Consider the following 230686-nt stretch of genomic DNA (forward strand, 5'->3'; position numbering starts at 1 on the left):
AGGACGCGTCCGCCGCCGTCACGGCGCTCGCCGATGCCGGGGTCGATGTCCGCGGCTGGACCTGGTGGCCGGTCTTCGACTTCGTCGACTGGTCGTACGCCTCCGGCGGCGTGAACGTCGAGGAGTTCGCGGTCGCCCCCGAGGTCCTCGCAGCCCGCCAGCAGGTCGGGGGAGCGAAGGAGCCCTTCCTCCGGCGGATGGGGCTGGTCCGACTCGAGGAGCGAGCGGACGGCACGCTCGACCGTGTCGAGACCGCGGCCGCAGCGGCCTTCCGTGCGCTCGCGACGGCGGCGAGCGTCGCCCGTCCCTAGCGACGGCGGACGGGAGGCGCGTCACCCGACCGGTGCGTGCCTCCCGTCCGCCGTGCGGTCGGCCCGGTCAGTCCGCCGCTGCGGTCGCGACCGATCCCGTTGCGACCGGTCCCATCGCGGGTGCGGCGGCGACCGCGCCGGTCAGCCCGGTGCAGGCGACCATGAGGCCGGCGGTGGCGCCGGCCGGTGCCGTCCGTTCCGGTGTGACGGTCGCTACCGGTTCGTGTCCGGACCGAGCGCGCCCGGCCGCGGCGGGCCTCCCGGACAGCACCGGCCGCGGTGGGCAGGATGGCCGGAGGGGACAGGGGGAACACATGACGGGTGCAACAGCGCCGTGGTCGGACGAGGAGCACAGCGGGGCGCGGGTAGCCGACCCGTCCGCCGAACCCGGTGCGGGGTCCTGGGTGTTCGCGACGATCGTCCTGGTCGCCGTCGTCGTGGCGGATGCAGCGCTCCTGAGCCTGCCGTTCGGACAACTCCTGCGACTGCCGGAACCCGTCGGCCAGGCGGTGCTGGCACTGGTCTTCGGCGGTGTCCCCGTCGCGACCGTCCTCGCCGGACTCGGTCTGCTGGTCCAGGGCCCGGCCCGGCGGCTCGTGCACCTCGCGGTCGCCCTCGTGTGCATCCCGCTGTCGATCGGGGCAGGCCTGAGTCTCGGGCTCGGACTGAGCTTCGGGCCCGGCGGCTTCGTCGGGGCGGTGCTGATGTTCGGCATCGTCCTGGCCTTCGTGCTGACCCTCGCGGGCCGGGCGCTCCGACGACCGGTGCCGCACTACGCCTCGAACGACTTCGCGGCCCGCGACCGTCGGCTGACGCGCCTGGTCGTGTGGGGCTGGGTCGTGGTGGCCCTCGTTTCGTCGGTGCTGTCGACCGGGCCGTTCTTCCTGCTGACCAGACTCGCCGCGGGGGACTCGTCCTCGTTCCCGCCGATCCCGGTGCTGCCGGTGCTCCTGGCCGTCGTCGTCCTGCTGCTCGTCGTGCGCCGGCGGGGCCTGCGGCGGCACGCGGTGTCAGCTGACGCGCTCGCCGACGCGGAGCCGGCGGCCAGGTCTCTCTCCGAACCGGGAACGCGGCCGGAGACCCGGGCATGACCCGACTCGGACGCCCCAGCGAGCCCGGACGGCGGCCCGCTCGTCGTCGTCGTCCTGGTCGGCCGGAGGCGCCGTTCACCTGGCGTCGCTTCGGAGCCGGGGTGTGGCAGTTCGTCCCGAACCTGTCGGTGTACCTCGGCGCAGCGTGCCTCCTCGTCACGCTGTTCGGCCTCGGCCCCGCGGTCCGGGCCCACGACCAGAACGTGGAACTGCACCGCGTCGGGGTGCGCACGACCGCCGAGGTGGTGAGCGTCCGGAAGGAACACCACCACCGTCGGCACAGCACCTGGGACGAGTGGATCCCGACGACCCAGCAGACCGTCGACGGCCAGACCAGCAGCACCGAGCTCGGGCGGTACTCCTCGAGGGACGAGGACACCTTCCACCGCGGGCAGCGGTTCGCGGTGCTCGTCGACCCGGGCGACCGCGACTCGGTCGTGCTGGCATCGGACGCTGCGCGCGAGCACGTCGACGGCCGGCTGCACCTGTCCGTGGGGATCGCGATCGGCAGCGTGGTCTTCCTCGGCATCGGCATCCCGGCCGTCGTGCACCGTCGGCGGCACGACCCGAGGCTGCAGCGGCGTGGGGCGAAGGCGGCCCGGCAGGCGGCGCGTGCGCGTGCGGCGCGGGAGAAGGCCCGACTCAGCTGAGCAGGGTCGGGTCCGTGCGGACCCGCCTCAGCCGCCGAACGCCGAGATCTCCTCGAGCAGTGGTTCGTGCATGGCCCGCCGGAGGACCGCGGCGCCGGCGAAGACGCTGGCCCGGTCCTCGTCCGGGAGGCTCGCGAGCAGTCCGACGATCTCGGTGCGTCGGCGCTCCATCACGTCGGCGACGAGCGCGCGCCCCTGGTCCGTCGGGCCGACCAGGACCTCGCGCCGGCTCTCGGTGCTCGGCAGTCGTTCGACCCAGCCGTCCGCGACCAGCCGGTCGACGATGCGGGTCAGCGTGGAGGGCCCGACGGCGAGCCGGTCGGCCAGGTCGCCGGAGCGGGTCGGGCCGAGGGCGGTGACGAGGACGATCAAGCGGAACTGCGGGACCGTGACGTCCTCGAGCGCCGGGGCCAGGGACCGGGCGACGACTCCGAGGAGTCCTCGCGAGGCTGCGAGCAGTTCGTCGATCCCCTCGGGAGCTGCATCAGACATGCATCCATCCTGCCCTGGCGATCAGGACAGCCCGAGCAGCCGGCGTGAACCGGCAGGTGCGCGCCACGCTCGGGGCGCCGATCGAGGCGCGGTACCCGATGCGCGGGGGAGTGACCGGGCGACGCGCGCGTCCAGACGCCGCGCGGGCCGCGAGGTGCCGCCATCCGGCCGAGACGCCGCGCGGGCACTGAGGCGCCCCCGTCCGGCCGAGGCGCCGCCGAACTCTGCGGCGTCTCGGCCGTTCGGAGGCGCCTCGACGCGACGCCGGCGTCTCGCGCACGACACCACCGTCAGGCTGAGGCGCCCCGCACGCACCGAGACGCCGCGCGAGCACTGAGACGCCGCCGAACTCTGGGGCGTCTCGGCCGTTCGGAGGCTTCTCGAACAGACGCCGGCGTCTCGGACAGACGCCGGCGTCTCAGACAGACGCAGGCGTCTCGAACTGACACAGCCGTCTCGCGCACGACACCGCCGCCCCGCAGCCACACGCCCCTCAGGCCGAGCCGCGCCAGACCACCTCGGTCGGCAGGACGACCCCGCGCGGCTCGGTCGCCGGCTCCGCGATCTGCTCGAGCACCTGCCGTGCCGCCTGCTCGCCGAGTGTCCGTGCGGGCTGGCGGACGGTGGAGAGCTCGGGATCGCAGCGCAGGGCCCAGGCGCTGTCGTCGAACCCGACGATGCCGATGTCCTCCGGCACGCGCTTGCCCCGACGCTGCAGCAGGTCCATCGCCCCGGCGGCGACGGCGTCCGACGCGGCGAACACCCCGTCGATGTCAGGCGCCCGGTCGAGCAGTTCGCGCATGCCCTCGGCGCCGGCGGTGTAGCTGAACAGGGGGTTCCGGGCGACGAGGTCTGGGTCGTACCGGTCGCCGAGTGCCGACGCGAACCCGGCCAGTCGGTCCTGCCCGGAGTCGCGGTCGAGCCCGGAGGCGAGCATCGCGATGCGCTTCCGTCCGGTGTCGACGAGCCGGCGTGTGATCTGTTCGGCGGCGTCGCGGTTGTCGATGCCGATCCACGAGATCGCGGCCGCGTCGGGCGGGTGTCCGACGAAGCAGGCGGGCAGGCCGATCTCGACGATCGCCTTCGTGATGGGGTCGTCGTCGCGGGCGGAGAGCACGATGGCGCCGTCGACGAACCCGCCGCGCAGGTACTCGACGACGCGGTGGCTGTCCCGCGCCGAGTCGACCATGATCGTGACGAGCTGCTGCTCCGCCTCGGACAGGACGCTGTTGGTGCCGATGAGGATGTTGCCGATGTTCGGGTCATCGAGGACCACGACCGACGGCTCGTGCACGATGAGCGCGATCGCGCCGGAGCGGCGGGTGACCAGGCTGCGGGCGGCGGCACTGCGGACGTACCCGACGCGGCGGATGGCGTCCTGCACGGCTTCGCGAGCGGCGTCGGAGACGTACTGCTCGTCGTTGAGGACCCGTGAGACCGTCCCGCGGGAGAGCCCGGCCGCGTCGGCGATGTCCTGGATCGTGGCGCGTCGGCGCGCTGTTCTGACCTCGGACATGCCGCCACTGTAGTGGCGCGTCGGGCCGCGGTGTTGACACGGCGGCCCGAGTCGTGTTGTATCTGGGATCGCTCCCAGAACGGATTTCGACAGCGATTTCGACACCGTCCTGGGATCGCTCCCAGAACGCCGCGGCGCAACCCGTCCGCAGCAGTCTGGGACCGCTCCCACACATGCTGGGTCCTTCACCGCCGAAGGGGTCGAACCGACCGAGGCGCCGACGGGCCCCGATCGACGAGGACCCCCGTGACCACCACCCTGCCCGCACCGGTCGGCGACGCACCGGCTGCCGCCGTCGACCCGGCCGACAGCGCCCTCGGTCTCGGCTCGACCGGCCTGGCGTTCGGCTGCGACTACAACCCCGAGCAGTGGGACCACGCCACCTGGGTCGAGGACGTCCGCCTGATGCGCGAAGCCGGCGTCACGATCGTCGCGATCAACGTCTTCGGCTGGTCGCAGGTCGAACCGCGACCGGGGGAGTACGACTTCACCGCGCTCGACACCGTCATCGACCTGCTGCACGGCGCGGGCATCGCGGTCGACCTGGGCACCGGGACCGCCTCCACCCCCGCCTGGCTCACCACCCTGCACCCCGAGGTCCTGCCCGTCGCGGTCGACGGCACCACGCGCTTCCCCGGCGGCCGCCAGGCGTTCTGCCCGGCGTCCCCGGTCTACCGCCGGTACGCCCTGGCCCTGGTCGAGGCCACCGCCGCCCGGTACGGCGACCACCCGGCCGTCCGCCTGTGGCACGTCTCGAACGAGCTCGGCTGCCACAACGCCCGCTGCTGGTGTGATGTCTCCGCCGACGCGTTCCGCACCTGGCTCCGTGCCCGCCACGGCAGCATCGAGGCGCTCAACACCGCGTGGGGCACCGCCTTCTGGAGCCAGCGCTACGGCTCGTTCGACGAGGTCCTGCCGCCCCGCCTGACCCTGTCGACCGGCAACCCCGCGCAGCAGATCGACTTCGACCGGTTCTCCTCGGACACGCTCCTCGAGCACCACCGCGCCGAGACCGCCGTCATCCGCAAGCACAGCACCAAGCCCGTCACGACGAACTTCATGGTCGCCGCCCACATCACCGCGATGGACTACTGGTCCTGGACCGGCGACATGGACGTCATCGCCAACGACCACTACCTCGACAACCGCCTGCCCCGGCCGAACGTCGAGCTCTCCTTCGCCGCCGACACCACCCGAGGCCTGGCCGGTGGCGCCCCCTGGCTGCTCATGGAGCACTCGACCGGCGCCGTGAACTGGCAGCCGCGCAACCTCGCCAAGGCGCCGGGGGAGATGCTCCGCAACACCGCGGCACACATCGCCCGCGGAGCCGACGGCGTCTGCTTCTTCCAGTGGCGCGCCTCCGTGCAGGGCTCCGAGAAGTTCCACTCCGCCCTGCTACCGCACGCCGGCACCGACTCGCAGGGCTGGCGCGACGTGGTCGCGCTCGGCGCGCTCGTCGATCGCCTCGGCGAACTCCGCGGCTCGCGGGTCACCGCCGACGTCGCGCTCGTGTTCAGCTGGGAGAACCAGTGGGCGGCCGACCTGGAGGCCCATCCCACCACCGCGGTCCGCTACCTGGAACAGGTCCACGCGCTCTACACCGCACTGTGGGACCTCGGCGTCACGGTCGACGTGGTCGCGCCCGGCGCTCCGCTCGACGGCCACCCGGTCGTCATCGTCCCCGAGCTGTACCTGGTGCGCGACGAGCACGCCGCCGTCATCGCCGACCACGTCGAGCGGGGCGGGCACGCGCTCGTCACCTTCTTCAGCGGGATCGTCGACGAGCTGGACCGGGTCCGCACCGGCGGCTACCCGGGCGCCTTCCGCGAGATGCTCGGCATCCGGGTGGACGAGTTCCAGCCGCTCGGCGAGGGCGACGTCGTCGAACTCTCCGACGGCGGGACCGCGACCACCTGGTCCGAGCCGGTCGAACTGGTCGACGCCGAGAGCGTCGTCCACTACGCCAGCGGCCCGCTCGCCGGCCGGCCCGCGGTCACCCGGAACGACCACGGAGCCGGGTCAGCCTGGTACCTCTCCACCGTCGTCGACGACGCGTCGCTGCGCTCCCTCGTACAGAAGGTCCTCGACGACGCCGGCGTGCACGGCGACTCGGCGAACGCGCCCGGCCTCGAGGTCGTCCGCCGCCGCGACGACGAGCACGAGTGGGTCTTCCTGCTCAACCACTCGGACCGGACCGTGCAGCACCACGAGGCGGGCCACGAGCTCGTCACCGACCAGGCCGTCGCGGGCGCCACCGCGATCGAGCCCGGCGGTACCCAGATCATCCGCACGGACAGGAAGCGCTCATGACCACCACCACCCAGCGACGCCGGACGGCCACCCGGCCGCACCCGGCCAAGCGTCCGGCCGGCGGCGGCTCCCGCTACCGCCGCGCCATCGCGGTCTTCGTCGTGCCGTTCGCGGTGCTCTTCACCGCGTTCTACCTCGTGCCGATCCTCTACGCGGTGTGGCAGTCGCTGCAGAAGATCGAACGCCAGGGCACGTTCGGCGCCCCCACGCAGGTGTTCGGCGGCCTCACCCAGTACGTCCTGGTGTTCCAGAACGACGTGTTCTGGGGCTCGGTCCTCCGTGTGCTGCTGTTCGGCGTCGTGCAGGTCCCGGTGATGCTCGGCCTGGCGCTCGTGTTCGCCCTGCTGCTCGACTCACCCCTGCTCCGCGGCAAGCGGTTCTTCCGCCTGGCGTTCTTCGCGCCCTACGCCGTCCCCGGTGTCATCGCCGCGATCATGTGGGGCTACCTGTACGCCCCCGACCTGTCGCCGTTCTCCGCCGTCACCTCGAAGGTCGACCTGCTCGGCAGCGGCACCGTCCTCTGGGCCGTCGCCAACGTCGTCACCTGGGTCTACGTCGGCTACAACATGCTCATCATCTACTCGTCGCTGCTCGCGATCCCGACCGAGATCTACGAGGCCGCGAAGCTCGACGGCGCCTCGCAGTTCCGCATCGCCGTCTCGATCAAGATCCCGATGGTGGTCCCGGCGATCATCCTCACCGCGGTGTTCTCCGTGATCGGCACCCTGCAGCTGCTCACCGAACCGACCGTGTTCCGGCAGTTCACCTCGACGATCTCGTCGACCTTCACGCCGAACATGCTCGTGTACTCGACCTCGTCGGTGCCGAACTTCAACCTCGCGGCGGCGTTCTCGGTGGTCCTCGCCGTCGCCACCTTCATCCTGTCGATCGGGTTCCTCCGACTGACCCAGCGGAAGGACGCCTCGTGAGCGTCAACGCACCCTCCCGACGCGACGCCAAGCGCGACGCAACGAGCGCGGCGGACGCGCGCCGGGCCTCCCGTTCCGCAGGCGGACGACCGGACGGCACCCGCGGTCCCCGCGAGAGCGTCATCTCGCGCAGCGCCGCGATGCTCGTCATGGGCGTCTTCACGCTCTACTTCCTGCTGCCGATCTTCTGGCTGCTGGTGTCGTCGACGAAGACCGTCGGGAACTTCAACTCGACCGCGCCGCTCTGGTTCAGCGCCACCGCGATCCAGGACACCATCACCAACCTCGGGGAGCTGTTCACCCGACAGGACGGCATCTACCTGCGGTGGATGCTGAACAGCATCGCCTACGCCGGCGTCGCCGGACTCATCGGCACCGTGCTCTCGGCGATGTGCGGCTACGCGCTCGCCAAGTACCGGTTCCGTGGCCGTGAAGCACTGTTCAACGTGTTCCTCGGCGGCGTCCTCGTGCCGGCGACCGCGCTCGCCCTGCCGCTGTTCCTCATCTTCAGCCAGGTCGACCTGACCGACACGTTCTGGTCGGTGTTCCTGCCGAGCATCGTCAGCCCGTTCGGCGTCTACCTGTCGCGGTTGTTCGCGGCGTCGAGCGTCCCGGACGAGATCATCGAAGCGGCCCGCATCGACGGCTCCGGCGAGGTCCGGACCTTCTTCACCGTCGCCGTCCGCCTGATGTCCCCGGCCCTCGTGACGATCTTCCTCTTCCAGTTCGTCGCCATCTGGAACAACTTCTTCCTGCCGCTCGTGATGCTCCGCGACTCGTCGCTGTTCCCCGTCACCCTCGGCCTCTACACGTGGAACTCGAGCGTGAACCAGTACCCGGACCTCCGGACCATGGTGCTCATCGGGTCGTTCGTGTCGATCATCCCGCTGCTCGTCGCGTTCCTCAGCCTGCAGCGGTTCTGGCGCTCGGGGCTCGGCTCCGGCGGCCTCAAGTGACCCGCTCTCTTCCCCTCCCGCACCTCATCTCCACCCGAACGGAAACAGCATGAAGACAACGAAGTTCCTCAGTGCCGCCGCCGTCGCGCTCGCCGCGACCGTGGCCCTCGCCGGCTGCAGCTCCGGCGGTGGCAGCAGCTCCGGTGGCGGGTCCTCCGACTCCGCCGCGTCGAGCTGCAAGCCGTCCGGCGGCAAGGTCACGCTCGACTTCACCACCTGGGTCCCGAACATGGACAAGGTCGTCGCGGTCTGGAACAAGGAGCACCCGGACATCCAGGTCAAGGTCTCCATCGTCGCCAACGGCAACAGCGGTACCTACCAGAACTTCTTCAACCAGCTGAAGGCCAAGCAGGCGCCGGACATCGGCCAGGTCGAGTACGACTCGCTGCCGGCGTTCCGCGTGCAGGGCGGCCTCGAGAACATCGCCGCGTGCAAGGGCGTCAGCGACGTGAAGAAGGACTTCTCCGCCGGCCTCTGGAACCAGGTCACGTTCGGCGAGGACAACTCGGTGTACGCGATCCCGCAGGACTCGGGTCCGATGGCGCTGTACTACCGCAAGGACCTGTTCGAGAAGGCCGGGCTCGACGCCCCGAAGACCTGGGCCGAGTACGCCGAGGACGCCGTCAAGATCAAGGCGATGGGCGGCAACATCACCAACTTCGCCAAGGGTGACGTCAACCAGTTCGCCGGGCTCGTCTCGCAGGCCGGCGGCCAGTGGTTCAAGAACTCCGGCCAGGACTGGAACGTCAACCTGACCGACACCGCTTCGAAGAAGGTCGCCGACTACTGGCAGGACCTCATCGACAAGAAGCTCGTGAACACCCTGCCGAGCTTCACCGACCAGTGGAACAACGCCTACGACAGCGGCCAGGACTGGACCTGGGTCTCCGCGGTCTGGGGTGCCAACACCATCTCGTCCGGTGCACCCTCGACCTCCGGCAAGTGGGCCGTCGCCCCGATGCCGCAGTGGAAGTCGGGCGACAGCGCCTCGGCTGCCTGGGGTGGCTCCTCGAACGTCGTCTTCTCCGGCAGCAAGCACCCCGCCGAGGCCGCGCAGTTCCTCACCTGGCTGAACACTTCGACCGAGGCGCTCTCGCAGCTCAACGAGGTCGCGAACCTCTACCCGGCATCGAGCACCGGTGCCGAGCTGCCCGCGCTCACCAAGGGCCTGGAGTTCTACGGCAGCCAGAAGATCTACGAGCAGTTCGCCGACGCAGCGAAGGACATCCAGCCCTTCACCTGGGGCCCGACGATGACGCAGACCTACGCGGACGTCTCGGACGGCTTCGGCAGCGCGGCCTCCGGCAACGGGACCCTGCTCGACGCACTCAAGTCCGGTCAGACCAAGACGATCGCGGCCCTCGAGGCGCAGTCGATCCCGGTCAAGAAGTAACGCACCCGGCACGAACGACGACGGGCCCTGAAGGATCTGCTCACGCAGGTGCTCCGGGGCCCGTCCTCGTGTGGTCCGGTAGGTCGTCGCCGGCGCGCGTCAGCTCCGGCCGCGGTTGCGTCGCCGGACGGCCTTCGGCGCCCGCCCCGCCATGAACGACCGCGCCGGGTCCACGACGAAGCCCTGCCGCAGCGCCTCGCGGCCGACGAGCATCCGGAAGCCCATCTGGTCGCGGTTGCTCAGCGTCACCTCGGCCATGACCGTCCGGCCGGCGAGCTCGATCGACATCAGCACGACGATCCGCTCCTGCGTGTGACCGCTCGAACTGCGGATCACCCGGCGGTCGTGGACGTCGCACTCGACCGTCTGCGGGTCGACGTCGGAGTCCTGCCAGGGGTGCACCGAGAACCGCACGCGGCCGCCGGGCAGCTCCTCGACGTCGAAGGCGTGCAGGGCGGAACTGCGGGCGCCGGTGTCGAGCTTGACCTTGATCCACGGGATGCCGATGTCCGGCAGCGCCGCCCACTCGCGCCACCCCGCGACGATCGGCACACGGGACGCGGACTTCCCGCTGTCGGGGCGCTTCGCGGGCTCGGCCATGGCCCCTATCTTGGCAGTGATGAAACTCGCCATCCTGTCGCGCGCTCCCCACGCGTACTCGACGCAGCGTCTCCGGACCGCTGCAGCCGAGCGCGGTCACACCGTCAAGGTGCTGAACACCCTCCGCTTCGCGATCGACCTCACCGGCGAGCAGCCGGACCTGCAGTACCGCGGCAAGCTGCTCTCCGACTACGACGCCGTCCTGCCGCGCATCGGCAACTCGATCACCTACTACGGCACCGCGGTGGTGCGGCAGTTCGAGCAGATGGACGTCTACACGCCGAACACGGCGAACGGCATCACGAACTCGCGCGACAAGCTCCGCGCCAACCAGATCCTGTCCCGACACGACATCGGCATGCCAGCGACCACGTTCGTCAGCAGCCGCGCGGACGTCCGCGGTGCGATCGAACGGGTCGGCGGCGCCCCCGTGGTCATCAAGCTGCTCGAGGGCACACAGGGCATCGGCGTGATCCTGGCTCCGGAGGCGAAGGTCGCCGAGTCCATCGTCGAGACCCTGCACTCCACCAAACAGAACGTGCTCATCCAGAGCTTCATCTCGGAGAGCCGCGGCAAGGACATCCGCGCACTGGTGGTGGGGGACCGGGTGGTCGCGGCGATGCGACGATCGGCCTCGGGCGACGAGTTCCGGTCGAACGTGCACCGCGGCGGCACGGTCGAACAGGTCACGCTGACGCCGGAGTACGAAGAGGCGGCGGTCCGCTCGGCGCAGATCATGGGCCTCCGGGTCGCGGGCGTCGACATGCTCGAGGGCAACGACGGACCGCTCGTCATGGAGGTCAACTCCTCGCCGGGCCTCGAGGGCATCGAACGCGCGACCGGGCTCGACGTCGCCGGCGCGATCATCGACTTCATCGCGAACCAGGTGGCGTTCCCGGAGATCGACGTCCGCCAGCGCCTCAGCGTCTCGACCGGGTACGGCGTCGCGGAGCTGCTCGTGCACACCAACGCGGACCTGGTCGGCAAGACGATCAAGGACTCCGGGCTCTGGGACCGCGACATCACCGTGCTGACCCTGCACCGTGGGACGTCGGTCATCCCGAACCCCCGCAGCGGGGTCGTGCTCGAGCCCGGCGACCGTCTGCTCTGCTTCGGCAAGCTCGAGGAGATGCGGTCGATGATCCCGGACCGCCGACGTCGTCGGACGAAGCTGCGGAAGCTGCCGAAGGACTCCCTGCCCGACAGCTGATCGCGCTCCTCTCACATGTTCGTCCGCATGGCGCTGTCTTCCGGTGCAGTGCACCCGTGCGCCTCCGACGTCACGTAGCGTCCCGCCCAAGAAGCGAGTTCGTCTCGCGTCCCGCAGTCCGCGGGTCGTCCGGGCCCCGTGATCCCGGAGCCGGACATCGCCAGCCGACGGTGGGCGCCGTGAACAGGGAGCACGCCATGACGACGTACGAATCGAACCACGACGTGGAGCCGATCCACGTCACCACCTACCGCTCGGCCCGCAAGGCCGCCCGACGCGGATGGGCGGTCCCGGCGGACATGCCCGTCCCGTCGCTGGACGACCTCTGGCGCACCGGCGCCACGGAGCGCACCCGGCGACGATGACCGGCGGCGTGCGTCGGCGACGCCATCCGTGACGGCCGGGAGGCTCCACCCACCCCGTCAGGGAACCACCGGCCCCGAGTCGGCCGGCCCCGGAACGGACGCCCCTGGGACGGCCGCCCGCAGGATCGTCGCCCTCGGATCGACGAGCGTCGCGGCCACCGGCTCGCGGATCGCCGCGAGCACCACGTCGAGCGCCCGGTCGAGCTCCGGCAGCGTCACCGCGCCGTACCCGAGGACCACGCCCGGCCCGGAGCGTCCCCGCTCGACCTCGTAGTCCGCCAGGTCCGCCACGAGGACCCCGGCCGCCGCCACCCGGGCCACCACCTCGGCGCCGGTCGGAACGGCCGCGCCGACCGCCGGACCCGGCCACGTCAGGACCGCGTGCAGCCCGCCGGTGAGGGCGCGAGCCTCCAGGCCGGCGACCCCGCTGCCCGCCAGCCGGCGCGCGATCTGCTCACGCCGGTGCGTGTAGTCCCGCCGGACCCGGCCGAGGTGCCGCCGGAACGCTCCGGTGCGGAGCAGGTGCGCCACCGCGACCTGCACGGGCTCCGCCACGACGGCCCCGCGGGCGGTCCTCGCGGCGACGACTGCGTCGTGCAGTGGTCCAGCCGCCCGGGGCAGTACGAGGTACGCGCAGCGCAGCCGCGGGTCGAGGGTCTTCGAGAACCCGCCGAGGTGCACGACCACCCCGTCGGTGTCGAGCGCCGCCAGCGCGGGAACGGGTGTGCCGCGGTGTCGGAACTCGGAGTCGTAGTCGTCCTCGACGACGACCATCCCGACGGACGCGGCACGGGCCAGGAGTGCCCGGCGCTGCCCGACCGGCATCACGGACCCGAGCGGGTACTGGTGGGTCGGCGAGACGACGACCGCGTCGGCCGAGGTCCCGGCGAGGACCGCCAGGTCGATGCCGTCCGGCCCGACCGGCACGGCGACCAGTTCCGCGCCCGCGCTCGTCAGCGCCCGGTGGCCCGAGCGGTAGCCGGGATCCTCGACCGCGATGCGTGGCAGTCGGCCGAGCCGGGCCCGGAGTGCCTCGACGAGCAGTGACAGCGCCTCCGAGGTCCCCGCGGCGACCACGACGTCGGACACCCCGGGTGTGAAGCCGCGCGCCAGCCCGAGCTGCACCACGACCTGCTCCCGCAGCGCCGGGAGGCCCAGCGGGTCCGACAGCCCGTTCCGGAGCGGTGCGTCGGCGGCCGCTCGCCACGCCGCCCGCCAGTCGCGAGGACTGATCGCGGTGACGGCGGGGATCCCCGGCCGACAGTCGAGGACCGGCACCGGCACGTGCGCGGACACCGGTGCCGGTGCCGGTGCCGGTGCCGGCCTGGAGGCGCGTCCCACCCCCGCTTCCCTGCCTGCGCCCGGTACCGGGCCGCCCCCGACGTCCCCGGACCTCCCGCCAGCCGCACCCCCGACCACCCGGGCTGCACCCCCGTGCCGCGTCCGGATGTAGCCCTCGCCGTCGAGCTGCTCGTACGCCGCCACCACCGTCCCGCGTGCCACCCCGAGCTCGGCCGCCAGCGCACGCGTCGACGGCAGCGGGTCGTCCGTACCGAGCGTCCCGTCGTGCACCAGTCCCCGGATGCGTGCGACCACCGCGGCCACCTTGCTCGACTGGTCCACTCGAACCGCTCCAATCTGGTCTACGTGCTGATCCAGTGCTGACCCTAGCGTCGGACCGTGCCCACCGACGAGACCCTGCCAGCCCTGCCCTCCCTGACCGTCCGACGCCTCCGCGACCGCCAGCAGACCGACCCCGAGGCCCTCCACCAGGTCCTCGCCGAGGGCTTCGTCGCCCACGTCGGCCTGGTCCGCGACGGCTTCCCGATCGTGCTGCCGTTCCTCTACGGCGTCGGCGACCTCGGCGCCGGCCCCGTCCTGCTGCTGCACGGCTCGACCGGCGGCGGCCTCTTCCTCGACGCCGGCGCGGCGGGCGTCCCCGTCTCGGCGACCATCACCCACCTCGACGGCATCGTCTTCGCCCGCTCGACCTTCGACAGCTCGGCGAACTACCGCAGCGCGATGATCGCCGGACGGGCGACCGTCGTGCCGGCCGAGCAACGGGCCGACGCACTCCGCCAGGTCTCGGACCACCTCATGCCCGGCCGCCGGGCCGAGGTGCGCGAGACGACCGCCAAGGAGGTCCGCCAGACCCAGGTCCTGCAACTGCCGCTCGACGCCGCCAGCGTCAAGGTCCGCGCCGCCGGTGTGGGGGAGTCACCCGACGACGGCGAGGACCGCACCGTCTGGGCCGGCGTCCTGCCCGTCGCACTCCGGGCCGGTGCTCCGGTGCCCGGAGCGCTCGCCGCGGCCGGAGCGACACCGGTCGACGGCGCCGTGGTCGCGCTCGCCGCCCGGCTCGACGCGGCCGCCGACGGACGGGAGGCCCGACTCGCCGCCGCCATGTGACGCCACCCGGCGAGTCTGTGACGGGCTGCAGGAACGAGGCCCGGTTCTCCAGGCGGGATCAGGTTCGTGACCAATACGTTATCTTCCCGAGCCGCCGCTCCAGAAGGACGGCTCGGACCCGGAAGGAACCATGGGACGCCACGCTCTGCCCGCCCTCGACGAAGCCCGTCGAGCCGCACCCGTCCCGCCGCCTGCCGCACCCCGCGCACGAGGCCGCCGCTCCGCCTCCGGTCCCGCCGTGGCCCGCACCACCTTCGTCGAGCACCAGCGCCCGGCCCGCGTGGTCGCCCTCGCTCCGGCTCGTCCGGTCCGACCGGCGACGAGCGCGTTCGTCTCGCGGAACGCCGCCATCCGGGCCGAGCGTGCCGCCGACCCGCGTCACATCCGCCGGGCCGCGAACGCCAAGCGTGCCGCGCTGCTCATCGCCCCGGCGCTCGCGATCACCTCGACCCTGTCGCTGTCGATCCCGGCCGAGGCCGCGACGGCCGCCCCCGCTCCGACGACCACCACCACGACGTCCCTGGCGCTGCAGACCTACACGGTCGCCCACGACGTCCAGGTGCCGATCGTCTCCTCCGACGGCGTGACGACGACCTCGATCGTGTCCTACCCGACCCTCGTGCTCCGCTTCGGCGTGACCGAGACCCAGGCGAAGTCGGCGCTGTCCGCTGCGCTCTCGGCCGGCGGCGACCGCGCCACCGTGCTCCAGACGGCGCTGCAGTACCTCGGCGACCCGTACGTCGAGGGCGGTGCCAGCCACGCGGGCATCGACTGCTCCGGGCTGACGATGGTGGCGTACCAGGCGGTCGGCATCCAGCTCGCCCACTACGTCCCGACGCAGGACGCCGTCGCCACGACCGTGCCCGAGTCCGAGGCGCTGCCCGGCGACATGGTCGTCTACGACAACGACGACCACGTCGGCCTGTACCTCGGCCAGGGACTCGTGCTGCAGGCACCGCACCCGGGCGAGGTCGTCGACATCGTCCCGATGTACCCGGCCGCGCACCACTTCGCACGCCTCCTGCCCGCCGGCGTCTGAGCCCCGACCGCAGCGCACCCACCGGCCCGCACCGCGACCTGACCCGTGCCCGGGAGCAGGACACGGGGCACGGGGCCGGCGTCTGGCGTCCGGTGACCCGTGACGGGCGGGACCGGTGCGCCCGAGGGGTTGCGAGCCTCCCGTAAGCTGGAGTGATGGCCACCGACACCCGCACACCGTTCGAGGAGCAGCGCTCTGCCCGCCCGCAGGTGCGCCCGCGCACCGAAGGATGGCAGCAGGCGACCGGGACCGACGGTCGGCCGCTGCTGCAGTTCGCGTCCCCGAAGCGGGGCAAGCCGCCGGTGCACCTGGCGGACCTGACGGTGGACGAGCGCGAAGCCAAGGTGAAGGAACTCGGTCTGCCCGGGTTCCGCGCCAAGCAGCTCGCCACCCACTACTTCACGCACTACACGTCCGACCCGGCCAAGATGACCGACCTGCCGGCGGCCCAGCGTGACGAACTCGTCGCCGGGCTGCTGCCGCCCCTGCTCACCGAGACCCGTCGTCTCGAGACCGACAAGGGCGACACGATCAAGTTCCTCTGGAAGCTGCACGACGGCGCCCTGGTCGAGTCGGTGCTCATGCGGTACCCGGGGCGCATCACGCTCTGCGTCTCGTCGCAGGCCGGATGCGGCATGAACTGCCCCTTCTGCGCGACCGGGCAGGCGGGCTTGACCCGCAACATGTCGACGGCCGAGATCATCGACCAGATCGTGCAGGCCAACGCCGCGATCGCTGCCGGTGAGCTCGGGGGTGACCCGCGCAAGGGCGGGCAGGACCGTGTGGACGCCGAGCGGGTGACGAACATCGTGTTCATGGGCATGGGGGAGCCGCTCGCGAACTACAAGCGCGTGATGGACGCCGTGCGGTTGATGGTCGCTCCGCAGCCGAACGGCCTCGGGATGAGTGCCCGCGGCATCACCGTCTCGACCGTGGGCCTGGTGCCCGCGATGCTCAAGCTCGCCGACGAAGGGATCCCGCTCACCTTCGCGCTCTCGCTGCACGCGCCGGACGACGAACTGCGTGACGAGATGATCCCGGTGAACTCGAAGTGGAAGGCCGACGAAGCGATCGACGCCGCCCACAACTACTACGTCAAGACCGGTCGGCGGGTGTCGATCGAGTACGCGCTCATCAAGGACATGAACGACCACGCCTGGCGCGCGGACCTGTTGGCCGAGAAGCTCAACAAGCGTGGCAAGGGCTGGGTGCACGTGAACCCCATCCCGCTGAACCCGACGCCCGGCTCCGTGTGGACCTCGTCCGAAGTGCACGTGCAGGACGAGTTCGTCCGCCGACTGAACGCTGCGGGCATCCCGACGACCCTCCGCGACACCCGCGGCAAGGAGATCGACGGTGCCTGCGGGCAGCTGGCCGCGGCCGACTGATCGACGGTCCACGGTCGTCCGTTCGACCACGCCGGTCGCGTCCACGATCGGTCTGCCGGGAGGCGCAGTGCGAGTCAGCACTGCGCCTCCCGTCGTTCCCGGGGCAGGCCGCGCAGTCGCTGATCCGGGCACACCGCCGCGACACGCCCGGGCGGCGAGCTGGCTTGGCGCTGCCGTTCACCCGTGCGTAAAGTAATCACTCGTTGCCGCTGAGGCGGAGAACGGAACGGCCGAGACACTGACCGGGTCACTGACCTGGGAGATGCAGTCTGGCTCCGATCTTCCCCGGGCAACGAACCAGCCTCTCTGGCGAGACACCGTTTCAGTGTCGAGTGGGGAGTGCGTCTGGTCCTTGAGAACTCAACAGCGTGCACATTGTCAATGCCAATTTTATTGACCTCGTGCCCGGTCAGCCTTCTGGTTGGTCGGGTCATGAAGCAATTCCTTTTGGATTGAAGATTGTCAGTAGACAGTCAACAGTCAAGATCAACTCGCTGACACTTTTAGTGTTGGTTGTAATTTTTTACGGAGAGTTTGATCCTGGCTCAGGACGAACGCTGGCGGCGTGCTTAACACATGCAAGTCGAACGATGATCAGGAGCTTGCTCCTGTGATTAGTGGCGAACGGGTGAGTAACACGTGAGTAACCTGCCCCTGACTCTGGGATAAGCGTTGGAAACGACGTCTAATACTGGATATGATCACTGGTCGCATGGCCTGGTGGTGGAAAGATTTTTTGGTTGGGGATGGACTCGCGGCCTATCAGCTTGTTGGTGAGGTAATGGCTCACCAAGGCGACGACGGGTAGCCGGCCTGAGAGGGTGACCGGCCACACTGGGACTGAGACACGGCCCAGACTCCTACGGGAGGCAGCAGTGGGGAATATTGCACAATGGGCGAAAGCCTGATGCAGCAACGCCGCGTGAGGGATGACGGCCTTCGGGTTGTAAACCTCTTTTAGTAGGGAAGAAGGGAGCTTCGGTTCTTGACGGTACCTGCAGAAAAAGCACCGGCTAACTACGTGCCAGCAGCCGCGGTAATACGTAGGGTGCAAGCGTTGTCCGGAATTATTGGGCGTAAAGAGCTCGTAGGCGGTTTGTCGCGTCTGCTGTGAAATCCCGAGGCTCAACCTCGGGCTTGCAGTGGGTACGGGCAGACTAGAGTGCGGTAGGGGAGATTGGAATTCCTGGTGTAGCGGTGGAATGCGCAGATATCAGGAGGAACACCGATGGCGAAGGCAGATCTCTGGGCCGTAACTGACGCTGAGGAGCGAAAGCATGGGGAGCGAACAGGATTAGATACCCTGGTAGTCCATGCCGTAAACGTTGGGCGCTAGATGTAGGGACCTTTCCACGGTTTCTGTGTCGTAGCTAACGCATTAAGCGCCCCGCCTGGGGAGTACGGCCGCAAGGCTAAAACTCAAAGGAATTGACGGGGGCCCGCACAAGCGGCGGAGCATGCGGATTAATTCGATGCAACGCGAAGAACCTTACCAAGGCTTGACATACACCGGAAACGGCCAGAGATGGTCGCCCCCTTGTGGTCGGTGTACAGGTGGTGCATGGTTGTCGTCAGCTCGTGTCGTGAGATGTTGGGTTAAGTCCCGCAACGAGCGCAACCCTCGTTCTATGTTGCCAGCGGGTTATGCCGGGGACTCATAGGAGACTGCCGGGGTCAACTCGGAGGAAGGTGGGGATGACGTCAAATCATCATGCCCCTTATGTCTTGGGCTTCACGCATGCTACAATGGCCGGTACAAAGGGCTGCGATACCGTAAGGTGGAGCGAATCCCAAAAAGCCGGTCTCAGTTCGGATTGAGGTCTGCAACTCGACCTCATGAAGTCGGAGTCGCTAGTAATCGCAGATCAGCAACGCTGCGGTGAATACGTTCCCGGGCCTTGTACACACCGCCCGTCAAGTCATGAAAGTCGGTAACACCCGAAGCCGGTGGCCTAACCCTTGTGGAAGGAGCCGTCGAAGGTGGGATCGGTGATTAGGACTAAGTCGTAACAAGGTAGCCGTACCGGAAGGTGCGGCTGGATCACCTCCTTTCTAAGGAGCATCTGGTCAGTGCTGTTCACCGTCATGGTGAGTGGTGGCTGGTCCAGGCGCCCGATTCGGACCGAACGTGTCCGACGGGTAGCTCATGGGTGGAACATTGACAGTGCAGTCGGGAGCGCGTCTTCCGGTCTCAGTACGTTCCCCGTCGTCGGTCTTGTGCCGGTGTTGGGGGGTTGGAACGGGTCGGGGGTGAGCGGGTTGGCTGGTGCACGTTGTTGGGTCCTGAGGGACCAGGCTTCCTGCTGTGGGTGGTGTCCGTGATGGAAGCTCATCCGTGGTGGGGGTTGGGCCTTGAGGGTCCTTCGTTGGGCCACATGAAGCCGGAGGGTTACTTCTGGGGGAGTGTGGTGCCGATCGTATGTTGAGAACTACACAGTGGACGCGAGCATCTTTAGATTCGCGTCATCGATGATCGTCGGCTTTCGGGCCGGCGTGTGTCGTGGCGTTGGATCGCAATTTTAATCTTTGTGGTCAAGTTTCTAAGAGCAAACGGTGGATGCCTTGGCATCTGGAGCCGAAGAAGGACGTAGAAATCTGCGATAAGCCTCGGGGAGCTGATAATCGAGCTGTGAGCCGAGGATTTCCGAATGGGGAAACCCCGCCAGGCGCTTTTGTGACCTGGTGACTCCCGCCTGAATATATAGGGCGGGTAGAGGGAACGTGGGGAAGTGAAACATCTCAGTACCCACAGGAAGAGAAAACAACATGTGATTCCGTGAGTAGTGGCGAGCGAAAACGGATGAGGCTAAACCGATCATGTGTGATAGCCGGCGGGCGTTGCATGGTCGGGGTTGTGGGACACGTCACTCAGTTCTGCCGGACTGGGACGGTTACAGCGCATCATAGTCGAACCGGTTTGAAAGCCGGGCCGTAGTGGGTGCCAGCCCCGTAGACGAAATGGTGTTATGGCCGGATGTGTATCCCAAGTAGCACGGGGCCCGAGAAATCCCGTGTGAATCTGTCAGGACCACCTGATAAGCCTAAATACTCCCAGATGACCGATAGCGGACAAGTACCGTGAGGGAAAGGTGAAAAGTACCCCGGGAGGGGAGTGAAATAGTACCTGAAACCGTTTGCTTACAAACCGTCGGAGCCTCCTTTGTAGGGGTGACGGCGTGCCTTTTGAAGAATGAGCCTGCGAGTTAGCGATATGTGGCGAGGTTAACCCGTGTGGGGTAGCCGTAGCGAAAGCGAGTCTGAATAGGGCGATTCAGTCATGTGTCCTAGACCCGAAGCGAAGTGATCTATCCATGGCCAGGTTGAAGCGACGGTAAGACGTCGTGGAGGACCGAACCCACTTCAGTTGAAAATGGAGGGGATGAGCTGTGGATAGGGGTGAAAGGCCAATCAAACTTCGTGATAGCTGGTTCTCTCCGAAATGCATTTAGGTGCAGCGTTGCGTGTTTCTCGCCGGAGGTAGAGCTACTGGATGGCCGATGGGCCTCAACAGGTTACTGACGTCAGCCAAACTCCGAATGCCGGTGAGTGAGAGCGCAGCAGTGAGACGGTGGGGGATAAGCTTCATCGTCGAGAGGGAAACAACCCAGACTACCAACTAAGGTCCCTAAGCGTGTGCTAAGTGGGAAAGGATGTGGAGTTGCACAGACAACCAGGAGGTTGGCTTAGAAGCAGCCACCCTTGAAAGAGTGCGTAATAGCTCACTGGTCAAGTGATTCCGCGCCGACAATGTAACGGGGCTCAAGCACACCACCGAAGTTGTAGATTTCGCACACTCGACAAGCCTTCGTGGTTCAGTCGTGCGGAGTGGTAGGAGAGCGTCGTGTGGCGAGTGAAGCGGCGGAGTGATCCAGCCGTGGACGCTACACGAGTGAGAATGCAGGCATGAGTAGCGAAAGACGGGTGAGAAACCCGTCCTCCGAAAGACCAAGGGTTCCAGGGCCAGGTTAATCCGCCCTGGGTAAGTCGGGACCTAAGGCGAGGCCGACAGGCGTAGTCGATGGACAACGGGTTGATATTCCCGTACCGGCGAACAACCGCCCAAGCTAATCCAGTGGTGCTAAGAGTCCTAACCCGGCACTTGTTGATCCCTTCGGGGTGAGACGGGCCGGTCTAACGCTCGACCCCATGCTGGTGCGGTTAGCGTATGAACAGGTGTGACGCAGGAAGGTAGCTGAGCCAGGCGATGGTATCCGTAAGGTGAACCTGGTGTAAGGATGTAGGGCTGACGATAGGCAAATCCGTCGTCTGTATGCCTGAGACCCGACGCGTACCCGTGAGGGGAATTCAGTGATCCTATGCTGCCGAGAAAAGCATCGACGCGAGGTTGCAGCCGCCCGTACCCGAAACCGACTCAGGTGGTCAGGTAGAGAATACCAAGGAGATCGAGATAATCGTGGTTAAGGAACTCGGCAAAATGCCCCCGTAACTTCGGGAGAAGGGGGGCCGGACACGTGACCGGATTTACTCCGTGAGCGTTGAAGGCCGCAGAGACCAGTGGGAAGCGACTGTTTACTAAAAACACAGGTCCGTGCGAAGTCGCAAGACGATGTATACGGACTGACGCCTGCCCGGTGCTGGAAGGTTAAGAGGAAGGGTCAGCCTCACGGCGAAGCTCTGAATTTAAGCCCCAGTAAACGGCGGTGGTAACTATAACCATCCTAAGGTAGCGAAATTCCTTGTCGGGTAAGTTCCGACCTGCACGAATGGCGTAACGACTTCCCAGCTGTCTCAACCGCGAACTCGGCGAAATTGCACTACGAGTAAAGATGCTCGTTACGCGCAGCAGGACGGAAAGACCCCGTGACCTTTACTACAGTTTGGTATTGGTGTTCGGAGTGGCTTGTGTAGGATAGGTGGGAGACTGTGAAGCGGGCACGCTAGTGTTCGTGGAGTCATTGTTGAAATACCACTCTGGTCACTTTGGATGTCTAACGTAGGACCCTGATCGGGTTCATGGACAGTGCCTGATGGGTAGTTTAACTGGGGCGGTTGCCTCCCAAAGAGTAACGGAGGCGCCCAAAGGTTCCCTCAACCTGGTTGGCAATCAGGTGGCGAGTGTAAGTGCACAAGGGAGCTTGACTGTGAGACTGACAGGTCGAGCAGGGACGAAAGTCGGGACTAGTGATCCGGCAGTGGCTTGTGGAAGCGCTGTCGCTCAACGGATAAAAGGTACCTCGGGGATAACAGGCTGATCTTGCCCAAGAGTCCATATCGACGGCATGGTTTGGCACCTCGATGTCGGCTCGTCGCATCCTGGGGCTGGAGTAGGTCCCAAGGGTTGGGCTGTTCGCCCATTAAAGCGGTACGCGAGCTGGGTTTAGAACGTCGTGAGACAGTTCGGTCCCTATCCGCTGCGCGCGTTGGAAATTTGAGAAGATCTATCCCTAGTACGAGAGGACCGGGATGGACGAACCTCTGGTGTGTCAGTTGTTCTGCCAAGGGCACCGCTGATTAGCTACGTTCGGACCGGATAACCGCTGAAAGCATCTAAGCGGGAAGCCGTCTTCGAGATGAGATTTCCATGCACCTTGAGTGTGAGAGGCTCCCAGCAGACTACTGGGTTGATAGGCCGGATGTGGAAGCGGGGACTAACGACCCATGGAGCTGACCGGTACTAATAAGCCGAAGACTTGACACACACTTTTTTCCTGACCCTTTACGGGTCAGGGCTCGCGTCCACTTTGTGGTTCCCGACAGACGATCGGGAATCAAACTGAATATTCGCTACGGCGGAGCAGTCTGAGACCAGATCATGGTCGATGGTGTTCCGGTGGTCATAGCGAGAGGGAAACGCCCGGTCACATTCCGAACCCGGAAGCTAAGCCTCTCAGCGCCGATGGTACTGCAAGGGGGACCTTGTGGGAGAGTAGGACGCCGCCGGACTTCTTTTGAACAGTAAGCCCCTGACGGGCGGAGCATCACGCTCCACCGGTCGGGGGCTTTTCTGCATTCCCCGGCACAGTTCCGCATTGCCTGAGTATCGGGCACTGCGTACCCGGTAGACCGGATCCATGAAGGTCGTCGGAGTCACACAGTTCGGAGGGCCCGAAGCCCTCGCCGTCCACGAGATCGAGGACGTCCACGCCGGCAGCGGTTCGGTCCGCATCGCCGTCCAGGCATTCGCGGTGAACCCCACCGACACGGGCGTCCGCGCAGGGGAGCGGGACTCGAACGCACAGAGCGCGCCGTACGTCCCGGGCATGGACGCCGCCGGGGTCATCGACGAGGTCGGCCCCGACGTCGAGGGCTGGTCCGTCGGTGACCAGGTCATGGCGATTGCGCTGCCCCTGACCGGTCATGGCGGTGCTTACGTCGAACGCCTCGTCGCACCGGTCGGGTCGTTCACCCGCATCCCGCGTGACACCTCGATCGAGGAAGCGTCCACTGTGCCCATGAACGGGCTCACCGCGATCCAGATGCTCGAACTCGCCGGGCTCGAGCGCGGGCAGACCCTCGCCGTCACCGGCGCCGCAGGGCTGCTCGGCAACTACGTGGTCCAGCTCGCGAAGGCCGCCGGCATCACCGTCATCGCGGACACGTCGCAGAAGGACGAGGCACTCGTGCACTCGCTCGGTGCCGACCACGTCGTGCCCCGCGGCGACGGGTTGGCGGATGCGGTCCGGGCGATCGTCCCCGACGGCGTCGACGCCCTCGCCGATTGCGCCGTCCAGCGGGACGTCGTCGTGCCGGCCCTCCGCGACGGTGGCGTGTTCATCGATGTCCGGGGGTGGAAAGGCAACGGGGCCGAGGGCATCCGCTTCACCCAGGTCTTCGTCTTCAACGAGTACCGGTCGTTCGACAAGCTCGAGCACCTCCGCCACGCGGTCGAGGGCGGTACGGTCGTTCCGCGCGTGGCCGAGGTGCTGCCGGCGTCCCGCGCCACCGAGGCGCACGAGCGACTCGAAGCGGGCGGGACCCGCGGGCGCTTCGTCCTCACCTGGTGACGGTCGCGGCCGCTTGAGGGACGTCAGCGCGTGACGCGCGTCTCCACGTGACGGACGGGAGGCCCGGGACCAACTGGTCCCGGGCCTCCCGTCCGTCATGGGCGTGCTCCGAGTCCAGCGGCCGGCCGCCGACGGAGGTTGCCGCGGGGCCGTGCGATCCGTCAGCAGCGTCAGCGTGAGTGCGCTCGCATCATGATGTGATGCGGGTCCACCGGTCGAGCGCAGCCTCCACCAGGTCCGCAGCGATCGTGGAGTCCTCGTGCTCCCAGACCCGGACGACGGCCCATCCTTCGCTGCGGAGGACGGCGTCGTGCGATGCGTCACGCTGCCGGTTCGCCAGCAGCTTCGCCCGCCACAGCTCGGCGTTGGCCTTCGGCAGGTGCGCGTGTTCTTCGCACCAGTGCCAGAAGCAGCCGTCGACGAAGACGGCCACACGTGCGCGGGGGGAAGACCAGGTCAGCACGCGCCCTCGTCCGACCGCTGATCCGCCGGTCGACGAAGAAGCGCCGCCCACGAGCGTGGAGCGACCGTCGGAGCGCGAGCTCAGGCGCGGTGTCCCGTCGGCCGAACCGCGCCATGTGCCGGCTGCGGGCCTCGTCGGCCTCCCAGTGCTGCATGCCGGGACGGTACCGCCCGGGCGACGGCGCTCGTCGCGTGGTCGGTGGATCTGTGGACGGTCTCGGACGGGAGGCGCGGGGCGGGACTGCGCCGCGCCTCCCGTCCGGTGTGTGGTCCGGTCAGCGGCCCAGTTCGGCGCGCAGGTACGGGGCTGTGCGGCTGTCGGGGGAGGCCGCCACCTCGGCCGGGGTGCCCTCCGCGACGACCTGTCCGCCGGCGTCGCCACCGGACGGGCCCATGTCGATGACGTGGTCGGCTGCGGCGACGACGGACATCGAGTGCTCCACGACGACGACCGTGTTGCCCGCGTCGGTGAGCTGCGACAGCTGGTCCGTCAGACGCTCGACGTCCGCCGGGTGCAGGCCCGTGGTCGGCTCGTCGAGGACGTAGAGCGTGTGGCCGGAGCGGGCGCGCTGCAGTTCGGTGGCGAGCTTGATGCGCTGGGCCTCGCCGCCGGACAGCTCCGGAGCGGGCTGCCCGAGACGCAGGTAGCCGAGACCGACCTGGCCCAGGGCCTCGAGCGCGCGGGCGGCGGCGGGGATCGGGGCGAGGAACGGGGCGGCCTCGTCGACGGTCATGCCGAGGACGTCCGCGATGGTGGCGCCGTTCCAGCGGACCTCGAGCGTCTCGTCGTTGTACCGGGAGCCGTGGCACTCGGGGCACGGCGCCCAGCTCCCCGGCAGGAACAGCAGTTCCACGGAGACGGATCCCTCGCCCTGGCAGACCTCGCACCGGCCGCCGGCGACGTTGAACGAGAACCTCCCGGCCGTCCAACCGCGGGCCTTGGCGTCCTCGGTCGCCGCGAACGCCGTCCGTACCGCGTCGAACAGGCCGGTGTAGGTGGCGAGGTTCGACCGGGGCGTCCGGCCGATCGGCTTCTGGTCGACCTCCACCACGCGGCTGACCGTCGGGTGGTCCACCGCCAGGGCGGGCAGCACTCCGCCGACCAGTGAGGACTTGCCGGATCCGGAGACGCCGGTGACCGCGGTGAGGACCCCGAGCGGCAGGTCGACGTCGAGCCCACGGAGGTTGTGGCGCGTGACGTCGCGCAGTGCCAAGGTGCCGATCGGTGTGCGGGTGGGGCGGGCCTCCCGGCCGGTGCCCCGCGGCTGCAGGAACCGGCGCGTGACGGACGCCTCGACGTCAGCGAGACCGTCGACCGGACCGCTGTAGAGGACGGTGCCACCCGCCGTGCCGGCGCCAGGGCCGACGTCGACGATCCAGTCCGCCTGGCGGACGATGCGCATGTCGTGCTCGACGACGAAGACGCTGTTGCCGCTGGCGCGGAGGTCCTCCAGGACCTGGATCAGCGGCTCGGCGTCGGCGGGGTGGAGGCCCGCGCTCGGCTCGTCGAGGACGTAGACGACCCCGAACAGACCGCTCCGCAGCTGGGTCGCGATGCGGAGACGCTGCATCTCGCCGGGGGAGAGCGTCGGCGTCGCACGGTCGAGGCTCAGGTACCCGAGGCCGAGGCCGGTGAGCACCTCGACGCGGCCGAGCAGGTCACGGGCGATGGCGACGGCGACCTCGGTGCGCTCACCCGAGGTGGTGCGCGAGGTCGCGGCAGCAGCGTCGGTCAGCTCGGCCGTGGGGCGGAGGACCGCGGCGACGCCGGACAGCGGCAGGGCGTTGAGGTCGGCGATCGTCATCCCACCGAACGTCACCGCGAGCGCCGCACGCGTCAGCCCCGAGCCACCGCACAGCGTGCACGGACCCGACTCGACGAACTGCAGGACCTTCTTCCGCTGCGACTCACTCTGCGAGTCGGCGAGGGTGTGCAGGACGAACTGCCGCGCGCTCCAGAACTTGCCCTTGTACGGCTTCGCGACCCGGTCGCGCTTCGGCTGCACCTGGACGACCGGCTGCTCCTCGGTGAACAGCAGCCAGTCACGATCCGACTGCGGCAGCTCACGCCAGGGCCGCTCGATGTCGTAGCCGAGACCCGCCGTCACGTCGCGCAGGTTCTTGCCCTGCCACGCGCCCGGCCACGCCGTGATCGCGCCGTCGCGGATGCTCAGCGACGGGTCGTGGACGGCGGAGGCTTCGGTCACCTCGTGCGCGACACCCAACCCGTGGCAGCGCGGGCATGCCCCGGCGACGGTGTTCGGGGAGAACGAGTCCGAGTACAGCTGCTCGGCACCCTCCGGGTACGTGCCGGCGCGGGAGAAGAGCATACGGGTCGAGTTGCTCAGCGTCGTCAGCGTCCCCACCGTCGACCGGGAGCTCGGGGCGCCGCGGCGCTGCTGCAGGGCCACGGCTGGCGGCAGGCCTGTGATCGACTCGACGTGCGGGGTCGACCCCTGCGCGATGAGCCGACGGGCGTAGGGCGCGACGGACTCGAGGAAGCGGCGCTGCGCCTCGGCGAACACCGTGCCGAACGCCAGCGAGGACTTGCCCGAGCCGGAGATCCCCGTGAAGGCGACGATCCGGTCGCGGGGGATGTCGACGTCGACGTCGCGGAGGTTGTTCTCGCGGGCGCCGCGGACGCGGATGAACCCGTCGCTCGTGGCAGTGGGGTCGAGGGTCGTACGTGGTGCGGGCATCTCTTCGAGCGTAGGCGGGTCGGGGCGGGAAGGTGTTGCCGGGCGTGGCGGAATGATCTCTCCGGTGGTGGTTGATGTTCCAGATGCCACGGGCTAGTTTGGTCGTCACACACGACTCGTCACGAAGAGGGGACGAACGATGCAGAGGATCACCACGGCCATCGCCGGGCTCGGAGCAGCCGTGCTGTTGGCGACGTTGACGTGCGGGACCGCGTCCGCCGCGCCGGGTGCCGCGGCACCGACGGCGACGAGTGGACGTGCATCCGCAGACACACCGCGACAGGCCAGAGGCGGAACGCTGGTCGTCGGCGGTGGGGTGTGGACCTACGGAGTGGGTGCCGGGTCGGTCACGTCGGTCTACGACAACCACCGGTTCGTGCACAGCACCGCCGTGAAGTCGTCGGGGGCGACCAAGTCCTCGGGCAAGGTGGCGAAGGGACGACTCGCGGTGGCGAACCGCCCCTCTGCCCGCAGCGGCAACCAGGCGTTCTGGAACATCTACTGATCCGGGGTTTCGCGGCCGCCACCGTCGTCGCGGTCGCGGCCGTCGCATTGTTCGCGGTCAGCCTGGTCGTCCTCGTCGTCGGGAGCGTGGAGGCACTCGGCGCCGTCTCTGCTCGCACCACCATCGACCTGTACGACCTGCCGCTCGGCCCGACGAAGCACGAACACGTCGAGATGCTCGAGCGGATGGCGGACGATGCCGACGTGTCACTCGCGCTGCTCACACCAGAACGGTCGGGGACCCCTGACCGATTCGACGCGTACGTGCTGCACGGCGAGCTGCCCGAGCCGGTCTTCTGGGGCGGGATCGACGAGCGCCCCGCGAGCGCGATCGGCGACGCCGTGATCGCGTGGACCTACGCCGTCGACGGTGAGCCGACGGACGTGTCGCGGTTCCTCCGCGACCTGCAGGAGCACGAGTTCGCCTTCACCGACGCAACTCCGCAGGCCGTCCCGTCACTGCTGAACGCGGCTCTCACGCCGGGCGTCGTCACGGTCGGCGTCGCCGTGACCATCGGTGCAGTGGTCGCACTCGTCGCCGAGTCACATCGGCGAGCGGCGCGGCAACGCGTCCGTCGTCTTGCCGGTCGGACCGCCGGGCGCATCGCGATGACCGAGCTCGGCGACGTCCTGCTGCTGAGCGCAGTCGTGTTCGGGAGCGTGTTCGGGGCGCTGTCGCTGTTCCTCGGCCTCCGAGGCGCGAGCCACGCCGTGTGGGCGTTCTCGGGCGGGGTGACAGCTGTGGTCGTCGCGATCGCCGTGACGATCGTGGCCGCAACGCACGTCACACTCACGATGGTGAGCGGGAACCGGTTGGACGGTGTCGACACCGGACGCTGGCGTCCAGCGGTCACCGGGGTGTGTGGGGCGGTCCTCGTGGCCGTCATCGCCGGAGGCGCGTCGAACGTCGTCGTCGAGAGCCGCAGAGCCGAGCACTTGACACGGTCGCTCGCAGCCGAGGCCGTGCACGGTGACGACGTCGTCCTGGGCGTCGGCTTCAGCGACGAGCAGCAAGAAATGTCATTCGGTGACATCGGGAGCCGAGCACTCGTCGATGGTTCGGCGCGCATGGCGATGACGAACACGATCCCCGACGCCCTCCTCGTCATCGGAGCCGGCACCCCGGGCGTCCCGGCGGACGTCGCGCACCGGGACGGAGTGACGGTCCTCATCCCGCAGGCCTCGGCTGAGCGAGCCGAGGACATCGAGTCGACGGTCAGGGCGAGCATCGCCGAGGGATGGGAAGTGGACGACTCCGAGCCGCCCCGGACTCCGCGGATCCGCTCGGAGCTCGTGGCGAGCACCGACGCTGCGGTCCGAGCTGCGGGCCGATGGGTCGATCTCGGGCCGCAGGACGGTCCGGTTCGCTCCCAGACCTCCGTCGTCGTGGCCGACGTCGCGGACATCGCTCCGAACCGCATCGCCACTGCGACCCGCAACGGAGAGGTCCGGTTCTCCGACCGCGCCGCTCTGCTCCGAGCGCTGCACCGGTCCGGGGCATTCGACGTCGTCACCCAGGTCAACCGCGTCGGTGCCGTGGTCGATCGTCAGCTGGCGGAAGTGCGGACCGAACGTCTGGTGCTCGTCGGCGCGACGGTCGTCGCCGCGATCGCGGCGCTCTTCGCGGGCGCGAGCCTCGTGGCCGACCACCTGGAGCGTGGCCGAACTGCCGCGCGGGTGCGGTCACTCGTCGGACGGCATCCGGGCGAGCACCACGCACGGTTCCTCCTCGGGGCCGCAGGAGTGTGCGGTGCGACCGTCGTCGCGACGCTGGCGACGACTGCCCTGGCCGGAGCGGTCATCGTCATCGCGTCCGTCGTCGCCACGGGCCTGACCGTGCTCGTGTTGACGGCCTGCATCGTCATCGCCGAACCCCGGGGAAGGACCCTGTCGTGACGGACCACCAGTTGCTGTCGGCATCGGCGCTCGGCTACGACCTGGGGACGAGGACGCTCTGGAACGGTCTCGACCTCGTGGTCGCTCGGCGCGAAGTGCTCGCTCTCCGCGGGCCGTCCGGAGCGGGGAAGAGCACCCTGCTCCGATGTCTGGGCGGGATCGAGCGCCCGCACCGAGGCGTGGTGCACGCCGGCGACGTCGACCTCCATCACGTCCCGGCCCGGGTCCGGCGTCGGATCCGGCGCGATGTGCTCGGCTTCGTGATGCAGGACCACGCGATCGTGCCGGAGTGGACCGTCGGAGCGAACCTCCGCGTGGTGCACCCGGCTGGTGTCACCCGTGCCACGCTCGATGCTCGGGCTCGGGACGCCCTGCTCGTGGTGGGGCTCGGCGGCCGATCTCGAGAGCGAGCGGGACAGCTCAGCGGCGGGGAGCAGCAGCGGGTCGCCGTGGCCAGGGTCCTCGTGCAACAGCCCCGCGTCGTCCTGGCAGACGAGCCCACGGCCTCGCTCGACGACGTCAGCGCGGAGCGCGTCCGCCGCGGGCTCGACGCGCTCCGCAGGTCGGGGAGCGCGGTCATCGTCGCGACGCACGATCCAGGTCTCGTCGAGTGGGCGGACCGGACGCTGGAGATCGGTGCGGAGCATGTCTGACGAGCGAGGCGGCGGATCGATGGGCGACGAGCCTTGGCTGATCGGGTGTCTCATCGCGTGGCTCGCAGGAGCGTTGCTCGTGGCCGGTTCGCCGTTCGTCGTCGGTGTGGCAGTGGTGTCCCTCGTCCCTGGCCTCGGGGGGCTCCGAGCAGGTGTGCCGCCGTTCGCGGTCGCAGGCTGGGTGATGGTGGTGCTGGTGTTGGCGGTCGTTCTCGACACACCGCTGGAGCGCCTCGCCAGACGCCCCTTCGTCGGCCACGAAAGGGCTGGCACACTGGCTGCCGAGGCGATGTCGCTCGGTTTCCTCTGGCTGCTGCTCCGGCCGATCATGGCGAGCGGCTGGTCGACGCTGCTCGCGGCGAGCATCGGCGTCGTGCTCTACAAGGCCGCGGAGCCGCTCCTCGACCGCTGGGCGCGCGCTGATCGCCGAGCGGGATCTTCAGAAGAGTGAGCGCGGGACTGGCGGGGCCGCACCAGATCGCCGCGCACCACCCGTTCCGCCGAGCGGTTCTCCGGCTGCCGGTCGCGTGACGGACGGGAGGCGCGTGGCGGACCGGTCACGTGCCTCCCGGCCGGCGATCGGTACGGTGGTGCCGGGGACAGGGGAAACATGGACGAGGACATCGCGTGGTCGCCGCCGGAGCGGGACAACGGCATCGGGTGGATCGTGCTGAGCGGCTTGCTCCTGCCCGTCGGATGGATCGTGTGGTTGTTCCTCGCGTTCGACGCGGCCCTCCGGTCGGAGGCGACCCGGCCGTCGCTGGCGGCGCAGACGGTCGGCGACGCGATCATCACGTTCATCTGCGCGGGGACGCCCCTCGCCGGAGCGGTCCTGCTGCTTCTCCGCCGGAGACGCGACCGCTCCGTCACCCTGGTCGGTCCGGTGGCGTGCCTCGTCTTCGCGATCCTCGGGGTCGGAACTGTCGGAACGGCCACCGCGGTGCTCGCTGTCGAGTGGGTGGACGACGTCCACCGTCGTGCGCAGCCCCTCACAGCGCTCGAGACGAAGCGCACGCCGGCGCAGGCGGAGCAGGAACTGTCGGCCGTGGGCGGGCGAGTCGTCCGGGCCCTCGGTGCCGACATCAGCGAGGGCGAAGCGAACCCGTACACGCGTGCGTGCGCGCTGTCGAACCTGCAGCGGGGGACCGCGTACACGTGGCAGTGGGACGACGCACCCGAGCCCGACGACGAGGCACAGCCGGATGCCGATGCTCCGGCGCGCAGGTTGTCGACGGCGGAGGTGGACCGTCGGACCGCTACCGCACAGGACGTGCTCCGCAACGCGGGGATGCGGAAGGTCGACCTGTGGGGCTCCGCCGTCCGACTGGTCGGTGACGGCTGGTTGTCGGAGAGCACCATCAGTGTGGCGGAGGGGTCCAGTCTGGTCACCGTGGAGACCACCTGCCTTGCCGGAGGGCCCGGGGATGGCTGACCAGGGAGCGCCCACGACTGCGGGAGCGCCCAGGGCTGCGGGAGCGCCCACGACTGCGGAACGGAGCCCGGCCCGGGTCCGGGTCGGGCTCGTGATCGCCGCCGTGTGCACGGTGTACGAGGTGTTGTCCGGAGCGCTCGTGCCGTGGACCGGGCTCGGCTTCCTGCCGCTGCTGCTGATCGTGCCGGCGTACTTCACGGCGATCATGCTGCTCGTGTGGGTGGGGCAGCAGGGGATCCGCCAGCTCCAGGTCGCTGCGGTCGTGGTGGGTGTCGTGCTCGCGGCCTCGCTGCCGATGGCCGTGGGGCTGGCGCTCGCGGTCGGGTGGTGAGCGAGACGAGCGGACAGCCGGTCGCGGCCCGTGCAGCTCCCAGCCGCTGAACTCCGCGGAGTCAGGGGAGCAGGCCCAGCTCCATCGCGCGGGTCACGGCTCGGGTGCGGTCGTTGACGCCGAGCTTCTCGAACACGTGGCCGAGGTGGGTCTTCACGGTCGTCTCGCTGAGGAACAGGACGCGGCCGATCCCCGGGTTGCTGTTGCCCTGCGCGACGAGACGCAGGACCTCGAGTTCGCGCGGGGTCAGCGACGGCCCGGCCGGTGTCGTCCCCACCGCTCGTCGGACCAGCGCCGCAGCCGCTGAGGGAGCCAGGGCCGTCTCGCCCCGAGCGGTCGCCCGGACCCCGGCGAGGATCTCGGACTCCGGGGCGGCCTTGAGCAGGTAGCCGGTGGCGCCCGCCTCGATGGCGGCGAGGATCTGGTCGTCGGACTCGTACGTCGTGAGGATCAGCACGCGGACCTCGGGCGCGGTGGCGAGGATCTCGGCCGTCGCCACGTCACCGTCGAGCACCGGCATCCGCAGGTCCATCAGCACGACGTCCGGCCGCTCTGCCAGCACGATCGACACCGCCGCGGCGCCGTCGGCCGCCTGCCCGACGACTTGGATGTCGTCCGCCGCCTGCAGCAGGGCGACGATGCCGGAACGGACGATCGGGTGGTCGTCGGCCACCACGACGCGGATCACCGGGACGCCACCGTTGCTGTCGCGGTTGCGGCTGCGTGCGGTCGGGCCGGGAGGCGCGGTGCGGCTCCGGCAAGCGTCGGCGCGACGGCGGGCAGCGAGGCCGTCACCGTCGTCCCGCTGCCGGGGGTGCTGGCGATGACGCAGGTCCCACCCGCGAGGGCGAGCCGCTCGCGGAGTCCGCGCAGGCCGTGCCCACCGGTCGGCACCGCCGGGTCGAAGCCGACACCGTCGTCGGCGATCCGCAGCACCGTCTGGTCCGGCTCGTGCAGCAGCGTGACCGTCACCCCGGCCGAGGCAGCGTGGGCGCGGACGTTCGACAGGGCCTCTTGTGCGACCCGGAGCAGGACCACCTGGGCGTCGCGGTCGAGGGTGCCGTCGGCCGCGCTGACCGTCACCGGGGTGCCGGTCTCGCGGGTGTGGCGCTCGCCGAGGCGGTGGAGTGCCCCGGCCAGACTGTCGCGCGTCGTGCCGGCCGACCCCGCGGCGACGAGCACGCGGGACTCTTCGAGCGCGGCGCGAGCGGACTCCTCGAGCACGGTCAACCGCTCGTCGAGGGCGTCGGGGCGGTCGTCGGCCAGGTCGTTCCGGGCACGCTCGGTGAGCATCACGATGCCGGCGAGGTTCTGCGCCACGGTGTCGTGGATCTCGCGGGCCAGGCGCTCCCGTTCGCTGGCGATCCCCGCGGCACGGTTGGCGTCGGCGAGGGACTGCTGCGCGGCGCGGAGGTCCTCCACGAGCTGCCGGCGTTCTTCCGACAGCGCGGCGACGCTGGAGATCCAGCCGCCCATCGCGCAGGACCCGATGACGCTGATGCCCTCGATGAGGAGCGTCGACACCAGGGCGTCCGGGCCGCCCGACACCATCAGACCCACAGCGCTGAGCACACCGACGGCGACGGTGAGCAGGACCCCCGACCGGATGCGCTCGGACTGGCACCACACCAGCGGGAACAGGATGCACTGCACGAACGCGGTGCTCGGGGCGACCGCGGGCAGGACCACGGCGGCGACGAGCACGAGCGGCAGGAAGCCGGCAGCAGCCCGCGGTTCGTCGTACCCACGACGTCCGTAGGCCACGTACGCGACGACCAGGACGGCGATCATCAGGTACGCCGGCCAGCGGCTGGACCACGGCGACCACCCGAGCACGGCGACCGCGAGCGTCAGCGCCATCGTGGCAGCGAAGAACACGTGCAACCACCGGTTGCGCACCCACGTCGGGGTGGTCGTGACGTCTGCTGCTGGCATACCGACAGCCTCCCACCTCCTCCCGTCGATCCGGGAGTTCTCCACAGGCCGTGCTCCACGAGGCGACATCGGCGTCAGCCGTCCTCGCGGTTCCAGCGGAACGTCAGGCGGCAAGCAACCAGGCCGAGGACCAGCCACCCTGCCAGGACGAGCGCTCCGAGACCGAGGAGCCACGAGCCTCCCGGCTCACCCGCCTCGAACGTGCCGGGCAGGAACACGGCCCGCATACCGGACGCCATCCACCGCAGGGGGAAGACGGACGCGACGTCCTGCAACCACGTCGGCAGCTGCATGAAGGGCAGGTAGACGCCGGAGACGAACTGCAGCACCAGCACGATCGGGACGATCGTCGCGGTGGCGCGGCGACCCTCGCGGGGCAGGGCCGAGATCGCGATGCCGAGCACGCTGCTCGTCGCGATGCCCAGAACGAACACGCCGGCGAACGTGCCCCATCGGCTCAGGTCCGTCGGGAGTGTCACCCCGAACAGGAGGCTCGCCACGGCCAGCAGGATCGCCGTCTGCACCAGCGTGGTCACCAGGACCATCCCGATCTTGCCGACGAAGTACGACATCACGGGGAGGGGCGTGCCGCCGAGGCGTTTCAAGGTGCCGTCGCTGCGCTCGCCGGCGATGTCGACACCCAGCGCCTGCACGCCGGAGAGCAGGATGCCCGTCGCGACGAGGCCGGGCAGGTAGTAGGTGGCGTAGTCGACGCTCGTGGGACCGGCCTTGATGGCGGCGGCGCTCGCGAAGGCGACCGAGAACAGCGCCAGCATGACGACGGGGAACAGGAACGTGAAGAAGACGGAGTCGGGGGCACGGAAGTACGAACGGACCTCGTACCGGATGCGAGCGGCGGCGATGCGTGCAGCGCTGGTGCCTGCGGTGCTGGTGCGTGCGGTGCTGGTGCGTGCGGTGCTGGTGCTCATGCGTCGGCCCCCACCATCTCGAGGTAGACGTCCTCGAGGGACGGGCGGATGACCTCCAGGTCGTGCATCGGCGTGACCGTGCCGCGGACCAGGGCCTGCGGATCGGTCGTGCGTTCCTCGTGTCGGAGTCCGTCGTCGTCGCGCCACCGGACCCGGGGCGTGCGTGCCTCCTGGCCGCCGAGCTCGTCGATCGGGGCCAGCGCGCGGAGCTCACCGTTCGCGATCACCGCGGCCCGGTCTGCCAGGTGCGCCGCCTCGTCCAGGTAGTGCGTCGTCAGCAGGATGGTCGTGCCTTCGCGCTTGATGCCGTTGACAAGGTCCCAGAACTGGCGCCGCGCCTCCGGGTCGAAGCCCGTCGTCGGCTCGTCGAGGAACAGCACCTCCGGGTGGCCGATCACGCCGAGGGCCACGTCGACGCGACGCCGCTGCCCGCCGGACAGGCGGCTGATCCGGGTGTTGCGCTGCGCCTCCAGGCCGGTGGCGGCGAGGAGCTCCTCGGTGCTGCGGGAGCGGGGGTAGAAGGTACCGAAGTGGGTGAGCTGCTCTGCGACCGTGACGTTCGGCGCCTCGGCGCTGGTCTGCAGGACGATGCCGACCCGGGCCTTGTGCGCGCGGGTGGCGCGTGCGGGGTCGGTGCCGAGGACACGGACGTCGCCGGAGGTGCGGGAGCGGAAGCCCTCGAGGACCTCCACCGTCGTCGACTTGCCGGCGCCGTTCGGGCCGAGCAGGGCGACGGTCTCGCCGCGGGCGATGGTGAGGGAGAGGTCGGAGACGGCGGTGTGGCCGGTGGCGTAGCGCTTGGTGAGGTGCTGGACCTCGATGGCGGGGGTGTCGGGCATGGGTTCAGCCTGGCGGGTGGGCGGTGCCGGGGGATCGGGGGAGCGGGTGGAGGTGGGGTCCTCCGATCGGAGGATGCGGTTGTCGGATTCGGAATATGCAGAACTTCCGATACTGCGTTCTGGTCGATACCGTTCCCTCGTGGCCGGGGGTCGGCCGCGGACAGAGAGGGACTTGACCATGCGGAAGAACATCATCGGGTCCTTGTCGTACGGCGTCTCGACCGGTACCGACTGGGTTCCGCCGACGAAGGTCGCCCACGCGCACCGGAAGAAGGCGGGCTCGGGGAACCAGGCATTCTGGGCCACCCGCGGATGAGGAGCTTCGCGGCCGCCACCGTGCTCGCGGTGGCGGCCGCGGTCCTCGCCGCCGGGATGTTCGTGGTCGGTGTGGTCGGCAACGTCGAAGCGCTCGGGCTCCTCGGCGCAGGGACCACCATCGAGCTCACCGACATGCCGGCCACGCAGACCGGAGCGGAGCACACCGCGACCCTTCGGCACTTGGCCCAGGAGAGCGGTGCGGCGCTGGCAGTGCTCGTTCCTGATCGTGAAGGACGCGCTGACACCTGGAACGCCTACACCTTCACCGGGACGCCGAGTTCGCCGGTGTTCCGCGGCAGTGTCTCCACAGCGCCGATCGGCGACGGCGGCGAACTCCGTCTGATCGCGATGTACTCGGTCGGCGGTCCTGCGCCTGCCGTCACGGATTTCCTCGACGGGCTCGATCGAGCCGGGTACCGGTACGAGGACGTCACGCCCCATCCGCTCGAGGTGCTCGCCGCGTCGCTCGAGCAACCGGAGTGGTCCGCCGCGTTGCTCGCCGTCGCACTCGGGGTCCTCGTCGCGCTCGTCGCGGAGTCGCGCCGACGTGCGGCGCGGCAGCGGCTGCGTATGACTTCTGGGTGGTCGCGCCGAGCCGTGGCAGCACGAGAGGCCCGAGAGATCGCGGGGCTCGTCGGCGTGGTCTCCGCCCTCGTCGTCGGATGCATCGGTGCGGTCCTCGTCGGACACGGTGCGACCGGGCCGCTCCTGCGGTTCACGGCGATCGAGCTCATCGCCGTCATGGCTCCCACAGCCGTCGTGCTCGTGGTGGTCCACGCCACCCTCGCGGTCCTGACGTGTCGGACGCTCGGCTCCGCGGCCGTCGCCCGGTGGCCGATGGTCGTCGTGGCAGCAGCCGGCATCGCCCTGGTCGTCATCGGCACGGTCGATCTGGGCTGGGCGTCACAACGGCGGACGACGTCCGAGTCGCTGGAACGAACGCTCGTCCGCGAGGCGTCACACGGCGACGATCTCGTCCTCGGGACCCGCCCCACCGAGTACGACCAGGACGTCGCGTTCGGCCGCATCGCGCTCGGCCCACTGCTGGACGGAACGGCGAGCATGGCGCGCGTGTCGTTCGTCGACTACTTCACCGTGGCCGGTGAAGCGACGTCCGCGCTCGATCAGTACAGGGACCAGATCGTCGAAGGACACGGCGCGCCGGTGCTGCTCGTCCCGAGCGCGCTCAGCGCGAGTCGGGACGCGCTCCGGGCAGCAACCGCGGCAGACCTCGCGGAGAGCTGGGACGTGGAGGGCACAGATCCTCCGCATGAACCGATCATCCACACGGTCCTGGTGCCGTCGACTGCGTCGATCGCCCGCTCCGTCCTCGACTGGACGTCCGCGGTGGAGCCCGACCTGCCGACATGGCCCGAAATACCGGTGCTGGTGGTTCCCGATCCGACGGACATCGCGCCGAACCGCCTCGGAACAGCGGTCGCGAACGGCGAAGTCCGCTTCAGCGACCGGGCAGCGCTCGAACGTGCCGTCCACCGTGCCGGCCTCGACGACGTCGTCCTGCAGTACCGACGCGTGGGAGCGACGGTGGAAGGCCAGCTCGCAGCGGTGCGTGGCGAGCGAGCGATGGCGGAGGCCGCACTGATGGTCACCGGGATCGCCGTCGTCTTCGCGGGACTCACGCTCGTCACCGATCACCGTGTTCGCACTCGACGAGCGGCCAGGCTGCGGTTCCTGACCGGAAGACATCCGGTCGTGCACCACTGGCGGTTCGTCGTCGTCGCTGCTGTCAGCGCCGGTGGCGCCACAGCGGTGACCCAGGCGCTGCTCGGCCCCAGGGCCGGAGTCGTGCTGTCGGTCGCCACCGTCATCCCGATCGCCGTGGCGCTGGCCACCGCGGCGTTGCTCACGGCGTTGCACGCCGTCACTGCACACCGAGGAGAGGACCAGCGATGAAGGAACAAGCCGTACTCCGCGCTTCCGGGCTCGGGCACGACATCAGCTCGCGGACGCTCTGGAACGAACTCACCATCACTGCCGAGCCCTCGGCCGCGATCGCCGTTCGCGGCCTCTCCGGGCAGGGCAAGACGACCCTGCTCCGGTGCCTCGGCGGGCTGGAGCGGCCGACCCGGGGGAGCGTGCACGTCCTCGGGACCGACATCCATGCAGCCGGAAGCCCGCAACAGCGCCGTCTGCGCCGGGACGTCATCGGCTTCGTCATGCAAGACCACGCGGTGGTTCCCGAATGGTCGGTCGAGCAGAACCTGCGCGTCGTCAACCCTCGAGGGCTCACCCGCCGAGAACTCGACCTGCGGATCGCTGCTGCGCTCGAGGTCATCGGGCTCGGCGGCCAGCAACGGACGCGCGCCGGACTGCTCAGCGGCGGCGAGCAGCAACGCGTCGCGGTCGCCCGGGTCTTGGTCCAACAGCCGAGGGTGGTGCTGGCGGACGAGCCGACAGCGTCGCTCGACGACGTCAGCGCCGGCCGGGTGCGGGACGGTCTGGACCTCATCCGGCAATGCGGTGGCGCGGTCGTCGTGGCGACGCACGATCCGGAACTGCTGGCCTGGTGCGAGGCGGAGGTCGACCTGTCGGCCACGCACCCCTCGAACAGGTGCTCGTAGACCGCCGCGATCACGATGAGGATGGTGGAGCGCCGACGCAGAGTCCGTCGGGGTGCAGAGGGGACTGAGGATGCACAACGGGTACGCAGTGATCGACCTCGAGACGACGGGCCTGGCGCCCTCGTACGGCCACCGGATCATCGAGATCGGCATCGTCCACGTCACGCCCGACGGCGACGTCGAGCGGACCTTCGAGACCGTCGTCAACCCCGAGCGCGACCTGGGCCCCGTGCACATCCACCGCCTGCGCGGCGCCGACATGACCGGTGCGCCGACCTTCGCGGACATCGCCGGCGACCTGATCGACAAGCTGCGCGGCCGGGTCGTCGTCGCCCACAACGCCTCGTTCGAAGCACGGTTCCTGCACGCCGAGTTCGAGCGGCTGGGCCACCGGTCCCCGTTCAAGCAGGCGAGCACCGCGCTCTGCACGATGCGGCTGGCGCAGGAGTTCCTGCCCGGCTCCGGTCGGAAGCTCGCCGACTGCTGCAGCGCCTACGACATCGAACTCGTCGACGCGCACGAAGCCCTCGCCGACGCCCGCGCCACCGCGAGCCTGCTCGGCGCGTACATCGGGTCCTCCCGGCAGGATCCCCGCTGGACCACCTGGGGGACGCGAGCCACGGAACTGCGGTGGCCGGGCCTCCCGTCCGGCACCGCCCCGTGGACTGCACGCCGCCGCTCGGCCGGCACCGCGGACCGCACCCGCGTGGACGTCGCGACGGACCGTCTGCCCGCCGTCGACGGCGGCGCCGAGGCGACGCTCTACGCGGCCGTCCTCGACCGCGCGCTGTCGGACGACCTGATGACCGCGAACGACGCTGACCAGCTCGCGTCGTTCGGACGCGAGTTCGGACTGCGCGAGCAGGCGCGGGCCGACCTGCACCGGCGCTACTTCGCCGACCTGGTCGAAGCCGTCTGGGCAGGCGGGGTCCTCACGATCCAGGACCACATCCAGCTCGAACGCGTCGCACGGCTGCTCGGCGTCACGGACGACGAGCTCGAGCACGCGGTCCACAGCCGCCAGCCCGCGCGGATGGGCGCGCGGTCGTTCTCCGCAGCGACGCAGGCTGCGCCCGCACCCGTCGCGGAGGAGCCCGCGATCGACCTGGGCGAGGGCAGCATCGTGACGCTGACCGGGGAGATGCGGCGGAGCCGGACCGAGATCGAGGCGGACCTGGCCCGGCTCGGCATCCGGTCCGCGCCGAACGTCACGAAGAAGACGGCCGTCCTCATCGCGGCCGACGTCGACAGCCTGTCCGGCAAGGCGCGGAAGGCCCGCCAGTACGGCATCCCGATCATCGAGGAGGACGTCCTGGAGGCGGCGCTCGCCGCCGCCAGGTAGGGGTCAGCCCGTCAGACGGCCGGTTCCGGCGTCGCGGCTCCGGCGGTCCGCCCGTCCGCCGTCTGCGCTCGCTCTGCCGCCAGTCGCGCCCGCTCGTCGGCGAGCACCTGCGCGATCAGCTGTGACTCGGAGATGTCGACCGCCTGCACCGACGCGCTCGCCGTGTCGCTGACGGCGGCGAAGTCCGCGAACGTGCGGGTCTTCCGCGCGAGCATCCGGACGAGGGCTGCGTCGACGCCGTCCTCGGACAGCAGCCGGTGCACCTGCACGACGTCGAGCTGCCCCATGCGTCGGGCTCGGGCGATCGCCTGCCACTCCGTCGTCGGCTTGAGCTGCGGCTCGCAGATCACCACGACCGATGCGGCCTGGATGTTCAGGCCGACGCCACCGGCGATGATCTGCGCGACCAGCACCGATCCCGGGGCCGCGGCGGAGAACTCGTCGATCAGGTCCTGCCGCCCGGAGGGGGACGTGGAACCGCTCAACGGACCGAAGACGGTGCCGTCGACGGAGGCGAGCACCGCCTCCAGGACGGCACGGTAGTGGGAGAAGACGATGGTCTTGCGGCCGGTGGAGCGCGCCTCGGCGATGACGTCGCGCAGCGCGGCGATCTTGCTCGAGGCGGCGCCGTCGAGCATCGCGAGCTGCCGCATCGTGTGGAAGCTGTCGCTGCCGACCGCGGCGGCGTAGCGCTCTGCCTCGGCGGGGGTGAGGTCGGTCCACTCCTCGACCTCGACGAGTTCGGGGAGCTCGGTGAGGACGTCCTCCTGGCTGCGGCGGAGGTACACGGGCGCGATCTGCTTGCGGAACGCCAGCGGGTCGTCGTCGTCCTGGTCGACCATCAGGTCCGGGCGGATGTGGTCGATGAGGACCCGGAACTCCTCGACCTTGTTTTCGAGCGGGGTGCCGGACATGAGCAGGGCCCGGTCCGAGCGTTCCAGGATCGCGCGGGTGTGCTTCGTGCGCTTGGCGTCGGGGTTCTTGACGTAGTGCGCCTCGTCGACGATGACCGCAGCGAACCGCTGCTCCTCGGGCACGTGCGCGCGGAACCACTCGAGCGTCTCGAACGTCGTGACGGCGACCCCGCCCTCACGCAGCCAGCCGCTGATCCCGCGCACCCGCTCGGCGCCGTGGATGCGGAACGCCGGCACCGACGTGTGCTTCTCGGTCTCGCGCAGCCAGTTCGCCACCACCGCGGCCGGGCACACGACCACGAAGCGGGGCGTGCCGTCGGTCGCGGTGGCGGCCACGTGCGCGATCGCCGCGAGTGCCTCCACCGTCTTGCCGAGGCCCATCTCGTCACCGATCACGACCCGCTCCTGCACGAGCGCGAACGCCGCACCGAAGCGCTGGTACCCGCGGAGCGACGCGGACAGGAGGGACGTGTCCAGGTGGAACTGTTCGATCTGCTCGATCAGGCCCTCGGGCAGCGACCCGCGACCGGCCGTCGTCGAGTCGGTGAGCCCGACCTCGTCCAAGAGGGCGAAGTAGCTGGCCGGACGCTCGAGGAAGTCGCTCCAGTCGTCCGTCGTCGCGATCCGGTCGCGGTCGCCCGCTGCGCGGACCGCGCGCTGGCGGGCGTCGTCGACGTCCGCCTCGATCCGCTCGACGGCACCCTCGGCCGGGTTGAACGACCCGGAGGCCCGTGCGCCCGGCTGGTGCACGATGCCCAGGACCGCTCGCTGCGCGACCGCGTCCGCCAGGGGGGCGAGTTCGTCGACGAGGACGGCCGCGCGGGGGCCGCCGCCGTTCTTGGCGGCCTCCCACTGCCGGAGTGCTGAGACCAGGGCCACGCTCGCCGTGTCCTGGCGACGGGCGTCGATTTGGATGGCGGCGTCCTCGCGAGCCGCGTCCTGCATCGACCGGGCGGCGGCGTTGATGCGCGCGGCCGTCGTCTCGCCGATGCCGGGCAGGTGACCGGCGACGATCGGAGCCCGCAGGAGCTCGCCCACGGTCTGGATGCCGGCGTCCCGGACCGCGCCGAGGCGGAGCTGGTCGCGCGTGACCTCGCGGAGGCGGTCGATGTCCATCGTGTTCAGCTCGCGCCGGGCCGCGACGTCCCGCACACGGTGACCGGCGTCGAGGACGCGCGTACGGGCCTCCTGTTCGGTGTCGACCACCGACCGGAGCGTCGCGATCGTGGTGGGGAGGTGCGCCATCGGGGCGAGGTCGATCAGGGCGACCGGGCCGAGGTGCGCGGTCGCGGTGAGGAGCGGGCCCTCGGTGTCGAGGAGCGCGTCGAGCGTGGCATCGGGGCGGGGGAGATGGCGGGTGTCGATCGCCTTCAGCGCGGTGAGGGCGCCGTTGTCGAGCCACGCGAGGGTGCTAGTCAGGTACTGCTCGGCGCGGGCTGCGGCCTCACGGCGCTCTCGGCCGGCGAAGATGCCGGCGATGCCGGAGGCGGCGTCCTCGTCGGCGAGGGCTGCGGGGACGTCCTTCGTCAGGACGGTGAGGACGTCCTCGGCGGCGCGGTCGGCGTGGGGGAGTGTGGCGGCGTGCTGTAGCGCTGCCGCGAGGGTCGTGTCGGTGGGGTGGAGGGGCAGGACGGAGCAGGAGAGGGCCGGGCCGGTGATCGTGAGGCGGCGGGTGAGGAGGGTGTCCTTGGCCGTCGCGGCGGCGTCCTGGATGGAGGCGCGGTGGTGGCGGACCTCGATGGCCACCTCGGACAGCATCTGTAGGCGGTCACGGAGTGCTTGGTCGACCATTGGTGCCCCTCCAGCTCAACGAGCGTTTGAATCGATGACTCAAGCGGCGAACGATGGAGCTGGACCCCGAGGGACAATTCCCTGACAGTACACTTTCAGTGCCCACTGCAATAATCTGATCACTCCGGTCTTCTACATCAGCGATCAAAAATATCATGTGTAGCCAATTCGCCCGTGGTGGTACTTATAGGGAAACCGCCCGTTTTTGCCCTCTCAGGCGTTCTGGCTCCTGCGATTGTCAAGAAACGCGTTCTGTAGGTCCGCGATGAAAGATTCCGCTTCGGCGTTGTTCTCTTCGACCCAAAGTGCACTCAGGGCGCGAAGGACCAGTTGCCGCCCGAAACGGTCCGCTAGTCCATTAACTCGGTCATGAGGGTCGCTGCCCTCTAGGACACCGAGGACGCGAGCCACGGAAGCCGTAGCTTGGCCGAGCCTGCGCGACAGGGATTCCACATCATTGATTCTGCTGATCAGTGTGTCAGGATCAAGTGAAGTTGGCAAGAATACCGCCGGCCACCGGTCACTGCTATTGGCAGGGATAAACGTTTTCCCCCGTTGATCCCCATCATACACAAAGGCATACCTGAGCGAGTTTTGCTCCCTTCTCGGAAGGTGGTCGCCGAGCGCTTTGAGATTACCCGACCCGCGACCCCACACGACACTTGTTGTAGCGACGACATCGTGGCCTGAAGTTGCAAGCAGCGCTTGAGTAAGATAGTGAGCCGTTTCATCTTCTACAAAAAGCACCTGCTTGATAGGAGGTCTAGCAAGCAGGACGTCTGCAACTGTCGGATCCTCACTGCTATGTGTCGAGACGGTGTTACCCTCATGGTCGATATCTAGGTAAATGAAGGCAGATAAGCTGACTGCATCCGCGATTATATCAGCAGAATGCGTGGATATGACTACTCGCCAGCCTCGGTCGCGCCGCTCCTTACAGAGATTCAATAACCTAGCAAGTAAGCCGGACGCGGCCGCGGGCGGGAGATACGCGTCGGGCTCATCTATTAGTATGACGAGGTCATCAACGTGGTCATATTGTTGCAGAACCCAGAACAAAAGATGAGTGGAATATTCACCCAACCCCATAGTGGCGCCGGTGTAGCTAGTGGATCTATAGCGGGCCTCGAAGTAGGGCGTTAACGGCTGATCGGAGCCCCAAGTCAGAGCCTCCGCAATATCGTCATCTCCGGGCACGATGTCGAAACCGTACCAGTCGACCTGGTCATAATCACGGCCGACTACACGTTTGAGGTCATCAATTCGTTGGCTGCTGATCGGCATCGGTCCCGTTGCTTCCTTGAGATCCTCAACATCAGAGAGACCACGGACAACACTCAGGACCTGCTCACACAGAGTCGGGATATCGATATGGACGGCTCGCGTTTCGAGCTCTTTTGCGAGAGAGCGAAGGGCCCGCGATTTCCCAGCGCCGTTTCTGCCACCCAATACCGTGCAGGGCTTGGACAGATCGAACGTAACGCCCTGTGTGGTTACCTCCTCTGGTACGAGATCATTGAATCGTTTGATGAGATTCGGCCAAACATCGGCCTCACGCGCTGATCTCATAGTCCTGAGGACGAAGAATGCAGGCTGCCCCAGCCGACGGTATCAGCGTCAAGAAAACGGGCAACCAAAGTCTGCGCCTGGTCTGGGTGGGTGATAATTTCGTCTAGCAGTACGTCTGATTTCCGCAGCGCCGGCCAGCCGAACACTGATTGCGCGTAGAGCTGCAGGGCGAGGTCTCGAATCAGTACCGAAGAAACGTCCGTCACTCGATACGAGGCCCGATCGTCATAGAGGCGGAGTATCTGCATCCGTGCTTGTAGTTCCGCCGAAGAAATGTCAAATTCCCCGGTACGAACCTGCGATCTGTCTTGTTCGAAACAATTGAGGAGATCACTCGGAGTCTCGTCTGAAATGGACGACGTCCAGGCAAAGAATATTATCCACGTCTGTAGCGTCCCCTTATTGAAGCGGATTTTTTGCCCGGATGCATTCGCAGTGTCGATTTGTGCAAGCAATCTGCGCGAGGCGTTTTCGACCGCCTCCATAACAGTCCCGCGGAAACCGCCTTCTTGCCTGTAGAAAGTCTCCACTACAGAATTGTTGATGTGTGTGCGGAGAGTGCTGTTCTCAAGCGTCACGCAGGCCCGAGCAACAATGTCGTCGTAAGCGAGGCGACCGTTGCTGAAGCCGATCTTATCGCGGGTAAGGAGTCCATTCTCCGTCAGGCGAGTCACAAGAGCCTTCACCTGGTCCCGTGCATCCCCGCGAAGCGCGTTTCGCTTCTCAGGTGGCGTGAGATTGTAAGCCTGATTGAGTCGAAAGAATAACTCGTTCGGTTCTTCGGGTGAATAATCAGTCAGTGTGATCGTTTGAAGCACAAACCGATTTACAGCACGACGCTTCTGCTCGGGAAGTTGTGAGTATTTCAGCCCATGAAGCTGTTTGATGTTTGGGTCTTGAGGCTCGATCGTCCCATCGATGCGAACCTTATCGTCGAAGAATGCACGGATTGCTGCCAGACGCTGTTGCCCGTCTAAGACCTCCTCTTCGCCCTCCGGGCTCCTCACGATGTGCACCGCAGGGACGTACCAGCCTCTCAACACCGTATCGACTAGACGTTGACGGCGCTTAGAGTCCCATACTTCTCCTCGCTGAAAGTCCGGCTGTAGATCGAGCTCATCGGCCCGAACCCGACTCATGAGGGTTTCCAGCTGTGGGTCCGACTTTTCAATCTTCATTTGTTCCCTCCGCGGTAAATGGGTCGTCCTCAGCGATCGGGATCGCGCGGCGTTCCATGCGACCGCGGACGGCGACATGTTGAGAAACGGGCGTCGCGTCCAGAACCTTTCGAAGCATGCCGACCATGAATTGTTCTGGTCTAACATCTTGGGGTACGCGGTCAAGGATTAGTCGAACATCAGATGAGGCCGAGCTCTCGGACGGGTCGTCGTAGTGAATTAAAGCCAGGCCGGTGGCCGTATATCCGTTGGTCCCTCCAAGGTTCCGCAGCTTTCGCATCATGTCAATGGTGCGCTCGAACGCATCTGGCTCGTCCCGCAGAATCGTGTCTCGCTGGACAAAGAAAAATCCAACGGCGGCCAGTGGGTACCTTGACGACAGATTTGCAGCGTCGCCGTAAGCTTCCTCGAACCGATTTGAAAGGTTTTTTCCGAAAGAAGAAACCTGCGTTTTCGTACTCAGAAGTAGCTCTGGTCCACGATCCCATCGAGCGATTGCAACGTCTACTTGCTTGTCGTATGCTCGGCCGAGGAAGTGTGCATCTGAAGGTGCCACAGCGGGCATGTTCTCGATTCTCGCGCGTATCTCATCTGCGAGAATCTTTGGAAGCTTGTTCAAGAGCGTCGCGACATCTCGCGGTAAAACACGTGGCCGTGTCGCACGTGGCCAGACCTCATCCTCGCTGAAACCGGCGCGGCGGAGTTCGTGTGCGAGCCATGAGTCGACACCGCCTGCGAGAGAGCCGCTGGCCGAGGTTTTGTTCGTCGTGACCGGTATCGTGAGTAAACGTTCCAGTAAACCGTAGTCAGGCCCATATTTGGGTTCTTCACCGTTGGAATGTAGCCACGGATCGGTCAACAAGGTGGCCGCGAGCGTACTGTCAAAGATGCTGAAAGAGTCTGTTTTAACCGGCAAACGTATCAAGCTCCTTTGGGTTCGCCAGCACGCGCGACACGGCGGGCATACAGGGCTGCGCGAGCGCTGCGTATTGCCGCGATTTGTTCGGGGCTGGAATTCTTGCTGTTCGCGAGAATCACTTTGTCGACCAGTGCGCTTGCGCCGAGAAGGTCTCCAGCACGTAGCCGACCTCTAACCTTCGGCTTGATTCTCGTTAGTTCCTCCCTGGCGGTGTCTATAAGCAGTGGAGACGGTACGGGGAGGTCGTCTGCTTCGCGGGGTTCGATCTTCAGCATCCCCCCGCCATAGGCGCGCCCAACCATCTCGGCGCCAAGCAGGGTGATGCTATTCAAAGAAGCGACTGGAAGGAGATCCCGACCGTCGGTCCGCAGCTTCGTCTTCAAATAGATGCCGTGGATGCTGTTTAGATGGTGTGCGTTAGCCCTGTTGGTCGTTATCCGAGGAGTGTCAGAGTTCATGTACGTTAAAAAGAGGTCGGCCGGGCGGATGAGCGGGACCCGCCACCAAGGGGACCGCGTATGGCACTTGTATGCAGTATCGACGCCGGCCTGGTGCCCCGCATCGATGTACGCCTGCGCTGCCGGCGTCGGGCGTCCGGGCGGGCGAAACATCCAGGTTGCCGATCCGTTTTCGCCCAGCTTTCGAAGCCGATCCCGCGTCAGCTCCAGTCCGCGTAGATGTTTCGATCCGGGCGGAGACAGGCGGACAAGCTCACTTTGAGCGAGTCCAAGCTCGCGAACCCGTGCCGGGGAGAGAGCGAAATACTTGTTATTACCAGTAACCATTCCGAGGGTCGTATCGCCCCATCCGTCAAGTCGTGTAAAGGCTTCAGACTGCACGGCGACGCTATATGCCTCGAGGGCGTCGCGATCGAGTAGGGAGGGTGTCCACTTTCCTCCAAGTGTGGCTGGGGTCCAAGGGTATGCGATTGAATCCGGTGTTAAGTCGTCGGGAGATGAGAGTTGTTGAATCGACATTCGAGTTGCAGAGCCCCATTGGTATCCGTCTGCAAGTAGTAAGACCACTTCTTCCAGGACTCCGGGAAAAACTCGCTCTTCGAACATCACCAACTGCACCTCCTGAAATGAGCGCATCAGGAAGGAGCGAATTTCGGCGGCGTAGTTCACACTAAGTAGTTCCGCAGGGAGCACTAAGCCCATTCGTCCGCCCGGCTTCAAAAACAAGGCTGATTGTACAGCGAAAGCCGCCCAGCTTGACGCGAGTGCTGTCAGGTGTACTCCGCCCCGCAACGCCGCCGCGCGTGACCTGGTGCGAGATTCGCCCGCGAAGTCTTGATATCGGATGTAGGGAGGATTACCGATAACCGCGTCATATCGAGGTGCGGGCTCCAGTAGGAAGAAATCGCTCGTTACGATCTCGGCGTGCATTCCGGCCTGTTCGACCAGGGCTTTTGCGGTTTGGGCGGACTTGGCGTGCAGCTCGACGCCGTGCAAGGTCGGGATGTCGTCAGTGCCGAGGCGCTTGAAGCGGTCGGCTGCGGCGAGCAGAAACGCTGCCTCACCGCATGAGGGCTCTAAGACTTCCTCGTTACCCGTGCGAATCGCCCAGTCGGCGATGAACTTCGCCACCTTGGGTGGCGTGAAAAACGCCCCACGGGCCTTGCGCAGCTCAGCCGTATCGACACCAAACGCGGGGGCCTCAGTCATAGGTCCATCCTGCCCTACCGCTCCGACTTTGCGACGGCGCTGTTGGGCGTGCGTCGGTCATGTGATCGAAACTCAGTCAAGGTGCGGCTGTCGTCCTCCACGTGGCGCGAGTGGCCCCGTGCGGGGCATCTGCCCAACGCCCGGGTGGGTTCCGCTCAAGGTTGATGGGGACGCCGGTACAACCCCGCCGGCTTCCCCGGCCCCTCCGCCCGCTTCCCTTCGGCCACCACGAGCCGCCCCACCATCGCCCTCCGGAAGGTGTCCGGCTGCAACTCCGCCCCGAGCACCACTTCGTGCAACCGCCGCAGTTCGGTCATCGTGAACGGCTCCGCGAGTAGCCCGTGCGGGTCCGGCCGCTCCCGGTGGTCCTCTCGTAGCTGCACCACTGCGTACTCGAGGATGTCGTCGTGCGCGTGCACCATCGCTCCCGCTGCCGCGACGGGCACCAGACGCGCCCGCCCGGAGTCGATCGTCAGTGCAGCCGCGGGCACGACGTCGAGGTGCGCCACCGACAGCACCCACCCCCGCGAGTCGCGCGCCGGGTCGTCGAACACGTGCAGCTGCCGCGGTGCGAGTCCCTCGACGCCGGCCTTTTCGCGCAAGGACCGCAGCACCGAGTCGGCGAGGCGTTCGCCCTCGTGCACGAACGTCCCCGGTAGCCGCCAGTCACCGTCGACGGCGTCGCGGACCTGCAGCACCGACAGCTCTCCGTCGATGACTGTCATGACCGCGGTGTCGACCGCCACGGAGGGGTGCGGGTAGTCCGCCAGGCGCTTGCCGCTCGGGTCGCGGTACTCGGTGTCAGCCACGGACGGGAGTTTACGCGCACTTGCGCTAATCACCAGACGGGTGCAGGATCGGATTGGCGCGGAACTGCGCTAATCCGATCCGGAGGTCTCGTCATGACCGAGCACACCACGATCCTCGACCGCGCCGTCGGCGCCGTCCTCGGCTCCGCCGCCGGTGACGCCCTCGGCGCCGGCTACGAGTTCGGCCCACCCGTCCCGGAACCGACGCCGATCCTGATGCAGGGTGGCGGCTCGTTCGGGTGGCGACCAGGGGAGTGGACGGACGACACGAGCATGGCCGTGCCGATCCTCCAGGCCGTCGCCCGAGGCGATGACCCGGCAGCGGAAGCCACCCTCGACGGCTTGGTCGCCGCCTGGGCGAAGTGGGCGCTGGACGCACCCGACGTCGGCATCCAGACCCGACAGGTCTTCGCCAGCCTGGAGGCGCGGACCGCCGCCGCCAGTCGGCTCGCTGCCCGGCGGGTGCACGAGTCGACCGGCCGGTCGGCCGGCAACGGGTCGCTGATGCGGACCGTGCCGTTGGTCCTCGCGTATCTGCGCGGCGACGACGGTGAGGAGGAGCGGCTCGCCTCGGCGGCGCGCGCCGTCAGTGACCTGACGCACCACGAAGCGGACGCGGGGGACGCGTGCGTGCTGTGGTGCGTCGCGATCCGGCACGCGGTGCTACACGGCGAGCTCGACGTCCTGCGGGGGCTGGACCTGCTCGCGCCGGCGGCTCGACGGACGTGGACGGAGCGACTCGTCGCCGCGGAACACGCGGAGCCGGTGGCCTTCACCGCGACGAACGGGTGGGTCGTGTCGGCGCTGCAGGCGGCCTACGCGGCGGTGCGGTCGTCGACCTCGCTCGAGGACGCCCTTATCCGCGCGGTCAGGTCGGGCAACGACACGGACACGGTCGCGGCGATCGCGGGTGGCCTCGCCGGTGCGCTGTACGGGGCTGCGGCGCTGCCGGAGGAGTGGCGAGCCGTCCTGCACGGGTGGCCGGAGCTGCGGGCGGACGACCTCGTGGCGATGTCGGAGCAGGCGGTCGGCGGGCGCTGATCTCGGGCGCCGGAGTCGGTGTCGGAAGCTGCCGTGGGGGGAGTTTCCGACGCCGGGCCGGTGCTATGCGACGCTGCTGCGACCGCGGAAGACGCCGACGCGCACGAGCCAGACGTACATCAGGCACCCGATGCAGACGTCGAACGCCGCGTTGAGGAACGCGGCGACCAGGGCGACGGCAGCGCCGACCGGTGCGGCGTAGGAGACGCCGATCAGCGCCAGGACGAGGGCGACACCGGTCACGACGAGGCCGACACGTTGGGCGAAGGTCGGGGGCTCGGGCGCCTCGAGTTCGGCGGGCGGGCCGATCCGGGGGCGGACCAGGCGGCGGAACACCGCGCCGTACGGGTGGCGGGCGATGCCGGCCAGGCCTCCCCAGGCGAAGAGCGCGGCGATGACGGCAAGCAGGACGAGGCCGACCGTCCGCGTGCTGTCGTTGAGGGTGAGGACGATGTCGAGCGCGAGCAAGACCGTCGTGATCGCGGCGCCGAAGCGGGGCGAACGCGGGTCGATCCCTCGGGAGGGGGCGGGGCTGGTGGTCATGGGTGCTCCTCGGTGAGGACGGCGTCGAGCGCGGCGATGAGTTCGGGCTGGCGGGGCGGTCCACCGAAGCGGGCACGGACGTTCTGGGTTCCGTCCACGAGGAGCACGGTCGGGGTCTGCATCACGTCGAAGCGCCGGGCGAGCTCCGGGCGTTCGGCGAGGTCGATCTCGAGCCGGCGGACGCGGGCCGGACCGTGCGTCGTTGTCGTTGTCGTTGTCGTCGACTTCGATGCGGCGACCGCGTCGAGCTGCCTCGCCGTGGCGGGGCAGCGTGCGCACGTGGGCGTCGAGAACTGGAGGAGCGTGGCGGCGGTTCCGAACGCCTCCCGGTCGGCGAGGTCGGCAACTGTCGTCGCATCGCTGCGTTGAGACGTGACCACGCGTGCTCGGCCGGTGCGGCTGCGGAGCAGCAGGCCGAGGATCGTCGCGACGGCGAGGACTCCGGCGACGATCGCGAGCGAGAGGGCGACGGTCATGGTCTGGACACTACGGGGTGCCATACGCCGGACCAAGGGTGTTGAGCGGTGTGACTAGTCGGAAACGCCGAGCCGCTCGCACTCGGCCCACTGCTCGGGGCGCCGCTTGTCGAGCCATGCGGTGAACTGACGGTAGCCGCGGTAGTTCGTGAAGACCATGAACTGCTTCTTCCGCTGCTCGTTCCAAGCGGTGAGGCTGATGAAGGTCGGCCCACCACCGTTCGACTGCTTGCCGAAGCGAAGGGTGTGGATGTCGTCGACCTCGCGCCGACGGAACTTGCCGAACCCCGACTTCACGTCGTAGTGCCGGTCGTACACGTTGATGCGGCCCGCGGCGAGGGCCAGGCCGAACAGCAGGAAGACGGCTCCGAGGCCGAAGAGGATCCCGAACGCAGGACTGTCATCGGAGCCGGCCGTGAGCTGGAAGACGATCCCCGGAATCCCGATCACCAGGCCGAACACCCCGAGGGCCAAGAAGATCACCCCGGGGAACAGCGGCCGGCGCACGACGATCATCGGCGCCACCTCCGCCTTGGTCGCGCTTCCGCCCCACCGGTTGATGCTGTCGCTCATCGTTCCCCCTTCGACCGAAACCGTACCGGGAACCGCGGCGCTCGGTCGGCGGCCGCCTCCGTACCATCGGGGAGATGAGCGACGACGTGACCCCAGGGCGGTACCGGCACTTCAAGGGCGGGGAGTACCAGGTGGTGCTCCTCGCGCAGGACGTCGAGACCGAAGAGCCGGTCGTCGTGTACCAGGCGCTGTACGGCGAGCACGGGCACTGGGTACGAGGCCTCGCGGACTTCACCGCGCACGTGTCGCGTGACGGGTACGACGGACCGAGGTTCGTGCGCCTGGAAGCCTGAGGCGGCGCGGGCGCGGCTTCGGGTCAGAGCGCGGCGCGGGCGTCTTCGATCGCCGCGATGAGGCCGGGGACACCCCAGACCACGAAGCGCCCGTGCACACCGCTCCGCAGTTCGACCCGGAGCTGGCGTGACAGGCCCCGTGAGACGTCCTCGAGGGAGGCGATCTCGGACAGGGGGAAGCCGAACTGCGGACGGACGCGGTTCACCGCGTGTCCCTCGAAGAACAGCGCGGTCGAGGTGAGGACGAGCTTGCCGCCGATGCCCTCCGTGCCCTTCCATCCCGGGACGAGCAAGCCCAGCTCAGCCGCGACGGACTGGTCCTTCGCACCGTGGTCGATGAGCAGGTTGGCGTTCTTGCGCAGCAGTTCGGTGCTGGAGTCCCCGGGTTCCATGCGGCAACCGTAGGGGACGGGCCTGCTGCTAGCGAGGATCACCGCTGGACGCGCGCCCGCTGCGTCGCTTCTTCCTGCTCGCTCGCTGGAGCTCGGCCACCGCGAACGACAGTGCGATGACAACCAGCCACAGCGGCACTCCGGTCCGGTCGATCGTGGCACTCACGGATTCCCCTTCGGCCCCCGGCACAGCCATGACGAGACCTGGCACCTGGACTTGCTGCCCACCGACGGCAGCGGCCACGGTCGCGATCATCGCGATCGTCGCGAGGGCGACCAGGGACCCGATCACCGAACTGACGGCAAGCCATGCGGCCTTGACGATCCTCACGGACATCCCCCCTCGACGCAACTGCGACCCAACGTCTCAGATATCAGCAGTCCACTCAAGTGGCGTCGGTGCCCGCCCCTACCCTGGTCAGACCACGACAGCAGGGAGCGCAGTGCAGATCACCGAGGACGGCCGAGCCCTGCTCAGCCCGAGCGACCTCACCACGTGGGCGACCTGCGAGTGGGCGTTCCTCCGCCGCCTCGACGCCAAGCTCGGCCGCGGCAAACCCCTGCCGGATGAGCACGACGACATGCTCGACCGCACCGCACGCCTGGGTGACAAGCACGAACTGGACTACCTCGAGATCCTCAAGCAGTCCCACGACGTGGTGGAGTTCGACCGACCCAGACCTTCTGACTACGGATCAGAAGCTTCAAAGGCGCTGCAAGCCATGCGGGACGGCGCAGACGTCCTGTACCAACCGACGTTCCACGTCCCCGCGTCAGCCGACGGCACGGGCTTCATCGGCTTCGCGGACTTCATCATCCGCAACGACCGCGGCGAGTACGAGGTCTACGACACCAAGCTCGCCCGCCACGCCAAGATCAGCGCCCTGCTGCAGCTCGCCGCCTACGCCGAGCAGATGCGCGCGCACGGCATCCCGACCGGGCAGCAGGTGCACCTGGTCCTCGGCGACCGCACGACGACCACGCACGAGCTGGCCGACATCGTGCCGGTGTACCGCACGCAGCGCGCCGAGCTGATCCGGGTGATCGCCGAGCGGATGGCCGCGGACGAGCCGATGCTGTGGGGCGACCCCCGGTACTCCAGCTGCGGCCGGTGCGCCGCCTGCCAGCAGGAGGTGCAACGACACCGCGACCTGGTCCTCGTCGCCGGCATGCGCCTCGACCAGCGGACGAAGCTGATCCGGCAGGGCGTGCGGTCGATCGACGACCTGGCGGTCCGGACCGCACCGGTGGCGACCATGTCGAAGACGACACTGGATCGTCTGGTGCGTCAGGCGAGCCTCCAGATCGAGACGGAGCGCGCGGCGAACCGCAGCGACGGGGCGGACACAAGCCGGACCGGACCTGCCTTCGAGGTCCTCGACCCACGGGCCCTCGACGCGATCCCCGCACCGGACCCCGGCGACGTCTTCTTCGACTTCGAGGGCGACCCGCTGCACACCGAGGACGGCGTGCACTGGGGCCTCGACTACCTGTTCGGACTCGTCGACGACCAGGCCGAGTTCCGGGCGTTCTGGGCGCACACGATCCGCGACGAGCGACAGGCGCTCGTGGACTTCCTGGCGCACATCGCCGAGCGCCGGGAGCAGTACCCGGACATGCACATCTACCACTACGCCGCGTACGAGCGGACGCACCTGCTGTCCCTCGCGGCCCGGCACGGGGTGGGGGAGGACGCGGTCGACGACCTGCTGCGCGCCGGCGTCCTCGTCGACCTGTACCCGATCGTGCGGAAGGCACTGGTCGTCGGCAGCCGCAGCTACTCGATCAAGAAGCTCGAGCCGCTGTACATGGGCGATGACCTGCGGCTGAGCGACGTCACCAACGCGGCCGACAGCATCACCGCCTACGTCGACGCCGTCACCGAACTCCGCACCGGTGACGCCGTCGTGGGGCAGTGGCAGCTCGACCAGGTCGCCGACTACAACGCCTACGACTGCCGGTCGACGCTGCGCCTGCGGGACTGGTTGCTGGGCCTCCGCGCCGAACACGCCCCGGACGCCACGACGACGGTCGAGCTGGAGGGCCTGCCGCCCCTCCCGGTCGAGCGCGAGCCGAACCCGGTCTACGTTGCGCTCGCCGCCGAGACGGCGGACGTCGACGCCCTCGACCGCACGCCCGACCAGACCGCGTTGGCGCTCGCCGCAGCCGCCATCGACTACCACCGCCGCGAGGCGAAGACGTTCTGGCAGGACCACTTCGACCGGCTGCGGAACCCCGTCGACGAGTGGGCCGACACCCGCGACGTGCTCGTCGTCGAACGCGCCTCCGTCGAGCGGGACTGGGCGACGCTGCCGCGCGCCCGCTCACAGTCGCGGGAGATCCGGTTGTCGGGGACGCTCGCGCCCGGCTCCAGACTCCGGTCGGGAGGCGCGCCCCACCTCGTGTACGACGACCCACTCCCGGCGTCGATCACCGCCCCGGGCCCCGGCTCGAAGGGCGCCACCGACCGCGCCACGATCCTTGAGGTGTGGGACGACGGCGATGCCACCGAGGTGCTCGTGCTCGAACGCCTGCCCGTCGGCGGCGGGGAGCCGCACGCCGGGTACCCGGTCGCCCTCGCGCCGTCCTCACCCCCGCGGGCGAAGCCGCAGCCCGAGGCGATCGCCGAGTGGGGTGCCGAGGTGCTCGACGCGCTGCCGGAGATGCTGCCCGACCCGGCGCTCGACCTGCTGCGGCGGGTGCCGCCTCGCGGGCCCCTCGTACCGGTCGCGGGGGACGACACGGTGGGCGCCGTGGTGGCGACCCTGCTCGGGCTGGACCGGTCGTACCTGGCGATCCAGGGGCCTCCCGGCACGGGCAAGACGTACGTCGGGTCGAACGTCGTGGCGAAGCTCGTGCGTGAGCACGGGTGGCGGGTCGGCGTCGTCGGACAGTCGCACGCGACCAGCGAGAACTTCCTCGACGCGGTGATCGCCGCCGGGGTCCCCGCCGACCGTGTGGTGAAGCAGCCGAAGAGCGGCGCCGACCCCGAAGACGTCGAGGCTGCCGAGTGGACGCCCGTGAAGAACGGCGCGGCGATCGCGGCGTTCCTGCAGTCCTGCGCCGACACCGGCACCGGGGGAGTCGTCGGCGGGACGGCGTGGACGTTCGCGAACGAGTCGACCGTCGCTCGGCACTCCCTGGACCTGCTCGTCGTCGACGAGGCGGGGCAGTTCTCCCTCGCGCCGACGATCGCCTCCGCCATCGCGGCCACCCGCCTGCTGCTGCTCGGCGACCCGCAGCAGCTGCCGCAGGTGTCGCAGGGCTCGCACCCGGAGCCGGTCGACGAGTCCGCGCTCGGCTGGCTGGCGGACGGGGAGCACGTGCTGCCGCCGGAGTTCGGGTACTTCCTCGCGCGGACCCGGCGGATGGAGCCGGCCCTGACCGCGGCTGTCTCCGGTTTGTCGTACGACGGGCAGCTCGCGTCGATGGTGTCCGGGCGGCACCTCGACGGGATCGACCCCGGCGTGCACCCGGTGCCGGTCGTGCACGCAGGCAACACGACCTCGTCGCCCGAGGAAGCGGCGCGGGTCGTCGCTCTCGTCGCCGACGTCGTCGGCCGCACCTGGACCGACGACCACGGCACCCGCCAACTGACCGACGAGGACGTCATCGTCGTCGCGCCCTACAACGCGCAGGGTGCGGTGATCCGCGACGCCCTCGACCGGGCCGGGTACACCGGCACGCAGGTCGGGACCGTCGACCTGTTCCAGGGCCGGGAGGCGGTGGTCTCGATCACCTCGCTGGCCGCGTCCTCGGCGGCGGACATCCCACGCGGGCTCGACTTCCTGCTCATGCCGAACCGGCTGAACGTGGCGCTGTCGCGGGCGAAGTGGGCGGCGTACCTCGTGCACTCGCCTGCGTTGACCACGGCGCTGCCGCCGTCGATCGCGGGGCTGGGGTTGTTGTCGCGGTTCATCGAGTTGGTGGCACCGCGGGAGTGACCCGGTAGGGCGCCGGAGCCCTCAGCTCAAGACGGCCGCTCAGCCTCCCGCCGCACCGCCCCCGGCCGTCGCCGCCGTCTGCCGACTCTGCACCACGGACTTCACCGCACCCGCGACCCAGTCCCCGTCCGTCAACGCCTTGACGTGCTGTCGGTCGACCTTGCCGAACTGCCCGCGCAGCGTGCCCGTCGCCTCGAGCAGCCCGATGAGCGCGACCTGGAACGGAGACGGCGCGGCGCCGAGGTGCAGGACGTCGCCGATCTCGCCGCGCAGGAGCTTCGCCGGGCCGGCGTCCCGCTCCGGCCAGCGGGCCGAAGGGAAGATCCCGAGGACCCGGTGCTCCTGCCGCGTCACGAGTCCGCGGCCGACGAGTCCGGCGAGCACGCCCTCCCGCAATGCACCGTTCGCGTTCCGGGACACCCAGGACGACGGCCGTCGCGGCGCGGGCGCGAGGTCGATCTGTTCCTTCATGCCGTCGATCACCGGGTCACCGACGGGAGCGGACTTCGCCGGGATCACCTTGCGCCCGTCGAACTGCAGCACCCCGCGCAGCGCCAGGTCACCGAGCACGGCACCGGCGACACCGGGGTCGAAGGTCTGCGACGAGACGGCGAGCTTGCCGTCCGGCCGCAGGAGCAGCAGCGCGTACGCCTGCGGCAGCGTCAGCTGGGCGGACATCGTCAGTCCTCGTCGGCCTCGGGCGGCACGCCGCTGATCCCGGCCCGCAGTCCGGCGACGACGTCGGCCTGCAGGAAGTTCGCCGCTTCGGCGCTGGTCGGGTCGACGACGATCCCGAACTCCTCGGGCAGTGCAGTGACGAGTTCGGCCATCGGCATCGCACGCGCTTCCAACCCCGGGAGGCTCGTGGCCAGCTGGGTGGGATCGGTGAAGACCGGCACGAACGGGCGGTCGCGCAGGACGACGTGCGCGACGCTGCCGTCCTCGGGCTCGCCGCTGGTGCCGGCGGCCTTCCACGGCACCCAAGCCGCGCTGCCGAGGAACCCCTCGGCGGATGCGCCCATGCGGCGTCGCAGGTCACCGGCGGCGTCCGGCCCGGTGTTCTCAGCTCCGGGGCCGAAGCCGGACCCGGTCGTTCCGTTGGCGCTCATCGCGTTCCCCTCCACGGTCGTGTCACCGGCCATGCTGCCACGCAGGACGGACCGCGGGGGCGGGGCGCGCCTCCCGTCCGGAGCGGTCAGTCCCCACCGCCGCCTCCGCCGTCGCCACCACCGCTGTCCCCGCCGCCGCTGTCCCCGCCGTGGTGACCGCCGCCGTGGCTGCCGCTGGAGGACCAGTCGCCGCCGTCCGAGCCACTGGCGACGAACCCGCCGCCGGTGAAGCCGTCGCCTCGGGACTGCGTCTGCTTGACGACGACCCGCACGGCCGCGGCGACCCAGTCGTCACCGGTGATCGAGCGCACCCGCGTCCGGTCGTGCGTCCCGAACTGCCGTCGGAGGGTGCGCGTGGACCGCAGCAGCCCGATCAGCGCGGTGATGAACGGTGACGGCGGAGCCTGCCCGCGCAGGACGGCGTCGACCTCGGCCCGCAGCGCCTGTCCGGGTCGGGGATCCCGTTCGGGCCAGAGGACGGACGGGAAGAACGCCAGCGCCCGGCCCGGCTCGCGACCGAGGATGCCCCGGACGACGAGCCCGCCGAGCACGGACTCGCGGAGTGCCCGGTCGGACAGCCGCCTGATCCACGTGGCGGGAAGCTGCGGTGACGGCGCCGCCGCGAGGAACGTCGTGAAGCCGTCGAGGGTCGGTTCGCCGACCGGCGGGGCCGTCGCGACGGCGACGCGGCGAGGTCGAGGGTGACGCGGCCCCGGAGCGCCAGGTCGCCGAGTGTGGCTCCGGCCAGGCCGAGGTCGAACACCGTGCCGGTGGTCGTGATCCGCCCCTCGGGCGAGATGAGGAGGAGCGCCAGCGCCTCCGGCAGCGTGAGTTGACCGATCCCTGTTCCGCGGTTCATCTGCATCGCGTTCCCCCGCTCGTGACACCGGCCATGCTGTCACGTGGGCGGGGCGGAACGGGGTGGGCGTGCCTCCCGTCAGGAAGGCGCGCCCCGGTGGCACGGACCGTGAGGGTCAGTACTTGGCGGACTGCCCGCCGTCGATCGGGACGACGGCGGCGTTGATGTAGGACGCGTCGTCGGAGAGCAGGAAGGCGACGACCGCGGCGATCTCGGGTGCCTCGCCGTAGCGCTTGGTGGGGTTGACCTGGATGAACTCCTCGGCGGCCTTGCGCGGGTTCTCCGCATCGATCTGCTTCATCGAGTTCTCGACCATCGGCGTCCAGATGGCGCCCGGTGCGATCGCGTTGATGCGGATGCCGAACTCGCCGTACTCGACGGCCGAGTTGCGGGTCAGGCCGACGACGCCGTGCTTGGCGGCCGCGTAGCCGGACTGGTTGCCGACGCCGCGGATGCCGCCGACGCTGGCGGTGTTGACGACCATGCCGGAGCCCTGCTCGCGCATCACGGCGAGGACCTTCTCGAGGCCCAGGAACACACCGCGGAGGTTGATCGAGACGACCTTGTCGAACTCGGCGGCGGTGAACGACTCGGTGAGGTTCTGCATGCCCTCGATGCCGGCGTTGTTGAAGAAGCCGTCGATGCGGCCGAAGCGCTCGACCGTGGCGGCGACGTACGCCTCGACCTGGGCCTCGTCGGAGACGTCGGCGATGGTGGTGAGGACCTCGGCGTCGGGAGCGGCCTGGAGGACGGCGGTCTTCGTCGCTTCGAGACCCTGCTCGGAGACGTCGACGAGGGCGAGCTTCGCGCCCTCGGTGGCCAGGCGGACGGCGGTGGCACGGCCGAGGCCGGAGCCGCCGCCGGTGATGAGGACGACGCGGTCGGTGAAGCGGGTGGTGGTGCTGGTGGTGCTGGTGGTGTCGGTCATGTGGTGGAGGCCTCCTGCGGTCTTCGACGATGAAGGGCTCGGGGTCCGGGGAGCGTGCGTGTCACGGCGGTGCGTGTCACGCCGGCGCGTGTCACGGCGCGGCGCTGAGCGGCGAGTCCGGTCCGGCGAGCGTCCGCCGGACGAGAGTTACGCTACAGGTGTTGTCTGACCGCGAGCGGAGTGCGACCTCGTCAGCCGCCGCCGTCTAGGCTTGCGGTGGCCGAGGGGGCTGGGGAAGCGGGGGACCATGTCGGACGAAATGACCGAGCAGCGCGGGGCGTCCGAACCGCAGCCGGGGTCGCAGCCGCAGTCGAGACCGCCGCTGTCGCGGTCGCGGTCGACCGCGTCGACGATCGACCTGGTCGTGACGATCACCGGCTTCGTCCTGCTGGCGATGGTCGGCGGGGCGCTCGTCGTCCTCGGCTGGCTCGTCGCGACGGTGTCCCAGTACGGGTGCGACTGGGAGAGTTCGACGCGCGAGTGCCGGCCGTCGATCGGCGTCGAGACGGCCGTGGTCGACGGCATCGTGCTCGCCCTCGTGCTCATCGGTGGCGGGGTCCTCGCGGCGTGGCTGCGTCGGACGCGGCCGCTCGGGTGGGTCGCCGTGCTGGCGACGGTCGCAGCGATGTTCCTGGTCGTGCTCATCACGTTCACCGCGGTCGGAGCCTTCGGACACTGAGGCCGAGCGGGCCTGCATGCCGGACCGGTCTCGTGTGCCGGCCGGACCGGTCTGGTCCGCCTGTCCGGCTCAGCAGGTGCTGAGGACCCGCTCCATCGCATCCCGCTCGGCCGGCACGACCCACAGCCGGTACTTCGCCTTCACCTCGACCTGATGCTCGACGTACTCGCACCGGAACCCCGTCGCCGCGGGGAGCCAGGTGGCCGCGTCGCCCGAGCGCTTCTGCGAGTTCGAGTGTCCATCGACCGCGAACAGGTTCTCCTGGTCGTTCGCCAGGGCCTGCCGCTCGGCCTGGGACAGCTGCTGCGCCCCGGTGCGCCAGGCGTTCTCGAGCGCAACGACGTGGTCGATCTGCACGAGGGTCGAGGTCGTGTTCCCCCGCACGAACGTGATCTCGCCGCCGGTGTACGGCGAGACGAGGTCGCCGGACACCACCTTGCACGGGCCCTGCCGGACCACGTCCGTCAGGTCGCGGGCCAGCACGTCGTTCCGGGTGTCGCAGCCGTTGTGGTCGACGTCGAGCCAAGGTGTGCCGAAGTCGGCCTCCCGGTCGTATCCGGTCGCGGGCGCTTTCCCCTTCACCGGCAGGCCGGCGAGCGTCGCGCGGGCAGCGGCGGCGGACTGGCTGGAGGCACGGCTCGGCCCCGGTGTCGCGGGCGTCGGAGTCGACGTGGTCACGGTGGGACGGGCGGCGGTGCCGCTGCCTGGGGTGCCCGGGGTGTTTGCGGCGCCCGGGGTGCTGGCGGCGCTCGGGGTGTTTGCGGCGCTCGTCGTCGCGCCTGCTCCGGTGGAAAGTACCCCTGACGAGAACAAGGCCCACACCCCCACCGCGAGGACGAGCGTGACGATCGAGGACTGGACGGTGGCGCGGGTGCGGCGTCGGCGGGACGTCATGTTCGGTGGTGCTCCTGGTGGTGCTCGGGGGACCCGTCGATCCTGCCGGAGGCCGCCGACACCCTGGGACGCACGCGCCGCAGTCCGCGTAGGCAGGAGCCATGACCGACTACGCACAACCGTCCGTGCCCGTCACCGGAGGCTCGATGCCGCTCCTCGGCTTCGGCACCTGGCAGATCGAGGAGTCCGACGCTCCCGCCGCGGTCGCCGCCGCCCTCGAGGCCGGCTACCGCCACATCGACACCGCCACCGGCTACCGCAACCAGCGCGGGGTCGGCAAGGCCATCGCCGACTCCGGCCTGGCCCGCGAGGACCTGTTCGTCACGACGAAGCTGCCGCCGGACAACGCCGACCGCGTCCGTGAGACCATCGAGGAGAGCCTCGACCAGCTCGGCCTCGACCACCTCGACCTGTGGCTCATCCACTGGCCGCCGAGCGGTGGGGCCAGCCCCGAGGTGTGGCAGCAGCTCGTCGACGCGCAGCAGGCCGGCCTGACGAAGGCGATCGGGGTCAGCAACTACTCGCTCGACCAGATCGACGAGCTCATCCAGGCGACGGGTGCGACCCCGGCCGTCAACCAAATCCGCTGGAGCCCGGTCGAGTTCGACCGCACCGTCGCCGACGGACTGCGCGACCGGGGTGTGGTCCTCGAGGGCTACAGCCCCTTTAAGGCGAGCAACCTGCAGGACCCGACGCTCGTGGAGATCGCCGAGGCCCACGACGCAGATGCCGCCCAGGTCATCGTCGCTTGGCACGTCGCGCACCAGTTCGTGGTGATCCCGAAGTCGTCGAACCCGGACCGCATCCGGTCGAACGCCGCCGGCGCGACCCTTGAGCTGAGCCCCGACGAGATCGCCCGGATCGACGGCCTGGCGGCCTGACGTGCCCCGAGCAACTGAGACGCCGCCGAACGCTCGAGACGCCGCCGAAGTCCGCGGCGTCTCGGCCGTTCGGCGGCGTCTTGCGCTGACGTGGGCGTCTCGCCTGCCGGGAACGGCGTCGAGGGTCAGCACTCGCCTGTGGTCCGCAGCCGCTCGAGGTATCCCGTGGGGTAGTTCCCGGCCCCGTTGCCAGCTGCCAGCTTGATCCGGTGTCCGTTGGGCAGCACGAACTCAGAGGTGCTGGACCCCAGCCTGCGTACCGCTCCGGTCACCGGTTCCCTCGTCGCCAGCACGCTCAGGTGGGACGAGCCGGGGGCATCGGAGAACGGACTCGCAGTGTGGGCGGCGACAGTCTCGAGGAGCATCCCTGGAAGCTAGCCAACCCCGGGCCTCCAGACCAAGGACTTCGCATCCCACATCTCGCCGCCCGGTCAGGCCAGCAGCGACCGGATGTCCTCCGCGCTCAACCCCTCGGCGAACAGTGCGTCGTCGTCGATCATCGTCGCGAACAGCTGCGCCTTCCGCTGCGCCAGCGCGAGCACCTTCTCCTCGATGGTGTCCTCCGCGATGAGCCGCTCGACGGTGACGGACCGGGTCTGCCCGATGCGGTGCGTCCGGTCGACGGCCTGGTTCTCGGCGGCGGGGTTCCACCACGGGTCGAGGACGAACACGGTGTCCGCCTCGGTCAGGGTGAGCCCGAACCCGCCGGCCTTCAACGAGATGAGGAACGCCGGCGCGCTGCCGTTCCGGAAGCGGTCGATGACGGCCCCGCGACGCCGGGTGGAGCCGTCGAGGTACTCGTAGGCGACCCCGCGCGCGTCCAGGGCGGCGGAGACCATCTTGAGGAACGAGGTGAACTGGCTGAACACCAGCGCCCGACGCCCTTCGGCCGCCAGGGTCTCGAGTTCGTCGAGGAGCAGGTCGAGCTTGGCGCTGGGGACGTCGCCGTGGTCGTCCGACACGAGTGCGGGGGAGAGTGCGAGCATCCGGAGCAGGGTCAGCGAGCGGAAGACGATCATCCGGTTGCGGTCCAGGTCGTCGACGAGGTCCAGGACCTTCAGTCGCTCCCGGTTCAGGGTCTTCTCGTAGAGGTCGCGGTGGGCGGGGTCGAGGGTGACCCGGACGACCTGTTCGACCTTCTCGGGCAGGTCCGCGGCGACGCTCTCCTTCGTCCGTCGGAGCATGAGCGGCCGGATGCGTCGTCGGAGTCGGTCGGTCAGCTCCTTGCGTGCGGCTCCGCGGAGCTCTGGCGAGGCCAGCGGCTTCACGTAGTCGTCACCGAACCGGGTCCACGACGACAGCAGCCCGGGCGCCACGACCGCGAACAGCGCCCAGAGGTCGGCGAGCCCGTTCTCGAGCGGTGTCCCGGTGATGGCGATCTTCACGGGCGCACGGAGTTCGGCGGCCACGCGGTGGGTCTGCGACTGCGGGTTCTTCACGAACTGCGCTTCGTCGAGGAGCAGCGCCGACCAGCTGAGGTCGAGGTAGGCCGCTGCGTCGAGCCGGAGCAGGGCGTACGAGGTCACGACGACGTCCGACGCGGCGGCGGTCCGGGCGACCCGGGCGGGGTCCTTCAGCGAGGTGCCGGCGATCGTGGTGACCCGCAGCGACGGCACGAACTTCGCGGCTTCGTCCGCCCAGTTGCCGACGACGGAGGTGGGGGCGACGACGAGGAAGGGTGGCGCCTCCGGGTCGGCGGCCCGTCGGTCGGCGATCATCGCGAGCGCCTGCAGGGTCTTGCCGAGCCCCATGTCGTCGGCGAGGACACCGCCGACGCCGTGCTCGACCAGGAACGTGAGCCACGCGTACCCGTCGCGCTGGTACGGCCGGAGGTCGGCGTGCACGGTCGCCGGCACGACGGCATCGGCCGGCGCGGTGGCGTCGAGCAGGCGGGAGGCGATCTCCTGCCACCGCTCGTCGTGGTCGGTCTCGTCGGCCAGCTGGTCGAACTCCGACCAGAGCGCGGCCCGGTACGGCGTCACGGTGAGGGGCTGGTCGGGTTCCCACTCGTCGAGCTCCCGGGCTTCCTCGATGACCTCTTTCAGCCGGTCGAACGCGGGGTCGGCGAGCGACAGGTAGGAGTTGTCGACGAGCTTCATCCGCCGGTCGCGCTTCGCGAGCGCCCGGAGCAGCGGCGTGAACGGGATCTCCTTGCCGTTCACGCTGACGATGATGCCGAGGTCGAACCAGTCGTGCTTGTCCGACGGCATGGTCGTGACACGGATGTGTGGTCGCCCGGTCAGGCGCTCGTAGTCGACGCGTTCGCCCTGCACGACGACGCGGACACCGAGTGCGGGCAGCGCCGGCAGCAGCTCGTTCGCGAGCACGGCGACGTCGGCCCCGTCGATGGTCCCGTCCTGGAACCACTCCAGTCCGCCACCCGGGCCGGGAGGCTCGGCGGCCTCCGTCTCGTCGTCCGCGGCGAGCACGCTGCCGAGCTCCGGCAACGGTCCGTGCAGGGACACCGGGTCCTTCCGTCCGTCGACGCTCCAACGCCACTGCAGGTGCGCGCGATCGTCGGTCCGCGGTGCCCGGGCCGGCTCGAACGTCACGGTGAGCACGAGTTCCGGCGGAGTCCGTTCCGGCAGCGCGAGTGACCCGTCGGAGCTGACGAGCCCGAGCGACCCGCGGAGCTTCGGCGACCAGTCCGCCAGGAACTCGTCGACCTCGTCCGCGGGCACGGTGATCCGCGTCGCCTCGACGAGCATCTTCCGCTGGTCCTCCGGCACCGGGGTCGGCGTCGGGGCGAGCGTGACGTAGAACTCGGGCGACTCGCGGAACGCGTACACGCCGTGGTCACCGACTACCCGCGCCGTGCCCTCGGCGAGCGGCCGCCCGTCGATCACCGCACTGGCACCGATCACCAGTCCGTCGGCGGTGCGGGCGGCGTCGAGTAGGACCCGGGCGTCGACGCCGAGGTCGACCCCGCCCTGGTGCTTGCCGGTGACGAACGCGATGCCGAGCGGCCCGGCCTGTCGCAGCAGGGGCCAGAGCAGCGGACTGCGGAAGTCGTCGAGGTGGATCCAGTCGCTCTCCCCGGGCAGCCCGGCGAGCACGCCGGCGCGGTGCAGGGCGGCGAACTGCATGAACCACGCGTGCTGGTCCGGTTCGAGTCCGAGCCGGTTCATCGAGTAGGGGAGCGCACCCCAGGTGAGCTGTCCGCGCACCCAGTTGCCGGCCGCGCTCCGGCTGACCGGCCGCACGCCGAGCCGCACCGCCCGGCTGGCGACCGGCAGCGTCCGGCCCGCAGCACGGGCGCGTCCGGCGAGTCGGGCCGGCACCGCGTCGCGCAGTTCGAACTGGAGGCCCATCCCACCGATCGCAGGCGCGCCGCCGGAGCGGGTGGTCTCGTCGTCGTCACCGGCGAGGCGGGCGAGGTCGCGCCTCCAGTCCGGGGTCGGCGGGGTCGGCGCCTGCGTGCGCGGGCCGGCCTGCGCGGCGAGGGCACGCGCGTTGATGGTGAGGAGTGCTGCCGCGACGTGTTTGCACTCGCCGCCGAGGGGGCAGGTGCAGCGGCTGCGGACCGGGCGCACGAACTCGCCGCGGGCGATGGTCGTCTCGACCTGCACGTCGTACGGATCGGCGGCGCTGCCGCTCACCGCCGCGGTGATGGTGCCGTCCTCGTGCCAGGTGGCTTCCTCGACCAGGCCGGCGCGCACGACGTCCCGGGCACGGCCGAAGGTCTGCGGCCCGACGAAGCGGATGACGTCGACGGCGTCGATCATCGGGGCTGCTGGCACAGGGACATCGTGCCAGTCCCCGCCGACGCTCGTCGTCCGGGCACGGATCGGTACGGTGGGATGCGCGCCGGAGGGGCGCAGCGGACGAGGGGGAACACATGTCGAGCAAGACCATCCAGCACGGCGCGACCGGGTTCGTCGTGGCACTGCTCGCCGCGGTCGCACTGACCGGGTGCGCCGGTGGCGGCGACGACGAGGCAGCCGAGGGCATGCCGACGCCGACGCGTGCGGCGGGGACGCCGGGCAAGGCGACCTGCGAACTGCTCGGGACCGACGGTGGGACGGTCACGATGACCGAGACCGCGGACTCGTACACGATCGAGTTCCGCGGCGTTCCTCGCGACGCCGCCGACGACCGGACGACGTACGGCGTGCAGGTCGACGATGACGACCGGAAGTCCTACGCGGGCATGCTCATGAGCTGGGACCGCGATGTGCTGCGGAACTACGGCACGACCGACGACCCGGAGGCCGACGAGGTCGAGGTCGACGGCGAGCCGGAGGAGACGGGCGACGTCGTGCGCGGCACGTTCCCCAAGGTGACCGACGGATCGGCGACGTGGTGGTCGCCGGCGTACACGACGATCACGGACTCCGGGGTGCAGCGACACGTGTGCACCGAGGACGGCCAGGTCGTGCCCTACACCGCGCTCGACGCCGGCTAGCAGGTCGCCGTCGTCCTGTCCGCGGCGTCGTCCGCAGGGGTCAGGCCCGTTCGGGGGCTGGCCGGAACACGCGTCGATGAGACATCATCGACAGCATCATGCTGCAGTCACTCGTCTACATGAGCTCGGCCGCCCAGCCGTTCGACGACGCCGACCTCGACGAGGTCCTGGCGTACTCGCGCGAGCGGAACACCGCCGACGGTCTCACCGGCATGCTCGTCCACCGGTCCGGTCGGTTCATGCAGCTGCTCGAGGGTCCGCCCGACGCCGTCATCGCGACGTACGGCCGGATCGTCGCCGACCCGCGCCATGACGAGGTCCGGCTGCTGGTGGAGGAGTCGATCCACACCCGTCGGTTCCCCGACTGGACGATGGCGTTCGACCGCGACGAGCAGGCTCCGACGCCTGAGGGGTTCAACGAGTTCCTGACGGCCGGCGACGTCAGCGCCGATGCCAGTCGTGCACGCGAGCTGCTGCGTTGGTTCCGAAACCACCCGATGGCGGCGCCGACGGCTTCGCTCGGCAAGCACCGCCGCGACTGACTCCGCGCACGCAGCGACCCGGCCGCCCCCTGGGTGGTCGGGTCGCTGTGGTCTGTGGCGGCGCTCAGTGCTCGCTGGGCTGCGCGAGCTTGCTGTGCTTCCGCGAGTAGCCGAAGTACACGCCCAGGCCGATCGCGAACCACACCGCGAACCGCACCCAGGTCTCCCACTGCAGGAACGAGACGAGCCAGAGCGACGCGAGCACCCCGATCGCCGGAACGATCGGCATGAAGGGGAGCCGGAACTGGCGGTCGAGGTCGGGCTGGCGATAGCGGAGCACGATCACCGCGGTGCAGACCACGACGAACGCCAGCAGGATCCCGATGTTCGTCAGTTCGGCGACCACCCCGATCGGCAGCACCCCGGCCAGGACGGCGGACGCGATGCCGAGGATCCACGTCACCCGGGTCGGGACATGCCGCTTCGGGTCGGTCTTCGCGAACCACTTCGGCATCAGGCCGTCGCGGCTCATCGAGAACCACACGCGCGAGGCGCCGAGCATGAACGTCACCAGGACGGTGATGATGCCGACGATGGCGCCGATCGCGATGACGTTCGCGACGCCGCCGAGCCCGACCGACGCGAACGCCGACGAGAACCCGGACGCCGGGTCGATGTCCTTGTAGTCCTGCATGCCGGTGAGGACCAGGGTGGCGAGGACGTAGAGGACCATCGAGATGCCGAGGGACAGCAGGATCGCCTTCGGCATGTGCTTCCGGGCGTCGGTCGACTCCTCGGCCGCCGTCGACATCGCGTCGTAGCCGAACACGGCGAAGAACACGGTCGCCGCCCCGGTCATCACGCCGCCGAACCCGAACGGGAAGTACGGCGAGTAGTTCGCGCTGTCGATGTGGAAGACACCGAGGACGACGATCAGGACGACGAGGGCGACCTTGATGCCCACGGCGACGAACTCGAAGCGAGCGGCACTGCGGATGCCCCGGGTCAGGACGAACGCGGTGAGCAGGCACAGGGCGATCGCGAAGACGTCGACCACGTGGCCGTCCCCGGTGCCGGGAGCGCCGAGCATCCAGGCGGGCAGGTCGATGCCGAACTGGCCGACCAGGAAACCGACGTAGCCGGAGATGCCGATCGCGACCACCGCCACGATCGCGGTGTACTCGAGCAGCAGGTCCCAGCCGATGAACCACCCGACGATCTCGCCGAGCACCGCATAGCCGTACGTGTAGGCGCTGCCGGCCTTCGGGATGAGCCCGGCGAACTCCGCGTAGGACAGCGCTGCCGCTGCACTGGCGACGCCGGCGACCAGGAACGAGATGAGGACCGCAGGCCCGGCGACGCCGTTCGCGACCGTGCCGGCGAGGGTGAAGATGCCGGCGCCGATGATGCCGCCGATGCCGATCGCGGTGAGCTGCCAGAGGCCGAGGTGGCGCTTCAGGCCGCCCTCTCCACCGGAGTCGTCGTCGATCGTGTCGATCGGCTTCCGTCGGAACAGGGTCGAGGGGTTCGGCGTCGTTGCCATGCGGCCATCCTGCACCCGTTCCGGCGGAACGGTACCGGTCGTTGCCGGTGCATGGAGTCGGACGTGGGGCGGGCCTCCCGGTCTGCTCGCCGAGCCGCCTGCCGGACTGTCAGCGCTGTGCGTACGGCCACCAGAACGGCGGTGGCAGCGCCCCGCCGGTCAGGATGACCAGGCCCTGGTAGCCGAGCATGCCGACACCGAGCAGGCCGAGGACGGCGGCGAACCAGGCCCATCGGCGGGCGGCGCGGTGTCGATGGCCGCGGCCGATGGTGACCGCCCGCCACGACGACAGCAGGCCGAGGCCGCCGAACAGGAAGCCGATCGCCAGGTGGCGGCCGACCGCCTCGGCCGGCAGGATCAGGCCCTGCAGGAAGGCGAACCCGCCGAGCAGCAGCGCGGCCGTGGCGGGGGCGGCTGGGGGTTCGTGGTCGCGTGCGCGGGCCATGTCCCGACCGTACCGCCGAACGCGTGCGGGCCGGAGGAGGCACCATGGTGACCATGCGTTCCATCCTCAGCGTCCTGGCCGGCACCGCGGTCGGCGGGCGGTCGTGACACGCGCGGGTGACGGCGGGCCGTCCCGTCCGGCGTCGGAGGCGGAGGCGGGATCGGCGCCCGTGTCCGCGTCGGCGGTCGGCCGGGCGGCTCGTCCCGGCCTGCGCGGCGGCCGTCGCGTCGCCGACGTGGTCGCGACCGTCGTCCTGCTGCTGCTCGGCGCGGTCACGACGGTGGTCGCGGGGCGCGGGATCCAGTTCATGGCGCTGTCGTTCGGGTCGTGCGACGCGCCCGGCAACCGGTGCGACGAGGGACTCGGCAGCACGGTCGTGACGCTCGGCCCCGTGGTCGTCGCGCTGGTGTTCCTCGTCACCCTGGTGGTGTGCGTGCTCCGGCTGGTGCGGCGACGGCTGAGCTGGCCGGTGGCGCTCCTCGGGCTCGGGGTGCTCGTGCTGGTCTTCGTCGTGGCACGACTGCTGGTCGGTGGGTCGGTCTCGATCGGCATCTGACCGGTCCTGCACAACCGCGGTCGGCTCGGTCGTTGTCCACAGAGGCCGACTCCGTCGCCCCGGGGAGCCGGGTCGGCGGCGACGCTGGGGACATGCCAGACACCGACGTGCTCGAGCGACTCGAGCGAACCGCAGTCCGTACCGACGACGACGTGGTCGACCTCGTCGTCGCCCTCCTCGAGACCCCTGTCCGACGACAGTGCTGGGTGCTGTTCCTCAGCGACCGCGGCATCCCCGTGCAGCTCGTCCTGCCGGTCGCCGACCTCCCCTACCAACCCGACGACCAGGTCGAGGACTTCGGCGCCCTGGTCGAGGACGTCGTCCAGCAGGTCGGTGCGGCCGAGGTCGTCATCGCGTGGGAACGACCGGGGGCGACCGGGCTGTTCCCGGTCGACTGGGAGTGGGTGGACGCGATGGCCTGCACCCTCGACGAACACGGGGTGCGGCTCCGCGGTCAGGTCGTGGTGCACGACGACGGCGCCTCGATGGTGGAGCTCGACGACGACGAACCGGTCGCTGCGGCAGCGGCGTGAGTCGGTCGGGGTCAGCGCCGTGTTGGTCAGCCCTGGGGTGCGGTGTCCGGGACGCTCTCGCCGGTCAAGCCCTCGACCACGCGCTTTGCCGTCGGCCAGTACTTGGCGTAGTGGTCGGGGTCCGCGTTCACCTGCACCGCGTGCGCCATCTGCGTCGGCGTCATGGTCTTCCAACCGGGGACCTTGATCAGCTTGGCGTAGAACATCGACGCCGCCGTGTACGGGTCCATCCGCTGCTCGTACGTGCCCCAGGCGCCGTTGTCGCGCTGCTGGAAGATCCCTCGGCTGTCCGGGCCGACCGCGTCACCACGGTCCAGGTTCACCAGTCCGGACTCGCCGATCGCGGTCATCACGCCGACCGCCTGCGTGTGCGGCCCGATGCCGAGCTCACGGGCGGCGCGGATGACCTGCGCGGCGTTCACCAGACGGTCCTGGCAGAAGCCGCCGATCGGCCCGGCCGGCACCACGACGCCGCCGACGGTCTGCGACGCCGCGGCCGGGCAGGTGAGTGCCCGCGGGGTGGCGGAGGACGACGCGATCCCGTTCAGCGAGTTCACCGCGACGACGATCAGGACGATGACCCCGATGACGGCAGCGACGACGCCGACGCCGAACACCGACGCGAGTGCGATGCCGGCACGGCGCATGGTTCGGTCCTTCGTCGGGTGGATGGTGGCGGGGGTGGTCTGTCAGCCGGTGCTCCGGCGGACCGATGACCGAGCGGGCCGGGGTCCGCTCGGTTCGAGGCTAGGCGAACCGGCTGGACGACACACCTGCCGACATGCCCCCGGTTCGCGGCACTAGCGTGGAGCGCGGAGGGAACGATGGACACAGCGATGCAGGACCGGGCGCTCGGCGCCGTGCTGGCGAGTGCGTGCGGAGACGCCCTGGGAGCGCCGTACGAGTTCGGACCGGCGATGGCCGGCGAGCACCCCGTCGAGATGCGCGGCGGCGGCCCGTTCGGGTGGGAGCCGGGGGAGTGGACCGACGACACGAGCATGGCGATCCCGGTGCTCGAAGCGGTCGCGAACGGTGCCCGGTGGAACGAACCCCGCACCCACGGCCGGTTGCTCGCCGCCTGGTCCGACTGGGCGCAGGACGCCCCAGACGTCGGCGCGCAGACCCGAGCCGTCCTGGGCCGGATGACCGCGAACACCGAAGACGCCGCGAAGGCCGCCGCCCGCGCCGTGCACGAGCAGAACGGGCAGTCGGCGGGCAACGGGTCACTGATGCGGACCACGCCACTGGTGCTCGGGTTCCTCGGCGACGGCGCCCGGAAGAACCTCGCGGTCGCCGCCCGACGGGTCAGCGACCTGACCCACCACGAGGACGACGCCGGGGATGCCTGCGTCCTCTGGACCGTGGCGATCCGGCACGCCATCCGCCGCGGCAAGCTCGACGTCCGCCGCGGCGTGCCGATGCTGCCGCGGGAGCGCCGCACCCTGTGGCTCGACCGCATCGCCGAGGCCGAGTCCTCGACACCGGAGGACCACACCGAAGCGAACGGGTGGGTCGTCGCGTCGCTGCAGTCCGCGGTCGCAGCGATCACCCTCGGCGACGGCGTCGTCGACACCCTCGAACATGCCGTCCGGGGCGGCGGGGACACCGACACCGTGGCCGCGATCACCGGCGGACTGGCCGGGGCGCTCGCCGGGGCGTCGGCCCTGCCGGAACAGTGGACCACCCTGGTGCACGGCTGGCCGGGCAAGCGACTCGACTGGGTGCGGGCGCTCGCCGTCCGTGCGATCGAGCGGACGCCGGGGCCGCTCGGGATCCCGGCGCGACGGAACTGACGACTCGGCGGAGCTGACGGCACGGCAGGCCGGACGCGGCAGCACGGCTGGAGGCCCGGCACCCGATGGGTGCCGGGCCTCCAGTGTCGTGGTGGTGGCGCGAGGTCAGCGGTCGTGGTCCTCCCGGGTGTCCCGCTGCACCGCGGTCGGTTCGGTCACCATGCCGGTCGGCGCCTTCTCGGCGGTCTTCCGACCGTGGGTGAACCACGTGACGAGCCAGAGCACGATGCCCAGAGCCAGCAGCGCGCCGGCGATCTGGTACTGCTCCCACGCGCGGCCGGACGAGAACGGCAGCACGAGCCACAGGCAGGCGACGACCCCGATCACCGGGATCACGACCCCGGCCTTGAAGTGCTTGTGGTCGACCTTGTCGCGTCGCAGTGCCAGCACCGAGGTGTTCACGACGGCGAACACCGCGAGCAGCAGCAGCGAGGTCGTCCCGCCCAGGATCACCACGATGGGCGACTCCGGGTCGAGCGACACCCAGCCGATCAGGGCCAGCGAGATGAGGGTCGTGAAGACGATCGCGTTCGACGGGGTGCGGCGGGCGGGGGAGACCCGGCCGAGGAAGCCCGGCAGCACGCCCTGCTTGCTCATGCCGTAGAGCAGTCGGGACGCCATCATCATGTTGATCAGCGCGGTGTTGGCGACGGCGAACATCGAGATGAACGGCAGGACGGCACCGATCGGGAAGTCCGGGGCGGCGGTCTGCACGACGGTGACCAGCGGCGTCTCGTTGCCGGCGAGTTCACCGATCGGCACGACGGCCACGGCGCAGATCGACACCAGGACGTAGATCACGGCGGTGATGCCGAGACCCGTGAGCATGACGCGGGGGAAGATCCGCGAGGGGTCCTTCGTCTCCTCGGCCATGTTCACCGAGTCCTCGAAGCCGACCATCGCGAAGAAGGCCAGGGACGTCGCCGTCGAGATGCTCAGCAGCAAGCTCTTGTCCTCCGGCGTCTCGAACATCACGACGCGCGAGAAGTCCGCGTTGCCGCCCGCGATCGCGGTGAAGCCGACCAGGATCACGAGCACCAGACCGGAGAGCTCGACGAGGGTCAGCACCACGTTCGTCTTCACGCTCTCGCTGACGCCGCGGAAGTTCACCGCCATCACCGCGAGCATGAACCCCATCGCGATGAGCATCACCACGGTGTTCGGCAGCTCCAGGCCGAAGCCGACGCCGAGGTTCGCAGCGAACGCCCGGGACGCCGTCGACGCCGAGGTGATGCCGGAACACATCACGATGAACGTCACGATGAACGTGACGAAGTGGACGCCGAACGCCTTGTGCACGTACAGCGCCGCTCCCGCCGTCTGCGGGTACTTCGTGACGAGCTCGAGGTACGAGAACGCCGTGAGCAGCGCCACCGAGAAGGCGATGAGGAACGGCAGCCACGCGGCACCACCGACCTCGGCCGCGACCTGCCCGGTGAGGGCGTAGACGCCGGTGCCGAGGATGTCACCGACGATGAACAGCAGCAGGAGTTTCGGACCGATCACACGGCGGAGCTCGGTCTGCTGCCCCGGGTCGCGCTCGGTCTTCGTCGTGGTCGCCATGCATCACCCTGTTCCTGCTGAGCCGTTCCTGTCCAGTCCCACAGCAAAATCGGTTGCGGCGGGCAGGCCCGGCGGGCGGTCGATACGCTGCCCTGCATGGACGAGGCGTCGACGACCACCGAAGAACCGATCGAGTTCGCGGACTTCAACGCGAAGCTGCTCGTCCTCGACGTGCTCTGCTACGACCTGGACGTCATCGAGCCCTACGACGGGGACGCCGAGGACGACGAGGACGCGGTGGTGGACGACGAGGACGTGGACGGACAGGACGACCGGGCCCGTGAGTACTACGACGACCTCGACCTGCTGCCCTCGCAGCTCGACCTGGTCACCGAGGTGACGGTCGACTCGGACCTCGAGATCCTGCAGGACCTGCACCCCGGGTGGGACGGCTCCGACGACCGCTACGACCCGCAGAACTGGGATGACCTGGTCGACCTGCCGTCGCTGAAGGTCGTCTACGCGGCGGCCCCGCTGCCCGCGCACGTGTCGGACGCGCTCGCCGCGAAGGGCGTCGAGGTCCGCTCAGCCTGACGCCCCGCCGACCAGCGCCCCGCCGACCACCGCCCCGCCGCACGTCAGCGCAGCGCGGCGATCTGCTGCGTGAACTCCCTCGCCCCACCCTGCGCCGGGTGGCGCACGGCGATCGCGTCGATGCCGGCCGCCGCCAGCGCGCCCTGCGCCTTCCGGCCGACGGCGACGAACCGCCGGGCACCCACCGCTTCGGCCAACGCGAGTGCGACGGGCGCGCCGGCACGGACCTCGGCCGGACGCGGTGTCCGGTTCGTCAACCGGTCCGGGGCGGCGAAGGGGTGGTGCGGGAACACCGCCCAGAGCACCGGCAGCGGGCCGTGCCAGTCCCGGAGCGCCGCGTGCACGACGCGCGAGGACGCCTCCCACGCTGCCGTCGGCTCGGGCGGCACCGCGAAGGACACGCCGGCGAACAGCCCGTCGGGGTCCTGCAGCTCCCGCATGCTCGTGAACGGGATGCCGGTGTTCGTCATGCCGCGCCAGCCCGGTGCCTCGGCGACCAGGATCGTGTCCGCCTCGGGCCCGGCGTGCTGCAGGTATCGGTCGAGGTTCCTCCGCCGCAGCGTTCCGGCCGCCCTCGACGCCGTGTCGGGACCGCCGGGTTCGAACAGCGCCTCGGCGTCGGCCGCAGCCGGGACCGCGTCGAGGGCGTCCCAGAACGCGCCGAGGTCGAGCGCGGAGTGCAGCACGGAGTCCGGCACGAGCGGGCCCGTCAGTGTCCGAGGACCCGCAGGTAGACCTGCTCGAGACCCGCGGCCGACCGCTCCCAGCTGAGTCGTTCGGCGTGCTCGCGCCCGGCGGAGGCCAGGGCGGCGGCGTACTCCGGTTCGGTCAGGATGCGTTGGATCTCCGTCGCCCAGACCGCGGGGTCGCGCGACTCGAGGACGACCCCGGTCTCGCCGTCGACCACGGCTTCGCGGAGGCCCCCGGCAGCGGCGGCCACGACGGGCACCCCGGACGCGGAGCCCTCGAGCGCCACCAGGCCGTACGTCTCGGAGTGCGACGGCACCAGCACGGCTGCCGCGCCGCGGAACAGGAACGCCAGGTCGGCACGCGACTGCGGTCCGATGAAGGTGACCCGGTCGGCGATGCCCCGTGACGCGGCGAGCCGACGCAGTTCGGTCACGTGGTCGCCCGCTTCGCTCGAGGCGTCCCCGGCGATGACGAGGGTGGGGCGGGCCTCCTGGTCGATGCCCGCGATCGCCTCGATGGCCAGGTCCAGGCCCTTGAGCGGCTGCACGCGGGCCGCGGCGACGACGTAGGGCGCGGCGGCGCGACGCGCGCCGACGCTGGCCGGGCGGAAGACGGAGCCGTCGACCCCCGGCGGCACGATCCAGACGCGCGACGGGTCGCCGCCCAGACGGGAGCGGACGGTGTGTGCCTCGGACTCGCTGACGACGACGACGGCGTCGGAGTCGCGCGCGAGGCGTTCTTCGCCGACCATCCGGCCGGCGGATTCGGGACGCTCGCCCTCGGACAGCGGCGTCGCACTGTCGGCGGCGATGGAGTGGAACGACTGGACGTGCGGGATGCCACGGTCGCGGGCGACGGGCAGGGCCGCGGCGCCGGAGAACCAGTGGTGCGAGTGCAGGACGTCGAACGGACCGAGTTCGGCCAGGCCGCGGCGGAACGGTTCGATGAAGGCGTCGTGCCCGCCCTTCGGCACCGGTTCGGCCGGCCCGGCGGACAGGAACCGCAGGCACACGCCCGGCACGAGGGCGACCGAGTCCGGCTGCGTCGGTGCCGAGCGGCGGGTGATGATGTCCACCTGGTGGCCGCGGTCGGCCAGCGCTTCGGCCTGGTGGCGGACGACGACGTTCATGCCGCCGACCTCGCCGGATCCGGGCTCGTCGCCGGGGGAGGTGTGCAACGAGACCAGCCCGATGCGCAACGGTTCGGTCGTGGTGCTCACCGGTCCAGCCTAGTGAGCCGGGCGCTGCGACCGGCGCGCGGGGGCGACGAGGGCCGGCAGGCGGCCCGCGGCGTCGAGCGGGTCGGACGGGAGGCCCGGATCACCACCCAGCACCTGCACCCGTTCGTCGCCGTGTCGCTCCCAGAACGCCGCCGTCCACGCGCAGAGGACGCCGTCGAGCAGGTCCTCGCGGTGCTTGTGCGTCGGCCCGTGCAGCACCGACGGGTCGCGGAGGTCGCGGGTGAGCGGGTGCGCGTCGAGGTCGAGGGGCGGGTCGAACGCCGTCGTACGCATGCGGCGGACGAGCTCGTCGAACGCCTCCGCGCGACGCTGCCGGGCGACGGCCGGGGGCACGGACGTGTCGAGCCGTTTGTAGCGGGGACGCTCGACGTCGTAGCCGAACTCCGCCACCCCGACCAGGGTCGTGTACGGGTAGCACTCGAACACCGCCGGGCCGCTCCGGGCGCGCATCGTCCGGGTGTCACTGACGTACGGCACGCCGAGGGCGGTCAGCCGGTCGAGCAGCCGGGCGCCGGCGCTCGCGGCCGAGGCCAGGTTCGTCGGGTTCGCGGCGACCTTCCATCGGCCGTAGCGCTGCCCGACCTGGCGTTCGGACTCGCGGATGCCCGTCGGGTTCGTGACGACGAGCGACGCGTCCACCGCGATGAGGGTCCGGGGGCCGAGTCGTTCGGCGATCCAGGCGGTGACCTCGTCGACCCCGCGGGCCCACCCGGCGTCGGTCACCCGGCCGGCGTCGTCGAGGGCGGCCAGGCCGGTCTCGTTCGGGGCGCGGCGTTCGGTGCCGAGGCCCCAGGCCAGGTCCACCCCGAGGTACGCGGTCACCGGTCCATCCTGCCCCGTCCGGTCCCGCTGCGCGCCGCGCTGCGGTCGTGCTGCGCGCCGGGCCGCGGGCGTGCTGCGCGCCGGCCTGCGGTCGTGCTGCGCGCCGGGCCGCGGCCGTCGGAGTACGTTCCGCTGCATGGCGACACCGGCGACGACGCTCACCGTGCCCGGACCCGACGGCGACCGGGAGGTCCGGATCTCCAGTCCGTCCCGTGCGCTGTGGCCGGACCTCGGCATCACCAAGCTCGACCTGGCCCGGTACCTGGTCGACGTGGGGGACGCCTTCGTCCGCGCCAACGGCGACCGGCCGATCTCGCTGCAGCGGTTCCCGGACGGCGTCGACGGCGAGCAGTTCTTCTCGAAGAACCCGCCGAAGGGTGCCCCCGAGTACGTCCGCGCGGTGACCGTCACCTACCCGAGCGCGCGGAGCCACCCGCAGCTCGTCATCGACGAGCCAGCCGTCGCGGTGTGGGCAGCGCAGATGAACACCGTCGTCTTCCACCCCTGGGCCTCCCTGGCCGAGGACAGCGACCACCCGGACCAGCTCCGCATCGACCTGGACCCGCAGCCGGGCACCGACTTCCACGATGCCGTCCCCGCCGCGCACGAGCTGCGGAAGGTCCTGGCCGAGGTCGGCCTCGAGGCGTGGGTGAAGACCAGCGGCAACCGCGGCCTGCACGTCTTCGCGCCGATCGAGCCGGCGTACGAGTTCCTCGACGTCCGTCACGCGGTGATCGCCGCGGCCCGGGAGCTCGAACGACGGATGCCGGAGCAGGTGACCACGGCCTGGTGGAAGGAGGAGCGGGGCTCGCGCATCTTCGTCGACTTCAACCAGGCGAACCGCGACCGCACGATGGCCGGTGCCTACAGCCCGCGTGCGCTGCCGAACGCGGCGGTGTCGACGCCGCTGGCGTGGGACGAACTCGACGCAGCCGACCCGACCGCCTTCACGATCTTGACCGTGCCACAGCGTCTCGTCACGACCGGTGACCCGTGGGAGACGATGTCCGCCGAACCCCGGAGCATCGACCCGCTCCTGGATTGGTGGCGACGCGACCTGGCGGACGGCCTCGGCGAGTTGCCGTTCCCGCCGGACTTCCCGAAGATGCCGGGGGAGCCGCCCCGCGTGCAGCCGTCCCGCGCGAAGAAGGCCTGAGCAGGGCGCGAGACCTGCCGGTCAGACGAGCGTGGAGGTGTCCTCGCGGCGCAGGTCGTCGTCGTCGACGCGCGAGGTCTGCAGCGGCAGCCCGACCGTCGCCGTGTGCAGGCGGGTGAGTCGAGACCAGGTCCGGCGGTTGTCCTGCGTGATGCCGTCGAGGACGATCATGCGCCCAGGCCGATCGTGACGAAGGCGAGCGCTGCGACGGTCACGCCGGCGATCCCGCTGATGATCGCGCTGGTCTGCAGGGCACGCTGGTGGCGTGCTTCGCGGACCTCGCTGAGAGGGTTGCGCTGTGCTCGGCGAACGAGGGTGTCGCTGCTCATTTCCACTCCGATCCGTGATCTCGAGGGGGTGGAGAACCACCGTTTCCCTGATGCCTCGAATGCTTCCACAGAATCACTAGTTCGGCTAACTACTGATGACGGGTGAGCGTCAAATGGACAACCCGTCCCTCGTCCGGGGGGCTCAGCTCAGGACGTCGCTGAGGTCGTAGGCCGCGGGCACCTCGAGCTGGTCGAACCCGCACGAGCGAGCGTCGCGATCCGGACGCCAGCGCGCGAACTGCACGGTGTGCCGGAAGCGGTCACCCTCCATCTGGTCGTAGCGGACCTCGAGCACCCGCTCCGGCGCCAGCCGGACGAAGGACGTGTCGCGACCCGACGAGAACCGGGACCGTTCGCCCTCACCGGTGACGGGCCTCCCGTCTGCGTCCCGCTCCACCAGCGGCTCCAGCTCGTCCACCAGCTCGCGCCGCCGCTTGTCGGTGAAGGCGGAGACGCCGCCGACCATCCGGAGCTCGCCGTCGGCGTCGTACAGTCCGAGCAGGAGCGAGCCGATGCCCGTGCCGCTCTTGTGCACCCGGTAGCCGACCGCGACGACGTCGGCCTCGCGGTGGTGCTTGATCTTGAGCATCGTGCGCTTGTTCGGTTCGTACGGGCGTTGCCGCGGCTTTGCGACGACGCCGTCCAGGCCGGCGCCCTCGAACGTGGTCAGCCAGCGCCGCGCGGTCTCGACCTCGAGTGTGGTCCGCGTCACGAACAGGGGCGCGCTCAGGTCGGTGCCGAGGGTCTCGAGCGCCGCGCGCCGGTCGTCGAACGGGCGGGAGGTCAGGTCCTCCCCGTCCAGGTACAGCAGGTCGAAGGCCACGAACTGCGCCGGCGTCTCGACCGAGAGCTTCGCGATGCGTGAGGCCGCCGGGTGGATGCGCTGCGACAGCGCCTCCCAGTCGAGTTCCTCGTGTCCCGGTTCGCCCGACCGGACGATCACCTCGCCGTCGAGCACGACCGGGCCGGGACGTCCGCCGAACTGTGCGCGGAACGCCTCGACCAGCTCGGGGAAGTAGCGGGTGAGCGGCTTCGACCCGCGGCTGCCGATCTCGACGTCGTCCCCGTCGATCGTCACGATGCCGCGGAAGCCGTCCCACTTGGGCTCGTACCGCAGGCCTCCGGTGACGCTGTCGGGGTCCGGGACGGTGGCGACGGCCTTGGCGAGCATGGGCGCGATGGTCTCCATGCCGCCTGTCTACGCGCTGCCGGCGGCGACGGCCTGGAGGCACGGTGCCGGCCCGCCCGCACTGCGCTCACTACGCTGGTCGCGTGTCGAACCCGTCGCCCGTCAGCCCGGTCCAGGCCGCGGCGCTCGCCGCCGGCGCGCTCCCGCCCGTCGAGGAGGTCCGTCCGGGTGTCTGGACGCTCGCAGTCCCGTTCCGCGGCGGCGTGCCCGACGCCACCCTGGTCTACGTCGTCGCCGGGGACGACGGCTCGCTCGCGGTCATCGACCCCGGGTGGAGCGACGGCGGCGAACTCGACGTCCTGACCGCCGGCCTGCGACAGATCGGCCGAGCGGTGGAGGACGTCACCCTCATCGCGGTCACGCACCTGCACGCCGACCACCTCGGCGCGGCCGCTGCGCTCCGTCGTCGTTCCGGGGCGCCGATCGCGATGCACCCGGCCGAGGTGCACGCCCTGCAGCACGCCCGCGCCGACGCCGAACAGAACGAACGGGACGCCCGGACCTGGGGCGTCCCCGACGACCGGCTCGACGGTGTCCTGGCGGTCTGGGGCTCAGGCCGGCAGCTCGGGCAGGGGACCGTAGAGGCGCCGTTCGCCGACCTGGAGCTCGAGGACGGTGACCGGCTGCCGATCCCCGGGCGGGGCCTCCGCGTGCTGTGGACCCCGGGGCACACCGGTGGTCACGTCTGCTTCGTCGACGAGCCCGACGGCCTGCTGTTCACGGGCGACCACGTCCTGCCGCGGATCAACTCCGGCATCGGGCTCGGGGGCCGCACTGACTCGAACCCGCTGCGGGACTCGCTCGACTCGTTGGCGGCGCTCGAACCGTTCGCCGCGTTCGAGGTCTGCCCCGGGCACGAGTACCGCTTCCGTGACGTGGTGTCCCGCGCCCGGACCCTGGCCGCCCACCGGGACGAACGCACGCGCCACGTCGCCGGCGCGCTCGACGCACTCGACCACCCGACGGTGTTCGAGGTGGCGTCCCGCGTGCCGTTCAGCGGTGGGATCGAGTCGATGTCCGGGTACCTGCTCGCCAGCGCCCTGAGCCAGACGGTGTTCCACGCCGACCTGCTCGGCCGCGCCGACGAACTCCGCCGGGCCTGAGCCCCCGCGGACACAGCCCCGGCGGACTCGGCCTCGGCAACTGCCGTGGGTCAGCCGAGCGTCGACGCCAGGCGTTCCATGACGACGGTCGCGTCGGCGAACTCGGCGGCGGCGTGGTCGGCCAACGGTGCGAGTCCGGGCAGCCGGTCGGCGAGGGTCGCACTGACCACGACCGGGTGCACCTTCATGCCCAGTGCCGTGCCGAGGATGATGTCGAGCACCGGCGACGCGTGGTCCCAGTGCTCCGTCGGCGTCCCCGCGTCGTAGGTGCCGCCGCGGCTGACGACGGTGACGACGGGACGCCCGGCCAGGGGCTGCGGCGTGCCGTCGGGTCCGGGGACGAGGACGCCCGGGATGTGCACGCGGTCGAGCCAGGCCTTGAGGCTGGACGGCACCGTGTAGTTGTACAGCGGCGACCCGATCACGACGACGTCGGCGGCCAGCAGCTCGTCGATGACGGCCTGGCGCAGCTGTTCGGCGGCGTCGGGCACGGACTCGTCCGCCGTTCGGTCTGCTGCGGCCCAGTGCAGCGCCGACGTCTCGAGGTGCGGCAGCGGGTCCACGTGCAGGTCGCGGCGGACGACCGTGTACTCCGGACCGCGGGCGCGCCAGGCGTCCGCGAACGCGGCGGTCAGCGCGCGGGAGCGGGAGTGGGACAGGTCGGCGGAGGAATCGATGTGCAGCAGGCTCGGCATGGCCCCAACGCTAGCCGCGCCTCCCGCTCGGCCCGGCGCACGTCGCCGACCTGTGGATGACGGAACGGCCCCGTCGATCCGTGGAGGGATCGACGGGGCCGCGGGAGGAGCCTCCCGTCCGGATCAGCGCTGTGCGCGCCGACGGGCGAAGCGGAGACCGACCAGTGCCGCACCGGCGGCGAGCATGCCGAGCGCCCAGGGCAGGGAGTCGGTCGCGTCCGTACCGGTGTAGGCGAGGCGGCCGTGCGCGGCGGTCCGGACCGGGACGGTGCCGATCGGCGCGGCTGCGACCGGGGGCGTGAGCACCGGGGGAGTCGCGACCGGGGCGGTGGCGGTCGGGACGACCTCGACGGCGAAGCTCGTCGAGAAGCCGGCGGCGCTCGCCGTCAGGTTGTGCGTGGAGGCGTGCGGGAAGGTGACGTCGAGGAAGTTGCCGTAGTCACCGAGGTCGGGGTCCTCGCGCACGATGTCCGAGGCGATGTCCGAGGTGACGGCGAGTTCCGGCGAGTCGCCCTCGTCATCCGTCACCGAGTTGCCGAACCGGTCGACCAGGTCGCCGTTGAGCAGGAGGGTGCCGCCCTGCTTGACGGTCGGACGGCCGCCGTCGGTCACGATCGAGCTGCCTTCCCAGCCGTCGTCCGTGGTGTGGAAGGTCTCGACGTCGGTCATGACGTGGCCGTCGGTGTCGATGATCCAGCTGGTCAGCGTGCCGTCCGCGGGGCTGTCGCCGGAGCCGCTCTTCACGTACTCGAGGAACGCGTCGCGGTCGGTCGAGAAGACCTGCACGCCGGCGGCCGCCGCAGCGTCCACGGTGATCTCCACGTACTGCGTGACGGTGGTGCCACCGCTGGTCGCGGTCACGGCGAACTCGGTGTCGGTCGCCTCGTCGCTCGTGCCGGACAGGACGCCCGTCGCCGCGTCGAAGGTGATGCCGTCGGGCAGCTGGTCGGCCGGCGAGCCCTCGTCGTCGCCGTCGTCCGAGGAGTCGTCCGAGACGTCGTCCGGGTAGGCGTACGCGAGCGCGAAGGTCGGTGCCGGCGAGCCCGTGGCACGGAAGGTGTACGAGAACGCGTTGCCCGCGGTGGTGTCGAGCGCGAGACGCTCGCCGTCCGGGTCCAGACCGGCGGTGACCGGCTTGCCGGCGGCGTCGACGAACACGGGGTCCTCGGTGACGACGGCCGACTTCGCGGAGGAGGTCTCGACCGAGCCGTCCCGGAGCGTGTTCGTGACGGTGACGGTCACGACCTTCGCTGCGTCGCCCGGCTGGATGACGTAGCTGCCGTCGTCGATGTCGGTGGCGACACCGCCGACCGACCACAGGTAGGAGAACGAGGTGGGCTTGGTGAAGCCCGAGGTCGTGGCGACGAGCGTCGAGCCGACCTTGGCGGTGCCGGACAGCTTCACCGTGGCGGTGGAGGCAGCCGGAGCGACAGCCGTCGGTGCGGCGGTCGTCGGCGTGGTGCCGGTGGTCGTGCCACCTGTGGTCGGGGCCGGCGTCGCCGCAGGCGTGGTGTTGGTCGGCGCCGTGTTGGTCGGGGCGGTGCTGGTCGGGTCCGCCGGCGCGCTGGTCGCGGTGCCGGTGGGGGTGCCGGCGCCAGTTCCGGCGTCGGTGCCGGTTCCGACGTCGGCCGGGAGGCCCGGTGCGGTCGACGTGCTCGTGTCGCCACCCGAGACGGCCGGCGCGGTCGCGGCGGTGTCGACGGGTGCGTCAGCGGCGTACGCGGTGGTCGCGGTCATGACGCCGAAGCCGGTCGTCAGGCCGATCAGGGCAGTCGCGGTGCCGACGGCGCAAGCGCGTCGGACGAAGGCTGTGCTGCGGTGCACGGGTTCCCCCAGGGTCCATGTCCGGTCAGGTGCCGGAGTGTATGAATCAGCCGAGAATCCCCGACGTGTTCGGATCGTATTGGTAGTGGGTGGACCGATTCGTCCCCGATGCCCGAATGTGACCCGAGTTGGGGGGACTGTGCGGTTTCCCGCAAGACGATCGGCGCACACCCGACTCGGCGCACACGGACGAGGGGCGTGCCCGTGTCGGACACGCCCCTCGTCGTCTCGTGGGTCAGACCCGGCGGCGCCGTGCCCGCAGGGTCAGCAGGGCCACGCCCGAGGCCACCAGACCGAGGCCCCAGGCGATCGGACCGGTCTCGTCGGCACCCGTGAAGGCGAGGCTGCCGGTGGTGCCGCTGCCTGCTGCGCCGGCGGACGGGACGACCGTCACGGGGAAGGTGGTCGAGACGCCCTGGGTCGTCACGGTCAGCGTGTGCGTCGACGCGTGCGGGAACGTGATCTCCGCGTTCCACCCGGCCCGCTCGACCACGTCGGACGCGACGTCACTCGTCACACCGATGGGGGTGCGCCCGTCCCAGTCGCCGTCCAGGGGAACGGTGATGTTGCCGAAGGCGTCGACGGGCGCTGCCGCGATCAGCAGCGTCGAGCCCTGTGCCGCGGTGGGGCGACCGCCTGCCTGCTGCGCGATGTCGTGCTGCGGTCCGTTCGGGAACCAGGTGGTCTCGACCGAACCGTCGGGCTTGACGATCCAGGTGCGCTGCTCCCGGACGTCGCCGGGGCGGGTGACGGTCACGAGGGCCCCGACTGCCGGAGCGGGTGTCGTGCGGAGGTCGACGTACTGCGTGGCGCTCTGGCCACCCGAGGTCGCGACGACGGCGAACGAGTACGAGGCCGCCTGGTCGTCCGTGCCGCTGAGCACCCCGGTGGTCGGGTCGAGCGTGATGCCCGCCGGGAACGAGGCGCCGATGTCCGACGTTGGGAACGGCTGTCCGTCCGGCCGAACGACCGAGTAGCGCACTGGTTCGTCGACGGGACCGCCGGTGGCCTGGAAGGTGTGCGAGAACGCCGTGCCGGCCTGCCCCCGGAGTTGGACGGCGTGGTCCTCGCTCGACCCGCCGGAGAAGGACAGCCCGCCGTCGTCCTCGGCCGGGGCGACCGACAGCAGGATCCGCTCAGACAGTCCGCCGCCCGGGTGGTACGGCGTCGAGACGTGGACCCAGATCTGGTCGCTGAGCGGAGTCGAGGAGTCGAGGGTCCCGGAGAGCACGCCGTTCTCCGAGAGGGTCACGCCCGCCGGCAGCACGCTCGGGTCCGCGGTGCCGCTGATGGAGCCGTTCACGAAGAAGGACAGGTCCGGGTTGTCGGCCGGCGCGAGGTCGACGGAGAAGGGCTCGCCGCTCGTCACCGGGACGACTCGCTGGTCGTAGATGAACTGGCGGTCGGCGTCCTCCACGACGACCGTGCTGCTCGGCGCACTGGTGACCGACGTCGGCGTCATGCCGGGAGCCGTCCCGGTGACGGTCACCGTGAAGGTGCCGTCGGCCTGCTCAGGGTCCACGACGTAGGTCCGCTCGGTACCCGGGTAGCGGTTGCCGAGGACCGGGTGGTGGAAGTCCCACCGGTAGGTGAAGGTCGTCCCCGTGGGCCAGCCGGCGGTGTCGGCGGAGATGGTCCGCCAGGCCCGGGTCGTCCCACTGATCGTGACCGTGCCGGCGGGCGTCGCGGTCGGGGCGGCGGCAGCGGTCGGCGCGGGCGTCGCCGCACCGGGTGCAGCGGGCGTCGCGGCGGCCGGAACCGCGGGTGTGGTCGCAGTGGGAGCATCCGGCGTCCCCGCTGCCGGGGCGTCGGCAGCCGGGTCCGTCGGCGCTGCCGGAGCGGCCGCCGGAGTGGGGGCGCCGGTCGGAGCCGGCGTGACGGTCGGTGCGTCCACGCTGGTGGACGTCGCGACGCTGGTGTTCGGTGCGAGCTCGTCGGCGGAGGCGCTGACGGCGCCGATGCCGAATGCCGACGACGCCGCGACGATCGCGACGGCGGAGCCGATGGCCGCGATCCGGTGGATCGGTGGCAGGCAGTTCTTGTGCATTGGGTTCCCCCCTGGGATGACGTGTGGCCGGGCTTCCCGATGGCGTGCCCGTAGCCAGATCGTAGGGTCATCAGAGGCCGCAGAACCGGTCGACATGGTCACGAACACGTCACGGAAAAAGTGCCGAGAAACCCGTCATGATCGGGGATTTCCGGACATGGAGCGCTCAGGATCGGGGAGCGCCGGCCGCCCGCTCGAGCGCCGTCCGGAACGCCGACACCGCCGGCGACTCCGCGCTCGCGAGCCGCTGCGCGGTGAACAGCGTCCGACGCCCGGGCTCCGGCAGTTCGAGCAGCCGGCAGCTCGTCGACCGACCGGCCCAGACCAGGTCCGGCATGAGCGCGACGGCGTTGCCCGACTCGATGAGCCGGATCTGCGCCTGCAGGTCCGCCGTCTCGTACCGGACGTCGGGCTCGAAGCCGGCGCGACGGCAGGTCTGCTCGGCGAAGTGCCGGGAGGCTGCACCACGCGGTTCCATCACCCACGGCAGTGTCGCGGCCTCCTTGAGCGACGTCACCGGCCAGAGTGCCGTGGCCACCGGCGGCAGCGCCAACCGCACCGGGTCGGTCGTCAGGTCACGGCGGTCGAGGCCCGGGAACCGCGGGGCCGCGTGTGCCGGGTACTGCTCCGCGATCACCATGTCGAAGTCCCGCGCCCAGGTCTCGTTGAGCGCGGTCTCCGGTTCGCGCTGCACCATCTCGACCCGCACGTCGGGGTGTTCGAGCGCCATCGTGCGGAGGGCGGACGGCATCAGGGCCAGTGCGGCGGACTGGAACACGGCGACCCGGATGCGCCCCTGCACGGTCGTCAGCGTCGACTCCACCGACGCCTGCGCACGTTCCAGGGTGTCCAGTACCTCGCCCGCCGCCGCGACCAGGACCTCGGCCTGCGGGGTGAGCTGCAGGCGCCGTCCGGCACGGCGGAGCAGCTGCACGCCGGCCTCCCGCTCGAGCACGGCGAGCTGCTGCGACACCGCCGACGGGGTGAAGTTCATCGCCTCGGCGACGGCGGCGACCGTGCCCCGGATCGACAGCTCGCGGAGGAGTACCAGGCGGCGGACGTCGAGCATGCCGAAAGCGTAGCTGAGCTGAACGGAATGCATCAGGAACGGTTGCTTCCGCTACCGAAAGAGCGCCCGGCACACTGTCCCCATGACCGACGTCCAGCCGCGCTCCGACGCTGCCGCCCCGACCGTCCACGACGACCTCGCCGACGCGTCCGTCGCGCTCGTCCGGCAGTGGCTCGCCGAGGCCGAGACGTACCCCGTCGACGGCTCCGCGAAGCAGCTCGCCGGTGTCCTCGCCGACCCGAAGGGCCTCGCGTTCGCTGTCGGGTTCGTGGACGGCGTCGTCCGCCCCGAGGACCTCGGCGTCGCGGCCCGCAAGCTCCGCGCCATCGCGCCGGATGCACCCGGGTTCCTGCCGGCCGCGCTCCGCGGCCTGGTGCGCCTCGGTGGCGGACTGGCACCGAGCCTCCCGACCGTCGTCGTGCCCATCGCCCGACGGGTGCTGCGGAACATGGTCGGCCACCTCATCGTCGACGCGACCGACGCGAAGCTCGGACCGGCGATCGCTGGGATCAAGCAGGACGGCGTCCGCCTCAACGTGAACCTGCTCGGCGAAGCCGTGCTCGGCGAACGCGAAGCCGCCCGCCGTCTCGCCGGCACGCACGCGCTCCTCAGCCGCGACGACGTCGACTACGTGTCCATCAAGGTGTCCTCGACCGTCCACCCGCACTCGCCGTGGGCCTTCGACCACGCCGTCGACGACATCGTCGAACAGCTCCGCCCGCTGTTCGCCCGCGCCGCCGCCGCGTCACCGCGGAAGTTCATCAACCTCGACATGGAGGAGTACAAGGACCTCGACCTCACCATCGCGGTCTTCACGAAGCTCCTCGACGAGCCGCAGTTCACCGACCTCGAAGCGGGCATCGTCCTGCAGGCCTACCTGCCCGACGCGCTCGCCGCGATGGAGCACCTGCAGCAGTGGTCGGCGGCACGCCGTGCCGGCGGTGGTGCGGACATCAAGGTCCGGCTCGTCAAGGGCGCGAACCTGCCGATGGAGCAGGTCGAGGCGTCCGTGCACGGCTGGCCGCTCGCCACCTGGCACACCAAGCAGGACTCCGACACGAACTACAAGCGCGTCCTCGACTGGGCGCTGACGCCCGAGCGCATCGCGAACGTCCGGGTCGGTGTCGCCGGCCACAACCTGTTCGACGTCGCGCACGCATGGCTGCTGGCCGGCGAACGCGGGGTCCGCGACGGCATCGAGTTCGAGATGCTGCTCGGCATGGCGCAGGGCCAGGCCGCCGCGGTGAAGAAGACCGTCGGCTCGCTGCTGCTCTACACGCCGGTCGTGCACCCGGGGGAGTTCGACGTCGCGATCGCCTACCTGATCCGCCGTCTGGAAGAGGGTGCGTCGCAGGACAACTTCATGTCCGCGGTGTTCTCGCTCGCTTCGTCGCCGACGCTCTTCGCCCGCGAAGAAGCCCGCTTCCGCGACTCGCTGGCACCGCTCGCACTGCCCGGTGGACTCGACGCCCCGGCCGCGCACCGCGTCGCCGACCGGTACGCCGCCGTCGAGCGCCCGGCACCCGGCCACTTCGAGAACACGCCCGACAGTGACCCGTCGGTCGGGTCGGTCCGCGAGTGGGGTGCCGGCATCACCGCTCGGATCGCATCGTCGACGCTCGGCGTCTCCGCCGTCCGGGAGGCCCGGATCACCTCCGCCACGACCCTCGAGTCCGCCCTGCGGCGCGTCCGTGCCGCCGGTACCACCTGGGGTTCCTGGTCCGGTGCGGCTCGCGGTGCCGTCCTGCACGCCGTCGGTGACGCGCTGGAGGCGAACCGCGCAGCCCTCGTCGAGGTGATGGCGTCGGAGACCGGCAAGACCATCGACCAGGCCGACCCGGAGGTGTCCGAGGCGATCGACTTCGCGCACTTCTACGGCGAGCTCGCGGCCTCGCTCGACACCGTCGACGGCGCCGCCTTCACCCCGGCGGCCCTGACCCTGGTGACCCCGCCGTGGAACTTCCCCGTCGCGATCCCCGCCGGGTCGACGCTCGCTGCCCTGGCTGCCGGTTCCGCGGTCGTCCTCAAGCCCGCGCCGCCGGCCGCCCGCAGCGGTGCCGTCCTGGCATCGGTCATCGAGACCGCCCTCGACGCCCACGGTGCACCCGCCGACGTCCTGGCGTTCCTCGACGTCGAAGAGTCCTCGCTCGGCAAGGAGCTCATCGCGTCGCCGCTCGTCGACCGGGTGATCCTGACCGGCGCCTACGAGACCGCCGAGCTGTTCCGGTCGTTCCGGCAGGACCTGCCGCTGCTCGCCGAGACCTCGGGCAAGAACGCCGTCATCGTCACGCCGTCCGCCGACCTCGACCTCGCGGTGAAGGACGTCGTCGCCTCGGCCTTCGGGCACGCCGGGCAGAAGTGCTCCGCCGCCTCGCTCGTCGTCATGGTGGGCTCGGTCGCCAAGTCCAAGCGCTTCCGCAACCAGCTGCTCGACGCGGTGTCCTCGCTGACCGTCGGGTACCCGAGCGACCCGACCAGCCAGATGGGGCCGATCATCGAACCGGCCGCCGGCAAGCTCCTCGACGGCCTCACCACGCTCGGCGCGGGGGAGTCGTGGGCGGTCGAGCCGAAGCAGCTCGACGAGACCGGGAAGCTCTGGAGCCCGGGTGTCCGTCAGGGCGTCCGCCGCGCCTCGGACTTCCACCGCACCGAGTACTTCGGCCCGATCCTCGGTGTGATGACCGCCGAGACCCTCGACGAGGCGATCGACATCGTCAACGACGTCGACTACGGCCTGACCTCGGGCCTGCACTCCCTGGACCCGGGCGAGATCGGCACGTGGCTCGGCCGGATCCAGGCGGGCAACCTCTACGTCAACCGCAGCATCACCGGCGCGATCGTCCGCCGCCAGCCGTTCGGCGGGTGGAAGAAGTCCGCCGTGGGTGCGGGCACCAAGGCCGGCGGCGTGAACTACCTGGTCGGCCTCGGCTCGTGGGCATCCACGGCTGCGACCGCCGGGTCCGCGCCGTCGTCGGCCGTGTCGGCGTTCGTCCGGGCGACCGGGGTCGACTCCGAGTCCCTCGGCCGTGCGGTCGCGTCGGACGAGTTCGCCTGGACGTCGGAGTTCGGGGTCGCCGCGGACGTGTCGGCGCTGACCGCCGAGCGGAACGTCTTCCGCTACCTGCCGTACCCGGGGGTGCAGGTGCGCCTGGCGGCGGCTGGGGCTTCGGCCGCGGCTGCTTCGGATGGGTCGGGCGTGGACGGTCTCGTGCGGGTCGTCGCGGCGGCGCTGCGGGCCGGCACCCCGGTCGACGTCTCCGTCGCCGGTGACCTGCCTGTGTCGGTCTCCACGGCCCTCCGTGGCCTGTCGATCGTCGGCACGCTCCGGCAGGGGGAGTCCGACGACGCCTTCGCCGCGCGCATCGCCGCCGGGCCCTCCACCCGGGTTCGACTCCTCGACGGGGACGCTGCTGCCCTGGCAGTCGGGACGAACGGACGCCCGGACATCGCGGTGTACGCCGAGCCGGTCACCGAAGCCGGACGGATCGAGATGCTGCCGTTCCTCCGCGAGCAGGCGGTGTCCATCACGGCGCACCGCTTCGGGACGCCGAACCACCTGTCCGACGAGCTCCTCTGACGCCTGGGCAGCTGTCCGGTCGCCGCACGCCCCCGGCACTCCGTCAGGTGTCCGGCGTTTCCTCGGACCGGCCACCACGACGGTGGCGAGTCACACCGAGGAGCACCACATGACCGACCCGATCGCCCACCCCACCGCCCTGGCGCACGTCCGCGTGACCGTGACCGACATCGCCCGCAGCAAGGCGTTCTACCAGCAGCTGCTCGGCGTCGACCCGGTCATCGACTTCAGCGACCAGGTCGACCAGCCCGGCGTCACCGAGGACCGCGAGCGCTTCTACGGCGGCTGCGTGTTCCCGCTCGGCGACCAGGTGTTCGGGCTGCGTCCGGTCGCACCGTCCGGGCAGCGGTTCGACCCGGACACGGTGGGTCTCGACCACGTGAGCTTCACCCTCGGCTCGGTCGACGAACTGCACCAGGCTGCGGCCCGGTTGGACGCGGCGGGCATCGAGCACGGAGAGGTCACCGAACTCGGGGACGCCGGCATGACGATCCTGTCGGTGCAGGACCCCGACGACATCAACCTGGAGTTCGCCGCACGCAAGTGAGTCGTCGGGTGCCCGGCCGGACGATCGAGGCCGTCTGCCCGGGCATCCGTTCACTCTCCGTTGCCCTGCATCTCGGCGGCGTCGCCGACCGTGCACACCGACAGTCCCTCGATCGTGTAGCCCGTCGGGTCCGCGTAGAGGTCGATCGACGTGGTCGGACCGCCGGAACCTCGAACACCGCGCACTGGGTCCTTGCCGCTGTTCTCGTAGGCCTGGGTCGTGATCCCCTTCGCCTTCCAGAGGTCCTGGAGCTTCGCGACGTCGGACTGCGGCGTACCGCCCGGCTTCCGGTCCACGATGTAGGAGTACGCAGCGCCGGTGCCGCTACCCGGCAGTGGGCACGACTACACCGCGGTACCGCTGCGGATCGTCCAGTCGCCGTCGATCTCGGCGTACGACCGGTCGACGATGTCGACGACCGCCTGCTTCGCCTGCTCGCTGGTCATCGTGCGAGGTTCGGCCGTGGTGTGCTCGGTGGTGCATCCGGCGAGCAGGACGACGGCGGCAGCGGCGATCGTGATCGCGGCGGGTGTCCTGGTCACGCGGTGGTGGCCTTCCTCGTCGGTGACGGCGTGCAGCCGTCGGACCCGTGCCCGACGGGCCGCAGGATGTACTCGTACGTCGTGCGTGCCCGGTCGGGGTCCGGGGTCTCGCCGGAGATCAGGTCCGCGTACGTGAACGACTCTGACACGCGCACGAGCAGTCGGCCGAGTTCCTCGGGGGAGAGCGGCGCCGGGTCGAACACGCCGGCCGCCCGCTCCGTCTCGATGAGCGACGCCACGACGGCCACGAAGCGCCGCTGCACGTCACTGTCGGTCGTCGTGAGCAGGCGCAGTGCCCTGGCCGGCTCGCGGGTCAGGAAGGCCCGGAAGTACGGCGCTCGGATCAGGTCCGCGGTGAACCGGTCGAGGACGTCGACGATCCGCTCCGCTCCCGAGGGTGCAGCTGCACGGCCGGCGGCGTCGAGCGTCGGGACTGCGAGCGACCAGAGGATTTCGGAGAGCAGCTGGTCGCGGTTCCCGACCCAGCGGAACAGCGAGGTCCGGTCGACCCCGAGCGAGGACGCGAGCGCTCCCATGTCGATGCGGGCGCCGTCGATGAAGCTGTGCCGCGCAGCACGGAAGGCGCGCTGGGAGTCGGGATGGGCCTCCAGGCGGGCGGCGAGTGCGCTCGGGACGAGGGCCGAGCCGAGCGCGCCGAGTGCCTGCCTGCTCACGGTTCCCCCAGAGTCGTCGTGCCGGTCTTGCAACGTTTCCGAGAATGATGCATCGTTGGGTCCATGTCAATGACCGCCGCGCAGACACCCCTGCTGGAATCCGACTTCTACCGGTTCCAGGAGCAGCTGACCGACCAGGAACGCGACTCCCTGGGGAAGCTCCGCGAGTACCTCGAGCGCGAAGTCGCGCCGATCGCTGACCAGTACTGGGCCCGCGCCGAGTTCCCGAAGCAGGTCATCGCACCGCTCGCCGAACTCGGCATGTACGGCCCGGGTATCCCGCTGGTCCGCCAGTTCGAGAACTCCGCCGTGTACCGCGGCTGGGCGGCGCTCGAGCTCGGCCGTGTCGACGCCGGGGTCTCGACCTTCATCGGCGTGCAGTCCGGCCTCGCCATGAACTCCATCGCCGTCGCCGGCAGCGACGAGCAGCAGCGCGAATGGCTGCCCCGCATGGCCTCCGGCGAGATCGTCGGAGCGTTCGGTCTGACCGAACCGCTGTCCGGCAGCGACTCAGCCCGCGGCCTCCGGACCACGGCCCGACGCGAGGGTGACACCTGGGTGCTGAACGGCTCGAAGCGGTGGATCGGTAACGCCACCTTCGCGGACGTCGTCGTCATCTGGGCGAAGGACGAGGCGGACAACCAGGTGAAGGGCTTCCTCGTGACGTCGGACACCCCGGGGTTCACCGCGACGAAGATCGAGGACAAGATCGCCCTCCGGTCGGTGCAGAACGCCGACATCACGCTCGAGGACGTCCGCGTTCCCGAGTCCCGTCGGCTGCAGCACGCCGACTCGTTCCGCTCGACAGCGACCGTCCTCCGTCTGACCCGCACCGAGGTCGCCTGGCAGGCTGTCGGGATCTCGATCGGGGCCTACGAGGCAGCGCTCCGGTACGCGCAGGAGCGCGTGCAGTTCGGCAAGCCGATCGCCTCGCACCAGCTGATCCAGGACCTGCTCGTCAAGTCGCTCATGAACATCACCGCGTCGATCGCGCTCTGCACCCAGGCGTCGGCGCTGCAGGACCAGGGAGTGGGTGGCGACGAGCACTCGGCGATGGCCAAGGCCTTCGCCACGACGAAGATGCGCGAGACCGTCGGCTGGTGCCGCGAGGTGCAGGGCGGCAACGGCATCGTGCTCGACAAGGGTGTCGCGCGGTTCTTCGCCGACGCCGAGGCCATCTACTCGTACGAGGGGACGCGTGAGGTCAACACGCTCATCGTCGGTCGCGCGGTGACGGGCCAGGGCGCGTTCGTTTGACCCGCTGAGGCAGCCGTCGCTCGGAAGCCCGGGCGACGGCTGCTTCCCGCCTCAGCCGAGCAGCTCCGGCCGCTCCCAGTCCTGCCCGAGCACGTGCTGCCCGAGGAACGCGAACACCGTCTGGTACCAGAGCTTCGCGTGCTGGGGCTGCAGCACCCAGTGGTTCTCGTTCGGGAAGTACAGGAACCGGTGCGGCATCCGACCGTCGGCGTCCGCATGGTGCTCGGCGAGCTCGGACCACAGCCGCAGTCCCTCGCCGATCGGCACGCGGTAGTCGTGGTCCCCGTGCACGACGAGCATCGGTGTCCGGATGTCGCCGACGAAGCGGTGCGGGTCGTTCGCCGCCAGCCCGTCGGCGTCGAAGATCGCCTGCCAGTAGTGCGCAGCGTCGGTCGTGCCGGCGAACTGGTCGAGTGCCCAGAGGCTGGCATGGCTGACGATCGCGTCGAACCGATCGGTGTGCCCGGCGACCCAGTTCGCCATGTAGCCGCCGAACGAGCCGCCCATCGCCGCCGTTCGGGTCTCGTCGATGTCGTCCCGCGCGACGACAGCGTCGGTGATCGCCATCAGGTCCGTGTACGGCGCCTGGCCCCAGGCGTTCCAGCCGCGGTTGACGAAGTCCAGGCCGTAGCCGGTCGACAGCGCCGGGTCGGGCAGCAGCACGGCGTAGCCCTGCGCCGCCGCGAGCATCGGCGTCCACCGCCACGACCACTGGTTGAACGAGTTCAGCGGTCCACCGTGGATCCAGAGCAGCAGCGGGTGCGCGGGCCCCGTGGCCGCGGTGTCGTCGGGCAGGACCAGCCAGCCGCGGACACGCGTGCCGTCGGCCGCGGTGGTCTCGACCTCTTCCAGGCGTCCGGGGACCTCCGGCAGGGGAGCGGGCGTCGCCAGGACGTGCACCGTCCCGTCGGCGTCGATCCGGACCGGGTGCAGCGGCGCCGCCCAGGAGGCCCGCAGCGCCACCACGACGCCGCTCTCGGCCGCCACGTGCAGGCTCGAGTACGCCCAGTCGTCCTGCGTCAGCTGCTCGACGGGGGCACCGTCGAGCGGCAGGCGGAACACCGGCGCCCGGCCGTCCTGATCGGCCGTCGCCAGGAGCGCTCGGTCCCCGTGCTCGAAGACCAGCTGACTCGGCCAGCGGTCCCAATCGGTCGCGATCCGCCGGGCACCGCTGCCGTCGATGCTCGCCGTCCAGACCTCTTGCTGGTTCGCGCCGGCCGGGGTCGAGCGGACCGTGCGCATCCAGGCGATCGTCCGACCGTTCGAGCTGAGCGCGGGCATCTCGTGGTCGACGCCCGCGTCGTCGAAGAGCACGGTCCGCGTCCCCGTCTCGAGGTCGATGGTCACGAGGACGAACCGGTGCCCGCGCGCCTCGTGCACGCCCACCGAGGCGAGCAGGGTGCGTCCGTCGGCGGTCAGTGCGCCGTCGACGGCGTCGAGCGTGCGGCCTGGGTGCGGCGTGGCGTCGGTCGGCTTCGGCAGGTGTGCCGGGTAACGGGGCTCCTGCGGTTCGGCGGCACTGTCGCCGGCGTCCACGTCGCTGCCCTGCGCTTCCCGCAGCGTGCCCAGGTCGAGCCGTAGCACGTGCGGCTCGTCCGGCCCCAGGTCGTGGTCCCAGTACCGGATCGGGTACGACTCGTGCAGGATCGCCCGGACCTTCTGGTCGTCCCGCCGCTTCCGGAGGGCGGCATCGCGGTCGACGTCCCCGTCGGCCGCGGGCAGCAGGGGTGCGGTGACCGCCAGCACGTCCGATGCCGACGCGGCGCCGAGCAGACTGCCGACACCGCCGGCCAGCCGGGTGACCGGGCGCGCGTCCCCACCGGCGGCCGGCAGGAGCCAGAGCTGCGCGGGGGCGCCGTCCTTGCCCGACTCGGCGTCCGGCCGACCAGACACGAACAGCAGGTCCCCGTGCCGGGTGAACGCGGCCGCGGACTCGCCCGTCGCCGAGCGGGTCAGCCGTGTCGCGACACCGTCGCCGGAGGTCGGGACCGCCCACACCGACTTCTTGTAGGTGGTGCCGTCCGCGTCGAGCGTGCTCACCGTCACGGCCGCACGTTCGCCGTCGGGGCTCAGCACGAGCCCGTCGACACGGGGCAACGCGAGGAACTGGTCGAGGTCCGAGAACGGTGTCGTCATGCCGTCACGCTACCGACGGCACCGCCCCCGGCACAGGGCTCAGACCGGCTCTGTGGAGAACCCGACAGGATCCACAGGCACTGTCCGTCACGCCCAGAACGCGGCGACCCGCTCCGCGACCTGCTCCGCCTGCGCCCGCCCGGCCTCAGCCGAGGGCCGCTGCGTCGACAGCGCCAGCGAGTTCGTCCCGAAGGCCCGGATCGACGCCTCGTCCGCGACCACGGCCTCCACCTGCGACCCAGCGTCACGGAGCGCGGCGACGGACCGGTCCAGCCACGGCCCGAGCGGCGACGGGCCCTCCGGGCTGCACGCGATCACGAGGACCCGCTCGTACCCGGCGGCGACGTCCGCGTTGGTCGCCGACCGCACCCCGCCGTCGACGTACGGGTGTCCGTCGATGCGCACCGGCGACCAGACGATCGGCACCGAGCAGCTCGCGGCGACAGCGCGCTCCAGCGGCACGCTGTCCTCGGCGCGGAACACCCGGAAGGACCCGTCGACCGCGTCGACCGTGGTCACCGCGTAGGGCTTCGCCGGCCACTCTGCGCTCGGCAGCGTCTGTCGGAAGGTCGCGACACGCTCGTCGTCGCTCTGGCCGGCGGTGACCTCCTGCGCCGCAGCGCCGACCCGCGCGCGGGCGTCCTGCTCCGAGATTGCGCCCTGCATCGCGGCGCCGAAGCGCTGCTCGACTTCAGAGACGTCCACAGCGGCGGGCTCCTCGTACGTCGTCGGCAGGGGGCTCGTCTGCTGCGCGTAGGCGTCCTGCACGGCGCCGGCGCGCAGGAACGCCCCCACCACGCTGCCTGCACTCGTGCCGACCACCAGGTCAGCGGCTCCGAGGTCGACCCCGGCATCCTCGAGTGCGGACAAGACGCCGAGCTCCCAGGCGATGCCGGCGACCCCGCCGCCTCCGAGGACGATCGCGCGGGTTCCGGGCGTGGGAGTGGGCGTGGGCTCTGCAACATCGGTCATGTGTCCTGCATACCAAGTCCGGCGATGAACGCGCACCACGCCGGGCCGGCGGACCCGGCCACGGGCCGGCCGGGAGGCGCTGATCGCCCCCCGCCCCGCGCCTCCCGTCCGCCGCTGGGTCGCGCACAACAGGAACCGGCTCGAGCCGCCGTTTCCCGCGGTTCGAGCCGGTTCCTGTTGTGCTGCGCCGAAGCGCGCCGCGCAGGCGCGCCGCGTCGGGTGGGCGGACCCGGCCACGGGCCGGTCGGGAGGCGTGGGTCGCGCCCGTCCGGCGCCTCCCGTCCGCCGGTGTGCCCCGCACAACGGCAACCGGCTCGCGCCGCGGTTTCCCGTGGTTCGAGCCGGTTCCTGTTGTGCTGCGCCGAAGCGCGCCGCGCAGGCGCCACGCGGGGTGGGCGGGCCCGGCCACGGGCCGGTCGGGAGGCACGGGTCGCCCCCGCCCCGCGCCTCCCGTCCGCCGGTGGGCCACGCACAACAGGAACCGGCTCGCGCCGCGGTTCCCCGCGGTTCGGGCCGGTTGCTGTTGTGCTGCGCCGAAGCGCGCCGCGCCAGGCGCCACGCGGGGTGGGCGGGCCCGGCCATGGGCCGGTCGGGAGGCACGGGTCGCCCCTGCCCCGCGCCTCCCGTCCGTTGCTGTTGCGCGGCGCCGAAGCGCGCCGCGCCGCGCACTACGTCGGGGCGCCGGACCCCGCCCGGAGCCGGACGGGAGGCGCGGATCGCCCCCGCCCCGCGCCTCCCGTCCGCCGGTGGGCCACGCACAACGGCGACCGGCTCGCGCCGCGGTTTCCCGCGGTTCGAGTCGGTCCCTGTTGTGCTGCGCCGACGCGCGCCGCGCCGCGCCAGCGCGCCCCCCGCTACTCGGCCGCGACGTCGATGAGCACCTTGCCGACCGCGTCGCCCTGCACGGCGTCGTGGGCGGCCGCGGTCTCCTCGAGCGGGAAGCGCAGCAGCGGCAGGCCCGCCTCCTCGCCGACCGGCAGGACACCGTCGCGCAGTGCGGCGGTGACGTCCTCGGCAGCGGCGGCCAGGGCAGCGTCGCCGATCGTGTAGAGCAGCAGGAACTGGTACCGGGCGTTGATGCTCATGTTCGGCCGGACCGGGATCGACGCCGCGTCGCCACCGTTGTCGGCGTACATCGAGACGACACCGTGGTTCGCCAGCACGGCCGCGTCCAGGTCGGCGTTCGCGGGGATCGACACCTCGACGACGATGTGCACGCCGTCCGGGGCGATCGCGCGGATCTGGTCGGCGGCGTCGTCCTCCCGGTAGTTGACGGTGTGGTGGGCACCGGCCGCGGTGGCGAGGGCTGCCTTGTCGTCGGAGCTGATCGTCGCGATGACGGTCGCGCCGGCCCACCGTGCCAACTGGATGGCGGCGTGGCCGACGGCACCCGCGCCTCCCGCGACGAGGACGACGCGACCGGTCAGCGCGCCGGGGGAGAGACGGGCGGGACCGTCCTCGTGCACGGTCAGGGCGCGGTGGGCGGTCATCGCGGGGACGCCGAGCGAGGCGCCGACGTCGAACGAGACGCCCTCGGGCAGCGGTGCGACGCGGGTGGCGGGGACGACGGTGTACTCCTGCGCGGTGCCGGTCGGGCGGGAGGCCGCGGCCATGAACAGCCAGACGTGGTCGCCGACCGACAGCCCCTCGACCCCGGGGCCGACCGCGTCGACGATGCCGGCGCCGTCCTGGTTCGGGGTGATCTCGGGGAACGGCAGGCCGTCGCCGTAGGTCCCGCCCTGCCGGGCCTTCCAGTCGGTGGGGTTCACGCCGGAGACGACCACGCGGACGCGGACCTCACCGTCGCCGGGCTCGGGGACCGGACGGTCGGCGAGGGAGAGGACGGCGGACGTTCCGGGCTGGGAGTAGACGATGGATCGCATGTCTCCACGCAACCACCGGCGGGCGGTCGCGATTCCAGGAGGGACGGGTTCAGCCGCGCGCGTCGTACCCCGAGCGGGCCTCGGCGACGCCGTCCATGTGGTCGATCGCCCACTGTTCGAGCGGCACGAGGACCGTACGGAGCGACCGTCCGGTAGCGGTGAGTTCGTACTCCACGTGCGGAGGGATCTCGGGGAACACCGTCCGGGTGACCAGCCCGTCGCGTTCCAGGGCACGGAGGGTCTGCGTGAGCATCTTCTGCGACACGCCCTGTACCCGGGTGGCGATCGCCGAGTAGCGGCGGGGCCCGTCCGCCAGGGCGCCGATCGTCAGGACGCTCCAGCGGTCCCCGATCCGGTCGAGGAGCTGCCGGGAGGGGCAGTCCGCCGCGTAGGGGCTGTACTCGAGCGCAGTCATGGTGGCCTTCCGTGGGGCACGACCCGCGACGCGCCCGGGCGGGGCACGCACCACGAGGTGCCTACTTTCCGAAAGAGAGTAACACCCGTACAGTGAGTGACACGGCGCGTGACCGCGTCGGAACCGTCACACGAAGGAGCTCGCATGTCCACCATCGTCGTCTTCGGAGGCACCGGCTACGCCGGCTCCGCCATCGTCCGTGAAGCCCTCTCCCGCGGCCACGAGGTCGTCGCCGTCGCGCGCGACACCTCCAAGCTCGACGCCGCCGAGCACCTCACGCTCGCCCAGGGCGACGCGTTCGACGCCGGCTTCGTGTCCGACGTGACCAAGGGCGCCGACGTCGTCATCGTGTCCCTGCACGCGGTCCAGTCCGACGGCAGCGAGCTCAAGGACAAGTTCCAGCACTTCGTCGACGCCGCCGAGGCTGCGGGTGCGCGTCTCGGCATCGTCGGTGGCGCCGGCTCGATGCTCGTCGCCGAGGGCGGCCCGGCCCTGTACGACACCCCCGACTTCCCGGACGCCTTCAAGGGCGAGGCGAAGAGCCACGGCCAGATCCTCGAGGCCCTGCGCGCCGGCGACACCTCGGTCGACTGGTTCTACGTCAGCCCCGCCGCGGCCTTCGGTGGCTACAACCCGGGCGAGCGTCGCGGCACCTACCGCTCGTCGGACGACGTCCTGCTCGCCGATGCCGAGGGCAACTCGGACATCTCGGGTGCCGACTACGCGATCGCCGTCGTCGACGAGATCGAGCAGCCGAAGCACCACCAGGCGCGTTTCGGCGTGGCCTACTGACCCGACCGGCTCGCGTCACCGCATGACGGACGGGAGGCCCGTGACCAGCTGGTCACGGGCCTCCCGTCCGTCAGGTCAGCGGTTGCCGACGATGGCCGGCAGGGGCAGGTGGTGGCGCATGCGCACCTCGAGGTGCAGGCCACCCCGCCGCGCCAGGACGAGCGCGGTGACCGCCGCGGCCGCGGCCGGGACGCCGCCGGCGACCATCATCCCGACGTGCGCCCCGAAGTGGTCGACGACCTGGCCCATCAGCGGACCGCCGATCGCCTGTCCGCCCAGGAGCACGAGGACGTAGAGCGACATCACCCGGCCGCGGATGGCGACGTTCGAGGACAGCTGCACCAGTGAGTTCGACGCCGTCTGGAAGAGCAGCTGGGACAACCCGACCACGACCAGCAGGACCGTGAACGGCGCGATCGTCGGGGTCGTCCCGGCGACCACGAGCAGGACCCCGGTCCAGAACACCCCGCCGACGATCGTGCGCAGCCGCACCACTGCGCGCCGGGTGGAGAGGACCGCGCCGGTCAGTGCGCCGACGGCGACCGCGGAGTTGAACAGGCCGTACCCGCCTGCGCCGACGCCGTAGACCTTCGAGGCGAACGCGGAGAGCAGCACCGGCATCGTCAGAGCGAACACCGAGAAGAACGCCACCAGGATCACCGGCACGATGATCGTCGGCTTCGCGGCGGCGTAGCGGAGGCCCTCCATGAGCTGCCCCTTCGACCGCGGGGCCGGCGGCGTGCGGTGCAGTTCGGAGACGCGGAGGAACCCGAGCGTCACGACCACGGCGACACAGGCGATCGCGTTGATGCCGAACGACCACCCGGCGCCGACGGCGACGAGCAGGATGCCGGACAGTGCGGGGCCGATCATGCCGCCGAGCTGGAACACCGACGAGTTGACGCTGATCGCGTTCCGCAGGTGCTGGTGTCCGACGATCTCGGTGACGAACACCTGCCGCGCCGGGTTGTCGATGACGGTGACCATGCCGACCAGGAACGCGATCACCCAGATGTGCCACGCTTGCACCACCCCGGCCAGGGTCAGCACCGCGAGCAGCAGCGAGAGCACCGCGAAGGCACCCTGCGTGATCATCATCAGCGCCCGCTTCGAGTAGCGGTCGACGAACACCCCGCCGAGCAGCCCGAACAGCAGCATCGGTGCGAACTGGCACGCGACCGTGATGCCGACCTGTGCGACCGACCCGGTGAGCTGCAGCACGAGCCAGTCCTGGGCGATGCGCTGCATCCACCCGGCGGTCATCGCGACGAGGTTGGTGGCGGTGAACAGCCGGAAGTTCGGCACGGACAGGGCGATGAAGGACCGGCGCCACGGCGGGCGGACGGTGCTGATCGGGAGCGGCTCGGTGGGCGGGTGGATGGTCGTCGGTGACGATCGCACGGTGCGGGGGACTCCGGCTGTCGAGGGTGGGAACGGTACCCGATCGAAACTAACCGCTCGACGGCCATTCGATCCTCCTATGATCGGCATCACTCCATTGCGATGTCGAATGAGGGGCCCGCCGTGCTCGATCCCGTCCTGCTCCAGACCTTCCTGGCCGTCGCCGAGACCGGCAGCTTCACGCAGGCCGGTGTGCAGCTCGGCATCAGCCAGCCGACGGTCTCCCAGCACGTCCGCCGGCTCGAGTCGACGGTCTCGCGGACCCTCGTCGCACGCGACACCCGCGGGGTCCGCCTGACCGACAACGGCGACGCGATGGCCGGGTTCGCGCGGACGATCCTCGCCGCCCACGCCACCGCCGACGCGTACTTCTCGGGCGTCGCCGCTCGAGGGCGCCTCCGGTTCGGCGCCGCAGATGACCTGGCGATCACGCAGTTGCCCCGCATCCTCCGTGACTTCCGGAAGCTGCACCCGCAGGTCGACCTCGAGCTGACGGTGAACCAGTCCGCACCGCTGCTCCGCCGAGTGCACGCCGGGCAGCTCGACCTCGTGTTCATCAAGCGCACCGCGGGGGAGTCCGCCGAAGGGACCCGGGTCGCCTCGGACCAGATGGTCTGGATGGCGCAGGACGGCATCGCCCTCGAGATCGACGACCCGGTGCCGCTGATCGCCTACCAGGCGCCGAGCATCAGCCGGCAGATGGCGATCGACGCGCTGGAGGCCGCCGGTCGCACCTGGCGGATCACCTGCAACACCCGTGACGTCAACGGCGTCCTCGCGGCCGTCCGGGCCGGCATCGGGGTCGCGGTGTTCCCGCACTCGCTGATCCCGGCGGACCTGGTGAAGGTGTCGCAGCGGCTGTCGCTGCCGGACCTGCCGGCGGTCGACTACGTCCTCATCGCCAACCCGACCGTGCAGCGCGAGCCGATCGAGGCCCTGACGAACGCGATCCTGTCGCGCGGGGTCGTCCGCGCCGTCTGACTGTCGGCCTTCCCCGTCGGACGCCCGGTATGCCAGCATGTCGGTCTCGACGATGCAGGAGGGACCCCAGATGTACGCAGACGCCGCCACGTCCGCCTGGCCACCGGAGATGCTCATCACCGAGGAACGACGCGAGCACTCGCTGTGCATGCTGCTCTTCCTCGAGTCGACATCGGCGAGTGCGGCCGGGTGGTCCGGAGCAGATCGGAGCAGTTGGCTCGCGGCGTGGTCGGCGTCGATCGCGGCGCTCGTCACGCGGCCGGACGACTGGGAAGAGGACTTCCAGTTCCTCCGGCAGGCGAGCGCGTGGGCTGAGCACCTCGCGGAGCACCTGGGGGACGCTGTCCTCGATGACGCCCTCGCGGACGCCTACGGCACCTGGATCGAGGCTGCGGCTCCGAGCGATGCTGAGGTCACCTACGACGACCGGGTGCTCGATGACCTGGTCGCCGCATGGCGCGTCGGGCTGCGGACCCTGGTGGTCCTCCCGACCTCGGGCACGATGGCCGTCCGGCTCTCGGCGTCGACGCTCCTGCTGTCGATGCCGGTGCGCAGTGACGTCGAGCACTTCCGCTCGGCGCTCCGGATGTTCGCGACGGACCGGTCGGGCTGACCAGCCGAGTGGCGTTCGGTGGTCAGGGCGCGATCGTCGGGACGGTCCCGGTGCCGGTGATGTCCGGCAGCGGTGCGCCGAGCACCGAGGCGACCGCCCACAGCAGCACGAGGGTGCCGACCGTGCCGAGCACCGCACCGAGCAGGGCGACGGGCCGCTGCCACGTGGTCAGCGCATTCCGCATCGTCACGACGGACACCAGGACCGCGAGCAGCCCGAGGACCACGCCGACCGCGTGCACGGTCGCGGGAGCGGTGAACCACCAAGCGGCCAGTCCGATCGTCCCGAGACCGGCGATCGCACCCAGGACAGCGCCCTGCGTCGGCCCGAGCGACCGGGCGGGTCGTGCGGTCCGGCGTGCGGTGGGCTGCGCATCGGCCGGGAGGCGCGCCTCACCCTCCGTCACGGCCGTCGCGACGGTCGGGACCTCCGCTGGCGCCGGGAGCGGGACGGCGGTCGAGCGGCGCTTCGGCGGCTCCTCGACGGTGCGGCGGGACCCGAACAGCCGGCGGCCGGTCGTGCCGCGTCCGCGAGCGTTCCGGTGCTCTCGGGCCGGTGTGGGTCCGGCGACCGCAGCGGGGTCGACGGCCGTGGTGTCGGCGCTGCCGGAGACGGCCGGGGTGACCGGCGGCAGGACCGGAGCGAGGGGCGGGACGGAGGGGGTGCTGACGGCCGGGTCCAGGCGGGCGGACTGCGCGACACCGGTGGGTGCCGACGCGCCGATGATCGCGTCGAACGTCGTGGCGGCCGTGGCGGCCGTGGCGGCCGGCGGGACGACCCGGGCCTGCTGTCGGGCGAAGCGTGCGGGCGTGCGGTAGCCGATCGGGCCGACCGGCTCGGGCTCACCGCCCTCGACGACGACGTGCTCGAGGCCCGGTACCGAGAACCGCGGCTGACCGGCCGCCGGTACGACGGGGACGGCCGGCGTGGGCGGCAGAGCGGGGCCGGACGCTGACCAAGCGGTGTCACTCCCACCGAGGGCGGGCGCGCCGACGGTCGGCAGCCAGGACCCGGACGGCACCGGAGTCTCCGGGTGGGCCGGGGTCGCTGCTTCCGGAGCCGCCGGAACCCCGGACTGCGGTGTGTACCAGTTGGCGGGGGCACCGGGTGTGGCGGCGTCGACGGGGCCGAGCGGTGGGTGCTGGACTTCCGCGGCGGGCACACCGGTCCCGGGCGCGACGGGCATCGCCATGCCGGCTGCACCGGCGCCACGACGTCCGGTCGGCGCATGCTGCCCGGCACCGTGCTGCCCGGCACCGTGTCGGCCGACCGCGGAGCTGCCCGCCGGGACCGTGGTGACGGTCACGCCGCTGCCGGGTGCGTTGACGGTGGGCGCACTGACGACGGGAGGGCTGGAGACCGGGGCGAAGGGGATCGTGTCGACGTTCGGGGACGTCGGAGCCGGCGGCAGCAGCTCCTGCGCCGGCGGGTAGTCGGGGGCGACCGCGTTCGGGTCGAGGGCCGGCGTGGCGGAGGTGCGGAGCGCCTCCAGACTGACTGCGTCGACCGCGAGGGCCGCGTCGACTGCCGGGACAGCGCCGACCGAGGGGCCTGCGCCGATCGCGGGGACTGCGCCGGCGGAGGGAACCGCCCCGGCGGAGGGAACTGCCCCGACCGCGGGGAGTGCCCGGGCGACGGGGCGGCCGCTGACCTCCACGCTGCCGACGGCGGGGGCGACTCCGGCGCTCGCCGCAGTCGGTGCCGCCACCACGGGGCGGGCGTCCTCCGGCGGAGCGGTGACCCATGCGGGTACCGCCCGGCGGGGTCGCTCGGACTCGGGCATGCGATGAGACGCCACGGCCGCTGTTCCTCTCCCTGGATTGATCCATCGTCAGTTCTACCGGGGAGGAACAGCGGCCGAGAGCCCCAGTCAGAGGGGGTCGAGCGCGGGGTGCGTCGACGTCACATGTCGCGGTAGCGCTTCGCGGCGGCGAGGGCCTCGCGGAGCTCGTCGACGGTCAGACGCGGGCCGTAGCCGGGGGTGTCGCGCTGGATGCGCCATCCCTCGGCGAGGGCGCCGGCGTCGACGGTGTCGAAGCCGAACTCGTCGATCAGGTCGGCGACGGTCGTCTTGGCAGCGGCGTCGTCACCGGCGATCACGAGGGCGCGGCGGTCCGGGGTGCCGGCGGGGGTGGCGTGCTCGGTGAGGTGGTCCGCGCCGATGTGGTTGAAGGCCTTGACGACGTGGGCGCCGACCAGGTGGTCCTGCAGCATCTCGGCCGTCGTGGTGGTCTCCTCGTCGAGGGCCGCGATCTGGCCGTCGCGCTGGGGGTAGTAGTTGTTCGTGTCGATGACGACCTTGCCGACGAGCGGCTCGACGGGGATCGTGTCGATGGCGCCGAGCGGCACGGTGACGACGACGATCTCGCCCTGGGTGGCGGCGTCCTCGCGGGTGCCGGCGGTGGCGTGCTCGCCGAGCTCGGTGACGAGGTCGGTGAGGGTCTCCGGCCCGCGCGAGTTCGCGATCACGACCTGGTGGCCGTGCTGCACCGCGAGGCGTGCGAGCTGGGATCCGATGTTGCCTGCTCCGATGATTCCGATGGTTGTCATGCACGGTGCAACACGAGCGCGGCCAGGGCATTCCGTCTGGCGTTCCCCGGAGCGCGGTGGCACCGGAACCTGAACGGCGGTGCAGGATGGCGGCATGACACACGAGTTCCGGAACGAGGCCGACCGAGACCGGTATGCCATGTACGTCGACGGGACCCTCGTGAGCGTGCTCGACTACCGCGTCAACGGTGACGCGATCGCCTTCCCGCACACGTACACGGTGCCGGCACACCGCGGCCACGGGTACGCGGGTGAACTCGTGGAGCACGCCGTGTCCGACGTCGAGACGACGTCGTCGAAGCGCATCGTCCCGATGTGCTGGTTCGTCAGCCAGTGGTTCGACGAGCACCCCGAGAAGAACGACCTCCTCAGCCGCGGCGTCGCGGACTGACCCACCGAGAGACCGCCATGCCCCGCATCGTCCCCTTCCTCTGGTTCGACGACCAGGCCCAGCACGCCACCGAGTACTACACGGAGCTGTTCCCCGACTCACGGATCGACGGCGTCGGCCGCGGTCCGGACGGCTCGGTGCTCGTGGTCGAGTTCACCCTGATGGGCCAGCCGTACCGGGCGATGAACGGCGGCCCCGGGCACCCGTTCACCGACGCGCTCTCGCTGCAGGTCGACGTCGACACGCAGGAGGAACTGGACCGGATCTGGGACGCGCTGATCGCCGAGGGCGGGCACCCGGTGGCGTGCGGCTGGCTGGTCGACCGCTGGGGCCTGTCGTGGCAGGTCACCCCGTCGATGATGGGGGAGCTGATGGCAGCCGGCGGCGACCACGCAGCGGCCACCCGGGTCTACGAGGCGATGCGGGACATGATCAAGCTCGACATCGCCGCACTCCGGTCGGCGGCTGCCCCGGCCTGAGCCCGACACCCGGCGGTGCCCCGGTCGGCCACCGATGTCCCCTCTTCGGCGGACGCCCCGTTATCGTGGGGCGACACCGTCGGCGGAGGGGCCCGCGTCAGCGATGCGGGGACCGCCACGCAAGCACCATGCCCTGACCAGGGGCGACCGACCTCCGGCCGACGCCGGACGACAGACTGGAACACCATGGCCGACCCGAGGGGCCCCGGGATCCGCGAAGCGGACATCGGACGGGCGTACACCGAGCTCTCCCGCATCACCCGCCGAGCGAGCGTCCGTGCGCGCGGCACCGACGACGTGCTGAGCATCGTGGACCAGTCGCTGGTCGACTTCGTCGTCCAGCACCCCGGGTGCATGGCGATCGACATCGCCCGCTACCTGCGGCTGAACCGGTCGACGATCTCGCGGCAGCTGTCCGGGCTGCTCGTCGCGGGCCTGGTCCGCACGGTCGACGGCGGTTCCGGCAACGCGAAGCCGCTCGAGGCGACCGACGCCGGCCGTGCGGCGCTGGCCCGGTCCGTGCGGCTGCACCGGGACGCCCTGGTCGAACGTCTGGCGGAGTGGTCCGACGACGACGTGGCGCTGCTCGCCGGCATGCTCGAACGGCTCGGCGCCGCCGACGAGGTCGACCTGCCGATGCCGAGCCGCGACCCCGACGAGTGACGGCGACACCGTGAGCACCACGCTCGTCCTGCTGTCGGACACGCACCTGCCGAAGCGGGCGAAGGACCTGCCGGCCGAGCTGTGGGCCGACATCGACGCCGCCGACCTGGTCGTGCACGCCGGTGACTGGGTGGACCTGGCGACGGTCGACCTGCTCCGGGCCCGGTCCCGCGACCTGCTCGCCGTCCGCGGCAACAACGACCTTGGCTTCGAGGACCACCTGCCCCTCGTCGCCACCCGCCGCATCGAGTCGCTGCGCTTCGCCGTCGTGCACGAGACCGGTCCGGCGACCGGGCGCGGACGTCGGGCCGAGGCGGACCACCCCGACGTCGACGTCCTGGTCTTCGGCCACTCGCACATCCCCTGGGACTCCACCGCACCGAACGGCATGCGTCTGCTCAACCCCGGTTCGCCGACGGACCGCCGACGACAGCCCGACCACACGTGGATGCGCTGCGAGGTCGACGGGTCGGACCTGTCGGTCACGCTGGTCCGGCGGGCCCCCGGCGCGGACGGCATCCGCCTGGTCGCGTCCCCGGAAGCGTCCTGACGCGCGACGGTTCGACCGGGAGGCCCGTCCCGCCTCCGTCAGACCGGCCCGCCCGGTCAGACCGGCTCGCCCAGCTGTTCCGGCATCTGGAAGAACGCGAGCTCCTGCGCCACCGACTGCCGGAACGCGCGCGCCATCCGCCCCCGCAGCTCGGGGTCGGCCCGCCGCGCGAGCTCCTCGACGAGCTCCGTGGCCCGCACGCTCGAGGCCGCGAACCCCGGGTCCCCGTACGCCGTGATCCAGTCGGCGAACGGGTGCCCGACCGGAGCCGTGCCGAGCCGTTCCCCGACCCAGGCGTAGACCCGGAAGCAGGGCAGCACCGCGGCCGCGAGCACGCTGACGTCCCCGGTGCCGGCACCCTGCCGTGCCGCGTCGGCCAGGTGTGCCAGGTACCCGGCGCACACCGGGTGCACCGGGTCGTCACTGTGCGATCCGGCGAGCCGACGGTGGTGCAGGTCGCGGGCCTCAGCGGCGCAGCCCTCGCTGGCGGTCCTCCAGAACGCGGCAGCCTCCCCGGTGGACCCGGCAGCGATCGTGGCGAGATGCTGTTCGTACGCCCGCAGGTAGTGGACGTCCTGCGCCAGGTAGCCCGCGAACACTTCGGGGTCGAGCGTGCCGTCGGCCAGACCCCTAAGGAACCGGCAGTCCAGCGTCTCGTCGAGCACCTCGGCCGCGTCGACCCACCAGGCGTCGGTCCATCGTGGTGTCGGCAGGGCCGCCCGGACGAGGGCGTTGTGGTCGATCGGCCCGTGACCGCGGCCGACCTGCAGCGCGTCGGCACCGCGGAGGGCGGCGGTCAGCCAGGTCTTCGCCGACCCGACCGCCAGCTCCCAGTCGCCGTGCCGGGCGACGAGGGTGGCGATCGCACTCGACAGGGAGCACCCGGTGCCGTGCGTGTTCGTCGTCGCGACCCGGGGGCCGGTGAACACCCGGACGCTGCCGTCCGGGGCGACCAGGGCGTCGTCCGAGCTCGGCCCGTCGTCGTGGCCGCCCTTCGCGAGCACCCGGACGTCCCACCGTCGGGCGACGGCACGAGCAGCGTTGATGCCGTCGGTCGTGATGCCGTCGATCGTGGTGCCGTCGGTCGACGCCGCGCCCGCCAGCTGGGCGAGGACCCGGAGTTCGTCGCGGTTCGGCGTGACCAGGTCGGCGAGGGCGAACAACTCCGTCATCGCGGACTCGGCATCCGTGTCGAGCAGCCGGTCGCCGCTCGTCGCCACCATCACCGGGTCGACCACCACCCACGCCGGCCGGTGTGCCCGGAGCCAGTCGACGACGACCCGCACCACCTCGGCCGTGCCGAGCATCCCGGTCTTCACCGCGTCGATCGTCACGTCGTCCGACACCGCGTCGAGCTGCTGCCGGAGGAACACCGCGTCGGGGACGTGCACCGACCGGACCCCGACGGTGTCCTGCGCGACCAGTGCCGTGACGACCGCCATGCCGTACCCGTCGTGCGCCGCGATCGACTTGAGGTCCGCCTGCACCCCGGCACCACCCGTCGGGTCCGTGCCGGCGATGCTGAGCACCCGCGGCAGCGGCGCAACCGGAACACCTGCGCCCACGCCTGCGCTCCCGCTCACCGTCCCGCTCCGTCCCACGCCGCCACGAACGCCCGAGCGGCAGCGCCCGGGTCCGGCGCCGCACAGATCCCCGACACGACGGCGACACCTGCGGCCCCGGCCTGCCGGAGCGGTCCGACGTCGTCGAGGGTCACGCCACCGATGCCGACGCACGGCACGGTCGTCGTCGCCGCGAGCCGTCCGAACCCGGCGACGCCGAGCGCCGGCGGGTGGTCCGGCTTCGTGCTGGTCGGGTGCACCACCCCGACTCCGAGCAGGTCGACCGACCCGGCGGGCATCGTCGCGACCTCCACCAGGTGCCGCGTCGTGTTCGCCGTCAGCCCGACGTGGGCGTCCGGGCCGAGCAGTGCACGGGCGGCGCTCGCCGGGACGTCCGACTGCCCGAGGTGCACACCGGCCACCCGGTGTCCCGCGTGCCGAGCGGCCAGGGCGACGTCGAGCCGGTCGTCCACGACCACCAGCGCCCGGTCGCCCACCGCATCGGCCACGGCGGCGGTGAGTGCCAGCAGGTCCCGAGCCGACGCGGTCTTGTCACGCACCTGCACGATCCGCACCCCGGCACCGACCGCGGCCCGGACCACGCCGAGCACCCCGTGCCCGTGGCGTTCCGCCATCGCGGAGTCGGTCACCAGGTAGACGCCGAAGTCGTCCGTGCCGGGCATCAGGCGGCCCCGCCGGCGATGCCGAGGACGGCCGCAGCCGACGTGTCGGCGGTGATCCGGGCCTCCCGGACGACGTCCTCCGGGCTCAGCGAGGCGAGCCGGTCGAGGAACAGCGGCTGGAAGGTACCGGGGCCACCGGCGTCGCGCGCCGCCAGCTCGGCGGCGATCGTGTGCACCGCCGTCGCAGCGACGGCCGCGTCCAGCGGACTGCCGGGGGAGACCGCCGCGAAGGCCGCCACGACCGCGCCGAGCGCGCACCCGCCGCCTGTGATCCGGGTGAGGAGCTCCGTACCGTTCGCGACCCGTACCAGCCCGCTCGGCGCCACCAGCAGGTCGACCGGACCCGAGACGGCGACGGCCCCGACCGTGTCAGCCCGGACGGCCGCGACCGCGGCGTCGTGCGCGTCCTCCGTCCCGACGGTGCTGTCGACACCACGACCGCCCGCCGAGGCGCCGAGGACCGCGAGCACCTCCGACGCGTTCCCCCGGAGGACCGTGGGCCGGAGTGCGAGCAGGTCACGCGCCAGCGCGGTCCGGACCGGCAACGACCCCACTGCCACCGGATCGAGGACCCACGGCGTCCCCGCGACCACGGCGGCGGCCGCGGCCTCCAGCGAGGCGACGCGCGGCTCGGCGTGCGGGGTGCCGGTGTTGACGAGCAGCCCGTCCGCGACGCCGGCGAACGGCCCCGCCTCGGTCGGCACGTCGACCATCGCGGCCGACGCCCCCAGCGCGAGCAGCACGTTCGCGGTGACGTTCTGCACCACCGTGTTCGTGATGCACTGCACCAGCGGCGCCCGGGTGCGGACGGCCTCCAGCAGGTCGGCGGTTCGGTGGGCCCAGTCGATCGTGGGCGCAGCGTTCTCCATGGACGATCCCTTCGCGAGTACGAGCTCGAGCAGGTTCGACGGGTGTGATCTCAGCCGCTCGGATGCGGCACCCCGTGTCTCGGTCGACACCGTACACGCATCGGCACCGACGTCCAGGGGCTCCTGACGGACGTTTGTGGAAGGGTGGACACGTGGACGACGAACGACGGACCGCGACCCCTGCCGGACCGCCACCCGGACCCCCCTCCGGCCCCCGCGACCCGGGCGACGCCTGGGCGTACGGCGCAGACGGCACAAAGGCCTGGGGCCGCTTCGGCGCCGCCGGCCTGCTCGTCGACGACGGACACGGCCGCGTCCTGCTGCAGCACCGCGTCGAGTGGAGCCACCACGGCGACACCTGGGGCATCCCCGGCGGCGCCCGCCACCAGCACGAGGACCCCGTCACCGCCGCCCTCCGCGAGTCCGCCGAGGAAGCCGGCGTCCCCGACGACGCCGTCGACCTCCGCCACACCGCCGTCCTCGACCTCGGGTTCTGGACGTACACGACCGTCGTGGGGCGCGCCTCCCGGCCCTTCGAACCCGTGATGGCCGACCGCGAGAGCCTCGCCCTGGCCTGGGTCCCCGTCGCCGACGTCGACGCGCTCGACCTGCATCCCGGCTTCGGCCGCTCCTGGGCGGCCCTCCGCGCCACCCTCGACCGCACCCCGCACGTCGTCGTCGACGCCGCCAACGTCGTCGGCAGCGTCGCCGACGGCTGGTGGAAGGACCGCGCCGGCGCCGCCACCCGACTCGTGGAGCAGGTCCGCGCGCTCGCCGCGGCCGGCGTCCCCGCGACCGCGCTCGACCTGCCGTCGACCGCCTGGTGGCCGCGCTGGACCGTCGTGCTCGAGGGGGAGGCCCGCAGCGCGACCACGGAGCCGGCACCGTCCGCCCCGCGGCCGGGTCTGCCGCCGGTGACGATCGACCGGGCGGCGGCGTCCGGTGACGACGCGGTGGTCGCTGCCGTCGAGGCGGCCGTCGCCGCGGGGGACGCGCCGGTCGTCGTGGTGACCGCCGACCGTGGCCTGCGGGACCGGGTGCAGGCGCTCGGCGCCGACGTCCGCGGCCCGGGTTGGTTGCGGGAGCTGCTGCCGGACTGACTCCGACCGGTCCAACTCCGGCCCGTCGCTGTCCCTAGCCGGCCTGATCCTGTCCGGACTGCGCCTTCCGTCTCGCCGACGGCGCGCCGATCGGATGGTCGCCGGTCGGCCGACCCGAGCGTCCGCTCCTGCCACTACAGTGGCGAGCACGTCGACGACGACGCTCAGGAGGTTCCCCCATGGAACGGATCACCAAGGCCGACGACCGGGTGCACCGGCCTGCCGGGCCGTGGACCCCCACCGTGCACCGCTTGCTGACGCACCTGCACGAGCAGGGTTTCGTCGCGGCCCCCGCCCCGATCGCCCTCGGCGCACAGCTCGAGACCGTGACGTTCGTCCCCGGCGAGGCGGGCGAGTACCCCTGGACCGCGGACGTCGCGAGCGAGGCCGCCCTCGTCACGACCGCACGCCTGCTGCGGCAGTTCCACGACGCTGCCGCCTCGTTCCCGCGTGACGACACGACCGACGTCTGGTCGCAGGCCGAGCGGCTGCCGGTCGAGACCATCGTGCACGGCGACTTCGCCCCGTACAACGTCGTCTACGACGGCATCGCGGCGGTCGGCGTGATCGACTTCGACACGGCGCACCCCGGCCCGCGGGTCTGGGACGTCGCCAGTGCCGTGTACCGGTTCGCCCCGTTCACCAGCAGTGTCGACGAGGGCGGGCCCGTGCCCGAGTTCACCGACCGGGTGACCCGCGCCGCCGAGTTCTGCCGCGCGTACGGTCTGGACGCCCGCTCCCGCAGCGTGCTCGTCGAGACGATGACGTCGAGCCTGGTGGCCCTCGTCACGACGATCGACACCGAGGCGGCGGCGGGCAACCCGAAGTTCGTCAGCGACCTGGCCCACGGGCACGCGGAGCTCTACCGCGCCGACGTCGCCTGGCTCGAGGAGCACGCGGACGCGATCACGGCAGCGCTGGTCTGACCACTCCGGAGTGGTCCGGCCGCACGGCGTGGTCAGACGGCTCTGCTCAGCAGCCGCCCAGCCCGCTCGCGGCGGACACCGACCCCGTGTCGGGTAGCGTTCCAGGGCCATGACCGACAGCCCGGCCGACGCCACCCCGTACGAAGTCCTCGGCGTCCCCGCGAGCGCCGACGACGAGACCCTCCGCCGCGCCTACCGTCGAGCCGCGCGCGAGAGCCACCCCGACCTCGGCGGCGACGCGCAGCACTTCCGCCGGGTGCAGGTCGCGTGGGAGCTGATCGGCACCCCGGCCGCCCGCCGCGCCTACGACACCGGCGCGGTCCGTCCCGGTTCGTCGTCCGCACCGTCCGGGTCGGCGGCCTGGAGGAGCGGTGCCGGTCGCGACGACTACGCACCGCCCACAGCGCGTCGCGACTCCCGCCCGCGAGCCCGGTCGCACGGCCACCCCGGCGGTCGGTCGCGCGAGGTCTTCCTGGCAGCCGAGCGCGAGTGGGTCGGACTCGGCGACCCGATCGAGGACCCCTACGACCCCGCCCTGGTCCGCTCGGCACCGCGGTCCGTCCGACGGCTGCTCGGCGAGGCACTGGCCGAGGAGGCCACCGCTGCGATCATCGCGGACATGGGCATCGGCGTGACGGTGTGGCACGACCTGGACGCCGGCGCCGAGGGCAAGCTCGACCACGCCGTCCTCACCCCGACCGGGCTCTGGGCCGTCGAGTCCATCGACTGGGGCGGTCCGGTGCTGATCGAACACGGCGAGGTCGTCGGCGAGACGCTCGAGCCGGGGGAGCGCCCGGTCAAGGAACTCGTCCGCGCCGCCCGTGCCGTGCAGAAGCAGACCCGGGTGCGCTTCACCGGGCGGCTGCTCGTCGTGCCGGACTCCGCGGTGGACGAGGACGTCGAACTCATCGGCACGCCCCGGAAGCCAACGGCCCTGATCGTCCGACGGAGTGCGCTCGTGCAGGTGCTCGCCGGCAACTGGTCGCCCGAGGGCTCGGTCGACGTCTTCGCGATCCGCGACCGCCTGCAGCAGACCGTCCGCTTCGTCTGACCCGGGTGGTCGGCGGGACGCCGGTCAGTACCCGCGGAGCTTCTCGAGGTCGCGGCGCTCCCGCTTGCTCGGACGCCCGGCGCCGCGCTCGCGGATCGGGACGAAGCCGGCCTCCTCGGGAGGGAGCCGAGGCGGGGTGTTGTCCTCGAGGTGCTTCGCCGCCTCGGTCGCACCGACGCGCTTGAGGATGATGCTCTTCACGACGACGATCCGGTCGAACCCGGCCTGACGCACCCGGACCTCGTCCCCGGGGCCGACCGGCTGCGACGGCTTCGCCCGCTCGCCGTTGACCTTGACGTGCCCGGCCTTGCACGCCGTCGTCGCGGCGGACCGGGTCTTGGTGATCCGGACCGCCCAGATCCAGCTGTCCACCCGGGCCTTGTCCATCCGGCCACCCTAGCCGCGGTGGTCGGACGGACCCCAGGCCGTCGCCAGCAGGCATCCCCGCCGCCGACCGGCCGCCGTACCCTCGAGGCATGTCCGCCGCCGACCGCGATCCCGCCGCCGCCCCGTCGCAGGCCGAGATCGCCCGAGCGCAGGCCCTCGCCGTGCTCGACGCGGCGACGCTCGGTGACCGGCTGGTCGTCCGGGCGCACGACGGCGACGGCGCACGGGACGCCCTCGGCGACCTCACCGACCGCACCCCGGAGACCGTGACCGTCGCCACCCGCCGCGGACTCGTCACCGTCCGTCGCGCCGACGTGGTCGCCGCGAAGCCCGTCCCGCCGCCCCCGTCACCCCGACCGCGCCGGACAGCCGGGTGATCGCTCCGGCCGGCTGATCGCTGCGGCCGGGTGATCGCTCCGGCCCGGTGATCCGCCCCGTCCCGGCGAGCCGCTGACCCGAGGCCGCGGGCCCGCACGTAGCCTCGCAGCATGCTCGTCCCCGACCCACCCGCCGCCGCTGCCGGGCAGACCGAGGACCGCACCGCCCGCGTCCGCTTCGTCCGCCCGTCCGGTTGGCGCACCGAGGAGACCGCCGGCGCCGACCTCCGGGTCCGCGGCGACGACGTCGTCCTCACCGTCCGCTCCCGTCCGAGCGACCGCGCGATCGGCGACGAGAACGCCTCGCTGCTCGAGCGGCTGCCGGGCTCGGTCGACGGGCTGCTCCTGGTGGGCTGTGACGTCTGGACCACGGCCGGCGCCCCCGCGCGTCTGGTGGAGTACGTCCGTCCCGACGAGGAGGGCGACGTCGCCGGCGCGCACCTGCTGCTCGTCACGGGCCGGCACCGCGTGGACCTGACGATCGAACGGCCCCTCGCCCGGATGACCGCCACGGACGACGTCGTCTTCGCCGTCCTCGACTCGGTCCGGGTCCTCGACCGGGTCACCGCGAGCGGGTCGCGCAGCCTCGAACCGCTGCCGGTGCTGCTCAGCGGATCGACCCTGACCGGGCCGTCGCTCGGTGCCGATGCCGTCTCGACCCTGCAGAACCTCGCCGGTCGCCGCTGGAACCCCGCGCTCCTCCGCACCGACGGCGGTCGGGAACTCGTCGCCGCCGACCTGGTCGGCCGCTTCGGCACGGTACCGCCGGACACCGCGGCCGTCCTCGCCCCCTGGGCCGAGGGGGTGCAGCCGACCACGCTCGACCAGCACGACGACGACGGGCGGGTGACGCGCCTCCAGGCCTGGTCCGGCACCGTCGTCGACACCGGTGCCGACGGCCGGTCCGTGGTCGCGTCCGTCCCGCCGGATCGCGTGGTCGGACTGCTGGCCGGGAGGCTCGGCATCCGCCCGACGTGGACCTGGCCGTTCCGCACGTCGGTCCTGCCCGGCGACCTGCTCGACCGACGCCTGGCCGGTGGCGAGTCGACGCCTGACCTGCCCGCTGCCGTGGCCGCGGACGACCCGACCCTGGCCACGTTCTGGGCGGCCCCGTGGACGGTGTCGGCGCTCGTGCGCCCCGGCCGGACCCGGCCGCTCGTCGTGGTCTCGGCCGAGGGGATCGGCTTCGCCCGGGTCGGCCGGACCGAGGGCGGCACCACGGCGTTCACGGCCGAGGCGTCGGCGAACGTGTACCGGACGCTCGTCCGCGCGCTGCTCGGCTGAGCGACCCGGACCACCTGTGGTCCGACGTCCCCGGACAGCACGATGCCCGCGCCGTGGGGCGCGGGCGTCGTGCGGGGGTGTCCGTGTCGTGGACGGACCGGTGCTGTCGGTGGAGTCGGGTCAGGTCGTCGGGTCAGGCTGCGGGGCCGGCGGTCAGGGTGACGGTGACGGTCTTCGCGGTGCCGTCGCTCGTCGTGTAGCCGATCGAGACCCGGTCGCCGACGTCGTGGCCGCTGATGGTCTTCGTCAGCTGGTCCGAGCTCGTGACCGCGGTGCCGTCGACGCTGGTGATCGTGTCGCCCGCGGCCAGTCCGGCGCTCGCAGCCCCGGAGCCCTCGACGGTGCCGGCGATCGGCACCCCGCTGGTCGTGCCGGTCGCGGTGCTGCTGATCTGCACCCCGAGGAACGCCGGCAGCCCGATCGTGATCGTGCCCGAGGAGTCGCCCGCCAGGATCTTGTCCGCGATCGACTTCGCCGTGCTGATCGGGATCGCGAACCCGGTGACGTCGGCCGTCCCCGAGGACGCGGCGGTGGCCATGCCGACGACCTCACCCTCGCTGTCGAGGACCGGGCCGCCGGAGTCGCCCGAGACGACCTGCGCCGCCAGCTGCAGCAGCCCGGTCAGGGACTCGGTGCCGGTGCCGGACTCGCTCTGCACCTGGATGTCCTGGTCGGTGGCGGTCACGGTGCCCGTCGCCGCCACCAGGTCACCGGTGCCCTCGGCGTTGCCGACGTCGGTGATCGCGTCACCGGTGGACGCACCGCCGTCGTCGTCGAGCGTGACGGTCGACAGCCCGGAGGCGCCCCGCAGCTTGAGGACCGCGACGTCGTTCGTCGCGTCCGCACCGACGACGTCGGCGGTGTACTGCTTGCCGGTCGTCTCGTCGGTGACCTCGATCGACGTCGCGCCCTGGATGACGTGGTTGTTCGTCAGGATCGTGCCGTCGGATGTCAGGACCATGCCGGTGCCGGCCGCCTGCTGCGACTGGTCGTAGCCGATCACGGTGTCGATCGTGACGACGCCCTTCTTCTGCGCCGCGGTCGCCGGGGTGGCGGCGGACTCGGAGGTGCTGCCGGTACCGGTGCCGTTGGTGCCGGTGCCCGAGCCGTCGGTGCCCGAGCCGTCGGCGCCCTGGCCCGGGACGGTGAAGCCGTTCGTGCCGCTGCCGTCACCCGTCGAGCCCGAGCCGGTGCCCGGGGTCGTGGTCGTGCCCTGCGACGAGCCCTGGCTGGAGGTCGTCGTGGTGTGCACCGACGACAGCCCGAGCGCGGTGCCACCGGCAGCACCGACGATCGCGAGCGCCGCGATCCCCGACCCGATCGCCAGCGCCAGCTTGCGGGAGCGTCGGTTCGTCCCCGGCGCGGTGCCGAACGCCCCGGTCCAGCCCTGCGGCGCGGCACCGTACTGCGCGGCGCCGTACTGCGCGCCGTACTGGGCGCCGGTCGGGCCGCCCTGCTGCGTCCCGCCGAGTGCCGGGCTGCCGACCAGGTACGGACCGCGCCCGTCGGGGGAGTACGCGTACGGACCGGTGCCGTCGGGTCCGTACAGGTACGGACCGGAACCGTCGAAGGCGTAGGCGGGACGCAGGGACGCCCGGTCCGCGTGCGGCGCCTCCCACGAGGGCAGCTGCTCCTGCCGCTGGGCCTGCTCCGGCTCGCGACGCTCGTCGTCCGGCATGGGGTTCGGGGTCTCGTTCATCGGTGCTCTCCGGTCGTTCCTCGCGGCCCGGTCGGCCGTCGATGGATGTCAGTACAGGCCCCGTTCCCATGACGACCCTATGAACGGACCATGGTGGTGCCGAGCAGCTGCTCGGCGCTTGCCGACAGCGACGCCACTGCCCCTCGGAACCGCGCCGGGAGCATCCATTAGGCTCGCCTCACTTCCCATGCGATCCCGATCCGTCGCGCCTCCGGCGCCCGCTCCCGTGTCCCGGTTGGTGCTCGCCACCGTCCTCGCGGTCGTCGTGCTCGCCGTCGCGTGCGGCCTGAGCGTCGCCGTCGGGTCACGTCCGATCCCGCTCGGCGTCGTCGTCGACACGCTCCTGCACCCGGGGCGGACGGACGAGATCGGGCTCATCGTGCTCGGCAACCGCGTGCCCCGGACCGTCGTCGGCCTGCTCGCCGGCGCGGCCCTCGGTGTCGCCGGCGCCGTCATGCAGGGGATCACCCGGAACCCGCTGGCCGACCCGAGCATCCTCGGCGTGAACGCCGGCGCTGCCCTCGCGGTCGTCGTCGGCATCGCCGTGTTCGGCATCAGCGGGACCGCCACCTACCTGCCGTTCGCGTTCGCGGGCGCCGCCCTGGCCGCACTGCTCGTGTACGGCATCGCCGCCGTCGCCCGCGGCGGGCTGACACCGGTCGGGCTCGCCCTGTCCGGCGCCGTCACCGCCGCGGCACTGTCCTCCGTCACGACCGCGGTGCTCGTCACGAACGCCAGCCTGCTCGACCAGCTGCGCTTCTGGCAGGTCGGGGCCCTCGCCGGCAAGGACCTCCGCACCGCCGGCGTCGTCGTGGCCCCGATCGTCGTCGGGCTCGTCATCGCCGTCGGACTCGGCCGTTCGCTCAACACCCTGGCGCTCGGCGACGAGCTGGCGGCGTCGCTCGGGCAGCGCGTGGTGCTCGTCCGGGCGGTCGGCGCGGTCGTGACCGTGCTGCTCGCCGGTTCCGCGGTGGCCGCCGCCGGACCCATCGCCTTCGTCGGGCTCGCCGTGCCGCACGCCGTCCGCCGACTGTCCGGTCCCGACCACCGCTGGACGATCCTCCTGTCCGCCGTGGTCGCGCCCGCGCTCCTGCTCGTCGCCGACGTCATCGGCCGGGTCGTCGCCTACCCGGGGGAGCTGCAGGTCGGCATCGTCACGGCGCTGATCGGCGCCCCGGTCTTCATCGCGCTGGTCCGTTCCCGGGCGGTGCGCGGACTGTGACGGCGACGACGACCCGGACGGACCAGCCTCGGCCGCGGCGCCGGGGGACCCGGCGCCGCGAGGCACTGGTCCTCGTCGGCACCCTCGTCGCGCTGCTCGTCCTGGTCCTGGTCGGCCTGGGCGTCGGAGACATCCCGCTCTCGCCGGTGCAGGTGCTCGGCGCGCTCGTCGGGCACGGCGACACGATCTCGGACTTCGTGCTCGGACAGCTCCGTGGCCCCCGGGTCCTGGCCGCCGTCCTCGTCGGGGCCAGCCTGGGCGCGGCCGGGGCGATCGTGCAGAGCGTCGTCCGCAACCCGATCGCCAGCCCGGACGTCATCGGCATCACCGCTGGGGCCAGTGCCTCGGGCCTCGTCGCCATCGTCCTGTTCGGCGCCTCCGGAGTGCTGCTCTTCGGGGTGGTGCTCGTCGGGGCCGTCGCCGTCGCGGTGCTCATCGCCGCCCTGGCCTGGCGGCGGGGGATCACCGGCAACCGGGTCGTCCTGGTCGGCGTCGGCGTCGGCGCGATGGCCCTCAGCGTCACCGGGTGGCTGCTCACCAGCGGCAGCCTGCAGCAGGCGGGCACCGCGCTGCTCTGGCTCTCCGGCAGCCTGAACGCCGTCGACCGCACCGTCGTCGGAGCGCTCCTGGTCGGCTTCCTCGTGCTGATGGCCCTCGCCCTCGTGCAGTCGCCGCGGCTCGCCGTGCTGACCCTCGGCGACGACGTCGCGGCGTCCCTCGGCCTCCGACCCGACCGGGCGAAGGTGCTGCTCCTGCTCACCGCGGTGCTCCTCACCGCCGGGGCCGTCGCCACCGCCGGACCCGTCGCGTTCGTCGCGCTGATGGCGGCACCCATCGCCCGACGGCTCGTCGGCGGCGGACGCATCGCCCTCGGCCCGGCCGCAGCCGTCGGCGCCGTCGTCACCCTCGGCTCCGACCTCGTGGCGCAGTTCGCGCTGCCCGGCGTCACCCTGCCGGTCGGGGTGGTCACCGGAGTCGTCGGAGCGCCCTACCTGCTCTGGCTGCTCGCCCGCGGGCGCTGAGGACCCGCCTGCCACCGGGCCGCAGCCGGTCGACGGACGTGCACCGCGCCTCCAGGCCGTGTCCAGCCGGCGGTCGGACTCGCCGTACCGCCCCCCGGATGCGGGTCTGCGCGCACGCTTGCGGGAACCCGCAGGAGGTGCCCGGAACCCCCCGTCCGAGGGTCCGCACGACGACGCCCGTCGCCGTACCGTCATCGACGACCACCGGACTCCCGACAGCGCCCACACCCGACGGCTGCTGGTCCGGTACGAACGAAGGACAGCATGCCCGAACACCTGGACGGTGCCCCGACGCGCCGCCGCCAGTGGGGTGCCGAGCGACGGACCCAGCCGCTCGACACGATCCACGCCCGCCCCTCCGACCGGAAGCTCGTCTCCGGACGCGTCGCCATCATCCTGACCATCGCGTTCTGGCTGGCCTACGTCGTCTACACGGTGATCCGCCAGTTCCTGGACTCCGGCACCGAGAGCTTCCGCTTCACCACCGAGGCCATCTCGTACACGGTCGTCGTCACCTTCCTGACCTTCTCGGCCCTGATGCACCTGGTCGCCCGCCAGGGGGCACTCGAGCGCTTCGCCACCCACGTCCGCGTCCCGCGCGCCGAACTCGACCGGCACTTCGCCGAGGGCCACGAGTCGCCGCTGACCGTCCTCGTGCCGAGCTACGCCGAAGAGCCCGAGGTCGTCGCCACCACGCTGTGGTCCGCCGCCCTGCAGGAGTACCCGGACCTCCGCATCGTGCTGCTCGTCGACGACTCGCCGTTCCCGACCGACCCGGAGACCGCCGCGAAGCTCGAGCGCACCCGCGCCGTCGCCGACACCATCCAGTCGCAGCTGGCCGCGCCGTCCCGCCGGTTCCAGGAGGCCCTGCTCTCCGCCGAGGTCGAGGCCGCGAACGCCCCGCAGGCCTCCGTGGAGGCCGTGCGCACCCTGGTCGCGCACCACCGCTGGGCAGACGCCTGGCTCCGTCGCCACGCCCGCGAACACGGCGTCGCCGACCACGTCGACCAGTTCTTCACCGACCAGGTCCTCGTCGGCCTGGCGGACGAGTTCCGTCTGACGGCCGAGGCGCTCGACGCCGCGATCACCGACGCCGGCACGGCCGAGTCCACCGACGTCAGCTCCGCCCGCGCGGTCGAACTGCAGCGTCGCCTGACGTGGACCTTCACCGCCGAGATCACCACGTTCGAGCGGAAGCGCTACGCGAACCTGTCGCACGAGGCGAACAAGGCGATGAACCTCAACTCGTACATCGGCCTGCTCGGCGGCGCCTACCGCCACGAGGAGACCGCGTCCGGCACCGTCCTGCGCACCGTCACCGACCCAGCCGACGCCGACCTCGTCGTCCCCGCCTCCGACTACGTCCTGACGCTCGACGCCGACTCGGTGCTGCTCCGCGACTACTGCCTGCGCCTGGTCTACTTCCTCGAGCAGCCCGAGAACGAACGCGTCGCCGTCACCCAGACGCCGTACTCGTCCTTCCGCGGTGCCGCGACCCGCATCGAGCGGCTCGCCGGTGCCACCACCGACATCCAGCACATCCTGCACCAGGGCATGTCGAAGTACGGCGCCACCTTCTGGGTCGGCGCGAACGCGGTCATCCGCACCCGGGCCCTCCGCGACATCGAGGAGACCGAGACCGTCGGCGGCTTCGAGGTGAAGCGCTACGTCCAGGACCGCACCGTCATCGAGGACACCGAGTCGAGCGTCGACCTCGGCATGCACGGCTGGATCCTCGTCAACTACCCGGAGCGCCTGTCCTACAGCGCCACCCCGCCGGACTTCGGCTCCCTGATCGTGCAGCGGCGACGCTGGGCGAACGGCGGCCTGCTCATCCTGCCGAAGTACATCCGCCAGGTGCGCGAGCGCCGGGCCCGCGGGGAGCGCGTCAGCGTCGTCGAGATGGCGCTCCGCGTCAACTACATGGCGTCGATCGCCTGGGGCTCGCTCGGCCTGATCTTCCTGCTGGCCTACCCGTACGACTCGCGGCTGCTCAGCCCGATGGTGCTGCTCGCCGCCCTGCCGTACTTCTGGCTCTTCGCGAGCGACCTGAAGTACTGCGGCTACAAGCGCACCGACATCCTGCGCATCTACGGCTTCAACCTGGTCCTCATGCCGGTGAACGTCGCCGGCGTGCTGAAGAGCGTGCAGCAGGCCCTCACCGCGAAGAAGATCCCGTTCGCCCGCACGCCCAAGGTCAAGGACCGCACGGCCTCGCCGGCGCTCTACGTCCTGGCCCCGTACGCCATGGTGGCCTTCTCGGTCTTCACCTTCGTGCGGGACTTCGGCGCGCAGAACTGGGGCAACGCGGTGTTCGCCGCCTTCAACGCCCTGCTCGCCCTGTACGCCATCACCGCCTACATCGGCCTCTGGAACTCCGTCGTCGACGTCTTCATCTGGGCGACGAAGTGGATGTTCTACGACCCGTCCGCCCGCGCCGCACGCCGTGCAGCGCGGAAGGACGAGCGCGCCACCGCCAAGGCCGTCCGACGCGGACTGGTCCCGGAGGCCGTCCCCGCGACCGAGGACTGGCGCTCGGTGCTCTACTTCGGCCAGCGCGGCACGACCATCCCGGAACACCTCGGGGCCGACCACCTCGGCACCTCCCACCCCGGGACCACCCACCCCGGGACCACCCATCAGATCGGGGCCGGCACCGCCGGTGCCCAGCGCGGCCTGGCCGTGCAGCACGACGAGAAGACGGCGGCCTGACCATGAGCACCACACGACGACTCTCCCCGGTCCGGGTCACCCTGGCCGCCGTGGTCGCCCTCGCGGTCGTCGCCGGCGGGTACGCCGGCGTCGACCGGTGGCAGAGCGCCCAGGCGGCCGAGACGGTGAAGCCCTGGTTCGCCGCCTACACCGACGTCACCGTCACCCCGACGTTCCCGTTCGAGGATGTCAAGTCCGCGAAGGGCCGCGACGTCATGCTGTCCTTCGTGGTGGCCGACCACGATCACGCCTGCACGCCGACCTGGGGTGCCGCCTACGGCCTCCAGGAAGCGGGGGACCAGCTCGACCTGGACCGCCGCATCGCCCGCCTCGAGCAGCAGAAGGGCGCCGTCGGGGTGTCCTTCGGCGGCCTGGCGAACGACGAGCTCGCCTCGACCTGCACCGACCAGGGCAAGCTCGTGTCGGCGTACCAGAGCGTCGTGAAGCGCTACGACGTCTCCACGGTGGACTTCGACATCGAGAGCGACGACCTGACCAAGGCCGACGCCGGCAAGCGCCGTGCCCAGGCCGTGGCGGAGCTGCAGGAGCAGCGTCGCGGCGCCGGACACCCGCTCGCCGTGTGGCTCACGCTGCCCGCCGCGCCCGGCGGACTGACCGCCGACGGCACCAAGGCCGTGTCGCAGTTCCTCAGCGCCGGGGTCGACCTGGCCGGCGTCAACGCCATGACGATGGACTACGGCGACAGCATGGGCTCGAGCCAGAGCATGTACTCGGCCTCGGTCGAGACCCTGCAGCAGGTGCACCGCCAGCTCGGCATCCTGTACACCCGCGCCGGCACCCCGCTCAGCGACGGCACGCTCTGGCACAAGGTCGGCGCCACCCCGATGATCGGCCAGAACGACGTGCAGGACGAGGTCTTCTCGATGCGCGACGCGGCGAAGCTCAACGCATGGGCACGCCAGACCGGGCTCGGGCGGATGTCGATGTGGTCCCTCAACCGCGACACCACGTGCGGTTCGAACTACGTCAACCTGTCCACCGTGTCGAACTCGTGCTCCGGGGTCGACCAGGACGGCAAGCTGTTCGCCGACGTGCTCGGCAAGGGCTTCAGCGGCGGCATCGTCGCGGCGTCCGGCGACGTGACGACCGCCGAGCCGTCCTCGACCACGCAGCCCTCCGACGACCCGTCGACCAGCCCCTACCCGGTGTGGGACAAGGACTCGGCCTACCTCGAGGGCACCAAGATCGTCTGGCACCGCAACGTCTACGAGGCCAAGTGGTGGACGTCCGGCGACCTGCCCGACGACGCCGTGCTCAGCTCCTACGAGACGCCGTGGCAGCTCGTCGGCCCGGTGTTGCCGGGGGAGAAGCCGGTCGCACCCGTCCAGCTGCCGTCCGGCACCTACCCGGCCTGGTCGGGCACCACGAGCTACGACACCGGCGACCGGGTCCTGTTCGACGGCACGCCGTACCAGGCGAAGTGGTGGAACACCGGCGACAGCCCGGAGGCCTCCACCAGCGACCCCGACGGCTCGCCCTGGACGCGGCTGAAGGACGCCGAGGTGCAGGAGATCCTGCACGACGTGCAGTCCGGAAAGTCGGCGCCGTCCGCCGCCGGACACTGACCGCAGAGGCCCTGCGGCACGACCCGGCGACCTGACGGACGGGAGGCTCCCCACCAGCTGGTGGGGAGCCTCCCGTCCGTCCGTGGGAGTCCGCCGCATGTCCCCTGTGCACGGGGCTCTCGCCGAGTGCGTCGTTTCCGATACGCTGGACGACCAAGAGGAGGAGGTCCACGATGCCAGATCCAGTGGTCCCGCAGCCGGGACGCCCGGAAGAGCGGCTGGTCGACACCACGCTGACCTTCAGCATGGAGAACGCCGCGGCGCTCACGCCCGAGGCCGGAGTCACCGCAGAAGAACGCGACGCGATCTCGGCGCTGCCGTCGGGCTCGGCGTTGCTCGTCGTCCGTCGCGGTCCGAACGTGGGTGCACGGTTCCTCCTCGACTCCGACGTCACGACGGCCGGCCGACACCCCGACGCCAGCATCTTCCTCGACGACGTCACGGTGTCGCGCAAGCACGCCGACTTCGTCCGTCGGGGCACGTCGTTCAGCGTGAAGGACCTCGGCTCGTTGAACGGCACGTACTTCGACGGTGTCCGCATCGACGAAGCACTGCTCGTCGACGGTTCCGAGGTGCAGGTCGGCAAGTTCCGGCTGACGTTCTACGCCTCCCGGGTCGACCTGGCGCGCCTGGCGAACGCGTAGTGGCACCCCGCTCCGCTGCGGCGCGGGCGGTGTCCCCGGCGCCGGACCTGCTCACGATCGGGCAGGTCCTCGCGCGTCTGAAGCCGGAGTTCCCCGACCTGTCGAGCTCCAAGCTGCGTTTCCTCGAAGAGCGTGAGCTGGTCACGCCGATCCGCACCCAGAGCGGCTACCGGAAGTTCTCGTCGGCCGACGTCGACCGACTGCGGATCGTGCTCGGACTGCAGCGCGACCACTACCTGCCGCTCAAGGTCATCAAGGACTACCTCGCCGACCTCGACGCCGGACGCGAACCGGCCCTGCCTGGCGGTGGTGACGTCCCGCGTCCGTCGATGCTCGGGCGCGAGCGGCGGTACTCCCGCGACGAACTCCAGCGTGCGGCCGGTGCGTCGCCGATGCTCGTCGGTGACGCGGTGTCCGCTTCGCTCATCCCGGCGTCCGACTCCTACGGCGAGGACTCGGTCGGTGTGCTGAAGGCCCTGGTCGAGCTGCAGCGCTCCGGCATCGAGCCCCGACACCTCCGGACCTTCCGCAGCACCGCCGAGCGCGAGGTCGGTCTCATCGAGTCGGCTCTCATGCCGGTGTCCCGCCGTGGGGACGCCACGTCCCGCGCGAAGGCCCTCGAACTCGCCCGGGAGATCGCCGGACACCTCGAGGTCATCCGATCGTCACTCATCCGCGCGGCCATCGGTCGGCTCGACTCGTGAGCGGCCCGGGCGGGTCGGACCCTCGACGGCGGTCGGTGCCGGGGCATATCCTCGACACGCCGGACGCGCCGGTGCGGATGTCCCGCCTCCACGCCGCCCGACTCGCTACCGTGGACCTCGGAACAACTCTCAACCCGCTGTTGAAGCTTCGGGTGGGAGCTCGATCGTCGTGGAAGGCAAGCTGATGAGTGGGAACGATGTCCCCGGTACCCCGTCTGACATGACGCGGTACGACCTCGGGCTGCTGTTCACCGACGGCCTGCCCGAGCACGACGAGCAGAACGGCTACCGCGGCACCGTCGCCGCGAAGGCAGCCGGCATCAGCTACCGCCAGCTCGACTACTGGGCCCGCACCGAACTCGTGCAGCCCACGATCCGCGGCGCTGCCGGATCCGGCTCGCAGCGGCTCTACGGTTTCCGCGACATCCTCGTCCTCAAGCTCGTGAAGCGCCTGCTCGACACCGGCATCTCGCTGCAGCAGATCCGCACCGCCGTGAACCAGCTCCGCGAAGCCGGCGTGAGCGACCTGGCGCAGACGACCCTGATGTCGGACGGCGCCTCGGTGTACCTGTGCACCTCCGACGACGAGGTCATCGACCTGGTCTCCCGCGGGCAGGGCGTCTTCGGCATCGCCGTGGGCAAGGTCCTGCGCGAGGTCGAGTCCTCCCTGGTCGAGCTCGATGCCACCCCGGCAGAGGACCCCAGCGACGAGCTCGCGGCGCGCCGGGCGACCCGCGCGTCCTGACCGTCCCGGCCGTCGTGGCTGTCGTGACCGTCCCGGTTCCGACGCCCGCCTGACGGGCGCCCCGCGCGCCTCCCGTCCCGCCGCCGCCCCCGCCGAGGTCGCACGTTCTGCCGGCTGTGCGGTCGCGGGCCGGCAGTTCTTGCGACGTCGGCGACCGCCTTGCGGCGTGTTGTGCGACCTCGGGAGGCGCGGCGTGCGCGGGCAGACCGAGCCGGGTCGTACAGAGGGTCCGGGAGTCAGCGCCGACAGGCCCGCCGAGGTCGCACGTTCTGCCGTGTCTGCGGCGGCGGGCCGACAGTTCCTGCGACGTCGGCGACCGCCTTGCGGCGTGTTGTGCGACCTCGGGAGGCGCGGCGCGCGCCGGCAGACCGAGCCGCGCACCGCAGATGGCCGGGTACGCCCGCCGCTCGGCCGCACGCGCCCCGGGGGAACGACGAAGGGCCGCCCGCGGGCGACCCTCCGAGCGACGAACGAACGTCAGGCGATCGCGCCCGCACCGTCCGCGTACGGGCCGATCTTGCCCGTGCGCATGATGCGCTCGAGCAGCTGGTCGAAGTTCCGCGCCATCTCCTGCGCCGACTCGCCCGGCCAGACGTGCAGCGGCTTCGCGGCACCCTGCGCCTGCTGCAGCGACGTGCGCTCAGGCAGCTGCGGGGAGAGCACGAGCGGCCCGAACATGTCGCGGAGCTCCTTGATGCGGAACTGGTGCTCGAGCGACTGCACGCGGGCACGGTTCACGATGATGCCGAGGGGCTGGAGGCGCGGCGAGAGACCACGACGGATCTCCTCGATCGCGCGCAGGGCCCGGTCGGCAGCGGCGACGGAGAACAGGCCGGGCTCGGTGACGACGGTCACGCGGTCGGACGCCGCCCACGCCGTGCGGGTCAGCGCGTTCAGCGACGGAGCGCAGTCGATGAGCACCAGGTCGTAGTCGGCCTCGACGTTCGCCAGGGCCTCTTCGAGCTTCCAGATGTCGCGGATCGACGGGTGCGGCCCGTCGAAGTTGATGGCGGAGGGCGACCCGACCATGACGTCGATCTTGCCCTGGGAACCCTTCGTCCAGCCGGACGGCGCGATTGCCTGGCGGACGATCTTCTCCTTCGGGTTCTCGAGGACGTCGGCCACGTTGAGGTGGCCGGTCAGGTTGATGTCGAGGCCCGTGGAGACGTCCGACTGCGGGTCGAGGTCCACCACGAGGGTGCGCAGACCCTTGGCGAACGCCGCCGACGTCAGGCCGAGCGTCACCGTCGTCTTGCCGACACCGCCCTTGAGGGAGCTCACGCTGAGTACATGCACGATGAGCAACGTTACCGCCAGTAAGGTTGTGAGACCTCAACCCGGGCTGAAAGGGACCTCGTGTTCACCAAGATCCTGGTCGCGAACCGTGGCGAGATCGCCATCCGAGCCTTCCGCGCAGCGTACGAGCTCGGTGCCCGGACCGTGGCGGTCTACCCGTACGAAGACCGCAACTCCCTGCACCGGTTGAAGGCCGACGAGGCCTACCTGATCGGCGAACGCGGCCACCCGGTGCGCGCCTACCTGGACGTCTCCGAGATCATCCGGGTCGCCCGCGAGTCGGGCGCGGACGCGATCTACCCGGGCTACGGCTTCCTGTCCGAGAACCCGGAGCTCGCCGCCGCGGCTGCCGCTGCGGGCATCACCTTCATCGGCCCGGGCGAGCACGTGCTCGAGATGGCCGGCAACAAGGTGACGGCGAAGGAGCATGCGATCGCCGCGGGTGTCCCGGTGCTCGCGAGCACCCCGGCCAGCCGCGACGTCGACGAACTCGTGGCCGGTGCCGAAGTGATCGGCTTCCCGGTGTTCGCGAAGGCCGTCGCCGGTGGTGGCGGTCGTGGCATGCGCCGGGTGGAGACCCCGGCCGAGCTCCGTCCCGCACTGGAAGAGGCGATGCGGGAGGCCGACAGTGCGTTCGGCGACCCGACGATGTTCCTCGAGATGGCGGTGCTCCGGCCGCGCCACATCGAGGTCCAGATCCTCGCCGACGCGACCGGCACCGACGCCGGCACCATCCACCTGTTCGAGCGGGACTGCTCGGTGCAGCGCCGCAACCAGAAGGTCGTCGAGATCGCCCCGGCGCCGAACCTCGACCCGGAGATCGCCGCAGCACTGCACCGCGACGCCGTGGCCTTCGCCCGGTCGATCGGGTACGTCAACGCCGGCACGGTCGAGTTCCTGCTCGACACCGTGGGGGAGCGCGCCGGCCAGCACGTCTTCATCGAGATGAACCCGCGCATCCAGGTCGAGCACACGGTGACCGAAGAGGTCACGGACGTCGACCTCGTCCAGTCGCAGATGCGGATCGCCGCGGGGGAGACCCTCGCCGACCTCGGGCTGTCGCAGGACTCGGTCGCGGTGCACGGTGCCGCGCTGCAGACGCGCATCACGACCGAGGACCCGAACCAGGGCTTCCGTCCCGACACCGGCCGCATCACCACCTACCGCAGCCCGGGCGGCGCCGGCGTGCGGCTCGACGGCGGCACGGTCGCCACGGGGGCGCAGATCAGCCCGCACTTCGACTCGATGCTCGCGAAGATGACGTGCCGCGGTCGGGACTTCCCGGCGGCCGTCGCCCGCGCGCGTCGTGCCCTCGCCGAGTTCCGGATCCGCGGCGTCAGCACGAACATCCCGTTCCTGCAGGCCGTCCTCGAGGACCCGGACTTCGCCCGCGGTGACGTCTCCACGGCGTTCATCGGCGAACGTCCGCAGCTGTTCGACGGGCACGTGTCGAAGGACCGCGGCACGAAGGTCCTCAACTGGCTCGCCGACGTCACGGTCAACAAGCCGAACGGCTCGCCCGCAGCGCACGTGGTCGACCCGGCGTCGAAGCTGCCGGCCGTCGACCTCGGCGCCCCGGTCCCCCAAGGGCAGCGTGACCTGCTGCTCCGCGTCGGCCCGGCCGAGTGGGCCCGGTCGCTCCGCGCACAGACCGCGCTGGCCGTCACCGAGACCACGATGCGGGACGCACACCAGTCGCTCCTCGCCACGCGGGTCCGCACGAAGGACCTCGTCGCGGTCGCGCCGCACGTCGCGCGGCTCACCCCGCAGCTGCTCAGCGTCGAGGCCTGGGGTGGCGCCACCTACGACGTCGCCCTCCGGTTCCTCGGCGAGGACCCGTGGGAGCGACTGACGTCGCTGCGTCAGGCGATGCCGAACATCCCGATCCAGATGCTGCTGCGCGGCCGCAACACGGTCGGCTACACGCCGTATCCGACCGAGGTGACGGACGCGTTCGTCGCCGAGGCCGCCGCGACCGGCGTCGACGTCTTCCGGGTCTTCGACGCGCTGAACGACGTCAGTCAGCTGCGTCCCGCCCTGGAGGCCGTGCTCGCCACCGGCACGGCCGTCGCGGAAGCAGCGCTCTGCTACACGGGCGACCTCCTCGACCCGGCCGAGGACCTCTACACGCTCGACTACTACCTGCGGCTCGCCGAGCAGATGGTCGACGCCGGCGCGCACGTGATCGGCATCAAGGACATGGCCGGGCTCCTCCGCGCCGGTGCGGCCGAGAAGCTCGTCGCCGCGCTGCGCGAACGGTTCGACCAGCCGGTGCACGTGCACACGCACGACACCGCGGGCGGGCAGCTCGCGACCCTCCTGGCGGCCTCCCGTGCCGGTGCGGACGCGGTGGACGTGGCCGCGGCACCGATGGCCGGCACCACCAGCCAGCCGAGCATGTCGGCGCTGGTCGCCGCCCTCGCTCACACCGAGCGGGACACCGGCATCGACCTCGGTGCCGTCGGCGACCTCGAGCCCTACTGGGAAGCCGTCCGCCGCGTGTACGCGCCGTTCGAGTCCGGGCTCGCCGGCCCGACCGGCCGTGTGTACAAGCACGAGATCCCCGGCGGGCAGCTGTCGAACCTCCGTCAGCAGGCCATCGCGCTCGGCCTCGGCGACCGTTTCGAGCAGGTCGAGGACTGGTACGCCGAGGCGAACCGGATCCTCGGACGCCCGCCGAAGGTCACTCCGTCGTCGAAGGTCGTCGGCGACCTCGCCCTGCAGCTCGCGGCGGTGAACGCCGACCCGGCGGACTTCGAGCAGCACCCGGAGAAGTACGACGTGCCGGACTCGGTGGTCGGCTTCATGGCGGGCGAGCTCGGCGACCTGCCGGGTGGCTGGCCGGAGCCGTTCCGCTCGAAGGTCCTGGCCGGGCGCGACGTCCGGATCGAGGTCACCCCGGTGCCGGAGCACGAGCGCGCCGCCCTCGACACCCCGGGCACCGTGCGGCAGCAGGCCCTGAACCGCCTGCTGTTCGAGCAGCCGACCCGCCAGTTCCAGCAGGTCCGTGACGAGTACGGCGACCTGTCCGTCGTGCCGACCGTCGACTACCTCTACGGCCTCCGCGCCGGCGAGGAGCACGTCGTGCCGCTCGGCAAGGGCGTGAACCTGCTCGTCGGGCTCGAGGCGATCGGCGAGGTCGACGCCCGGGGCATCCGGACCGTGATGGCGACCATGAACGGACAGCTCCGGCCGGTGGCCGTGCGTGACCGTTCGGTCGTCGTCGAGACCAAGGCCGCCGAGAAGGCGGACCGGTCCGACCCGAAGCACGTCGCCGCCCCGTTCTCCGGGGTCGTGACGCTCAAGGTCGCCGTCGGTGACGTCGTCGAGGCCGGTCAGGCCGTGGCGAGCATCGAGGCGATGAAGATGGAAGCGGCCATCACGGCACCCGTCGCGGGGACCGTCGGCCGTCTCGCGATCCCGGTGACCCAGCAGGTGGACGCCGGCGACCTCTTGGTGGTGCTGCAGTAACGTGACCGTCCGTCCCATCCGCCTGTTCGGCGACCCCGTCCTCCGTTCGCCCGCCGACCCGGTCCGCATCGGTTCCGACGGTGTCCGCGAACTCGTGCAGGACCTCATCGACACCGTCAAGGAGCCCGGCCGCGCCGGCGTGGCCGCGCCGCAGATCGGGGTCGGCCTCCGCGCGTTCTCGTACAACGTCGACGGCGAGGTCGGGTACGTCCTCAACCCCGAGGTCGTCGAGACCGCCGGCGAGCCCGAGCTGATGGACGAGGGGTGTCTGTCGGTGCCCGGTCTGGCGTACCCGACGAAGCGCTTCCCGTACGCCAAGGTGCGTGGCGTGGACGTCGACGGCGAACCGGTGGAGCTCGAGGGCACCGGGCTGATGGCCGAGGCCCTGCAGCACGAGTGCGACCACCTGGACGGCACCGTCTATGTGATGACCCTCGACCCCGAGACCCGTCGGCAGGCGCTCCGGGACATCCGCGCGCAGGACTGGTTCCACTAGCGGCTGCGATGACCTTCAGTGAGCTGGCCCGCGCGCCGCGGACCGTCCTCCTTCCGCTGCCGCCGACCGCGTCGTAGGCTCCGCTCGACGACCTCGTGCGCTCCCGACGTGCCGACCCCGGACCGGGTCGGAACGGCCCGGTCGTCCGCGACGCCGGCGTGCCCCGACCACAGGGCCCCGGACGACCAGGCAGGGGACAGCACATGCACGACCACACCGCCACCACGCCCCAGACGGGACGCACGCGCCAGACGCGACGCCTGCGCGGCCTGCGACAGGCGGTCGCCATCGCGACGGCCGTCGCGGTCGCCGCTGGACTCGCGCTCGGCGCCGCCGTCGGCGCACCGGTCCGTGCCTCCGCGGCGACCACGGAGTCCGAGGCAGCCGACTACGCCAGCGACGTCTACGGCGACGCGTGGGACTTCAGCAACGCCGCCGACTTCAACACCGACTTCTCGGGCACCCGGGCGACGGTGTCCGGCGGCGCGCTCAAGGTGGACCTCGCGCTCGGCAACCAGCTGTTCCTGGTGCACTCGATCTCCGGCAGCCTGGCGACCGGTCGTGACGGTGCTCGGCAGCCGGTCGACCCCGCGAAGTACTCGCGGCTGACGTTCTCGATGGACCAGCCGCTCACCAAGCACATCGGCGCCGTCTACTGGTTCACCTGCCGCGAGCAGACCTCGGCCTGTGGCGGCGGGTTCTCGTTCCCCGTCGTCCAGGGGCCGCACGTGTACGACTTCGACCTCACCGCCAAGTCGAACCTGCTCGCGAAGGTGCCCTGGCGATCGGCGAAGAAGGTCGTGTTCCGCCTGGACCCGGTCGTGCTGCCGAAGGGGACGGGCAACACCGGCAAGCAGGTCAGCATCGACTGGGTGCGCCTGCACGCCGCCCCGGACGCCACCCACCCGCACGCCGGCATGCCGGCCGGCGCCTACAGCGGCTACACGGTGACACCGCGGCCGCAGGTGGTCGTGGACTCGCCGAACCCGTCGCAGGGGCAGGACTACGCGACGGCGACGACCGGACGCCCCTGGAACTTCACGTCGGCCCCGGCGACCTCGAGCGTCCGGTACTCCAACGCGACGGTGCTGAGCCGGGACAGCCGCGGCATCACGGCCCGGAACGCCGGACCGCTGCAGAACGACCCCCAGGTCCACCTGCCGGTCTCGCGCCTGGCCGGCAGCACCTACCACTACCTCCAGTACGACCTGCGGTACGACGGGCCGTTCGACCTGTCCGGGTCGGCCGGCGGCGGCAAGCTGGCGCGGGCGATCTGGAACGTGTCCGGGACGGGCACCCCGCAGATCGGGAACGACCTGCTGACCTACTCGAACGCCAACGCCAGTGAGACCACCGTCGACATGACGGCGCAGAACCCGCTGGACGAGGACGCGATCGCGCCGAAGGCCGGGTGGGCCGGGCAGACGATCACGGGCCTCCGTTTCGACCCGAACGAGGACCCGGGGAAGGCCGTCTGGCACCTCAAGTCGGTGCACCTCCGCGCGGACCCGACGGCGACCGGTTCGACCACGGTCACGTTCCACGACAACGCCTGGGTGTCGGGAGCGACCGCCGACGTCGCCGTGCGGATCGGCAGCGGCAGCTGGCAGCGCATCGCGGCCGGGGTCGCCGTCGTGAAGGGCACGAACTCGGTGCCGTTCAGCCTGGGCGCGAAGCCGGCCGGCAAGTACGGTGTCCGCGTCACCGTCCACCACCCGGACGGCAGCGCCGCGGCCGCGGACGCGAGCGCCCCGGTGGTCATGAAGAAGGGCGCCGCGGCAGCACCGGACACGTCGCACGACCCGCGCGGCACGCTGGACGCCGTGACGGCCGGCAGCACGGGCGTGACGCTGTCGGGGTGGGCGTACGACCCGGACACCCGCGACCCGCTCGCGGTGGCCCTGTACGACACCACCTCGGGGGCGAAGAGCCTCGGGCGGGTGTCCACCTCGATCGCCCGTCCTGACGTCGTGCGCGCGCACCCCGGTGCACCGGCGGCGTCCGGGTACTCGCGGACGGTCGCGCTGGCGAAGGGCACGCACAAGGTGTGTGCCTACGGCATCAACGTCGGGACCGGCACCGCGAACACGCTGCTCGGCTGTCGCTCGGTGACGGTCCGCTGACCGGCGGGGACATCCGGGGGACGCCCGTGGGGGACGGATCATGACACCCGGACGCGGGATTGTCCCTCTGTCCGGATCGCGAGGTACGGTGTTCCGCAGTCGGTCACCCGCCGACGGTCCCCCCTCACCCAGGACGAGCACGATGGCACTCCAGAACGACGAGCTCAGCTCGCACCGCACCCGCACCAACCGCCGGCCCGAGCAGGTCTCGACGAGCACCGCGTCGACCGCGGTCCTCGATCCGATCGACGCTCCGGAGACGCCGCAGGCCTGACCTGGCCGACCACGACGTCGGTCCCGCAGCCGCCGGTCACCAGACCACGCACTGGAGGCCCGTCACCCGTCCGACGGACGGGTGACGGGCCTCCAGTCGGTTCCGGCCGCAACAGCCGGACGGTCAGTGCCGGACGGTCAGTGCCGCCGTCGCGACTGCACCACCGGCGTCGCCGTGGTCTGGACCTTCGACCCCGAGTAGATGTACTCGATGTCCGCGGCGAAGTCGCGCAGGACGACCGAGCGCTTGATGGTGAGCTTCGGCGTGAGGTGCCCCGAGGCCTCGGTGAGGTCCGCGTCGACGACCGAGAAGGACCGCACCGACTCGGCACGGGAGACCCGCCCGTTCGCGGTGTCCACGGCCTCCTGGACGGCCTGCTGCACGCGCTCGTCGTGGGCGGCCTGCTGCGGGGTGAGGGCCGGGGCGATGCCGCGTGCCTCGCACCAGCCCGGCAGCATGTCGCGGTCGAGCGTGACCAGTGCGGCGACGAAGGGCTTGCCCTCGCCGACGACGACGACCTGTCCGACGAGCGGGTGCTCGCGGATCGCGTCCTCGAGCGGGGCCGGTGCCACGTTCTTGCCGCTCGCGGTGACGATGAGCTCCTTGGCGCGGCCGGTGACGGACAGGACCCCGTCGCCGTCCAGCCGACCGAGGTCGCCGGTACGGAACCAGCCGTCACGGAAGGCGGCTGCCGTGGCCTCCGGGTTCTGCCAGTAGCGGTCGAAGACGTCGACGCCGCGGATCAGGATCTCCTGGTCGTCGGCGATCCGGATCTCGACGCCGGGCAGCGCCCGACCGACGGACCCGATCCGGAGCTCGGTCGCGCGGTTCACCGTCGCCGGTGCGGTCGTCTCGGTGAGCCCGTAGCCCTCGAGGATGTGCACGCCGATGGAGCGGAAGAAGTGCGACAGCCGCGGGGAGAGCGGTGCCGAGCCGCTGATGGCGTAGCGCACGCGGCCGCCGATCGCCTCGCGCAGCTTGCGGTACACGAGCCGGTCGAACAGGCGGAAGCGCAGGGACAGCCCGAGCGGGACCCGTCCGGCGGCGACGGCCTCGGAGTGCGCGACGGCGGTGGCGGCGGCCGCGCGGAAGACCCGGCCCTTGCCGCCGAGGTCGGCCTTCTGCTCGGCCGAGTTGTAGATCTTCTCGAACACCCGGGGGACCGCGAGCAGGAAGGTCGGCTTGAAGGTCGACACCGCCCGCATCAGGTCCTTCGTGTCCGGCTCGTGCCCGACCAGGACTCCTGCCGAGACCGACATCGCCGCGATGAACCGGGCGAAGACGTGGGCCATCGGGATGAACAGCAGCGTCGAGGCGTCACCGGCGACGATCTCCGACATCGCTTCGGTCGAGCCCTCGACCGTGGCGGTGAAGTTGTCGTGCCGCAGCACGCAGCCCTTCGGCCGTCCGGTGGTGCCCGACGTGTAGATGATCGTGGCGTCGTCCCGACCGGAGACGGCGGCCGTGCGGGCGTCGAGCTCGTCGTCGGCGATCTCCTCGCCCAGGCGCGCCAGGTCGTCCAGGCCGCCGCCGTCGATCGTCCAGTGCTGGCCGAGGTGCGGCAGGTCGGGCGCGATGCCGGCGACACGTCGTGCGTGCTCCTCTTTCTCGACGACGATCGCGACCGACTCGGAGTCCGACAGGATGTGCCGGATCTGGTCGGGGGAGCTGGTCTCGTAGACCGGCACGGAGACCAGGCCCGCGGTCCACACGGCGAAGTCGACGAGCGTCCACTCCATCCGGGTGCGGGACAGGATCGCGACGTGGGCGCCGGGCTGCAGGCCGGCGGCGACGAAGCCCTTGGCGATCGCACGGACCCGGGCCAGGACGTCGGCCGCGGCGATGCCGGTCCAGGTGTCGCCGGTGCGTTCGGCCAGGATCGGCCGCGCGGGGGTGAGCCGTGCGCGGTCGGACAGCAGGCGGGCGGCGGAGCCGTGGTCGGGGGCGACGGGGCCGCTGTCGGCGGCGCTCCCGAGTGCACCGGGTGCGGGCGCCGTGTGGCGTCCGGCGGTGGCCGGTGCGCTCTCGTGCGGGACGGGCGATCCGCCCGTGCTGGTGGACGTGGTGCGGTCAGCACGCTGATCGGTCACGGCAACTCCCTCGTTGTCCCGTTCGATGTGAGTCCGCTCATCTTCGAGTCGGCTCCCGCTCAGCATAGGACGACTCCCCTCGCGTTCGGTGAGTCGGCCTCGTTCGGTGAGTCGTCCCCGAACGGGTAGGCTCCGTGTTCGTGCATGCCATCGGAATCGACATCGGGGGCACCAAGATCGCGGGAGCGGTCGTCACGGAGCTGGGCGAGATCCTCGCCGAGGACCGCGTCGCCACGAACGCTGCGGACCCGATCGCCATGCTCGACGACGTCGTGTCGATGGTCGAGCGCCTCAGACTCCAGCACCAGGTCGGTGCGGTGGGGGTCGCCGCCCCCGGGTTCATCGACGCCTCGCAGTCGATCGTGTACTACACGCCGAACATCCGCTGGCGGAACGAGCCCCTGCGCCAGAAGCTCCAGGAGCGTCTGGGCGACCTGCACATCACCGTCGACAACGACGCGAACGCCGCCGGGTGGGCCGAGTTCCGCTTCGGTGCCGGTCGGCTCGTGTCCGACATGACCATGCTCACCATCGGCACCGGGGTCGGCGGCGCGATCGTGACCGAGGACCGGCTGTTCCGCGGCGGCTTCGGCACCGGCGGCGAGATCGGCCACCTGCGCATCGTGCCGAACGGCCTGCCCTGTGGCTGCGGGGCTCGCGGCTGCATCGAGCAGTACGGCTCCGGTCGTGCCCTGCAGCGGATGGCGAACGACGTCGCGGACGCCGGCGGCATCGGTGTCGCCCTGGCCGAAGCGCGTGACGCCAACGGCGGGCAGCTCGACGGCGCCGTCGTGGGGGAGCTCATCCTCGCCGACGACCCGGGCGCCCTCGCGGCCCTCCGGCGTCTCGGTCGCCACCTCGGCGAAGCGTGCGCGTCCCTGTCGGCCGTGCTCGACCCGCAGCTGTTCGTCTTCGGCGGCGGCGTCGCCAGCGCGGGCGACCGGCTGCTCGAGCCGATCAAGCAGGCGTACCTCAACAACCTGCCGGCGCGGGGCTACCACCCGGAGCCGGACTTCGTGATCGCCGAGCTCGTCAACGACGCCGGTGTCGTCGGTGCCGCCGACCTCGCCCGCATCCACGCCCGCACCGCCTGAACCGCGGCTGCCGGTACCCCGCACGGTCCGCACACCCACCACCCGACGGAGTCGACGATGCTCTACTGGCTGCTGAAGAACTTCGTGCTCGGCCCGCTCATCCTGACCCTGTTCCGGCCGTGGGTGGTCGGACGCGAGAACGTCCCCGCCTCCGGCCCGGTCATCTTCGCGTCGAACCACGTCTCGTTCATCGACTCGGTGATCCTGCCCGCGGTGCTCGACCGTCGGATGTCGTTCCTGGCCAAGAGCGACTACTTCACCGGGCGCGGCCTCAAGGGCTGGGCGACGAAGACGTTCTTCAACGCGATCGGTCAGCTGCCGATCGACCGCTCCGGCGGCAAGGCGTCCGAGGCGTCGCTCCGCACCGGCCTGCAGGTCCTGGCCCGCGGCGAGCAGCTCGGCATCTACCCCGAGGGCACCCGCAGCCCGGACGGCAAGCTCTACCGCGGCCGCACCGGCATCGCCCGGATGGTGCTCGAGGGACGGGTCGTGGTGGTCCCGGTCGCCATGGTCGGCACGCGTGAGGTCCAGCAGATCGGGCAGAAGTTCCCGAAGTTCAAGCGCGTCGGTGTCGTGTTCGGCAAGCCGCTCGACTTCTCGCGCTTCGAGGGGCTCGAGACCGACCGCTTCATCCTGCGGAGCGTCACGGACGAGATCATGCACGAGCTCCGGGGGCTGAGCCGCCAGGAGTACGAGGACGTCTACGCGACGAGCGTCAAGGAGCGGGCCACGAGTGCCCGCGAGAGCGTCATGCGCGAGCGTCGCTCCGCCGCCGGACGGTAAGATCGGACGGTCCCGCATCCGTCGGGACGCCGTCGCACCGTCGACGGCCGTGCGCGAACCACAAGACCGAGGTGCAGCCTTGTCCGAGTCGATCGACTCCCTCACCCTGCAGGATCCGGACCTGATCGCGGGCCTCGACCACTGGCGCACGCTCCCGATCAAGCAGCAGCCGACGTGGCCGGACCTGGCCGCTGCCGAAGCCGCCTCGGCCGAGATCGCCACGCTGCCGCCGCTCGTCTTCGCAGGCGAGGTCGACCAGCTGCGCGACCGTCTGGCCGCCGCCGCCTCGGGCCGGGCGTTCCTGCTGCAGGGCGGCGACTGCGCCGAGACCTTCGCCGGTGCCACCGCCGACTCGATCCGCGACCGCGTGAAGACCATCCTGCAGATGGCCGTCGTCCTCACCTACGGTGCCTCGACCCCGGTCATCAAGATGGGTCGGATGGCGGGCCAGTTCGCCAAACCCCGCTCGAGTGACTGGGAGACCCGGGGCGACGTCACCCTGCCGGCCTACCGCGGCGACATCGTCAACGGCTACGACTTCACGCCGGAGTCCCGCCAGGCCGACCCCCGTCGCCTGGTGCAGGGCTACCACACGGCCGCGTCGACCCTGAACCTGGTCCGGGCCTTCACCCAGGGCGGCTTCGCGGACCTGCGGCAGGTGCACTCGTGGAACAAGGGCTTCGCCGCCAACCCGGCGAACGCCCGGTACGAGAACCTGGCCGCCGAGATCGACCGCGCGATCCAGTTCATGGCCGCGTGCGGTGCCGACTTCGAAGCGCTCAAGCACGTCGAGTTCTACGCCTCGCACGAGGGGCTGCTGATGGACTACGAGCGCCCGATGACCCGGATCGACAGCCGGTCCGGCCAGGCGTACGACACCTCCGGGCACTTCATCTGGATCGGGGAGCGCACCCGTGACCTCGACGGCGCCCACGTCGACTTCCTGTCCCGCGTCCGGAACCCGATCGGCGTCAAGCTCGGCCCGACCACCACGGTCGCCGACATGCAGGCGCTGATCGAGAAGCTCGACCCCCAGCGCGAGCCGGGCCGCCTGACCTTCATCACCCGCATGGGTGCCGGCAAGGTCCGTGACGAGCTGCCCAAGCTGCTCGAGGCGGTCAAGGGCATGGACGCCACCCCGCTCTGGGTCACCGACCCGATGCACGGCAACGGGCTGACGACGCCGAACGGCTACAAGACCCGCCGCTTCGACGACGTCGTGGACGAGGTCCTGGGCTTCTTCGAGGTGCACCGTGCGGTCGGCACGTACCCGGGCGGCATGCACGTCGAGCTCACCGGCGACGACGTCACCGAGTGCCTCGGCGGCTCGGAGCACATCGACGAGGCCACGTTGGCGACCCGGTACGAGTCGCTCTGCGACCCGCGCCTGAACCACATGCAGTCCCTCGAGCTCGCCTTCCTGGTGGCCGAGGAGCTCCGCGCGCACCCGTCGGTCATCCGCGGCTGACGGGCAGCACCGCCTGCATGACGGGAGGCCCGACACCGGTCCGGTGTCGGGCCTCCCGTCATGTGGGCGGTCGCGCCGCTACTGGTCGTAGGCCAGGGCGATCGTGTCGCCCTTGTGCACGGTGGCGCCGGCGGCCGGGTCCGTCGCGGTGACCGGCAGCTTGCTCTTCCAGTCGTAGAAGCCGCAGAGGATGTTCGTGCAGTCCGGGTAGCTGACCTGGAGCCCGAGTGCCTTCAAGGTCGAGGTGGCTTCGTCGATCGTCTGCCCCTTGACCGACGGCATCGTGATCGGCACCGGCCCCTTCGACACGACGACGTCGACCGCGGTGCCCTTGACGGCGGGGTCGTCGGCGGGGGCGGCGGAGATGATCTGGCCGTCCGGTACCGAGTCGCTGAACTGCTGCGTCTGGCTGCCGAGCACCAGGCCGACGCCCTGCAGCGTGCTGGTGGCATCGGCGACGGACTTGCCGGTGACGTCCGGGACGGCTCCGAGGGAGACGGTGAGCGTGACCGGGGCGCGCTCCGGGTACTGCTCGACGGTGGTCAGGTCGAGGGCGCCGGAGCCGGCGCGGCCGGTCGCGGCGATCACCGTGTCGGTGGGGACGTCTGCGGAGAACTGGTACTGCGGGTCCTGCAGGTCGAAGTCGTCGTCGAGGGCCGCGCGGGCGGTGGAGGCGGACTGCCCGACGATCGCCGGCAGACTGATCATCCGCGGGCCGCTCGAGACGACGATACGGATGGCGGTGCCCTTCCGCACTTCGCGATCGGTGGGCGGCTGGGTGGCGGTCACCAGGCCCGCCGCGACCTCGAGGTCGGGGCGGCTCGTCGTCGCCTCGGCGGCACGCAGCCCGTTGGACGCGAGGGCCTGTCGGACCTGCGAGACGGTCTTGCCGGCGACCGCGGGGATCCGGACGTTGCCGCCCGGTCCGGGGCCGTACCAGGCGGCGACGCCCGCTCCGACGAGGGCCAGGACGAGCACGACGACCAGGGCGATCCAGCCGCGCTTCCGTCGCTTGGCGGACTTGTCGGCCAGGCGCTGGCCGGCCGGGGACAGGGTCGCGGTGACCGCGCCGGTCCGGCGGGGGCCGGGTACGTTCCGGGCGCCCGGCGCGTTCCGGGGACGCGGCGGGGTCTCCTGCGTGCCCCGTCGGTCGAGGACTGTCGTGTCGTGCTCGCTCGCGTCCTCGACGTCGTCCCCGAAGGCCGCGGCGCCGGCGCTGCCACCGGACGGGAGGATCGCGGTCGCGTTCTCGGGGCGCAGCACGGCGGTGCGGTACTGGCCGGTCGCGCGCTGCTGCACGCCCGCCATGTGGTCGAGCATCTCGCGGGCGTCGAGCGGCCGGTCGCGTGGGTCCCGAGCGGTGGCCCAGGCGACCAGGTCGTCGAGTTCGGCGGGGACACCCGGCAGTGCGGCGCTCGGTGCGGGGACCGTGTCGTTCGCGTGCTGGTAGGCGATCTGCATCGGCTGCTCGCCCTTGTAGGGCTGCTCGCCGGTGAGCATCTCGTAGAGCATGATGCCGAGCGCGTAGATGTCGCTGCGCGAGTCGGCGGCGCCGCGGGTGACGAGCTCGGGGGAGAGGTACGCGATCGTGCCGAGCAGGGCCGCGCCGGTGGCGGTGTTCGCGGTGGTGGCCCGCGCGAGGCCGAAGTCGCCGAGCTTGATGCGGCCGTCGTCGGCGAGCAGGACGTTCTCGGGCTTCAGGTCGCGGTGCACGATGCCGGCACGGTGCGCCGAGGCCAGGCCGGCGAGGACCGCGCGGAGGATGTCGGTCGCCTGCTCGGGCGTCAGCGCACGGTGCTCGTGGAGCAGGTCGCGGAGCGTGATGCCCGGGATGTACTCCATGACGATGTAGACGCAGTCGTCCTCGGCGCCCTGGTCGTAGACGCCGACGAGGTTGGGGTGGGACAGCCGGGCTGCCGAGCGGGCCTCCTGGATGAAGCGCTCCCGGAACGCCTGGTCGTCCGCCAGGTGCCCGTGCATGATCTTCACGGCGACCCGGCGCTCCAGGCGCACGTCGGTCGCCAGGTACACGGTCGCCATGCCGCCGCGCGCGATGCGGGAGCGGACGCGGTACCGCTGATCGATCATGCGACCGATCATCGGGTCCGTGGCGGCGTTCGTGGTCATCTGCGGCATTCTACGAATCCGGACGGGGAGGACCGGCACCGGCGCACCGGTCGTTACACGATCTCGACCGGAGGGATGACCCGGCGGTGCCGATCAGGGGTGCTGGCCGGCGTGGTGGAAGCGAGGTCCGACCGTGCGGACGTCAGAGCGAGCGGAGCCACGCGTGGGCGGACTGCTCCCACTGCGCGTACGCCTTCGGGTACGCGGAGCGCTGGACGGCCTGCGCCGCCTCGGTCACGCTCATCGACGACCAGCCCGGGATGTCGAGCAGGCCGGCCGTGACGCCCGGGTTCGGGTTCCGCGACCCGCCGAAGAACAGCTCGGACGCGTACACGGTGTCCTGCAGCTGACCGGGGGTGCCCCACCCCTGGCTCGGACGCTGCTGGAACAGGCCGACGGAGTCGCGGTCGCCGTGGGCGAGGTTCCGGAGGTTCGACTCCTGCATCGCGGTCGCCAACGCGATGACGAGACCACGGTCCGAGACGCCGAGGGAGCGGCCGACACGGACGATGGTCGCCGCGTTGGCACGCTGCTCGGAGGAGAGCGACGGGCCGCTGGAGGGCAGGACGAGGGTGCTGCCGGCGTAGATCGTGCTCGTGTAGGTCAGGCCGTTCGCCGCGAGGAGCGACGAGACCGAGACGCCGTGCGTCGTCGCGACGGAGAGGATCGTGTCGCCGTTGCCGATCGTCACGGAGCCGGCACGGTGGACGGTGGCGCTCGTGGTGGGGGCGGCGCTCGGTGCGGCGGGCCCGGCGGTCGTGGCCGTCTTCGTGGCACTGGACCGACCGGCCGGCACGCGGAGCGACTGCCCGGGGTAGATGACGCTGCGCTGCGAGAGCTCGTTGGCGGTGAGCAGTGCGGCGGTCGACACGCCGACCTTCGCCGCGATGCCGGAGACGGTGTCGCCCTGCTTGACGTGGTAGCTGGCGGTCGTGGTGCTCGACGTGACTGCACCGCCGACCGGGGTCGAGGCGAGCCGCAGCGTCTGGCCCGCGTGGATGATGGTGTTCCAGCCGAGGCCGTTGCGGACCAGGATCTCCTGCGCGGACAGCCCGTAGCGGCTGGCGATCGCAGAGACGGTGTCGCCCTGGCGGACGGTGTAGGTGGTGGGTGCCGCGGAGCGGGTGGCGGCGACCGTCGTGACGACCGGCTGCTGCTGGCGGGCGACGGCGGTGCCGAAGACGGGGCCGGAGCCGAGGTTCCGGTCCTCGTCGACGTGCCGACGGTTCGAGTCGTCGTCATGACGCTGCTCGATGTGGGCGATCGGTCCGGTCAGGCCGGCCGTCACCGCGATCGTGCCGGCGAGGACGATCGGCATCGTCGCGAAGCGCGACGAGCGGAGGCGTCGGGCTGCCTCGTCGGGGGTCGTGTCCCTGTCCACGGTCGTTCTCCTGTCTCCGCGCGTCGTCGGCACGGGGTGGGTCTGTCGGCCGTGTGTGCACGTACACGGCACACACAGGTGACCACACGCTGACACGCTGTGATTCCCAAGTCAACCAGAGCGCCGCAAGTTGTGCTCGTGGCTGCTGTGGCTCATGTGACTGGAGCGACTGAAGTGAGCCGTGCTCGTCCGGGATCCGCGGTCTGCGGAGGGTATCGGGATGGCAGGTGCTGCGCAGGCCCGTCGCGCTCTGGCACGATGGGACCCGTGAGTGCTGCCCTTCCCGGAGACGACGCCCTGTCCGAACGCTGGCTGACCGTGCCCGACCTGGTCGACCTGCTGGGGGTGAGCCCCGGCCGCGTCCACCGCCTGTTCGAGGAACGGACCCTGCTGCCGGCACGGGTCGACGGTGTCCTCCGCGTCCCGTCCGAGTTCCTCGACGACACCGAGCCGCTGCCCTCGCTGCGCGGCACCCTCATCGTCCTGGGCGACAACGGGCTCACCGACGACGAGGCCGTCCGCTGGATGCTCACCGAGGACGAGGCGATGGGGACGACGCCGATCGCCGCGCTCCGTGCGAACCGCAAGGCCGAGGTCCGGCGCGCGGCCCAGGCGCTGCTCTAGCGACGCCGGTCGCGGCGGTCGCGACCCCCCTGACGGACGGGAGGCCCGGTACCAGCTGGTACCGGGCCTCCCGTCCGTCAGGGGGTGCGCTGGGTCAGGCGGACCGGCGGCTGACCGTGTCCGCGAGCGACGCGAGCTGCTCGCGCGCCGACGGTGTCAGCGGCGACGCGTCGAGTGCGGCCTTCGCGCGCTGCACGTGCCGCTCGATGGACCGTTCGACCGCGCTGACCGCACCGGAGTCGGTGAGGGTCGCCCGGAGCATCTGCACCTGGTCGTCGTCGAGGTCCGGGTCACCGAGCAGCTCGTCGAGCAGCTGGCGGGCGCCGACCGGCAGGGACTTGCGGGCCGTGGCGACCAGGACGGTGCGCTTGCCCTCGCGGAGGTCGTCACCGGCGGGCTTGCCCGTCACCTCGGGGTCGCCGAACACGCCGAGCATGTCGTCGCGCAGCTGGTACGCCACGCCGAGGGGCAGGCCGAAGGACCGCAGGCCGTCGAGCTGGCTGGCACTGGCACCGGCGATGAGCGCGCCGATGAGCAGCGGCGCCTCGACCGAGTACTTGGCGGACTTGAAGACGATGACGCGCTGGGCCCGGACGAGCTGTTCGGCGTCGTCGACGGTCGGCCAGGCGGTCTCCTCGTGGATGTCGAGGTACTGGCCCGCGGTCACCTCGAGGCGCATGGTGTGGAACTCCTGGCGGACGACGCGGGCGCGCACCGGGTCGAGCAGGACCAGGGCCTCGTCGAAGAGGGAGTCGCTGAGCGAGAGGAGCATGTCGCCGAGCAGCAGCGCGGCGTTGGTGCCGAAGAGGGCGCGGTCGCCGACCCAACCCGAGTCGGCGTGCTGCGACTCGAAGCGGCGGTGCGCTGCCGGACGCCCGCGACGGGTGTCGGAGCGGTCCATGATGTCGTCGTGCACCAGGGCGGCGGCGTGGAAGACCTCGAGCGCGGCGGCGGCGGTGACGATCGCCTCGGCCGTGGTCTGCCGGGCGCCTTCGGACAGCGGGTCGAACGAGCCGGAACGGCCCGCGACCGACTGCCAGCCCCAGTAGCAGAACAGCGCCCGGAAGCGTTTCCCGCCGGACAACAGGTCTCGTGCGAACGTGTCGAAGGAGACCAGGTCGGGACTGATCGCCGCGAGGCGGTCGCGCTGCTCGTCGAGAGCCCGATCGATCCGCGCCGAGACGAGGTCCACTAATCGCGTACTCTCAGCCACGGTCCTTACCTTAGTGGGTGGTCCGGTCGTAAGATCGATCCACCCCTTCCACCGCGTCGATCCCAGGAACAAGAGGGAACCAAGATGCCACTCTCGGAGCAAGAGCAGCGCCTCCTCGAAGAGATGGAGCGGAGCCTCTACCAGAACGACTCCGACTTCGTGGCGCGCGTCACTCGCCGCCAGGGCCGTCCGACGTACACCGCGATCACGATCGGTGTCCTGATCGGACTCGTCGGCGTCGGCGTGATCGTCCTCGGGCTCGTCATCAAGCAGCCCCTGATCGGTGTGCTGGGCTTCGTCGTCATGCTGGCCGGGGTGCTCTTCGCCCTGCGGCCCGGTGGTCGGACCCCGACCGCACGACCGGCACGCGGCGCCTCCACCCGACCTGCCCGCGGCGGTGCCCGCCCGGCTCGCGGTTCCGGCGGCGGCTCCTTCATCGACCGGATGAACGAGCGCTGGGACAAGCGCAACCAGCAGGACTAGCTCCTCCACATCCCTCCACGGGGTCGGCCTTCCCAGGCCGGCCCCGTTTTTCGTGCCCCCGGCGGCCCCCGGCGTGCCCCCCCGGGGCGGCCCCGGGGCGGCAAAACACCGGTGTTCCGCGCGCCCGGATCCCTCCACTGCGCTCCACCGGGGCGCCGGGCCCGCCGTTGCGCGGATCGGGCGGCCTCCGGCGGGGTGTGGGTGCCCCCAGAAGGGGTGCCGAAGGCTGAGAGTGGGGCAACAGAGCAGCGAAGTGGAGGGAAGTGGAGTAGCGTGGGGCGAGACGAAGACCGGTGGAGCTGACGGGAGGCCCCGAGTGCTGCTCGGTACCCATGCCCCGAAGCTCGACGAGAAGGGTCGCGTGATCCTGCCCGCCAAGTTCCGGGACGAACTCTCCGGTGGTCTCGTCATGACCCGCGGCCAGGAGCGGTGCGTGGTCGTCTTCAGCGCCAGGACCTTCGAGGAACTCCACGAGCGGATCCGCCAGGCGCCGATGACGTCGAAGCGCACCCGCGACTACATGCGCCTGTTCCTCTCCGGAGCGAGCGCCGAACAACCCGACAAGCAGAACCGCGTCACCATCCCGCAGAACCTCCGCGAGTACGCGGGGCTCGAGCGGGACCTGACGGTCATCGGCAGCGGTGACCGCGCCGAGATCTGGTCGACCAGTGCCTGGGAGACCTACTACGCGGAGACCGAAGAGGCCTTCGCCGAGAACGACGAGGAGGTGATCCCGGGGATCTTCTGATCCGTGGATCGAGACTCCCAGCCGTCCGCCCTGACACACCTTCCCCGGTGTCAGGTCGCATGGATGGGGATCCGGACCCACGGCCCAGGAGTCCAGGGGCGCACATGGCAGCACCGGAGAAGTTCCCGCACACCCCCGTCATGCTCGAGCGGATCGTCGACCTCTTCACGCCGACGCTCGAGGGACCGGGCAAGGTCGTCGTCGACGCCACGCTCGGCATGGGCGGTCACTCCGCCGGCCTCCTCGAGCGCTTCCCGGAGCTGACCCTCGTCGGACTCGACCGCGACACCGACGCCCTCGGCATCGCGGGGGAGCGGCTCGCCCGCTTCGGCGACCGCGTGCACCTCGTGCACACCGTCTACGACGAACTGCCCGAGGCGCTCGACGGCCTGGGCATCGACGCGGTCGACGGCGTGCTGTTCGACCTCGGTGTCTCCTCGCTGCAGCTGGACCGGGCCGAGCGCGGGTTCGCCTACAGCCAGGACGCCCCGCTCGACATGCGGATGGACCGGACGCAGGGCATCACCGCCGCCGAGGTCCTCGCCGACTACGACGAGCGTGAACTCCGTCGGATCTTCCAGCGCTACGGCGAGGAGAAGCTCGCCGGCCGGTACGCGAAGGCGATCGTCGAGCGTCGGACCGAGCGACCGTTCACGATGTCCGGCGACCTGGTCCAGGTGCTCCACGACGCCACCCCCGTCGCGATCCAGCGGCAGGGGCACCCGGCCAAGCGGGTCTTCCAGGCGCTCCGCATCGAGGTCAACACCGAACTCAGCGTCCTCGAGCGGGCGATCCCGGCCGCACTCGACCGCATCCGCGTCGGCGGCCGGCTGGTCGTCGAGTCCTACCAGTCCCTCGAGGACCGCATCGTCAAGCGGGCGCTGGTCGAACGGACCACCTCGAGCGCCCCGGCCGACCTGCCGGTGGAACTCCCCGAACACGCGCCGACCTTCGCGCTCGTCGTCAAGGGCGCCGAACAGGCCGACGACGCCGAACGCGCCGCCAACCCCCGAGCTACCCCCGTGCGCCTGCGCGCGGCCGAGCGGATCCGGAAGTGACATGAGCACGAACCTCGCACTCGTCGACCCTGTCGTCGCCCCGTCGCGCGCGCCGCGTCCCGACTCCGTCCGCCCCGAGCGACAGCGTCCCGAACTCGTCGAGGTCACCCCGACCAAGGCGCAGCGTCGTGCGCGGCCCCGGGTGGCGTACGCCATCGTCGCGATCGCCGCCCTCGGCCTGCTGCTGCTGGCCCAGCTCGGCATCAGCATGGCGCTCAGCCAGGGCGCCTACACGCTGAGCTCGCTGAAGACCGAGCAGACGGGGCTCACCCGCACACAGGCGTCCCTGTCCGAGGGCCTCAAGGTGCTCGAGTCGCCGCAGAACCTGGCCCGCAACGCCCAGGCGCTCGGCATGATCGCGAACTCGACCCCGGTGTACCTCGACCCGAAGACCGGCACCGTCTACGGCACGCCGACCCCGGCCACCCCGGAAGAGGCGACCGGCAACACCGCCAACCAGGTCCCGAACTCCCTGCTCGGCGACGTCCCGCTCGCGGCTCGTCCCGGCGACACCGCGACGAGCAAGGAGAACAGCGCTGCCGCTCCGGCAGATGCTGCTCCTGCTGCTTCGCCGGCCGCTGCCGCTCCGGCCGCCGCGGCCGACACTGAGAAGGCCGGAGCGTCCAGCGCGTCGGACCAGCCTTCGGCGAAGTCCTCCGTAGAGTCCGACGCGAACCAGCTCCAGGCACCGACGACCCGGTGACCGAGGGCTCAGCACCACCCCGGGAAGGCCGCTCGTGACGAAGACGCTCCGCAACCGACGACTGCGCTACAGCGTCGTGATGATCGCCGTGATCGCGCTCGTCGCGGTGTTCGTGGTCCGGCTGGTCGACATCCAGGTCGTGCAGGCCGACGAGCTGTCGCAGGCCGCCGAGTCGAAGCGCAGCATCCCGGTCACGCTCTACGGCACGCGCGGGACGATCGTCGACCGTGACGGCACCGCGCTGGCCGAGAGCGTGGTCCGCTACAACATCACGACCTCGCCGCGCCTGGTGAAGTCGTTCGAGGGCAAGCTCGGCGGCACACGCGTCAAGGACGTCTCGGTCGACCAGGCCCTCAGCGCGATCGCGAAGGCCTCCGGCGGCGACGTCGCCACCATGCAGAAGAACATCGCGGCCGACCCGAAGTCCGACTTCGCGTACCTGGTCAAGGGCATCGACGTCGCGCACTACGAGGCCGTCCGCGCCCTGCAGGTGCCGTGGCTCTACCCGGAGCAGCAGGCGGCCCGGTCGTACCCGACCGGCGCAGCCACCGGCAACGTGACGGGCTTCATGGGGACCGACGGTGCCCAGGCCGGCCTCGAGCTGGCCTACCAGAAGTGCCTCGCCGGCACGAACGGCTCCGAGACGTACGAGCGCGGTGAGGACGGCGTGCAGCTGCCGGGCAGCACCGTGACGCAGAAGCGCGCGAAGGACGGCGGGACGCTCGTCACCACGATCGACAGCGACCTGCAGTACATGGCGTCGCAGGACATCGCGGACGCCGCCCAGCAGCTCAAGGCCGAGTCCGCCACCGCCACCGTGGTGAACGCCAAGACCGGTGAGGTCCTGGCCGTCGCGGACTACCCGACGGTGGACCCGAACGACGTTGACGCGACGAAGGACCCCGGGGCCTACGGTTCCCGCGCCCTGACCGCCGCCTACGAGCCCGGTTCGACGATCAAGGCCGCGATCGCCGCCGCCCTCATCGACAAGGGCCTGGCGAGCCCGACGACCCAGGCGGTCGTGCCGTACTCGCGCACCTTCCCCTGGGGCGGGACGATCCATGACTCCGAGTTGCACCCGACCGAGAACCTGACGCTCACCGGCATCCTCCGGGACTCCTCGAACGTCGGCATCACCGAGCTCGGTTCCAAGCTGACGACCCAGCAGCGGTACGACGTGATGCGCGAGTTCGGCCTGTTCGAGCCCGAGCCCGCGATCGACTACCCGGGTCAGCCGACGATGAACTACGGCGCGAGCCCCCAGTGGGACAAGCAGACCGACATCAACTCGATGTTCGGCCAGGGCATCTCGACCACCGCCATGCAGGTCTCGAGCATCTACCAGACGCTCGCGAACCAGGGCGTCCGGATCCCGCTGCACATGGTGAAGGGCTGCCAGACCGAGGACGGCAAGACGATCGACGCGCCCGACGTGCAGAGCAAGCGCGTCGTGTCGGCCGCGGCGGCCACCCAGACGGTCGACATGCTGCAGAGCGTGGTGACCGGCGGGACCCTGGTCGGCATGAAGCCGATCTCGGGCTACAACATCGCCGCGAAGACCGGAACGGCCGAGGTCGCCGACGGTGCCAAGGGCTACGGCGCGGACCGTATCATCTCGGTGGCCGGAATGGCACCCGCCGAAGACCCCCAGTATGTTGTCACGGTGACGTTCACGAAGCCGCAGACCACCAAGTGGTCGAGCGGAGCGGCTCCGGCGTTCCGCACACTCATGTCCCAGGTGCTCGAGAAGTACCGAGTCGCCCCCTCCACGACACAGGCGCGGACCTACCCGTCGACCTGGTAGGACGACCCGTCCACGTGGAGAGGAAGAAGGAGCACTTGTCAGCACGGATCCCCCCGGTCCTCCGGCCCGAACACCCGACCCCGCGGCCGGTCGCCGAACTCGCGAACGCCTTCGGGCTCCGGGTCGTCGGCTCGCTCGACGGCGTCGAGACGACCGGTGTCACCCTGAGCGCCGCCGAGGTGCAGCCCGGTGACCTGTTCGTCGGCGTCCACGGCGCGAACCGTCACGGTGCCGAGTTCGCCGCCGACGCCGCCGAGCGAGGTGCCGTCGCCGTCCTCACCGACGCCGACGGTGTGGCCGTCGCCGAGCGGTCCGGCCTGCCGGTCCTGGTCGTCGACAGCCCGCGGGCAGCGCTCGGGGACGTCTCCGCGTGGGTCTACCGCACCAACCCGGACGAGGCCGAGCTGCCGCAGCTCTTCGCCGTCACCGGGACGAACGGCAAGACCAGCACCTCGTACATCCTCGAGGGCATCCTCAAGCAGCTCGGCCTGGTCACCGGCCTGAGCTCGACCGCCGAGCGGCACATCGGCTCGCTCAGCGTCACCAGCCGGCTCACCACGCCTGAGGCCAGCGAGATGCACGCGCTCCTCGCCCGGATGCGCGAGAGCGAGGTCCGCGCCGTCGCCGTCGAGGTCAGCGCCCAGGCCCTCAGCCGGCACCGCGTCGACGGCATCGTCTTCGACGTCGTCGCGTTCACGAACCTCAGCCACGACCACCTCGACGACTACGCCGACATGGAGGAGTACTTCCAGGCGAAGCTGCCGCTGTTCCAGCCGGAGCACGGTCGTCGCGGTGTCGTCTCGCTCGACACCGACTGGGGCCACCGCGTCGTCCAGGACTCCCGGATCCCGGTGACGACCATCACGGTGCACCCCGAGGTCGAGGCCGAGTGGCACGTCGACATCCTCGAGGCGCACGCCGCGTACACCGAGTTCCGCCTGACCGGACCGGAGGGCCGCGAGCTCACCACCCGCGTCCCGCTGATCGGCTGGCACATGGCCGCCAACGCCGCCCTCGCCATCGTCATGCTCGTCGAGGGCGGGTTCGAGCTCGGCGCGATCTCGCACGCGCTCGAGACGAACCACCGCACCTACGCCGACGAGCGCGACGGCACCGTCGTCAGCGCCATCGAGTGCTACCTGCCCGGCCGCACCGAGCGCGTCTCCGGCCACGCCGGCCCGAGCGTCTACGTCGACTTCGGCCACAGCCCCGACGCCTTCCTCAACACCCTCGCGGCGGTGCGCCAGTTCACGCCCGGCAAGGTCGTCATGCTGTTCGGCGCCGACGGCGACCGCGACACGACGAAGCGGGCGGACATGGCCCGGGTCGCGGCCGAGGGGTCCGACATCCTGGTCGTCACCGACCACCACCCGCGCTTCGAGGACGCCGCGTCGATCCGGAAGACCCTGGTCGACGCCGCCCGTGCCGCGTTCCCGGAACACGAGATCCACGAGGTGAGCCCGCCCGAGGCCGCCATCCGCGCCGCCGTGGCCCTGGTCGGCGAGGGGGACTCGATCCTCTGGGCCGGCCCCGGCCACCAGGACTACCGCGACATCCAGGGTGTCCGGACGCCGTACTCGGCCCGTGACGAGGCCCGTGCCGCGCTCCGCGAGGCCGGCTGGGAACCGAACACCGGCCCGGCGGAGGACGCCCGATGATCGCTCTGACCCTCGCCGAGATCGCCACCGCGGTCGACGGCGAGCTCGTCCGCGGTGCCGCCGACACGACCGTCGACGGTCCCGTGGAGACCGACTCGCGGCTCGTCGGCCCCGGCAGCGTCTTCTTCGCCCTGCTCGGCGAGGAGACCGACGGACACCGCTTCGTGCCTTCCGCAGCCACCGCCGGTGCCGCCCTGGTCGTCACCGAGCGTGCCGTCGACCTGCCGGAGGACTCCGCCACCGCCCAGATCGTCGTCGCGGACGGGTACGCCGCGCTGGCCGCCCTCGCGCACGAGGTCGTCGCACGCGTCCGTGCCGCCGGGTCCCTCCGCGTGGTCGGCATCACCGGCTCGAACGGCAAGACGAGCACGAAGAACATGCTCCGGACGATCCTGTCCCGCGCCGGCGAGACCGTGGCGCCCGAGGGCTCGTTCAACAACCACGTCGGCGCCCCGGTCTCGATGCTCCGGATCACGGCCGACACCCGCTTCCTCGTCGTCGAGATGGGCGCGAGCGGCATCGGCCACATCGCGAAGCTCGTCCGCATCGCCGAGCCGGACGTCGGCGTCGTGCTCAAGGTCGGGCTCGCCCACGCCGGCGAGTTCGGCGGGATCGACGCCACCGAGCGCGCGAAGTCCGAGATGGTCACCGACCTGCCGGCCACCGCGACCGCCCTCCTCAACGTCGACGACGACCGCGTCGCGCGGATGCGCGAGCGCACCGACGCCCGCGTGGTCGGCTTCGGCACGTCCGCCGGGGCGGACTACCGCATCAGCGGGGTCACCACGGACCGCGAGGGCACCCGCTTCACGCTCACCGCGCCTCCCGTCGGCGACGCCGCGCCGGCCCCCGACGACGCAACGGGAGGCCCGTCGGACGTCCTCGAGACCGTCGACGTCCGCCTCGCCATCCTCGGCGAGCACCATGCCATGAACGCAGCCGCGGCCCTGACGGTGGCGCACCTCTGGGGTGTGCCGCTCGCCGACGGCGCCGAGGCGCTCGCGTCGATGACGCGCGCCGAGCGCTGGCGCATGGAGCTGCTGCAGGGCCCGGACGGCGTCACCGTCATCAACGACGCGTACAACGCCTCGCCCGACTCGACCGCCGCCGCACTGCGGACGCTCGCGCAGGTCGTCCGCCCGGGGGAGCGCACCGTCGCCGTCCTCGGCGAGATGGCCGAGCTCGGCGAGTTCTCGGTGGAGGAGCACGACACCATCGGTCGGCTCGTCGTCCGCCTGAACATCGGTCAGCTCGTGGTCGTCGGCCGCGGCGCCATGCCCATCCACCAGGCCGCCACCCTCGAGGGATCGTGGGACGGCGAGTCCGTGTTCATCGAGGACGTCGACGACGCCGTCCGTGCCCTCCAGGAACTCGTGCGTCCGGGTGACGTCGTCCTGGTCAAGTCCTCGAAGTCGGCCGGGCTGCGGTTCCTCGGCGACCGCCTCGGAGGTGTCCCCGAATGATCGCGCTCCTCGTCGCCGGCGCTGTGTCGCTGGTGTTCACACTGCTGCTCACGCCGCTGTTCATCAAGCTGTTCCACCGACTCGGGTGGGGCCAGTTCATCCGTGACGACGGTCCGCAGTCGCACCACACCAAGCGTGGCACCGCCACCATGGGCGGCATCGTCCTGATCCTCGGTGCGGTCCTCGGGTACTTCGTGGGACACCTGGTCGGCCGTGACCCGCTCACGCTGTCCGGGCTGCTCGTCCTGTTCCTCATGGTCGGGCTCGGCGTCGTCGGGTTCGTCGACGACTTCCTCAAGGTCCGACGCCAGCGGAGCCTCGGGCTCGGCGGCTGGGCGAAGGTGCTCGGGCAGGTCATCGTCGGCGTGGTCTTCGCGACCATCGCCCTCGTCGTCCCCGCCGGCAGTGGCAAGCCCCCGGCGTCCACGATGATCTCGGCGATCCGGGACATCCCGTGGCTCGACTTCATGGCGCTCGGCACCGTCGTCGGGACGATCCTGTTCCTGGCGTGGATCGTGCTGCTCACCGTGTCGACGTCGAACGGCGTCAACGTCGCCGACGGACTCGACGGCCTGGCCACCGGGTCGAGCATCCTGGCGATCGGCTCCTACGTCATCATCGGGTTCTGGCAGTCGAACCAGATCTGCGGTGGCGTCCGGATCGACGAGACCACGAAGCACGCCTGCTACACCGTCACCGACCCGCTCGACCTGGCCGTCGTCGCTGCCGCGGTCTGCGGTGGGCTGATCGGCTTCCTCTGGTACAACACGTCGCCGGCGCAGATCTTCCTCGGCGACACCGGGTCCCTCGGGCTCGGCGGTGCCCTGGCCGGTCTCGCGATCCTCAGCCGCACCGAGCTGCTGCTCGTCCTGATCGGTGGCCTGTTCTTCATCGTCACCGGCTCGGTCATCCTGCAGCGGGCGTACTTCAAGATCACGCACGGCAAGCGCATCTTCCGGATGAGCCCCCTGCACCACCACTTCGAGCTCAAGGGCTGGGCCGAGGTGACCGTCGTCGTCCGGTTCTGGATCATCGCGGGGCTCTGCGTCGCGGCCGGGGTCGGGCTGTTCTACCTGGAATGGATCGCACGAGTCCAATGAGCGAACGCCTGAACGGTCTCGACAGCTGGTACTCCGAGGGCTGGAAGGGGCTGCGGGTCGCCGTACTCGGCCTCGGCGCCACCGGGTTCTCGGTGGCGGACACCCTCGCCGAGCTCGGCAGCGACGTCGTCGTCTACTCGACCGACGCCCCGGCCGACAGCGTGGAACTGCTCGACGTGATCGGTGCCCGCTTCGTGCAGACGCCGCTCGACACGGTGCCCGCCGCGCTCGTCGAGCAGGCACCCGACCTGGTCGTCGTGTCCCCGGGCCTCCCGCCGCACAACGCGACCGTCGTCTGGGCGCACGAGCACGGAGCGGTCTGGGGCGACATCGAACTCGCCTGGCGGGTCCGCGACAAGGTCGTGAAGGGCCCGGTCGCCGCGCCCTGGGTGACGATCACCGGCACGAACGGCAAGACCACGACCACGCAGCTGACCACCGCGATGTACGCCGCGACCGGGCTGCGTGCCGTGGCGTGCGGCAACATCGGCGTGCCGGTGCTCGACGTGGTCCGCGACCCGGAGGGCTTCGACGTCCTGGTCGTCGAGCTCTCCAGCCACCAGTTGCACTCGATGGCGACCGAGGGCCCGGGTGCCGTCGTGCCCCTCGCCTCGGCCTGCCTCAACATCGCCGACGACCACCTGGAGTGGCACGGTTCCGCCGAGGCCTACCGCGCCGCGAAGGCCAAGGTCTACGAGCGCACCGTGCTGGCCTGCGTCTACAACACGGCCGACGACGCCACGCGTCGCATGGTCGAGGAGGCCGACGTCGTCGAGGGCTGCCGCGCGGTGGGCTTCTCGCTCGGCCTGCCCGCTCCCGGTGACGTCGGGCTCGTCGAGGACGTGCTCTGCGACCGCGCCTTCACCGAGGACCGCCGCAACAGCGCGCTCGAGCTCGCCACCGTCGCGGACCTCGAGACGGCCGGGCTCGACAGCCCGCACATGACCGCCAACGTGCTGGCCGCGGCGGCGCTCGCCCGCGCCGGCTCGGTCCCGCCCAGCGCGATCCGCTCGGCGGTGCAGGCGTTCCGTGCCGACCACCACCGCACCGAGGCGGTCGCCAGCGCCGACGGCATCGCCTGGGTCGACGACTCGAAGGCGACGAACCCGCACGCGGCGACCGCCTCGCTGTCCGCCTTCGAATCCGTGGTGTGGATCGTCGGCGGGCTCTTCAAGGGCGTCGACATCGACGGCCTGGTCGAGCGCTTCGGGCCCGGGGTCCGTGGCGTCGTCGTGATCGGCACCGACCGGACCCCCGTCCTGGAGGCATTCGCACGACACGCGCCCGCGGTCCCGGTCCTGCAGGTGGAAGCGCTGGACACTGAGCAGGTCATGCCCGAGGCGGTCCGGCATGCCGCATCGGTCGCGAGACCGGGCGACACGGTCCTCCTCGCCCCGGCCGCCGCGTCCTTCGACCAGTTCGGTTCCTACGCCGACCGGGGCGAACGTTTCGCGGCAGCGGTCCACGAGCACCTGGGAGGCGACGCCGATGGCGACACCGACGGATCTGCCGGCGAACGGGCGTAGCGCCCGGGCACGTGCCGGCGCAGCGGGAGCCGCGGCCAGCGCCCGCGTGGGCTCCGGCGTCGACAGTGCCCGCCGCCGCTCGAACGGCGCGGTCGTGGCCGTCAAGAACGTCTTCGTGGCCGAGTCCACGACGTTCTACACGATCCTCGGCGTCACGCTCTTCCTCGTCGTCTTCGGTGTCGTGATGGTCCTGTCGTCGTCGAGCGTCGAGGAGTACCGCTACAAGCACGGCTTCTTCGGCGCCTTCGCCAAGCAGGGCCTGTACGCGCTGATCGGTGTTCCGCTGATGCTCGTGGTCAGCCGCCTCTCCGCCGAGTTCTGGCGCCGCTGGGCGATGCGGATCCTCGGCGCGGGGCTCGTCCTGCAGCTGCTGGTGTTCAGCCCGATCGGCATCTCGGTGCAGGGCAACCGGAACTGGATCGGCATCGGCGGGTTCACCGCGCAGCCGTCCGAGATCCTCAAGCTCGCGCTCGTGCTCGGCATCGGCGCAGTGCTGTTCCGGAAGCGCGAGAAGCTGCACGACTGGCGCGAGGTCTTCATCCCGGTCGGACTCGCGACCGCCGTGTCGATCGGGCTCGTCCTGGTCGGTGGCGACCAGGGAACCGCGATGATCATGATGATCCTGGTCTTCGGCAGCCTGTTCGTCGGCGGCGTCCGTCTGCGGCACCTGGCGGTCGGCGTCGCGGCGATCGCCGTCATGCTGCCGGTCGTCACCATGGCCTCCAGCTCGCGGCAGTCCCGCATCAGCGCGTGGCTCTCCGGCTGCACCGACTCGAACCAGGCGCAGGACCTGTGCTGGCAGCCGGTCCACGGCATGTGGGCGCTGGCGTCCGGTGGGGTGTTCGGGGTCGGCCTCGGCAACTCGAAGCTGAAGTGGTCGTGGCTGCCCGAGGCGGACAACGACTACATCTTCGCGATCGTCGGCGAAGAGCTGGGGCTCATCGGCGCGGTCGTCGTGCTCGCCCTGTTCGTCGTCCTGGCCATCGGCATGATCCGGGTCATCCGTCTTTCGCCGGACCCCTTCGTCCGCACCGTCACCGGCGGCGTGCTCGCCTGGGTGATCGGGCAGGCGCTCGTCAACATCGCGGTCGTCCTCGGGCTCCTGCCAGTGCTCGGGGTGCCCCTCCCACTCATCTCGGCCGGTGGATCGGCGCTCATCATGACGCTCGTCGCCATCGGCGTCGTGCTGTCCTTCGCCCGTGACCTGCCGAGCCGCTCCGGCAGCAGGGCACGCGCCACCACGGTCCCGGAACCCGGGACACGGAACGGAGCCCTGCGGTGAGCCGCTTCCTCTTCGCCGGCGGCGGGACCGCCGGCCACGTGAACCCCCTGCTCGCGGTCGCCGACCGGCTGACCCAGCGGTCGCCGGAGGACGAGGTCCTGGTCCTCGGCACGGCCGAAGGGCTGGAATCCCGGCTCGTCCCGATGCGCGGCTACGAACTCGTGACGATCCCGCGCCTGCCGTTCCCGCGCAAGGTCAACGGTGCGGCCCTGCGGTTCCCCGGTGCCTTCTGGTCGGCCGTCCGACGCACCGAGCAGATCATCCGCGAGCGCGAGATCGCCGTCGTCCTGGGCGTCGGCGGCTACGCGGCCGCGCCGGCCTACATCGCGGCGAAGCGCACCGGCACGCCGATCGTCGTGCACGAGCAGAACGCGAAGCCGGGCCTGGCGAACCGGATGGCCGCCGTCCTGACCCGCCACGTCGGCGTGACGTTCTCGAACACGAAGCTGCCGCACTCCCGCGTCGTCGGGATGCCCCTGCGCCGTGAGATCGAGCGGCTGGACCGTCGGGCCGAGCGCGCGGCGGGCTTCGCCGAGTTCGGCCTCGACCCGGAGCGTCCGGTGCTGCTCGTCACCGGCGGCTCGTCGGGCGCGCGGAGCATCAACCGCACCGTCAACCAGGCCGCGGCGACGATCCTCGGGGCCGGGTGGCAGATCCTGCACGTCGTCGGCGCCGCGTCGGACATCGGCCCGAGCGACCTGGACGGCTACCACGTGCTGCCGTACTGCGACCGGATGGACCTGGCGTACTCGGCGGCGGACTTCGTCGTCTCGCGCTCCGGGGCCGGCATGGTCTGCGAGCTCACCGCCGTCGGCCTGCCGAGCGTCCTGGTGCCGTACCCGGTCGGCAACGGCGAGCAGCGGCACAACGCCCGCGACGTGGTCGCCGCCGGGGGAGCGGTGCTCGTCGCGGACCAGGAATTCACGCCGGAGTGGATCACGTTGCAGCTGCTGACGATCCTGGAGGACCGTGCCGGTATCGCGGACATGGCCGTCCGGTCCGGCAGCGTCGGACACCGCGACGGCGCCGACCGGATGACGGAGCTCGTCCTCAGCGCGGCGCGCACGAGCAAGCGCCGCAGCCGGAGCAACACCAGCAGCGACACCAGCAGCAGCGACACCAGCAGCACCCGCTCCACCAGCAGCACGGAGGAACCATGACCATCAAGCCGGACCTCACCCAGCCGATCCCCGACGACCTGGGCACGGTGCACTTCGTCGGCATCGGCGGGTCCGGCATGAGCGGCATCGCGCGGATGTTCCTGGCCGCTGGCCACCGCGTCACGGGCAGCGACTCCCGCGAGACCGCGACGACCGGCCGGATGCGCGAGCTCGGCGCCGAGGTCCGGATCGGGCACGACGCCGCCAACGTCGGCGACGCGGACACGATCGTCGTCACGAGCGCGCTGTGGCCGGACAACCCCGAACTCCTCGAGGCGCAGCGCCGCGGACTGCCGGTGCTGCACCGGTCGCAGGCCCTGGCCGCGCTGATCTCCGAGCACCGCCTGGTGGCGGTCGCGGGCGCGCACGGCAAGACCACCTCGACGGGCATGATCGTCACCGCCCTGGTCGAGCTGGGTCTCGACCCGAGCTTCGTCAACGGCGGCGTCATCCAGTCCCTGGGCACGAGTTCGGCACCGGGCAGCAGCGACCTGTTCGTCGTCGAGGCGGACGAGTCCGACGGCTCCTTCCTGCTCTACGACGTGGCGATCGCGCTCATCACGAACGTCGACCCGGACCACCTGGACCACTACGGCAGCGAGCAGGCCTTCATCGACGCGTTCGTCGAGTTCGCCGCGAAGGCCCGCGAGCGCATCGTCGTCTCGAGCGACGACGCCGGTGCCGTCCGGGTCACCGAGGGCATCCGTGCCCGCCCGGACGCGCCGGAGATCGTCACCTTCGGCGAGGCCGAGGGTGCCGACGTCCGGATCGAGCGCGTCACCGAGGGTGCCGGGGTCACGGTCGACCTGCGCTGGGACGGCGCGTCGCACCACATCGCCCTGCGCGTGCCGGGCCGTCACAACGCCGTCAACGCGGTGGGTGCCTTCGCGGTGCTCGTCGGGCTGGGTGTCGAGCCGGCCGACGCGGTCCGCGGCATCGAGGCCTTCGGCGGGACCGAGCGGCGCTTCGAGCTGCACGGTGTCGAGCGTGGCGTCTCGGTGTACGACGACTACGCGCACCACCCGACCGAGGTCGCCGCGGCGCTGCACGCGGCCCGCGACGTCGTCGGCGAGGGGCGCATCATCGCGATCCACCAGCCGCACCTGTACTCGCGGACGCGGCTGATGGCGGGCGACTTCGCGAAGGTCTACGAGGAGCTGGCGGACCACACGGTCGTGCTCGACGTCTACGGCGCCCGGGAGGACCCGGAACCCGGTGTCACCGGCGCCATGGTGCAGGAGCGCTTCGCCGACCAGGAGCGGGTCGACTACCTGCCGGACTGGGCCGAGGCCTCGGCGCGTGCGGCTGCGGTCGCCCGCGACGGCGACATCATCATGACCCTGAGCTGCGGCGACGTGTACCGGATCATCCCGCAGGTCCTCACGGCTCTGCAGACGGACGACGCCGGAGCCGCAGGCCGGTGAAGCGCCCGGAGGGGTTCGACGACCGGGCCGGTGCCGATGAGCGGTCCGCCGGGACGGACGTTCCCGACGGCGTGGCGCGTTCCGGGCGGCCGGCTCGGAGCGGCGGCTTCCGTTCCGCACTGAGCGGCGCCCGGGAGGCACGGCGTGCCTCGCGCACGTCGGCGCACCGTGACGACGTGGTCGCGTCCACCCCGGAGCCGGACGTCGACCCGCTCGACGCGCTCCTGCCCGCACTGCCGGAGGTCGACCTCACGGAGGACGACCGGACGCCGGACGAACGGCTGACCGCTCCCGTGCCACTGGGCCGGCGGTTGACCGGGCCCGTCACGACGCGCGTCGACGTGACGGAGCCGGGACGGGCCTCCCGTCCGGACGGCACCGCGCGCACGGCCGTGACCGACGACGCCGTGTCCACCCACGTGCCGCACGAGACCCCGATCGGCGCCCGCGTCCGCGCGGCCGAGACGGCTCGCGAGGCGCGCATCGCCCGCAAGCGCCGCCGTCTGCTGGAGCGTGCCGAGGTCCGGCGGTTCACCCGACGTTCCCGGCATCGTCGTGCAGCGTGGATCACGGCGGGCGGTGTCGTCGTCGTGCTCGTGGTGTCGATCCTGGTCGCGGTGTTCTCGCCGCTGATGGCGCTGCAGACCATCGAGGTGAAGGGCACCGACCGTGTCGACGCGGCCGAGGTCCGGGCGGCGCTGTCGGGGCAGATCGGCACGCCCCTGGCCCGGATCGACCTGGGCGAGGTGAAGCAGCAGATCGCCGGCTTCCCGCTGATCGAGAGCTACGTCACGGAAGAGGAGCCGCCGCACACCCTGGTCGTCACCGTGACCGAACGGACGCCGGTCGTCGCGGTGAAGTCGGGGAAGTCGTTCGACCTCGTCGACCCGGCCGGCATCGTCGTGCAGTCGATGACGAAGCGGCCGAGCGGCATGCCGGTGGCGGACATCGGTCGGGCAAAGCTCGGCAGCACGGTGTTCCGGACCATGACCGAGGTCGTGCTGGCGATGCCGGCCAGTGTGCGCGACCAGGTGTCGGGCATCGCGGCCTCGACCTCGGACGACGTGACCCTGACCATGAGCGACGGGTCGAGCGTGGTGTGGGGGAGTCCGGACGAGTCCGCGGCGAAGGCGACGCTGTTGGCGGCCCTGGTCAAGGACCACGCGGCACGTGACAAGGGCTCGAAGGTCGAGTACGACGTGTCCGCTCCGGACAACGGGATCATCCGACCGCAGGGCTGACCGCGCCGAGCGGATGTGTCGCGGACGGGTTCTGCGCCGCGATCGGCGACACGCGGCGTGGCGGGTCGTCAGCAGCAGGACGGCACCCGTAGCGTCGGGGCCAGCACCATTCGTAGCAGCTAGAACTCTGAACTTCAAGCAAAGGTTGAGGGTTCTGACCGGAGGCCGGACAGACGTGACCACGAACCACAACTACCTCGCCGTCATCAAGGTGGTCGGTGTCGGCGGCGGCGGTGTCAACGCCGTCAACCGCATGATCGAGCTCGGACTCCGCGGGGTCGAGTTCATCGCCATCAACACCGACGCACAGGCGCTGCTGCTCAGCGACGCCGACGTCAAGCTCGACGTGGGTCGCGAGATCACCCGCGGCCTCGGAGCCGGTGCCGACCCCGAGGTGGGTCGCCGCGCCGCCGAGGACCACGCCGAGGAGATCGAGGAAGCCCTCGCCGGGGCCGACATGGTCTTCGTCACCGCCGGTGAAGGTGGTGGCACCGGAACCGGTGGCGCCCCGGTCGTCGCCCGCATCGCGAAGTCGATCGGCGCCCTGACCATCGGTGTCGTCACGAAGCCCTTCGGCTTCGAGGGCAAGCGCCGCCAGTCCCAGGCCGAGAACGGCGTCGCGAGCCTCAAGGACGAGGTCGACACGCTCATCGTCGTGCCGAACGACCGCCTGCTCGAGATCTCCGACCGCGGCATCTCCATGGTCGAGGCCTTCGCCACGGCCGACCAGGTGCTCCTCGCCGGTGTCCAGGGCATCACGGACCTCATCACGACCCCGGGTCTGATCAACCTCGACTTCGCCGACGTGAAGAGCGTCATGCAGGGCGCTGGTTCGGCGCTCATGGGCATCGGCTCCTCGCGGGGCGCCGACCGTGCGATCAAGGCGGCGGAACTCGCCGTCGCGTCGCCGCTGCTCGAGGCCTCGATCGACGGTGCGCACGGCGTGCTGCTCTCGATCCAGGGTGGCTCGAACCTCGGCATCTTCGAGATCAACGACGCGGCCCGTCTGGTGCAGGAGGCCGTCCACCCCGAGGCGAACATCATCTTCGGTGCGGTCATCGACGACACCCTCGGCGACGAGGTGCGGGTCACCGTCATCGCCGCCGGCTTCGACGGCGGCGAGCCGTCGCAGCAGCAGCACCAGGAGCGTCGCTCGAGCTACGTCGACCCGGATGCCGGCGCCACCGTGCCCGTCACCACCGGTTCGTCCAACCGCATCGAGGACTCCGGCCACTCGACCCCGTCGTGGGCGTCGCAGGAGCACGAGCCGCCGGCGCAGCGCGCCGCCGACCCGGCCTTCGACGACGACGACGAGCTCGACGTCCCCGACTTCCTGAAGTAACCGACCCCTGTGGTCGCCGACACGCGCCTCCCGTCCTCGTCACCAGACGACGGACTGGAGGCGCGTCTCGCGTCCGTCCGGGAGGGCATCGCCGACGCGGCGCGCGCCGCCGGCCGCTCCGTCGACGAGCTGACCCTCGTCGTCGTCACGAAGTACCACGCGGCCGCGCTCGTCCGGCAGCTCGCCGCACTCGGCGTGACGGACGTGGGGGAGAACCGGCACCAGGAGGCGCAGGCCAAGGCCGCGGAACTCGAGGAGCTCGCCCTGACCTGGCACTTCGTCGGGCAGCTGCAGTCGAAGAAGGCCCGGCAGGCGCGCCGGTACGCGCACGTCGTGCAGTCCCTCGACCGAGCGAGCGTCGTCGACGCCTTCGCCCCGACCGAGACCGAGCCGGAGCCCCGCATGCTCGACGGCTTCGTGCAGGTCAACCTCACGGACGACCCCGGTCGTGGCGGTGTCGTCCCGGACGAGGTCGACGCCCTGGCCGAGCGGGTCCTGGCCACCGGGACCCTGCGCCTCCGGGGCGTGATGGCGGTCGCGCCGCTCGACGAGGAGCCCCGCGCGGCCTTCGCCCGGCTCCGTGCGGTCTCCGAGCGGGTGCGCCTGCTCGAGCCCGCGGCGACCGACATCTCCGCCGGCATGAGCGGCGACTACGCCGAGGCGATCGCGGAGGGCGCGACACACCTGCGGATCGGGAGCGCAATCACCGGGAATCGCCCCGCTGCCCCATAGCCTCGTCGCAGGGCATCAACGAGCACGACTCCCGGAGGAACCATGGCCAACCCGCTGAAGAAGACGATGGTCTACCTCGGCCTCGCCGACGAGGAACTCGACTACGAGGACGAGCAGCAGGCCGCGCCGGCGCAGGCGCGCCAGCAGGCCCCGGCAGCGCCGCAGGAGGCCCCGGCCGCCGCAGCGCCCGCTGCCGCTCCGGCCGCCGCAGCGCCCGCAGCTGCCGCTCCGGCCGCCGCGCCCGCGAAGCCCCAGCACACCTCCCAGCGCGGCGCGCAGGTCACCCCGCTCCGCCGCGCGCACACGACCGCACAGAAGGCGACCCCGGTCCAGGAAATGAACGAGATCCTCACCGTCCACCCGCGCGAGTACAAGGACGCCCAGTCCATCGCCGAGAGCTTCCGTGACGGCATCCCCGTCATCATCAACCTCTCGCAGATGACCGAGGGTGACGCCCGCCGGATGATCGACTTCGCCAGTGGCCTGTCGCTCGGCCTGTACGGCAAGATCGAGCGCGTCACGAACAAGGTCTTCCTGCTCTCGCCCGCACACATCGCAGTGAGCGGTGAGCCTGCTGAGGTAGAGTCCGACATCGAGGCGAACTTCTTCGCCCAGTCCTGAGCCGCCCCCGCGGTACGGGTGCCCGACGGGCTCCCGGACGACCGCTCGGCACCCAGGCCCACCCGCCCCGTGACCGGTGCCAACCGGCCCCGGTCACATGAGACGAGCGAGCCGAACCGTGTTCATCTTCACGATCCTCTCCTTCCTCCTCACGCTCTACTTCTTCGTGATGTGGGGGCGTTTCATCCTCGACATGGTCCAGGCATTCAACCGCTCCTGGCGTCCGCAGCGTGCGCTGCTCGTGGTGGCGGAGTTCGTCTACACGATCACCGACCCGCCGATCAAGGCGGTGCGACGTGTCCTCCCGCCGCTCCGGCTCGGACCCGTCGCCCTGGACTTCGGCTGGACGATCGTGATGCTCGTCGTGATCATCCTGCGCGTCGTCGTCAACTCGTTGGCATTCCGCTTCATCTGATCCCTCGGCCGTCCGGGCACCCCGGTCGGCACGGCCACGACACGCGCCACGCGGGCCTCCGACACGGTTCGGAGCCGCCCTCGGTGTACGGTGGTCGGGATCGATGTCCTGCCCTGGCGGGACATCCGCACCGGGACCCCGGCTGGTACCTTCAGCTCGGACGGTCCAGCAGGGCCCCCGGTTCCACACGTTCAGCAGTTCTATTGAGGTGACGGCAATGGCTTTGACGCCGGAAGACGTAGTCAACAAGCGGTTCCAGCCGACCAAGTTCCGCGAGGGCTACGACCAGGACGAGGTCGACGACTTCCTCGACGAGATCGTGGCCGAGCTGCGTCGCCTGAACCAGGAGAACGACGAGCTCCGTCAGCGCCTCGAGTCGGCCGACTCGGCGCCGTCGCTCGCCAAGACCGACGAGCCCGCACCGGCCCCGACCCCCGAGCCGGCCCCGGTCGCCGCCGCTCCGGAGCCCGCACCGGTCGCCGCTGCCGCTCCGGCCACCACGGTGAACCCGGACGACGACACCGAGGGCACCACGAACCTCCTGACGCTCGCACGTCGTCTCCACGAAGAGCACGTCCGCGAAGGCGTCGAGAAGCGCGATGCACTCATCGCCGAGGGTCAGGCCCAGGCCGCCCGTCTCGTGTCCGAGGCCGAGGCCAAGCAGCGCCAGGTCCTCGCCGACACCGAGAACCAGAACCGCCAGCGCGTCGCGGTGCTCGACCAGGAGCGCACGCAGCTCGAGGGCAAGATCGACGAGCTCCGCACGTTCGAGCGCGACTACCGTGCGCAGCTCAAGAGCTACATCCAGAGCCAGCTCTCCGAGCTCGACTCGTCTGCCAGCACCGAGCAGTCCGGCTTCGCGCCGGCCCCGGCCTCGGCGCAGGGCTTCGGCAACTGACGTTGGACCGACCCGTCCCACGAGCGAAGGTCAGTGCACGCGCTATCGCGGCACTGGCCTTCGCCGCTGTCGTGGTGGTGACGCTCGACCAGGTCACGAAGGCGCTCGTCGTCGCGAAGTTGCCCGACGGCGTCGTCGTCCCGGTGCTCGGCAACGCGCTGCAGTTCCTGTCCGTCCGGAACCCCGGTGCCGCGTTCTCCTTCGCGGTGAACATGACCTGGGTCTTCTCGCTCATCTCGGCCGCGGTCGTCGTCGCGATCGTCGTCTACGCGCGGCGCATCCGGTCGATGTGGTGGGCGATCGTCCTCGGCATGCTGCTGGGCGGCGCGCTCGGCAACCTGTCCGACCGGTTGTTCCGTGAACCGGGCTTCGGGCGCGGACACGTCGTCGACTTCATCTCGACGCCGTGGATGATGCCGGCGATCTACAACGTGGCCGACTCGTTCATCTGCGTCAGCATGGTCGTGTTCGTGTTGCTCGTGATCCTCGGGGTGAACCTCGACGGCACGCGTGCCGTCTCCGAGAAGCAGCAGCGCGCGATGGCCGATGTGTCCGCGACGGACGCCGGGAAGTCCGCTGCGGCGGGCCCCGGGTCGGCCGCCCCCGAGTCGGGGACCGGCGCCGACGGGACGGACGCGGAGCGCGCCTCCCGGCCCGCCGCCGATGGCTCCCTCGGGCACGACGCGACGTGAGCGAGCAGCGTCAACTGCCCGTCCCGGACGGGCTCGCCGGTGAGCGTGTCGACGCCGCCATCGCCAAGCTGCTCGGGTTCAGCCGCTCGTTCGCGGCCGACGTGGTCGCCGCCGGCGGTGTCCGGGTCGACGGCGTCGTCGCAGAGAAGTCCGACCGCCTGCACGCCGACGCGTGGCTCGAGGTCGAGTGGACCCCGAAGGAAGCCCCGCGGATCATCCCGGTGGAGGTCCCCGGCATGACGGTCGTGCACGACGACGAGGACATCGTCGTCGTGGACAAGCCCGTCGGGGTCGCCGCACACCCGTCGCCCGGCTGGGACGGGCCGACCGTGCCCGGAGGCCTCGCCGCCGCCGGCTTCACGATCGCGACCTCCGGTGCGGCCGAACGTGCCGGCATCGTGCACCGACTGGACGTCGGGACCTCCGGCCTGATGGTCGTGGCGAAGACCGAGCTGGCCTACACGCACCTCAAGCGGGCGTTCAAGGAGCGCACGGTCGAGAAGGTCTACCACGCGCTCGCGCAGGGGCACCCCGACCCGACCTCCGGTACCGTCGACGCCCCGATCGGTCGCCACCCCTCGAGCGACTGGAAGTTCGCGGTGACGGCCGACGGCAAGCCGAGCGTCACCCACTACGCGACGCTCGAGGCCTTCCGGTCCGCGACGCTGCTCGAAGTGCACCTGGAGACCGGGCGCACCCACCAGATCCGCGTGCACATGGCGGCGACCCGGCACCCGCTGGTCGGCGACACGATGTACGGCGCGGACCCGGTGCTCGCCGAGGAACTCGGACTGACCCGGCAGTGGCTCGACGCGGTCCGACTCGGGTTCGCCCACCCGCGCACGGGGGAGTGGGTCGAGTTCCAGGCGTCCTACCCGGACGACCTGCAGCTCGCGCTCGACCGCATCCGCGCGGCCTGACGAACGGCGCGCCGAGCGGCCACGCCGGGCGCCCGAGCGACACGCTCGGGATCGTCGTGGGTCGCGGTTAGGCTGTCCACACCCCACCGCAGACCGTACGAACCGGAGGTTCCGTGTCGGATTCCGACTCCTTCGTCCACCTGCACGTGCACAGCGAGTACTCGATGCTCGACGGTGCCGCCAGGCTCTCCGACCTCGTGGCGGAGACCGCCGCACAGGGCATGCCGGCCGTGGCGGTGACGGACCACGGCAACATGTTCGGCGCCTACGAGTTCTGGAAGACCGCGAAGGCCGGCGGCGTCAAGCCGATCATCGGGACCGAGGCGTACATCACGCCACGCACGCACCGCACCGACAAGACCCGTGTGCGCTGGGGCGACGGTGGCGGCGACGACGTGTCCGGCTCCGGCGCGTACACGCACATGACGATGTTCGCCGAGAACACGACCGGCATGCACAACCTGTTCCGGTTGTCGTCGCGGGCGTCGATCGAGGGCTACTACTTCAAGCCCCGCATGGACATCGAACTGCTGCAGGAGTACCACCAGGGCATCATCGCGACGACGGGCTGCCCCTCGGGCGAGATCCAGACGCGCCTGCGCCTGGGGCAGTACGACGAAGCCGTGCAGGCCGCCGCCGATTACCGCGACATCTTCGGCAAGGAGAACTACTTCGCCGAGGTGATGGACCACGGGCTCGAGATCGAGCGGCGCATCATGAGCGACCTGATCCGGCTCGCGAAGGACCTCGACATCCCGCTCGTCGGCACGAACGACCTGCACTACACGCACGCCCACGACGCCACCTCGCACGCGGCCCTGCTCTGCGTGCAGTCCGGTTCGACGCTGAACGACCCGAACCGCTTCAAGTTCGACGCCGACGAGTTCTACCTGAAGACGCCGGCGCAGATGCGGCACGTCTTCCGCGACAACCTCGACGCGTGCGACAACACGCTGCTCATCGCCGAGCGGTGCAACGTCGAGTTCGACACCGCCGCCAACTACATGCCGAAGTTCCCGGTGCCCGAAGGGGAGACCGAGCACTCCTGGTTCGAGAAGGAAGTGGCGAAGGGACTGGACTACCGGTACCCGGACGGCATCTCGAAGGAGGTCCAGGAGCGCGCCGACTACGAGGTCGGCATCATCAACCAGATGGGGTTCCCTGGCTACTTCCTGGTCGTCGCGGACTTCATCAACTGGTCCAAGAACAACGGCATCCGGGTCGGACCCGGCCGTGGTTCCGGTGCCGGTTCGATGGTCGCCTACGCGATGCGCATCACCGACCTCGACCCGATCCGGCACGGCCTGATCTTCGAGCGCTTCCTCAACCCGGACCGCGTCTCGATGCCCGACTTCGACGTCGACTTCGACGACCGGCGCCGCGGTGAGGCGATCAAGTACGTCACCGAGAAGTACGGCTCCGAACGCGTCGCCCAGATCGTCACCTACGGCACGATCAAGGCCAAGCAGGCGCTGAAGGACTCCTCGCGCGTCCTCGGCTTCCCCTTCGGCATGGGCGAGAAGCTCACCAAGGCGATGCCGCCACCCGTGATGGGCAAGGACATCCCGCTCACCGGGATCTTCGACAAGGACCACCCGCGGTACAAGGAAGCCGTCGACGTCCGCACCGTCGTCGAGACCGACCCCGAGGCGAAGACGGTGTTCGACACTGCCCTCGGCCTCGAGGGGCTGAAGCGCCAGTGGGGCGTCCACGCCGCCGGCGTCATCATGTCGAGCGACCCGCTGATCGACATCATCCCGATCATGAAGCGGGAGCAGGACGGCCAGATCGTCACGCAGTTCGACTACCCGGCAGCGGAGTCGCTCGGCCTGATCAAGATGGACTTCCTGGGGCTCCGCAACCTCACGATCATCAGTGACGCCCTCGACAACATCAAGACCAACCGCGGCATCGACCTGGACCTCGAGCACATGGGGCTCGAGGACCCCGAGGCGTACGCGCTGCTGCAGCGCGGTGACACCCTCGGTGTCTTCCAGCTCGACGGCGGGCCGATGCGCGGGCTGCTCCGCCTGATGAAGCCCGACAACTTCGAGGACATCTCCGCGCTCATCGCCCTGTACCGCCCGGGGCCCATGGGCGCGAACTCGCACACGAACTACGCGCTCCGCAAGAACGGCGAGCAGGCGATCACGCCGATCCACCCGCAGCTCGAAGAGCCGCTGGCCGAGATCCTCGGCGGCACCTACGGCCTGATCATCTACCAGGAGCAGGTGATGGCGATCGCGCAGAAGGTCGCCGGCTTCTCGCTCGGCCAGGCGGACATCCTCCGCCGTGCGATGGGCAAGAAGAAGAAGTCCGAGCTGGACAAGCAGTACGCGGGCTTCCACCAGGGCATGATCGACAACGGCTACGGCGAAGCGGCGATCAAGACGCTGTGGGACATCCTGCTGCCGTTCTCCGACTACGCGTTCAACAAGGCGCACTCCGCCGCCTATGGCGTGGTGTCGTTCTGGACCGCGTACCTGAAGGCCCACTACCCGGCCGAGTACATGGCCGCACTGCTCACCAGCGTCGGCGACGCCCGCGACAAGCTGGCGCTGTACCTCAACGAGTGCCGCCGGATGGGCATCAAGGTCATGCCGCCGGACGTCAACGAGTCGATCGGGTTCTTCGCGGCCGTCGGCGACGACATCCGCTTCGGCATGGGCGCGATCCGCAACGTCGGCTTCAACGTCGTCGACGACATCGTCGCCGCCCGCAAGGAGAAGGGCGCGTTCGAGTCGTTCCACGACTTCCTCCGCAAGATCCCGATCTCGTCGGCGAACAAGCGCACCGTCGAGTCGCTCATCAAGGCCGGCGCCTTCGACGAGTTCGGTGACAGCCGCCGGGCGCTCGTCGAGATCCACGAGGGCTCGGTCGAGGCCGCGGTGAAGGTGAAGCGTGACGAGGCCCACGGCAACGTCGGCTTCGACTTCGACTCGCTGTTCGCCGAGGTCGCCGAGGAGCACCCCGCGTCCCTGACGGTGTCGCAGGTGCCGGAGCGACCGGAGTGGTCCAAGCGCGACAAGCTGGCGTTCGAGCGGGACATGCTCGGGCTCTACGTCTCCGACCACCCGCTCGCCGGACTCGAGATCGAACTGGCGAAGCACCAGTCGGTCACCATCGCCGACCTGCTCGCCGCCGACGACTCGATCGAGGGCGAGACCGTCACGGTCGCCGGCCTGCTGACCAGCGTGCAGCACCGGGTGGCGAAGACGAGCGGCAACCCCTACGGCATCGTCGACATCGAGGACTTCGGCGGCCAGATCGGCGTGATGTTCCTCGGCAAGACGTACCAGGAGTTCGGGCCGTCACTCGTGCCGGACTCGATCGTCGTCCTGCGCGGCCGGGTCAACGTCCGCGACGACGGCAAGGCGCTGCACGCGGTGAGCATGTTCCAGCCGAACGTCGGCGACGCGATGGGCTCCGGCCCGCTGACGCTGTCGCTGCCCGAACGGCAGGCGACCACGCAGACGGTGACGGAGCTGGCGGCCGTCCTCGGTCGGCACCAGGGGGACACCGAGGTGCGGTTGAAGCTCCTCAAGGAGGACGTCGCCCGCACCTTCGAGCTGCCGTTCCCGGTGAACCTGACGCCGGACCTGTTCGGGGAGCTGAAGAGCCTGCTCGGGCCGCGCTGCCTGGTCTGATGCGGGCCCGGGGCCGGGCCCGCGGCGCCGGGTCGTGGCGTCCGGTCAGGACGGACGGGAGGCCCGTGACGGGTCCGCCACGGGCCTCCCGTCCTGACTGGCCCGCGTCCTCAAGGGCCCGCGTCCGGTGCGGCCGGGTTGCGGTCGTTGCGCCGCAGCGGTGGTGGGTCCGGCGGCCTCAGGGGACGACGGTGAGCCGGCCGGCGCGCTCCACGACGCTGCCCGTGCGGGGGATCCACACCGTGAACCCGTCGACCTCGGTGCGCTCGAGCTGGTCGGTGTCGGACCGGAGGAAGGCCCGGACCTCGGCGCTCGGCGGGAACCGGCGATCGTCACCGACCACCACGGCGGCGAACGGGCTGTCGTCGGGTTCCATCGACCCGCGGCCTGCGAAGTACGGTTCCGTGAGCGTCGGGGTGGCGGCGACGAACAGCACGCTGCCCCCAGCGTGCCCGTGGTCGTCGAGCCACTGGTCGACGCGTGCGATGCCGCTCGGGTGCGTGCGGGCGATCGTGACGCTCTCCCCGACCGCCGGCACCACGAGGGCGACCACCAGGACCGTCGCCACGACGCCGCCGACGGGCGACGGCAGGACGGTTGCCAGGCGGGTGATGCCGATCGCCGCGAGTGCGATGAGGAGCGGCATCCAGGCGGCGTAGTAGTTCGCGAGTGCGATGTGGGCGACGAACGCGTAGAAGACGACGAGCAGGCCGAGCGCCGTCCCGAGGTACGCCACGAGCCTGCCCGGCCGGAGCACGAGGGCTGCGAGCAGCCCGACGACGAGCACGACGGTGGTGACCGCGCCGACCCCCGACCAGAGGAACCAGGCGTCTGCCCACCACGGCGCGAAGGTGTGGATCCGGCCCGCGATGCTGATCGGGTGTCCGTGCTCGTTCTGGCCGGCCTGGAACGTGACCATGGTCGTGATCGCGGAGCGGATGCCCATCGGCGCGTACAGGGCGACCGTGACCAGGACGAACGCGAACACCCACAGGCCGCTGCCGACCAGGAGCGTGCGTGTGCGACGGAAGAGCAGCGGCAGCAGGAGGAACGCCGGCAGCAGCACGACGGTGGACACCTTCGAGGTCACCGACATCGCGAAGAGCGCACCCGACACCGGCGCGAGCCAGGACCGGTCCGTCCTGGTCCACGCCCACGCCGCCGCGAGGGCGAGGACCGCGAACGCGATCATCACCGGGTCGAGCAGGGCGTACCGGTCCACCCGGGTGCCCAGGAAGCCGCGGGGCGTCAGGAGCCACATCGCCGCGACGAGCACGCCTGTCCAGAACCCGACCTCGCGGCGGAGCCACCAGAACAGCGTCACGCCGACCGTGACGACGAGGACGCCGACGACGATGCGCGGACCGAGCACCCCATGGCCGAACAGGACCTGCGCGGCCCCGAAGAGGTACTTCGCGGTCGGCGGGTGCTCGCGGTTGGCCGAGAAGTCGCCGTGGAGGTACGCCCAGCCGGCACGGACGTAGACCGACTCGTCGCCGTGGACGTTGTGGCCGAGCAGGTTCCAGAACGTCTGGTGGAGGGCCCACACGGCGAGGACGACCAGGGCGCCCAGGCGGACGGGTCGGGACGTGGTCAGCGTGACCCGAGGCCTCCGGTCGGCGGTGTCACGCACCGCGACCCGTGATCGCGCGGATCCGGGCCACGATCCGCGGGTTGCGGGCGCCGAGGGAGAGCGCGGTGAGCCGACGGAACGACACCGTCGAGCGGTGCACGAGCAGACCGGTGGCCTCGGCGATGTCGGTCACGGCCTGCCAGCGCGCACGGAGGGCCGACGGGTCGATCTCGGTCTCGGCGACGACCTCGACGAGGCGGACCAGGTCTGCCCCACCGGTCCAGGTGGTGCTGCGGTTCTCGTACCGGCGGAGCAGCCGGTCGAGGGCCGAGGCACGGTGGTTCTCGACCGCGTGCGCCCACCGGACGTCCTGCGCCACCGGGTCCACGAGGAGCCACCGGGGCGCGTTCGCGTTCAACGCCGAGAGCTGGGCGAACGTCGTCAGCGCGCCGAGCGCCACCGCGATGTCGAAGACCTGGCGGGGGCGGCCGCCGACCGCGATCGCCGCGCCGGGCAGTTCCTGCCGTGCACGACGGATCTGCTTGGACGACACGACGACGGTGATGACCACGTGGTCGGGGGCGGCGGCGAGGACGTCCCGGACGCGCGCGAGCACCTCGTCCGTCAGGTCCAGGGGGACGTGCAACGCGGCTCGGACGACCTCGTCGTCGGGCAGGAAGGTGTCGGCGAAGACGTCGACGGCGTCACGGTAGCGGGCCAGGAACAGCGCGAGCGCGCCGGCGTAGAACGGGTACCGCTCGAGCAGGACCCGCTCGTGCTCGAGCCGGAGCGACGGGCCGCGGTCACCGCTGAAGCTCGTCGACCCGGCGTGCAGGACGAGAGCGCGGTTCGCGAGCACGGCGGTGTAGCCGTGCTCGTTGATGCGCAGGCAGAAGTCGTTCTCTTCGCCGTAGCCGGGGGAGAACACCTCGTCGAAGAGCCCGAAACGCTCGACCATCTCGCGGCGGATGAGGAAGCAGAACCCCATCGCGACCGGGGCGACGGTCCACCGGGGCAGCAGGTACTTGGTCCGACCGTGGAGTTCACGGGTGCGCCGCGGGGCGATCGTCGACCGGGGGTTGCGTCGTGCGAACGGGTAGGAGGCGATGGTCGCGTTGTCGCTCCGCGCACAGACGACGCCGATCGTGTCGTCGGAACCGAGCACGGCAGTCATCTCGTCGAGGAACCCGGGCATCGGGACGGTGTCGCTGTTGAGCAGCAGGACGTCGTTGCCGGTCTTGTCGAGCTCCAGCACGGCGCGGTTGCAGTTGCCGACGAAGCCGAGGTTCCGGTCGTTGCGGACGTACTCGAACCCCGGGTGGTCGCCGACGAGCTCCAGCAGGCGCCGTTCGACGGCGTCGACGTTCGGGCCGACGTCGTTCGCGAGCAGCACACGGTCGCGGTCGAAGTCGACCGTGTCGAGCAGTGCCTCGATGCAGCGTTCCAGGCCGGGCAGGTCGTCGTAGACCGGGACGACGATCGTCACCGGGCGGCGGGCGTCGTTCATCGGCCGGTGACCTTCCGGAGCGCCGCACCCGGTCGGGCCAGCAGCCGTCCGACGGCCCCGGTCCGGCTCCGCAGACGGGAGGCCAGCAGGCCGGCGGCGGCGCGGGCGCTCGTCGCCCCGAGGGACGCGTACGCACCGGGCAGTTCGAACCAGTAGCGGGCCATCTGGGGGAGCCGGTAGCCCTCCGTCCCCACCAGGGCGGTCAGGCGCGCGATCGCGGCGGCGTTGTCGTGACCGGCACCGGTGACGGACGCGAGCCGGTCCGGGGCGGCCGCACCGTGCCTCCTGGCCGTGTCGGGGTCGGCCGCGTAGGCCGCCAGCGCGTCCGCGAGAGCGGCGGTGTCGTCGGCGTCGACGAGGTGACCCGTGACACCGGGCTCGACGAGTTCGGCGCTGCCGCCCTCGCGCGTGGCGACGACGGGCTTGCCGAGGGCCATGTACTCGGCGGTGGTGCGCCCGAAGGCCTCGATCGTGGACGCGGTGACGCACACGTCAGCGGCGTCGATGTACGGGGCGGGCGTGGTCTGCTCGCCGGTGAAGACGACGTGGTCGGCGACGCCGAGCGCACGGGCACGGTCCGTCAGGCGCTGGTCCTCGCCGGGGTGCTTCCAACTGCCGACGAAGCAGACGCTCGCGGTGACGCCACGGTCGCGGAGCAGCCCGAGCGCGTCGATGACCCGCTGCTGGCCCTTCGAGGCCTCGACCCGGCCGACGACGGTGATCCGGAGGCCCGGGTCGGCCTGGGGGAACGGCGGGACGGCGGGGGTGTCGCCGCGGGTCGCCTGCAGTCGGGCGACGTCGACGGACGGGTAGGCGATCGAGATCTCGTCGGCGGGCATGTACTGCGCGAGGTGGTCGCGCATCGCGCCGGAGTTCGTCACCACCGCGCTGGCGAGCAGGCCGATGTCGCCGAGGGTCGCGGCGCGTCCGGTCTGGAAGTGCAGGCCGTGGTCGAGGTCGCCGTACTCGCGGACGAACCACGCCTGGGGGATCCCGAGGACGGCGGCGGCGAAGGACGCCCACGGCGCGACGAGGGTGTTGACGACGACGAGGTCCGGTCGCTTCCGCTCGTAGAGGCGGATGATCGCGTTCACCGCGGCGTAGTCGACGGTCCCGAACGCGGCACGTTCCGCCGCCGGAGCCGGCTGCGGGCTCGGCAGCGCCCAGCCGCGGAACCGGAACGCGTCGTACTGCAGGCCGCGTTCCTCGAGCGCCTCGATGAACTTGCCGCGGGGGGCCTTCGTGACGAAGTGCGGGGTGAACTCCGGGTCGATCGCCGCCCAGTCCTCCACGAAACGGAGGAGGGAACGCTCTGCGCCACCCAGGTTCGCCGGGGCGGTGGAGTGGTTGGCGAAGCTGACGAGCACCTGTCTACACTACTTGATTCATCGAAAGTTGTTCAGCAATGCACCTGCTCGCCATCCAGTCGGCCTTGCGGCCCCGGCGCGAGCCGGTCGTGCGCAGCACTGTGCGAGAATGTCTCGTCCCCGAACCCTGCACCAGGAGCGCTCCGCTGCGCCCCGGAGGAGTCAGCAACCGCAGCATGACGTACTTCAACGACCTGATGGCGTCGCGCGAACTGCTGGCCAACCTCACCGCACGCGAGGTCAAGGGCAAGTACCGCCGCACCGTGTTCGGGCAGCTGTGGTCGCTGATCAACCCGCTCGCGACGATGCTGATCTACACGATCGTGTACTCGTTCATCTTCCGGGCCCGGCTCGAGGTCGGCGACCCGAGCGGCCTGCAGATCTACCCGCTCTGGCTGATGTGCGGACTGCTGCCGTGGATCTTCGCCCGCAACGTGATCAACGCCGGGATGACCTCGATCGTCGCCAACGGGTCGCTCATCAAGAAGGTCTACTTCCCCCGGATGACGCTGCCGCTCGCGGCCGTCGGGTCCTTCGGGTTCACCTGGCTCGTCGAGATGGGCGTCCTGCTCATCGCGCTCGCGGTCTTCGGGTCGAAGTGGTTCGTGTTCCTGCCGGTGATCGCGCTGACCATGGTCTTCCTGGCGATGTTCTCCGCCGGGCTCGGACTCGTGCTGTCGATCGTCAACGTGCACTTCCGCGACATGCAGCACCTCGTGGGCATCGGCCTGCAGATGTGGATGTACCTGTCGCCGATCATCTACCCCCTGTCGCTCGTCCAGAACGCCGCGGACAAGGCCGGACACCCGTGGATCATCACGATCTACAAGCTCAACCCGATCGAGCGCTTCTCCGAGGTCTTCCGGAACCTGATGTACGACAACCGACTGCCGGAATGGGGCGACCTGGTCGCGTGCGCACTCGCCGGGTGCGTCTCGCTCGCGATCGGCTACGTCGTGTTCTCCCGCAACGAGAAGAAGTTGGCCGAACTCCTGTGAACGATGCTGCTGTCACCGTCGAGAACGTCTCCAAGCGCTTCCGGATGTACCACGAGCGCAACGACTCGCTGAAGAGCATGGTCATGCGCGGCAAGAAGTCCGTGCACGAGGACTTCTGGGCGCTCAAGGACGTCTCCTTCGAGGTGCCGCAGGGCACGACCTTCGGGCTCATCGGCAAGAACGGGTCCGGCAAGTCGACCCTGCTGAAGTGCCTGGCGAAGATCCTGTGGCCCGAACAGGGCTCGATCACCGCCCGCGGCAAGCAGGCCTCGCTGCTCGAGGTCGGCTCCGGCTTCCACCCCGAGCTCTCCGGCCGCGAGAACGTCTTCCTGAACGGCTCGATCCTCGGGATGAGCCGGAAGGAAGTGACCCGGAAGTTCGACGAGATCGTGTCCTTCTCCGGCGTCGGGCACTTCATCGACCAGCCGGTGAAGAACTACTCGTCGGGCATGTACGTCCGGCTCGGGTTCTCCGTCGCCGTCGCCGTGACGCCAGACGTCCTGGTCGTCGACGAGGTCCTGGCGGTGGGGGACGCGACGTTCCAGAAGCGCTGCCGGACGAAGTTCAAGGAGATGAAGGCGGAGGGCCGCACGGTCATCCTCGTCTCGCACTCGATGGCGACCGTGAAGGACATGTGCGACGAGGTCGCCTGGCTGAACGAGGGCGAGCTCCAGAAGATCGGCAAGACGGAAGACGTCGTGGCCGCGTACAACAAGACCGTCTGAGGCAACGGCCCCGATGGTCTGACGCGTTCGTGGTCGGGGCGCTGGAGCGTCGACCGACCCTAGGTCGGGTCTGCCGCCCGGCGTCCGGTTGTGCGCCGCTCCGGCCGGGAGGCCTCTTCGATGGCCCGCTGCACGGCTTTCCGCAACGGCTTCGCGGTGGTCCGCTCGATGCCGACGTGGATCGCGACCGCGAGCGCGATGCTGGCAACGACGGCGATGCAGAGGACCACGGCCCAGGGCAGGTGCGGCGCGAGGGCACCGATGATCGCTCGACCGAACTCCTCGTGGATGAGGTAGAGCGGGTATGTGAGCAGGCCAGCCAGCGTCAGCCACCTCCACGACACCCGGCGCAGCGGGGTCAGGGTGACTGCTGCGACGAGGACGAAGCAACCGATGGTCACGACGATCATGACCGGGTCGTTCATCCCGGCTCCGGTCAGACGCGCGATCGATCGTGCCGCGTCCGTGCCCGCGGTCGGGATCGCCCAGATGGCGTTCGCACCGAGGAGGAGCCAGGTGATCGTCGAACGGTGGTCCTGGGAGAGCAGGTAGATCAGCATCCCGCCGGCGAACAGGGGGGCGTAGATCGGCTGCAACAGGGTGGAGAGCAGGTTCGCGTCACTTGCTTCGGCGAGGGACGCGACGATCGGCCACAGCCCGCAGAAGACGAGGATCTTGTTCCGCGTGATGCCGATGAGCAGGAACCCTCCGATGATCACGTAGAAGTGCAGTTCGACCCACAGCGTCCAGTAGACGCCGTCGACGTGCGCGACGCCGAAGGCCGACTGGCCCATCGTGAGGTTGACGACGATCTGTTCGATCGTGACGTCGTCCGGTGCGATGACGAGGAGGAGCGCGCCGGTGAAGAGCACGGCGAACCAGTAGGCCGGGTACAGGCGTGCCGCACGAGATGCGACGAACGCAGCCATCGGGCGCCCCCAGGCACTCATGAGGATGACGAAACCGCTGATCACGAAGAACAGGTCGACACCGAAGTACCCGAACCTCGTGATGCCGAAGAGCGGCGCCGACACGTTGGTGAACGACGATCCCCATCGGTCGGTGGAGGCGACGAAGTGGAAGAGGACGACGGCGAGCGCGGCCAGGAACCGGAGGGCATCGAGTGCCGCGAACCTGCCGTGGGACGCGGGGACCGCCTGCGGGGTCACTTCAACCAATTCGAGCGACCTCGTCGTGGGGAGACAACATGATGGTCACGCGCTCGTGCTGCTGCCGAGGGCGTGGTCGAGCTCGACGACGCGTGGGCCGCCGTCCAGCGCCTTCATCGCACCGATCACGCGTTCGCAGTTCTTCCCGTCACGCACGGGGAACGCGGTCCTCGTGCGCTCCGCGTACTGCGGGGCGACCGTGAAGCCGTTCGACGCGATCTCCGCGATGGCGTCGACCGCTCCGTCCACGTCGTCGGTGACCGGACCGAAGCCGTCTCGGTCGTACTCGAAGTACCCACGTCGTCCGATGTGCATCCCGTTGAAGAACTCGTGGGCGTCGAACTGCAGGTACACGACCGGTACGTCGACGACAGCGGCCTCGAAGGCGATCGACGAGTAGTCGGTCAGGACGGTACTGGCGGACGCGAGGACCTGCTGCACGTCCGCGTCACGGTAGCTGAGCACCTCCACGTGCGGTGGGAGGGTGAAATCGGCCAGGTACGGGCGCATGTTCGGGTGCGGCATGAACACGATCCGGCGACCGCTCTCGCGTGCGATCGCGGCGAGACGGTCGTCGTGCAGGAGGCGGAGGTACGTCTGCGCGTACTCGCTCTCCATGAACCGTTCGTTGCGAAGGCGGTCGTTCGAGCCGCGCACTGCCGTCCCGACGATGTTCTGGCGCCACGTCGGCATGATGACGATCGTGTCGCGGTCTTCCTCACGGGTCGCCAGGCGCTTCCGGAGCAGAGCGTCGTGCCGCGGGAAACCGGTGAGGACCGCTTCACGGTCGCTGAAGGCCCAGGGGCTCGACTCAACGATCGACCGCTGTTCCGCACGCGTCCCGGTCACGAGCAGCGCGATCGCCTTGATGTTGAGCCAACGAGACAGGTCGTACTGGGTGATGCCGTGTTGGAGGAACGAGTACTTGAAACGCGGCTGACCGTAGCGCCGCCCGTCGAGCGGCGCGACCACGTAGGCATCGGCATGCGATGACGCGAGGTGCGCGGCGTGCAGGATCAGGAGGCGCCACTCGGCGGTGCCGTACGCGACGAGGCGGAAGCCCTCCTGGTGCAGACGGTCCCAGTCCTCGGACTTGCGCTCGAGGACGAACCAGGCGTTGATCTCCGGGTGGTTCGCGCGAGCGTAGCGGTACAGGTGCTCCGCGTTGTCGTTCGCGTCGGTGTTCCGGTCCATGAAGACCCACGCGTCTGCGAACCGGCGACGGACCGACGGGGAGTGGAAGCGCACGGCGGTGATGTCGCTGGTGAGCTTCTTCTTGTCGAGGTTCCGACGCCAGGACAGCAGGGTCTTGCCCGCCTTCGAGCGGGCGTAGCGGAGGAGGGTCTGGGACGGGTCCAGTTCTGCCTTGTGTCGCCGCCGCTGACCGATGATGGTCGGGTTGAGCTGTTTGTAGGTCAGCGACTCTGCGTGGCCCCACTGGTCGGCACGAACGACCGACGCCTGGACGCCGTCGAGGTGGACGATCGACCGCAGTCCACGAGGGATCCAGAGATGACGACGCTTGAGGAGGGTCCGCCCGTAGAACCGGTACTCCTGCACCGTGCCGTGGAGCGGCTCGACCACTTCGTCGTCCACGAGGATGTGTTCCGTCGGTTCCGGCCCGGAGAACCAGTAGGTGAGGTGCACCTCCTGTCGCGACTCGTCGACGGCGTTCAGTCGGACGTAGTCCGGGCGGAGTGGCTCCTGCTTGTAGCTCTTCAGGAACGTCTCCTTGACCGCGAACTCGACGCCCATCACGTCGAACGTGCGGATCGCGTCGTCCCCGATGAGCTCGAGGATCTCGCGCATGAGTTCATGGAACTCGTCGAACACGTCCGGCGGTGCCGCCGCTGTGAGCGAGCGGATCGCGAGCTCGTTCTTGAAGTACCAGAAGAGGTCGTAGAGGACGGTGTTCTCGAGCCACCGTGGGACCGTCCCTCGCTCGCTGGCTTCTCGGAGGAGCGCGAGGAACCCGTAGCGGACCAGTGTCGTGTACTTCTCCGGCATGAGGAAGCTGGTCTGGGTGGCTGACGAGCCGTTCCCGCGCATGCGGTAGTAGTACTTCGCCGATGCGACGACACCGAGTCGATGCGTTCCGGAGCCGAGCAGGTACCGGGCGATGAAGTGCCCGTCCTCGAAGTTCGGCCGGATGCGCGGATCGAAGCGGAGCCCGAGGTCCTCGATCACCGACGTCCGGACGAACGTGTTGCCCGCGCTCACGTGGACGGTGGGCTCGACGTGCAGGTTGATGACGCGCGAGCCCTTCTGGAACTTGTGGCGCAACGGGTGCGTGTCGGTCCGCTCTCCCGTCCGCTCGTCGAACGGCATCAGATGGGTGCAGACCACCGAGACGGACTCGTCTTGGTACAGGTCGATGAACTTGGTGACCTGGCTGAAGTAGTCCGGTGACAGGACGTCGTCGGGGTCGCAGAACGTCACCCAGTCGGCATCAACCACGTCGAGCCCCGCATTGCGGGCCGCAGCGACTCCGGCGTTCTCCTGCGACACGACGGTCGCAGCGGCTCCGCTCGCGTCGATCCACGATCGGATGATCTGTTCGCTGTCGTCGCTCGAGCCGTCGTTGACGAAGACGAGTTGGACCTTCCGGATGCCGCCGGCCTGAGCAGCAAGTGAGTCCAGGAACTCGGGAAGGTAGGGCGCGACGTTGTACGTCGCGATGACGGCTGCGATCCGCGGACGAGGAACGACCGACAGGCCTGCGGAATCGGTCTTCGCCATCGTCTGTGTCACTCCGAATCGGTTCGTGGGCAGGGCGAACCCTGAAACGCCTCAGGAGAATAGCAGCGATCCTCACCTCAGCTGGGCGCGCGGAGGCTGCTAGCGTCGGGAGTCCGATGACCACTCCAGCGACGCGCATCCAGCCTCCGCTCCTGTCGGTGGTCGTCCCGGCGCGGAACAGCGCCCCGTGGGTGGGCGAACTGCTCGAGAGCCTGCTGGCGCAAGGTGTGGAGAGCTCCGAGATCATCGTCGTGGACAACGGTTCGTGCGACGACACCGCAGAGATCGTCGAGCAGCACACCGCTCGCGATCCTCGCGTCCGACTGATCCGATCGCAGGCGACCTCTGCCGCTGCCGCCCGGAACGACGGCGTCGATGCCGCGCTCGGTGCGTACCTCGTCTTCGCGGACTCGGACGACATCGTGCCGGACGGAGCACACGAGGCGATGCTCGCGGCGCTCGAGGCAAGCGGCTCCGACATGGTGATCGGCGATCACCTGAAGTTCTCACCGACGTCGACCTGGAGTCCGACGAAGCGCTGGAGCCCGTTCGACGAGCCGTTGCGGGCAGTGCCCCCAGAAGATGCTCCCTCGCTCATGACGGGCCGCGCGTGTTGGAACCGGATGTTCCGCCGGTCGTTCTGGAACCGGGCGGGGCTCCGGTTCCCCGAGATCCCGAGCGTCGACGACATCGTGCCGATGACGCGAGCATTCGTCAGCGCCGAGTCCCTCGACGTCGTGCCCAGCCCGGTCTACCTGTACCGCGACCGGCACGACGGATCGTCCATCTCTCAGCGGTCGGATGCAGCAACCACCGTGCGGTACCTCCAGCAGGAGACCATCTGCGCGCGCCTCGTGGCCGACCGCCCGGGACTGCGAGCGCAGCACGCAGAGATCGTCTTCGACGCCGATGGCTGGGCGCACCTGGCTCGTTTCGTCGCGTCACGTCCCTCGAGTGCTGACACGGCAGCCGTGCGTGCGGAACTCGGCCGTCTGCTCGATGCGGTCCCGCTCGGTGCGGCGCACGGCATCGAGGTCGGACGGCGGGTGCTCTGGGCACTCGTCCTCGACGGCTCGTGGGACGTCGCCTCTGCGTTCGTCACCGGGTCGGTGTCGGCGGACGCGCGAGAGCGGCTCGATGCCTGGATCGCAGCGATCGGCGCACTGCGAGCCGGAGGCTCCGGACTGTTCGACCTCGGAGACATCGTCGGTGCTGGACTCTTCCCAGCGCTGGTCAACGGGGCGGATGCGGTGGGACACGACTGGTTGGCAGCCGCGCTCCCGACGTTGCAGGACCTGCCCGGGGGCGACCCGAGTCCAGGGCTGGCATCGTCCATGGCCAGGGCGGTCCGGTCCGGCGATGCTCGCGCCGTCATGTCCGTGTCCGGTCTCCGTCACCTCGTCCCGCTCGTGGTCGGTGCAGCTGTCCCGACGCTGGACGGCCTCGAGATCTCCGGCGCCCTGCCCGCTTCCTCGGTCCGACCTGCGATGGCGCTCCGGTTGCAGAACGGCGCTACGACACTCGTCGTGCGCGTCGAGTCGGGTCCCGGATCGTGGACCGCATTCCTCGACGGATCCTCCATGGGCGCTGGTCGTTGGACGATGACGGTCGGTGCTGATGACGTCGATGGGCAGTTCCCGGTGGTGTCAGCTCGGATGGCGCTGCCACCGATCGGCGATGCCTTCCCGATCCAACCGCTCGCGGACCGTGCCGACGGATGGCGCTTCCTGGTCGACCGACGGCACCCGCGTCGGACGGGGCTCGGGGCGCTCGTTGAACGGGTACGTCGCAGAACGCGCTGATGGTGACCGACACCTGAGCTGTGCCGCAGACTGTTCAGGTGCGTCGTTCCCTGCCCGTCGGTGTCCTCGTCGGCGTCCTCCTGACGTTGCTCGTCGTGAGCGGCTTCCTGCCGTCGGAGCGAGGAAGCAACGACGCCACGCCGCAGGCCGCCGAGCCGGAGCGTGCGGCCCCGCTCCGGGTCGCGATCGTCGGCGATTCGCTGAGTGCTGGGCGGTCCCGGTTCCTCGGCAACGGCCTCGACGACGAGTCGTGGATGCGGTACGCGGAGGGTGACGGCATCGACTTCGTCGGGGGCTGGGCGAAGTCCGGGGCGACACCGACCGAGATGGCGGATGCCGTGCGTCCGGTCGGGCGGGTGGACGTGCTCGTCGTCCTCGCCGGCACCAATGCGGTCCGCACCGGTCACTCGTTGGCTCAGGAGGCTTCTGCTTACGAGCGAATCGTCGCGACGGTGCGACCGACGAAGGTCGTCATCTCGTCGATCCCGCCGTACCGCTGGCACGCCGCCGCGGCCCTCCGCTACAACGCCGACCTCCGACGCTTCACGATCGAGCACGGCTGGTCCTGGGCGGACCCGTGGGTGGTCGCGCGAGACGGCGACGACTGGGCCCCTGGGTTCAGCACGGACGGGACGCACCCCGCCGGCCCGGAGCAGTACGCAGCACTCGGCGACTCCTTCCGCCGGATCATCCTGGAGACCCGCGGGCTGCCCTCAGCGGTGTGACGCGGTCGCAGACGTCTCTGCCGACACCGCGTCGAGCAGCTCCGCGTACTGCCGCGACCGGGCGAACGGCGCCAGCCGTCGGCTGAACTCCGTCGCGGACCTGGCCGCTCCGGCACGCCACCCGTCGCCCACAGCCCCGTCGCCCACAGCCCCGTCGCCCACAGCCCCGTCGCCCACAGCCCCGTCACCCACAGCCCCGAGCACCCCCGCCAACGACCCCGCCGCGTCCCCGGTGTCGAACCACCGGATCCAGCCTTCGTCCCCGAACTCCGCCCGCAGGTGCGCCTCGTCCGGCAGCACGGCGGGCACACCGAACGACGCGGCCAGGTGCAGGCTGCCCGAGTTGAGGACGCGCCGGTAGGGGAACACCGCGGTGTCGGCGGCGCGGAACCACCGCTGCACGTCGACGTCGTCGACGTGGTCGTGCTCGCGGACGGCGCGGAGGTCGTCGCCGAGCAGCCGGTCGATCTCGGCGCGGTCGTCCTCCGACGTGCGGCCGGCGAGCAGCAGCACGGGCCGCTGGTCGGCGGGCAGGCGTCGGACGGCGTCGACGAGCACGTCGAGACCCTTGTAGGGCCGCATCTGCCCGAACGCCAGGACGGCGTGGTCGTCGGCTCCGAGGCCGAAGGACGCGCGCGCGTCGTCCCGCGTCATCGACCCCGGGTAGACGCCCTGGTAGCTCGGGTGCGGGATGTGCACGACGCGGGCCGGGTCGATCGCGTAGTGCGGTGCCACCGCAGCGACGGTCGCGGCGTTCATCACGTGCACGGCGTCCGCGACCTCGGCCAGGTACCGGTTCAGCTCGACTTCGAGCTCCAGGTGTCGGGCGTCGTGCGGCAGGATGTTGTGGACGGTCCAGACCAGCGCCGCGCCACGTCCGCGTGCCGCGTCGACGGCGGTCCGGAATCGGTCCAGGCGGGTCCGTGCCGTGTCGAGGTCGTCGTCGGTGCGCTGGACGATCGGTGCGGTCCAGTGCATGTGGAAGACGTCGCCGGTCCCGAGACGGCCGAGGTGCTGCTCGAGCACCTCGAGCCGCAGGCTCTCGAGGACGTGCCACCCTCGCGCGCGCGGCGCGAGCAGCATGAGGTTCAGGTAGGGGTTGTCGCGGTAGGCGGGGAACACCGCGAGCTGGCGATCGGGCACCGCCCGATCCTACGGGGGACGGTCAGTCGAGCGTGGCGACGATGTGTTCGGCTTCGTGGAGGACCGAGCAGAACGCCAGTCCGTCGAGGCCGAGCGCGTCGCGCTTGCTGATGACCGCACCGCAGACGACGCACTGGGTCGTGGAGCGCGACCGGATCACATCGGAGAGGAGCGACATGGACTGATCATGCGCGCGGCAGGTGAACGGGAGGCATCGCTCACCTCGGAACGTGGTGAACGTCCGACAAGCCCACGTTCAGGTGACAGCGGTCGGACGGTCCACTCAGACCGCCGACAGCACCCCGTCCACTCCCTCCGAGGCCGACACGACGACCGCGAAGTCCCCGTCCGCCACACGCTGCCCCGCCGCGAGCCACACGACGTTCCGGGCACCCGGCTGCGGCACGAACGAGGTCGCACCTGCCCCACCGCTCCCGCTGACCAGCACCGTCACGTCGTCCAACCCGCTCGACCCTCGGTACCAGGACGTCGGCATGTCGACCTGCACGGCATGCCCCGCACCCTCGAGCGCCGCCACGAGGGCGGTCACGTCGGCGGTCCGGCTCCCGTCGTGCTTCACCGCGACCCGGTGGCCCGTGGCACCCGGCGCACGGACCACGACCGGCCGCGACGAGCGCACCATCACGGCGTGCCCCTTCGGCAGCCCCGGTTCGACGCCGAGGTACCGCAGCCCGGCGTCCTCGTACCGCGCCGCCGCGTCGGCCGCCGGCCAGCGCCCGCGCCACCGCTCGTCGAACACGCGGCGGTTCTCGATCCGTGCGTCGTCGCGGCCGGGGGTCCGGCTCTCGTGGTGGACGACGACGGAGGCCGGTTCGACGACGAACGCCGCACCCGGTTCCGCCGCCGCGACGGCACGGAGGCACAGGTCGACGTCCTCCAGCCCGTTCGCGTACACCGGGTCGAAGCCGTGCCAGCGGATCAGGTCCTCGGCCCGGAACGCCGCGGCGGCTGCGGTGATCGCCGTGAACCGCCGGGAGGCCGTGGTCCGGAACGCACGGTCGGCGTCGTACCGCGGGTGGTCGCCCAGGAAGTGCCAGGGCAGCACCTTGTCGCCACCGGAGACGGTGCCGGCGGCCTGGACGACCCCGTCCGGGTAGACGAGGAGCGGTTGGACGCCGAGGACGGTCGGGTCCTCGAGCGCGGCGACGAGGGGCCGGAGCCAGCCGGACGTCACCTCGGTGTCGTTGTTGAGCATCACGACGGTCGCGCCGGTGCTGCGGGCGAGCCCGAGGTCACTGCCGAGCGCGAAGTTCCGGTTGCGGTCCTCCCGCTGCAGCACCACACGCGGGTCGCCGCGGAACCAGGCGTCGAGCACGGCGGACACCGAGCGGGGGGAGCCGTTGTCGACGACCACCACCTCGACGTCGTCGCCGTCGTGGTCCGCGGCGCCGAGCACGGTGTCGACGGCGCGGCGGGTCATCGTCCAGTCGCGGAACACCGGCATCACGATCGACACCCGGCCACGGACCCGGTCGGGTGCGGCGGCGGCGAGGGCGTCCCAGTCGATCCGGTGTCGGGCGAGCGCGACCTCCTGCCAGGAGGCCGGCTGCCCCGACGACAGGCGGCGGGGGTCACGGACGTTGTCGTAGTCCACGCCGATCACCGGGACGTACTCGGGGACGGCCGCGTGCTCGGCGATGCGGAGCAGCCACTCCCAGTCGATCCAGCGCCGCAGGTCCTCGGCGAACGGCCCGACGGCGTCGGCGACGTCACGACGGACGACCAGCGCGTTGAGGTCGATGAAGTTGCCGGCGAGCAGGTCCTCGGCGGTGCCGTCCTCGCCCCGGAACGTCTCGACCGGTGCGGTGGCGTCGTCGGCGTTGTTCGCCCCGACCATCCGGAGGCCGGTGTGCACGCCGGGCGCGTCACCGTCGAGCAGGGCGGCGAGGGCTGCGCTGAGGTGCTGCGGCCGCCAGGTGTTGTCGGCGTCCAGGAAGGCGATGAACGCCCCCGTGGCGGCGGCCAGACCGGTGTTGCGTGCCGCGGCGGCTCCGCCGTTCTCCCGCTCCAGCAGCCTGATACGCGCGTCGCCACCGGCACGGGCACGGACGACGTCGACGGTGTCGTCACCCGAGCCGTCGTCGACGACCAGGAGCTCCCAGACGCCGTGCTCCTGGGCGAGGACGGAGTCGATCGCCGCTCCGACGACGTCGGCGCGTCGGTGGACCGGCAGCACGATCGAGACGAGCGGCTGCTCGGCGTCGCGGCGGGCGTTCCCCCGCGGGTAGCGGGCAGCCAGGTCGAGCGTCTCCGGCCCGTCCCAGGTCGACCGGTAGCGTCGCCGGGTCCGGTGCTGCGCGGCCGCGAAGTCCCGCGCACCCTGCAGGGCTGCGGTGCGTGCGGCTCCCCAGGTCGGGGCCGGTCCGCGACGGCCGGGAGGCACGGGGAGCGCCGTCTCGTCGGTCGCGCCCCGCAGGAAGCGGCGGAGCGCCTCCAACGTCGAGGCCGGACGGTCGGCCGCCGGCACCGAGGCGGCGTACACGCCGGCATCGAAGAGCGGCCCGGTCTGGAAGAGCTCCGGCCCCTCCTGGTGCAGGGCGTCGTACCAGGACATCGCGGGCACGGGCTGGTGTTCGCGCATCCACTCGTGCTCGACGAGCGGACTGAGCGACAGGCCGCGCTGCCCGTCGTTGTGGACGTAGAACGCGATCGCCTCGTCGTCGGAGGCGAACGCCCGGCCGGTCTGCGCCTCGAGGTACGCGCGGTCGAGCACACCGAACTCGGCGATGCGTCGGGCCCAGCGGTCGAGCCGGTCGGTGACGGTCAGCGGCTTCTCGGGCCCCCGCAGCTGTCGGGCGAACCGCCGGGCGACCCGGCCGATGCCCCCTCGGTCGGCCATCAGCGGCGACCCGGCAGACGCGCGGCGACCTTGGCGATCGCCTGACCGGTGCGGAACGACCGGCTGCCGCGCAGCTCGTCGAGTTCACGGCGCAGGCGTGCGACCTCATCGGAGGCGCGGTCCGCAGCGACGTCGGCCGCGGTGACGTCGAGGGGCAGCAGGGTCGCCCACCGTTCCTCGAGCGCTGCCGACCGGTCCGCCAGCGGTGCGGCGACCCGGGCATCGACACCTGCTCGCGCCGCGGCGAGCCCGCCGGGCGCGACGACCTCGGCGAAGCGGTCGACGACGGCCGCGACGGTGTCGGCTCCGGTCCGGTGGGCCCGCGAGGACCAGGGCACCGCCGGGGGAGCGGACCGCACGACGACCAGGTGCAGGGCGCGTCGGTTCGCCACGACGACCTCGGCGGGCGTCGGGTCCACGAGCACGGCGACGGTCACCAGGTCGTCGGGCGAGGCCTCCTCGGTCGCGACGGTCCACGTGGCCGGAGCCGACGTACCGGCGGGGAGCCGGGCCTCCACGGCGAAGCCGTCCGCGAAGGCCGCGTCGACCTCGGCGACCAGGGCACCCGGGTCGGCGACGTGCCGGAGGTCCACCGCGAGACGCGGGGCCGACCCGCTCGGCACGAGTGCGTCGGCGAACCGCTCGGTCGCGGTCATCCCGTGACGCTGGTACGCGGCCACCGCGTCCGGCAGGAACGGGTACCGCCGTTCCAACTCACGCTGGTGCGCGGCACGCAGGGCGGTGCGGTTGCCGGAGAAGCTCTTGCCGCCCGCGTGCAGGACGAGCGCCCCGTTCGCGATCTTCGCCAGCCACCCGTGCTCGGCGAGGCGCAGGCAGTAGTCGTTCTCCTCGCCGTACCCGGGGGCGAACGCCTCGTCGAAGAGCCCGTGCTCGGTGACCAGCTCGCGACGGGTCAGGAAGCAGAACCCCATCGCGACCGGCATCACCTGCGACACCGGCAACAGCGGGGCCAGCGCACCCCAGACCGTGCGCGTGCGGGCCTCGGTGCGGGCAGCGCCACGGTTCGTCAGACGGTAGGGGATGCTCGCGATCGTCGCGTTGTCACTCCGGGCCGTGACGACACCGGTGTGCTCCTCGTCGAGGACCGCGAGCATCGCGTCGAGGAACCCCGCGGTCGGCACCGCGTCGCTGTTGAGCAGCAGGACCGCGTCACCACCCGTGTCGAGCTCCGTCACCGCACGGTTGCACGTGCCGACGAAGCCCAGGTTGTGATCATTGCGCTCGTACCGGAACCCGGGGCGCTCGCCGATGCGGTCCAGCAGGGCGCGTTCGATGGCGTCCGCGTCCGGGCCGCAGTCGTTGACGAGGAGCACCCGGTGCACCGTGGTGTCGAGGTGTTCGAGCAGGCCGTCCACGCAGCGCAGCAGCGACTCGAGGTCGCCGTACACGGGGACGACGACGAGGGTGGTGTGGGTCATCGGTCCTGTTCCTCGGTCTCGGGTGCGGCGCCCGGGGCTGCTGTGTCCGGGGCGGCTGTGTCCAGTGCGGTGCCGAGGGCGTCGACGGCGGCGTCGAGCGGGCCGCCGAGGGCGCCGTCGGCGAGCGGGACGAACCCGGTGGGGCCCTCCGCGGCGGCGCGCCGGACGGCGTCGGCCACGGCGAGCCCGAGCGAGCGGGCATCGGTGGGCACGGCCTGGAGGTTCGGGTGCAGCCCGGCGCGCGTGCCCCGGAACTCGTTGGTCACGACCCGTGCCCCGGAGATCGCGCCGTCGAACGGCGGGTGGCTCGGGTGCGGACTGTGCTGCAGCGACAGCACCACCCCGGTGGAGGCGATGAAGCGGAAGTAGTCGTCCCACGGCATCGTGCCGTGCGACACGAGCTTGACGGCACCGACGCCGCCGTCGAGGTCGACGTCCGCGTGCTGCTCGCCGGCGGAGTGGAACTCGACGCGGAGGCCGTCCTCGGCGAGCTCCTGCACGGCGATCCGCAGTGCGGCGACGCCGAGACGGAAGAGGTTGCGGTGCTTGCTCGGCCGACCGTAGAAGAGGACGCGGACGACCCCGCCGTCCTCGGCCACCGGGCGTCGGGCGGCGGCGACCCGCTCGAGCAGGTCGACGTCCAGGTGCGGGGCGAACGTGGCGGTCGGGGCCACGTCGATGCCCTCGACGTCCGCCAGGTAGCGACGCAGGGGTTCGGAGTTCACGAGCATCCGGAAGCCGGCGCGGTAGGTCGAGGCAGCCACGGCGTAGTCCGTCGACCAGGCGCTGAAGCCCGGTTCGTAGTCCTGCACGAGGTACACGACGCGCTCGCGGTCGACGACGCCGGCGGTCGCGGCGACGTCGAGCGGGTGCGCCGTCTTCCAGTGCGTCGCCAGCCAGGTGTCCTGCGTCCCGAACACGGTGTCCAGGACGTCCTCGCGGCGGACCACGCGCACGCCCGGGCGACCGTCGACCCGGGTCCCGGGGAACCGGTCGGCGACGAGGGCCTCGGCCGCGGCCGCGCTGTTGCCGGGCGTCGTCCAGCGGACCATGACGACCCGGACCCGTCGTCCCAGGCGGTCCCCGAGGGCGATCGCGACGGCGAGGGCGGTCTGCACGCCCGCGAAGGCGGCACCGTCGCGCAGCTCGTCGACGACGAGCACGACCTCGGGCTCCCGGTCCGCGGTACGGATGCCGGCCAGGGCCAGGCTCGTCTCGACCAGGCCCTCGTACGGACGTGCCGCGCGTGGCGCACGGTCGCGCTCCCGGCGCGCGACCCCGACGTCCACCCGGGAGGCGGTCCGGCCGAGCCGCTCCCGGACGTCGTTGCGGTAGTGGCCGTCACGGGCGTAGCGCTCGTTCACACGGACGAGGTCGGCGACCAGCCGACGAGCCTTCTCGAAGTTCATCGATGCTCACGTTACCGGGAGGGCGGTCGACCCGGCGGACCGGCCCCGTCCGGGCGCGATCACTAGACTCGGAGCCCTCATGATGCAGCGAATCGACCTCCGTGGCGGGCTCCCCGGCCGCGCCGAACTCCTCCGACTCATGCCGCGTGCCGAGGGCGACGTCGGGCATGCGGTGGACGCCGCACGGGTACTCGTCGACGACGTCCGCGACCGTGGGGCCGAGGCGCTCCGCGAGCAGGCCGAACGGTTCGACGGGGGAGCGCCGGAGCACGTCCGGGTGCCCGCTGCCGAGATCGACGCCGCGGTCGCCGGTCTCACCCCCGAACTCCGCGCCGCGCTCGACGAGGCGATCCGCCGCGTCCGCGCCGCGAGCGCCGCGCAGGTGCCGTCGCCGTCCGTGACCACGCTCGCCGACGGCGCCGAGGTCCACCAGCGGTGGCAGCCGATGCGCCGTGTCGGGCTCTACGTCCCCGGCGGCAAGGCCGTCTACCCGTCGAGCGTCGTCATGAACGTCGTCCCCGCGCAGGTCGCCGGCGTCGGGTCGATCGCCCTCGTGTCCCCGCCGCAGCGCGACCACGGCGGCGCGGTGCACCCGACGATCCTCGCCGCGGCCGGGCTCCTCGGCGTCCAGGAGGTCTACGCGATGGGCGGTGCCGGCGCGGTCGGTGCCCTGGCCCACGGCGTGGCGGAGATCGGCCTCGAGCCCGTCGACCTGGTCACCGGTCCGGGCAACAACTACGTCGCCGCCGCCAAGCGCCTGGTGCGCGGCATCGTCGGCATCGACTCCGAAGCGGGTGCCTCGGAGATCCTCGTGATCGCCGACGACACCGCCGACGCCGGCAACGTCGCGGCCGACCTCATCAGCCAGGCCGAGCACGACGAGCAGGCCGGCAGTGTCCTCGTCACCACGTCCGAGGCGTTCGCCGATGCGGTCGAGGCGGCGATCCCGGAACGGACGGCGGTGCTCGGGACGGCTGCGCGCCTCCAGACCGCCCTGGACGGGCCGCAGTCCGCGATCGTCCTGGTGGACTCGCTGACCGACGCCGCGACCGTCAGCAACGCCTACGGGCCGGAGCACCTCGAGATCCAGACCGTCGACGACGACGCGGTGCTCGCCGACATCGACGCCGCGGGCGCGGTGTTCGTCGGTCCGAGCACGCCGGTCAGCCTGGGGGACTACCTCGCGGGGTCGAACCACGTCCTGCCGACCGGCGGCCAGGCACGGTTCGGGTCCGGGCTGTCCGCGTCGACGTTCCTCCGCCCGCAGCAGGTGATCCGGTACACCGCGGCCGCCCTGGCCGAGGTCGCCCCGCACATCGTCGCGCTCTCCACGGAAGAGCAGCTGCCGGCGCACGGGGCCGCCGTGTCCGAGCGCACGAACCGCTAGCCTGAGGGCGCCATGTTCTGCCCTTTCTGCCGCCACCCGGACTCCCGTGTCGTCGACTCCCGGACGAGCGACGACGGAACCTCCATCCGCCGACGCCGCCAGTGCCCGAACTGTGGACGGCGGTTCTCGACGACCGAGACGGCGTCGTTGAACGTGGTCAAGCGCAACGGCGTCCTCGAGCCGTTCAGCCGAGAGAAGATCATCTCCGGCGTGCGGAAGGCCTGCCAGGGCCGGCCCGTCACCGACTCGGACCTGGCGGTGCTCGCGCAGCGGGTCGAGGAGATCGTCCGGTCCTCCGGCGCGAGCCAGATCGAGGCGAACGACATCGGCCTGGCGATCCTCAGCCCGCTCCGCGAACTCGACGAGGTCGCCTACCTGCGGTACGCCAGCGTCTACCAGGCCTTCGACTCGCTCGAGGACTTCGAGGACGCCATCGGCCAGCTCCGCATCGACCACCACGGGGTCGCCGGCGCCGACCGGACCGCGGACGGCGCGGGCGCGTGAGCGGCGTCGAGTCCCTGGTCCGCGCCGGGTACGGGGTCGTCTTCCGGAACGTCTTCGCGAAGATGGACCCGGAGCGCGCCCACCACCTGGCGTTCAGCGTGATCCGTCTCCTGCCGCACGTTCCCTTCCTCGGCGGGGTCGTCGAGCGGTACGCCCGCCCCTCGGCCGAGGACGGCATCACCACGATGGGGATCCACTTCCCGTCCCGCTTCGGCCTGGCTGCCGGGTTCGACAAGGACGCCCGCGCCATCGCCGGACTCGGGGTCCTGGGCTTCGGCCACGTCGAGGTCGGCACCATCACGGCACGCGCGCAACCGGGCAACGAACGGCCCCGGCTGTTCCGGCTCATCGCCGACCGGGCGCTCGTCAACCGGATGGGCTTCAACAACCACGGCGCCGTCAAGGCCGCCGGGCGCCTCGAACGCGCCCGCCGCAACCCGGGCCGCCCGGTCATCGGCGTGAACATCGGCAAGAGCCGCGTCGTGTCCGTCGAGGACGCGGTCGAGGACTACCTCGAGTCCACCCGGCTGCTCGCCCCCTTCGCCGACTACCTGGCCGTCAACGTCAGCTCGCCGAACACCCCGGGCCTCCGCGGCCTGCAGGAACTCGACCAGCTCCGTCCCCTGCTCTCAGCCGTGCACGACGCCGCGGGCCGCACCCCCGTCCTCGTGAAGATCGCACCGGACCTGACCGACGAGCAGATCGACGCCATCGCCGGACTGGCGGTCGACCTCGGGCTCGCCGGCGTCATCGCGACGAACACGACGATCGAGCGCACCGGACTGACGACGCCCGACGCCGAGGTGCAGGCGATGGGTGCCGGGGGACTCTCCGGCGCACCGCTCGGCGCCCGGTCGCTCGAGGTCCTGCGTCGTGTCCGCGCCGCCGTCCCCGCGGGGTTCTGTGTCATCGCGGTCGGCGGGGTCACGTCCGAGGCCGACGTCCAGGCCCGGATCGCCGCCGGGGCCACGCTGGTGCAGGGCTACACGGCGTTCCTCTACGAGGGACCGACCTGGGCGATGCGCATCAACCGGCTGCGGCGGAAGCGTCTGCGGCGTCGCTGAGGCCGCGCCTGGCAAGTGTCCCGACGGCGGCGCGTCGGAGGTCCGGCCCGCGGTCGGCGAGACGCCTCGTCGTCCCTGGAACGCCGTGGTGTGGATGAGACGCTGCCGGATCCGGCGGCGTCGTGCGCACTCGGCGGCGTCCCGACGGGAGGTCCGTGGCGGGGCCGACACGTTCCTCCCGTCCGGCAGGTGGGCGGTCCCGTCCGGCAGGTGGCGGCGAGACGTGGCCCACCCCGCACACACGACGAAGCGCCGCCGACCCGGAGGTCGACGGCGCTCGTGACTGATGAGGTCAGAGGGTCGGGTGCTGCCCGCGCTTGACCTGCGGCTTCGGTAGGCGGAGGAACCGCAGCTGCCACGCCCGCGTCAGGATGTAGAGGAAGTTGCCGCGCTGGAAGTCCTGTCCGGCCGCCGTGAGCTTGCGACGCAGCATGAACCAGAGGACCGCGCAGTCGAGGACGAACAGCAGCACGAACGCCCAGACGAACAGCAGGGAGTACGAGGCGGCAGCGGTCTGTGCGGCGATGAACCCGACGAGCAGGAACAGGATGAGCACCGGCATCATGACCTCTCCCACGTTCCAGCGGGCGTCGATCGTGTTGCGGATGAACCGGCGCTGTTCACCGCGGTCCTTCGCCGGCAGGTAGCGCTCTTCGCCGTTCGCCATGCCGACGCGGGCACGCTCGCGGTCGCTGTTGAGGCGGGTCCGCGCGGCCTTCTTGTCCGCCGGGGTGTTGCCGACGATGGGACGCTTGTTGGCGGCTTCGCGTTCGCGGCGCGACGGCGTGGGGCGACCCTTGCCGTGCGCGACGAGCTCGTCGTCGGCCGGGTTCACGGTCACGTTGGTCTTGGGGGTTGCCTTCGCCACGGTCGTTCCTAACGGCGCTCTGCGTGCTGGACGTCCTCTAGATTACCGGCCATGACCGACACCGAGAAGCACGCCTCCGCAGCCGGGCCCCAGGCACCCGCGACCGACCCCGCTCTGCTGGACGCGCTGCGCGAGCACGTGCAGGGCGCGCTGCCCGCCACGATCGCCGACCTCTCCGCGCTCGTGCGCATCCCGTCGGTGTCCTGGTCGGCCTTCGACCCGGCGCACGTGCGTCGGAACGCGGAGGCCGTGGCCGAGCTGGTGCGCTCCACCGAGGTCTTCGACGAGGTCCGGATCCTGCGGTCCGCGGTCGAGGGCGACACGCCCGCCGACGCCGACACGGTCGCGCCGGGGGAGGAGACCGTCGAGCTCGGGCAGCCAGCCGTCCTGGCGGTCCGTCCGGCGCGGAACGGCAAGCCGACCGTGATGCTCTACGCGCACCACGACGTGCAGCCCCAGGGCGACGACGCCCTGTGGGAGACGCCGCCGTTCGAGCCGACCCTCCGCGGCGACCGCCTGTACGGGCGCGGTGCCTCGGACGACAAGGCCGGCGTGATGACGCACGTCGCCGCGCTCCGGGCCGTGCACGCGCAGTTCGGCGACGACCTGGGCGTCGGCATCGTCCTGTTCATCGAGGGCGAGGAGGAGTTCGGCTCCCGCTCGTTCCGCACCTTCCTGCGCGAGCAGCGGGAGCACCTGGCCGCCGACGTCATCGTCGTCGCGGACAGCGACAACTGGTCGACCGAGGTCCCGGCGATCACCGTCTCCCTCCGTGGCAACACCACGTTCAAGCTCACGGTGACGACGCTCGAGCACGCCAGCCACAGCGGCATGTACGGCGGTGCGGCTCCGGACGCGATGATGCCGATGGTCCGCCTCCTGGCCTCGCTGCACGACGACGACGGCGCGGTCGCAGTGGCCGGGCTGACGGCACACGACGCCCCGGTGCCCGAACGGTCCGAGGCGGACTTCGCGACCGAGGCGGCCCTGGTCGCGGGTGCCCGCCCGGTCGGCAACGGTCCGGTCCTGTCGCGGATGTGGTTCCAGCCGTCGATCACGGTCACGGGCCTCGACGTCCCGAGCGTCGCGAACGCCTCGAACACCCTGATCCCGACGGTCGCCGCGCGGGTGTCGGTCCGGGTCGCCCCGGGTCAGGCCGCGACGGACGCCTTCGCCGCGGTGGAGGCCCACCTGCGTCAGCACGTCCCCTTCGGTGCCCGCATGGAGATCACCGAGGTCGACGCGGGCGACGGCTTCCTGGTCGACGCCACCGGCTGGGCCGTCCAGGAGGCCCGCACGGCGATGTCCGAGGGCTGGGGTGCCGACCCCGTGGAGCAGGGCATCGGCGGCTCGATCCCGTTCGTGTCGGACCTGGCCGCCGAGTTCCCCGAGGCGCAGATCCTGGTCACCGGCGTCGAGGACCCCGACACGCGGGCGCACAGCCCGAACGAGTCCCAGCACCTGGGCGTGCTGCACCGCGCGATCGTCTCGGAGGCGATCCTCCTGGCGCGTCTGCAGGGCCGGGCGTGACGGTCGTCCTCCGGGGCCCGTCCTCCACAGGTCCTGGATCCGGACCCCGTCGGTCGGTGCGCGTGCTTAGAATCGACGCGACGGCCGGTGAACGACACCGCCAGCAAGGGAGACGTCGATGAGCGACACCATCACGACCGAAGCAGCGACCGATGCCGAGTCGCACGGTGTGCTGCTGAGCGACGCGGCCTCGGCGAAGGTCGCCAGCCTGCTCAAGCAGGAAGGGCGCGACGACCTGCGCCTCCGCCTCGCCGTCCAGCCCGGCGGGTGCTCGGGCCTCATCTACCAGCTCTACTTCGACGAGCGCCTGCTCGACGGTGACGCCACGGCCGAGTTCGACGGGGTCGAGGTCGTCGTCGACAAGATGAGCGTGCCGTACCTCGACGGCGCCACGATCGACTTCGAGGACACGATCCAGAAGCAGGGCTTCACCATCGACAACCCCAACGCGCAGGGCTCCTGCGCGTGTGGCGACAGCTTCCACTGAGCGCCCGACCAACCGCTCGCCGGTCCTCCGCACACGCGGGGGAGGGGCGACACGCGAACGGGGAGTGACCGACATGGTCACTCCCCGTTCGCGTTCCTGCATATCGGTCCCGGCGCAGATCGTCGTGGACATCCTCGAGGAAGCGGATGACCAGGGGAAACCGCCGCTCGCAGTGCCGTTTCCGTCCACAACGCGTGTCGGTTGTGCGCTCGGTGTCGATGGCTGCGAGTAGGCTAGGAGTGTTCCAACCAAGCTGGGAGTCACCCACGCGTCAGCCCCACGGCTGACCTCGGTGCTCGTCGACGGGGTCACCGTCGGCGCCGGTCGCACGACGACCGGTTCCCGGGCCACGTCTTTCCGAGAGGTAACAGTGCGTTCGAATCGCCGTATACGTTGGGCGGCCGTGCCGGTGGCCGTCGGTCTGGTCATCGCACTGGCTGGCTGCACGCAGCAGCAGATGAACGGATGGCTCCCGGGCACGGAGCAGACGAAGGACGTCACCAACCACACGAGCCGCATCGTCGGTCTGTGGACGACGAGCTGGATCGTGCTGCTCGCCGTGGGTCTGATCGTCTGGGGCCTGATCATCTGGGCCGCGATCGTCTACCGCCGCCGGAAGGGCCAGACCGGCCTGCCCGTGCAGATGCGGTACAACATGCCGCTCGAGATCTTCTACACGATCGTGCCGCTGATCCTCGTCCTCGGCTTCTTCGCCTTCACCGCGAAGGACCAGGAAGCGATCGAGAAGCCGTTCGCACAGCCCGATGCCACCGTGCACGTCTACGGCAAGCGCTGGGGCTGGGACTTCAACTACATCGACAAGAGCAACCCGAAGGAAAGCGTCTACTACCAGGGCATCCAGGCCCAGGAAGAAGAGAACGGTGGCGGCGCCATCGACGAGTCGCTCCTCCCGACGCTGTACCTGCCGGTGGGCAAGAAGGTCGAGATCGAGCTCAGCTCTCGCGACGTCAACCACTCCTTCTGGGTCATCGACTTCCTCTACAAGAAGGACATGCTCCCGGGCCGGACGAACTACGAGTACTTCATCCCGGAGAAGGAAGGCACCTACCAGGGCAAGTGCGCCGAGCTCTGCGGTGAGTACCACTCCCTCATGCTCTTCCAGGTGAAGGTCGTGTCGCAGGCGAAGTACGACGACTACCTCGCGTCCCTCAAGGACCAGGGCAAGGTCGGTCTGCTCGGCAACGAGTACGACACCAACACGAACCAGCCGAACAACGAGACGCCTGCCGAGGCGTCCAGCGAGAAGAAGTAAGGGCGCGTCTCAATGACAACGTCATTCGTCGGCCAGGCGACAACCAGGCCTTCGACGCCGGACTTCCAGGCATCGAGGGTCGGTCGCAAGGGCAACATCATCGTCCGGTGGGCGACCTCCACCGACCACAAGACGATCGGGTACATGTACCTGATCACCTCGTTCCTCTACTTCCTGCTCGCCGGCATCATGGCGCTCGTCATCCGTGCGCAGCTGTTCGAGCCGGGGCTGCAGGTCGTCGCGACCAAGGAGCAGTACAACCAGCTCTTCACGATGCACGGCACGATCATGCTGCTGATGTTCGCGACGCCGCTGTTCTCCGGCTTCGCGAACGCGATCATGCCGCTGCAGATCGGTGCACCGGACGTGGCCTTCCCGCGTCTGAACGGCCTGGCCTTCTGGATGTACTTCTTCGGCAGCGCGATCGCCGTCGGTGGCTTCCTCACCCCGCAGGGTGCGGCCTCGTTCGGGTGGTTCGCCTACGCGCCACTGAGCGACACGACGTTCACACCAGGGCTCGGCGGCACGTTGTGGGTCTTCGGGCTCGGCATGACCGGCTTCTCGACCATCCTCGGTGCGGTCAACTTCATCACCACGATCATCACGATGCGTGCCCCGGGCATGACGATGTTCCGCATGTCGATCTTCACGTGGAACGTGCTCGTCACGAGCCTCCTCGTGCTGATGGCCTTCCCGGTCCTCGCTGCCGCACTGTTCGGCCTCGGTCTCGACCGCGTGTTCGACGCGCAGATCTTCAACCCGGCCAACGGCGGTGCCCTGCTCTGGCAGCACCTGTTCTGGTTCTTCGGGCACCCCGAGGTCTACATCATCGCCCTGCCGTTCTTCGGCATCGTGTCCGAGGTCTTCCCGGTGTTCAGCCGCAAGCCGATCTTCGGGTACAAGACCCTCGTCTACGCGACCATCACCATCGCGGCCCTCTCGGTCACGGTGTGGGCGCACCACATGTACGTCACCGGTGGCGTCCTGCTGCCTTGGTTCTCGCTGATGACGATGCTCATCGCGGTCCCGACCGGCGTGAAGATCTTCAACTGGGTCGGCACCATGTGGCGCGGTTCGGTCACCTTCGAGACCCCGATCCTCTGGGCCATCGGGTTCCTCGTGACCTTCACCTTCGGTGGTCTCACCGGCGTGATCCTGGCGTCGCCGCCGCTCGACTTCCACGTGTCCGACACGTACTTCGTCGTCGCGCACTTCCACTACGTGGTCTTCGGCACCGTCGTGTTCGCGATGTTCTCCGGCTTCTACTTCTGGTGGCCGAAGTTCACCGGCAAGATGCTCAACGAGCGCCTCGGCAAGATCCACTTCTGGCTGCTGTTCGTCGGCTTCCACACCACGTTCCTGATCCAGCACTGGCTGGGCGTCGTGGGCATGCCCCGTCGGTACGCGACCTACCTGCCGAACGACGGCTTCACCTGGATGAACCAGGTGTCGACGATCGGCTCGATGATCCTCGGCATCTCGTTCCTGCCGTTCATCTTCAACGTCTACGTCACCGCGCGGAACGCCCCGAAGGTGGCCGTCAACGACCCGTGGGGCTACGGCCGCTCGCTCGAGTGGGCGACCTCCTGCCCGCCGCCGCGGCACAACTTCACCTCGATCCCGCGGATCCGTTCCGAGTCCCCGGCGTTCGACCTGAACCACCCCGAGGCCGGCGTGCCGGTCGGTGTGGGTCCGGCGAAGGACGCACCTGACGCTCCGACCTACGACGCCGCGAAGGGCCAGGTGAAGTAGCAGCCATGCGCGCCAACACCAATCTGTTCTGGATCCTGTTCGTCTTCTTCGTGCTCGCGGACGCCGCGTACACGATCTGGTCGATGATCTACTACGGCTCCGTCGAGTGGGTCGGCACCCTGTCGATCGGCCTGACCGGCATCATGTCCGCCTTCATCGCCTTCTACCTGGGCCGCGTCATGTCGGCGCAAGGCGGGGTGCTGCCCGAGGACCGTCAGGACGCCAACATCGAGGACGGCGACGCCGAGCTCGGGCACTTCAGCCCGTGGTCGTGGTGGCCGCTGTTCCTCGCCGCGGCGATCGCGCTCGTGTTCCTCGGGGTCGCAGCTGGTCTCTGGATCGTGCCGATCGGCCTCGTGCTCGTCGCGATCACGCTCGTGGGCTGGGTCTACGAGTACTACCGCGGCAACTTCGGGCACTGACCCACGCCACACACGCTTCGGGCGGCACCATCTCGGTGCCGCCCGAACTGCGTCCGGGGCAGGCGGATCGCCGCCACCGGACGCGTGCATCGAACAACATCTGGAACGGTCCGGGAATCTCCCGGGCACGATGGACCTTGGCTCCTGAGGACCGCATGACCGCGGCCGCAGGTCCTGCGGACCGTCCACAAGCGAAAGGAGTCACCTCCGGTGACTGACAAGCGCACGCTCATCATCTTCGGCGCGACCGGCGACCTCGCCTCACGCCTCCTCCTGCCGGGTCTCGGGACCTTCCTGCAGAGCGGCCGCTCCGTCCCGGTCCAGCTCATCGGCACGGGCCGTAGCGCCCGCAGCGAGGAGCAGTGGAAGGACGTCGTCACGAAGTCGTTCGCGTCGCAGGACGTCGCGGGCGCGGAGGTCGACGCGACCATCGAGTCGACGAAGTTCATCCAGGGCGACCCGACCGACCCCGAGCACCTGAAGGCCCTGCTCGACGCCGCCGAGGCCGAGCCGATCCTCTACTTCGCGCTGCCGCCGCAGATCGCGTCCGACATCTGCGAGGCGCTCCAGCACGTCGAGCTGCCCGAGGGCACCACCCTGGCGTTCGAGAAGCCGTTCGGCACCGACGTCGCCAGCGCCGAGGCACTCAACAAGACGGTCCTCGAGCTCGTCCCGGAAGAGCGCGTGCACCGCACCGACCACTTCCTCGGCCGCACCACGGTCCTCAACATCATCGGTCTGCGCTTCGCGAACCGCATGTTCGAGCCGATCTGGAACGCCGACAACATCGAGAAGGTCGACGTCTTCTACGACGAGACCCTGGGCCTCGAGAACCGCGCGCAGTACTACGACGAGGCCGGCGCCCTGGTCGACATGATCCAGTCGCACCTGCTCCAGATCCTGGCGCTCGTGACGATGGACGCCCCGGCAGCGATCGACTCGGTCGAGTTCCGTTCGTCGCTGGCGCGCGTGCTCCGCTCGACGCGCCTCAAGGGCGACGACGCGACCATCGCCTCCCGCCGCGCGGTCTACACCGCCGGCACGATCGACGGCAAGGACCTGCCGTCGTACCAGCAGGAGGACGGGGTGGACCCGTCGCGCGAGACCGAGACCCTGGCCGAGATCGAGGTCGAGGTCGACACCGCCCGTTGGGCCGGCGTCCCCTTCACCCTCCGCTCCGGCAAGGCGCTCGGCGCCAGCCGCAAGGAGGTCCTCATCACCTTCAAGCCCGTGACGCGCCTGCCCTCCGGCCTGTCCGGTCGGCCGAAGGCGGACACGCTGCGCATCGTCCTCAACCCGGACGAGATCGAGCTGTCGGTCTCGGCCAACGGCGGCGGCAACCCGTTCGAGATGGGCCAGGTCACCCTGTCGTCCTCGTTCGACGACGGCGAGCTCACCCCCTACGGCGAGGTCCTCAACGGCATCTTCCACGACGACCCGCTGCTCTCCATCCGCGGCGACGTCGCTGAGCGCTGCTGGGAGATCGTCGAGCCGGTCGTGAACGCCTGGAAGTCCGGTGCGGTCCCGCTCGAGGAGTACCGCGCGGGTTCGCGCGGCCCGGCCGAGTGGGTCAGCTCGTCCTGACCGACGCGACCACCGCATGACGGGAGGCCCGGTACCAGCTGGTACCGGGCCTCCCGTCCGTCGTGGCGCACCACGTGCGTGACCGCGCCGGCGTCAGGCCGGTCCGCCGGCCCGCTCGCCGGCACCGCTGACGCTCCAGGTGCCGCCGCCGTGTTGTGCCGCCCGGGTCCGGTGCCCGGCCGCTGCCCCCTTCGCCCGTGCGATCGCGTCGGCCGCGGTGACGAGCGTCAGGTGCGAGAGCGCCTGCGGGGTGTTGCCGATGTGGTGGCCGGTCGCGACGTCGATCTCCTCGGACAGCATCCCGACGTCGTTCGCGAACCCGACGAGGACGTCCATGAGCCGTTCCGCGTCCTCGACCCGCCCCGAGCCGGCGTACTGCTCGACCAGCCAGAACGAGCAGGCCAGGAACGGGTGTTCCGCGCCGCTGAGTCCGTCGAAGCCGGAGGACGTCCGGTACCGGAGCAGCAGCCCGTCGTCGCCGACCCGCAGGTCCTGCTCGATGGCGGCCACCGTCCCGAGCATCCGCGGGTCGTCCGGCTTGCAAAAGCCGATCTGGGGGAGCACGAGCAGGCTCGCGTCGACCTCGTCGGTGTCGTAGTGCTGGCGGTACGCGCCCCGCTCGGCGTTCCAGCCGTGCTCCTCGATCTCGGCCCGGACCTGGTCGCGCAGGGTGCGCCAACGCTCCACCGGCCCCTCCAGGCCGAACACCTCGCACGCGGCGACCCCGCGGTCGAAGGCGGCCCAGATCATCGCGCGCGAGTGGGTGAAGTGCCGTCGCGGTCCGCGCATCTCCCAGATGCCGTTGTCGGGCTCCTGCCAGTGCGCCTCGACGTGGCTGAGGAGGGCGCGCTGCAGCGACCAGGAGGCGCCGCTCTCCTCGACACCGAGTTCGCGGGCGTCGTGCAGGGCCGCCAGGACCTCGCCGAAGACGTCGCCCTGGTACTGCGTGTACGCCCCGTTGCCGACGCGGACGGGCTTCGAGTCGGCGTACCCGGACAGGTGGTCGAGCGTGCGTTCGGGCAACTCCCGCTCGCCGGCGATGCCGTACATGATCTGCACGTCGTCCGGGTCGCCGGCGATCGCCCGGAGCAGCCAGGCCCGCCAGTGCGACGCCTCGTCGCGGTACCCGTGGGCGATGAGGGACGCGAGCGCCATCGACGCGTCACGCAGCCACACGAAGCGGTAGTCCCAGTTGCGTTCGCCGCCGGGGTCCTCCGGGAGGCTCGTGGTCGCGGCCGCCACGACGCCGCCGGTCTCGGCGTGGGTCATCGCCCGCAGGTACATCAGGGAGCTGCGGACGGCGGGGGCGTACTTCCCCTCGGCGCGGGTGCGGGAGGTCCAGTCGTGCCACCAGTCGCGGGTGTGGTGCAGGGCTGCGTCGACGTCGAACGGCTCCGGCGGTTCGCGGTGCGACGGGTACCAGGTGAGGGCGGTGTCGAGGACGTCGCCGTCGGCGATCGTCGTGGTGGCGGTGTGCCGGTGGTCGTCGGCGCGGAAGCGCGGGCCCCGCACGACGACGGCGTCGGGGCCGGCGGTCGCAACGAGGACCGGCTCGTCCGCGTTGCCGACCTGCCGGATCCAGGGCAGGACGGAGCCGTACCCGAACCGGATGCGGAGCACCTGCCGCATCTCGACCGTGCCGGTGAGGCCGCGGACCCGTCGGACGATGGTCGCGCGGTGGGCGTCGACGGGCATGAAGTCGGTGACCTCGACGACGCCGGTCGTGGTGGTCCACACGGTCGAGAGGACCAGGGAGTCGCCGTCGTGCCGGCGGACCGGGGTCGCGTCGGGGTCGGCGGGACGGAGCGACCACTGCCCGTCGTGTTCGTCGCCGAGCAGGGACGCGAACGTCGATGCGCTGTCGAACCGGGGGAGGCACGCCCAGTCGACGTCACCGTCCCGGGTGACGAGTGCGGCGGTGTGACAGTCCCCGATGAGGGCGTGGTCCTCGATGCGCTGAGCCATGCCCTGATCGAACCACCCGGAGGCTGCGGCGCACCTGCGCTGAAGGTGCGTTCAGATCGCTCCCGGCAGCACTTCGGGCGCCGCTCAGTCGAGTTCGGCGATCCCGACGCGTCCGAGTTCGGTCCAGAGACCGGCGCCGTCCGGGGCGTAGACCCACGGCACGGTGGAGTCGCGGGTGCGCTCCTGGGCACGCGACCGACCACCGGCCAGGACCGCCTCGCTGGTGGACAGCTGCCGGATCGCGACCGCGGCGACGTTGTCCGGGTGCTCCCTGGCGAACTCGCCGTAGAGGTGCTCGTCGTGCTGCCCGTCGTCGCCGACGAGGAGCCACTGGATGTCCGGGAAGTCCCGGGCGAGGCGGCGCAGGTTGTCCTGCTTGTGCTGCTGCCCGCTGCGGAAGAACCGGTCGTGGGTGGGGCCCCAGTCGGTGAGCAGCAGGGTGCCGGACGGGTACATGTTCCGGGTCAGGAAGCGCTGCAGCGTCGGTGCCACGTTCCAGGCGCCGGTGGACAGGTACACGGTGGGCGCGCCCGGGTGCTGCGCCAGGACGCGCTCGTAGAGGACCGACATGCCCGGCACCGGACGTCGGGCGTGCTCGGTGAGCACGAACGAGTTCCAGGCGGCCAGCATCGGACGGGGCAGGCTCGTCACCATCACGGTGTCGTCGATGTCCGACAGCAGGCCGAAGCGGGTGTCCGGGTGCACCACGAAGACGTCCGCGTCCACGTCGCGCATGCCACCGGCGGACAGGCGGATCGTCTGCCAGCCGGGTTCGAGGTCGATCGGGACGATGGCATCGACGACCCCGCCACGGTCGCTCTGCACGGTGTGGGTGCTGCCGCCGGCGGTGATGGTGACCTCGGCGTGGTCGACGGCCACGCTGGTGAAGCTGCGCCAGCCGCGGACGCCCGCGTACGAGACGTCGGAGGCCAGGCCGCGGCGGGTGAGCAGCACCCGGCAGAGCACGCGGACCCACCCCGGTGCGCCGTAGCCCGTGTAGGGGATGACCGTCGGGACCTGACCGCGCTTCCGGGCGTGCTGTTCGCGGTACTCCTGCACGGCGTCCTCGATGCGGGCGGCCCGGTGCAGGATCGGTTCGGGGATCGCGGTCTCCCACTGCTGGATGCCCCAGGGGGACTGTTCGCGCCGGTCGTGCTCGCGTTCCACGGACCGGGCGTCCCGGCCCGGAGCTGCGCTGCCCTCGGGCGTCGGGACGGTGTCCCGGGGCGCGGCAGGGTCCGGAGGCGTCGACTCGGGCATCGCACCATCATCCCATGCGGGGTGCTCGCCGGACGGGGCCGGGGGCCCGACACCCCGGGAATCGCAGCCAAGACCAAGCCGGCGTCTGCGAGAGTTGCGGTCTCAGCCAGTCAGCCCGCGGTCACCGCGAGAAGGAGTTCACGTGCTCGTCACCGAGGTTTCGAACGCACTGCCGGGGGGATCATCACTGCTCAGGAACGAGCCGGTCCAGGCCCGCAGCTCGGCGCGCCTCGCGGGCCTGCTCGACGCCGCTGCCGCGGTCATCGACGAGATCGGCTTCGAGCGGCTCACGACCGCCATGGTCGCCGAGCGCGCCGGCGCGTCCATCGGCACGGTCTACCGGTACTTCCCGGACCGCATCGCCGTGGTCGAGGCCCTGGCCATCCGCTGCACCCAGCGCCTCGCCTCCCGCTTCGTCGAGACGCTCGACGCCTCGGGTGCCACGACGTGGCAGGAAGGCTGCGACGCGCTCGTCGACATGACGGCGGAGATGTACCGCACCGAGCCCGGCTTCCGGGCCATCCGGTTCGCCGACATCGACACCACCTCCGGTGACGAGGACGCCGACCGGCTCGCCGCGCTCGGTGGGGCCGTCGGCACCGTGATGCGCGAGCGGTTCGACCTGCCGCAGACCGACGCGGTGAACCGCGCGTGGGTCGTCCTGGCGGAGTCGGCGCACGCAGTCCTCGCCCGCGCCCACGTCGACCGCGACCACCCCGACACCGAGCTGATCGCGGCGTACCGCGCGATGAGCCGGCCGTACCTGGAGTCGGTGATCGGGGCCTCCTGATCGATCGCCGGTCGGCACGAGTCGACCCGGAACCACCCGAACGCCCGTTCCTCCGGACAGGAGGGGCGGGCGTTCGTGTCCGAACTGCGCGGACCCGGGGTGGATGTCCGCCAGGCGTCACGATCGGACCCGAGCGAACCGGTATGCGCTCGGGCATGTACTGTTCTCCGGAGTCGGGCTACCTCCACCAAGAAGGGCACCCATGATCGAGTTCCGCTCGGTGCGCAAGACCTACCCGGACGGCACGAACGCCGTCGAGTCGTTCGACCTCGTGATCCCCTCGCGGAGCACGACGGTGTTCGTCGGTTCGAGCGGTTGTGGCAAGACCACGCTCCTCCGGATGATCAACAGGATGATCGACCCGACCGCGGGGTCCGTCCAGATCGACGGCGAGGACATCGCCGGCGTCGACCCGGTGCAGCTGCGCCGTCGGATCGGCTACGTGATGCAGAACGCCGGGCTGCTGCCGCACCGCAAGGTGGCCGACAACATCGCGACCGTGCCGCTGCTCACCGGCGTCTCGAAGGCCGACGCGCGGAAGCGCGCGCTCGAGCTCATGGACACGGTGGGTCTCGACCGGTCCCTGGCCGACCGCTACCCCTCGCAGCTCTCCGGCGGACAGCAGCAGCGCGTCGGCGTCGCCCGTGGTCTCGCGGTCGACCCGAACGTCCTGCTCATGGACGAACCGTTCGGCGCCGTCGACCCGCTCGTCCGCAACGACCTGCAGGACGAGCTGATCCGACTGCAGCGTGAGCTCGGCAAGACCGTCGTCTTCGTCACGCACGACATCGACGAGGCCTTCAAGCTCGGCGACCAGGTCGTGATCCTCAAGAAGGGCGGCGAGATCGCCCAGCAGGGGACCCCCGCCGAGATCCTGTCCGCGCCGGCGGACGACTTCGTCGCGAACTTCATCGGCGTGGGCCGGGGCCGTCGGTCCCTCCGCGTCGAGCAGACCCCGACCGGTCCGGTCGTCGTGGACGGGGACGGTCGCGCCGCCGGCGTCCTGACCGGTCCCGTCGGCGTCGTCGACGCCGCTGCCGCTGTCCGCTCCGAGGCCGGGACGCCCAGCGCCCCGGGTGCTGCGGCGCAGGGTGGGAGCACCCGGTGAACTGGGTGCTGTCGAACCTCGACACGATCGGGGACGACACGGTCGCGCACCTGGCGATCGCGATCCCGCCGATCATCGTCGCGTTCCTGCTGTCGATCCCGATCGGCTGGCTCGTCGTCCGACTCCGCCGGCCCGGTGCACGTCGGGTGAGCAGCGGTCTGGGTGGCGGCATCGTCACGCTCGCCGGGCTGCTCTACGCCATCCCGTCGCTCCCGCTGTTCATCGCCCTGCCGGGGCTCATCGGCACCGGACTCCAGGACCCGGTGAACGTCGTCGTCGGCCTGACGCTCTACGGCCTCGCGCTGATGGTCCGCTCGACCGTCGACGGCCTCGGCTCGGTCGACCCGGACACCACCTCGGCCGCGACCGCGATGGGGTACTCGGGAGCACAGCGCTTCTTCCGCGTCGACCTGCCGCTCGCCGGCCCCGTGCTGCTCGCCGGCCTCCGGGTCGTCTCGGTGTCGACCATCTCGCTGACCACGGTCGGCGCGGTCCTCGGCATCCAGAGCCTCGGGTCGCTCTTCACCGACGGCATCGGTCGGAACATCCCCGAGGAGATCCTCGCGGGTGTCGTGATGGTGCTCGTCCTGGCGTTCGCGATCGACGGGCTGCTCGTGCTGCTCGGCCGCATCGTGATGCCGTGGACGCGTCGTTCGGCGCCGTCGAAGCGTGCGACCCGCCGCGTGCTCCAGAACGCGGAGGTCACCTCATGATCATCGGACAGGCCTTCGGCTGGGTGTTCGACCCCGCCAACTACGCCGGCCCGGACGCCGTGCCCGAGCGGCTGTGGGAACACATCTGGATCTCGCTGCTCGCCGTCCTCATCGCGTCGGTGATCGCCATCCCGATCGGCTACGCCATCGGCCACACCGGCAAGGCCCGCGGCTTCGCGATCGCCCTGTCCGGCGGCATCCGCGCCCTGCCGACACTCGGCGTGCTAACCCTGGTGGGCCTCATGCTCGGCGCCAACCTGCAGGCACCCCTGCTCGCGCTCGTCGTCCTGGCGATCCCGTCGGTGCTCGCCGGTGCCTACGCCGGCATCGAGTCCGTCGAACCGGTGACCGTCGACGCCGCTCGGGCGCAGGGCATGACCGAGTGGCAGATCCTGACCAAGGTCGAGATCCCGCTCGGCCTGCCGCTGCTCGTCGGTGGCGTCCGAGCCGCCGTGCTCCAGGTCGTCGCCACCGCCACCCTCGCCGCGTACGTCGGCTCCGGCGGGCTCGGTGGTTACGTGTTCCTCGGGCTGAAGACCCAGGACTACGCCATGATGCTCGGCGCCTCCATCCTCGTGATCGCACTCGCGATCGCGTTCGAGATCGTCTTCTCCGTGCTCCAGCGGGCGGTGGTGCCCGCGGGCGTCGCCGACCGTCCGACACGGCGTCGCTCGGGATCGCGTGAGCGGCCCCACACACCCATCCCGGAAGGAACCCCCTCGTGATCACAGCACCCAAGCTCCGCGCCGGCATCGCCGCCGCGGTCGCCGTCGGCGTGGCCGCCGCCCTCGCCGGCTGCTCCTCCAGCAGCCCGCTCGACAGCGGCTCCAGCACCTCCTCCGACTCGAAGACGATCGTCGTCGGGTCGCAGCAGTACTACTCGAACGAGATCATCGCCGAGCTCTACGCCCAGGTCCTCGAGAAGGACGGCTTCCAGGTGAAGCGGAACTTCAACATCGGGCAGCGCGAGGTCTACCTCCCGCAGCTCGAGAAGGGCGCGATCGACGTCATGCCGGAGTACGGCGGCAACCTGCTGCAGTACTTCGACAAGAACTCGACCGCGAAGACCGAGTCGGAGATCACGGCCGGGCTCGAGAAGGCCCTGCCGAAGGGGCTCCGTGCCCTGGACGCTGCCGAGGCCACCGACCAGGACAGTTACACCGTCACGAAGAAGTTCTCCGAGGAGAACGACGTGACGAGCCTCGCCGACCTGTCGAAGGTCAAGGGCACGCTGACGGTCGGCGCGAACTCGGAGAACCAGACGCGTCCGTACGGTCCGAAGGGCCTGAAGTCCGTGTACGGCGTCACGGTCCAGTCCAAGGCGATCGAGGACTCCGGCGGGGCCCTGACGGTCAAGGCGCTCAAGGACGGCACCGTGCAGCTCGCGGACATCTACACCGCCGACCCGAGCATCAAGGCCAACGACTTCGTGGTCCTCAAGGACCCGAAGAACCTCATCGTGCCGCAGAACGTCACCCCGGTGGTGTCGAGCAAGGTCGACGACAAGGCCGCGGCGGACATCGACAAGGTGAGCAAGGTCCTGACGACCGACGCGCTCATCGAGCTCAACACCAAGAGCACCGTCGACAAGGAGAAGGCCTCGAAGATCGCGAAGGACTTCCTGACCGACGAGGGCCTGCTCTAGGTCGCACGAACACCCCGGATCCCGCGTCGTTGCGCGGGACCCACGACGACAGGCGTCGGGCATCGAGCCCGGCGCCTGTCGTCGTTCCGGGGGCACTCGTGCGTGACACTTGTTCCGCACGGTTGTGCCGTGCAGAGCCTGTGCACGTTCGTGCAGGAGGCCCCTCTACAACTTGTCGAATCAGCGCGGGCGACAGTACCGTCGAAGCATGAACGACCTCCTGGACCCGCTCCTGCTGTCGCGGTGGCAGTTCGGTCTGACGACGATCTACCACTTCCTCTTCGTCCCGCTGACGATCGGCATGGCCGTCGTCGTCGCGGTGTTCCAGACCGCCTGGGTCCGGACCGGGCGGGCGCACTACCTGCAGCTCACCCGCTTCTTCGGACGCATCTTCCTCATCAACTTCGCGATGGGGGTCGTCACCGGCATCGTGCAGGAGTTCCAGTTCGGCATGAACTGGTCCGACTACTCCCGCTTCGTCGGCGACGTCTTCGGCGCCCCGCTCGCGCTCGAGGGCATCCTGGCGTTCTTCTTCGAGGCCGCGTTCATCGGCGTCTGGATCTTCGGCTGGGACCGGCTGCCGAAGAAGCTGCACCTGGCGAGCATCTGGTGCGTCAGCGCGGGCACGATCATGTCGGCGTACTTCATCATCGCCGCCAACGCGTTCATGCAGCACCCGGTCGGCTACGCGATCAACGCGGCGAAGGGTCGTGCCGAACTCACCGACATCTGGGCCGTCCTCGGCAACAAGGTCGCCCTGGCCGCCTTCCCGCACACGATCTTCGCGTGCTTCATGGTCGCCGCCGGCGTGATCATCTCGGTCGCCGCGTACCACCTGGCGCGCAACCAGAACCTCGAGACGATGATGCCGGCGCTGAAGTTCGGCCTCTGGACGATGGTCGCCGCGGGTGCGCTGACGGTCCTGACCGGTGACCAGCTCGGACTCACCATGGTCGACACGCAGCCGATGAAGATGGCCGCCGCCGAGGCGCTCTACAACACCGCGACCGGCAAGGACGCCTCGTTCTCGATCTTCACGCTCGGCACACCCGACGGTGTCACCGAACTGTTCTCGATCCGCGTGCCCTACCTGCTGTCCTTCCTGTCGACGCACACCTTCACCGGCACGGTCGAGGGCATCAACGACCTGCAGGCGCAGTACACGCAGGTCTACGGCCCGGGGAACTACAAGCCGATCATCTGGGTGACCTACTGGTCCTTCCGCTGGATGATCGCGCTCGGGATGGGTGCCGTGCTGGTCTCGCTCGCCGGGCTCTGGCTGACCCGCAAGGGCCGCTTCCCGCAGCAGCGGTGGATCTGGCGCATCGCGATCTGGGCGGTGCCGCTGCCGATGGCCGCGATGATCGTCGGCTGGGTCTTCACCGAGATGGGCCGCCAGCCGTGGCTCGTGTTCGGCCTGCTCAAGACGGCCGACGGGGTCTCCCCGAACGTGACGGGCCTCGAGGTCCTCATCTCGCTCGTCGTGTTCACCCTCATCTACGGATCCCTCGCGGTGGTCGAGTTCCGACTCATCAAGAAGGTCGCCCAGGAGGGCCCGGCCGCACCGGCCGAGGTCGACGCGGAGACCGGCGAGGTCAAGCACGAAGTGACGGTCTACTAGAGATGAAAGCTGCCTGAGATGGACCTGCCCGTTCTGTGGTTCGCGATCGTCGGACTCTTCTTCGTCGGGTACTTCGTACTCGACGGGTTCGACTTCGGCGTCGGCATGTCCCTGCCGTTCCTCGGCAAGGACGACACCGACCGCCGCGTCCTCATCAACACCATCGGCCCCGTCTGGGACCTCAACGAGACCTGGGTGATCGTCGCCGGCGCCTGCCTGTTCGCCGCCTTCCCCGAGTGGTACGCGACGATGTTCTCCGGCTTCTACCTGGCGCTGCTGCTCATCCTCGCCGCGCTGATCCTGCGCGGGGTGTCGTTCGAGTACCGGCACCAGAACAAGCACCTGGCGTGGAAGCGTCGCTTCGACCTGATGATCGTGGTCGGCAGCGCGGTGCCGTCGTTCCTCTGGGGCGTCGCGTTCGGCAACGTCGTCCGCGGGATCCCGATGGACTCCGGACACAACTACACCGGCACGCTGTTCGACCTGCTCAACCCCTTCGCACTGCTCGCCGGTGCCACCACGCTGCTGGTCTTCTTCACCCACGGCGTCGTGTTCGTGGCGTTGAAGACCGAGGGCGAGATGCGCGAGCGGGCGATGCGCCTGGCGAAGCGCGCCGGCGTGGTCACGATCGTCGTGGCGGCGGTCTTCCTGGTCACGATGGCGCTCGTCCGGTCCACCCCGACGTCGCTCGTGCTCTCCGCCGTCGGCGCCGTGGCCCTGGTCGTCGCGGTCCTCTGTGCCGCACGTGGCCGGGAGGGACGTGCCTTCGCCCTGATGGCCGTCACCATCGCGGCGGTCGTCCTGGCGATGTTCACCGCGGTGTTCCCGGACGTCATGCCCGCCACGAACGACCCGGCGAACAGCTTGACCGTCGCCAACGCCTCGTCCGGCACGTACACGCTGACGGTGATGAGCTGGGTCGCGCTGGTCTGCATCCCGCTCGTGCTCGCCTACCAGGCGTGGACGTACTGGGTCTTCCGCAAGCGGGTCTCGCGCGCCACCGTCGCGCAGGCCGCGCACTGACCAGGAGGCACGTGTGAAGCCGCTCGACCCCCGCCTGCTCCGTCTGTCCCGGACGGCACGCGGCTTCGTCGTGGCCGCCGCCGGCACCGGCGCGGTCCGGACGATCGCGACCATCGCGATCGCGTGGGGGATCGCGGCCGCCGTGACCCAGGTCGTCGACGCGGTCCGTGCCGGTGTCGTCCCCGCGACGTTCGCCGGCACGCTCGCGCTGCTCGGCGGTGCGTTCCTGCTGCGGGCGGTCGCGTCCTGGGCGACCGACGACCTCGCCGCCCGCGCGGGTGCTCGCGTGAAGAGTGAGCTCCGCGCCGCCGTGCTCCGGCGCGCGGCCGACCGGGGCCCCGGGTGGCTCGCCGGTCGCTCGAGCGCCGGCTTCGCCACGACGCTCGGCCCCGGGCTCGACGCGCTCGACGCCTACTTCGGCCGCTACCTGCCGCAGCTCGCCCTGACCGCGGTCGCGACCCCGCTGCTGCTCGTCGCGATCGGCTCCGGCGACCTGACGAGCGCCGTCGTGATCGTGTGCGCGATACCGGTGATCCCGGTGTTCATGGTCCTCATCGGGCTCGCCACCCGCTCGCTGCAGCAGCAGCAGGCGGACGCGCTCGCCCGACTCGGCGGGGCCTTCACCGAGGCCGTCGAGGGACTCGCGACCCTCAAGGTCTTCGGCCGGGCCCGCCGCCAGGTCGGCCGCATCGGGCAGGTCACCGACGAGTACCGCCGGGGCACGATCGGCGTGCTCCGGCTGTCGTTCGTCAGCGGCTTCGCCCTCGAGCTCGCCGCGAGCCTGTCGGTCGCGCTCGTCGCGGTGTCGATCGGCATCCGGTTGGTCGACGGCTCGCTCGGCCTCGGTGCGGCGATGTTCGTGCTGGTCCTCGCCCCGGAGGCGTTCGCCCCGCTCCGGCAGGTCGGCGCCGACTTCCACGCGGCCCAGGACGGGGTGGCGGCGTCGCAGGCCGTCCTCGACGTGCTCGACGACCCGGACGGGGCGGCGCCGGAGGGTCCCACTCCGGTGGGTTCGGCTCCGATCCGGTCGGACTCCGCCGCCCTCGTCCTCGCCGGGCTGACCGTGCACCGCCCCGAGACCGTCGTCGGTCCGGTCGATCTCACCGCCCCGGCCGGCACCGTCGTCGCCCTCGCCGGCCCGAGCGGCTCCGGCAAGTCCAGCCTGATCGCCGCGATCCGCGGCGTACTGCCCGCCGACGGCACCGTCACCGTGCCCGGCCGCGCCGACCTGCCGGTCCGTGACCGCACCTCCTGGGTCGACCAGCGTCCGCGCCTGGTGCGCGGCACGGTCGCCGAGAACGTCGCGCTCTCCGCCGACCCGGACACGGCCGACGTGCGGACCGCACTCGGTGCGGTGGGGCTGGGAGTCGACCCGGGCCTCCCGGTCGGCAGCGGCGGGTCCGGACTGTCCGGCGGCCAGGCCCAGCGTGTCGCCGTCGCCCGCGGCCTGTACCGCGCGGCCCGGCAGCAGACGCCGCTGGTGCTGCTCGACGAGCCGACGTCGGCCCTCGACGCCGAGTCCGAGGCGCAGGTCGTCGCCGCCGTCCGCCGCCTGGCGGACGCGGGGGCGGTCGTCGTCGTCGCGAGCCACCGACCCGCGGTCGTGGCCGCGGCCGACGTCGTCGTCGCGATCGGCGCCTCCGGCTCCGTCACGGTCTCGTCCCGGCGATCCGCCCAGGAGGTGTCCGCATGACCAGCACCACCGGCCGGGAGGCCCGCACCGGGTCCGTCCTCCGGCTCGCCCTGCCCCGTGGTCGCGGCTGGACCAAGGCCGTCGCCGCCGGCGTCCTCAGCGCGCTCTGCGGCGTCGCCCTGCTCGCGGCGAGCGGCTACCTCATCACCCGGGCCGCCGAGCACCCGCCGATCCTCTACCTGACGCTCGTCATGGTCGGCGTCCGCGCCTTCGCACTCGGGCGTGCCGTGTTCCGCTACGTCGACCGGCTGGCCGGGCACGACGCCTCGTTCCGGCAGCTCGCCGTCGTCCGCACCGAGATGTACCGACGGCTCGCCTCGGTCGCACCCGCCGGGCTCGGGTCGACCGGGCGTGGCGACCTGATGACCCGGCTCGTCACCGACACCGACCGGCTGCAGGACCTGCCGATCCGGGTCGTCGGGCCACTCGTGTCGGCGGGCGTCACCGCACTGCTCTCCGTCGTCGCCGTCGCGTTCGTCTCCGTGCCGGCCGCCCTCGTGCTGCTGCTGGCCCTCGTCGTCGCCGCCCTGGTCGGGACGGTCGTCACCGCGGCCGTCGCCCGCCGCTCGGACATCGAGACCGCGGCCGACCGCGGGCGCGTCGCCGACCTGGTCCTCGACACGGTCCGCACGCTCGACGTCTTCGTCGCCTACGGGACGCTGGAGGAACGACTCACCCACATCGCCCGTCTCGACGACCGGGTCACCCGGGCGGTCCGCCGCCGGGGTGCCGTCGAGTCGCTCGTCGGTGCGCTCGTCGGGCTGGTCGGCGGGGCCGCGGTCATCGGTGTGCTGGCCGTCGGCGCCCCGGCGGTCGTCAGCGGCGCCCTCGACGGTCCGCTCTGGGCGCTGGCGGTGTTCGTGCCGCTCGCCCTGTTCGAGGTCGTCGGCGGGGTCCCGCTCGCCGTCCTGACGCTCCGGCGTGTCCGGGCCGCCGCCGACCGGGTCGAGCAGGTCGTCCCCGCGGAACTGCCGGCCGGGCTCGTGCCGGAGCCCGAGGACGCCGCCGATGCCGAGGACCTCGTCGTGCCGGCCACCGTCACGGTCCGGGTCCGTGGCCTGTCCGTCCGTTGGCCGGGCGCGTCGACCCCGGCGGTCGACGGGGTCTCGTTCGACCTGCAGCCCGGCGAGGTCGTCGTGCTCAGCGGCCCGAGCGGGTCCGGCAAGACGACCCTCGTGGACGCCCTCGTCCGCTTCGTCGACCACACCGGCAGCTACACCCTGGACGGGACGGAGGCGCGGGACCTGCACCCCGACGCCGTCCGCGCCCGCATCGGGCTGATCGAGCAGGACCCGTTCGTCTTCGACCAGTCCGTCCGGCAGAACCTGCTCTTCGCCCGCGAGACCGCGACCGACGACGAACTGCTCGCCGTGCTCGACCGGGTCGGGCTCGGCGACTGGGTCCGCCGACGTGGGGGACTCGACGCCGGAGTGGGGGAGCGCGGCTCGCTCGTGTCCGGTGGTCAGGCCCACCGACTGGCACTGGCCCGCGCGCTCCTGCACGCGTTCCCGGTCCTGGTGCTCGACGAACCGACCGCCGACATCGACCCCGACCTCGGCGACAGCGTGCTCCGCGACCTCGTGACGGCCGCCCGCGCGGCCGGACGGACCCTCCTCGTCGTGTCGCACGTGCCGGTGCCCGCCGACCTCGTCGACCGGACCCTGCGGATGCGGGACGGACGCCTGCTCGACGGGTGAGCCGACGCACGGACGCGGGACGGGCCTCCCGGCTTGTATCGTTGACGACCGTGACCATCGAGCAGCACGTCGAGGACCCGCACACCTACGACTTCCGGCGCATCCAGCAGAAGTGGCAGGCGCGGTGGGAAGAGCTCGGCCTCTTCACCGCCGACCCCGACGACAAGCGCCCGCGCAAGTACATCCTCGAGATGTTCCCGTACCCCTCCGGCGACCTGCACATGGGCCACGCCGAGAACTGGGCGCTCGGGGACTTCGTCGCGCGCTACTGGCGCCAGCAGGGCTTCAACGTGCTGCACCCGATCGGCTGGGACTCGTTCGGCCTGCCCGCCGAGAACGCCGCCATCAAGCGTGGTGTCGACCCGAAGGAGTGGACCTACGCGAACATCGCGCAGCAGAAGGCCTCCTTCAAGCGCTACGCCCCGTCGTTCGACTGGTCGACCGAGATCCACACCTCGGACCCCGAGTACTACAAGTGGAACCAGTGGCTGTTCCTCAAGATGTACGAGAAGGGCCTGGCGTACCGGAAGGACAGCTGGGTCAACTGGGACCCGGTGGACCAGACCGTCCTGGCCAACGAGCAGGTCCTGCCCGACGGCACCTCGGACCGCTCCGGCGCCGTCGTCGTCAAGAAGAAGCTGACGCAGTGGTACTTCGGGATCACCGACTACGCGGACCGGCTGCTCGACGACCTGAACCAGCTCGAGGGCCGGTGGCCGTCGAAGGTCATCGCGATGCAGCGCAACTGGATCGGCCGCTCGGTCGGCGCGGACGTCGACTTCGTCATCGAGGGCCGTGACGAACCGGTCACCGTCTTCACCACGCGCCCGGACACCATCCACGGCGTGACCTTCCTGGTCGTCGCCCCGGACTCCGACCTGGCCGCCGAACTCGTCGCGGACCCGTCCGTCGACGACGCCACCCGTGCCGCGTTCCAGGACTACCTGGTCGCGACGCAGAAGACCTCGGACATCGACCGGCAGAACGCCGACCGCCCGAAGACCGGTGTACCGCTCGGCCGCTGGGCGATCCACCCGCTGACCGGGGAGCGCCTGCCGCTCTGGGCCGCCGACTACGTGCTGGCCGACTACGGCCACGGCGCAGTGATGGCCGTGCCCGCGCACGACCAGCGCGACCTGGACTTCGCCCGCGCCTTCGACCTGCCCGTCAAGGTCGTCGTCGACACCAACGCCGCCGTGACCGGTGCGATCCCCGTCATCCCGGAGGGGGCGACGCTCGACGACTTCGACGTCCCCACGCTCGACCCGGTCGCCACCGGCGAGGCCCTGACGGGTGCCGGTCGGATGATCAACTCCGGGCCGCTCGACGGCATGAGCAAGCAGCACGCCATCACCGCGGCCATCAGCCTGCTCGACGAGCGGGGCACCGGCCGCGCCGCCAAGACCTACCGTCTGCGCGACTGGCTCATCTCGCGTCAGCGCTTCTGGGGCACCCCGATCCCGATCATCCACGGCGAGGACGGCACCGAGTACCCGGTGCCCGAGGACCAGCTGCCCGTCGTGCTGCCCCCCACCGAGGGCCTCGACCTCAAGCCCAAGGGCACCTCGCCCCTGGGCGGCGCGACCGACTGGGTGAACGTCCCGAACCCGGTCGATGGCACGCCCGCCAAGCGCGACGCCGACACGATGGACACGTTCGTCGACTCGTCGTGGTACTTCCTGCGCTTCCTGTCCGCGAACGACGACACGCAGGCCTTCGACCCGGCGCTCGTCAACAAGTGGGCACCCGTCGACCAGTACATCGGTGGCGTCGAGCACGCGATCCTGCACCTGCTCTACGCGCGCTTCGTCACGAAGGTGCTCTTCGACCTCGGCTACCTCGACTTCACCGAGCCGTTCTCGGCGCTGCTCAACCAGGGCATGGTGCTCTCTGGCGGCTCGAAGATGTCGAAGTCGAAGGGCGGCGTCTCGCTCGGTGACGAGCTCGACGCCCACGGTGTCGACGCGATCCGCCTGGTGATGGGCTTCGCCGGACCGCCCGAGGACGACATCAACTGGGAGGACGTCTCGCCGGCGGCCTCCGCCCGGTTCCTGGCACGTGCCTACCGGATCGCCGTCGACGTCACTTCGACGCCCGACGCCGTCTGGTCCACCGGTGACCGCACCGTCCGGCAGGCGACGCACCGCTTCCTGGCGGACGCCCCCGGGCTCATGGAGTCGTTCAAGTTCAACGTCGTGATCGCGCGGCTCATGGACCTGGTGAACGTCACCCGCAAGGCGATCGACAGCGGCCCCGGTGCCGCCGACCCCGCCGTCCGCGAGGCCGCTGAGACCATCGCCCTCGGCCTCAGCGTCTTCGCGCCCTACACCGGCGAAGAGATGTGGCAGACGCTCGGGTACGACGCCCCGGTCGCGACGTTCGGGTGGCGGAAGGCCGACCCGACGCTGCTCGTGCAGGAGAGCCTGACTGCCGTCGTGCAGGTCAACGGCAAGGTGCGCGACTCGTTCGAGGTGTCGAAGTCGATCGAAGCCGACGAGCTCGAGCAGCTCGCGCGGTCGTCGCACGCGGTGCAGCGGTACATCGGGGACCGGGAGATCGTGAAGGTCATCGTCCGGGCGCCGAAGCTGGTCAACATCGCGATCAAGGGGTAGGCGGCTCGGGGGGTGATTCCTCGGCGGCCGGCCCCGCGCGGGTCGGTCCTTCGGGACCGGACCCTCTGGGGCCGGTCCTTCGGGGCCGGTTCCTCCACAACTGGCGGGGTGCGGGCGCTCTCCACAGCTGTGCCTGACCGTGCCCGGTCGACCGGCCGGGCTCCCTAGCGTCTCGGGACATGTCCCGGTTCACGCTGTCTCCCCGCGCTGCCCTCCTGCTGGTGGGGGTAGTCGGCGTGCTCGCGCTCGGGGTCATCGTCTCCGGGTGGTGGGGCGGCGGTCGTGGGGGTGGCACGGACGAGCCCGGAGTGTCCATCGTCACGGGAGCGCCGACCGCTGGAACCCCGGGTCCGCCCGGGACGGCGTCGGCGCCTTCCTCGGCGCCTGCTTCGGCACCCCCGGCTGCGTCCGGGTCGGCGTCCGCAGCGCCGGACGTCGCCGTGCTGTACGTCGTCGGGGCGGTCGAGCATGCCGGGGTCGTCCGCGTCGCCGCCGACGCCCGGGTGACGGACGCCCTGACGGCTGCCGGGGGAGCAGCTGCGGACGCCGACCTGTCTCGCCTCAACCTGGCGCGCCCGGTGGTCGACGGGGAGCGGCTGTACGTGCCGCGGATCGGCGAGGCGGAGGTGCCCGCCGAGTTGCCGCCCGGCGGTGGTGCCGGTGCTGGTGCCGGTGCCGGCGGCTCGGGGTCTGGGGCCGACGGGGCGGGTGGCGGTGCGGGAGCGGCTGCGCAGGTCGTGGACCTCAACACCGCGGACGCCACCGCGCTCGAGACACTGCCCGGGATCGGCCCGGCTCTGGCGGAGCGGATCCTCGCCTGGCGCGACGAGCACGGCGGCTTCCGGTCGGTCGAGGACCTGCTCGAGGTCAGCGGCATCGGCGAGGGCCGGTTCGCCGAACTGCAGGACCGGGTGACGGTGTGAGCGCCCCGGCCGCGCTCGGGGCCACTCCGATGCCGACGCCGACTCAGACCGTGTCCGGTGCCGCGCTCGGTGGCGCATTGCGGCCGTCGCTGGCCGACCTCCGGCTCGCCGGGCCGACGGCGGTGACCTGGATCGTCGTCGCGGTGCTCGTCGGCGAGCCGGACGCGCTCGGGCCGGTGGCGGCCTCCGCGGCCGTGGTCGGACTGGCGTCGCTCGTCGTGCTGCTCCGGCCCGGGCCGTCCGTGCCGGTGCGGGCGGTCGCGGCGCTGGTGCTCACGACGGCCCTGCTGGTCGCGCTGACGGCCGCAGCGGTCGCCGCCGGGCAGGAACACCGACTGCCGTCGATCGTGCGGCAGACGGCTGGTCACAGCCTGGAGGCCCGTGTCCGGCTCGACCGCGACCTCGCGCCCGGCGACCGGTCCGTGGTCGGGACGATCGAGGCGGTGGTGGGGCGTGCCTCCCGGTCGGACGGCCTGCGGGTGCCGGTCCGGCTCGTCCCCGCGCTCGACGAACCGCGGCGAGCCGTGCTGGCGGCCGGGACGGTCGTCTCCGTCCGCGGTCAGCTACAGAGCGACGAACCCGGTTCCACGACCAGCGTCGTGCTCTTCGCTCGCGGAGCCGTCGCGACGCGGGCCGGACCGACCGGGGTCCTCGGCGCCAGCTCGGACGCCCGAGCGGCGTTCGTCGCCGTCACCGCGGACCTGCCGGAGCCGGGCGGGCCGCTCCTCCGCGGGCTCGCGATCGGGGACCGGTCCGGGCTCGACGCCGAGACGGAGCAGGCGATGGAGACCTCGGCGCTGACCCACCTGACGGCGGTCTCGGGGTCGAACTGCGCGGTCCTGGTCGGTCTCGTGGTGCTGCTCGGTCGGGTGACCGGCGCACCGAGGGTCCTCCGTGCGGCAGCGGCCGTTGTCGTGCTGCTCGGGTTCGTCGTGCTCGTCCGGCCTGACCCGTCGATCACGCGCGCGACCGTGATGGCGATCGTGGTGCTCGTCGTGCACCTCAGCGGACGGCCGGTGCGGGGCGTGCCGCTCATCGCCCTGGCGGCCGTCGGCATGCTCGTCGCCGATCCGTGGGTGGCCCGCTCGTTCGCCTTCGCACTGTCGGTGCTGGCGACCGTCGGCATCGTGGTCCTCGCCGCACCGCTCACCGACCTGCTCGCGCGGTGGGTCTGGACGCCCGTCGCAGCCGCCGTGGCGATCCCGATCGCGGCGCAGGTGGCCTGCTGGCCGGTGACGATCCCACTCGCTCCCGCCCTGCCGACGTACGCGGTCCCGGCGAACCTGCTCGCCGAGGTGCTGGCCCCGGTCGCCACCGTCGTCGGTCTCGTCGCATGCCTGCTCGCACCGCTGTGGCCGGCCGGGGCCGGGTTGCTCGCGACCGTCGGGTGGGTGCCGGCCGCCGGCATCGGGCTCATCGCACACGGCGCGGCCGGGTTGCCGGTGGCCTCGGCACCGTGGCCGTCGGGACCCGGCGGGGTCGTCGCCGCCGGGGTGGTGAGCGCCGCACTCGCGGTCGGGGTGCTCGTCCGGGCACGGCTCCGACGGCTGCTGTCCGGCGTCGCCGTGCTGACGGTCATCGTCGGGATCGGGTCGGTCGCCGTGCCTGCGGTCGTGGTCCGGGGCAGTGTGCCGACCGGCTGGACCATCGCGATGTGCGATGTCGGGCAGGGTGACGCCACGCTGCTCCGGAGCGCTGGTCGGACGGCCCTCGTCGACACCGGGGACGATGACGCCCGGCTGACGGCCTGTCTGGCCCTCCTCGGTGTGGACCGGATCGACCTGCTCGTCCTGACCCACTTCGACCGCGACCACGTCGGCGCCGTGGCCTCGGTCGCGACGCGGGTCGAGACCGCCCTGGTCGGTCCGGTCGGCAGGACGGCGGACGACCGCGTCGTCGGTGACCTGCGGAGCGCCGGGGTCGACGTCCGCCAGGCGGCCGACCGGACCACCGGGCTGCTCGGGGACCTCCGCTGGCAGGTGCTGTGGCCGCCGGAGGGCGACGAGCGAGCGGGCAACGCGGCGAGTCTCGTCCTCCGCGTCGATCCCGCACCGGAGCGCCCCTGCCCGGGATGCGTCAGCGCGGTGCTCCTCGGGGACCTCGGTGAGGACGCCCAGCGTCGGCTGTCGCGGAGCGCGCCGCCGGAGGCCCTGGCGCCGGTCGACGTCGTGAAGGTCGCCCACCACGGCTCGGCAGATCAGGACCCCGAGCTGTACCGGGTGCTCGGTGCCCGGGTCGGGCTCATCGGCGTCGGCGCGGACAACGACTACGGGCACCCGACGCCCAGCGCGCTGGAGATGCTGGCCGCCGCGGGGACGATGCCGTACCGCACGGACCGGTCGGGGACGATCGTGGTGCGCGGCGGGAGTGACGCGGGGGACGGCGGGGACGCGGGGGCTGCGGCAGGCGGGTCGGCCGTCGGCGGTGATGGTCGTCGGCCCGTCGAGGTGTGGACGGAGCGCGGCATCGGGGCGTCGGCTGCCGCGTGGACGGGTCGCGACAGCGGGGCGTCGGCTGCTGCCCGGAGGACTCGCGACGCCGGGGGACTCGGCTGCTGCCCCCGATGGGTCGCGACGGTGGCATCGGCTGCCCTTCGGATGGGTCGTGGGGGCGGGGCGTCGGCTGCCGCCGGGAGGACTCGCGACGCCGGGGCGTCGGCTGCCGCCCGTAGGATCGGTGCGACGCCGACCGGCACCGCGCCGCCGATGCACGGGCCTGGACGTCGTCGTCGCCCAGCACCACCGGAAGGACCCGCATGCCCGCCAAGAAGCCCGCACGCGCCGCAGCGAAGATCGACCAGATCCCGTGGTCGGCGATCCGCCCGGCCCCGGTCGTCCTGGTCACCGGCGCCGAGACGTTCCTGGCGGAGCGGTCGATCGGCATGCTCCGCGACCTGCTCGTCGGCGAGGACCCGGCGCTCGAGGTGCACGACCTCGAGGCGGACCAGTACGCCCCCGGACTGCTGTCGACCCTGGCGAGTCCCTCCTTGTTCGGTGAGCCCCGACTCGTCCGGGTCACGAACGTCGAGAAGTGCACCGACGCCTTCATCACCGAGACGATCTCCTACCTGCAGAACCCGGCCGACGACGTCACCCTGGTGCTCCGGCACGGCGGGGGAGTCCGGGGCAAGAAGCTCCTCGACACCATCCGCAGCGGGGTCGGCGGCGGCATCGAGGTGCAGTGCGACGAGATCAAGCGCGACACCGACCGGATCGACTTCGTCAACGCCGAGTTCCGCGCTGCCCGACGGAAGATCGCCCCCTCCGCCGTGCGCACCCTCGTGGCCGCCTTCGCCGACGACCTGGCCGAACTCGCCGCAGCGTGCCGACAGCTCCTCGCCGACGAGGCTGCTGAGATCACCGACCGCACCGTCGACAAGTACTACGGCGGCCGCGTCGAGACGAACGCGTTCAAGGTCGCTGACATCGCCCTGGCCGGACGATCCGCGCCGGCCATCGTCGAGCTCCGGCACGCCCTGGCGACGGGCGAGGCCCCGGTGCCGATCGTCGCCGCGTTCGCGAGCAAGATCCGCACGATGGCGAAGGTCAGTTCCTTCCGCGGGTCGAGCGGCCAGGCGGCCTCGGCGCTCGGCATGGCGCCGTGGCAGGTACAGCGAGCCCAGCGCGACGTCGCCGGCTGGAGCGAAGCGGGCCTCGCGAACGCCATCATGAGCATCGCGACCGCCGACGCCGCGGTGAAGGGCGGATCCCGCGACGCCCACTTCGCGCTCGAGGTGATGGTCCGCACCATCGCCCGACGCGGCGAGGAGCGCTGACCGGCACCGAGCCTCCCGGCCGTCGGCGGAGCGGCCCCGCCCACCCTGCTGCCGGCGCCCGCCGGCCCCGCGTGGTGCCGATCGGCTGCGCCCAACCGGATCCCGCTCGAACCGCGGCATCCCGTGGTTCGGGGTGGTTGCTGTTGCGCGCAGCCGAACGGAACCGGCCTGAGCGCGGCTCGCACCCGGGGTAGCGGGGGCGGCCGGGGCGCCCGCCGGCACCGCGTGGTGCCGATCGGCTACGCCCAACCGGATCCCGCTCGAACCGCGGCATCCCGTGGTTCGGAGTGGTTGCGGTTGGGCGCAGCCGAACGGCACCGGCCTGAGCGCGGCTCGCGCCCGGGGCAGCGGGGGCGGCCGGGGCGCCCGCCGGCGCCGCGTGGTGCCGATCGGCTGCGCCCAACCGGATCCCGCTCGAACCGCGGCATCCCGTGGTTCGGGGTGGTTGCTGTTGGGCGCAGCCGAACGGAACCGGCCGCGGCGTCGGCGCCGCACCCGCCCCCGCGGCCCCGCCCCCGGGAACGACGAAGGCCCCGCACCATCGGTACGGGGCCTTCGTCAGCGCCTCAGAACTGAGGCAGCAGGTCGAGGACTCAGAGAGCCGAGACCTTCTTCGCGATGGCCGACTTGCGGTTCGCGGCCTGGTTCTTGTGGATGACACCCTTGCTCACGGCCTTGTCGAGCTTCTTCGCCGCGAGCGACAGGGCGGCAACGGCCTTGTCCTTGTCGCCCGTGGCGATCGCCTCGTTGGTGTGGCGGATGTACGTCTTGAGCTCCGACTTGTACGCCTTGTTGCGGTCGGTGGCCTTCTGGTTGGTCTTGATGCGCTTGAGCTGCGACTTGATGTTCGCCATGCGTGTTGCTCCTGGTTTCGTCTCGGACGGGTGGTTGCGATCCCGGGTAGAGGGGCCCTTCGTCGCATCGCGTTCCACCCGTGGGCGACGGAACGCGTAAGCCAGCGACAAACGTTACCAGGCCGACCCGTCCGGACCAAAGCCCGACACGGTCAGCGTGGCGCCGAGTCCGGTGCCTGAACACGAGCGGATACGGTGTCGACATGCCGTCCCTCGCACCCCGCATCGACACCGTCCCGCCGTCGGGCATCCGCCGGGTGTTCGAACAGGCAGCCCTGCTCGACGACGTGACGATGCTCGTGATCGGCGAGCCGGACGTCCCGGTCGCGAAGCACATCGGTGACGCCGCACGTCGCGCGTGGGCCGAGGACCGCACCGACTACGGGCCGAACGGCGGCATCCCGCAGCTGCGGCACGCGATCCAGGACAAGCTCCGTCGCGAGAACCGCGTCGAGGCGGACCTCGAGCAGATCTGGGTCACGGTGGGCGCGACCCAGGCGCTGTTCACCGCGATGACGCTCGTGCTCTCGCCCGGCGACGAGGTCCTGGTGCCGGACCCCGGCTACACGACCTTCACGATGAACGCCCACATCATCGGTGCGGACCCGGTGCCGTACCAGCTGTCGCCGGCGCACGGGTTCGAGCCCGACCTCGCGGCCCTGGAGGCGCGGATCACCGACCGCACGCGCGCCATCATCGTGAACTCCCCGTCCAACCCCCTCGGCACCGTCTTCGGCGAGCAGACGCTGCGGGACCTGTTGGCGCTCGCGAAGCGCCACGACCTGTGGGTGATCAGCGACGAGGTCTACGAGTACTTCACCTACGGCACCCGGCACGTCAGCCTGGCGTCCCTCGACGAGGACGACCGGGTCTTCTCGGCGTTCTCCTTGAGCAAGACGTACGCGATGACCGGGGTGCGGGTCGGCTACCTCGTCACGCCGAAGGGCCTCGGCCCGACGATGCGGACCGTGCAGGAGTCGATCATCAGCTGCGTCGCGGAGCCCGACCAGTGGGCGGCCCTCGCGGCGATCGTCGGCGACCACTCGTCGGTGCAGGACGCCCGCGAGCACTACCGCGAGAACCTCGAGATCGCAACCGGGGTACTGGACGCCGCCGGCATCCGCTACAACGACCCACAGGGCGCGTTCTACCTGTGGATCGACGTCTCGCACGCCACCCAGGGTGACGTCGCCGAGTGGGCCCTGGCGTTCCTCCAGCGCGAACGGGTGGCGGTCGCGCCGGGCAGTGCGTTCGGCCGGACCGGTGAGGGCTGGATCCGGGTCTGCCTGGCGGCGTCGGCCGAGGACCTGCGTCACGGACTCGGCGCGCTGCCGGTCCCCACCGCCGGAACCCACGCGACGGACGCCCCAGCGACGGACGCCCGAGCGACCGACGCCCGAGCGACGGACGCCCCAGCGACCGACGCCCCGGCGACAGGCGCCTGACCAGGGTCCGCCCGCCCGGTGCGCGCCGCCGAGGCGTGAGCATGGGACAATCGACGGACCGTCCGACCCACCCCGAGGAACCGTGAGCCCACAAGCATCTGCGCCGCTCGAGCCCGCCTCGACGCCGGCCGCCGCGATCCGCAACTTCTGCATCATCGCGCACATCGACCACGGCAAGTCCACGCTGGCCGACCGCATGCTCTCGATCACCGGCATCGTCGAGGACCGGGCGATGCGCGCGCAGTACCTCGACCGGATGGACATCGAGCGCGAGCGCGGCATCACCATCAAGTCGCAGGCCGTCCGCATGCCGTGGGAGCTCGACGGTGAGACCTTCGCGCTGAACATGATCGACACCCCCGGGCACGTCGACTTCTCGTACGAGGTCTCCCGCTCCCTGGCCGCGTGCGAGGGCGCGATCCTGCTCGTCGACGCCGCGCAGGGCATCGAGGCGCAGACACTCGCGAACCTGTACCTGGCGCTCGAGAACGACCTCGAGATCATCCCGGTCCTCAACAAGATCGACCTGCCGGCAGCCGAGCCGGAGAAGTACGCCGCCGAGCTCGCGCAGCTCATCGGCGGCAAGCCGGAGGACGTCCTCCGCGTCTCCGGCAAGACCGGCGAGGGTGTCGCCGAACTGCTCGACCGCGTCGTCCGCACCGTGCCGGCCCCGGTCGGCACCGTCGACGCCGCACCCCGCGCGATGATCTTCGACTCGGTCTACGACAGCTACCGCGGTGTCGTCACCTACGTGCGCATGATCGACGGCTCGATCAAGCCGCGCGAGAAGGTCCAGATGATGTCGACCAAGTCGACGCACGAGATCCTCGAGATCGGGGTGTCGAGCCCCGAGCCGACCCCGACGAAGGGCCTCTCGGTCGGCGAGGTCGGGTACCTCATCACCGGTGTGAAGGACGTCCGCCAGTCGAAGGTCGGCGACACGGTGACGAGCGCACTGCGTCCGGCGACCCAGGCCCTGCCCGGCTACACGGACCCGAAGCCGATGGTCTTCTCGGGCCTGTACCCGATCGACGGCAGCGACTACCCGGTGCTCCGCGAAGCGCTCGACAAGCTCAAGCTCTCCGACGCCGCGCTCGTCTACGAGCCCGAGACCTCCGTCGCGCTGGGCTTCGGCTTCCGCTGCGGCTTCCTCGGCCTGCTGCACCTCGAGATCATCACCGAACGGCTGTCGCGCGAGTTCGCCCTCGACCTCATCACCACCGCCCCGAGCGTGGTCTACGCGGTCACGACCGAGGACAACGAGGTCACCGAGGTCACGAACCCGTCCGAGTTCCCGACGGGCCGCATCCTCGAGGTCCGCGAGCCGATGGTCCGTGCCGCGATCCTGGCGCCGAAGGACTACGTCGGCGCGATCATGGAGCTCTGCCAGCAGCGCCGCGGCTCCCTGCTCGGCATGGAGTACCTCGGTGAGGACCGGGTCGAGATCCGCTACGAGATGCCCCTCGGCGAGATCGTGTTCGACTTCTTCGACCAGTTGAAGAGCAAGACCCAGGGCTACGCCAGCCTGGACTACGAGCCCACCGGTGACCAGGCAGCCGACCTCGTCAAGGTCGACATCCTGCTGCAGGGCGACCAGGTCGATGCGTTCAGCGCGATCGTGCACCGCGAGAAGGCGTACGCGTACGGCACGCTGATGACCGAGCGGCTGCGCAAGCTCATCCCGCGCCAGCAGTTCGAGGTCCCGATCCAGGCCGCGATCGGCGCCCGCATCATCGCCCGCGAGAGCATCCGCGCGATGCGCAAGGACGTCCTGGCGAAGTGCTACGGCGGTGACATCACCCGCAAGCGCAAGCTCCTCGAGAAGCAGAAGGAGGGCAAGAAGCGCATGAAGACGATCGGCCGGGTCGAGGTCCCGCAGGAGGCCTTCATCGCCGCCCTCTCCGGTGACGTGGAAGAGAAGAAGAAGTGAGCCGCGGACACCAGCACCGCACGGCGCTGACCTACGGTGCCGTCGGGGCGACGCAGGCGTCGGACCTGATGACCTACCCGCCGGAGGGCTTCGTGCCCGCCGAGTCCCGCGCACGCATCGGGCACGGCGACCAGCGGTTCGAGACCGCCGTCATGCAGGCGCTCACCTGGCAGATCCAGGAGCGCAGCGGCATGGGCGTGCACGTCGAGGACACGCCCGAGGACGACGAGGTCCGCTACAACCCGGTGACCTTCGACGAGCAGGGCGTCCCGATCGCGCCGGCTTCGATCGGCACGCCCCGGGTCGAGAAGACCACGCCCGACGGCACCCCGCTCATCACGGCGGGCACCACGGCGACGCTGACGATGCACGCCTTCGGGCAGACGGTGCAGGCACCGGTCCGGGTCGTCGCGATCATCGACGAGCGCGACCGCAAGGGCTTCGCGTACGGCACGCTCGACGGCCACCCGCTCTCGGGCGAGGAGTCATTCGTCGTCGAGCGCACGCCGGACGGCTCGGTCTGGCTGCAGGTCCGCCAGTTCTCGCAGCCAGCCAGTCGCAAGTGGCGCTTCGTCGCGCCGTTGCTGCGCCGCCAGCAGCGGGTGATGGCGGAGAAGTACCTCGCCGCCCTGCGCGGCGACTGACCCGACGGCGTGACCGGTCCCGGTGACCGGTCACGTGCCTCCCGGCCTGGAGGCCCGCCCCGCGCCCGTCAGGCAGCCGCGCGCCCGTCAGGCAGCCGCGCGCCCATCAGGCAGCCCCGGGCCCGTCAGGCAGCCCCGGGCCCGTCAGGCAGCCCCGCGCCCGCCGGCCTGCTCAACCGAGCGGCGCCAGCCCCGCGATCGCCTCCTCGATGAGTCCCGCGTCCTGGACGCAGTCCCGCGCGACGGCCACGGCGCTCGTCGCCCGCAGCGCCGCCACGTCGTACGCGCCGGTCGCGACCGCGACGAACGGGATCCCCACCGCGTCGGCGGCCTCGCCGTCCCGCGGGGTGTCGCCGACGATGACCGCCCGGGATCCGGACAGCGCCGCAGCCGCGACGGCGGTGACGCCGGCCCGCTCGACCTCGGTGTCCCCGAAGTACGAGTGCTCCCAGTCGAAGACGTCCACGTCGAAGCCGGCGCCGAGCAGCTTGACGCGGGCGCGGTAGGCGGAGTTGCCGGTCAGCAGGCCGTTCCGCCACCCGAGGTCGGCGAAGCGCCGGACCAGTGCGAGGGCACCCGGGGCGGGGGTGCGGCGGTCGCCGGACCGGTGCCGTTCCTCGGACAGGTCGCGGAGGTGGCCGCTGACGGTCGGGACCAGGCCGTCGTCGAGCCGGTGGGCGCGGACGTGCTCGACGATGATGCCGGCGTCGGTCCGACCGTGCTGGTGACCGACGAGCTGCGGGAGGTCGCGGCCGAGCGCCCGTTCGAGCGCCAGGTGGTACAGGTTCCCCGGAGACGCGGCGTTGCGCACGAGGGTGCCGTCGATGTCCCAGAGGACCGTGGTGGTGACCGGCTGGTGCTCCATGCCGTCCATGATGACGGACAATGGTCTCCATGCCGAGTGCTCTCCCGATCGCCGATCCCGCTCCGTCGGACGGACTGGTCGCACCGGCACCCGGAGCGGGCGACGTCCCGTTCGGCGTCTACGTGCACGTGCCCTTCTGCCGGGTGCGCTGCGGCTACTGCGACTTCAACACGTACACGGCGTCCGAGCTGCGCGGGGTCCGGCGTGACGACTACGCCGGCCACGCCCTGCGGGAGATCGCGTTCGCCGACCAGGTGCTCGAGCGCTCCGGCGTCCCGCGCCGCCCCGTGTCGACCGTGTTCTTCGGCGGCGGCACCCCGACGATGCTGCCGGCGTCCGACCTGGCGATGATCCTCCGGGCGATCGACGACACCTGGGGGATCCTGCCCGGGGCCGAGGTCACGACCGAGGCGAACCCGGACTCCGTCGACGCGGACTCGATCGCGACGCTGCAGCGTGCCGGTTTCACGCGGATGAGCTACGGCATGCAGTCCGCGGTGCCGCACGTCCTCGCGACCCTCGACCGCACCCACGACCCCGAGCGGGTGCCGGTCGTGGTGGACCTGGCGAAGCAGCAGGGCCTCGACGTCAGCCTGGACCTCATCTACTCGACGCCGGGCGAGTCGCTCGACGACTGGCGCACCTCGCTCGACGCGGCGATCGCCTGCGCCCCGGACCACGTGTCCGCGTACTCGCTCATCGTCGAGGACGGCACCGCGATGGGTCGTGCCGTGTCCCGCGGTGAGCTGCCGGCGCCGGACGACGACCTGGCCGCCGACATGTACGAGCTCGCCGACCAGGTCCTCGGCGACGCCGGGTACGACTGGTACGAGGTCTCGAACTGGTCGCGCGGCCCCGAGCACGCCAGTCGGCACAACCTGTCCTACTGGAAGGGCCACGACTGGTGGGGCATCGGCCCGGGCGCGCACTCCGCCGTCGCCGGCACTCGCTGGTGGAACGTCAAGCACCCGGCCGCCTACGCGGGCAAGGTGCTGCAGGACGTGTCCCCGGCCGCCGGCCGCGAGACCCTGGACGACGAGACGCGCTACGTGGAGCGGGTCCTGCTCGCGGCGCGGGTCCGCGGTGAGCTGCGGGTCGACGAGCTCCGCCAGGAGGCCCGTGGTCGCGTCGCCGGCCTCATCGCACGTGGTCTCGTGGACGGCCGGGCGGCGCTCGGGGGGACGCTGGAGCTGACGCTGTCGGGCCGCCTGCTCGCCGACGCCGTGGTGCGGGACCTGCTCGACTGAGCGGACGGGGAGCGCTGCACGTGCTCCCTACTGCACGTGCTTCCTACCGCTTGATGAACTCGATCGAGAGCGGGTAGCGGTAGAACTGCCCCTGGTTCGCCGCGAGGGCGGCCAGGACGCCGAACACGATCGACACGATCCCGGTGGCCGCGATGACCAGGATCCCGATGCCGAGCACCGAGGTCAGGACGCCGGCGAAGTAGGCGATCGCCATCGTGATGTGGAAGTTCAGCGCCGCACGAGTGTGCTCGCGGACGAAGTTCCCGCGGTCGCGCAGGACGAAGTAGGCGATGACCGGCACCAGGACGTTGGAGAAGATCCCGCCGACGTGCGTCAGCGTCGCCCAGAGGCGCTGGTCCTCGGGGCTCATCGGCTGCGGGGGTCGGTAGCCGGACGGGTACTGGTCCCCGGGCTGCTTTCCGCCGCTGTACTGCCCACCGGGGTACTGGCCTCCCGGGTACTGCCCACCGCCGGGTCCGTGTCCGTCGCTCATGCCCGCAGCGTACCGAGACGCCCGTGGAGAAGTCCCGTCTCGTCGGCGGTCGGGCGTAGGATCAGCACTCGGCAGGTGAGAGTGCCAGCGGGTACGGATCGACACGAGCGGAGGGAACCGATGGTCAGCGAACGGAGCCTCGAGGTCCTCAAGGCCATCGTGCGCGACTACGTGGCCTCCCGCGAACCCGTCGGCTCGAAGACCATCGTCGAACGCCACGCCTTCGGCGTCAGCGCCGCGACGATCCGCAACGACATGGCGCAGCTCGAGGACGAGCAGCTCATCATCGCCCCGCACACCTCGTCCGGCCGGGTGCCCACCGACAAGGGCTACCGGGTGTTCGTCGACCACCTGGCCGCGGCCCGACCGCTCTCGGGGGCGCAGCGCCAGGCGATCGAGACCTTCCTCGGCGCCTCCAACGACCTCGACGACGTCCTCACCCGCACCGTCCGGCTGCTCAGTCAGCTGACGAACCAGGTCGCACTCGTGCAGTACCCGACGATGGGCCACGCACGGGTCCAGCACGTCGAACTCGTCCGGCTCGCCGACACCCGGTTGATGGTGGTCCTCATCACCGACACCGCCCGGGTCGAGCAGCGGGTCATCGAGACCGACGTCCCCTTCGACGAGTCCGCGCTCTCCGAGCTCCGCACCCTGGTCAACGGCGCGACCGTGGGCCTGCTGCTGCAGGACGCCCCGCGGGCCCTCCGCGAGATCCCCGGTCAGCTCCGGCCCGCGGTCCAGCCGCTCGCCGGCGTCGTGGTCGCGAGCCTGGTCGAACAGGTCGCCGCGAACCGGCAGGACCGCCTGCTGATGGCCGGTGCCGCGAACCTGGCGAAGAGCGAGCAGGACTTCTCCGGCGGGCTCTTCCCCGTGCTCGAGGCGATCGAGGAACAGGTCACCCTGCTCCGGTTGTTCGGCGAGATGCAGGTCGACGACATCGCGGTGGCGGCGAGCATCGGGCGTGAGAACGCCGAGTACGGTCTCGACGCCACGAGCATCGTCGCCGGCGGCTACCTGGCCGCCCGCGGTGAGATCGCCCGACTGGGCGTCCTCGGTCCGACCAGGATGGACTACGGCACGAACATGGCCGCGGTCCGTGCGGTCGCCCGCTACCTGTCCCGGCTGCTCGGCGAGAACTGACCGCCGGACACCCCTCCACCCCGTCCACCCACGCACCCCCTGAGGAACACTTGGCAGACCACTACGACGTCCTCGGCGTCCCGCGCGACGCCTCCGACGCCGACATCAAGAAGGCGTACCGGCGGCTCGCTCGCGAACTGCACCCGGACGTGAACCCGAGCCCCGACGCCGCCGAACGCTTCAAGGACGTCACGCACGCGTACGACGTCCTCAGCGACCCGGAACAGCGCCGTCGCTTCGACGCCGGCCCCCAGGACGGCGGGTTCGGCGCCGGTGCCGGCGGGTTCAGCGACATCTTCGACGCCTTCTTCGGCGGCGGGGGTGGCGGTGGCGGCCGGGGGACCGGTCCGCGCAGCCGTGCCGAGCGCGGTGGCGACGCCCTGCTCCGGCTCGAGGTCGACCTCGACGAGGTCGTCTTCGGCACGCACAAGGACCTCGAGGTCGACACCGCGGTGCTCTGCGACACGTGCGGCGGCTCCTGCTGCGCACCCGGCACGAGCCCGCAGACGTGTGACATCTGCGGTGGCTCCGGCCACATCCAGCGCCAGGTCCGCTCGCTGCTCGGCAACGTCGTGACGAGCGCCCCGTGCGGCACCTGCCGCGGTTACGGCACCGTCATCCCGAACCCGTGCCCGACCTGCCAGGGCCAGGGCCGCGTCCGTGCCCGTCGCACCGTGCCGGTCGACGTGCCCGCCGGCGTCGATTCGGGCCTCCGCCTGCAGATGCCCGGTCAGGGCGAGGTCGGCCCCGCCGGCGGTCCGGCCGGCGACCTGTACCTCGAGGTCCGGGTGCGCCACCACGACGTCTTCAGCCGTGACGGCGACGACCTGCTCGCCACGCTCGAGGTCCCGATGACCGACGCGATCCTCGGCGCCACGACGACGATCGACGGGCTCGACGGCCCGGTCGAGCTCGAACTCCGGCCCGGTGTGCAGAGCGCCGACGTCCTGGTCATCAAGGACCGCGGCGTCACGAAGCTCCGCGGCTCCGGTCGCGGTGACCTCAAGGTCGGCATCCAGGTCGTCACGCCCAGCAAGCTCTCGCACAAGGAGCGGCAGCTGGTCGAACAGCTCGCGAAGTCCCACAAGGCCGGTGCCCCGCAGCTGTCCCGCTTCCAGCAGGGCATGTTCGGCAAGCTCCGCGACCGGTTCTTCAACTTCTGATGGCTTCGCTCTACCTCGTCGACACCCTCGACGACGTGACGGTGGGCGGCCAGGTGTCGCTCGACGGCGCCGAGGGTCGCCACGCCGTCAAGGTGTCGCGGGTCCGCGTCGGTGAGCAGCTCCGGCTCTCGGACGGCCGCGGCACGGTCGTCGCCGGCACGGTCGCGTCGGTCGGCAAGGACTCGCTCCTGCTGACCGTCGCGTCCGTCGGCGTCGAGCCGGCGCCGCGTCCGTCGCTCACCCTCGTGCAGGCGCTCGCCAAGGGCGGCCGTGACGAGATGGCGGTGCAGGCCGCGACCGAGATCGGTGTCGACCGGGTCGTGCCGTGGTCCGCGGCGCGCAGCGTCTCGCGCTGGGACGGCCCGAAGGTCGAGAAGGGTCGCGCCCGGTGGGCGTCGATCGCGCAGGAGGCCGCGAAGCAGGCCGTCCGCGCGCGGGTTCCCGACGTCGTCGCCCCGGTGACGACGGCGCAGCTCGCCGGTGGGGCCGGAGCGGCAGCCGCGGACGACGGCCAGGAGGCCCGGCGCCAGTTGGTCCTGCTCGAACCGACCGCCTCGGTGCGGCTCGCCACCTGGGAGCCACCGACGGACGTCGACGAGATCGCCCTGGTGGTCGGACCCGAGGGCGGCATCGAGCCGTCCGAGCTCGAGCGGCTCGAGGCGGCCGGCGCGGTCCGGGTCCGGCTCGGCGACTCCGTGCTCCGGACCTCGACCGCCGGACCTGCGGCGCTGGCCGTCCTGCAGGCCCGCCTCGGCCGCTGGTGAGCCGGTCCGGCGTGGATCGGAGCATCGGGGCGGACCGGGAAGGCGCGGCGTCGGTCGCGCGTTCTACGATGGTGCCCATGACCAGCACCGAGCCCAGCGTCTTCACGAAGATCGTCGCGCGCGAGATCCCGGCGACCATCGTCGCCGAGGACGACCGCGTCATCGCCTTCGAGGACATCGCCCCGAAGGCACCCGTCCACGTGCTGGTCGTGCCGAAGACCCAGGCGTACGCGAACGTCGGCGAGCTCGCAGCCGCCGACCCCGATCTGCTCGCGCACGTCGTCCAGACCGCCCAGCGCATCGCCGACGAGCGCGCCGGCGGACAGTTCCGACTCGTGTTCAACACCGGCGAAGCCGCCGGTCAGACCGTGTTCCACGTGCACGCGCACGTACTCGCAGGAGACCTGCAGGAAGGCACCCTTGCCAGCTGACGAACCAGCCACCACCGAGCCGCAGTCGGCCTCGGAGCCCGTCTCGACCTCCGAACTCACCGTCGACGGCATCGCGATGGTGCAGTTGCTCGGACCGCAGGACCGCCTGCTGAAGACCGTCGAACGCCAGTACCCCGCGGTCCGGGTCCTGGTCCGCGGCAACCAGGTCACGCTGGCCGGACCGGAGCGCGACGTCACGCGTGCCCGGGCCCTGGTCGACGAACTCGTCGGCATGGTCCGCCGTGGGCAGGACATCGGCCAGTCGGACATCCCGACCTCGGCGCGCATCATCGACGAAGAGCGCAGCCCGTCGAACGTGTTCGGCACCCCGATCGTGTCCAGCCGGGGCAAGTCGGTGCGTCCGAAGACCGACGGCCAGCGTGCCTACGTCGACGCCATCGACGAGAACACCATCACGTTCGGCATCGGCCCGGCCGGTACCGGCAAGACGTACCTGGCGATGGCGAAGGCGGTGCAGGCCCTGCAGCGACGCGAGGTCTCGCGCATCATCCTGACCCGTCCCGCGGTCGAGGCTGGCGAGCGGCTCGGGTTCCTGCCCGGCACGCTGACCGACAAGATCGACCCGTACCTCCGCCCGCTGTACGACGCGCTCAACGAGATGATGGACCCCGAACTGGTCCCGAAGCTCCTGGCCGCCGGCACGGTCGAGGTCGCCCCGCTGGCGTACATGCGTGGCCGCACGCTCAACGACTCGTTCGTCGTGCTGGACGAGGCGCAGAACACCACCCCGGAACAGATGAAGATGTTCCTGACGCGTCTCGGCTTCGGCTCGAAGATGGTCATCACGGGCGACATCACCCAGGTCGACCTGCCGGGCAACGTCTCGGGTCTGCGCCTGGTGACGCGGATCCTGGACGAGGTCGACGACATCCACTTCGCCCGCCTCGGCAGCGAGGACGTCGTCCGCCACACCCTGGTCGGCCGGATCGTCGACGCGTACACCGTCTACGACGAGGAACGTCTCGTCGAGCAAGCCGCCAAGCGCCCCCACCAGCAGGACGACCGCCGAGGAGGCACCCGGTGAGCATCGAGCTCAACAACGAGTCCGGTGTGACGGTGGACGAGGACGTCGTGCAGCGTCTCGCCGCCTTCGCGCTCGACGCCATGCACGTCCACGCCGACGCCGAGCTCGCGATCGTCTTCGTCGACGAGGGCGCG

General features: G+C 70.9%; 198 protein-coding genes, 3 rRNA genes, 3 pseudogenes and 1 riboswitch (2 of these 205 cut by a window edge). Of the genes and pseudogenes, 126 read left to right on the forward strand and 78 right to left on the reverse strand.

The genetic code is table 11. The features are described 5' to 3' along the window. From DEI97_RS06230 to DEI97_RS06240, 3 genes are all read left to right on the forward strand, one after another. On the forward strand, positions 1 to 311 hold the end of the coding sequence (locus DEI97_RS06230; RefSeq protein ID WP_111075425.1) for a family 1 glycosylhydrolase. Its footprint begins 1000 nt before the window's first position; only the last 311 of its 1311 coding nucleotides appear in the window; its start codon lies off the left edge, out of view; it ends in the stop codon at positions 309 to 311. A 314-nt stretch (positions 312 to 625) separates the two neighbouring features. Further along, complete coding sequence (locus DEI97_RS06235; protein WP_111075424.1) at positions 626 to 1402, forward strand: hypothetical protein; 777 nt, start codon at positions 626 to 628, stop codon at positions 1400 to 1402. Continuing rightward, the gene (locus DEI97_RS06240; protein ID WP_146248170.1) at positions 1399 to 2052 is read left to right on the forward strand and encodes a DUF3592 domain-containing protein; all 654 of its coding nucleotides are present in this window, start codon (positions 1399 to 1401) and stop codon (positions 2050 to 2052) included. The genes DEI97_RS06235 and DEI97_RS06240 overlap by 4 nt, the downstream gene beginning before the upstream one ends. Before the next feature lie 27 nt (positions 2053 to 2079). Here DEI97_RS06240 and DEI97_RS06245 read toward each other — a convergent pair whose 3' ends face one another. Both DEI97_RS06245 and DEI97_RS06250 read right to left on the reverse strand, forming a co-directional pair. After that, positions 2080 to 2544 (reverse strand): MarR family winged helix-turn-helix transcriptional regulator, encoded by a 465-nt coding sequence (locus tag DEI97_RS06245; RefSeq protein ID WP_111075422.1) that lies wholly within the window; start codon positions 2542 to 2544, stop codon positions 2080 to 2082. Between the two features lie 493 nt (positions 2545 to 3037). After that, positions 3038 to 4060, reverse strand: coding sequence for a LacI family DNA-binding transcriptional regulator (locus tag DEI97_RS06250; RefSeq protein ID WP_111075421.1), 1023 nt, complete (start codon positions 4058 to 4060; stop codon positions 3038 to 3040). 246 nt (positions 4061 to 4306) lie between these two features. On the opposite strand from DEI97_RS06250, the gene DEI97_RS06255 reads away from it, so the two are divergent. The 4 genes from DEI97_RS06255 to DEI97_RS06270 are packed head-to-tail and all read left to right on the forward strand — an operon-like array spanning position 4307 to position 9648. Continuing rightward, positions 4307 to 6370, forward strand: a complete 2064-nt coding sequence (locus DEI97_RS06255) for a beta-galactosidase (RefSeq protein WP_502866662.1) — start codon at positions 4307 to 4309, stop codon at positions 6368 to 6370. Then, complete coding sequence (locus tag DEI97_RS06260; RefSeq protein WP_253462409.1) at positions 6367 to 7299, forward strand: carbohydrate ABC transporter permease; 933 nt, start codon at positions 6367 to 6369, stop codon at positions 7297 to 7299. Before DEI97_RS06255 ends, DEI97_RS06260 begins: the two co-directional genes overlap by 4 nt. Continuing rightward, a complete protein-coding gene (locus DEI97_RS06265; protein ID WP_502866663.1) occupies positions 7296 to 8255 on the forward strand; it encodes a carbohydrate ABC transporter permease in 960 nt (319 codons plus the stop codon). The genes DEI97_RS06260 and DEI97_RS06265 overlap by 4 nt, the downstream gene beginning before the upstream one ends. A gap of 49 nt (positions 8256 to 8304) precedes the next feature. Further along, positions 8305 to 9648, forward strand: a complete 1344-nt coding sequence (locus DEI97_RS06270; RefSeq protein ID WP_111075420.1) for an ABC transporter substrate-binding protein — start codon at positions 8305 to 8307, stop codon at positions 9646 to 9648. Positions 9649 to 9747: 99 nt separating this feature from the next. Here DEI97_RS06270 and DEI97_RS06275 read toward each other — a convergent pair whose 3' ends face one another. Continuing rightward, complete coding sequence (locus tag DEI97_RS06275; protein ID WP_111075419.1) at positions 9748 to 10248, reverse strand: ATP-dependent zinc protease family protein; 501 nt, start codon at positions 10246 to 10248, stop codon at positions 9748 to 9750. A 19-nt stretch (positions 10249 to 10267) separates the two neighbouring features. Between DEI97_RS06275 and rimK the strand changes: the two genes are divergently transcribed. Beyond that, entirely contained in the window at positions 10268 to 11458 is a 1191-nt protein-coding gene (gene rimK, locus DEI97_RS06280) for a 30S ribosomal protein S6--L-glutamate ligase (RefSeq protein WP_111075518.1), read from the forward strand. 197 nt (positions 11459 to 11655) lie between these two features. Then, entirely contained in the window at positions 11656 to 11823 is a 168-nt protein-coding gene (locus DEI97_RS06285) for a hypothetical protein (RefSeq protein ID WP_181439298.1), read from the forward strand. 57 nt (positions 11824 to 11880) lie between these two features. Here the strand turns inward: DEI97_RS06285 and pdxR are convergent, their stop codons facing one another. Then, the gene (pdxR, locus tag DEI97_RS06290) at positions 11881 to 13419 is read right to left on the reverse strand and encodes a MocR-like pyridoxine biosynthesis transcription factor PdxR (RefSeq protein WP_284158335.1); all 1539 of its coding nucleotides are present in this window, start codon (positions 13417 to 13419) and stop codon (positions 11881 to 11883) included. A gap of 84 nt (positions 13420 to 13503) precedes the next feature. Here pdxR and DEI97_RS06295 point away from each other — a divergent pair, with 84 nt between their 5' ends. The 7 genes from DEI97_RS06295 (at position 13504) to DEI97_RS06325 (ending at position 23624) form a co-directional block, all read left to right on the forward strand. Further along, positions 13504 to 14232 carry a pyridoxamine 5'-phosphate oxidase family protein gene (locus tag DEI97_RS06295; RefSeq protein WP_111076494.1) on the forward strand — a complete coding sequence of 243 codons (729 nt, stop codon included), beginning with the start codon at positions 13504 to 13506 and terminating at the stop codon, positions 14230 to 14232. A 238-nt stretch (positions 14233 to 14470) separates the two neighbouring features. After that, the gene (locus tag DEI97_RS06300; RefSeq protein ID WP_181439385.1) at positions 14471 to 15271 is read left to right on the forward strand and encodes a C40 family peptidase; all 801 of its coding nucleotides are present in this window, start codon (positions 14471 to 14473) and stop codon (positions 15269 to 15271) included. A 155-nt stretch (positions 15272 to 15426) separates the two neighbouring features. Further along, positions 15427 to 16659 (forward strand): dual-specificity RNA methyltransferase RlmN, encoded by a 1233-nt coding sequence (gene rlmN, locus DEI97_RS06305; protein ID WP_111076492.1) that lies wholly within the window; start codon positions 15427 to 15429, stop codon positions 16657 to 16659. Between the two features lie 522 nt (positions 16660 to 17181). Next, positions 17182 to 18711, forward strand: a 16S ribosomal RNA gene (locus DEI97_RS06310). 478 nt (positions 18712 to 19189) lie between these two features. After that, positions 19190 to 22318, forward strand: a 23S ribosomal RNA gene (locus DEI97_RS06315). Positions 22319 to 22446: 128 nt separating this feature from the next. Next, positions 22447 to 22563: ribosomal RNA gene (gene rrf / locus DEI97_RS06320) — 5S ribosomal RNA — on the forward strand. Together the 16S, 23S and 5S rRNA genes form the textbook arrangement of a ribosomal RNA operon. A gap of 128 nt (positions 22564 to 22691) precedes the next feature. Then, a complete protein-coding gene (locus tag DEI97_RS06325; protein WP_111074981.1) occupies positions 22692 to 23624 on the forward strand; it encodes an NADP-dependent oxidoreductase in 933 nt (310 codons plus the stop codon). A gap of 190 nt (positions 23625 to 23814) precedes the next feature. On the opposite strand, the gene DEI97_RS06330 is transcribed toward DEI97_RS06325, so the two are convergent. Together DEI97_RS06330 and DEI97_RS06340 are read right to left on the reverse strand one after the other, a co-directional pair. Further along, a complete protein-coding gene (locus DEI97_RS06330) occupies positions 23815 to 24087 on the reverse strand; it encodes a PDDEXK family nuclease (RefSeq protein WP_258376721.1) in 273 nt (90 codons plus the stop codon). Positions 24088 to 24361: 274 nt separating this feature from the next. Then, on the reverse strand, positions 24362 to 26785 hold the full coding sequence (locus DEI97_RS06340; protein WP_111074982.1) for an AAA family ATPase: 2424 nt from the start codon (positions 26783 to 26785) through the stop codon (positions 24362 to 24364). A gap of 139 nt (positions 26786 to 26924) precedes the next feature. Between DEI97_RS06340 and DEI97_RS06345 the strand changes: the two genes are divergently transcribed. The 6 genes from DEI97_RS06345 to DEI97_RS06370 all read left to right on the forward strand — a co-directional run bounded on the left by DEI97_RS06345 (position 26925) and on the right by DEI97_RS06370 (position 31601). Beyond that, positions 26925 to 27290 (forward strand): lactococcin 972 family bacteriocin, encoded by a 366-nt coding sequence (locus tag DEI97_RS06345; protein WP_111074983.1) that lies wholly within the window; start codon positions 26925 to 26927, stop codon positions 27288 to 27290. A 47-nt stretch (positions 27291 to 27337) separates the two neighbouring features. After that, on the forward strand, positions 27338 to 29185 hold the full coding sequence (locus DEI97_RS06350) for a bacteriocin-associated integral membrane family protein (protein ID WP_181439254.1): 1848 nt from the start codon (positions 27338 to 27340) through the stop codon (positions 29183 to 29185). Beyond that, positions 29182 to 29838: an ABC transporter ATP-binding protein gene (locus DEI97_RS06355; RefSeq protein ID WP_181439255.1), complete on the forward strand. Its 657-nt coding sequence runs from the start codon at positions 29182 to 29184 to the stop codon at positions 29836 to 29838. Before DEI97_RS06350 ends, DEI97_RS06355 begins: the two co-directional genes overlap by 4 nt. Positions 29839 to 29857: 19 nt before the next feature. Next, positions 29858 to 30289 carry a hypothetical protein gene (locus tag DEI97_RS06360; protein WP_111074984.1) on the forward strand — a complete coding sequence of 144 codons (432 nt, stop codon included), beginning with the start codon at positions 29858 to 29860 and terminating at the stop codon, positions 30287 to 30289. Positions 30290 to 30448: 159 nt separating this feature from the next. After that, complete coding sequence (locus DEI97_RS06365) at positions 30449 to 31270, forward strand: hypothetical protein (RefSeq protein ID WP_111074985.1); 822 nt, start codon at positions 30449 to 30451, stop codon at positions 31268 to 31270. Further along, the gene (locus DEI97_RS06370) at positions 31263 to 31601 is read left to right on the forward strand and encodes a hypothetical protein (protein ID WP_146248147.1); all 339 of its coding nucleotides are present in this window, start codon (positions 31263 to 31265) and stop codon (positions 31599 to 31601) included. Before DEI97_RS06365 ends, DEI97_RS06370 begins: the two co-directional genes overlap by 8 nt. Positions 31602 to 31662: 61 nt before the next feature. On the opposite strand, the gene DEI97_RS06375 is transcribed toward DEI97_RS06370, so the two are convergent. From DEI97_RS06375 to DEI97_RS06390, 4 genes are all read right to left on the reverse strand, one after another. Beyond that, positions 31663 to 32289 (reverse strand): response regulator transcription factor, encoded by a 627-nt coding sequence (locus tag DEI97_RS06375; RefSeq protein WP_111074987.1) that lies wholly within the window; start codon positions 32287 to 32289, stop codon positions 31663 to 31665. Beyond that, on the reverse strand, positions 32286 to 33536 hold the full coding sequence (locus DEI97_RS06380; RefSeq protein WP_181439256.1) for a sensor histidine kinase: 1251 nt from the start codon (positions 33534 to 33536) through the stop codon (positions 32286 to 32288). Before DEI97_RS06380 ends, DEI97_RS06375 begins: the two co-directional genes overlap by 4 nt. 74 nt (positions 33537 to 33610) lie before the next feature. Further along, entirely contained in the window at positions 33611 to 34465 is an 855-nt protein-coding gene (locus DEI97_RS06385) for an ABC transporter permease (protein WP_111074989.1), read from the reverse strand. After that, on the reverse strand, positions 34462 to 35304 hold the full coding sequence (locus tag DEI97_RS06390; RefSeq protein WP_111074990.1) for an ABC transporter ATP-binding protein: 843 nt from the start codon (positions 35302 to 35304) through the stop codon (positions 34462 to 34464). The genes DEI97_RS06385 and DEI97_RS06390 overlap by 4 nt, the downstream gene beginning before the upstream one ends. Before the next feature lie 178 nt (positions 35305 to 35482). Here DEI97_RS06390 and DEI97_RS06395 point away from each other — a divergent pair, with 178 nt between their 5' ends. The 4 genes from DEI97_RS06395 (at position 35483) to DEI97_RS06410 (ending at position 39546) form a co-directional block, all read left to right on the forward strand. Continuing rightward, positions 35483 to 35620 (forward strand): hypothetical protein, encoded by a 138-nt coding sequence (locus DEI97_RS06395; RefSeq protein WP_181439257.1) that lies wholly within the window; start codon positions 35483 to 35485, stop codon positions 35618 to 35620. Continuing rightward, positions 35617 to 37536, forward strand: a complete 1920-nt coding sequence (locus DEI97_RS06400; RefSeq protein ID WP_181439258.1) for a bacteriocin-associated integral membrane family protein — start codon at positions 35617 to 35619, stop codon at positions 37534 to 37536. The genes DEI97_RS06395 and DEI97_RS06400 overlap by 4 nt, the downstream gene beginning before the upstream one ends. Then, complete coding sequence (locus DEI97_RS06405; protein ID WP_181439259.1) at positions 37533 to 38204, forward strand: ABC transporter ATP-binding protein; 672 nt, start codon at positions 37533 to 37535, stop codon at positions 38202 to 38204. The genes DEI97_RS06400 and DEI97_RS06405 overlap by 4 nt, the downstream gene beginning before the upstream one ends. Before the next feature lie 70 nt (positions 38205 to 38274). After that, positions 38275 to 39546 (forward strand): exonuclease domain-containing protein, encoded by a 1272-nt coding sequence (locus tag DEI97_RS06410; protein ID WP_111074991.1) that lies wholly within the window; start codon positions 38275 to 38277, stop codon positions 39544 to 39546. 11 nt (positions 39547 to 39557) lie between these two features. Here the strand turns inward: DEI97_RS06410 and DEI97_RS06415 are convergent, their stop codons facing one another. From DEI97_RS06415 to DEI97_RS06440, 6 genes are all read right to left on the reverse strand, one after another. Continuing rightward, positions 39558 to 42251 (reverse strand): DEAD/DEAH box helicase, encoded by a 2694-nt coding sequence (locus tag DEI97_RS06415; protein ID WP_111074992.1) that lies wholly within the window; start codon positions 42249 to 42251, stop codon positions 39558 to 39560. Between the two features lie 213 nt (positions 42252 to 42464). Next, the gene (locus DEI97_RS06420) at positions 42465 to 43535 is read right to left on the reverse strand and encodes an OLD family protein (RefSeq protein ID WP_146248148.1); all 1071 of its coding nucleotides are present in this window, start codon (positions 43533 to 43535) and stop codon (positions 42465 to 42467) included. A 281-nt stretch (positions 43536 to 43816) separates the two neighbouring features. Then, positions 43817 to 44998, reverse strand: a complete 1182-nt coding sequence (locus DEI97_RS06425) for a DUF262 domain-containing protein (protein WP_111074993.1) — start codon at positions 44996 to 44998, stop codon at positions 43817 to 43819. Beyond that, on the reverse strand, positions 44988 to 45914 hold the full coding sequence (locus DEI97_RS06430; protein ID WP_220039205.1) for a PaeR7I family type II restriction endonuclease: 927 nt from the start codon (positions 45912 to 45914) through the stop codon (positions 44988 to 44990). Before DEI97_RS06430 ends, DEI97_RS06425 begins: the two co-directional genes overlap by 11 nt. Positions 45915 to 45919: 5 nt before the next feature. Further along, a complete protein-coding gene (locus tag DEI97_RS06435) occupies positions 45920 to 47584 on the reverse strand; it encodes an N-6 DNA methylase (RefSeq protein ID WP_111074994.1) in 1665 nt (554 codons plus the stop codon). A gap of 155 nt (positions 47585 to 47739) precedes the next feature. Then, positions 47740 to 48393, reverse strand: coding sequence for an NUDIX hydrolase (locus DEI97_RS06440; RefSeq protein ID WP_111074995.1), 654 nt, complete (start codon positions 48391 to 48393; stop codon positions 47740 to 47742). Between the two features lie 93 nt (positions 48394 to 48486). On the opposite strand from DEI97_RS06440, the gene DEI97_RS06445 reads away from it, so the two are divergent. Continuing rightward, a complete protein-coding gene (locus DEI97_RS06445) occupies positions 48487 to 49434 on the forward strand; it encodes an ADP-ribosylglycohydrolase family protein (RefSeq protein WP_111074996.1) in 948 nt (315 codons plus the stop codon). Positions 49435 to 49497: 63 nt separating this feature from the next. On the opposite strand, the gene DEI97_RS06450 is transcribed toward DEI97_RS06445, so the two are convergent. From DEI97_RS06450 to DEI97_RS06460, 3 genes are read right to left on the reverse strand one after another with little or no spacing between them, the layout of a single operon-like run. Further along, a complete protein-coding gene (locus tag DEI97_RS06450) occupies positions 49498 to 49977 on the reverse strand; it encodes a DUF4395 domain-containing protein (RefSeq protein WP_111074997.1) in 480 nt (159 codons plus the stop codon). Further along, positions 49974 to 50453, reverse strand: a complete 480-nt coding sequence (locus tag DEI97_RS06455) for a thioredoxin family protein (RefSeq protein WP_111074998.1) — start codon at positions 50451 to 50453, stop codon at positions 49974 to 49976. The genes DEI97_RS06450 and DEI97_RS06455 overlap by 4 nt, the downstream gene beginning before the upstream one ends. Positions 50454 to 50507: 54 nt before the next feature. Continuing rightward, complete coding sequence (locus DEI97_RS06460; protein ID WP_111074999.1) at positions 50508 to 51026, reverse strand: hypothetical protein; 519 nt, start codon at positions 51024 to 51026, stop codon at positions 50508 to 50510. A 74-nt stretch (positions 51027 to 51100) separates the two neighbouring features. Between DEI97_RS06460 and DEI97_RS06465 the strand changes: the two genes are divergently transcribed. Further along, on the forward strand, positions 51101 to 51319 hold the full coding sequence (locus DEI97_RS06465) for a DUF1653 domain-containing protein (RefSeq protein WP_111075000.1): 219 nt from the start codon (positions 51101 to 51103) through the stop codon (positions 51317 to 51319). A 23-nt stretch (positions 51320 to 51342) separates the two neighbouring features. Here DEI97_RS06465 and DEI97_RS06470 read toward each other — a convergent pair whose 3' ends face one another. Both DEI97_RS06470 and DEI97_RS06475 read right to left on the reverse strand, forming a co-directional pair. Then, positions 51343 to 51711, reverse strand: coding sequence for a hypothetical protein (locus tag DEI97_RS06470; RefSeq protein WP_111075001.1), 369 nt, complete (start codon positions 51709 to 51711; stop codon positions 51343 to 51345). A gap of 28 nt (positions 51712 to 51739) precedes the next feature. Beyond that, complete coding sequence (locus DEI97_RS06475) at positions 51740 to 52042, reverse strand: hypothetical protein (RefSeq protein WP_258376710.1); 303 nt, start codon at positions 52040 to 52042, stop codon at positions 51740 to 51742. A gap of 112 nt (positions 52043 to 52154) precedes the next feature. On the opposite strand from DEI97_RS06475, the gene DEI97_RS06480 reads away from it, so the two are divergent. Beyond that, positions 52155 to 55655 carry a TM0106 family RecB-like putative nuclease gene (locus tag DEI97_RS06480; protein WP_258376711.1) on the forward strand — a complete coding sequence of 1167 codons (3501 nt, stop codon included), beginning with the start codon at positions 52155 to 52157 and terminating at the stop codon, positions 55653 to 55655. A gap of 39 nt (positions 55656 to 55694) precedes the next feature. Here DEI97_RS06480 and DEI97_RS06485 read toward each other — a convergent pair whose 3' ends face one another. From DEI97_RS06485 to DEI97_RS06500, 4 genes and pseudogenes are all read right to left on the reverse strand, one after another. Further along, a complete protein-coding gene (locus tag DEI97_RS06485; protein ID WP_111075003.1) occupies positions 55695 to 56333 on the reverse strand; it encodes a GOLPH3/VPS74 family protein in 639 nt (212 codons plus the stop codon). Positions 56334 to 56335: 2 nt separating this feature from the next. Then, positions 56336 to 56764: an SseB family protein gene (locus DEI97_RS06490; RefSeq protein WP_181439260.1), complete on the reverse strand. Its 429-nt coding sequence runs from the start codon at positions 56762 to 56764 to the stop codon at positions 56336 to 56338. An 86-nt stretch (positions 56765 to 56850) separates the two neighbouring features. Further along, positions 56851 to 57629: pseudogene (locus tag DEI97_RS06495) on the reverse strand (GOLPH3/VPS74 family protein). A 109-nt stretch (positions 57630 to 57738) separates the two neighbouring features. Then, positions 57739 to 58551, reverse strand: coding sequence for an SDR family oxidoreductase (locus tag DEI97_RS06500; RefSeq protein WP_111075006.1), 813 nt, complete (start codon positions 58549 to 58551; stop codon positions 57739 to 57741). A 247-nt stretch (positions 58552 to 58798) separates the two neighbouring features. Here DEI97_RS06500 and DEI97_RS06505 point away from each other — a divergent pair, with 247 nt between their 5' ends. Further along, the gene (locus DEI97_RS06505; RefSeq protein ID WP_146248149.1) at positions 58799 to 59230 is read left to right on the forward strand and encodes a hypothetical protein; all 432 of its coding nucleotides are present in this window, start codon (positions 58799 to 58801) and stop codon (positions 59228 to 59230) included. Positions 59231 to 59299: 69 nt separating this feature from the next. On the opposite strand, the gene DEI97_RS06510 is transcribed toward DEI97_RS06505, so the two are convergent. Then, on the reverse strand, positions 59300 to 60124 hold the full coding sequence (locus tag DEI97_RS06510; RefSeq protein ID WP_111075008.1) for an HNH endonuclease family protein: 825 nt from the start codon (positions 60122 to 60124) through the stop codon (positions 59300 to 59302). A gap of 101 nt (positions 60125 to 60225) precedes the next feature. Between DEI97_RS06510 and DEI97_RS06515 the strand changes: the two genes are divergently transcribed. Next, positions 60226 to 61005: an aldo/keto reductase gene (locus DEI97_RS06515; protein WP_220039206.1), complete on the forward strand. Its 780-nt coding sequence runs from the start codon at positions 60226 to 60228 to the stop codon at positions 61003 to 61005. Between the two features lie 431 nt (positions 61006 to 61436). Here DEI97_RS06515 and DEI97_RS06520 read toward each other — a convergent pair whose 3' ends face one another. After that, the gene (locus tag DEI97_RS06520) at positions 61437 to 64745 is read right to left on the reverse strand and encodes a DEAD/DEAH box helicase (RefSeq protein WP_146248150.1); all 3309 of its coding nucleotides are present in this window, start codon (positions 64743 to 64745) and stop codon (positions 61437 to 61439) included. Positions 64746 to 64843: 98 nt separating this feature from the next. Between DEI97_RS06520 and DEI97_RS06525 the strand changes: the two genes are divergently transcribed. Continuing rightward, complete coding sequence (locus tag DEI97_RS06525) at positions 64844 to 65410, forward strand: hypothetical protein (RefSeq protein WP_111075011.1); 567 nt, start codon at positions 64844 to 64846, stop codon at positions 65408 to 65410. A 98-nt stretch (positions 65411 to 65508) separates the two neighbouring features. Next, positions 65509 to 65952, forward strand: coding sequence for a BLUF domain-containing protein (locus tag DEI97_RS06530; protein ID WP_220039207.1), 444 nt, complete (start codon positions 65509 to 65511; stop codon positions 65950 to 65952). Between the two features lie 64 nt (positions 65953 to 66016). On the opposite strand, the gene DEI97_RS06535 is transcribed toward DEI97_RS06530, so the two are convergent. Together DEI97_RS06535 and DEI97_RS06540 are read right to left on the reverse strand one after the other, a co-directional pair. After that, the gene (locus tag DEI97_RS06535) at positions 66017 to 67435 is read right to left on the reverse strand and encodes an amino acid permease (RefSeq protein WP_111075012.1); all 1419 of its coding nucleotides are present in this window, start codon (positions 67433 to 67435) and stop codon (positions 66017 to 66019) included. Positions 67436 to 67544: 109 nt separating this feature from the next. Then, on the reverse strand, positions 67545 to 67880 hold the full coding sequence (locus DEI97_RS06540) for a hypothetical protein (RefSeq protein WP_111075013.1): 336 nt from the start codon (positions 67878 to 67880) through the stop codon (positions 67545 to 67547). Here DEI97_RS06540 and DEI97_RS06545 point away from each other — a divergent pair. Both DEI97_RS06545 and DEI97_RS06550 read left to right on the forward strand, forming a co-directional pair. Next, a complete protein-coding gene (locus DEI97_RS06545) occupies positions 67879 to 68436 on the forward strand; it encodes a DUF6264 family protein (RefSeq protein ID WP_220039208.1) in 558 nt (185 codons plus the stop codon). The two genes, DEI97_RS06540 and DEI97_RS06545, sit on opposite strands and share 2 nt — an antisense overlap. A 92-nt stretch (positions 68437 to 68528) precedes the next feature. Beyond that, a complete protein-coding gene (locus DEI97_RS06550) occupies positions 68529 to 68969 on the forward strand; it encodes a hypothetical protein (protein WP_111075015.1) in 441 nt (146 codons plus the stop codon). Between the two features lie 26 nt (positions 68970 to 68995). Here DEI97_RS06550 and DEI97_RS06555 read toward each other — a convergent pair whose 3' ends face one another. Beyond that, positions 68996 to 69616, reverse strand: coding sequence for a hypothetical protein (locus DEI97_RS06555; protein WP_111075016.1), 621 nt, complete (start codon positions 69614 to 69616; stop codon positions 68996 to 68998). 177 nt (positions 69617 to 69793) lie between these two features. On the opposite strand from DEI97_RS06555, the gene DEI97_RS06560 reads away from it, so the two are divergent. Further along, a complete protein-coding gene (locus tag DEI97_RS06560) occupies positions 69794 to 70762 on the forward strand; it encodes an ADP-ribosylglycohydrolase family protein (protein ID WP_111075017.1) in 969 nt (322 codons plus the stop codon). A 105-nt stretch (positions 70763 to 70867) separates the two neighbouring features. Here the strand turns inward: DEI97_RS06560 and DEI97_RS06565 are convergent, their stop codons facing one another. Continuing rightward, complete coding sequence (locus tag DEI97_RS06565; protein ID WP_111075018.1) at positions 70868 to 72325, reverse strand: APC family permease; 1458 nt, start codon at positions 72323 to 72325, stop codon at positions 70868 to 70870. 96 nt (positions 72326 to 72421) lie between these two features. On the opposite strand from DEI97_RS06565, the gene DEI97_RS06570 reads away from it, so the two are divergent. Next, positions 72422 to 72859, forward strand: a complete 438-nt coding sequence (locus DEI97_RS06570; protein WP_111075019.1) for a DUF6892 domain-containing protein — start codon at positions 72422 to 72424, stop codon at positions 72857 to 72859. A 44-nt stretch (positions 72860 to 72903) separates the two neighbouring features. Here DEI97_RS06570 and DEI97_RS06575 read toward each other — a convergent pair whose 3' ends face one another. Genes DEI97_RS06575 through DEI97_RS06585 form a run of 3 tightly spaced genes read right to left on the reverse strand, consistent with a single transcriptional unit; the run spans position 72904 to position 75611 of the window. Beyond that, positions 72904 to 73557: a uracil-DNA glycosylase gene (locus tag DEI97_RS06575; protein WP_258376712.1), complete on the reverse strand. Its 654-nt coding sequence runs from the start codon at positions 73555 to 73557 to the stop codon at positions 72904 to 72906. 11 nt (positions 73558 to 73568) lie between these two features. After that, positions 73569 to 74768 carry a glycosyltransferase gene (locus DEI97_RS06580; protein WP_111075020.1) on the reverse strand — a complete coding sequence of 400 codons (1200 nt, stop codon included), beginning with the start codon at positions 74766 to 74768 and terminating at the stop codon, positions 73569 to 73571. A gap of 9 nt (positions 74769 to 74777) precedes the next feature. After that, positions 74778 to 75611: a DUF429 domain-containing protein gene (locus DEI97_RS06585; protein WP_111075021.1), complete on the reverse strand. Its 834-nt coding sequence runs from the start codon at positions 75609 to 75611 to the stop codon at positions 74778 to 74780. A gap of 136 nt (positions 75612 to 75747) precedes the next feature. Between DEI97_RS06585 and ligD the strand changes: the two genes are divergently transcribed. Beyond that, positions 75748 to 76767: a non-homologous end-joining DNA ligase gene (gene ligD, locus DEI97_RS06590; protein WP_111075022.1), complete on the forward strand. Its 1020-nt coding sequence runs from the start codon at positions 75748 to 75750 to the stop codon at positions 76765 to 76767. Positions 76768 to 76788: 21 nt separating this feature from the next. On the opposite strand, the gene DEI97_RS06595 is transcribed toward ligD, so the two are convergent. The 3 genes from DEI97_RS06595 to DEI97_RS06605 all read right to left on the reverse strand — a co-directional run bounded on the left by DEI97_RS06595 (position 76789) and on the right by DEI97_RS06605 (position 78285). Continuing rightward, positions 76789 to 76938, reverse strand: a complete 150-nt coding sequence (locus tag DEI97_RS06595) for a hypothetical protein (RefSeq protein ID WP_181439262.1) — start codon at positions 76936 to 76938, stop codon at positions 76789 to 76791. Continuing rightward, positions 76935 to 77096 carry a hypothetical protein gene (locus DEI97_RS06600; protein WP_181439263.1) on the reverse strand — a complete coding sequence of 54 codons (162 nt, stop codon included), beginning with the start codon at positions 77094 to 77096 and terminating at the stop codon, positions 76935 to 76937. Before DEI97_RS06600 ends, DEI97_RS06595 begins: the two co-directional genes overlap by 4 nt. Positions 77097 to 77238: 142 nt before the next feature. After that, complete coding sequence (locus DEI97_RS06605; protein ID WP_111075023.1) at positions 77239 to 78285, reverse strand: ATP-dependent DNA ligase; 1047 nt, start codon at positions 78283 to 78285, stop codon at positions 77239 to 77241. Positions 78286 to 78368: 83 nt separating this feature from the next. Between DEI97_RS06605 and DEI97_RS06610 the strand changes: the two genes are divergently transcribed. Next, positions 78369 to 79388: an MBL fold metallo-hydrolase gene (locus tag DEI97_RS06610; RefSeq protein WP_181439264.1), complete on the forward strand. Its 1020-nt coding sequence runs from the start codon at positions 78369 to 78371 to the stop codon at positions 79386 to 79388. Positions 79389 to 79438: 50 nt separating this feature from the next. Here DEI97_RS06610 and DEI97_RS06615 read toward each other — a convergent pair whose 3' ends face one another. From DEI97_RS06615 to DEI97_RS06630, 4 genes are all read right to left on the reverse strand, one after another. Further along, the gene (locus tag DEI97_RS06615; protein WP_111075025.1) at positions 79439 to 80083 is read right to left on the reverse strand and encodes an FMN-dependent NADH-azoreductase; all 645 of its coding nucleotides are present in this window, start codon (positions 80081 to 80083) and stop codon (positions 79439 to 79441) included. Positions 80084 to 80206: 123 nt separating this feature from the next. Next, on the reverse strand, positions 80207 to 81907 hold the full coding sequence (locus DEI97_RS06620; RefSeq protein WP_111075026.1) for a putative Ig domain-containing protein: 1701 nt from the start codon (positions 81905 to 81907) through the stop codon (positions 80207 to 80209). Positions 81908 to 82142: 235 nt separating this feature from the next. Continuing rightward, a complete protein-coding gene (locus tag DEI97_RS06625; protein WP_111075027.1) occupies positions 82143 to 83954 on the reverse strand; it encodes a putative Ig domain-containing protein in 1812 nt (603 codons plus the stop codon). Positions 83955 to 84120: 166 nt separating this feature from the next. Further along, positions 84121 to 85023: a LysR substrate-binding domain-containing protein gene (locus tag DEI97_RS06630; protein WP_111075028.1), complete on the reverse strand. Its 903-nt coding sequence runs from the start codon at positions 85021 to 85023 to the stop codon at positions 84121 to 84123. 82 nt (positions 85024 to 85105) lie between these two features. Between DEI97_RS06630 and DEI97_RS06635 the strand changes: the two genes are divergently transcribed. Together DEI97_RS06635 and DEI97_RS06640 are read left to right on the forward strand one after the other, a co-directional pair. After that, complete coding sequence (locus tag DEI97_RS06635) at positions 85106 to 88600, forward strand: proline dehydrogenase family protein (protein WP_111075029.1); 3495 nt, start codon at positions 85106 to 85108, stop codon at positions 88598 to 88600. A gap of 109 nt (positions 88601 to 88709) precedes the next feature. Beyond that, complete coding sequence (locus DEI97_RS06640; protein ID WP_111075030.1) at positions 88710 to 89147, forward strand: VOC family protein; 438 nt, start codon at positions 88710 to 88712, stop codon at positions 89145 to 89147. Between the two features lie 50 nt (positions 89148 to 89197). On the opposite strand, the gene DEI97_RS06645 is transcribed toward DEI97_RS06640, so the two are convergent. Genes DEI97_RS06645 through DEI97_RS06655 form a run of 3 tightly spaced genes read right to left on the reverse strand, consistent with a single transcriptional unit; the run spans position 89198 to position 90363 of the window. Continuing rightward, positions 89198 to 89443: a hypothetical protein gene (locus tag DEI97_RS06645; RefSeq protein ID WP_111075031.1), complete on the reverse strand. Its 246-nt coding sequence runs from the start codon at positions 89441 to 89443 to the stop codon at positions 89198 to 89200. A gap of 48 nt (positions 89444 to 89491) precedes the next feature. Further along, the gene (locus tag DEI97_RS06650; protein WP_111075032.1) at positions 89492 to 89689 is read right to left on the reverse strand and encodes a hypothetical protein; all 198 of its coding nucleotides are present in this window, start codon (positions 89687 to 89689) and stop codon (positions 89492 to 89494) included. Continuing rightward, positions 89686 to 90363 (reverse strand): QsdR family transcriptional regulator, encoded by a 678-nt coding sequence (locus DEI97_RS06655; protein WP_181439265.1) that lies wholly within the window; start codon positions 90361 to 90363, stop codon positions 89686 to 89688. The genes DEI97_RS06650 and DEI97_RS06655 overlap by 4 nt, the downstream gene beginning before the upstream one ends. Before the next feature lie 63 nt (positions 90364 to 90426). On the opposite strand from DEI97_RS06655, the gene DEI97_RS06660 reads away from it, so the two are divergent. Then, positions 90427 to 91620, forward strand: a complete 1194-nt coding sequence (locus DEI97_RS06660; protein WP_220039209.1) for an acyl-CoA dehydrogenase family protein — start codon at positions 90427 to 90429, stop codon at positions 91618 to 91620. Positions 91621 to 91671: 51 nt separating this feature from the next. On the opposite strand, the gene DEI97_RS06665 is transcribed toward DEI97_RS06660, so the two are convergent. From DEI97_RS06665 to DEI97_RS06680, 4 genes are all read right to left on the reverse strand, one after another. Then, complete coding sequence (locus tag DEI97_RS06665) at positions 91672 to 93756, reverse strand: S9 family peptidase (RefSeq protein ID WP_111075034.1); 2085 nt, start codon at positions 93754 to 93756, stop codon at positions 91672 to 91674. A gap of 87 nt (positions 93757 to 93843) precedes the next feature. After that, the gene (locus DEI97_RS06670) at positions 93844 to 94728 is read right to left on the reverse strand and encodes a patatin-like phospholipase family protein (RefSeq protein ID WP_111075035.1); all 885 of its coding nucleotides are present in this window, start codon (positions 94726 to 94728) and stop codon (positions 93844 to 93846) included. Positions 94729 to 95582: 854 nt separating this feature from the next. Beyond that, a complete protein-coding gene (locus tag DEI97_RS06675) occupies positions 95583 to 96611 on the reverse strand; it encodes an NADPH:quinone reductase (RefSeq protein WP_111075036.1) in 1029 nt (342 codons plus the stop codon). A gap of 49 nt (positions 96612 to 96660) precedes the next feature. Next, on the reverse strand, positions 96661 to 97026 hold the full coding sequence (locus DEI97_RS06680; protein ID WP_111075037.1) for a winged helix-turn-helix transcriptional regulator: 366 nt from the start codon (positions 97024 to 97026) through the stop codon (positions 96661 to 96663). A gap of 144 nt (positions 97027 to 97170) precedes the next feature. On the opposite strand from DEI97_RS06680, the gene DEI97_RS06685 reads away from it, so the two are divergent. Beyond that, positions 97171 to 97818, forward strand: coding sequence for an NAD(P)-dependent oxidoreductase (locus DEI97_RS06685; RefSeq protein WP_181439266.1), 648 nt, complete (start codon positions 97171 to 97173; stop codon positions 97816 to 97818). A gap of 75 nt (positions 97819 to 97893) precedes the next feature. Here DEI97_RS06685 and DEI97_RS06690 read toward each other — a convergent pair whose 3' ends face one another. Next, positions 97894 to 99219: an MFS transporter gene (locus DEI97_RS06690; RefSeq protein ID WP_111075039.1), complete on the reverse strand. Its 1326-nt coding sequence runs from the start codon at positions 99217 to 99219 to the stop codon at positions 97894 to 97896. A 123-nt stretch (positions 99220 to 99342) separates the two neighbouring features. Between DEI97_RS06690 and DEI97_RS06695 the strand changes: the two genes are divergently transcribed. Further along, positions 99343 to 100200 carry a LysR substrate-binding domain-containing protein gene (locus tag DEI97_RS06695; protein WP_111075040.1) on the forward strand — a complete coding sequence of 286 codons (858 nt, stop codon included), beginning with the start codon at positions 99343 to 99345 and terminating at the stop codon, positions 100198 to 100200. Between the two features lie 70 nt (positions 100201 to 100270). Then, positions 100271 to 100813, forward strand: coding sequence for a hypothetical protein (locus DEI97_RS06700; RefSeq protein ID WP_146248151.1), 543 nt, complete (start codon positions 100271 to 100273; stop codon positions 100811 to 100813). 22 nt (positions 100814 to 100835) lie between these two features. Here the strand turns inward: DEI97_RS06700 and DEI97_RS06705 are convergent, their stop codons facing one another. Beyond that, the gene (locus DEI97_RS06705) at positions 100836 to 102611 is read right to left on the reverse strand and encodes a hypothetical protein (protein ID WP_146248152.1); all 1776 of its coding nucleotides are present in this window, start codon (positions 102609 to 102611) and stop codon (positions 100836 to 100838) included. 104 nt (positions 102612 to 102715) lie between these two features. Beyond that, entirely contained in the window at positions 102716 to 103363 is a 648-nt protein-coding gene (locus DEI97_RS06710) for an NADPH-dependent F420 reductase (RefSeq protein ID WP_111075043.1), read from the reverse strand. Between the two features lie 94 nt (positions 103364 to 103457). Between DEI97_RS06710 and DEI97_RS06715 the strand changes: the two genes are divergently transcribed. The 4 genes from DEI97_RS06715 (at position 103458) to DEI97_RS06730 (ending at position 105446) form a co-directional block, all read left to right on the forward strand. Next, the gene (locus DEI97_RS06715; RefSeq protein WP_111075044.1) at positions 103458 to 103754 is read left to right on the forward strand and encodes a GNAT family N-acetyltransferase; all 297 of its coding nucleotides are present in this window, start codon (positions 103458 to 103460) and stop codon (positions 103752 to 103754) included. 17 nt (positions 103755 to 103771) lie between these two features. Beyond that, the gene (locus DEI97_RS06720) at positions 103772 to 104233 is read left to right on the forward strand and encodes a VOC family protein (protein WP_111075045.1); all 462 of its coding nucleotides are present in this window, start codon (positions 103772 to 103774) and stop codon (positions 104231 to 104233) included. 186 nt (positions 104234 to 104419) lie between these two features. Then, positions 104420 to 104896, forward strand: coding sequence for a MarR family winged helix-turn-helix transcriptional regulator (locus DEI97_RS06725; protein WP_111075046.1), 477 nt, complete (start codon positions 104420 to 104422; stop codon positions 104894 to 104896). Between the two features lie 10 nt (positions 104897 to 104906). Continuing rightward, on the forward strand, positions 104907 to 105446 hold the full coding sequence (locus DEI97_RS06730) for a metallophosphoesterase family protein (protein ID WP_111075047.1): 540 nt from the start codon (positions 104907 to 104909) through the stop codon (positions 105444 to 105446). Between the two features lie 56 nt (positions 105447 to 105502). Here DEI97_RS06730 and thiD read toward each other — a convergent pair whose 3' ends face one another. The 3 genes from thiD to thiM all read right to left on the reverse strand — a co-directional run bounded on the left by thiD (position 105503) and on the right by thiM (position 108560). Further along, positions 105503 to 106975, reverse strand: coding sequence for a bifunctional hydroxymethylpyrimidine kinase/phosphomethylpyrimidine kinase (gene thiD, locus DEI97_RS06735; protein WP_258376713.1), 1473 nt, complete (start codon positions 106973 to 106975; stop codon positions 105503 to 105505). A gap of 50 nt (positions 106976 to 107025) precedes the next feature. Beyond that, positions 107026 to 107691: a thiamine phosphate synthase gene (thiE, locus tag DEI97_RS06740; protein WP_111075048.1), complete on the reverse strand. Its 666-nt coding sequence runs from the start codon at positions 107689 to 107691 to the stop codon at positions 107026 to 107028. Beyond that, a complete protein-coding gene (thiM, locus tag DEI97_RS06745) occupies positions 107691 to 108560 on the reverse strand; it encodes a hydroxyethylthiazole kinase (protein ID WP_111075049.1) in 870 nt (289 codons plus the stop codon). Before thiM ends, thiE begins: the two co-directional genes overlap by 1 nt. Then, positions 108549 to 108645, reverse strand: a riboswitch (TPP riboswitch). It overlaps the preceding gene by 12 nt. 67 nt (positions 108646 to 108712) lie before the next feature. Here thiM and DEI97_RS06750 point away from each other — a divergent pair. From DEI97_RS06750 to DEI97_RS06760, 3 genes are all read left to right on the forward strand, one after another. After that, positions 108713 to 109660 carry an NUDIX domain-containing protein gene (locus DEI97_RS06750; protein ID WP_111075050.1) on the forward strand — a complete coding sequence of 316 codons (948 nt, stop codon included), beginning with the start codon at positions 108713 to 108715 and terminating at the stop codon, positions 109658 to 109660. 179 nt (positions 109661 to 109839) lie between these two features. Next, positions 109840 to 110586, forward strand: a complete 747-nt coding sequence (locus tag DEI97_RS06755; RefSeq protein WP_111075051.1) for a phosphotransferase enzyme family protein — start codon at positions 109840 to 109842, stop codon at positions 110584 to 110586. 109 nt (positions 110587 to 110695) lie between these two features. After that, positions 110696 to 111637, forward strand: coding sequence for a DnaJ domain-containing protein (locus DEI97_RS06760; protein ID WP_111075052.1), 942 nt, complete (start codon positions 110696 to 110698; stop codon positions 111635 to 111637). 24 nt (positions 111638 to 111661) lie between these two features. On the opposite strand, the gene DEI97_RS06765 is transcribed toward DEI97_RS06760, so the two are convergent. Further along, positions 111662 to 112024, reverse strand: coding sequence for an RNA-binding S4 domain-containing protein (locus DEI97_RS06765; protein WP_111075053.1), 363 nt, complete (start codon positions 112022 to 112024; stop codon positions 111662 to 111664). Between the two features lie 89 nt (positions 112025 to 112113). Between DEI97_RS06765 and DEI97_RS06770 the strand changes: the two genes are divergently transcribed. Together DEI97_RS06770 and DEI97_RS06775 are read left to right on the forward strand one after the other, a co-directional pair. Further along, positions 112114 to 112401, forward strand: coding sequence for a hypothetical protein (locus tag DEI97_RS06770; protein ID WP_258376714.1), 288 nt, complete (start codon positions 112114 to 112116; stop codon positions 112399 to 112401). Positions 112402 to 112512: 111 nt separating this feature from the next. Then, on the forward strand, positions 112513 to 113685 hold the full coding sequence (locus DEI97_RS06775) for a hypothetical protein (protein ID WP_111075054.1): 1173 nt from the start codon (positions 112513 to 112515) through the stop codon (positions 113683 to 113685). A 133-nt stretch (positions 113686 to 113818) separates the two neighbouring features. Here DEI97_RS06775 and DEI97_RS06780 read toward each other — a convergent pair whose 3' ends face one another. After that, the gene (locus DEI97_RS06780; RefSeq protein WP_258376715.1) at positions 113819 to 115384 is read right to left on the reverse strand and encodes a S1C family serine protease; all 1566 of its coding nucleotides are present in this window, start codon (positions 115382 to 115384) and stop codon (positions 113819 to 113821) included. 187 nt (positions 115385 to 115571) lie between these two features. Here DEI97_RS06780 and DEI97_RS06785 point away from each other — a divergent pair, with 187 nt between their 5' ends. The 7 genes from DEI97_RS06785 to DEI97_RS06815 all read left to right on the forward strand — a co-directional run bounded on the left by DEI97_RS06785 (position 115572) and on the right by DEI97_RS06815 (position 124019). Beyond that, complete coding sequence (locus DEI97_RS06785; protein WP_111075055.1) at positions 115572 to 116606, forward strand: FecCD family ABC transporter permease; 1035 nt, start codon at positions 115572 to 115574, stop codon at positions 116604 to 116606. Then, positions 116603 to 117628 (forward strand): FecCD family ABC transporter permease, encoded by a 1026-nt coding sequence (locus DEI97_RS06790; RefSeq protein WP_111075056.1) that lies wholly within the window; start codon positions 116603 to 116605, stop codon positions 117626 to 117628. The genes DEI97_RS06785 and DEI97_RS06790 overlap by 4 nt, the downstream gene beginning before the upstream one ends. Before the next feature lie 264 nt (positions 117629 to 117892). Further along, positions 117893 to 120340 (forward strand): glycosyltransferase family 2 protein, encoded by a 2448-nt coding sequence (locus tag DEI97_RS06795; RefSeq protein ID WP_111075057.1) that lies wholly within the window; start codon positions 117893 to 117895, stop codon positions 120338 to 120340. Between the two features lie 2 nt (positions 120341 to 120342). Next, positions 120343 to 121926 (forward strand): chitinase, encoded by a 1584-nt coding sequence (locus tag DEI97_RS06800; protein WP_181439267.1) that lies wholly within the window; start codon positions 120343 to 120345, stop codon positions 121924 to 121926. Positions 121927 to 122099: 173 nt separating this feature from the next. Then, on the forward strand, positions 122100 to 122570 hold the full coding sequence (locus tag DEI97_RS06805) for an FHA domain-containing protein (RefSeq protein ID WP_111075058.1): 471 nt from the start codon (positions 122100 to 122102) through the stop codon (positions 122568 to 122570). Continuing rightward, a complete protein-coding gene (gene ftsR, locus DEI97_RS06810) occupies positions 122570 to 123274 on the forward strand; it encodes a transcriptional regulator FtsR (protein ID WP_111075059.1) in 705 nt (234 codons plus the stop codon). Before DEI97_RS06805 ends, ftsR begins: the two co-directional genes overlap by 1 nt. 184 nt (positions 123275 to 123458) lie before the next feature. After that, the gene (locus DEI97_RS06815; RefSeq protein ID WP_110825505.1) at positions 123459 to 124019 is read left to right on the forward strand and encodes a MerR family transcriptional regulator; all 561 of its coding nucleotides are present in this window, start codon (positions 123459 to 123461) and stop codon (positions 124017 to 124019) included. Positions 124020 to 124496: 477 nt separating this feature from the next. Here DEI97_RS06815 and DEI97_RS06820 read toward each other — a convergent pair whose 3' ends face one another. Next, positions 124497 to 125315, reverse strand: a complete 819-nt coding sequence (locus DEI97_RS06820; protein ID WP_111075060.1) for a ParA family protein — start codon at positions 125313 to 125315, stop codon at positions 124497 to 124499. A 60-nt stretch (positions 125316 to 125375) separates the two neighbouring features. Between DEI97_RS06820 and DEI97_RS06825 the strand changes: the two genes are divergently transcribed. The 4 genes from DEI97_RS06825 (at position 125376) to DEI97_RS06840 (ending at position 131679) form a co-directional block, all read left to right on the forward strand. Next, positions 125376 to 128786 carry a pyruvate carboxylase gene (locus DEI97_RS06825; RefSeq protein ID WP_111075061.1) on the forward strand — a complete coding sequence of 1137 codons (3411 nt, stop codon included), beginning with the start codon at positions 125376 to 125378 and terminating at the stop codon, positions 128784 to 128786. Between the two features lies 1 nt (position 128787). Next, positions 128788 to 129282: a peptide deformylase gene (gene def, locus DEI97_RS06830; RefSeq protein ID WP_111075062.1), complete on the forward strand. Its 495-nt coding sequence runs from the start codon at positions 128788 to 128790 to the stop codon at positions 129280 to 129282. Between the two features lie 203 nt (positions 129283 to 129485). Next, the gene (locus DEI97_RS06835) at positions 129486 to 131405 is read left to right on the forward strand and encodes a hypothetical protein (protein WP_111075063.1); all 1920 of its coding nucleotides are present in this window, start codon (positions 129486 to 129488) and stop codon (positions 131403 to 131405) included. Between the two features lie 142 nt (positions 131406 to 131547). Next, the gene (locus tag DEI97_RS06840; protein WP_258376716.1) at positions 131548 to 131679 is read left to right on the forward strand and encodes a hypothetical protein; all 132 of its coding nucleotides are present in this window, start codon (positions 131548 to 131550) and stop codon (positions 131677 to 131679) included. Between the two features lie 137 nt (positions 131680 to 131816). On the opposite strand, the gene DEI97_RS06845 is transcribed toward DEI97_RS06840, so the two are convergent. Then, entirely contained in the window at positions 131817 to 133598 is a 1782-nt protein-coding gene (locus DEI97_RS06845) for an AMP-dependent synthetase/ligase (protein WP_111075107.1), read from the reverse strand. A gap of 311 nt (positions 133599 to 133909) precedes the next feature. Between DEI97_RS06845 and DEI97_RS06850 the strand changes: the two genes are divergently transcribed. The 3 genes from DEI97_RS06850 (at position 133910) to DEI97_RS06860 (ending at position 137114) form a co-directional block, all read left to right on the forward strand. Then, the gene (locus tag DEI97_RS06850; protein WP_111075108.1) at positions 133910 to 134863 is read left to right on the forward strand and encodes an ROK family glucokinase; all 954 of its coding nucleotides are present in this window, start codon (positions 133910 to 133912) and stop codon (positions 134861 to 134863) included. A 57-nt stretch (positions 134864 to 134920) separates the two neighbouring features. Further along, positions 134921 to 135646 (forward strand): lysophospholipid acyltransferase family protein, encoded by a 726-nt coding sequence (locus tag DEI97_RS06855; protein WP_111075065.1) that lies wholly within the window; start codon positions 134921 to 134923, stop codon positions 135644 to 135646. A gap of 121 nt (positions 135647 to 135767) precedes the next feature. Next, complete coding sequence (locus tag DEI97_RS06860) at positions 135768 to 137114, forward strand: class II 3-deoxy-7-phosphoheptulonate synthase (protein ID WP_111075109.1); 1347 nt, start codon at positions 135768 to 135770, stop codon at positions 137112 to 137114. 78 nt (positions 137115 to 137192) lie between these two features. Here the strand turns inward: DEI97_RS06860 and pknB are convergent, their stop codons facing one another. Both pknB and DEI97_RS06870 read right to left on the reverse strand, forming a co-directional pair. Then, complete coding sequence (gene pknB, locus DEI97_RS06865) at positions 137193 to 139241, reverse strand: Stk1 family PASTA domain-containing Ser/Thr kinase (protein WP_111075110.1); 2049 nt, start codon at positions 139239 to 139241, stop codon at positions 137193 to 137195. Between the two features lie 142 nt (positions 139242 to 139383). Further along, entirely contained in the window at positions 139384 to 140622 is a 1239-nt protein-coding gene (locus tag DEI97_RS06870; protein WP_258376717.1) for a LysM peptidoglycan-binding domain-containing protein, read from the reverse strand. Between the two features lie 267 nt (positions 140623 to 140889). Here DEI97_RS06870 and DEI97_RS06875 point away from each other — a divergent pair, with 267 nt between their 5' ends. Beyond that, positions 140890 to 141246 carry an Rv2175c family DNA-binding protein gene (locus tag DEI97_RS06875; protein WP_374107161.1) on the forward strand — a complete coding sequence of 119 codons (357 nt, stop codon included), beginning with the start codon at positions 140890 to 140892 and terminating at the stop codon, positions 141244 to 141246. Between the two features lie 94 nt (positions 141247 to 141340). On the opposite strand, the gene DEI97_RS06880 is transcribed toward DEI97_RS06875, so the two are convergent. Then, the gene (locus DEI97_RS06880; protein WP_502866664.1) at positions 141341 to 142438 is read right to left on the reverse strand and encodes a polyprenyl synthetase family protein; all 1098 of its coding nucleotides are present in this window, start codon (positions 142436 to 142438) and stop codon (positions 141341 to 141343) included. A 105-nt stretch (positions 142439 to 142543) separates the two neighbouring features. Between DEI97_RS06880 and DEI97_RS06885 the strand changes: the two genes are divergently transcribed. The 21 genes from DEI97_RS06885 to dnaE all read left to right on the forward strand — a co-directional run bounded on the left by DEI97_RS06885 (position 142544) and on the right by dnaE (position 167376). Then, entirely contained in the window at positions 142544 to 142942 is a 399-nt protein-coding gene (locus DEI97_RS06885; protein ID WP_111075068.1) for an SCO2097 family morphological protein, read from the forward strand. Between the two features lie 316 nt (positions 142943 to 143258). Beyond that, positions 143259 to 143690 carry a division/cell wall cluster transcriptional repressor MraZ gene (gene mraZ, locus DEI97_RS06890; RefSeq protein WP_111075069.1) on the forward strand — a complete coding sequence of 144 codons (432 nt, stop codon included), beginning with the start codon at positions 143259 to 143261 and terminating at the stop codon, positions 143688 to 143690. A gap of 104 nt (positions 143691 to 143794) precedes the next feature. Then, the gene (gene rsmH, locus DEI97_RS06895) at positions 143795 to 144748 is read left to right on the forward strand and encodes a 16S rRNA (cytosine(1402)-N(4))-methyltransferase RsmH (protein ID WP_111075070.1); all 954 of its coding nucleotides are present in this window, start codon (positions 143795 to 143797) and stop codon (positions 144746 to 144748) included. Position 144749: 1 nt separating this feature from the next. Continuing rightward, positions 144750 to 145451, forward strand: coding sequence for a cell division protein FtsL (gene ftsL, locus DEI97_RS06900; protein ID WP_111075071.1), 702 nt, complete (start codon positions 144750 to 144752; stop codon positions 145449 to 145451). Between the two features lie 34 nt (positions 145452 to 145485). Then, complete coding sequence (locus tag DEI97_RS06905; protein WP_111075072.1) at positions 145486 to 147255, forward strand: peptidoglycan D,D-transpeptidase FtsI family protein; 1770 nt, start codon at positions 145486 to 145488, stop codon at positions 147253 to 147255. A 35-nt stretch (positions 147256 to 147290) separates the two neighbouring features. Beyond that, positions 147291 to 148913, forward strand: a complete 1623-nt coding sequence (locus tag DEI97_RS06910; RefSeq protein WP_111075112.1) for a Mur ligase family protein — start codon at positions 147291 to 147293, stop codon at positions 148911 to 148913. Continuing rightward, positions 148910 to 150376, forward strand: a complete 1467-nt coding sequence (locus tag DEI97_RS06915) for a UDP-N-acetylmuramoyl-tripeptide--D-alanyl-D-alanine ligase (protein ID WP_111075073.1) — start codon at positions 148910 to 148912, stop codon at positions 150374 to 150376. Before DEI97_RS06910 ends, DEI97_RS06915 begins: the two co-directional genes overlap by 4 nt. After that, complete coding sequence (gene mraY / locus DEI97_RS06920; protein WP_111075074.1) at positions 150373 to 151476, forward strand: phospho-N-acetylmuramoyl-pentapeptide-transferase; 1104 nt, start codon at positions 150373 to 150375, stop codon at positions 151474 to 151476. Before DEI97_RS06915 ends, mraY begins: the two co-directional genes overlap by 4 nt. Beyond that, positions 151473 to 153002 carry a UDP-N-acetylmuramoyl-L-alanine--D-glutamate ligase gene (gene murD, locus DEI97_RS06925; protein WP_111075075.1) on the forward strand — a complete coding sequence of 510 codons (1530 nt, stop codon included), beginning with the start codon at positions 151473 to 151475 and terminating at the stop codon, positions 153000 to 153002. The genes mraY and murD overlap by 4 nt, the downstream gene beginning before the upstream one ends. Then, positions 152965 to 154284, forward strand: coding sequence for a putative lipid II flippase FtsW (gene ftsW / locus DEI97_RS06930; RefSeq protein ID WP_111075076.1), 1320 nt, complete (start codon positions 152965 to 152967; stop codon positions 154282 to 154284). The genes murD and ftsW overlap by 38 nt, the downstream gene beginning before the upstream one ends. Then, complete coding sequence (gene murG, locus DEI97_RS06935; protein ID WP_111075077.1) at positions 154281 to 155444, forward strand: undecaprenyldiphospho-muramoylpentapeptide beta-N-acetylglucosaminyltransferase; 1164 nt, start codon at positions 154281 to 154283, stop codon at positions 155442 to 155444. The genes ftsW and murG overlap by 4 nt, the downstream gene beginning before the upstream one ends. Next, positions 155441 to 156868 (forward strand): UDP-N-acetylmuramate--L-alanine ligase, encoded by a 1428-nt coding sequence (murC, locus tag DEI97_RS06940; protein WP_111075078.1) that lies wholly within the window; start codon positions 155441 to 155443, stop codon positions 156866 to 156868. Before murG ends, murC begins: the two co-directional genes overlap by 4 nt. 176 nt (positions 156869 to 157044) lie before the next feature. Beyond that, on the forward strand, positions 157045 to 158109 hold the full coding sequence (locus DEI97_RS06945; protein ID WP_146248153.1) for a cell division protein FtsQ/DivIB: 1065 nt from the start codon (positions 157045 to 157047) through the stop codon (positions 158107 to 158109). Between the two features lie 175 nt (positions 158110 to 158284). Next, complete coding sequence (gene ftsZ / locus DEI97_RS06950; protein WP_110903099.1) at positions 158285 to 159451, forward strand: cell division protein FtsZ; 1167 nt, start codon at positions 158285 to 158287, stop codon at positions 159449 to 159451. Between the two features lie 9 nt (positions 159452 to 159460). After that, positions 159461 to 160183, forward strand: coding sequence for a YggS family pyridoxal phosphate-dependent enzyme (locus DEI97_RS06955; protein ID WP_111075080.1), 723 nt, complete (start codon positions 159461 to 159463; stop codon positions 160181 to 160183). Between the two features lie 42 nt (positions 160184 to 160225). Then, entirely contained in the window at positions 160226 to 160804 is a 579-nt protein-coding gene (locus tag DEI97_RS06960; RefSeq protein ID WP_111075081.1) for a cell division protein SepF, read from the forward strand. 118 nt (positions 160805 to 160922) lie between these two features. Continuing rightward, complete coding sequence (locus DEI97_RS06965) at positions 160923 to 161219, forward strand: YggT family protein (RefSeq protein ID WP_258376718.1); 297 nt, start codon at positions 160923 to 160925, stop codon at positions 161217 to 161219. A gap of 217 nt (positions 161220 to 161436) precedes the next feature. After that, positions 161437 to 162117, forward strand: a complete 681-nt coding sequence (locus tag DEI97_RS06970; RefSeq protein WP_111075083.1) for a DivIVA domain-containing protein — start codon at positions 161437 to 161439, stop codon at positions 162115 to 162117. Positions 162118 to 162119: 2 nt separating this feature from the next. Continuing rightward, positions 162120 to 162809, forward strand: coding sequence for a signal peptidase II (gene lspA / locus DEI97_RS06975; protein WP_258376719.1), 690 nt, complete (start codon positions 162120 to 162122; stop codon positions 162807 to 162809). Beyond that, complete coding sequence (locus tag DEI97_RS06980) at positions 162806 to 163729, forward strand: RluA family pseudouridine synthase (RefSeq protein WP_111075084.1); 924 nt, start codon at positions 162806 to 162808, stop codon at positions 163727 to 163729. Before lspA ends, DEI97_RS06980 begins: the two co-directional genes overlap by 4 nt. Before the next feature lie 164 nt (positions 163730 to 163893). Continuing rightward, positions 163894 to 167376, forward strand: coding sequence for a DNA polymerase III subunit alpha (gene dnaE / locus DEI97_RS06985; RefSeq protein ID WP_502866666.1), 3483 nt, complete (start codon positions 163894 to 163896; stop codon positions 167374 to 167376). Positions 167377 to 167554: 178 nt separating this feature from the next. On the opposite strand, the gene DEI97_RS06990 is transcribed toward dnaE, so the two are convergent. The 3 genes from DEI97_RS06990 to DEI97_RS07000 are packed head-to-tail and all read right to left on the reverse strand — an operon-like array spanning position 167555 to position 171823. Continuing rightward, positions 167555 to 169009 (reverse strand): glycosyltransferase family 39 protein, encoded by a 1455-nt coding sequence (locus DEI97_RS06990; RefSeq protein WP_111075086.1) that lies wholly within the window; start codon positions 169007 to 169009, stop codon positions 167555 to 167557. Then, positions 169002 to 170456, reverse strand: coding sequence for a glycosyltransferase family 2 protein (locus DEI97_RS06995; protein ID WP_111075087.1), 1455 nt, complete (start codon positions 170454 to 170456; stop codon positions 169002 to 169004). The genes DEI97_RS06990 and DEI97_RS06995 overlap by 8 nt, the downstream gene beginning before the upstream one ends. Then, positions 170453 to 171823 carry a glycosyltransferase gene (locus tag DEI97_RS07000; protein ID WP_111075088.1) on the reverse strand — a complete coding sequence of 457 codons (1371 nt, stop codon included), beginning with the start codon at positions 171821 to 171823 and terminating at the stop codon, positions 170453 to 170455. Before DEI97_RS07000 ends, DEI97_RS06995 begins: the two co-directional genes overlap by 4 nt. Before the next feature lie 176 nt (positions 171824 to 171999). On the opposite strand from DEI97_RS07000, the gene DEI97_RS07005 reads away from it, so the two are divergent. Continuing rightward, complete coding sequence (locus DEI97_RS07005; RefSeq protein ID WP_111075089.1) at positions 172000 to 172821, forward strand: ABC transporter permease; 822 nt, start codon at positions 172000 to 172002, stop codon at positions 172819 to 172821. Next, positions 172818 to 173546, forward strand: coding sequence for an ABC transporter ATP-binding protein (locus DEI97_RS07010; RefSeq protein ID WP_220039211.1), 729 nt, complete (start codon positions 172818 to 172820; stop codon positions 173544 to 173546). Before DEI97_RS07005 ends, DEI97_RS07010 begins: the two co-directional genes overlap by 4 nt. Positions 173547 to 173605: 59 nt before the next feature. Here DEI97_RS07010 and DEI97_RS07015 read toward each other — a convergent pair whose 3' ends face one another. Both DEI97_RS07015 and DEI97_RS07020 read right to left on the reverse strand, forming a co-directional pair. Continuing rightward, the gene (locus DEI97_RS07015; RefSeq protein ID WP_181439269.1) at positions 173606 to 174715 is read right to left on the reverse strand and encodes an acyltransferase family protein; all 1110 of its coding nucleotides are present in this window, start codon (positions 174713 to 174715) and stop codon (positions 173606 to 173608) included. A 45-nt stretch (positions 174716 to 174760) separates the two neighbouring features. Beyond that, positions 174761 to 177454: a bifunctional glycosyltransferase/CDP-glycerol:glycerophosphate glycerophosphotransferase gene (locus DEI97_RS07020; protein ID WP_111075092.1), complete on the reverse strand. Its 2694-nt coding sequence runs from the start codon at positions 177452 to 177454 to the stop codon at positions 174761 to 174763. Positions 177455 to 177459: 5 nt separating this feature from the next. On the opposite strand from DEI97_RS07020, the gene DEI97_RS07025 reads away from it, so the two are divergent. Continuing rightward, positions 177460 to 179256, forward strand: a complete 1797-nt coding sequence (locus tag DEI97_RS07025) for a glycosyltransferase family 2 protein (RefSeq protein WP_284158337.1) — start codon at positions 177460 to 177462, stop codon at positions 179254 to 179256. 38 nt (positions 179257 to 179294) lie between these two features. Then, positions 179295 to 179981 (forward strand): SGNH/GDSL hydrolase family protein, encoded by a 687-nt coding sequence (locus DEI97_RS07030; protein WP_181439270.1) that lies wholly within the window; start codon positions 179295 to 179297, stop codon positions 179979 to 179981. On the opposite strand, the gene DEI97_RS07035 is transcribed toward DEI97_RS07030, so the two are convergent. The 5 genes from DEI97_RS07035 to DEI97_RS07055 form a co-directional block, all read right to left on the reverse strand. Next, positions 179970 to 181124: a glycosyltransferase gene (locus tag DEI97_RS07035; protein WP_284158338.1), complete on the reverse strand. Its 1155-nt coding sequence runs from the start codon at positions 181122 to 181124 to the stop codon at positions 179970 to 179972. The genes DEI97_RS07030 and DEI97_RS07035 overlap by 12 nt on opposite strands. Before the next feature lie 22 nt (positions 181125 to 181146). Beyond that, positions 181147 to 181302 carry a hypothetical protein gene (locus DEI97_RS07040; RefSeq protein ID WP_181439354.1) on the reverse strand — a complete coding sequence of 52 codons (156 nt, stop codon included), beginning with the start codon at positions 181300 to 181302 and terminating at the stop codon, positions 181147 to 181149. Between the two features lie 105 nt (positions 181303 to 181407). Then, positions 181408 to 183984: a glycosyltransferase family 2 protein gene (locus DEI97_RS07045; protein ID WP_111076133.1), complete on the reverse strand. Its 2577-nt coding sequence runs from the start codon at positions 183982 to 183984 to the stop codon at positions 181408 to 181410. Continuing rightward, positions 183984 to 185423 carry a glycosyltransferase family 2 protein gene (locus DEI97_RS07050; protein WP_111076132.1) on the reverse strand — a complete coding sequence of 480 codons (1440 nt, stop codon included), beginning with the start codon at positions 185421 to 185423 and terminating at the stop codon, positions 183984 to 183986. The genes DEI97_RS07045 and DEI97_RS07050 overlap by 1 nt, the downstream gene beginning before the upstream one ends. Then, positions 185420 to 186832 carry a rhamnosyltransferase WsaF family glycosyltransferase gene (locus DEI97_RS07055; protein WP_111076131.1) on the reverse strand — a complete coding sequence of 471 codons (1413 nt, stop codon included), beginning with the start codon at positions 186830 to 186832 and terminating at the stop codon, positions 185420 to 185422. The genes DEI97_RS07050 and DEI97_RS07055 overlap by 4 nt, the downstream gene beginning before the upstream one ends. 79 nt (positions 186833 to 186911) lie before the next feature. Here DEI97_RS07055 and hisD point away from each other — a divergent pair, with 79 nt between their 5' ends. The 3 genes from hisD to DEI97_RS07070 are packed head-to-tail and all read left to right on the forward strand — an operon-like array spanning position 186912 to position 189787. Next, complete coding sequence (gene hisD / locus DEI97_RS07060; RefSeq protein WP_111076130.1) at positions 186912 to 188219, forward strand: histidinol dehydrogenase; 1308 nt, start codon at positions 186912 to 186914, stop codon at positions 188217 to 188219. A 12-nt stretch (positions 188220 to 188231) separates the two neighbouring features. Then, positions 188232 to 188723 carry a transcriptional regulator NrdR gene (gene nrdR / locus DEI97_RS07065; RefSeq protein ID WP_111076129.1) on the forward strand — a complete coding sequence of 164 codons (492 nt, stop codon included), beginning with the start codon at positions 188232 to 188234 and terminating at the stop codon, positions 188721 to 188723. Then, positions 188720 to 189787, forward strand: a complete 1068-nt coding sequence (locus tag DEI97_RS07070; protein ID WP_111076128.1) for a quinone-dependent dihydroorotate dehydrogenase — start codon at positions 188720 to 188722, stop codon at positions 189785 to 189787. Before nrdR ends, DEI97_RS07070 begins: the two co-directional genes overlap by 4 nt. 292 nt (positions 189788 to 190079) lie before the next feature. On the opposite strand, the gene DEI97_RS07075 is transcribed toward DEI97_RS07070, so the two are convergent. Then, complete coding sequence (locus DEI97_RS07075; protein WP_111076127.1) at positions 190080 to 190655, reverse strand: DUF3043 domain-containing protein; 576 nt, start codon at positions 190653 to 190655, stop codon at positions 190080 to 190082. Positions 190656 to 190706: 51 nt separating this feature from the next. On the opposite strand from DEI97_RS07075, the gene DEI97_RS07080 reads away from it, so the two are divergent. The 6 genes from DEI97_RS07080 (at position 190707) to DEI97_RS07105 (ending at position 197703) form a co-directional block, all read left to right on the forward strand. Beyond that, positions 190707 to 192185 carry a dipeptidase gene (locus DEI97_RS07080; protein WP_111076126.1) on the forward strand — a complete coding sequence of 493 codons (1479 nt, stop codon included), beginning with the start codon at positions 190707 to 190709 and terminating at the stop codon, positions 192183 to 192185. A 118-nt stretch (positions 192186 to 192303) separates the two neighbouring features. Beyond that, entirely contained in the window at positions 192304 to 192672 is a 369-nt protein-coding gene (locus DEI97_RS07085) for a HesB/IscA family protein (protein ID WP_111076125.1), read from the forward strand. Positions 192673 to 193042: 370 nt separating this feature from the next. Next, positions 193043 to 193945 carry an aa3-type cytochrome oxidase subunit II gene (gene ctaC, locus DEI97_RS07090; RefSeq protein WP_111076124.1) on the forward strand — a complete coding sequence of 301 codons (903 nt, stop codon included), beginning with the start codon at positions 193043 to 193045 and terminating at the stop codon, positions 193943 to 193945. A 12-nt stretch (positions 193946 to 193957) separates the two neighbouring features. Next, complete coding sequence (gene ctaD / locus DEI97_RS07095) at positions 193958 to 195697, forward strand: aa3-type cytochrome oxidase subunit I (protein WP_181439353.1); 1740 nt, start codon at positions 193958 to 193960, stop codon at positions 195695 to 195697. A gap of 5 nt (positions 195698 to 195702) precedes the next feature. Next, on the forward strand, positions 195703 to 196119 hold the full coding sequence (locus DEI97_RS07100) for a cytochrome c oxidase subunit 4 (protein WP_110903122.1): 417 nt from the start codon (positions 195703 to 195705) through the stop codon (positions 196117 to 196119). 210 nt (positions 196120 to 196329) lie between these two features. After that, positions 196330 to 197703, forward strand: coding sequence for a glucose-6-phosphate dehydrogenase (locus DEI97_RS07105; RefSeq protein WP_111076123.1), 1374 nt, complete (start codon positions 196330 to 196332; stop codon positions 197701 to 197703). A 93-nt stretch (positions 197704 to 197796) separates the two neighbouring features. Here the strand turns inward: DEI97_RS07105 and DEI97_RS07110 are convergent. Beyond that, a pseudogene (locus DEI97_RS07110) lies at positions 197797 to 199671 on the reverse strand (glycoside hydrolase family 15 protein); the annotation flags it as partial. A gap of 81 nt (positions 199672 to 199752) precedes the next feature. Continuing rightward, on the reverse strand, positions 199753 to 200928 hold the full coding sequence (locus DEI97_RS07115) for an App1 family protein phosphatidate phosphatase (RefSeq protein ID WP_111076121.1): 1176 nt from the start codon (positions 200926 to 200928) through the stop codon (positions 199753 to 199755). Positions 200929 to 201070: 142 nt separating this feature from the next. Between DEI97_RS07115 and DEI97_RS07120 the strand changes: the two genes are divergently transcribed. The 11 genes from DEI97_RS07120 to DEI97_RS07170 all read left to right on the forward strand — a co-directional run bounded on the left by DEI97_RS07120 (position 201071) and on the right by DEI97_RS07170 (position 214753). Then, positions 201071 to 201718, forward strand: a complete 648-nt coding sequence (locus DEI97_RS07120) for a TetR/AcrR family transcriptional regulator (protein WP_181439352.1) — start codon at positions 201071 to 201073, stop codon at positions 201716 to 201718. Between the two features lie 202 nt (positions 201719 to 201920). Beyond that, positions 201921 to 202826, forward strand: a complete 906-nt coding sequence (locus DEI97_RS07125; RefSeq protein WP_111076119.1) for an ABC transporter ATP-binding protein — start codon at positions 201921 to 201923, stop codon at positions 202824 to 202826. Further along, positions 202823 to 203539 carry an ABC transporter permease gene (locus DEI97_RS07130; protein ID WP_111076118.1) on the forward strand — a complete coding sequence of 239 codons (717 nt, stop codon included), beginning with the start codon at positions 202823 to 202825 and terminating at the stop codon, positions 203537 to 203539. The genes DEI97_RS07125 and DEI97_RS07130 overlap by 4 nt, the downstream gene beginning before the upstream one ends. Further along, positions 203536 to 204264, forward strand: a complete 729-nt coding sequence (locus DEI97_RS07135) for an ABC transporter permease (protein WP_111076117.1) — start codon at positions 203536 to 203538, stop codon at positions 204262 to 204264. The genes DEI97_RS07130 and DEI97_RS07135 overlap by 4 nt, the downstream gene beginning before the upstream one ends. Continuing rightward, positions 204261 to 205184: an ABC transporter substrate-binding protein gene (locus tag DEI97_RS07140; RefSeq protein ID WP_111076116.1), complete on the forward strand. Its 924-nt coding sequence runs from the start codon at positions 204261 to 204263 to the stop codon at positions 205182 to 205184. The genes DEI97_RS07135 and DEI97_RS07140 overlap by 4 nt, the downstream gene beginning before the upstream one ends. 208 nt (positions 205185 to 205392) lie before the next feature. Continuing rightward, on the forward strand, positions 205393 to 206805 hold the full coding sequence (locus tag DEI97_RS07145) for a cytochrome ubiquinol oxidase subunit I (protein WP_111076115.1): 1413 nt from the start codon (positions 205393 to 205395) through the stop codon (positions 206803 to 206805). Positions 206806 to 206823: 18 nt separating this feature from the next. Continuing rightward, positions 206824 to 207828, forward strand: coding sequence for a cytochrome d ubiquinol oxidase subunit II (gene cydB / locus DEI97_RS07150; protein WP_111076114.1), 1005 nt, complete (start codon positions 206824 to 206826; stop codon positions 207826 to 207828). Positions 207829 to 207841: 13 nt separating this feature from the next. Continuing rightward, a complete protein-coding gene (cydD, locus tag DEI97_RS07155) occupies positions 207842 to 209521 on the forward strand; it encodes a thiol reductant ABC exporter subunit CydD (RefSeq protein WP_111076113.1) in 1680 nt (559 codons plus the stop codon). Then, the gene (gene cydC / locus DEI97_RS07160; RefSeq protein WP_111076112.1) at positions 209518 to 211218 is read left to right on the forward strand and encodes a thiol reductant ABC exporter subunit CydC; all 1701 of its coding nucleotides are present in this window, start codon (positions 209518 to 209520) and stop codon (positions 211216 to 211218) included. The genes cydD and cydC overlap by 4 nt, the downstream gene beginning before the upstream one ends. Positions 211219 to 211268: 50 nt before the next feature. Then, the gene (leuS, locus tag DEI97_RS07165; protein ID WP_111076111.1) at positions 211269 to 213830 is read left to right on the forward strand and encodes a leucine--tRNA ligase; all 2562 of its coding nucleotides are present in this window, start codon (positions 211269 to 211271) and stop codon (positions 213828 to 213830) included. Between the two features lie 179 nt (positions 213831 to 214009). Further along, positions 214010 to 214753 carry a ComEA family DNA-binding protein gene (locus DEI97_RS07170; RefSeq protein ID WP_111076110.1) on the forward strand — a complete coding sequence of 248 codons (744 nt, stop codon included), beginning with the start codon at positions 214010 to 214012 and terminating at the stop codon, positions 214751 to 214753. A gap of 43 nt (positions 214754 to 214796) precedes the next feature. Here the strand turns inward: DEI97_RS07170 and DEI97_RS07175 are convergent, their stop codons facing one another. Next, positions 214797 to 215030 (reverse strand): hypothetical protein, encoded by a 234-nt coding sequence (locus DEI97_RS07175; RefSeq protein WP_258376791.1) that lies wholly within the window; start codon positions 215028 to 215030, stop codon positions 214797 to 214799. A gap of 505 nt (positions 215031 to 215535) precedes the next feature. On the opposite strand from DEI97_RS07175, the pseudogene DEI97_RS17710 reads away from it, so the two are divergent. Both DEI97_RS17710 and holA read left to right on the forward strand, forming a co-directional pair. After that, positions 215536 to 216597, forward strand: a pseudogene (locus DEI97_RS17710) (ComEC/Rec2 family competence protein); the annotation flags it as partial. A 911-nt stretch (positions 216598 to 217508) separates the two neighbouring features. Next, positions 217509 to 218528, forward strand: coding sequence for a DNA polymerase III subunit delta (gene holA / locus DEI97_RS07185; protein WP_111076109.1), 1020 nt, complete (start codon positions 217509 to 217511; stop codon positions 218526 to 218528). Positions 218529 to 219121: 593 nt separating this feature from the next. Here the strand turns inward: holA and rpsT are convergent. Beyond that, positions 219122 to 219382 carry a 30S ribosomal protein S20 gene (gene rpsT, locus DEI97_RS07190; protein ID WP_111076108.1) on the reverse strand — a complete coding sequence of 87 codons (261 nt, stop codon included), beginning with the start codon at positions 219380 to 219382 and terminating at the stop codon, positions 219122 to 219124. Positions 219383 to 219585: 203 nt separating this feature from the next. Here rpsT and DEI97_RS07195 point away from each other — a divergent pair, with 203 nt between their 5' ends. The 3 genes from DEI97_RS07195 (at position 219586) to DEI97_RS07205 (ending at position 223401) form a co-directional block, all read left to right on the forward strand. Further along, positions 219586 to 220827, forward strand: coding sequence for a pyridoxal phosphate-dependent aminotransferase (locus DEI97_RS07195; RefSeq protein ID WP_111076107.1), 1242 nt, complete (start codon positions 219586 to 219588; stop codon positions 220825 to 220827). Between the two features lie 82 nt (positions 220828 to 220909). Further along, positions 220910 to 222757, forward strand: coding sequence for a translation elongation factor 4 (gene lepA, locus DEI97_RS07200; RefSeq protein WP_111076106.1), 1848 nt, complete (start codon positions 220910 to 220912; stop codon positions 222755 to 222757). Continuing rightward, positions 222754 to 223401 carry a DUF1990 domain-containing protein gene (locus DEI97_RS07205; protein ID WP_258376789.1) on the forward strand — a complete coding sequence of 216 codons (648 nt, stop codon included), beginning with the start codon at positions 222754 to 222756 and terminating at the stop codon, positions 223399 to 223401. Before lepA ends, DEI97_RS07205 begins: the two co-directional genes overlap by 4 nt. Positions 223402 to 223573: 172 nt before the next feature. On the opposite strand, the gene DEI97_RS07210 is transcribed toward DEI97_RS07205, so the two are convergent. Next, positions 223574 to 224266 (reverse strand): HAD family hydrolase, encoded by a 693-nt coding sequence (locus DEI97_RS07210; RefSeq protein WP_181439351.1) that lies wholly within the window; start codon positions 224264 to 224266, stop codon positions 223574 to 223576. 29 nt (positions 224267 to 224295) lie between these two features. Between DEI97_RS07210 and hemW the strand changes: the two genes are divergently transcribed. Next, on the forward strand, positions 224296 to 225513 hold the full coding sequence (hemW, locus tag DEI97_RS07215) for a radical SAM family heme chaperone HemW (protein WP_111076136.1): 1218 nt from the start codon (positions 224296 to 224298) through the stop codon (positions 225511 to 225513). A gap of 43 nt (positions 225514 to 225556) precedes the next feature. Here the strand turns inward: hemW and DEI97_RS07220 are convergent, their stop codons facing one another. Next, a complete protein-coding gene (locus tag DEI97_RS07220) occupies positions 225557 to 226006 on the reverse strand; it encodes a DUF4870 domain-containing protein (RefSeq protein WP_258376788.1) in 450 nt (149 codons plus the stop codon). A 120-nt stretch (positions 226007 to 226126) separates the two neighbouring features. Here DEI97_RS07220 and hrcA point away from each other — a divergent pair, with 120 nt between their 5' ends. The 6 genes from hrcA to ybeY form a co-directional block, all read left to right on the forward strand. After that, positions 226127 to 227149 (forward strand): heat-inducible transcriptional repressor HrcA, encoded by a 1023-nt coding sequence (gene hrcA / locus DEI97_RS07225; RefSeq protein ID WP_111076103.1) that lies wholly within the window; start codon positions 226127 to 226129, stop codon positions 227147 to 227149. A gap of 50 nt (positions 227150 to 227199) precedes the next feature. Further along, on the forward strand, positions 227200 to 228312 hold the full coding sequence (gene dnaJ, locus DEI97_RS07230; protein WP_111076102.1) for a molecular chaperone DnaJ: 1113 nt from the start codon (positions 227200 to 227202) through the stop codon (positions 228310 to 228312). After that, the gene (locus tag DEI97_RS07235) at positions 228312 to 229076 is read left to right on the forward strand and encodes a 16S rRNA (uracil(1498)-N(3))-methyltransferase (RefSeq protein WP_111076101.1); all 765 of its coding nucleotides are present in this window, start codon (positions 228312 to 228314) and stop codon (positions 229074 to 229076) included. Before dnaJ ends, DEI97_RS07235 begins: the two co-directional genes overlap by 1 nt. A gap of 77 nt (positions 229077 to 229153) precedes the next feature. Further along, positions 229154 to 229507 carry a histidine triad nucleotide-binding protein gene (locus DEI97_RS07240; RefSeq protein ID WP_111076100.1) on the forward strand — a complete coding sequence of 118 codons (354 nt, stop codon included), beginning with the start codon at positions 229154 to 229156 and terminating at the stop codon, positions 229505 to 229507. After that, complete coding sequence (locus DEI97_RS07245; protein ID WP_111076099.1) at positions 229497 to 230552, forward strand: PhoH family protein; 1056 nt, start codon at positions 229497 to 229499, stop codon at positions 230550 to 230552. The genes DEI97_RS07240 and DEI97_RS07245 overlap by 11 nt, the downstream gene beginning before the upstream one ends. Then, positions 230549 to 230686 carry the 5' portion of an rRNA maturation RNase YbeY gene (gene ybeY, locus DEI97_RS07250; protein WP_111076098.1) on the forward strand. Its footprint extends 324 nt past the window's final position, so only the first 138 of its 462 coding nucleotides appear in the window; its start codon is at positions 230549 to 230551; the stop codon falls past the right edge of the window. Before DEI97_RS07245 ends, ybeY begins: the two co-directional genes overlap by 4 nt.

The sequence above is a fragment of the Curtobacterium sp. MCLR17_032 genome (genome assembly GCF_003234795.2).
Lineage (GTDB): Bacteria > Actinomycetota > Actinomycetes > Actinomycetales > Microbacteriaceae > Curtobacterium.

Bases quoted from the DNA above. Each gene is read 5' to 3' on its own strand.
- DEI97_RS06515 (WP_220039206.1), top strand. From the start codon at position 60,226: ATGACCGACTACGCACAACCGTCCGTGCCCGTCACCGGAGGCTCGATG.
- DEI97_RS06725 (WP_111075046.1), top strand. From the start codon at position 104,420: ATGGCCGACCCGAGGGGCCCCGGGATCCGCGAAGCGGACATCGGACGG.
- DEI97_RS06490 (WP_181439260.1), bottom strand. From the start codon at position 56,764: ATGAGCGCCAACGGAACGACCGGGTCCGGCTTCGGCCCCGGAGCTGAG.
- DEI97_RS06435 (WP_111074994.1), bottom strand. From the start codon at position 47,584: ATGACTGAGGCCCCCGCGTTTGGTGTCGATACGGCTGAGCTGCGCAAG.
- DEI97_RS07170 (WP_111076110.1), top strand. From the start codon at position 214,010: ATGTCCCGGTTCACGCTGTCTCCCCGCGCTGCCCTCCTGCTGGTGGGG.
- DEI97_RS07040 (WP_181439354.1), bottom strand. From the start codon at position 181,302: ATGTCGCTCCTCTCCGATGTGATCCGGTCGCGCTCCACGACCCAGTGC.
- DEI97_RS06760 (WP_111075052.1), top strand. From the start codon at position 110,696: ATGACCGACAGCCCGGCCGACGCCACCCCGTACGAAGTCCTCGGCGTC.
- murC (WP_111075078.1), top strand. From the start codon at position 155,441: ATGACCATCAAGCCGGACCTCACCCAGCCGATCCCCGACGACCTGGGC.
- DEI97_RS07145 (WP_111076115.1), top strand. From the start codon at position 205,393: ATGAACGACCTCCTGGACCCGCTCCTGCTGTCGCGGTGGCAGTTCGGT.
- hemW (WP_111076136.1), top strand. From the start codon at position 224,296: ATGCCGAGTGCTCTCCCGATCGCCGATCCCGCTCCGTCGGACGGACTG.
- DEI97_RS06235 (WP_111075424.1), top strand. From the start codon at position 626: ATGACGGGTGCAACAGCGCCGTGGTCGGACGAGGAGCACAGCGGGGCG.
- DEI97_RS06565 (WP_111075018.1), bottom strand. From the start codon at position 72,325: ATGGCGACCACGACGAAGACCGAGCGCGACCCGGGGCAGCAGACCGAG.
- rimK (WP_111075518.1), top strand. From the start codon at position 10,268: ATGAAACTCGCCATCCTGTCGCGCGCTCCCCACGCGTACTCGACGCAG.
- DEI97_RS06400 (WP_181439258.1), top strand. From the start codon at position 35,617: ATGAGGAGCTTCGCGGCCGCCACCGTGCTCGCGGTGGCGGCCGCGGTC.
- DEI97_RS06270 (WP_111075420.1), top strand. From the start codon at position 8,305: ATGAAGACAACGAAGTTCCTCAGTGCCGCCGCCGTCGCGCTCGCCGCG.
- DEI97_RS06275 (WP_111075419.1), bottom strand. From the start codon at position 10,248: ATGGCCGAGCCCGCGAAGCGCCCCGACAGCGGGAAGTCCGCGTCCCGT.
- DEI97_RS06550 (WP_111075015.1), top strand. From the start codon at position 68,529: ATGCCAGACACCGACGTGCTCGAGCGACTCGAGCGAACCGCAGTCCGT.
- DEI97_RS06770 (WP_258376714.1), top strand. From the start codon at position 112,114: ATGTCCGCCGCCGACCGCGATCCCGCCGCCGCCCCGTCGCAGGCCGAG.
- DEI97_RS06285 (WP_181439298.1), top strand. From the start codon at position 11,656: ATGACGACGTACGAATCGAACCACGACGTGGAGCCGATCCACGTCACC.
- DEI97_RS06665 (WP_111075034.1), bottom strand. From the start codon at position 93,756: ATGACGACACCGTTCTCGGACCTCGACCAGTTCCTCGCGTTGCCCCGT.
- DEI97_RS06625 (WP_111075027.1), bottom strand. From the start codon at position 83,954: ATGCACAAGAACTGCCTGCCACCGATCCACCGGATCGCGGCCATCGGC.
- DEI97_RS07220 (WP_258376788.1), bottom strand. From the start codon at position 226,006: ATGAGCGACGGACACGGACCCGGCGGTGGGCAGTACCCGGGAGGCCAG.
- rsmH (WP_111075070.1), top strand. From the start codon at position 143,795: ATGGCAGCACCGGAGAAGTTCCCGCACACCCCCGTCATGCTCGAGCGG.
- DEI97_RS06545 (WP_220039208.1), top strand. From the start codon at position 67,879: ATGTCCCGACCGTACCGCCGAACGCGTGCGGGCCGGAGGAGGCACCAT.
- rpsT (WP_111076108.1), bottom strand. From the start codon at position 219,382: ATGGCGAACATCAAGTCGCAGCTCAAGCGCATCAAGACCAACCAGAAG.
- DEI97_RS06885 (WP_111075068.1), top strand. From the start codon at position 142,544: ATGCCACTCTCGGAGCAAGAGCAGCGCCTCCTCGAAGAGATGGAGCGG.
- DEI97_RS06795 (WP_111075057.1), top strand. From the start codon at position 117,893: ATGCCCGAACACCTGGACGGTGCCCCGACGCGCCGCCGCCAGTGGGGT.
- DEI97_RS06455 (WP_111074998.1), bottom strand. From the start codon at position 50,453: ATGACCGTCGCCCTCTCGCTCGCGATCGTCGCCGGAGTCCTCGCCGTC.
- DEI97_RS06525 (WP_111075011.1), top strand. From the start codon at position 64,844: ATGTCGAGCAAGACCATCCAGCACGGCGCGACCGGGTTCGTCGTGGCA.
- DEI97_RS06805 (WP_111075058.1), top strand. From the start codon at position 122,100: ATGCCAGATCCAGTGGTCCCGCAGCCGGGACGCCCGGAAGAGCGGCTG.
- DEI97_RS06540 (WP_111075013.1), bottom strand. From the start codon at position 67,880: ATGGCCCGCGCACGCGACCACGAACCCCCAGCCGCCCCCGCCACGGCC.
- DEI97_RS06780 (WP_258376715.1), bottom strand. From the start codon at position 115,384: ATGAACGAGACCCCGAACCCCATGCCGGACGACGAGCGTCGCGAGCCG.
- DEI97_RS06485 (WP_111075003.1), bottom strand. From the start codon at position 56,333: ATGTCCGCCCAGCTGACGCTGCCGCAGGCGTACGCGCTGCTGCTCCTG.
- DEI97_RS06245 (WP_111075422.1), bottom strand. From the start codon at position 2,544: ATGTCTGATGCAGCTCCCGAGGGGATCGACGAACTGCTCGCAGCCTCG.
- DEI97_RS06505 (WP_146248149.1), top strand. From the start codon at position 58,799: ATGTCGGACGAAATGACCGAGCAGCGCGGGGCGTCCGAACCGCAGCCG.
- thiM (WP_111075049.1), bottom strand. From the start codon at position 108,560: ATGGAGAACGCTGCGCCCACGATCGACTGGGCCCACCGAACCGCCGAC.
- DEI97_RS06710 (WP_111075043.1), bottom strand. From the start codon at position 103,363: ATGACAACCATCGGAATCATCGGAGCAGGCAACATCGGATCCCAGCTC.
- DEI97_RS06785 (WP_111075055.1), top strand. From the start codon at position 115,572: ATGCGATCCCGATCCGTCGCGCCTCCGGCGCCCGCTCCCGTGTCCCGG.
- DEI97_RS06595 (WP_181439262.1), bottom strand. From the start codon at position 76,938: ATGATCGTCCTCGACGGCATCACGCAGGACAACCGCCGGACCTGGTCT.
- pknB (WP_111075110.1), bottom strand. From the start codon at position 139,241: ATGACCACGAACGCCGCCACGGACCCGATGATCGGTCGCATGATCGAT.
- DEI97_RS06815 (WP_110825505.1), top strand. From the start codon at position 123,459: ATGAGTGGGAACGATGTCCCCGGTACCCCGTCTGACATGACGCGGTAC.
- DEI97_RS06325 (WP_111074981.1), top strand. From the start codon at position 22,692: ATGAAGGTCGTCGGAGTCACACAGTTCGGAGGGCCCGAAGCCCTCGCC.
- DEI97_RS06765 (WP_111075053.1), bottom strand. From the start codon at position 112,024: ATGGACAAGGCCCGGGTGGACAGCTGGATCTGGGCGGTCCGGATCACC.
- DEI97_RS06415 (WP_111074992.1), bottom strand. From the start codon at position 42,251: ATGGTCGACCAAGCACTCCGTGACCGCCTACAGATGCTGTCCGAGGTG.
- DEI97_RS07125 (WP_111076119.1), top strand. From the start codon at position 201,921: ATGATCGAGTTCCGCTCGGTGCGCAAGACCTACCCGGACGGCACGAAC.
- DEI97_RS06260 (WP_253462409.1), top strand. From the start codon at position 6,367: ATGACCACCACCACCCAGCGACGCCGGACGGCCACCCGGCCGCACCCG.
- ftsW (WP_111075076.1), top strand. From the start codon at position 152,965: ATGGCGACACCGACGGATCTGCCGGCGAACGGGCGTAGCGCCCGGGCA.
- DEI97_RS06840 (WP_258376716.1), top strand. From the start codon at position 131,548: ATGGCACTCCAGAACGACGAGCTCAGCTCGCACCGCACCCGCACCAAC.
- DEI97_RS06450 (WP_111074997.1), bottom strand. From the start codon at position 49,977: ATGACCACCAGCCCCGCCCCCTCCCGAGGGATCGACCCGCGTTCGCCC.
- thiE (WP_111075048.1), bottom strand. From the start codon at position 107,691: ATGCCCGGCACGGACGACTTCGGCGTCTACCTGGTGACCGACTCCGCG.
- ftsL (WP_111075071.1), top strand. From the start codon at position 144,750: ATGAGCACGAACCTCGCACTCGTCGACCCTGTCGTCGCCCCGTCGCGC.
- DEI97_RS06560 (WP_111075017.1), top strand. From the start codon at position 69,794: ATGGACACAGCGATGCAGGACCGGGCGCTCGGCGCCGTGCTGGCGAGT.
- DEI97_RS06250 (WP_111075421.1), bottom strand. From the start codon at position 4,060: ATGTCCGAGGTCAGAACAGCGCGCCGACGCGCCACGATCCAGGACATC.
- DEI97_RS06720 (WP_111075045.1), top strand. From the start codon at position 103,772: ATGCCCCGCATCGTCCCCTTCCTCTGGTTCGACGACCAGGCCCAGCAC.
- DEI97_RS07115 (WP_111076121.1), bottom strand. From the start codon at position 200,928: ATGCCCGAGTCGACGCCTCCGGACCCTGCCGCGCCCCGGGACACCGTC.
- DEI97_RS06800 (WP_181439267.1), top strand. From the start codon at position 120,343: ATGAGCACCACACGACGACTCTCCCCGGTCCGGGTCACCCTGGCCGCC.
- DEI97_RS07235 (WP_111076101.1), top strand. From the start codon at position 228,312: ATGGCTTCGCTCTACCTCGTCGACACCCTCGACGACGTGACGGTGGGC.
- DEI97_RS07080 (WP_111076126.1), top strand. From the start codon at position 190,707: ATGACCGACACCGAGAAGCACGCCTCCGCAGCCGGGCCCCAGGCACCC.
- DEI97_RS06240 (WP_146248170.1), top strand. From the start codon at position 1,399: ATGACCCGACTCGGACGCCCCAGCGAGCCCGGACGGCGGCCCGCTCGT.
- dnaE (WP_502866666.1), top strand. From the start codon at position 163,894: ATGCTCGACGGTGCCGCCAGGCTCTCCGACCTCGTGGCGGAGACCGCC.
- mraY (WP_111075074.1), top strand. From the start codon at position 150,373: ATGATCGCGCTCCTCGTCGCCGGCGCTGTGTCGCTGGTGTTCACACTG.
- DEI97_RS07240 (WP_111076100.1), top strand. From the start codon at position 229,154: ATGACCAGCACCGAGCCCAGCGTCTTCACGAAGATCGTCGCGCGCGAG.
- DEI97_RS06555 (WP_111075016.1), bottom strand. From the start codon at position 69,616: ATGCGCCGTGCCGGCATCGCACTCGCGTCGGTGTTCGGCGTCGGCGTC.
- ctaD (WP_181439353.1), top strand. From the start codon at position 193,958: ATGACAACGTCATTCGTCGGCCAGGCGACAACCAGGCCTTCGACGCCG.
- DEI97_RS06630 (WP_111075028.1), bottom strand. From the start codon at position 85,023: ATGCTCGACGTCCGCCGCCTGGTACTCCTCCGCGAGCTGTCGATCCGG.
- DEI97_RS06615 (WP_111075025.1), bottom strand. From the start codon at position 80,083: ATGCCGAGCCTGCTGCACATCGATTCCTCCGCCGACCTGTCCCACTCC.
- nrdR (WP_111076129.1), top strand. From the start codon at position 188,232: ATGTTCTGCCCTTTCTGCCGCCACCCGGACTCCCGTGTCGTCGACTCC.
- DEI97_RS07100 (WP_110903122.1), top strand. From the start codon at position 195,703: ATGCGCGCCAACACCAATCTGTTCTGGATCCTGTTCGTCTTCTTCGTG.
- DEI97_RS06470 (WP_111075001.1), bottom strand. From the start codon at position 51,711: ATGGAACCCGGGGACTCCAGCACCGAACTGCTGCGCAAGAACGCCAAC.
- DEI97_RS06425 (WP_111074993.1), bottom strand. From the start codon at position 44,998: ATGAAGATTGAAAAGTCGGACCCACAGCTGGAAACCCTCATGAGTCGG.
- DEI97_RS06380 (WP_181439256.1), bottom strand. From the start codon at position 33,536: ATGCCAGCAGCAGACGTCACGACCACCCCGACGTGGGTGCGCAACCGG.
- DEI97_RS06405 (WP_181439259.1), top strand. From the start codon at position 37,533: ATGAAGGAACAAGCCGTACTCCGCGCTTCCGGGCTCGGGCACGACATC.
- DEI97_RS06680 (WP_111075037.1), bottom strand. From the start codon at position 97,026: ATGACTGCGCTCGAGTACAGCCCCTACGCGGCGGACTGCCCCTCCCGG.
- cydC (WP_111076112.1), top strand. From the start codon at position 209,518: ATGACCAGCACCACCGGCCGGGAGGCCCGCACCGGGTCCGTCCTCCGG.
- DEI97_RS06535 (WP_111075012.1), bottom strand. From the start codon at position 67,435: ATGGCAACGACGCCGAACCCCTCGACCCTGTTCCGACGGAAGCCGATC.
- DEI97_RS06340 (WP_111074982.1), bottom strand. From the start codon at position 26,785: ATGCCCGCACCACGTACGACCCTCGACCCCACTGCCACGAGCGACGGG.
- DEI97_RS06445 (WP_111074996.1), top strand. From the start codon at position 48,487: ATGACCGAGCACACCACGATCCTCGACCGCGCCGTCGGCGCCGTCCTC.
- DEI97_RS06390 (WP_111074990.1), bottom strand. From the start codon at position 35,304: ATGCCCGACACCCCCGCCATCGAGGTCCAGCACCTCACCAAGCGCTAC.
- DEI97_RS06600 (WP_181439263.1), bottom strand. From the start codon at position 77,096: ATGAGCAGCGACACCCTCGTTCGCCGAGCACAGCGCAACCCTCTCAGC.
- DEI97_RS07050 (WP_111076132.1), bottom strand. From the start codon at position 185,423: ATGACCCACACCACCCTCGTCGTCGTCCCCGTGTACGGCGACCTCGAG.
- cydB (WP_111076114.1), top strand. From the start codon at position 206,824: ATGGACCTGCCCGTTCTGTGGTTCGCGATCGTCGGACTCTTCTTCGTC.
- rlmN (WP_111076492.1), top strand. From the start codon at position 15,427: ATGGCCACCGACACCCGCACACCGTTCGAGGAGCAGCGCTCTGCCCGC.
- DEI97_RS06670 (WP_111075035.1), bottom strand. From the start codon at position 94,728: ATGACCGATGTTGCAGAGCCCACGCCCACTCCCACGCCCGGAACCCGC.
- DEI97_RS06640 (WP_111075030.1), top strand. From the start codon at position 88,710: ATGACCGACCCGATCGCCCACCCCACCGCCCTGGCGCACGTCCGCGTG.
- hrcA (WP_111076103.1), top strand. From the start codon at position 226,127: ATGGTCAGCGAACGGAGCCTCGAGGTCCTCAAGGCCATCGTGCGCGAC.
- holA (WP_111076109.1), top strand. From the start codon at position 217,509: ATGCCCGCCAAGAAGCCCGCACGCGCCGCAGCGAAGATCGACCAGATC.
- DEI97_RS06420 (WP_146248148.1), bottom strand. From the start codon at position 43,535: ATGCCGATCAGCAGCCAACGAATTGATGACCTCAAACGTGTAGTCGGC.
- DEI97_RS06530 (WP_220039207.1), top strand. From the start codon at position 65,509: ATGCTGCAGTCACTCGTCTACATGAGCTCGGCCGCCCAGCCGTTCGAC.
- DEI97_RS07195 (WP_111076107.1), top strand. From the start codon at position 219,586: ATGCCGTCCCTCGCACCCCGCATCGACACCGTCCCGCCGTCGGGCATC.
- DEI97_RS06385 (WP_111074989.1), bottom strand. From the start codon at position 34,465: ATGAGCACCAGCACCGCACGCACCAGCACCGCACGCACCAGCACCGCA.
- hisD (WP_111076130.1), top strand. From the start codon at position 186,912: ATGATGCAGCGAATCGACCTCCGTGGCGGGCTCCCCGGCCGCGCCGAA.
- murD (WP_111075075.1), top strand. From the start codon at position 151,473: ATGAGCGAACGCCTGAACGGTCTCGACAGCTGGTACTCCGAGGGCTGG.
- DEI97_RS07005 (WP_111075089.1), top strand. From the start codon at position 172,000: ATGACGTACTTCAACGACCTGATGGCGTCGCGCGAACTGCTGGCCAAC.
- DEI97_RS06360 (WP_111074984.1), top strand. From the start codon at position 29,858: ATGGGCGACGAGCCTTGGCTGATCGGGTGTCTCATCGCGTGGCTCGCA.
- DEI97_RS06775 (WP_111075054.1), top strand. From the start codon at position 112,513: ATGCTCGTCCCCGACCCACCCGCCGCCGCTGCCGGGCAGACCGAGGAC.
- DEI97_RS06835 (WP_111075063.1), top strand. From the start codon at position 129,486: ATGCACGACCACACCGCCACCACGCCCCAGACGGGACGCACGCGCCAG.
- DEI97_RS06855 (WP_111075065.1), top strand. From the start codon at position 134,921: ATGCTCTACTGGCTGCTGAAGAACTTCGTGCTCGGCCCGCTCATCCTG.
- DEI97_RS06685 (WP_181439266.1), top strand. From the start codon at position 97,171: ATGTCCACCATCGTCGTCTTCGGAGGCACCGGCTACGCCGGCTCCGCC.
- DEI97_RS06410 (WP_111074991.1), top strand. From the start codon at position 38,275: ATGCACAACGGGTACGCAGTGATCGACCTCGAGACGACGGGCCTGGCG.
- DEI97_RS06605 (WP_111075023.1), bottom strand. From the start codon at position 78,285: ATGGAGACCATCGCGCCCATGCTCGCCAAGGCCGTCGCCACCGTCCCG.
- DEI97_RS07135 (WP_111076117.1), top strand. From the start codon at position 203,536: ATGATCATCGGACAGGCCTTCGGCTGGGTGTTCGACCCCGCCAACTAC.
- DEI97_RS06570 (WP_111075019.1), top strand. From the start codon at position 72,422: ATGGACGAGGCGTCGACGACCACCGAAGAACCGATCGAGTTCGCGGAC.
- DEI97_RS06960 (WP_111075081.1), top strand. From the start codon at position 160,226: ATGGCCAACCCGCTGAAGAAGACGATGGTCTACCTCGGCCTCGCCGAC.
- DEI97_RS06970 (WP_111075083.1), top strand. From the start codon at position 161,437: ATGGCTTTGACGCCGGAAGACGTAGTCAACAAGCGGTTCCAGCCGACC.
- DEI97_RS06755 (WP_111075051.1), top strand. From the start codon at position 109,840: ATGGAACGGATCACCAAGGCCGACGACCGGGTGCACCGGCCTGCCGGG.
- DEI97_RS06465 (WP_111075000.1), top strand. From the start codon at position 51,101: ATGAGCGACGACGTGACCCCAGGGCGGTACCGGCACTTCAAGGGCGGG.
- ligD (WP_111075022.1), top strand. From the start codon at position 75,748: ATGGCGACACCGGCGACGACGCTCACCGTGCCCGGACCCGACGGCGAC.
- DEI97_RS07085 (WP_111076125.1), top strand. From the start codon at position 192,304: ATGAGCGACACCATCACGACCGAAGCAGCGACCGATGCCGAGTCGCAC.
- DEI97_RS07020 (WP_111075092.1), bottom strand. From the start codon at position 177,454: ATGGCGAAGACCGATTCCGCAGGCCTGTCGGTCGTTCCTCGTCCGCGG.
- DEI97_RS06660 (WP_220039209.1), top strand. From the start codon at position 90,427: ATGTCAATGACCGCCGCGCAGACACCCCTGCTGGAATCCGACTTCTAC.
- DEI97_RS06345 (WP_111074983.1), top strand. From the start codon at position 26,925: ATGCAGAGGATCACCACGGCCATCGCCGGGCTCGGAGCAGCCGTGCTG.
- DEI97_RS07045 (WP_111076133.1), bottom strand. From the start codon at position 183,984: ATGGCCGACCGAGGGGGCATCGGCCGGGTCGCCCGGCGGTTCGCCCGA.
- DEI97_RS06675 (WP_111075036.1), bottom strand. From the start codon at position 96,611: ATGCGATCCATCGTCTACTCCCAGCCCGGAACGTCCGCCGTCCTCTCC.
- DEI97_RS06510 (WP_111075008.1), bottom strand. From the start codon at position 60,124: ATGACGTCCCGCCGACGCCGCACCCGCGCCACCGTCCAGTCCTCGATC.
- DEI97_RS06365 (WP_111074985.1), top strand. From the start codon at position 30,449: ATGGACGAGGACATCGCGTGGTCGCCGCCGGAGCGGGACAACGGCATC.
- DEI97_RS06500 (WP_111075006.1), bottom strand. From the start codon at position 58,551: ATGACCGACACCACCAGCACCACCAGCACCACCACCCGCTTCACCGAC.
- DEI97_RS06460 (WP_111074999.1), bottom strand. From the start codon at position 51,026: ATGAGCGACAGCATCAACCGGTGGGGCGGAAGCGCGACCAAGGCGGAG.
- DEI97_RS06715 (WP_111075044.1), top strand. From the start codon at position 103,458: ATGACACACGAGTTCCGGAACGAGGCCGACCGAGACCGGTATGCCATG.
- DEI97_RS06995 (WP_111075087.1), bottom strand. From the start codon at position 170,456: ATGAACGACGCCCGCCGCCCGGTGACGATCGTCGTCCCGGTCTACGAC.
- DEI97_RS07210 (WP_181439351.1), bottom strand. From the start codon at position 224,266: ATGGAGCACCAGCCGGTCACCACCACGGTCCTCTGGGACATCGACGGC.
- DEI97_RS06635 (WP_111075029.1), top strand. From the start codon at position 85,106: ATGACCGACGTCCAGCCGCGCTCCGACGCTGCCGCCCCGACCGTCCAC.
- DEI97_RS06700 (WP_146248151.1), top strand. From the start codon at position 100,271: ATGTACGCAGACGCCGCCACGTCCGCCTGGCCACCGGAGATGCTCATC.
- DEI97_RS07055 (WP_111076131.1), bottom strand. From the start codon at position 186,832: ATGAACTTCGAGAAGGCTCGTCGGCTGGTCGCCGACCTCGTCCGTGTG.
- DEI97_RS06915 (WP_111075073.1), top strand. From the start codon at position 148,910: ATGATCGCTCTGACCCTCGCCGAGATCGCCACCGCGGTCGACGGCGAG.
- DEI97_RS06370 (WP_146248147.1), top strand. From the start codon at position 31,263: ATGGCTGACCAGGGAGCGCCCACGACTGCGGGAGCGCCCAGGGCTGCG.
- DEI97_RS06395 (WP_181439257.1), top strand. From the start codon at position 35,483: ATGCGGAAGAACATCATCGGGTCCTTGTCGTACGGCGTCTCGACCGGT.